Origin of the sequence: Streptomyces sp. HUAS TT11 (genome assembly GCF_051553595.1) — a bacterium.
Classification (GTDB): domain Bacteria; phylum Actinomycetota; class Actinomycetes; order Streptomycetales; family Streptomycetaceae; genus Streptomyces.
Map to the genome: position 1 here is coordinate 8,031,943 of NZ_CP196184.1, position 226,948 is coordinate 8,258,890.

The following is a 226,948-nucleotide window of genomic DNA, read 5'->3' on the forward strand; positions in this document are numbered from 1 at the left end:
CACGAGGCGCTCACCCAGCCGACAGCCCAGTTGTACGCCGCGCGGGCCGCACCGCAGTGGGAGCGCAGCGCGGTCTCCTGGGAGGTGTTCGGGTCGAGCGCGAAGCGGTACGCCTGCACCACGAACCCGGGCTGCGGCTGGAACCTCTTCATTCGGCGGCCTCACCGGTCGCCAGGGCCACTGCACGGGCGGCCCGGTTCTTTGCCGCTCGCTGCCCGTACAGGCGCGCACACATTGATGTGAGCACCTCGGTGATGTCCCGCACCAGGTCGTCGGTCGTCTCATCAGAGTCGAGGACGACCAGGCGCCGGCCGGACGCGGACAGTACGGCTTCGAGGTGTTCCACGCCGAACCGGGCCAGCCGGTCACGGTGCTCGACCACGATCACAGCGGCGGACGGGTCGGACAGAACCCGGTGCAGCTTGCGCCGGCGTCCGTTCAGCCCCGAACCGACCTCTGTCACGACCTCCGCGACCTGCAGGCCAAGACCAGTGGCCCCCTGGACCACACGGGCCACCTGGCGATCAAGGTCAGGCTTCTGGTCCGCCGACGAGACCCGGCAGTACGCCACAACGCGACCGGACACTGCCGCAGCGCCTTCGTCGACCAGCCACGTCCCGGACGGCGTCTGGCGAACCGGGACCGGCATACGGCCCTCTTTCGCCCACACCCACGCGGTCTGGTAGTGCACACCGTTGCGCGCCGCCCATTCGGAAAGCTTCACACCATCAAGATAACAGTTGAGAAAGACTGACGTTCACTGATGTACCACAACAGTTGTTAACCCTTCGCCCGCGCGTGGCGCCCGGGTCCACGACCGGGTGGTGAAGGTGCTGAGCCTGCCTTGGGTCAGCGCGAAGCGGGGGAGCGAGAGCCAGAGTTCGGTGTGCATGGCCTCCAGCAAGCGCAGTTCACAGTCTGGTTCACTGTCCTCGGGACGGAACAGCCGTGCGGGGTCCAGGGCCTCGGGTATCGCGCCGGAGCGCTGGATCTCCGTACCCCGCACGGTGAACGCGTAGAGCTCCTTGCCCTGTTCGGCCACCGACAGGTGGAAGGCGGGCGGGTGTTGGCGCGGGGACGAGCGTCCTGGGTCACGCCACACCACCACCGCACGTCCGGACGATGAGGCGGCTGGAGCGGGGGACAGGAACCTCTCGTCGAGGCGGCGATGGGAGTTGCCGTCGAAGGCGAAGGCCCATGCTTCGGCGGTTCGGCCTGCGGAGACCACGGCCCGGTCCTCCCACAGTTCGACGCCTTCCCGCTCGTGCGGGTTGGGCACCCGCCAGGGCATGATGCGGCGATGTGCGGGTGCGCTCAGTTCGGCTCCTTCCTCGCCGATGAGGGCCGGCAGACGAGCGGGGTCGACTTCCTCGACCCAGACACAGCGGTACCCGTCGAACCGCTGCCCGTTCGCCGCAGGCTCCGTCAGCCAGGCAAGGCCTGGCGGATCGAGATCGGGCGCTGGCTCGGGAGCGGGTCCCGTTTCCCCGGCCCGCGGTGTCGCGAGGATTTCCCGCCCACGCTCCGGAGTGATCAGTGGACCCAGGACCGGATCGGCGAGCAGACCGATCGGAGCGATCAGCAAGGGGCCGGGCGCCTCCCACAGCGCAAGCGCGTCGCGCAGCACCCGCCACGCGGCATCGGTGGCCCCCCAGCGGGCCGACTCCCGGGCCTCGGCGACGGCCCGGCCCCATGGACCCGGAGGCGCGTAGGAGTGGGTGCCGTCCCGCATCGCGCTCAGTACGGCCTCGGCGGTGCCCCGGTCGACCCCACGGGCGGTCATCATCCTGAGCCAGTGGTCGTCCCCGCCCAGCCGCCATTCGCCGCGTGCCGGCGCCATGGCCTCCAACGGCAGAATCTCAGGCATGTAGCGCGCGTCGGCCACCAGGTCGTCGTATCCCTGAGCGTTGTGCGGAGCCAGCAGCTGCCGGAGCTGGTTCAACAGCGTCGCGCTGCGTGGCCGACCGAGGGACAGCGCCTCCTCGAGCAGGGGCAGGGCCTCCTCGTGCCGTCCGCGCAGGGCCAGCAGTCGGCCCTCATCCACATGGGCGTCCTGGACGCGAGTGGTCGCGTTCACGAAGCCGGGTCTCCCCGCCCGGTCGGATTGGAAGCCGCGGTACTTGGCCTCCATATACGCGCGGAACGACGGGTAACGGTCCGGCAGTTCACCGCTCCATCCCCGGTAGACGTAGAGCGCCCACTCGCCGTCCTGGTCACTGTCGCCCGGGTCGAGCAGGGCGTACGACATGTCGGAGTCCGTTTCCAGCTGCAGCGCCCGTTGCCACATCCCGGCCAGCAGGACGTCCTCCTCGCGCGGGTCGTCACCCAGATTCTCCTGATACAGCGGGGTCATGCCGTGTGGATCCCGGAACCAGCCGATGTCCTCGACACCGCCGAGCTGATAGACACCGGCCGTCTCGTCCACATGCCACCCGTCGCTCACGGCCAGGAACTCCCGGTACGAGGGTGGCAGCCGCCGCCCCAGCCGCTCCTCCGCCGCGACGATCGCCGCTTCGCCCGCCCCGGGCCTGCCCAAGGGGACAGCGCTCTGCCCGCCGTCCTCGTCCTCGCCCGGTATCCACTCCTCCTGCCAACGTCCCAGGAACTCATGCCAGTTGAACGACTCGCCACTCATGGCCGAATGGTGTCACCAGGCACCGACAACGGTCCGGCCTTGTTCCCGTACAGCTGCGGCCAAGGGCCGTCCGTGGCCATCCGCCCTGATCAGCGGCCTGGGCCGCACCAGCCGGGGCGACTTGCGCGTGCCCCTGTTCGCAGCAGCGGGCGGAGGGCGAGCACCAACAACAGCATGAGGCCGTACACGACTGCCGCTGCCCACAAGCCGTAGACCGCAGGCTGCGGCATGTCCGGCACCAGCTGGGGCTGAGGCTGTCCGTTGCGGCTGGCGGCGCTGTAGCGGTGGATCGTGATCGAGCCCGCGGCACACAGCAGCACGGATGCAAGAGCGGCGGATACGGTCAGAGTCGTCTTCAAACCGGCCATGGCCCGCGCGGCGCCCGGTTTTCTGTCCACCCGGCCCGCGTATGTCGCCTGGGTGCAGTTCAAGGCTTGGGTCGCCCACCCCGCTGCAGACTGCTCCGCGGGCAGGGTGGCCTGGGCCCGGTGTAGGTCGCGACGATCGGAGAGCACTTCACTGACGTCGTCGATCTCCACACGGATGTCGGCTTGTGACTCCGCTGCTGGCTGCGCGTACTGGCTCTCCCGCCTCGCGTGGTTCTGGATCTCCCGTGTGATGATCCGGAAGAGGTATGCCTGGGGCTGCTCAATGGGGGAGGGGTTTCGGAGTGCCTTGGCGAAGGCGTCCTGCACGATGTCCTCGGGGCTGACGAAAGTCTCGGGCACGTGCATTTCGCGCAGCTTCTTCCGGGCGAACCTCGTCATCTTGCCGTAGCGGCGGGCGTAGACCTCCTCCATAGAGAGCTCTACCTCTTGGCCGACCTCATACATTGCGTCGCCCCGTCCCACCTCCCGAGGAGAGGCGAGTGGCTCGTCTCCGATGATTTCGTCCCTCCCACTTGCGCAGCGGTTGCCGCCGTGCTGTTGACCGGTCCGGTGAGGCTTGGCACCAGAGCAGGCGAAGCGATGAGCACCACGTGCTGGAGTTCCGTTCATCTCCTTTGGCCGGCAGCCTTGTTGTCCCACCCGAGAGCGGCCGGACCTGAGAAGAGAGTCGAACCTCGGATGTGCTCTACACGACGCCGGAGCCTACCCGCAGGACGCCCGTATCGGCCGCGAAAGGGCAGTCAGGAATGCAAGGTCATGCTGATTGCCTTGGAGAGTGGCCCGGCCACGACTTCGCACCGCGCCATGGACGTCTTTCGTACGAGGCCGGTGACACCTGGTGAGCTTCATCGAGTGCCGACGGCGTCATCCGTGGCCGGTTCCCGTACCCGTGTGCCGTCGAGAATCCGGTGTAGCACCATCACGGCCTGCCGGAACACGCCGAGTATCCGGGCGCCGCGCAGGGTACCGATCCGATCACCGTCAGCTGCGCACCGGTCCGTGGCCAAGCCCAACCGGTACAGCGAGAAGACACCGCGTTCACGGGGTGGAGGGGTCGCCGTCTACGACAGTCGTCGGCCGAGGTTCGTGCCGTAACCGAGTCGGATGCAGAGCCAGCCACGGTCAGCGAAGGATATCCAGGGTTCATTTTCACTCGAAACCCCTGGTCAGCGGCATGATCCGGTTGTTCTCGACCGGATCTGTGCTGACGGCCACAGCGAATCGAATGCGTGGAGGCGCATACTGAACCATGACAAAGCCTGCTGCGCCCAAGCGTCATCTGCCTACCAGCCCGTTCAAGGCCCCTGTCCCCCCGGCTCCCAAGCACTTCGCCGTGGGTGACCAGGTCACACATGACATGTACGGCCTCGGCCGGGTGATCGGCATCGAGGAGGGAACCGCAGCCCTCGTGGACTTCGGCTCGGCGCAAATGCGGATCTTGAGCCCGTACGCCAAGATGACCAAGCTGTAGGGCCGCCGTGCCCGGTCACGGCACACCCAGGCCCCGTCAGGGGACCTGCAACGAAAGAGAGACCCCTCATCGATCTGACCTCGCTGTTTTCCGCCGTGGAGACGCCGCCCTGCCGCCCCACCGCAGCATCGCCGCTTCCGACCACCAACCCCTTCCAGGCCCCTGACTTCGGGGAAGAGGAGACCTCTCCTCTCAAGGACGCACAAGAGTCCGCCTCGGACAAAGGTGCAGCGCGACCCAAGGCAAGTTAGGCCTGTCCGCGTCGCGCCCTCTCAGGGGGACATGTGGGAGACGATCCGAGCTTCACGCTGCTCTCGTCGACTACGGACACAGCTCTGGCCGGTTCATCCCGAAGCAACTCGGCCGAGCGTTTGACCTTGACGGCGCCGCGTGCCACAGCCCGCCGGTGGCTTCGGGTCCTTCAGGCGTCGTTCCGGCGTCCCGCCGAAGACGCGTACTTCGCCGGGGAGGTGCCTATGCATGCGGTGAAGTCGCGGGTGAAGTGCGCTTGATCGGCGTAGCCCAACTCCGCCGCGAGAGCGGACCAGTCCTGCGGGTCGGTGGCAGCACGTGCGGCGGCTTCCTGCATGCGGGCTCGCCGGATCACCCACTTGGGTCCGATGCCGACGTATTCGGCGAACAGCCTCTGCAACTGGCGCACGCTCATGTGGGCGATCGCGGCCAGCTGGGACACCCGTAGAACAGCAGGGTCGCTGCTGATCGTTTCGACCAGCCCGGCCGCATTGTCGATGGCGGGGTCGGGCGCAGGCCGGAAGTCGCGCAGGAGCGTGGCTGCGAGGTGGAGCGCCGTGGGCACGCGGGGTTCGGTGATGATGGCGTCTGCTGCTGCGCGCGCTCCCGGGCCGAAGATCTCTTCGATGTCCAGGACTCGGTCGGTGAGGGTGGACACCGGGGCGGTGAGGAAGGGGCGGAAGCCGCCGGGTCGGAATCGCAAGCCGAGTGCCCGGCCGGTGCCGGAGATCTCTCGGGTGAACGTGTCGCTGACGATGCCTGTGATCTGGGCCTGCCCACCGGTGGTGAAGGTGAGGTGGACCACCGGGTGAGTGAGGACTTGCTGCCGATGCGGTTCGGTGAGGTCCCAGTGGAGGATCCAGTACCCGTCCACGAACGGGGTCAGATCCGCCGGGGCCGGCTCGTGGCCGAGTCGGAACCGCTCGGCTGCGGTGCGCGGGTCGAGGATGGCCCGCTGTCGCGTTTGTTCAATACCCGTCATCGTCACCCTGTCTACCGTGCCTGACGGCAACCGGGAAGGGATGACGTGGAGACGAGATCTGTGATGGCCCGAGCCGCCGAATCGGCGGTGGACATCGTCCGAGGGATCGGGCCGGACGCGTTCGACGAGTGCACGCCGTGTCCGGAGCTGAAGGTCGGGGCACTCCTGAATCACCTGATCTTCTTGACCGGTGTGCGGGGGCACGCCGCGGGACTGAAGCAGCCCCCGCAGGCACAGAATGACGTGGCTGAGGGACACGCCTTCATCGCGGAGCCGGATTGGGCCGAGGCGTTTGCCGCCCGGTCGGCGGCGACCGCCGCCGTCTGGAGCGCTCCGGAGGCATGGGTCGGCGAGACGGCGCTGACCGGGAGCGGGCGGATGCCGGCACCCTTCATCGGTGGGATCGTGCTGGGCGAATGGCTGCTGCATGGCTGGGACCTGGCGGTGGCCACCGGGCAGAAACTGAACGTGGACGACGAACTCGCCGCAGTGCTGTACGAGGACATCGCCGGCAAGGCCGAGATGGCGAGGCAGTACGGGGTGTTCGGCCCTGAGGTCAGCGTGTCGCCCACGGCGCCGTTGTTTGACCGGGCTCTGGGAATGGCGGGCCGTGACCCGTCATGGAAGCGCCCGGCTGCGTAAGCGAAGGGGGCGCAATCAATCCCTTGCGGTGCGGATCGTAATCCACGGGCCCGGTGAAGTAGGGCAAGTCCTACGCCCCCGGGATGGTCCGTTTCCCCACGAGCCGTGTCGCGCGCCCGGAGGGGACAGTCGAAGTACCCAAGCGCCGTGTCCGGGCGAGGGTGAGGCACGCTCGGAGCTGTTGGGCGGTGCGCGTCGAGCACTTGGTCCCCGCTGAAGGGAACACAATTCGAGTGGACGGGGCACGCACGCCGCCGAACAACGGGTAGCCCGCCGTGGCGCAGCACGTCCAGATCGTCGATGCCGTCCGCGCCGGCCACCATCCCGCCCACGATCGACAGGGCCTTCGCGTCGGCGGCCGTCCCGGCACCCTTCCTTGCTGTGAGCGGCGGACGGAAGCGTAGAAACTCCCATTCTCGCAGGTCAGCGGGCACCTCTTCTCATGTCGCCGTCCACACACCGACCGTTGCGCGGTGGCGCCAGGCTGAACAGCTGCCGCAGTGGGACGATTCTTCCCGTCCTGTTTGGCGCTGATCGTCGCGGTGACAGCTCCGTCGCCGCTGGGAGCGACATGTCAACGAGCGACGCCCCTGCCATCGGGCAGGGGCGTTGCTCGAGACGGTCTGTTTCAGGATGCCTTTTGGTCGGCGGGCTTCTCGATCTCGGTGGTCACCCGTGCCCCTCGGAAGAGCACCGGGAGCCACAGGAGACATGCCAGCAGGGGGACCGCGGCGTAGGTGGCCATGCCCACACTGGAGCCCCATCCGTCCATGAGCGTGCCGAGGACGAGATAGCCGGTGCCGATGAGCGCCGACTCCACGAATGCGATCATCGACAGCAGGCTCGCCCGGTGGCGCGACGGCACCGCCTCGTTGAACACGTTGTCCACGATCACGGCGGTGATCTCGGGAATTCCGACCAGGACCAGGAACGCGGCGATGGTGACCTGGACAAGGCCGAGGCCGCTCAGGCCCAGCGCCACGGCGAGGGTCAGGAGAGACACCGGGACGATGACCCGATACCCGATGCGCCGGTCCGCGCGGTCCGACAGCAATGGAGTGAGCCCGCCGGCGAAGAATCCCGCCGAGATGACCGCGCTGACCAATGCGGTGCCCGCGCCCTGATCGGAGAGGGTCTTCTGCGTAAAAATGATGTATGGCGTCAAAGTCGCATGCATCAAGCCGGACACCACGACAAGCGTCACGAGCGCCGGCGTGGCGACCCGAAGCATCGCCCGCCATGCTGTGGCGTCGCCGTGCGCCTCCTCGGCTCCGTCCTGCTCGTCCACCGCGTCCACGCCGCGGATCTCGGGCACCCGTGACATCAGCACCACCACGGCCACGACGAGGCACGCCGCCGAACCGACGTAGACGATTCCCCAGGAAATCCGCTGCAGTTGGCCGCCGAGGACGATGGCGGCTCCCGAGGTGACCGTCCCGAGCATGGTGAACCGGGACTTGATCTTGACGTAGCCGGCCGTTGCACCACGACGCACGAGCAGGTCGTACAGCAGGGCTGTGTCCGAACCGGATACACATGCCATGCCCACGCCCTGCCTGATGAACAGCGTCAGGAACACCCAGTAGTTGGAGAACGCCACCTGACCGAGCAGACATCCAGCTATCAGCACCTGGCCGATCACGATGCTGGCACGCCTGCCGATTCGGTCGGCGATGACTCCCGTCGGCAACTCCGCAAGTCCGCTGACCAGGTAGAGCAGTGTCTGAAGCAGGGCCACTTGCCCGGCGGAGAAGCCTCGCTGCTGAAGGAAGAGGACGAATACGCCGCGCTGGAACAGCGTGTTGGCGAGCACGGCGTATACGTAGAACGGACGCGTGACGCTTTGTGCTGCATCGTCGACTGCAGCCGACTCGCCAAGGGCCTCCGTGGTACCGGTCATGCTGCGGGCTCCCCCTGGTGACTCCGTTGATCATTAGTGTTGGGCCCCCGCCGCCGACCGGAACCTCCAGGCCATACTTCGCGCAGGATATTGGGCCGACCCTCCGGGAACCGTTACCCGCACCGGCGAGCTTCACCTTCTCGGCCACCAGCGCGGACAGACCGCACCGCTCGGCCAGCCGGATCGTGGGAAACCAACCCGGCATGCGCGATCGGGTCGGGGGCGTCGAACGCGACGAACAGCTCCGCGGGCCTGTGCGAGACTTGCACCTGTCTCTAGTCAGGAAGCCCGGGGTTTCAGTCCTGGGAGGAATGACTTCCTCGGTGTGGAGCCGCGCAGCGGTGGAGTGTTCTTAGCCGTGTCCGGACAGCGAGTTGATTGCCCGTCAGCAACCATACTAGGGTGTTTTGCGTGAAGATTGTCGCGCAGGTGAAGCTTCTGCCTGCGTCTGCTCATGACGCGGACGCACTGGCAGCGACCCTGCGTGCCTGCAACCGGGCCGCGAATGCCGCCTCCGAGGTGGCGTTCGATCGTGATCTGAAACGGCGCAACGGGCTGCAGGAGGCTGTGTACCACCGGATCAAGGCCGACTTCGACCTCGGAGCACAGGCGGCCGTGCGCACCATCAAGAAGGTGTGTGACGCCTACGCCACCCTGAAAGCGAACATCAAGGCGGGAAACCTTGGGCCGGAAGGCGGCAAGCGCCGGATGCGGGCCGAGAACAGGCCGGTCCGGTTCCGTGAGGGCGCGGCCCAGCCGTACGACGACCGCATGCTGACCTGGAACCTTGACGAGCGGACAGTCAGCATCTGGACGGTGGCGGGCCGGTTGAAGGGCATTGCGTTCGTCTGCTCGCCCGAGGCGATGAAACTTCTCGCCTCCCGCAAGGGCGAGTCGGACCTGGTGATGCGGGACGGCATGTTCTTCCTGACCGCCACTGTCGACGTGCCCGAACCCGCCCCGTACGAGCCCACCGGGTTCCTCGGAGTGGACCTCGGCATCGTCAACATCGCCACCACCTCGGACGGCCAGATCATGTCCGGCCGCCAGGTCAACCGCTACCGCAAGCGCCAACGCGACCTGCGGACCACATTGCAGAAGAAGCGGACAAAATCTGCCACACGCCGGTTGAAGAGCATCCGACGGCGGGAATCCAGATACGCCACCCAGCGCAACCACATCATCGCCAAGAAGCTCGTGCACACCGCTGAACGCACCTTGCGGGGCATCGGACTGGAAGACCTGTCCGGTATCCGGCAGAGGGTTACGGCCAGGAAAGACCAGCGGGCACGACTGCACTCCTGGGCTTTCGCCCAGCTCGGCGCGTTCGTCGAGTACAAGGCCAGGCGGGCAGGTGTCCCCGTAGTCCACGTGGACCCGAGGAACACCTCCCGCCAGTGCTCCGAGTGCTGGCACACCCACCGGTCCAACCGGATCGACCAAGCCAGGTTCGTCTGCCGCTCCTGCGGAGTGGTACTCCACGCGGACCACAACGGCTCCCGCAACATCGCCCACCGGGCCGATGCTGTGTGGCAGCGGGGCGCAGTCAACCGCCCCAGTACGGCCTAGCGCCATACCGGACGCAGGGGACCACAGTACGGCTTGGTCGTGCTCTGCCTGCAAGCCCGGTCCTTCAGGACCGGTAGTTGACCTTGGAGAAGCCGGCTTCCGCCAGCCAGTCGGTCGCATCCGCGACGGTGTACTCGGATTCGCCATCTGTGTCGATGAGCATGTTCAGCGAGACCATGAAGCCGTAAGTATTGTGGCGTCGGTCGTCGTCGATCATGGCGTCGTAGGCGATCAGTGTGCCCCCGTCGGGCAGGGCGTCATAGGCCTTGCGGAGCAGGAAATGGCGCTGCTCGAGATTCCAGTCATGGAGAATCTGCCCCATGATGTAGACGTCGGCAGGAGGCAGGGGGTCGGAGAAGAAGTCGCCGCTGTGGAAGAAGAGGCGGTCGGACAGGCCGTGCGTGGCGATGAATTCCTCGAACACGGGGCGTACCGGTGGCAGTTCGAAGACGGTTGCGGTCATCTCGGGGTGGGATTGCAGTACTGCTGCGGGTACGGCCCCCAGAGCGCCACCGAGATCGACCAGGTGCTGTCGGCCGCTCCAGTCGAAGTCGGAGGCGAGCGCTCCGGCCAGGGGTGTGCTGACGCCGTTCATGCCGTTGGGGAAGTTGCGCCACGCGAGGGGGTCTTGGCTGAGCGTTGCGAAGAACGGGGCCCCGGTGTGGGTGACTTCGTTCTGCTGGGTGCCGGTTCGCAGTGCGTCGGTGAGGTTGTCCCAGAAGCCGAAGAGACGGGCGTTGGCCATTTCCAGGATTCCGCCGATGTAGGAGGGCTTGGCCCGGTCCAGGAAGATCTCGGCCGTGGGGCTGTTGCGGTAGATGCCTTCATCGTCGCGGTTCAGCAGGCTCAGTGACACCAGGGCGTCGAGGAAGTCTGCGGAAGATCTGGGGTGGAGACCCACTTCGGTGGCGATGGATGCACGATCTCGACCGCCGCGAGCGAGGACGGTGAAGATGTTCAACTCCACCGCGCTCAGTAGTGTCTTTGAAGCCATGAATCCCAGACCCAGCTGAAGGATCGGTTCGGGGGTGATCGATTCGTTGACGTGCTTGTCTCCAGTTGCTGAATGGCAGTTGTCGGGTTCATCAGTGGTTGCGGCCTTGCATTGCTGTATGTGTCGCGTGTGCGCCATGGATAGACCGGAGTGGGGCGAGCCGTGCCTCGGGAGTTGCCGACGATTTCATCGACTGGGTCGGCTGGGGGTGGGCGCGGATGAATTCCGCGCGTCTTGCCCGGGGTTGTGCGGCAGCTCGGCGATCCGGCAGGGACGGCCTTCCACGGTGGCCGGATGCGCGGTGCCTGTCGCATGCGCCGCACTTGGTGCTGGGTCGGGGGACGAATACCGCCCCGCAATGCTGAGTCGGGAAGGACGGGCTCAGCGGGCCGATTTCGCCGAGAACGGAGCGGGTCAGGGGAGGGTCCTGACCGCAGGAGTGTTCAGAGGGTCTTGATCTGGCCGCCGTCGATGACCACCTCGGCTCCGTTGATGTTTCCTGCCACCGGTGAGGCCAGGAAGAGGGTGAGGTCGGCGACCTCCTGCGGCTCGGTGATCCGGCCCGAGGTGATGCCCATGCTCTGGGGCACCACAACGTCCAGCGCCTCTTGCGCCGTGGTGCCGGCGGCTGCTGCTGTGGTGTCCGCAAAAGCGCCCGGAGCTGTCCAGAACGGTGTGCGCACGGGGCCGGGAGAGATCGCGTTGACGCGGATGCCCTTCGGCGCGAACTCCTCGGACAGCGACTTGCTCAGGTTGGTCAGCGCGGCTTTGGCTGCCGAGTAGTCCACGACCATGGGGAAAGGTGCCCGGGCGTTGATGGAGCTGATGTTGACGATTGCCGCGCCTTCGGCCTCGGCCAGGTGGGGGAGTGCGGCGCGACTGGCACGCACGGCGCTGAAGAAGGTCACGTCGAAGATCCGCTGCCAGTCGGCGTCGCTGACCTCGAGGAATCCGTTGCGGGGTTCGGCAGCGCCGACGTTGTTGACGAGGATGTCGATCCGGCTGTGACGCTCTGCCGCCTGACGGACCAGGGTCTCGGCTCCCTCCGGGGTTGCCAGGTCGACGGGCACGACCGTGACGTCGTAGGTCTTGGCCAGTGCACCGAGTTCGGGTGTGGAGTGGCGGCTGCCGGCGACGACGTGGACGCCTTCGCGGGCCATCGCCTCGACCACGGCCAGGCCGATGCCCTTGCTGGCTCCGGTGACAACGGCGACCTTGTCCTTGAGATGCAGTTCCATGATGAGCATTCCTTTGTGGATTGATTGATACATAATTTTGGCAAGCAGCAGCCCGACTCACGGGGGGTGTGAGTCGGGGCGCGCCTTTGGTCAGTCCAGGGCGCGCATCGCCACGGTGAGGGCGTCCTCGGTGAAGGTACGGCCAAGGCGCGCCTGGCCGACGACTCGGAGGCCCTGGACGAATGTGGTGAGGAAGCGGGCCAGCTCGACCGGGTTCTTGTCCGCCGACAACTCGCCCCGCGACTTCGCCCGCTCCAGGGCTCCTGCAAGTGACGACTCGACGTGTCGCATCGCTGCGGCAACGCGTTCGGCGGCAGGGGGTTGGTCGCCGCACTCGGTGGCGGTGTTGACCACGAGGCATCCGCGCGTGGGGTCGGCCAGATCGGCCTCGATCATGGCGCCGAGGATCTGTCGTACCGCGGGCCGGATCTCGCTCGCCTGCTCGAGGATCTTCACCAGGTCGTCCGCCTGGAGAGCGGAGTAGCGATCGAGGGTGCGAAGGTAGAGCTGTTCCTTCGAGCCGAAGGCTGCGTAAAAGCTGCCGCTCCCGATGGACAGTTCTTTGAGCAGATCCTGCAGGGACGTCTCGGCGTAGCCGCGACGCCAGAACAGGTCCATCGCGCGGTCGACCGCCTGGTCGACGTCAAACTCCCTGATCCGTGCCATGCCGGGAAGCCTAGCACTCTTTCTGGATTGGTCAATACAGAAAAAGGGGCGCCATGATCATCTGCCCCGCACCCGCGAGGCGTGTGGCCTCTGACCTGCAACGATTGAGTCGCCCGGTGGACTGTGCCCGGCGCCGGCCATGACAGATGTCGGGCGATGCCCAGGGGTGCCGCGTGGCCGACTGCCGGCGCAGCGCCTTGTGGAGGCGTGCGGAATCCTCACTGTCAGACCCCCACGCAAGGATCAGCGCATGACGACAGCCGCACCTGCCCTTTCGCTGACCGACCGTGCCGCCTACGACCACGCGGTCGAGCGGGCCCTTGCCGCAAGCGCGGCGTACTACCAGGACGGGAACACCACTCTCGACGACGCCTCCTACGACGCCCTTGCCCGCGGGATCGCCGCCTACGAGGAGGCGTACCCCGACCACGTCCGGGCCGACTCTCCCATCGGGAAGGTCGGCGGTGGCGTGGCCCCGGTCGGCGATGTGGCGCACACCGTGGCCATGCTCTCCCTCGACAACGTCTTCGACGCCGAGGGCCTGACGAAGTGGGACGCGTCCCTGGCCAGACGGATCGACCACCCGGTGCAGGGCGGGTACGCGGTCGAGCCGAAGCTCGACGGAGCCGCGATGGCGGCCCGCTACCGTGACGGGCGCCTGGTGCAGCTCGTCGGACGTGGAAACGGCACCCATGGTGAGGACCTCAGCCACGCCATCGGCTCCATCGTCGGCCTGCCCACGCAGGTCCCCGGCGGCGCCACCGTGGAGATCCGGGGTGAGGTACTGCTGACCCGGGACCAGTTCGAGAGGGCGAACGAGATCCGCTCCGCGCACAACGCGAAGGTCTTCTCCAACCCGCGCAACGGCACGGCCGGAACCTTGCGGGCCAAGGACCGGCCGTACACCATCGAAACCACCTTCTTCGCCTACGGAGCGGTGGCGCTGGACGGCGTCGACTTTCCGACCGGCACCGGCCACGAGGCCGTCATGGGCCAGGTCGCCGCGCTGGGCGTGCAGACCACCTCCGCCACCGATGTCGGGCTGCGCGTGTATGCCACCCTGGCCCAGGTGCAGGCCCGCGTCGAGGAGATCCAGCAGCTGCGCGCCGAGTTGCCGTTCGGGATCGACGGGGTGGTCATCAAGGCCAACGACTACGCCGAGCAGCGGACGGCCGGTTTCGGCACACGCCACCCGCACTGGGCCATCGCCTACAAACTGCCGCCCGTGGAGGCGCAGACCAAGCTCCTCACGGTCGAGTGGAACGTCGGCCGCACCGGTCATATAGCCCCGCGCGCCGTGCTGGAGCCGGTGGAGGTCGACGGCAGTACCGTCACCTACGCGACGCTGCACAACCCCGCCTTCATCCGCAACAGCGGCCTGAAGATGGGCGACACGGTCGTGCTCTACAAGGCGGGAGACATCATCCCGCGCGTCGAGGCGCCCGTGGTGGCGCTGCGTACGGGCGAGGAGACCGACATCGTCCTGCCCGAGGCGTGCCCGGGATGCGGCGGGGACATCGACAAGTCCGGTGAGCGGTGGGAGTGCGCGGGCGGGGCGAGCGGTGGATGCGGGAAGTTGCCGTCCCTGAAGTACGCCGTCGGTCGCGACCAACTCGACATCGACGGCCTCGGCGTCACCTATCTGGAGACTCTTGTCGACGCCGGTCTGGTCGACGACGTCGCCGATCTCTTCTTCTTGAGCCAGGAGCAGCTTGCCGAGGCGACCGGAAGCGACAAGCGCGCCGACGCGCTGCTGGTCCAGCTCGCCAAGGCCAAGGAGCAGCCGCTGAACCGGGTGTTCTGCGCGTTGGGCGTCGTGCGGACCGGTAGGACGCTCTCGCGGGAGATCGCCCGTCACTTCGGCACGATGGGCGCGATCCGGGCTGCCACACCGGATGAGCTGGCGGAGGTCAACAAGCTTCCTGGCGCGAACGCCCCGAAGATCGCGGCTCACATCGCGGCGCTGGGCCCGGTCATCGACAAGCTGGCCAAGGCGGGGGTGAACATGGTGGAGCCCAGCGTCGGCGATACGGAGACGGGAAGTCGGCCGCTGACCGGCGAGGCGGTCGTCGTCACGGGAGGCATGCACGGGCCGCTGGCCGGCCGCAACCGCAACGAGATGAATGAGCTCATCGAGCGCGCGGGCGGGACGGCTTCCAGCAGCGTGTCGAAGAAGACGACCATCCTCGTCGCAGGAGAGGGAGCCGGGTCCAAGCTGGCCAAGGCCGAGCAGCTCGGCACCAGGGTGGTCACCGAGGACGAGTTCGCCGCGCTGATCGCCGAGCACCTCGCCTGAACACCCCTTCACCGAAGTCAGGCGGCCGTCCGAACCCGCACTCCAGACGTTGACGCCGGCCGAGGCGGCATAGGAGCCTCCTTCCGCCTTGCCGAGATCTCCCTACAGTTCCGATCGATGCGCGTATGAGCCGGCGCGCTCCAGGTCGCCTCGCCGCGCCTATTTTCGACCCACCGTGAGCGGCACCTACGGCCGTGACGGCACCGGAGTCGAACTGGTTGATCGCTGACTGGGCGGCGTCGTGGGAGGTGGAGAAGATGCCCGCGTCCTGCTTCGCTGCGGCCGAGGCCAACGTCACGGGCTGACCGATCGGGACATACGAGGCGGTGAACGAGGTGCCCGATCGAGTGAGCTTCACCCAGATGGGACGGTAGATGTCGACGCTGGCCCGGGCGTGGGTGTCCAGGTATCCGTCGCGCTTGGCGTCCCACTCGAACACGACGCCGTTGCGGGCGGTGACCGCGAACTTCCTGCCTTGGTCATGTCGTTGCGGACCATGACTCCGGACTTGGCTCAGGCGTTGGCGTCGTTGACCGACACGACCCGGGTGGTCACGCTCGAGTCGGCGTTGAACGAGCCGGCCCGGTAGATCGAGCCGAACTGTTCGTTGTGCTGACCGCCCGACACCCCACACGTCGGCGCCCGCCGCCGCGATCCCGAATCCACGGCCGCTCTGGCCTAAGTACGAGCTGACGGCCGAACCTCCGGCGGTGGCGAGGCCCTTTACGGTGACGTGCACATGTACCTTCCCGAATCCAAGGACTGCGGCCGTGTGCGGTGGGTCGACGCCCTCGACGCTTTTGAGCGGCTCTCGCCCACCGCCGTCGTCTCTGGGCACAAGCGCGACGGCGACCCGGACAGCTCAGAGACATCGCGCGCCCGCCCCTACATCCAGCAGTTCGCCCTCGCCGCCGAGGAGGCCGCCGGACATCAGGACTTGTCGGAGGCGATGGTCGCTCTCTATCCGGCCCGGACCAACCGCGGCGTGTTGTTGAACTCGGCAAAATCCGTGACGTTGCGGCGTTCGAACTCTGCGAAGACGGGACCTGTTCTCTCGGCGTTCGCGGTTGAGCGCCTGCAGCTGGCAGTCTTACGGCGCCGTCCAAGCCAGGGCCCGTAGGGAGCTGCCGGGACGGGGGCGTCGGTGCTGTCCTCAAGTCCAGCGCTCTTCGTGCGTTAGCCGCCTCCGTGAGGGCGCCGCCGCGCCCGACTCCATCGACAGGCTCGATGCAGACGGCGCCCCCAAGGTGTCAGAGCGGCGTGATCACATACTCCTCGCCTGCCTTGGCCTCGAACACGGCGACAGTGCTTTCGGGGCGTTTCACCTCTGTGTGAGCGCCGCCCGTGGAGTGCACAGTGACCGGGGCGGTGGTGCGCAGTCGGACGGTGCCGCTCTGACGCGCTGCCAGGTGCGCGTGGGCCAGGGCGCCGTCGCTCCAGGAGAGGTCGACGGTGAGGCCGCCGCGGGCGAGGAGGCCGGTGACCCGGCCTTCGGGGAGCTGCGTAGGCAGGGCTGGCAGCAGGTGGACCTCACCGGTGTGGGACTGAAGCAGCCATTCGGTCACGCCCGCGGTTGCCCCGAAGTTGCCGTCGATCTGGAATGGCGGGTGCAGGTCGAACAGGTTCGGGGCGGTGTGGTCGGGGGTGAGCAGGTCGGTGAGGAGCTTGTAGGAGCGAGCGCCGTCTTCCAAGCGCGCCCAGAAATTGATCTTCCAGGCGAGGGACCAGCCGGTGCCGTCATCCCCACGCATCTCGAGCGTCTTCAGAGCTGCCTTGAACAGTTCCGGGGTGGTGCGCTTGGTGATCTGGTTGCTGGGGTGCAGGCCGTACAGGTGGGAGACATGGCGGTGCTGCTGCTCGGGCGCGCCCGCGTCCCAGTCCTGCTGCCACTCCTGCAGCTGTCCCAGCGCACCGATCTTCATGGGCGGCAGTTTGGCTCGTGCCTCGCTCACCCGGTCGGCGTACGGGCTCGTGGTGCCGAGCGCCGTGCAGGCGGCGAGGTAGCCGTCGAAGAGGTCGCGCAGGATCTGGTTGTCCATCGTCGGGCCCGCACACGCGGACACGCCGGCGTGGTGCGCGTTCTCGGGCGAGACGGACGGACAGGTCACCAGGTAGCCGGTGGTGGGGTCGGGGACGAGCGCGTCGAGGAAGAAGCGGACCGCCCCCTCGACGACGGGCAGCCGGCGGCGCAGGGCTTCGCTGTCGCCGGTGAAGCGGTAGTGCTCCCATACGGAGGTGGCCAGCCAGGCGCCGCCGGTGGGCCACATGCCCCAGAAGGCACCGTCCACGGGCGCGGTGCCGCGCCAGGCGTCGGTGTTGTGATGGGCGACCCAGCCGTTCGCGCCGTACTGCACCCTGGCGGTCTTCTGTCCGGCCTGGGCGAGGTCGTCGAGAAGGGCGAAGATCGGCTCCCAGCATTCAAGAAGGTTGGTGGTGGGCGCGGGCCAGTAGTTCATCTCCGTGTTGATGTTGATCGTGTACTTGGAATCCCAGGGCGGGGAGAGCTGGTCGTTCCAGATGCCCTGCAGGTTGGCGGGCTGGGTGCCGGGACGGGAGGAGGCGATGAGCAGGTAGCGGCCGAACTGGTAATGCAGGGCGACCAGTTGAGGGTCATCCCCCTGGGCGAACGCGGCCACCCGTTCATCGGTCGGTGCGTCGGCCGCCTCCGTGACGCCGAGGTCGAGCGTGACCCGGCGGAAGAGGGCGCGGTGGTCGCGCACGTGCCGGGAGCGCAACTGTCCGTACGGGGTGTCGGCGGCGGCGTTCAGAGGGCGCTCGGCGCGGGCGCGGTGGTCGCCGGAGGTGTCCCGGTAGTCGTTGTAGCTGGTGCCGACGGACACCAGCAGGGTCACCGCGTCGGCCCCGTCCACGGTGAGCGTGCCGTTCTCGCTGCGTACGGTGCCCCCTTCGGCGCGGGCTCGGACCAGGGCGCGGAAGCGGATGCGGCCGGTGACCCCCTCACGTGTCTGCCCGGTCCCTTCCAGGGCGGCGGTGATCCGGTCCGGGGACGACGTCTGGGCCTGCTGAGGGCTGTCGAAGGCGGCGGTGAGCGACAGGACACCGGGGGTGCCGGCGGTCAGCCGCACCACGATCACCTGGTCGGCATGGCTGGCGAATACCTCGCGACGGTACGCCACCCCATTGCGGGCGTACGTCGTGGTCGCCACAGCTGTGTCCAGGTCCAACTCACGACGGTAGGAGCTCACTTCACCAGTGCCCGGAAAGGTCAGGCGCAGGTTGCCGACCGTCTGGTACATCAACTCCCCGACCGGGTTGCCCATGAAGGTGGAGTTGATCAGATCCTGAGCGGAGTTCCACTCGCCGGCGAAGACCCGGCGCTGGATCTCCGGGAGGTTCGCCAGGCCCTTGGGGTTGGCGGGTTCGTAGGGGCCTCCCGCCCACAGGGTGTCCTCGTTGAGCTGGAGCAGTTCGGTGTCGATTTCACCGAACACCATGGTGCCGAGGCGGCCGTTGCCGAGCGGCAACGCCTCCAGCCACTGGCTTGCGGGCTCGTCGTACCACAGGGCGAGGCGCGAGGCCTCCGGCGTGGCGGCATCCTCCGCTTCTGATGCGGTCTGCGACGCCGTGGACGCCGCAGCGGGTGGGAGGCCGACGGCGAGCGCGGCGGAGGTGGCTGCGGAGGTGACGAGAAATTCTCTTCGTTCCATGGGAATGCCTGCCTTTCGATCGCGGGTGGGGCCGGTCATTCGGGTGTGTGCAACTTGGGGGCAGCGAGCGCGGCTTGACGCGGGCTCGCTGCTGTACGGGTCCTTCCGGCGGGAGTTCGCCTCGCCGGTACGCAGGTCGGCGTCCCGGCCGTGGTCGCCGCCGTCTGACGCGGTGTGGTCAGCCGGACGCGGGCGGCGGCGAAGGAGGAGCGAATGCCTGGCGAAGGCGGCGTTGCCTACTCCTGTGCCTTGCCTCCGGTGATGCGGGACAGCGCCAGGGCGATCAGGATGATCGCGCCGTTCAGGGCGCCGATCCACTGCGCGGGGACACCTCCGAGAGTGAGGACGTTCTGGATCAGGAAGAGCAGCAGGATGCCGGTGAACGCGCCGAACACGGTGCCCTTGCCGCCGTTGAGACTGATACCGCCGATGACCGCGGCGGCGAACACGGTGAAGATGTAGCCGTTGCCCTGGGCGGAGGCCACCGAGGCCAGGCGTCCCGAGAGCAGCAGGCCGCTCAGCGCGGCGAGGACGCTCGCGGTCACGATGACGATCCACAGCATCCGGTCGGTGCGGATGCCGGCCGCTTTCGCCGCGTCGACGTTGCCGCCGATCGCGTAGAGGGAGCGACCGAAGCTGGTGAAGCCGAGCACCACGATCCCGATGGCGAACAGGATCAGGCAGGTCCACACCGAGGCGGGCATGCCCAGCCACTGGGCTGTGCCGAGGTAGAGCATCGATGGGGGCAACTGGAAGAAGGTCTGGCCGCCGGAGATGCCCGTCAGGATGCCGCGCAGCACGATCAGCATGCCGAGCGTCACGATGAAGCCGTTGAGCCCGAACCGGATGATGAACAGGGCGTTCACCACACCGATCAGAAGGCCGACCGTCAGGGTGATGGGGATGGACCAGCCGCCGGGCAGGAGTCCGATCCCGTGCGCCGCGCCCGCCGGGATGGTGAGCCAGGCCGCGACCCCGGGGGCGAGCCCGACGGTGGACTCCAGGGAGAGGTCCATCTTCTTGACGATCAGCACCAAGGTCTGCGCGAGGACCAGCAGTGCGATCTCGGACATGGTCTGCAGTACGTTGATCAGGTTGTCGGCCTGCAGAAACACCGGATTGACGATCTGGCCGACGATAGCCATGACGATGATCGCGGGAATGAGTGCCAAGTCGCGCAGCCGCGCGAAGGCGATTTTGCGTTCCCCCGTCCTCGCGGCGGCCGGTTGCTCGCTCGCGGTGTCCGGCTGCCCGCCGTTCGGGCTCTTCGCGGCGGCTGCGGTCGCACTGTCAGACATCGAGGTCCACTCCTTCCATTGCGGCCACGAGCTCGTGGTCATGCCAGCCGCCGGCCTTCTCGGTCACTACACGGCCCTGGAACATCACCAGGACCCGGTCGCACATGCGCAGGTCGTCGAGTTCGTCGGAAGCGATGAGCACCCCGGTGCCGGACTCGGCGATCTCCTCGACCTTGCCGAGGAGGAACTCCTTCGACCGCACGTCGACGCCGGCGGTCGGATTGATCAGCACCAGCACCTTGGGGTCGTTGGCCAGGGCCCGTGCCATGACGACCTTCTGCTGGTTGCCTCCGGAGAGCCCGGAGACGGGCAACTCCGGCCCAGGCGTCTTGATCGCCAGATTCTCGATCATGGAGCGGGCGAAGGCGTCCCGGCGGCGTCCCTCGATGAAACCGGGCGGACCGAGCCGTTCGGGAATGGTCAGGGTCCCGTTGTCCGCGATGGACATCTCCGGCACGAATCCCTGGTGGTGGCGGTCTTGCGGGACGAAGCCGACCCCGGCCTTCAGCGCCGCGGGCACGCTGCCGGACCGTGGACGAACCCCACCGATCGTCACTGTGCCCCTGTCGGCGGCCCGTAGTCCCACGACCGTCTCGGCCACCTCCGTACGGCCGCTGCTCGCCGCGCCGGCGAGACCGACGATCTCCCCGGCGCGGATGCGGACGGACACGTCCTCGTACGCGCCCTGCACAGCAGCACCTTCCACGGTGAGTACATCCGGGGACGAGGTGTCCGCGGGGCGAGGGCGTGCCCTGGCGGTCTCGGTCGCGCCCTCGCCGGTCATGGCGGCGACCAGTTCTGCGCGGGGCAGTGCGGCCACGGGGGCGGTCAGGATGTGCCGGGCGTCGCGGAACACCGTGACCGTGTCGCAGATCTCGTAGATCTCCTGGAGGTGGTGGCTGATGAACAGGAAGGTGACGCCCTGTCGTTGAAGGTCCCGGATCCGGGTGAACAGCCGGTTGATCGCGGCACCGTCCAGCTGCGCGGTGGGTTCGTCGAGGATGATGAAGCGCGCCCCGAACGACAATGCCCGGGCGATCTCGACGAACTGCCGCTGCTCGATGCCGAGTTCTCCCGCGGGGGTGCGCACGTCCACGTCGACCGACCAGGTCCGCAGCAGCTCGCGTGCCTTTCCGCGTACCGTTTGCCAGCTGATGAGGCCGCCGCGGCCACGGTCATGCCGGTTGAGGAAGAGGTTCTCGGCGACCGTCAGCCCGGGGATGATGGTGGACTTCTGGTAGACGCAGGCCACACGTTGCCGCCACGCGTCACGGTCCGCGGGTCGGGGGGCCGGCTCGCCGCCGAACGTCACCGTGCCTTCGTCCGGTGCGTGAAGCCCGGTGAGGATGGAGACCAGTGTGGACTTGCCCGCACCGTTGCGCCCGACGAGCGCGTGCGTCTGCCCTGGCGTGATCGTGATTCCGGCGTCGCGCAGCGCCACCGTGGACCCGAACCGCTTGGTGATCCCTGCCGCCTGGGCGACGGGCGGAGCCGTAACCATGTCTGCGTACCGCCTTCCGGTCAGCCGAGGTTGTTGCCCCAGAGGGACTTGTCGTCGCTCTTGAGGCTGGGGACCCCGCCGTAGGTGCCGCCGTCCGCCGTCACCAGGGGTGCGGAGAGCTGGTCTTCCAGAAGGCCCTCGCGCACCTTGATGATCGTGCTGTCGTGGTCGGTCTTGCCCGGCTTGAACGTCTTGCCGTCGAGCGCCGCCTTCAGGTAGTAGAGGGCGTACTTCGCGTAGAGGTCGGCCGGCTGGGAGACGGTGGCGTCGATCCGGCCCGCCGCGATGTCCTTGAGCTCCTCGGGAATGCCGTCGTTGGAGACGACGAACACATGCTTCTTGTCTTCAGGACCGACCAGCAGGTTTTTCTGCTTGAGCACCTGGAGCGTGCCAGAGAGCGCGAAACTGGACTGCATGTAAACGCCCTTGATGTCGGGATGCGCGGTCAGGTCGGTCTGGAGCTTCTGCGCCGCGACCGCTCCGTCCCAGTTGGTGGCTTCACCGAAGACCTTGATGGACGGGTAGTTCTTCTTCATGCACGCGTTGAACGCCTCGGTACGGTCGCGGCCGTTGACGGAGGCGAGATCGCCCTGGAGCATGACGACCTTCCCCTTGCCTCCCAGCTTGGTCCCGAGGTACTGGCAGGCCTTCTCGCCGTATGCGCGATTGTCCGCGCGCACGACCATGTACACATTTCCGGTGTCGGGACGGGTGTCCACCGAGACGACCGGAATCTTCTTCGCCTCCAGCTGCGCGAGGGTGGGCGCGATGGCGGCGGTGTCCTGCGGTGCCATCGCGACGCCTTTGACGCCCTGGCTGATGAACGTCTGGACGTTGGCGGTGAGCTTGGCGACGTCGTTCTGCGAGTTGGTGGTCTTCAGGTCAAGCTTGAGTTCCTTCGCGAACTGCGGGGTGTACTTGATGTAGGAGTTCCAGAAGTCGGTGTCCGAGCGCGGGTAGTCGACCCCGATCACCCCCGAACCACCGCCCTGGCCCGAGGCCGACGCGGATCCGGAACCGCCGCAGGCGGTGAGCGCGGTCACGGTCAGGGTGGCGAGGGCGCCGAAACAGGCGTATCGGGTGGTTCTGAGCTTCATCGCTCGTTCTCCTTGCTGCTGGGTCACGTGGACGGGCTGTGTGCGGAGCCGGCTGCGTGGGGTGCGGATGCTGTGAGTGAGAGCCGAGAGAAAGGGGAGCGGGGTCAGGCGCGCGGGCGAATCCGCAGGCCTTGCATGCCGCCGTCGACGGGGAGGTCGGTGCCGGTGGTCGAGCCGGACAGCGGGCTCGCCAGGTAGGCGATTGCTGTGGCGACTTCCTCGGCGGAGACGAGACGGCCCATGGGCTGGCGGGCGTTGAGGGCGGCGCGTTCGGCCGCTGGGTCGGCGGCCCGGTCCAGGAGGCGGCCGATCCACGGGGTGTCAGCCGTGCCCGGGCTGACGCAGTTGACGCGGATGCCGGAGTGCACGAGGTCGGCGGCGGCTGCCCGGGTGAGGGCGAGCACGGCGCCCTTCGTCGCTGAGTAAAGCACCCGGTCGGGCAGTCCCGCGGTGGCGGCGATGGAGCAGGTGTTGACGACGGCCGCGCTGTCGGAACGGCGCAGATGGGGGAGAGCGGCCCGGGTCACCCGGACCATACCGAGGACGTTGACGTCGAAGACCCGGTGCCACTCGTCGTCCGTGTTGTCCTCGATGGTGCCCTGGGCGCCGATCCCGGCGTTGTTGATCAGGATGTCGATGCCTCCGAGCACGCGCGCGGCCTCCTCGACGGCTGCTCGAACGCTTGCATCGTCGGCGACGTCCGCGCGGATACCGATGAGGGGTTCGGGAACGTCCTCCGGTTTGAGGTCGAGGCAGGCGACGCGGGCACCACGGACAGCCAGTAGGCGCGCCGTGGCCAGCCCGATGCCGGAGGCGCCGCCGGTCACGAGGGCTGTCAGTCCCGCGAACTCGAGGGCGCTCATCCGCCGGCCTCCCCGCTCCACACAGGGCCGTCGGGGTAGCGGTGGTCCGCTAGTGACCGCGGGTGCAGTTGTGCGCTGATGCCGGGGGCGGACGGGGCGAGGTAATGGCCGTCGCGGATGCTGACCGGGGCGGTGAAGTGCTCGTGCAGGTGGTCTACGTACTCGATGACACGGTTCTCGGTGGTGCCGCTGACGGCCACGTAGTCGAACATCGCCAGGTGCTGCACCATCTCGCACAGTCCGACCCCGCCGGCGTGCGGGCAGACCGGGACGCCGAACTTGGCGGCCAGCAGCAGGATGGCGACGTTCTCGGTGACACCGGCGGTGCGGCTGGCGTCGAGCTGCAGGACGTCGAGCGCGCCCGCCTGAAGGAGCTGTTTGAACATCACCTGGTTGTGCGTGTGTTCACCCGTGGCCACCTTGATCGGCGCCACCGCCCGGCGGATGGCGGCGTGGCCGAGGATGTCGTCCGGCGAGGTGGGTTCCTCGATCCAGTACGGATCGTAGGGCGCGAGCGACGCCATCCAGTCGATCGCCTGCTGAACTCCCCACGCCTGGTTGGCGTCGACGGCGATCCTGATGTCCGGGCCGACCGCCTCGCGGGCCAGCCGCATGCGGCGCTCGTCGGCCTCGCGGTCGGCGCCGACCTTCAGCTTGATCTGCCCGAAGCCATCGGCGACTGCCTCCTTGGACAGCCGTACCAGCTTCTCGTCGTCGTAGCCGAGCCAGCCGGGGGTGGTGGTGTATGCGGGGTATCCGTGCTTCAGCAGGTCCGCTGTGCGTTGGGCGCGGCCGGGCTCGGCCCGGCGCAGGATGTCAAGGGCTTCGTCTCGGGTGAGGGCGTCCTGGAGGTAGCGGAAGTCGACCAGGTCGACCAGCTGCTCCGGGGAGAGCTCGGCCAGAAGCCGCCAGACCGGCTTTCCGCTACGACGCCCGTACAGGTCCCAGACGGCGTTGACGATCGCTGCTGCGGCCATGTGGATGGCGCCCTTCTCCGGGCCCAGCCAGCGGAGTTGGCTGTCGCCGGTCAGCCGCCGGGAGAAGCCGCCGAGATCGGCCAGTACCTCCTCCACCGGCAGCCCCACGATCAGCGGGGCCAGGGCTCGTACGGCGGCGACCTCGACCTCGTTGCCGCGTCCCACGGTGAAGGCGAGTCCGTATCCCTCGTCCCCGACGCTCGTACGGATCGTCACATACGCGGCCGAGTAGTCGGGCTCGGGGTTCATGGCGTCGGAACCGTCGAGGTCCCGCGAAGTCGGGAACCGTACGTCGACGGCCTCGACCGCGCTGATCAGCTCACTCATCGGGCCCGGCACCTTCGGCTTGGAGGGTCCGGTGCTGTTTCGGCGCCATGGTGACCACCCATCGTCGTGTGTCAAAAAGATGTCCTCTCTGCTGGAGCAGATGCTGGACATGGGATGGATTTATAGAGTCGGCCGGTCCGAGTGTCCATACCTCGGGAGAAAAAGGCATGGATTGACGCGTCCCACCTGTGCTTTTACATCGACGTCATGTACGGGGTGAGGGTTGTGTCATCCCATCTCTTCCGTAGTGATGGGATGTATTGCTACGCTGCCACCGCCTGGGCGACGAGCAGGGAGCAGCCGCATGTCATTGACCGACAAGGCCATCGACCGCATCAGGGATCTCATCCAGTCCGGCGAGCTACCGCCAGGCGCCAAACTGCCGCCCGAGCAGCAACTGGCCGCGGAGCTGGGCCTGTCCCGCAATCTGATGCGGGAAGCGGTGAAGGCACTGGTAGTCGCACGGGTGCTGGAGATCCGCCGGGGCGACGGCACGTATGTGACCAGCCTCGAACCGGAGCTGTTGCTGAGCAGCATCGGGTCAGCGGTGGAACTGCTGCGCGGCGACACCCTGCTGGAGCTGACCGAGGTACGCCGCCTCTTCGAACCGGTCGCCACAGGGCTGGCCGCCACCCGGATCTCGGCCGAGGAACTGGCCGAGGTGGAGCGGCACCTGGACGCGATGCGGGCGGCCCGGGACGACGTGGAGCGGCTCAACGAGCACGACGCCGCGTTCCACCGGGCGGTCGTCGCGGCCACCCGCAACGCCACCCTGGCCACCCTGCTGGAGGGGATCTCCAGCCGGACGCTGCGCGCACGCGTATGGCGCGGTCTGGTCGACGACAACGCCGCCGCCCGCACAGTTGCCGAACACGAGGCGATCCACCAGGCGCTGGCTGCCGGCGACGCCCCCCTCGCCCAGGCTGCTGCGCTCCTGCACGTCAGCACCACCGAGCAGTGGCTGCGCGAGCACCTGGAGCCGAACGGCGGCGTCCCGAGCGACGTGGTGAACGTCTAGCAGTTCCTTTCGCACCATGGTCCATCAATCGGTCATCACCCCCCGTGTCCGGGCCCACGGGCCAGACACGGGCAGGCACGTTCCCTCAGAGAGGAGCACCCCGATGAGATTCCTGCGCGTGGGCCCTGCGGGCTCCGAGCGTCCCGCCGTCCTCGATACCGACGGCGTCGCCTACGACCTGACCCCCCTGAGCGCCGACATCGACGGCGCCTTCCTGGCCGGTGGCGGCGTGGAGCGCGCCCGCACCGCGCTGGCCGAGGGAGCTCTCCCGCGCACCGATCTGACCGGACAACGGACCGGCGCTCCGCTGGCGCGCCCGGGCAAGGTCGTGTGCGTCGGGCTGAACTATGTCGATCACGCCGAGGAGACCGCGACCCCGCCCCCGGCCGAGCCGGTGGTCTTCATGAAGGCCGCCAACACGGTAGTCGGACCCGACGACACCGTTCTCATACCGCGCACCAGCATCAAGACGGACTACGAGATCGAACTCGCGGTGATCATCGGCCGGACCGCCCGTTACCTGGACTCGCCGGACGCCGCCGACGAGGTCATCGCGGGCTACGCCATCGCCGACGACGTGAGCGAACGCTCCTTCCAGCACGAGCGCGGCGGGCAGTGGGACAAGGGCAAGTCCTGTGAGACGTTCAACCCGCTCGGGCCCTGGCTGGTGACGCCGGACGAGACCGGGGACCCCCAGGACCTGGCGCTGCGGCTGCGGGTCAACGGCGAGCCACGCCAGGACGGCCACACCAAGAACATGATCTTCGGTGTACATCACCTTGCCTGGTACCTGAGCCAGTTCATGGTGCTGGACCCCGGCGACGTGATCAACACAGGAACCCCGGCAGGAGTCGCCTTCGGCGCCAACGACTTCCCCTACCTCCGGGCCGGCGACGTGGTCGAGGTGGAGATCGACCGGCTCGGCCGTCAGCGGCACACCGTCGGGCAGGCCTGATGGCCTCCGCGGTTCGCCCCTGGTACGCCGAACGGGTCCCCCTAGGACGCTCCGGAGTGACGGTCAGCCGCCTCGGGCTGGGCACCGCTCCGCTGGGCGGTCTGTTCTCGGCCGTCGGCGACCGAGAGGCCGCCGCCACGTTGGAGGCCGCTTGGGCGGCCGGGATCCGGTACTTCGACACCGCCCCGCACTACGGTGCCGGGCTCGCCGAGCGGCGGCTCGGAGCATTCCTCACCGGCACCGGGCACCCGCGCTCGGAATGCACGGTGTCCACCAAGGTCGGCCGACTGCTCGTGCCGGGCGACGCCATTTTGGGAGAAGAGGACTTCCACGGCGAACCCGGCCTTGTCAGGATCCGCGACTACAGCACCGAAGGCGTCTACCGCTCCCTCGCCGAGAGCCTGGAGCGCTCCGGCCTCGACGCCTTCGACATCGTGCTCATCCACGACCCGGACGACAACTGGAAGGAGGCCGTCACCGGCGCTTACCCGGCGCTGGCCCGGCTGCGCGCCGAAGGAGCGGTCCGGGCGATCGGCGTGGGGATGAACCAGACGGCGATGCTCACCCGCTTCGTGACCGACACGGACCTCGACTGCGTGCTCGTGGCCGGCCGTTACTCCCTGCTGGATCGCAGCGCGGCCGACGAGTTGCTGCCCGCGTGCGCCGAACGCGAGGTGGCGGTCCTGGTCGGCGGTGTCTTCAACAGTGGCATCCTGGCGAATCTGGGAGCCGATGCCACGTACGACTACGCGCCGGCCCCAGAAGCGGTGCGGTGCCACGCCCTCGCTCTGAGCGAGCGCTGCGCGGCCCACGGCGTGGCACTGGCCGCCGCGGCCCTGCAGTTCCCCCTGCGGCACCCCGCTGTCACCGGTGTCGTCGTCGGGGCGCGCAGCGCGCAGGAGATCACCGTGAACGTCGCGCATGCCACCGCGACGATCCCCGAAGAGCTGTGGGCGGCGCTCGATGCCCTCGAACAGGACGGACGATGAGCAGGCTCGACGCACACCACCATGTCCGGCGGCCGGCATCGGCCCCACCGTCCGCCACGGGCCCGGGCCCGCGGCACCGTGTACACGAGTGGCTCGACGCTCCCGGCATGGCCCCGCTACGGCGGGACTTCACCTTGGCGGACCTGGCGCCGGTAGCCCTGGCCGCGGGCATCGACCGTACGGTCCTGGTCCAGGTCCTGCCCGACATCCACGAGACCGCCGAGTTCCTGATGCTGGCCGCAGCGGGCGATGTGGTCGCGGGAGTCGTGAGCTGGGCCGACCTCACCTCGAACGACCTCGCCGGCACTCTGCACGCCCTGCGGGCGGCGCCCGGCGGTGACCATCTGGTGTGCCTGAGACACCTGGTGCAGGGTGAGCCGGACTGGGGCTGGCTGAACCGGCCGGACGTGCGCCGGGGGCTGCGCACGGTCGCGCAGGCTGGCCTCACCTATGACGTGCTCGTCGTTGCGCACCAACTGCTCGCCGCCGTCACCGCCGTCAGGGAACTGCCGGAGCTCACGTTCGTCCTCGATCATCTGTCCAAGCCGCCCATACCCAGGGGCGAACTGCAGCCCTGGGCCTCGTTGATCCGTGAACTGACGGCGCTGACCAATGTTTTCTGCAAGCTGTCCGGCATGGTCACCGAGGCCGAATGGCACCAGTGGAGCGTGGCCGCCTTGCGTCCCTACGCCGACGTGTTGCTCGACGCCTTCGGCCCGGAGCGGGTGATGTTCGGCTCGGACTGGCCGGTCTGCCTGCTGGCCGCCTCCTACGAGGAGGGCGTCGACGCGGCGGAGGCACTGCCCGCCGAGCTCACCGCAGCCGAGCGTTCCCACGTCTTTGCCGTGACGGCCGAGCGCGCCTACGGACTGGGCGAGAGGGACGGGCGAGGGCGAGCCGGTGACGGAGGTCCTTTGGGGTTGGCCCGGTGAAGGTGCGCCTCGCCTACGGGCGGTCAGGGCTTGACATCGAGGTGGATCCGCGTGCGGCGACGGTCGTCGAACCCGTCCACCACGAAGGGGCCGCGGATCAAGTGGCCGTCCTGCGCGCGGCCCTGCGAGACCCCGTCGCTGGACCGCCGCTGCGCGAGCGGGTGCGCCCGGGGCAGACGGTGGCCATCTCGGCATGCGACGGCACCCGCCCGCAGCCCCGGCACCTGATGATCCCGGCCGTCCTCGACGAACTCGACGGCGTCGTCCGCCTTGAGGACGTGGTGATCCTCGTCGCGACCGGCACCCACCGCGGCAACGACGACTCCGAGCTACGGGCGATGTTCGGCGACGGGATCGTGGACGCGGTACGGATCGTCAACCACGACGCACGCGATGCCGGGCAGTTGGCGTGGATCGGCACATATGGCAACGGCGTACCAGTGTGGCTCAACCGCGAGTGGTGGGAGGCGGACGTGCGCATCACCACCGGCTTCGTCGAACCCCATTTCTTCGCAGGTTTCTCGGGCGGTCCCAAGCTCGTCGCCCCCGGGCTCGCCGCCCTGGAAACGGTGCTCGTGCTGCATGACGCGGCCCGCATCGGCGACCCGTGCGCCACCTGGGGTATCACGCACGGAAACCCGGTCCACGACGACGTGCGCGCCATCGCCGAAGCCACCGGCGTCACCTTCGCGCTGGACGTGGTGCTCAACCGGGACAAGGACATCGTGGCCGCATTCGGCGGCGACCTGCTGCCGATGCACACCGCGGCGACGGCCACGGCCAAGCGGATGGCGATGCGCCCGGTCGAGGCGCCGTTCGACGTTGTCGTCACCACCAACTCCGGCTTCCCGCTGGATCAGAACCTGTACCAGGCGGTCAAGGGGATGTCAGCGGCCTACCAGGTGGTTCGGCCCGGGGGGGTGATCGTGTGCGCGGCCGAGTGCCGTGACGGCTTCCCCGACCATGGCGCGTACCGGCGGGTGCTGGCCTCCGCGCCGTCCCCACAGGCGCTGTTCGCCGACATAAGCGCCCGGACCGAAACGATTCCGGACCAGTGGCAGGTGCAGATCCAGGCCCGTATCCAGTCGGGCAGCCAAGTCATCATGCACACCTCCTTCCTCAGCGACGCAGAGCTGGCCACAGCCCATTTGCGGCAGACCCACGACATCTCCGCCACCGTGGCGGAGACGCTGGCCGCCGTGGGCCCGGACGCCCGCCTCTGCGTCCTGCCGGAAGGTCCGCAGACCATTCCGTACATCGAACAGGGGCGGCCGTGAACGAGGTGCTGGACCTGGGATACGCACGGCTCGACCTCGGCCGTGAGGCGAGGCAGGGGCTGCCCGAGGTCGTCTACGGCCCCGGCAAGAGCGTGGAACAGATAGCCGGAATCGTCACCGGACTCCTGGAACACAACACCGGGCCCGTGCTCGCCACCCGCATCGCCCCCGATGCGGCGGAGGCAGTCCTGGGGCGGGTGGACGGCGGGGTGTATGACGAGAAGGCCCGACTGCTGTCCTGGCGGCCAGCCGCCGCCGGGCACTTCTCCGTCATGGTGGTGGCCGCCGGAACGTCCGACGGTCCGGTGGCCACCGAAGCCGCTGCTGTGGCCTCGGCCATCGGACTGGACACGACGGTCGTCCACGACGTGGGGGTGGCGGGACTCGACCGCGTCCTGCAGGTGCGCGGCCGGCTCCAGGACGCCGACGCGGTCATCGTGGTGGCCGGCATGGAAGGCGCCCTCGCCAGTGTCGTCGGCGGCCTGGTCCGCGCCCCCGTTGTCGCGGTGCCCGTCTCCACGGGATACGGCGCCTCGCTGGAGGGCGTCACCGCACTCCTCGCTATGCACGCCTCCTGCGCCGCCGGGGTGACCGTGGTCAACATCGACTCCGGTTTCTCGGCGGCCATGGCGATCCACCGCATCGCCCATGCCCGGCTGACAGCAGACCACGGAGGCACCGAGTGATCTGCTGGGTCAACCCGTTCACCGGACTGGCCGGGGACATGCTGCTGGCCGCCCTGATCGATGCGGGGGCACCGCTCGACCGGATACGGGCCGCTGTCGCCGCCACCGGCCTGACCGGCTGGGACCTGACCGCCGAACGCATTACCGACCACGGACTGACCGCCACCCGGGTCCGGGTGGAGGTCACCGACCCCTGCACTGAGCGCCGTGCCGCCGAGGTACTGGAGATGGCCTCCCGGGCAGCCCCCCAGCCCGTCGCGGCCCTCGCCGTCGCCGCTGTGTCCGCCGTCGCCCAGGTGGAGGGGCAGCTGCACGATGCCGACCCGACCACCGTCCACCTGCACGAACTCGGCGGCCACGACACCCTCGTCGACATCGTCGGCAGCGCCGCGGCCCTGCACGCCCTCGGCGTCACTGACGTCATCAGCGCACCCCTGCCACTCGGCCGGGGCCGAGTGAAGAGCGCACACGGCGTCCTGCCCTGCCCCGCGCCGGCTACCCTCGCCCTCCTGAGGGGAGCGGCTGTCACGGGCAGCGACCTGCCCGGCGAAACGGTGACACCCACCGGGGCCGCGCTGCTCCACGCTGCCGGAGCCCGATACGGCCCACCGCCGCCCATGACGCTGGGCGCCACCGGCTACGGCGCAGGCACCCGCCGCCTGCCCGACCGGCCCAACGTCGTTTCCGTCAGCCTCGGTGCCCCCCTTCCATCCGCACCGGACGAGGACGTGGTCGTTCTGGAGACCAACCTTGACGACGTCACCGGCGAACTACTCGGGCACGTCATCACAAGGGCGATGGACGCCGGTGCCCTCGACGCTTGGACGACCCCTGCGGTGATGAAGAAAGGCAGACCCGCACAGATCCTGCACGTCCTCACCACCCCGCACCACGAACGACGGCTGCGGGATCTGGTCTTGGCTGAGACCGGCGCCCTCGGCATCCGGCGCGTCGGCGCAACACGCACGACGCTGCCGCGCGCCTTCGAGACCGTGGAGGTCGCCGGACACGTCGTACGGATCAAACACGGTCCGTACGCAGCCAAGCCCGAGCACGACGACGTAGCGGCCGCAGCGTCGGCCCTGGATCTGCCCTTGCGTGCCGTCGCCGCGCGCGCCCTTCGTCTCAGCCGAGGAAAAACGATGGTGACGAGTCAGGAGGAAGAACGTGCCGAGTGATGACACCTTGGAGCACCGGCTCGAGGACCGTGTGCGTGTGCTCGGGGGCCCCATCGCCGTCGCCTACTCAGGCGGCGCCGACTCCGCCCTAGTCCTTGCCGCGGCTGTACGTGTGCTGGGGCCCCAGCGAGTCCTGGCCGTCACCGCCGTGTCGGAGAGCCTGGCCGGCGGGGAGCTTTCCCACGCCCGGCGCCTCGCCGACGAGCTCGGGGTCACCCATCTCGCGGCGCGCACATATGAGTTGGCGCAACCCGGTTACCGAGCCAACGGTCCCGACCGCTGCTACTTCTGCAAGTCTGAGGTGCTGGACACCATCGCCGCACTTGCCCACCAGCAGGGCCTCGAGATGGTGGCCACCGGCACCAATGTGGACGACGCCGCAGACCCCTACCGGCCGGGCATCCGCGCCGGACGCGAACGCGGCATCCGAACGCCCCTCCTCGACGCCGGCCTGACGAAGGCGGACGTACGCCGACTCAGCAGGCACTGGTCGCTGCCAACCTGGAACAAACCGGCGACTCCTTGTCTTGCCAGCCGCGTTCGCTACGGCATCGAGGTCACCCCTTACCGCCTGGCCCGCGTCGACCGCGCCGAGGCGGCCATACGGGCCTTGCTGGCCGAGGCCGGACTGCAGGTCACGGACCTTCGGGTCCGCGACCTTGGAGACCGGGCCCACGTCGAGGTGGATCCGGCCCTCGTAACCCGGACCGCGGCATTGCCCTCCCTCGCTGAAGCGCTGGCCGCCGCAGGCTTCGTCGACCTGCCCCACCAGGTCGAACCATTCCGCTCGGGACGGCTCAACATCGATTCCTGATGCCGTTTGTCAAACCGCGAGAGTGCTGGGCGGCGTGAACTCGTAGCACAGTCCGTCTCGTAGGAGCAAGGCTGATGCCTTCTCAGATTTCAAGATCGACTAGTTGGATTGTCCTCGACGCCGACGAGACGTTCGCACAGCTCACAGGCGCCGAAGAGGGATCGAACGGTGAACGTTTCCCATTCCAGCACAGTGTTCAACTTCGTCCCTACCCCAACAGGGGCGGCGACGTCGACCCGTACGTCAAGCCTGAGACCGCGTTCAGATCTCGTCGTAGGACAATCGGGCGGTGACGCGACCCCCCAACTGTGACCGCTCCCTTGAAGAGCTTGAACGCGACCGCTGGCCAGCCCCGTCGGCCGATACCACGCGTCTTGTCGCTACTGCGCACGCCTTGCGGCGTCGGCCGATCGGCGAGCTGGCAGTCGAGGACATGCGTCTGTTGATCGGGCAGGACATAGGGCTGCCCTGGCCCTCAAGGTACTGCGGGACAACCCGATGGCGGAAGGTGACATGTACGAAGGTGATCTGCTGTCCGCGGTCCTCACCAGGAACCCAACCGTCTGGGCCGAGTCTTCCGGACTCGGCCGAGAGCCTCGCGCGATCGTCTCGGAGTTGATCGACCTGCCACCTGACCTGCAACAGAAGGTTCAGCGGTTCCTGAATCAGTAGCGCGCTGATCCGGGAAGTTACCCATGGGCGGGCAGACCGGCGTATCTATGAAACCTCTCGCGCAAGCGGGCGCGGGCCCTGCCGTGTCGCCGGTCGGCCGCGGGTGGGGCGGCGGACCATGAGGCCGATCGCTGCCCAGCGGATCATGGTCTCGGAACGGGCCGGGCTGGTCTCGTAGTCCCTGGCGAGGCGGCGATGAGCAGTAAGCCACGAGAAGGTGTTCGATCGCCCAGCGCTTGGGCTGGACCTGGAAGCCACACTGGCCAGGATCCTTGCGGACGATGTCCAGCTCGCGGCCGAGCATCTGGGCGGTCCAGTCAACAAGCGGCTGGCGAAGCCCTGGCCCGCCCAGATCTTCCGAATCTGCGGATGGTCGAGACGAGTCCACAGCAACGACCGCTTTGCGCCATCCCGATCCTGGACACTGGCCGCGACGACATGGATCGCGACGAGCAGGCCGAGGGTGTCGGTTACCAGCAACCTCTTGCGGCCCTTGACCTTCTTGCCCGCGTCGAAGCCCTTGGTGGCCGCCGGGACGGTGTCGGCGGTGCGGACAGATTGCGAGTCGATCAGTCCTGCGCTCTGCCTTTCGGCCGTCGGCCTCACGGACCCTGCCGCGCAGGACGTCGTGGACGTGTTCGACGCTGCCGTCGTCGTGCCACCAGGTGAAGTACCAGTACACAGTCAGCCCGGGCGGGAAGTCCTTCGGCAGCTGCCGCCAGGGGCACTCGGTCCGCACCACGTAGAAGAGCGCGTCCACGATCCGCCGACGTGGGTGCTTCTCCCGACGTCCGCCCCTCGGCCCTACCCGCGCTGGCGGTAGCAACGGCTCCACCCACACCCACTGTTCGTCCGTCAGATCCGACGGATAGCCGCCCCCCAACACCACTCACGCAGAGCTCAACGACCGCTCCATTCCGGCACGCCGAACGCCCAGGAGAGAGGGGAGTCCGCGCGCGTGGAGCGTGCGGACTCCCCAATGCCGGTCAGGGGGCCGGCACCGTGTCCTCGAACGTGGTGCCTGCCGACCGGAAGGCGGACACCTTGGCCGCCACCTGGGCAGGGGTGAGCACTTGATCCTTGATATGCAGGACATAGTCGACCTGCTGGTCGTACGCGCGTGGGCTGGTGCTGCTCTGCCCGCCGAAGTCGATCAGCCACTGATTGAAGTTGATCGACATCGGCCGCTCCGGCAGGTACTGGGCGTCGTGCGTGCCGAACAGCTGGCCGTCGACGTAGTAGCGGATGGAGCTGTTGTTGATGGTGAGCACCAGGTCGTGCCAGCCGGCGTAGCTCTGGCGGCCCTCCGTGTGCTGGTTGACGGCCTGCCACGGGTCCGGGTTGTAGGTCTCCCAGGACGTCGTGTACAGGATGTTCGACGGCTCGCCCCAGCCACCGTTCGGGAGGTACTCGAAGTCGTACTCCGAGTAGTCGTCCGCCATCGGCGCCTTGAGATCGTTGATGGTGAAGAACGTCTGCACGAGGTGGTCCCCGTCGGGCCCGCTCTTGGGCGCGTCGTTGAATTTGACGCGCGCTGCGTACGTGCCGTTCTTGAACTTCATCGCCTTGGTGAGGACTTCGGTCTGCTTTGTGCTCCCGCCGGTCCCGGACGTCGATGTCTCCAGGTTCATCACCGAATTGCCGCCCGAGGAGGAGAACGTCACGTTCTCCGGCGCCCAGGTCGCGCCCGGCACGCCCGGACCACCGGAGTTGGAGCGCACGCTCCAGCCGTTCGCGGAGATCCTCGGGTCGTTGTACGCCGAGTAGTTGAAGTCGTCGAAGAGCGTCGCCCCGTCGGCCGGCGGGTCCGTGGGCGGATCGGTCGGGTCGGTCGGATCGGTCGGGTCGTTGCCCTCGGGTGCCGTGCCCCAGACGACGCCACCGTCCACCTGGGCGGTGACCTTCGACCAGTTCGCGTACGACGTCTGCGAGGCGCCGAAGGAGTAGTCGTCGCTCTGGTTCAGCGGCTGCCAGTCGGAGCGGTAGAACCGCAACTGGAGGTCGCCGGTGTCGGCACCGGGCGCGAGAGAGCCGGCGCCCGATGTGAAACCGATCTCCAGATACCGGTCGGCGTTCGAGGTCGGGTGCTCCAGCGTGCCGAACGTGCCGGTGATGTTGGCGCAGCCCTTCACAGCCCAGGAGCACGCGAAGCGGTAACTCGTGCCTGCTGTGTCGGACTTGAAGTAGTAGCGCAGCTTGACACTGCTCAGCGGCACCGCGGAGCCGCCGGCGTTCCTGACCTTGAGCCACGGCTCGGCCTGGTCGCTGCCGGTGGACCCGGTGTGATACTGGACGGTGAGGTCGCCTGCCGCCGCGTCGGCGGTCGAGGGCAGCGCGAAGAGGCCCACGGACCCGAGCACGGCGGCGACGGCGCAGGTCAGGGTTCTTCCGATGGTCGTCCTACTCATGACTGTTCCTTTCCGGAACGGTGGGGGATGGGGACGTACGGATGGAGCGGGCCGTACCGCACACCGAGCGCGTCGAGCCGAGTCGAGTGCGCCCCGAGCCGGCGCCGGAAGTCCGGCCATGACGCGGCGCCGTGCCAGGCGCGGTCAGCGAATGCGGACAGGCGGGGGAAGGCGAGATAGTCGATGTGCCCGGGCGTGGCGGCGAACTCCGTCCACAACTCGGCCTGTATGCCGACGAGGTCACCCGCGGCGTCCGGCTCTTCAGGCAGGTCGTGGCTGTGGACCGCGGGCAGGTCGACCACGGCGCCGGGCTGTCCGGCCGGCTCGTCAGGGTCGTCCGTCTGGGCGTAGTCCAGGTACGCCGCGCGGTGCTGGGCGCTGATGACGGTATGGCCGCGCTTGAGGGCGATCCGGGTGTGCTCGGGTTCGCGCCAGGTCATCACGGTGAACTCCGGCGGCAGCTCCTCGCCGGTCTCCGCCCAGGCCACCGGGGTGCGCCCCCGCTCCAGCAGATGTGCCCCGACCCTGCGCAGGAACCAGCTGTGCAGCGCATCCACGCCCGCCAGGCCCTCGGCGTCGGCCCGGGCCCGCGCCACCGGACTCGCCGCCCACTGCGTCGTCGGGCATTCGTCGCCGCCGATGTGCACGTGCGGCGAAGGGAAGACGTCCAGCACCTCGTCGAGAACGGCACGGCAGAAGTCGAACACCGGCTCCTGAACGCCGAGGATCGTGTCGCACACCCCCCAGCGGGTCCACACGTCGACCCGCCGCCCGGGCACGGCCCCGAGCTCGGGGTACGCGGCGATCGCGGCGCGGGCGTGCCCCGGCATCTCGATCTCCGGCACCACGGTGATCCCGCGCCCGGCTGCGTAGGCGACCAGATCGGTCAACTCCCGTCGGGTGTAGAACCCTTGGTGCGGCAACCCGTCGAAGACGGTTGACCCGGCCGGCCCCACCATCGACTCGGCGCGCCGCCCGCCCACCTCGGTGAGCCTGGGGTACGCCGCGACCGGCATCCGCCAGCCCTGGTCGTCGGTGAGATGCAGCTGCAGCACGTTCAGCTTGTGCAGTGCGAGCAGATCGACGTACCGGCGCAGCATCGACACCGGCTGGAAGTGCCGGGCCACGTCGAGCATGAACCCGCGCCACGGGTGCCGCGGCACGTCGGTGATCTCCACGCACGGCAGTCGCAGCTCGGCTGGAGGTCGCCCCGACAGGGATGCGGGTGGCAGGAGTTGGCGCACGGTCTGGATACCGTGCAACAGCCCCGTGACCCGCGCCGCCCGCAGCAGGACGGCGTCCGGCGAGACGGTCAGGCCGTATCCCTCCGCGCCCAGCCCGGTCAGCCGCGGGTCGAGCGCGAGAACGAACGGCCCGTCCGCGCGGGGCCCGAGGGGCAGTCCGACGGCCGTCCGCAGCAGGCGCGCGGCGGGTTCGGCGCCGGGGGCGATGCGCAGGGACGTGGTGCCGTCGAGTGTGAAGTGACCCGGGCGGTGAGCGAGGTTGGTGGGCTGAGGGATCAGGGCAGGGCGAGGTGCGGACACTGCGTACCTCCGGGACCTTTGGGTGGCGGCGGGTCAGCCTTTGACGGCGCCGGCCGCGAAGCCGGACGTGACGTGCCGCTGCAGCAGCAGGAACACCGCGAGCGCGGGCAGGGCGAACAGCGTGGACGCGGCCATGGTGGCGCCCCAGTCGGTGCCGAACGTGTTGTGGAACGAGGACAGCCATACCGGCAGCGTTCGATGGTCCTGCTGCTTGATGATCAGGAAGTTGGCGTACGCGAACTCGTTCCACGCCGTGATGTAGCCGAACAGCGACGTCGCCATCAGTCCGGGCGCGAGCAGCGGGAACGCCACATGCCTGAAGGCTCCGAACCGGGTGCAGCCGTCGACCTGTGCCGACTCCTCCAGCTCCGCCGGGATCGTCGCGATGAAGCCCCGTAGCACCACGATCGTGAACGGCAGCGTCATCATGAAGTACACCAGCGTCAGCGTCGGCAGCCGGTCCAGCATGTCGGTGTCCCGGGAGATGATGTACACGGGGATGATCAACGACTCCCACGGTGCCATCTGCGCGACGAACACCATCAGCATGAACTGCCGCCGCCCCCGCCACCGCATCCGCGCCACGGCGAACGACGCGCCAAGGGCGACGATCAGAGCGAGCAGCACCGCGCCCAGTGTCACCAGGACGCTGTTGCGCCAGAACAGACCAAAGCCCTCCGCGTCGATCGCCCGCTTGAAGTGATCGAGTGTCCAGGTCTGCGGCAGCAGTTGAGGGTGCTCGGACTGGATGTCGCGGTTGGGCTTGAAGGACGTCGTGATCATCCAGTAGACGGGGAAGAGGCAGATCACGACGGTGAGGGCCGCGGCCAGGTGCAGGGGGAGGCGGCGCACCGCCCGCCGGGTGCTCACAGCTCGGCCTCCTGACGGAACATCTGCCGGAAGTACACGACCAGAATCCCGGACATGAGCACGACGGTGACCATCGATGCCGCGGAGCCGAGGTCGTAGCGCTGCTGGGCGAGCGCCGTCTGGACCGCGTACACCGGAAGGATCGTCGTCGCGTCGCCGGGGCCGCCGCGGGTCATCACCCAGATCTGGACGAACGCTCGGAACGTCCAGATGACTTCGAGCGAGAGCACCAGCATGAATATGGGCCGCACGATCGGCAGGGTCACCGACCGGAAGATGCGGAAGCCTGACGCGCCGTCGAGCCGTGCGGCCTCGTACAGCTCGGACGGCACGGTGGTGAGCGCCGAGTACAGGGTGATCGCCGCGAACGGCACCGACTGCCACACCACGAGCGTCACCAGGATCCCGAACGCCGCGCCCCCGTGCGCCAGCCACGGATACCCCTCGAAGGACGTGAACCCGAGGCCCGTCAGGACATGGTTGACGATGCCGAACTCCGAGTGGAACAGCCACTGGAACACGGTTGTCGCCGCCACGACCGGCATCGCCCACGTCAGGACGAGCGAGCTCAGCACGGCTGTGCGCCAGCGCCGCCCGAGCCGCTCGATCATCAGCGCCACCAGTGTGGAGAGCACCATGATCAGGGCGACGTTCACCGCCATGAACAGGAACGTGCGGCGCACCACGGTCCAAAAGCGCGGATCCGTCAGCAGGGTCCGGTAGTTGTCGAACCCCACGAAATGCGCGTCGCCGAGGATGAGTTCGCGTAGCCCGAAGTCCTGGAGGGAGATCAGGACGGCCCGGGCCAGCGGATAGACCAGCAGATACAGCATGCCGAGGACGGCGGGTGCCACCAGTAGGTACGGCCAGGCGCCGGACATGGTGGCGCGGCGGGCCGGCCCCGGTGTGCGCCGGGGCGGCCGGGTCAGGGGGCGGGGCGCGGTCCGCTCATGAACGACCGACACGGCGCACACTCCTTCCTTCGTCATGGGACAGGTCGGGGGTCAGGAACCGGAGTTCATCGCCTGTGTGATGGCCTCGGACGCCTTCGTCGCCTCGGACGCAGCCGCCTTCCCGGTGAGCACGGCCGTCATGTAGTCCTTGATCGGGTTCTTGGCCTCGACGGCGGCCCACCCCGGCGTGTTGGGCGTCGCGTGCCCTTCGGCGGCGCCGACCGCCATCGCCGAAGCACCCGGATCGGCCGCGACCGCGCCTGCGAGAGTCGTCTTGTTCGGCACGTAGCTCATCGCGACGGCGAGCTTCTTCTGCCAGGCGTCACCGGTCAGTTCCTTGATGAACGTGTACGCCGCGTCGTGATGCTGCGACACTGCGGGGATCACCAGATCCGAACCGCCCGTGAACACGGCTCCGGGCTTGTCGGCGGTCTTGCCGGGGATCGGGAAGAAGCCCAACTTGCCCTCGAGGGCGGCGTTGTTCTGGACGATGACATTGGCGCCGCCGGGTGTGCTGATGATCTGCGCCACCTGCCCCTTCGCCATCACCTCGGCCTGCGGGGGCTGTGCCTCGTCGGAGTCCTTCGGTCCCTTGCCGAGCGCCTGCAGCTTCTTGTAGAAGTCCATCGCGTGCAGCGCCTCGGGGGTGTCGAGCGCGCCCTTCCAGTCGCCGCCGGACTGGGTGGCCAGATCGCCGCCCTCGTCCCAGATGAAGCCCGAAAGGGTGTACCAGTTCTGCCCGGGCAGGTAAATCCCCTGTTGGGAACCCTTGTCGAGCTTCTGCGTGGCACTGATCCACTGATCCCGGGTCTTGATCTTCGATGCGTCGACGCCGGCCTTTTGGAAGAGGTCCTTGCGGTAGATCACGACGCGGTTCGCCGCGTAGTAGGGGATGCCGTACTGCTTGTTCTGGTAGGAGCCCGGTTCGGCGAGCCCCTTGAGCCAGGAGCTGCCGCCGAGGTCACTGACCTTGTCGCTCAGGTCCAACAGGCCGCCGCTCTGGGCGAACTGGGCCACCTGGGTGTTGCCGGTCTCGATCACGTCGGGTGCGTCGTTGCTGGCGAGGGCGGCCGTGACCTTCTCGCCGATCCCGTCCCACTCCTGGATCTGCACCCGCACCTTGATGTCGGGATGCGCGGTCTCGAAGCCCTTGACGAACTCCTTCTGGAACGCGGCCGACACGCTGTCGCGCATCAGCCACACGTCGATCGTGGTGCGCCCACCGCCGCCTGACCCCCCGTCGTCGGAGCCGGACGAACTACAGGCACTGAGCCCGGCGGCCGCGACGAGCGCGGACAGGCCGGCGAGCAAGCGGAGCTTCACGGGTCACCTCTGGGAGTCGGACCTGACCAGTTGACGAACTGGTCAGGTGACCTCTGGTGGTGGAGAAAGGTGGCATAGACCAATGGGTGCGTCAACCCCCCAGGTAAAGCACGCTAGTTGCCAGTCTGGTTGTCGATCTCGCCCGTGTCGTGGTCAACTGGTCAGGTAACTGGTCGTACGGAGCGAGGGAGCGGAACGTGAGCGCCGAGGGACACGAGGCGAACGAGGGGAGCACACCGGGATCGGTACTCAAGCGGGAACGGGTGCGTGACCACATCCTCGAACTCATCGAGTCGCAGCACCCCGGCGACCCGATCCCCTCCGAGCGCACGCTCAGCGCCCGCCTCGGGGTGTCACGCCCGACACTGCGCGCCGCCGTGGACGAACTCGTCGCCGCGGGCCTTCTCGTCCGCGAACACGGGCGCGGTATGTTCGTCGCGCCCGAGAAGATCACCCAGGAACTCGTCTCCCGGGAGCAGGCGATGACGCTCCCGCAGGCGGGCGGAGCGTGGTCGAGTCGCCTGCTGGAGTTCACCACGATCCAGGCGGGCGCCCGCGTCGGCCGCCGGCTGCGCCTTTCACCCGCGGCGAAGATCGTGTACGTGGCCCGGCTCCGGCTTGTCGACGGGGCGCCGATGGCCATCGAGCATCTGCACATCCGCGCCGACCTCGTACCGGGCCTCAGTGCCCAGGAGCTGGAGGACGGTGACCTCTACGAGCACCTGCGCGGGCATCACGACGTTCACGTCCGCGAAGCCATGCAGACCATCGAGCCGACCGTCGTCACCCGCGCCGAGGCCGACGTCCTCGACGTGCCCGAGCTGTCGCCCGCGATGCTCATAGAGCGGCTCACCATCGACGCGGCCGGGCGACCCGTCGAGTACGTGCACTCGCTCTACCGCGGCGACCGCTACCGCATCGTCTCCCGACTCACCCTCGGCCCCGCCGCGACCCCCACGGAGCCGGTGGCGGACCACCATCCGGGCATCCCGCCCGGCGACTTCGGCCGCCTCGGTACCGTCGCCTCCTCCACCCGGGGTGACGTCCAGCAGGCCCCCTGACACCGCTGGAGCGGCCGGTACGGTCGCGGGCCGCCGCGTGACTGCGGTTCCGCCGCGGCCGACCACCACCATGGCCGCCGCGCGGCGGACCTGCGCGGGCACGGCACGGCGGAGGGTCAGGAGCAGCCGTCGGCTACTGGGCGTGGTACGGGAGCACGGCGTTCGGCCGCGCGCACGGTGGGTTGTAGGCCTCATGGGGCACGTACTGGCTCCACTGGCTGCGTGTGATCACGTCGCCGACGGTCGCGCACACCGAGTCGGTGTTGGCGGACGGGTTGACGTTCCACACGTCGATCGACTGGGAGATCGTGGTGGCCAGCAGTACCCCGTCCGCGCTGAAGGCGACGTTCCCCCCGCTGATCGCGCCGTCCGGCTGGAAGGCGGAGGACGCCTGGAACAGGGGTGCGCCTGGGTTGCGGGTGTTCCAGATCTCGAGGTGGGCGTTCCCCTCGCCCTGTCCGATGGGTGTGTCCTGGGGGACGCTGCTCAGCACGAACGTGTTGCCATCCGGACTGAACGCGGGGGTGTCGCCGGAGTAGCCGTTGACGTGGAAGGTGGCGGGGTCGCCGACGATGCGGTCGTCGACGATCCGGAAGAGGCGGAAGGTGCCGGAGGAGTCGCCGACGGCGAGCCAGTGTCCGTCCGGGCGGAAGACGCCGGTCGACACCTGCGTCCCTGGGGTCAGACGGCGGGCGGGATGCGCGACGGGATGGCGTGGGTCGGAGATGTTCCAGGACAGCAGCGCGTCGTCGGTGTCGGCGATCAGCAGGCGGCCGTTGGGGGAGAGGGCGATGTGGAAGGCGTCGGCGGGGACCTTCGCGACTTGCCGTGGGCGGGCGGGCTCGGTCACGTCGAACAGCTTCACCGTGGGCGCGGTCCCCTTGTTCGCACTTCGGTCCTCGTTGTTGTCGTCGACGGCCAGGATGTGGCTGTCCGGGGTGAAGGCGAGGCCGTGCACACCCCGGTCGATGCCGTCGACGGTCGCGATGACCGGAAGGCCGGCCCTGGTGGCGTCCCGGAGCCGCAGGACGAGCCGTGTCCTGTCGTGTCCCTCGGGGATGTGCTCGCTGTCGGCGAGGATCTTTCCGTCCGCGCTGAACGCCGCGGCCTCGGCACCGATGTAGCCACCGGGGAGATGCGCGACATCGCGGTGGGGCGGTTTCCCCGTGAGGTCGATGACCTTGCCCGAGTCACCGCCTACGACGGCCAGAAGCCGCTTGCGACCCGGGCTGAAGGCCACGGCCACGTCGAATCCGTCGGGCCGCGCTCCGTAACTGCCCGCGGCGCCCGGCTGATAGGGGTCGCGGGTGTCCCACTGCTGGACGCCCGCGCCCGTTGCGTGCAGCAGTACACGCCCGCTCGGCGCGAACAGGGCGGGCCCGTTGAAGGACTCGTTCACGCCGGAGAGCGTGTAGACGGGCGTCACATCCGCCATGGAGTGGGTCTGCCACAACTGGTCGCGGCCTTGGCCGTACGCATCGCCGCACACCGTCGCGAGGACAGCGTTGTCAGGACTGAAGGAGACGGACAGCAGGCCGTCGACACACAGGTCGGTGGGGCCCTCGTTGCTCGCGGGCGCCGCGAGTCGGCGCGGCGGCTTCCCGGGGACCGTGCTCCAGAACCTCATCACGCTGTTGTTCCCGTCCCCGGGCGCCGCCAGTATCGCGCCGTCCGAGGTGAAGGCGAGCCTGTGCGCCACCGGGCGGTATGCCGACGAGCGCTGTGTGTCCCCGTGGAAGCCGTCGACGGTGGCGGACGGCTGTCGACCGGACGCCGACACGTCCCACAACCGGATCTTGTGGTCTGCCCCGGAACTGGCGAGGGTCGGCCGGCTCGGCGAGAAGGCGAGCGAGTCGACCTCGCCGTGATGACCGGGAAGAGCGGCCAGTTGACGCGGCGCCCGTGGCGCGCTCACGTCCCACAGTTCGATGGCGCCGCTTTTGGTGCCCGCAGCGAGATACCGGCCGTTGGCGCTCGTCGCGAGCGCGGTGGCGGCGTCCTCTCCGAGGCCGAGTGTGCTGAGCTCATGGGGGTGTGCCGGGTCGGTGAGGTCCCAGAGCCGCAGTGTGTGAGCTGCCGCACCGGTGGTCGCCGCCAGCACGTGCCCGTCGGGAGTCAGGGCCAACGGGCCGCCGTTCGGCCCGGCGATTCGGGCCCGGGCGTGACCTGACCCGCTCCAGACGGCGATGCCGCTGTCCGTGGACATGACCAGGGTGTGCCCGTCGCGGGATTGCGCCATGTCGGAGACCGCGTCCACGCTGTCGAACACACCGGGGGCGGCCAGCGCGGCCAGCACCGGTCCCGAGCCGGTCTCGGGGTCGAGCCGGTACGAGGTCAGGGCCAGCTGTTTGGCGAGTCCGGGATTCGTGTCGAGCATGCGTTCCGACTCGGCCGCCACCAGGCGGGCCACCGCGCTGTGCCGCTGGGCGACCGCGTTGTCTCGCTCGAAGAAGGCGACCACTGCCGTACCGGAGGCGATGAGGGCCAGGGCGACCATGACGGTGATCGCCGTGCGCCGCACGCGCCGGCGCCGTGCCGCCGCCCGGCGTGACACGGCAAGGAACGCGGCGATGTCGCCGGGCAGGCCGCGCTGCTGTGACCACTCCGCGCCCGCTTCCAGGTCACTTCCGCCGAGGAGGTCGTCCGACCTGCTCGACTCCCGCCAGCGCGCCCACCGTTCGCGCGCGCGTCGCAGCCAGTCCTGGAAGTCGCGGTCCCTGCCCACCCAGGCGCGCAGTGTCCCCCACTCCCGGATGAGAGCTTCATGGATGAGCTCCGCCACCGGCTCACCCTCGTCGCCGCGCCGTCCCGGCAGGGGCACGGTACGGGTGACGACGACGCGGTCGCGCGTGAGCGCCCTGAGGACGTCTTCGGTCTGCTGCTCCCGGGCTTTCGCCGAAAGGGCGTCCGTGGTGTCCTCGGCCAGTTCGCGGAGGACGGCGAGCGGGACCTGTTGCCGGACGGCCGGAATATGGTGCGCCTCGTCGGCGGGCCGTACCAACGCGGTGAGGATGCGTCGTACGGTCGGCCGGGCTTCGTGGGGCAGTTGGCGTACCACGTCGTCGCACCATGTCGCGATGCCGCCGGACACTGTGCCAAGTGCCTGGTACGCCTGATGGGTGAGGTGTCCGTCGTTCTTCCGCCGACGCTGCCACAGCCGGTGGAGGGTCAGTTCGAGCAGCGGCAGTACGGTGACGGGGGCCCGTTGCGCGTTGGCCTCGTCCGGGTCGATCGCCAGGATGTCGGTGACGATCCGGTCGGCCAGCCCCTTCTCGAAGTGTGCTCCCACCGCTTCGGCGGGGCGGGTGACGATCGCGTGCAGGTCCTCCTTGCTCAGCGTGGCCTGCACGCTCAACAGGCCCGGAGCGACGGCGTCCAGGACGTCCGGGGCCAGAGCGGCCAGCCGGGGGTAGAAGTCATCGCGCATGACCAGGAGCACCGTCAGGGCCGCGTCGGACGTGACCGCCGCGGCAATCCCCCGCAGGGCCGCACGCTGTGGCTCGGGTGTCTGCCCGTCCGGCGACGTGTGCGAGAGCAGTTCCTCGAACTGGTCGACTATCAGCAGGACACGGTTGTGGTCAGGGCAGTCGGCGAGCCGTTGCTCCACGGCGGCGGCGATCCCCTGCGTACGGACACCGCGCAGTCCCGCAACCTCGAGCGCGGACAGCAGATCGTGTTCCGGGCGTACGGACACAGGCAACCAGCGGTCGCTGTCCGGTAGTCGTCCTGCGGCGAGCGCGGGGACGACTCCGGCCTGGACGAGTGAGGACTTGCCCGCACCGGAGGGCCCGAGGAGCGCGACCGCCCGGCGCTGTCCCGCCAGTGTCTCGACGACACGCTCCACGGCGGCCTCCCGCCCGTGGAACCAGGCGGCGTGCTCTGTGGCGAAGGGCTTCAGTTCCCGGTAGGGACACATGTCGTACAGATGCAGCGCGGTGCACACCTTGCGGAGCGTCTGGGCGGGCGTGGCGTACGCGATGCCCAGGCCCTTCAGATAGGTGTCGGGTGCGGCGATCGCCGTGACCATCCCGATGACAAGTCCGGTCATCGCGTCGACGACGGGCGCGCCGCTGAATCCGGTCGTCAGGTCGTTGGCGGCGGTCAGTTGCAGCAGGGGGTCGTCGGATCCCTGACCGTTGCCGGGCGGCAGCAGGTCACCGGCTACCGCGAATCCGTGGTGGCCGCCGGGCGGAGCCTGGGCGGGAAACCCGAACGACCTCACGTGGTGGCCCTGGCACCCCTCGGCGGAACCCAGCCGCAGTGGCTGGACCCCTGCGGGCGGGGCGTCCAGTTCCACCACGGCGATGTCCAGATCCTCGGGCGCGCGCCACTGATCGGTCCGCACATACCCGTCCGCCTCGGGGGCGCCCGGTGCGTGGGGGAAGGCGAGCCGGACGCGCCCGCCGGGTCCGGTCCCGGCCTTGACGACCACGTGGGCGCAGGTGACGACTGTCCGGTCCGCCACGAGGAAACCCGCGCCCACCGTGTGCTGTGCGCCGTCGAGCACCTGCACCACTGGCGTGTGGGCTCCGGGCTCCGACTCCTGCAGGGCATCCTGGGCGGGCGCGCTCACGGCGTCACTCCTCCGCGGCGTCCCGCCGGCGTCCGGCGTCCTCGTGACGCCATGTCATCTTCACCTTGAGGTGGCACCCGACGCCGGTCTTCGTGATCACAGCGCCCGCCTCGACGGCGAGATCAACACCGAACTCGACCTCCACCTCGTCGGGGCCTGCCTCCCGCAGCCGGCGCATTACGCTGCGTGCCGTGTCGGTCACCGGTCCGAGTGCCGCCTCGAGCGTCACGGGCAGGTTGTGGACGGTCTGTGTGACGCGGCCCGCCTTCACCGGCCCGCCTGCTTCGGGTGACGCCTCGATCAGTACCGATCCGCCGCCCTCCAACTCCAGACGGGCGAGCCCTTCGACCATGACCCCAACTCTCCTACTGTTCACGGTTGTTACCACCCTCTCACGGGGGCACGACGTCACGCCAGGTGCCCGTGTGCGGCTGGAGCCGATCGCTCGGATTTCATGGCGACCATCAGTCGGGGCAGACCGCTCACCGATGAGCCTGACCAAGCCCTACGAGGATCCTCCGCCCGCATCCGGGGCTTCGGGCGGAGGACCCGCGGTGGTGATGTGGGTCAGCAAATCCCGCGCTTCGCGGATGCGTGGATGGGTGGGATGGAGGAACTGCTCGCACTCATACAGGGATTGACGGACCATCACTACCGCTTCGTCCCGGCGACCCAGACCGTGCAGAGCCGCGGCGATGACCATGGCCGACTGCCCGCTCCCGGCGCGGGACGCGGGCGGCGTCGGCTGCCGGGACTCGGTGAGCGCCTCCTCGTACCGGCCCTGCCCATTCAGGCTGCGCACCAGGAGAGACCGCAGGGAGGCGGCTCTGTTCTCCGTCGCGCGGGACAGATTGCCGCGCGCGACCGCTTCCGCCTCCTCGAAACGGCGCTGTCCGCACAGGGCTTCCGCCAGGCACGCCAGAGCGGACAGCTCGATGTCCGCCACCTGGGTGAGATGTGCCAGACGGGTCACCTCACGCAAGATGCCGGCGGCCTCGGACTCCGCGTCCGCGTACCGCTCCTGACCGAGGAGAACAACCGCGCGATTGACCCGAACCACCAGCAGAAGGGTCCGGCCGTTACCGCTCGTCTGCTGCAACGCCTCCGTCAACGCCTCCAGTTCGGGCAGTACGTGCTCCCTGCGCCCGTGCAGTACCGCGGCCGTGAGGGCGAACGTCCTCGCCATCCACACCGGCTCGGGACTTCGGTTCCAGAAGACGCGCCGCGGCCGGTCCGCGAGAGCCTTCGCCCGGGCCTCGACCTCCTCGTACTCGCCCGTCCCGAACTGTTCCAGGAGACCGCGGAAGACCGTCGCCTGCGCACGGGAGATCCCGCCCGTAGCCCACCCGAACAGGCCGATGTCCCTCTGTATGAACTCCACGCGGTGCGACCTTACGGGTCCACCTCGATCCATGCCCTCGAGGGTCGGTCGCGCGCGCATCGATGTGAGCTGATGGACCCACTGTCGTCCGTGTCGGACCGCTGCGCCCAGGCGTGCTGATCGGAGAGGTCACGCCTGCCTGCCCGTCTCACTCTCCCCGCGCGCGGATCACGGGTGAGCTACCCTGCCTGCATGCGCGGACGGTTCACCGGCTGGCCGGAGCAGGCCATGGACGTGTTGTGGCAGCTCCAGGGCGAACCGACCCACGCGACGCGCGAGCGCTGCCGCGCGGACCGCGAACGCCTGGTCCGGCAACCGATGATCGCCCTGCTGAACGAGGTCGCGGACACCGACCCCCGGTACGAGGACTTCTCCGTCTGGCACTACCGCACCGACTCCTGGTGGTGGCAGCACCAGGGCGCGGTGATCCGACTCGGCCGCAAGATCGAGATCGGTCTCCGGTTCGACCTGGACGGCCTGCGGATCCAGGGTGCCTGGTGGTACCCCGATCCCGGCCAGGTGGAGGTGTTCCGCAAGGCTGTCGCCGCCGAGGGGAGCGGCCGCGAGCTGTCCGCCATCGTCGAGGACGTGCAGAAGAAGGGCTACGAGATCTCCGGGGACGTGATGAAAGGCCCCCCGCGCGGCTATCCGACAGACCACCCCCGTGCGAACCTGCTGCGCCACCGTTCGCTGATCGCCGCCCGTCTCCTCGGCTGCGAGGAGTGGCTGCACACCCCCGAGGCGGTCGACCGGGTCCTGTCGGCCGCCGCCGACCTGGACGCCCTGCTGATGTGGCTGCTCCGCCACGTGAAGCGTGCCGCCTGACACCACGAGACGCCGCGCGGCACGAGACCCACACCCGTGCCGTAGGCCCCTGCGCTCAAAAGGTGATGCACACCTTCAGCGCCGACCGGTCGTCCATTGCCCAGCAATCGAGGGCACCCTGTCTCATGCCCTCCGCGCTATGGGCGGAGTTTGCCTGAGCCCCATGACCCCACGGAGCAGGACTTGCGATCCGCACTGGAGTCGCTGAAGCCCCTCCTGGTCGAGGTCCGGCCTGGGTGGTTCAGTGTGGCCGAGGCCAAGGCTTCAGCATGAGACCGGCGTGTCGGCTGGTAGGTGGTCATCTTCGTCGCCGCGTCGGCGTCTGGGCCGCGGCCAACAACGTCGAGTTCGCCTACACACCGACCAGCAGCTCCTCGCTCCACCGCATCGAGGCGCAGTTCACCGCCCTGCGCTACTTCGCGCAGGACGGCACCGACCATGCCAGCCAGAAGGAACAGGGCACCATGATCCGCCGCTGCATCATCTGGCGGAACAAGCACACCGCAGATATTCGCTTGCCCACCATCGTCACGCGGGCCAACGTCGCCTGACATCCGACGAAGGCAGAGAAGATGACCACGCAGACCCACCCCGACGACCACGAACTCATCGAGGCCGCAGCACACGTCGCCCGCACTCGCTGCCGGGGCGACAACCACACCATGGCGGCCGCAGCCCGCGCCCGGGACGGCCGGATCATCACCGCGGTGAACGCCTACCACTTCACCGGAGGACCCTGCGCTGAGCTGGTCCTCATCGGCGCGGCAGCCGCCCAGGGCGCCTACGAGCTGGACACAATCGTCGCCGTGGGCGACCGCGATCGAGGGGTCGTTCCCCCGTGCGGCCGGTGCCGGCAGGTCCTTCTTGACTACTTCCCCGCCCTCAAGGTCATCGTCGGCAAAGGCGACCGCATCCGAACCATGCGTATCACCGAATTGCTGCCCGAAAGCTACGTCTGGGCCGACCACCAACTCGACGCCGAGAAAACAGCGCCCCTCAGTACGAGCTGACACCGCCGGACCACAACAGGGCGAACGTTGCCCGATGCGGCACTAGGGTCACCACCATGCGATGGGGGGATCGGCCGGTATGGGTCCGGTGCACGGCGGTGGTGTACGTGGCAGGGTTTCTGGAAGGGACGGGAGCGCACGGGTACTTTCTGGTGAGGGGCGGGCTTGACGCCTACCACTACGCACCGATGCTCGTCCAACTGCTCTTCCACGTGCTCCTGCTGCTCGATCCGCTGGTCGCACTCTTGATGATCCGTGGCCGCCCTGGTGGACCGCTACCGGCCGCCGTGGTCATGCTTGCGGACCTGGCCGGCAACTGGAACATCGCATGGAGCGCCGTCACGACGCATCCCACCCAGTTCCTCCGTCCGGTAGGGCTCTTGCCGATCACGCTCTTCGGTGTCTTCGTCCTGCTCACGGCGCTGCCGCTCCGCCGGGCGCTGGCGTCGGGAGGTGGCATCAGGGCCGGTGTGTCACCGCTGTCCGAGGCGGGGTGACGGCCGGGGCGTCAGCCGAATCGCTCGGGAGGACCGAGAGTCTCGGCCTGCCCCACTCCCGCCCTGCCGCGATGGACTCCAGCAGGTTGCCTCCGGACGGACTGTGTGCGCCCACGGCACGTGCACGGCATCGCGGGTGTGACTGACCACGGGACCTCGCACCGAGCCGGCAGGTGAAATACCGGTCCGAACATCAGGGCAACCGCGACCGGCCCCGAAGGGTCTAGAGAGCAACACACATCATCAGGTTTGCCATGAGGCGATGGCGAGCCCGACGCCCCGAAGGGGGATTCATGCGCATCCGCCCGGCCGCCGCCGCCGTGTTCCTTGCCACCGCCCTCCCCGCAACAGTGACTCCGGTACCCGCCCAAGCGGCGGACCGTGCGGCACCCAGCGACACCACGTTCTCGAAGGTCGTCGTCAACGGCGGCGAGGACATCGTGCTCGGCCTGACCACCAGAAAGACCATCACCATCACGTGGACAGCGAAGGACCCGGACGGTGTCGCCGCTTCCTGGGCCTACCTGTGGCACGGCCCCAACACCGACGACGCCGACGGCATCCTGCCGACCTACCCGCCGGCCGGCACATGCAAGGTGTCCCCAACCGAACGCACCACCTCCACCTGCAAGGTGAGCTTCGCCGTGGACGCCGCGCGGGACGTCGACGACAACGACCTCGCCGGCACCTGGAAGGTGCTCGCCGAAGCACAGGACGCCGACGACGACTGGACAGCCGTCGACGTCGTCACCACAGCCAAGTTCAAGCGGTACGCCAAGATGACGGTGAACGCCTCGCCCGAGCCGGTGAAGAAGGGCAAGAGCATCACGGTCACCGGCAAGCTGTCCCGCGCCAACTGGGAAAGCGGCACCTACACCGGTTACGAGGGCCGGTCGGTCCAACTGCAGTTCCGGAAAAAGGGCAGCACCACGTACACCACCCTGAAGACCATCACCAGTGGCAGGAGCGGAGCGCTGAAGACCACCACCAAGGCCGGAACGGACGGTTACTTCCGCTTCCGCTTCACCGGTACCACCACAACCGGCCCGGCCACGGCAGCCGGTGATTTCGTCGATGTCAGATGACGGTGGCGGGCCGGGCGCCGCAACGGCACCCGGTACGCCGACGCGCAGGGCGAACGCGGCTGTGTCAAAACATGTGTTCCGGACAACGCCGTCTTCCGCGACAGCCGCACCGCCGCCCTGATCGATTTCGAAGTGGCGGCTGGAACCATCCCCTCGGGGGCTTGCCATGACCGTCCGTTACTGGGCGCCCATGTTCCATCCCCGGCAACTGTGGCAGGCCTCCTGTCTCGCCAGGCTGACCGGGCCCGCGCATCCGGATCCTGGCCGACGACTACGGCCTCTCGCCCCAGGACCTCGCCGAGGTGAACCACGCACCGGAAGACGGCGGCGAAGCCGAGAGCCGGCGAACCCGCCTCGGCTCGTTCTTCACCGGCAACCTCTGCGACTACGTCGACCCGGAAGTGCTCGCCGACGCGCCCATGGTGAGGTTCCCGCCGTTCTACCCGGAGGAGTACCAGGCGCAGTTCGCGAGCGTCGGCGCCGCGTTCGACCGGCACGGCTCTCCCCGCTCAAGCAGCGCAACCTGAACCTGCTCGGCCGCCACAGCTTCACCGCCGGTGTCCCGGCCGTCGGCGCCGCACGCCCGCTACACGAACCGGACACGCACGAACTGGACGAGGACGACGCGGGCACCGTACGGGATCGAGTCCGGCGCCACACGCGAGGGAAGTGGCAGCATCCTCGGCCGGGAGGCCGTCCGTTCCACTCCGCCTTCTTCCACGAGCCGGATCCTCCATGGCTTCGGTGCCGACGCCGCCTCTCATGTGCCCGTCCACGCATGGCATTTGGGCGACCAGTAGGCGGCATTCAACTGGAGTACACGTCGATTCAAGGTCTGATCATCAGAGTTCGACCTCGTGTCTACTTCTCATTCGCGTGTCGGCCTCGCCTCCGTATGCGCCGCGTCTTTGACGTTCTCGGGACTTGTCTTCACAGGGATGCTTGCCGCGCAGCCCGCGGCTGCCGCGGACCCTGCCGGATACCAGAATGTTCGGATCAACGAGGTCACCTCGTCGAACAACGACACGGTAGAGCTGTACAACGCCGGATCGGCCGCCGTGAGCATCAGCGGCTGGAAGATGTCCGACGACAGTTTCTCCCCGCAGTCGTTCAGCCCGTCCTCCACCACGATCCCGGCGGGAGGCTTCGTCACCTTCAACTCGCCCAAGGGGCTCGGTGACTCGGACAAGCTGGTGATCTACACGTCCGACGGCACGGTGGTCGACCGCGTCGAGTGGGCCACCGACAAGGCGAAGCCGGCGGTGGCACGCTGCGGCGGGGACGGCACCGGGGCGTGGGTGACCTCGACTGCGTCGACTACGTTCGGCGCTGCCAACGGCGCGGGCTGCCCGTCGTCGGTTCCGGCGGCCGGCCAGGTGCGGATCAACGAGGTCACCTCGAACGGCTCGGACACCGTGGAGCTGCACAACGGCGGAACGAGCGCGGTCAGCATCGGGTCGTGGAAGTACGTCGACAACGACACCAGCCACACCCCGGCCTCGATCTCGTCCTCCTCGCCGAGCGCGACCAGCATCCCCGCGGGCGGCTACGTCACGTTCAACTCCACCCTCGGCCTGGGTGACAACGACTCGCTCTTTCTCCTCGACAACAACGGCAACACCATCGACTCGGTGACCTGGGCGACCGATGGCGCCAAGCCGTCCGCCGAGCGCTGTGCCGACGCCACCGGGTGGTTCCAGACTTCCACGACTGCCACGCTCGGCAGCGTGAACTCCTGCTCGGGCTCGGGCGGAAACCCCGGCGGAGGCACGGGCGGAGGCGACACCGGCCACCTGTTGGGCGGCGGCGGCTCGCTCACCAAGAACTGTGCCCCCGAGGCGCCCTCCGGTACGGGTTCCCGCCCGGCGGGCACGCCGGCGTGGCCGGGCGGCCTGGACGTCACGATCGCCGACAACGTCTGCGCGTTCACCACGTCCACCGGCCCGGAGGGCCGTGACCTGAGCGGTCTGGCGTTCGACCCGGCCAACCCCTCGGTGCTGTGGGCCGCCAAGAACAAGAACTGGCTGTACAAGCTGGTCAAGAGCAACGGCAAGTGGATCCCGGACCCGTCGTGGAGCGCGACCGGCAAGCAGATCCGCTTCCAGGGCGGCTCCGGCGAGCCGGACTCCGAGGGGCTGACGGTCGGCGCCAACGGCCACATCTACGTGAGCTCCGAGCGCGACAACACCAAGAACACGGTCCCCAAGGACACGATCATGGAGTTCGACCCGGCATCGACCGGCTCGACGCTGACCCCGATTCACCAGTGGGACATGACCTCGCAGTTCCCGCAGCTCAACACCGGCAACAAGGACGACGCGAACCTGGGCTTCGAGGGTGTCGGCTACGTGCCCGACAGCTGGCTGACGGCGAACGGCTGGATCGACCCGCTCACCCATGCCGCCTACAACCCGGCGAACTACCCGTTGCACGGGTCGGGCCTGTTCTTCGCCGGCCTGGAGTGGGACGGCACGCTGCACGTCTACGGCCTCAACTCCGACGGAACGTTCACCACGTTCGGCACGATCGCCACCGGCAAGGCATCCGTGATGGATGTGTCGTTCGACGCCGGAACCCAGCGCATCATCGCGAGCTGCGACAACACCTGCGGTGAGACGCACACCTTCATGAAGATCAACGCCAGTGGCGCGATCGTCCCGGACGTGACCTACACCAACCCCGCCGTCATGCCGACCGACAACCTGGAGGGCTTCGCGATCGCCCCGCCCTCGACCTGCGTCAACGGCTCCCGCGAAGCGGTCTGGACCGACGACGGCATCTACGGCTTCGGCTCTGGAACCTCCTCCTACGGACACGCCCTCTACAGCGGCACCTTCCCCTGCTGACCCCAACCGCACCAGCCTGGCCGCGGGCGAGCCCGCCGGCACCCTGCGGAACAGCGGGGGCCGGCGAGGCGTCCTGGCCCGGGCTCGAAGGGAACGGCGACGGCGCTGTGCGGTGAGCACGCCACGGTCGCACACGCGGCAGGAGGGGCGGCCTCCCACCGGGAGGCCGCCCCTTCCGCTCCGCCCTCTCCCACAGGCCGAAGGCTCCGCCCTCGATCACGATGAGAAGCCCGATACCGGTCAGAACCACCGGCAGCAGGACGTGGCACCAGCGGCTCACAACCCCGGCGATGACAGGCAGGGTGGTTGGCGCGTCGATTGCGAGCGGGCAGCAGTCACCATCATTGAGCTCTGTACGACCGGGCAGCCAGGTGCAACGCCGAGGCGGACCGCGGGTCGGCCGCGGTCGCCGGCTCTCGGTAAGCGCCGTACCGCCCGAGAACCTGAATCGAAGGTCGTTTCGTCTCCCTGAACGTGAAAGGCATGGCAGACCTCGACGAGGCAGAGCTCGTGCGTCGTGTCGCCGGCGGTGACCGGATGGCGTTCGACGAGTTGTATCGGCGTACATCACCCTGGCTGGCGGTGCGGCTCCGCCGCCGCTGCGCTGACGACGACGTCGTCGCCGACGTGCTCCAGGAGACCTACCTGGCGGTCTGGCGGGCGGCCGGCAGCTACGCGGGCTCCGCGACGGAGGGCAGTGCGGTCGGCTGGCTCTGGACTATCGCCGCGAACCGTCTCGTCGACGCGTTCCGCCGGCGCGCCCGGCACGAGCGGCTGCCGACCGTTGCCCTGGTCGAGGAGACCGCGCCGGCCGCCGAGGACGAGGTGATGGCGAACCGAGTCGACCAGGACCTCGAGCAGGCACTGCTGCGGCTGCCACCGGAGTTGCGGCAGGTGCTGCAGGCGATGGTGCTCGACGACCTGTCGGTCCGCCAGACGGCGGTGCTGCTCAGCATGCCGGAGGGCACGGTAAAGACCCGCGCGCGACGGGCCCGGATCGCGCTGCGGGAGGCGCTCTCATGACTCATCCCACCACCGTGGTTCTGGCTCGCTACGCCGAGGGCGGGCGCGGGCTCGACGACGCCGCGCTCTGGTCGATCGAGGTCCATCTCGACGCCTGCGCGGAGTGCCGTGAGCAACTGGCCGCAGAAATCACCCCCGCCACTGCGGAGTTGCTCGACCGAGTCGCCGTCTCGCTCGACCAGGTGATCCACACCAGCCCGCTTCCGGCCCGGCGACGCACACGTGCGGCAGCCGCGCACAGACGCCTGCTGGCCTGGACGCTGCTGCCCTGGCTCGCGGTGACCGTCGCGGTGCTGGGCTGCGGCGTGCTCCTCGACTCCGCCGAGCCGAGCCTGCCGTCGCTCGTGCTGCTGCTGGCCCCGGTGGCTCCGCTGCCCGGCGTCGCGGTGGCCTGGAGTCAGCGGATCGATCCGGTGTGGGAACTGATCGCCACCACGCCCGCAGCCGGCCTGGCCATGGTGTTGCGGCGCACGCTCGCGGTGCTTGTCGTCGTGCTTCCGGCGTTGCTGATGGCGGGTGTGAGCACCGGCACCTCACTGGCCCTCGTCCTGCTGCCGTGCCTGGCGTTCACTGCTGCCACCCTCGCGCTCGGCGCCTTCATCGGTGTGCGGCGCGCGGCGATCGCACTCGGCGTCGCCTGGTCCGCGGGGGTCCTGCTGCCGAGCGTGGCGACCGAATCCCTGTCTCCGGTGCTGCAGCCGGGCAGCAACGCCGCCTGGGTGGCGACCACCGTGGCCCTTGCCGCGGCCACCCCGTTCGCCGCCACTCGCTTCCGCCGCCTTGCCAGTGGCAACTGACCCCCATTTCAGGAGAGATCTCATGCGACCGGTGAGTGCTGCCGAAACGGCCCCCATCCTTCAACCCTGGCTCGTCCACGCGAGAAACCTGCGGGTCAGGGCCGGGCGCCACCTGGCCGTCGACGGCCTCGACCTGGCACTGAAGGCCGGAGTGCACGGTCTGCTCGGCCCGAACGGTGCCGGAAAGACCACGCTGATGCGCGCGTTGTCCACCGTCGTCAAACCCGCCGGCGGCTCGTTGACGCTGCTCGGCGCGCAGGTCGACGGCCGCGCCGACCTGCGCGAGGTGCGTCGCGGACTGGGTTATCTGCCACAGCAGTTCGGCTTCTACCCGCGGTTCACCGTCCGCGAGTTCGTCGAGTACATGGCCTGGCTCAAGGAAGTGCCCAAAGCCGCCATACCGGATGCCGTGCAACGCGCGATCGATCGGGTGGCTCTCACCGACAAGGCCGACACCAAGATGAAGGCCCTGTCCGGTGGCATGCTGCGGCGGGCCGGCATCGCCCAAGCGATCGTGAACGACCCCGAGTTGCTGCTGCTCGACGAGCCCACCGTCGGACTCGACCCCGAACAGCGTCTCGACTTCCGCGACCTGCTGCGTGACCTCGGCGCCGACACCTGTGTGCTTGTCTCCACCCACCTCGTCGAGGACGTCGTCGCCGCCTGCACGGACGTCATCCTCGTGAACGAAGGCCGCCTCCTCTTTCAGAGCACCCCCGACGACCTGATCGCCCGCGGCGGGCCGGGCGACGCGGGCGACAGCCCTGCGGAGCGCGGGTATTCCGCACTCCTGCGTCGGCACCGGAGCAACCCATGACCCGTATCCTCGGCATCGAGTTCCGGCGGTCGGCCGCCCTTGGCGCAGCGCTACTGATCGCCGTCGCCGGCACGACCGTGCTTTACGCCACCGCGGGGCGATGGTCCGCCGGGTGGATGGCGCTGGCCATGACTCAGCGCGAATACCTCGCCGTGATGTCACCCCTCGCGATGGCCGCCGGTGCCTGGCAGTCCTATCGGGAGCACCGGGCGAACGTCGCCGAGCTGTTCGCCGGCGCCCCCCGCCCGGGACCACAGCGCATCATGCCGATCCTGATCACGACCGGGCTGGCGGTCCTCGTCGCGTACCTGCTCGCGCTGCTTGCGGCGGCACCACGGATCGCCGACACGGCGCGCTACCTGCCGCCGACCGTGTTAGCCGTCGTGGGCGTCGGGCTCGTCGCGATGATCGCCTCGGTCTGGCTCGGGCTGGCCGTCGGACGCCTGGTGCCGGCGCTCGCCACCGCACCGGCGCTGGCCGTGATCGGCTACGCGCTGCTGATCTTCGCGCCCCACGCACTGCCGGACCACGGGCTGATGGCGGCATTCTCCCCGAGCATGGGGATGAGCATGTTCAGCGACTACGACACCGTCGGCGACGGAGTCAGCGTCGCCCAGGCGCTTTGGACGGTCACGGTCGCGATGGCCGGTGTCGTCCTCTTCGCCGCCCGCAACCGTAGGTCCGCGTTCGCCGCGCTCATACCGCTGGCAATCGGGGCAACAGCCACAGCCATGGTCGCGCCGACCGGAGCTGCCTACGACCGACAGACGCTCGACCCGGTCGCCCAGGAACTGGTGTGCACCGCGGACGCTCCCCAGGTCTGCGTCAGCCGGGCGCACGAAGGTGTGCTGCCCGAGGTCGCCCCCAAGGCCCGGCACGCTTTGGAACTTCTGTCGGCGACACGGCTCGTCGAGGCACACGAGGACACCTCCACGATCTCTCCTCCCACCTCACCGAGGCCGAGGGCCGACACCGCGCTGATGGACATCACGATCGACAAGCACGGTCATCTCGCCGACCCGGACAGCTTTGAACCGAGGATGCTCACCGAGGTGTTCACCGGCCCCCTCAGCTGCGGAAACACCCGGGACATCGAGGTCGCCACCGCTGCGGCCTCCTGGCTGCTCGACCGGAAGCCGACCGCCGGTCTCAACGGCTTCGAATTCGACGAACCGGAGACCGTCAAGCTCTTCAAGACGCTCAAGGCACTGCCGCCGGCCGAGGCCGGTACCCGGGTGACCGGCGTCTACCAGGCCGCCCGGAAGTGCCAGGACACCGTAGGCCTCCTGACCCGAAGCGGCCGATGAGAGGGCTGACGCTCTACGCCCGCTCGCGCCGGGTGCCGACGGCGCTCGGCGTGGCGGTCGCGGCCACCGCCATGGCATCGCTGCTGACGACGATCTTCAGTGACACGGGCGAGGCGGGCAGCACCGTGCTCGTCCTGACAGTGCTGCTCCTCGTGGCCGCTGTCACCGCCACGCTCGGCGGCCCCGACGACACCCTGGACCGCACGGCGGCGAGGCCGTGGGGGTGGCTGCGGACGGCCCACCTGGCCACGGCCCTCGGATGCATGCTCATGCTGGGCACGCTGCTCACCGGCCCCCGGTTCGGCCCGTTCGGATCTGTCGTCCGCGACACGGTCGGCCTGCTGGGTCTGACCGCCCTCGGGGCGGCCACGATGGGCACCGCTCGGGCGTGGTTCCTGCCTCTCGGATGGACGCTCGGCGCAACGGCGTACCCGGGCACGGGCATCGTGGGCGAGGCGCTCACCTGGCAGACACAGGAACCCGACAGCCGACCTGCGGCCGTGGTAGCAGCGGTGCTCGCCGCCGCCGGAATCGCCGCCTACGTGAGTCGGGGCCCACGCCCCCGAACGTCGTCGGAGAACATCTGACTGGGCCGTCGGCCGATCTCCCGGGCCGGCCGGTGCAGTTATCGGAGCCGAGCCATCTGCGGTGTTCAAAGATCTGGGGTTCGGCTGCGCGGGTTGCCTAGTGGTCTTGGGTTCCTTTTCACAGGTCGGACTGCGTTTGGACAGGCCCGACGCTTGTGTTCGGCCCAGCGCTCACGCGACGTCCAGGGTGATTCCGGCGAGCTCACGGACGGCACGGAGGAATGCCCTCATGTCGGGCAGGTTGTCGAGGCGGCTCTTGTAGGCCTCGATCCGTTGTGCGAAGTCGATCGCCAAGGTGTCAATCCGCAACCGGAGATCGGCGGGAGAAGCGTCCGTGATCGCATCGAAGTAGCCGACGTCGGAGCCGATCGTCAGGTCGACGAAGACATCCGCCTCCCTGAGGACCGAGCGCAGGCTCGGCTGCTCGGAGCCGGACAACGAGGCGACAAGCTCCGTCCGGCGGTCGGAGCCGGGGGCAATACCGAAGAGGTTGATCTCGGAGGTTGCGTCCAGCAGGACCGCATGAAGCAGACGGACGAGATCTCTGGGGGTCGAGAGTTTGAACAGCCCGGCCCGATTGGTGTTCTCCCAGGAATCGGGCTTGCGCCGGTCTGCGGTCGAGCGCCCTGGGACGAAGCCGTTGTCTCGCACCGTGTGGGGATCTTCTGCTTCGATCTCGTACTCCCAGTCGACGAGCACGGGCTCGCGATCCAGAGCCTCCTCGGCATCGTCCCGGTAGTACGTGGGGATCGCGTATCGGCTCAAACCTGCTGTCAGGCGCCACGCCAGGCCCAGGTAGACGGCCATCTCTTCCATGTTGTTGTTGTTCACGGAGTATTCGGTGAAGGGAGTTGGTCCCGGAGGCCACTCCTGGAACAGGCCAGGCCAGTGCTGGGTCACGGCTGCCTCCCTGCCGGGAAGGTAGCGATAGACATTCAGGCCCTGGGTCTGCGAGGCCTGGAAGTGAAGGGGATACACAGCCGCAACCTAGGCTGCGCACCCCCCGATTCACTATCGGATTGTTGCAAAGGAGCCGAGCAGACCAGCTGCGACATGACGAAAGCCCCGAATCGTCCCGGAGCTTACCTGCGAGGGCCTCGTGGGCCGCTTCACGTCCCGGCAGGGTCCCCCTCTCCCAGACCCTCGAGGATTCGGTCGTTCATCTCCTGCTCCTGGCCGTCGATGCACTTGGCGCAGCTCTTGAGCAGCACGTCCACCGAGAGGGTGCCCCAATCCGTCTCCCGCTCGTCCGCAGAACGAAGAACTGCGGTTGGCTCACTGTTGTCGGCGAGGTCCGGCCGAACACGCGGAAGTGGGCGCGGGATTCACAGGCGCACGATGACCAGGGCGGTGTCGTCGGTGGCGTCGTCAGGTGGGAGCAGGTCGGTGAGTACTGCGTCGGCGAGGGTTTCGGGGTCGTCTGCCTGGTGGCGGGCCAGGGAGTCGGCGAGCCGGGCGAGGCCGGTGTCGATGTCTTCGCGGCGGCGTTCGATCAGGCCGTCGGTGTAGAGCGCGAGGACGGCGCCCTCATGGAAGGTCGTGGTGGCCTGGATCCGGGGGACGTGTTGAGGACGGGCACCCAGTGGGGGGTCGGTGGCCTGGTCCAGGAACTCGACGGTCCCGCCCCTCTGCAGGAGCGCGGGTGGGGGGTGGCCGGCGCTGCTGTAGGTGATGGTGTGGGTGTCCCAGTCGATGAAGGTCGTGGCCACGGTGGTGTTCTCGGCGCCTTCGATGGTGCGGGCGTACAGCCCGACGGTTTCCAGGGCGCAGGCGGGGCCTTGGGCGACGAGGGAGGCGGCGCTGAGGGCGCTGCGCAGTTGTCCCATGACGCCGGCCGCGGACAGGCCATGGCCGACAACGTCGCCGACGGCGACGGCGATGCGATCGCCGGGCAGGTCGATCAGGTCGTACCAGTCGCCGGCCACGTTCAGCGCTTCGGCAGCGGGCCGGTAGCGAACGGCCGCCGGGTGCCGGCCGACCGGGCGGGGGGCGGGCAACATGGCTTCTTGCAAGGTCAGCGCGACTTCACGGGCGCGGATGAGTTCGGTGAGTTCGGTGACGTCCTCCACCCGGCGCAGCAACAGCGTCAACCGCCCATCCGAGCCGAAGACGGGAACGTTGGTCAGCGTCCAATACCGCTCGTGCCACACGCCAGGCTGATCGGGGTCCGGCACGTCGTGGCGCTCCAGCGTCAGTGTGTCTCGCTCGCCCGTATCCGCCACCCGGCGTAGTGACGCCAATATCCTGAGCAGGTAAGGCCGGTCGTTCGCGGGGTAGTCCTCAGGCAGGTAGCGACCCACCAGTTGCTCGTGGGTGAGGCCACGGATCCGCAGGAACTCCGCATTGGCGTCCACGAAGATCATCTTTGGGGTGAGCAACGCCACCGCCCCGGGGAGTGCCTGGAACACCGCCGCGTAGTCGACCTCCGGATCCGACATGACTTTCCTGCCTTGCCGCCGCCGCTGTCTGTCCTTCCACGATACGAGCGGGGTGTCACAGCTCGCGCGCTGGCGAGCGGACGTCGGCGGTCCGCCTCAGCTGAGTCGCGCGAGTGCTGGATCAGCCGCGATTCGTATACGGCGTCTGCCGTTGACTTCGTCCGGCTCCAGTCAGCTACGCAGGGTACTCGATGGGTGACACGGTGGACGCTCTCACGCTGGAGGCGATCTTCGTCGCTCTGCCGGTGGCGGCACATGTCGGTGGAGAGGTCATCGGCCGCCGACGCTTGGGAGTCTGCACTCGTGTAGATGGTGTCCCGAACGCCGTGGCGCCGGCTGAGATCACGGCCATGCTGCGTGGGATGGAACTGCCCGCCATGGGTGCCTACGTGGAGGGTGACGTGATTGATCACGCTCACCACGGCCGCCGGGTGAAGATTCGGCCGCCTCGTTGATCACTCCCGCGCCGTCGCTGGGCCGTGTGAGGTCGCCCGAGGGTACTCAGCGGCCACCGACAGTGACAGAAGAGCCCCAGCCGCCAGCGATGAAAGCGCAGGCCGGAGGGTCCCGGCCATAGGGGTTTCCGTCCAGGGGCGGCGGTCAGGCAAGACGGCATGCTTCTTTCCGCCGGACAGCGGAGCTCCTGGGGGGCGTGATCACCGCTGTTCCGGGCGAGCGCGACCCGGTCTCCCAGCTCCAACGAGCCTGCTCACACTGCTCTTTGGCATCGCGCTCATCAGTGTCGTGTGGATGCTGCGTCGGACCGGACGACTACCTGCGTATCTCGACTTCAGACGGAAGGCGTTGGGCTCGCTGGTGCCGCCAGGGGGTGACAGTCCCGGCGTCGGGAGGTTCGGCGCAGCCATGATCGCCGTGGATGGGTTCTCCTCGTCGGTACCGCTCGCCTCATACTCGGCGCGCTGGGTGCACCGTCACGATGCCTCTCGCGGAGGACAATGTCAGCCTGGTAAACCGGGCTCCATATGATCTTGTGGGCTAGATGGGGGATGGGGCAGATGCGTCACCGCAAAGGGACCCGTAAGGTCCTCGCCACCGTTACTGCGACTGTGCGTGAGTGGAGGGACGAGGAAGGGCGGGGCGTGCTCGACTCACCCCAGACTCCCGGCGGTTGCTTCGGCCACTACTCCGACATTCAGGCGCCCGGCTTTCGCACGCTGTCACCGGGGCAACAGGTTGATCTCATCTGGGAAGCGCCTGGCTTCAAGCAGGACGGGTACGACTACCGCGCGGTGAGCATCATCCCCAGGTCCGTCTGACAGCCGCGCCTGACATCAACGGCGGCGAACGCTGCTACAGCGAAGCGGCTACGGCCAGACCAACGACGTTCCGTTCAAAGCCGTTTCAGCACCCTGCACCGCACGGTGACCGAACTCCCAAACTGGGGGTCAACCGCTTGCCTGTGCGACGAGCGACGGCCTGTCGCCGGCAGCGTGCACCAAGCCAGCAGCTGTCTTCCGGCCGTTTGAGGACGGATCATTCCTTCGTGGCGTCCAGCATCGTGGTTCAGCACACTTATCTCCTCGGCTCCGGAACCTACGACCGCTGGGCCCGGTTGTGGGAGATTCCGACGCAGTGAGCCACTATTTGGATCAGTGCATGTCGGTTCGGAAGCAGGCAGTGCCGCCAAGGCCGCTCAGGGTCGGCGACTTGGTGGCCGCTTATTCGCGGGGCCTCGGGGAGTGGACTGTCGCGCAGATAGTCCGACTCGATGCCGATTCACACACAGCAGCCGTGCTCGAGTTGGACTGGTCCGGCTCCGAGCCGTCGTGCGTGGCCGACCTCGGCGACGTCGCCCCGCTTAGGCTCACCCACCACTCATGGAACGGTGCGATGTCCTTCTGCAACCACACATGGGTCCTGCCCCGCAGCCACAAGGTCGTCGGAGCGATGCCTCTGTTCCATGACGAACCGGCGAATTGCTGGGCCTCCGGATGGAATCTGGGGGACCAGCTCGCCCGGCAGCGCCGGTGGAATAGTGGCGTCCGGGGGGACCCGGTGGTGGCCTGGAAGGCGGCGTACACCGGCGAGGCGGTCAATGAATTCCTCAGTCAATCGACAGCACCTAGATCAGAGGTCACGCAGCTGACGATCAGGGACATCGACTCCCTCGACTGCGCTCAGCTCGTCCAGCGTTTCCCCAGGGTGGCCTGGCTACATCTGCACGGACGCCTTGGCCTTCTCTCCGCCGCGGGTGAGCTGAACCGGCTGGTCTCTCTCCAGGGGATCCGCATCATCGACTTGTTCGGCATGACCAGAGAGGACCGTCTTCAACCGCAGTGCGTGGCGAAGCTGGAATCAGTGGACCTCTACAGCATCCCTGCCGAATACGCCTCTGCCATGCGTAGCATCTGGCGACCCGAAATCCCAGCAGGCACCTACGTGTCCATCCTCCGGGCCCGCAAGCCCGAGTGGGTCGAGGAGAACCGGAGCAACCCGCTGCGCGAATGGGACGGCCGCGAACAGATCAGCGCCACCACCTACAAGAGGGCCGTCGCCCAGTACAAGACGACGCGGAATGCGATCCTTCAAGTGTTCGCCGCAGAGCCCGCAGACATCCAATTGACACGAGCGGAGGAGATTGGGCGTGCTTACGGAGAGGCTTTCAACCGGCTTGACCGCCGATCGGTCTTCATCGAGACCGTAGAGCGCGAAGAACTCTTCGCCGCCCTTGACCACATCGTGAACGAGGCTGAAGCACTTTACGGTCCCGGTCTCGAAGGCGCCCGCGACAGCCTCATCTCGGGAGTGGAGTCCGTCCGAGATTGGTAGCGAGGCATCCATGGCCCTGTTAACGCCCGTCGCGGGATGGAGGGGGCGCCGTCGCCGACTGCGAGTCCGTCGGGGCGTGCGCGGGGTGCTCCCATCCCGTCCGCCATCGACCCAGGCAGAGCCGAGCAGACGCGGCCCCTGGCGTCCAGGAAGCTCCTATAGGTCGTCAAGCAGTCTGTAGGAGTTGTACCTGTGGGATGTTCGTGCTGGTCAGGTGCTTGTAGACCTCGCGCGCGATGAAGCGTTTGAGGCAGCGGAAGATGTCCTTCTTTGACATGCCTTCGGCTGTGCGGCGTGCGACGTAGAGCCGTGTGCGAACGTCGTAGCGCATGCGCACGAGGGCGATCGTATAGAGGGCATGGTTGGCCTGGCGGTCGCCGCCGCGGTTGAGGCGGTGGCGGTTGGTCCGGCCGGAACTTGCGGAGATTGGGGCTACCCCGCAGAGGTGAGCGAAGGCGGCTTCGGATTTCAGACGGTCGGGGTTGTCGCCGGCGGTGATCAGGAGCTGGGCGGCCGTCTCGGTGCCGACACCGATCAGTTCCAATAGCCCCGGCGCCGCCTGCGCGACCAGGGGTTCGAGTTCCGCGTCAGCCTCGGCTATCTCCGCAGTGAGGTTTTGGTGGCGGCGAGCCAGTCGCCGCAGCGCGGTTTTGACCGCGCAGTTCGGGTCGGCGAGATCGGTACCGGGGCGGGAGCGCGAGAGCTGCGAGATCAGCTGGTGAGTGGGCAGGCCACGTAGGCGTTCACGTACCTCGGCAGGGGCCGAGACGATGAGCGTACGGATCTGGTTGATTGTCTGGGTGCGGGCCTTGATGGCCGAACGCCGGACGACCCGCAGGGATCGGATGGCCTCCACGATGCCGTCGCGGGTTTTCGGCCGGCCGTTCGCGCGGCCGGACAGGACGGCGGTCGCGGCCGCGTAGGCATCGACGGGATCGGACTTGCCGTTGGCCCGCCGGGCCTTCCGGTCGGGACGGTCAACGTCGACGACCATGACCTCGTTCGCCAAGAGGAAGCGGGCGAGTTCGGAGCCGTAGGCGCCGGTCCCTTCCACCCCGACCGCGAGCACATCACCGTGCGAGCGCATCCACTCCAACAGGCGCCTGTAGCCGTCGGGAGTCGTGGGGAACGGTGCGGTGGCAAGGTGCCGGCCGATGGAGTCGATCACCGCGGCCTGATGGAAGTCGGTGTGGGTGTCCACGCCGCCGACCACCACGATCTGGTCTGCCATGCTGTGTCTTGCTGTCCTTCCGTGCGATACGCGAGGGATCGCACGGGCCGGTCGGGCGGCTGGACAAGACTGTGGTGGGACCTTTGGCCGAGCTCCTATGAGGTCACAGGCGCCCGACCGGCCGCGTGCAAAGCGCCGCCCAGCCGGCCGACGATTCCTGGAGAGGACAGCTCGAAGCGTCAATCGTTCGGTGGGTCAGGCCTGCCGAGCAGCGCCGCGGTGAATCCTCACAGTCGTTCGTACAGTGGCGCGCTCCACCTTGCCGCCCTGAACCACGCCCGCTCCACGGTGTGTGGGTCGACGGCGGACGGGATGGGAGCTGGGGAAAGTGGTGGGCTGAGGAGGATATGTCGCCCGGAAGGGAATCCTGTCAGAAGTCCGGTCTAGGTTTGACCTGTGAACCACAGCCGTTCCAACGCCGGGGTGCCCCACGAGCCTGACTTGCCGCCCTACCAGGCAGTCCTGGCGGAGACTGATTGGGATTCGCTCGAGACGGCTTTCGGGAGCGGTGAGGACCTTCCCGGGGTTCTGGCACGGTTGTTGGAGCCCGATCCCAAGGTCCAGGTCACCGCTTTGTCGGAGCTGGGCGAGCTGGTCAACCACCAGAACACCATCTACGAAGCCACCGCCCCCGCCGTCATGTATGTCGCAGGCATCCTCACCCACCCCGCGGCCATGACCCTCCGGCCCTATCGCGACATCCCCATCCGCGCGACGCTGTTGGGTTGGCTGGCTTCCACCCTTCAAGACGCCTCCGACGAGATGGTCGGCTTCATCGAGCAGCGCTTCCCTGGCTTCCTCGCCCCCGGCACCATCGTGGCGGTCTTCCGGGACCTGCGCCCGATGCTCTACCAGGCCGTCGCGCCCTTCCTCCAGGACAGCCACGAGAACGTGCGCGAAGCCGCCGTCGTCACCGCGCTCATCCTCGTCGAACACCCCGCGCTCGCCGAGCACCGCGATCACCTCGCCGTGCACGCGCGCCGCGTCCTGGACACCAGCGGCTACGACCCCAACCGCCGCGTCGCGTGGAGGACCCTCGAAGCCTGGGGCCACAATCCGCCCGGCCCGGAGCCTCTTCCGGAGGAGCCCTGGGTCTGGGGACCACACAGCGATGGCCGCGGCGATCTCGAACCTCCCTTCTGACCGATACGCTCACGACCCACCGGCGGACCACCGCCGCAGGTGAGAGACACAAGAGGCGGCTCGCTGGGTGGCCGTACGAGCGTGGCGTGCGCTATCGGCGTCCTGAGTAGCCCTATCGGACCTCGGCTGTACAGCAGAGACGTACAGCAACCCCAGCAGCCGGCAGCGCCCCACGCTGACCCCCATGGGCTTCCCGGCAGCCTGTATGACCTCCAATGACCGATCTCTACAGAGCTACGGATCAGAAGCTCCCGTGCCACCCCCGTGCCAGATTGTGGGGGGGAACACGGGGAATGGCGGGGAACCAGGTCGCCGGCCAGATTGGCCCCGTCACCGCTCCACCGCAGGTCAGCTCAGCAGCAGCTCGTAGACAACCTGAGCTTCCCAAGCTGAGTGCTCGGGGCGCCTGAGCCTGACTGGCCGGCGCACCCTCATGAGTAAAAGCCGACCCAGTAGTCCTCGTGGCTGCATACGAAGTCTCCTGGACGCTCCGCCCTCAACACCTCGTACCGCGCGGCAAAGACGTCCAGAGCCTTGTGGAGCGAGCAGCCGAAGTGACCGCGGAGTGCGATGAGGCCACGCATGATCTGGTTGCTGAGGATGTGGTCGTCGGCAACGCTGACTGCGGCATCTTCGGTCATGCTCGTGATCGAAGCCCATCAGCATCTCGTCGGCAACGAGGTTTCCTGACGTGGTCTGCCCGACGGAGGAAGGGAATCGCTTGGCCGCCTCGTGGTGTGCTTCCGCGTAGCAGGCGCAGCCTTGCCCAATCCTGGGCCGTCTCCGGGCCGTCCGAGGCCGCTCGTGACCAACGACGACCAATGACAACCCGTCGGACGCGCACAGTCAGCGCGCCGACCAGCCAAAACCCAACTCTCCAAGATCCTCGACAAGACCCAGGGCAAGGAAGACATGGCCTCTGGTCTGACTGCAGTCTTTGACGGCAACACCGATGCACCCTGCCGTACCAGGGAAGTCGATTCCGGACACTGCGCAGGACGCTAGCGAGCCGCATGCCCGGCCCTTGGGCCGCAGGAATGAACTCCTAAAGCGGGTGTCACAGGTTCGAATCCTGCCGGCGGCACCAGCGCAACGGCCCCGGACCGACCATGGTCCGGGGCAAAACGTATTGCCGTCTATGATCCACAACGGGCGCCGACAGCCCGGGGTCCTGAGGGCACACGTGCGCGCGGCATGTCCGGTCGTGCAGGCATGAGCGGGGAACAGCGGGGAACTTCGAACCGCCAGTGGCGGCAGCGTCGGGTTTGCCACCAGGTTTGCAGGTCGGTCTTATTCGCCAGTCTTGCCGAACACGGCTTTGACCAGACTGGCGTCTCCGGTGTAAACCCTCATGCGCTGCACGTTCCCGTTGGCGAGCGTGAGATCGAATCCCGCAGTGCCCATGAAGAGGTGCTTGTCCGCTGGGGCGATAGTGGTGGTGGCAAGCGAGATCGTCAGCGCATCCTTGCCGGCCCTGGCTTCCCATATGGCGTCCGCGGAGTTCGACAGGCGCAACTCACCCCACGGCGTTTTGACCTTGCTGTCCGGCCTGACGAACAGTGCACGTACCCGGAGTTCAATGCCCTGATGGAAGTCGGCCACGTCCTTCGCCGAGCTGACCGGGGCCCTACGGATAGCGGCCACCCAGCGGAAGAGCGGAGGCGTACTGCCAAACGATGATCTAGAGGAGATTGTCACGGGCTGCATGCTTGCACTCCACATACCTGCTCTACAAGGTGCGTTAGCCACAGGCCTACAGGCCCCATAGCGGATGCCTCAGTCTGTCCGCCGCCCGTCCGGACACCGTCAAGTGAGCCCGACTTGTCGACCGGTCGTGCCGCCTGCATGCGACGTCAGTCGCGGAGTCTCGGGGTGACGGCAGCGCTGACGGCAACGAGGGCGAACGACAGCAACTGGCAATGGCCCGCTACGGCGGTGGCGCAACCCTGTCGCCCTGAGCTGCAGGGAGCGTGCCCACATCTTCTAAGCGCCTGGTCTCTCGGCACGTCACACGGCTGTGGACCGATGGCATCCAGCTTCGAGCGGATCAGCAAGGCATGAGCAGGCGGGCCATGCGACTTGCAGGCGTGGTACTGGACGACGCCGAGCGTTGGCAGTAGGGCTTCATGCCGTTCGTAAGCGTTGGACCGCTGCGTTTCGGGATGAGACATCACCAGGTCCTCTCTGTACAGGACTTGGAGTGCACAAGCGGGCTCGTTCCGGGACGCTTCGATCAGTCGCTCACCGAGCACGGCGTCGATTTCGTGGCGCTGGCCGCCCGCCATGGACTGCGTCGCCAACAGCTCACGAACAACTGGTGGAAGTGATGAGCAGCCTGCTGCGCATCGCACTGCTGCCGCGCCACAAACGGACCGGATCGAGCGGGGAACAGCGGGGGAACCACCGTGAAAGCTGTCCGGCGCGAGGCGGCCGCCCCGAAGCCGTTCACCCAGGTCGGCGGGTGAACCGGCCGCAAATGGTCGCAGCTTGCCTGATACCGACCGTCAACCGAGGGCCTGCGAAGTGAGTCCAAGGCCCTCGCCCGTGATCGGCCCGGGGCCCTCGTGCCGCTGCCCCCAGGGAACCCGCCCGCTCCGGCATGAGAGTGGCACGGACCATGGACCCCTGTGCGAGTCGCGGAAGCGTATCGACACCGAAATCACCGGCTCAGGTCCATGACACGTGGCTAGTGTGATCAGGTGACAGAATTCAGCGTCCTTGGTGACAACACGGAGTGGCAGAAGGACTTCGAGCGGCGGCTACGCGCCTCGTACACGGCGGCCGGGCTCGGTGCGGCGGCGGTGGAGCAGATGCTCGAGGATATACGCGCCGGTATCGGCGACTGGACCATCGCCGAGATCACGGACGCCGGGACCCGAGTGGGATACGTCGCCGTGGTCGTGGCCGACGACAACGGCGCGCTCGTGGGCCGTATCGGCGATCTCCGCGTCGACGCGCTCCACGCCGGACGGGGGCACGAGCAGGACGCCCGAGAGTGGGCCGAGGGATGGTGCACGGAGCGCGGCGCACGCCGGCTGAACGTACGCCTCACCGAGCCCGTCAGCCAGCTGTTCGACGGGTATCAAGTCCGCGGCCAGCTCAGGGCACGGAGCGTCAGCTCCCCGCCGAAACCACTCGATGACGTCACCGCACGGCCGATGACAGCCGCCGAATACCCCGAGTGGCTCGCGTCCGAGAAGGTCGCCTACGTCGGCGACATCGTCCGGGCGGGAGCCCTGAGCCCCGAGGAAGCCGTACGCAAGTCCGACCGCGACTTCGCGAAGCTGATCCCCGAGGGCCTGGAGACGCCCGACAACACGTTCCTGGTGCTCGAGGCGGCGGGTGAGCAGATCGGCACCGGCTGGCTGAAGCACAGGTACCTCCCGGGCGTCACCTACGGCTACTCGCTGAACATCCAGGAGCAGCACCGGGGCAAAGGATACGGGCGGGCCGCGATGGTGGCGGGCGAACAGGCAACGCTCGCAGCCGGTGACTCGGCGCTGATGTTCACCGTGTGGGGCGGCAATGAGGTGGCAATGAACCTCTACACGAGCGCTGGCTACCGAGTCGTAGAGGAAAGCCGTTCCATCGGCCTTCCCGGCTCCGCGGCCTGACGCGGCTCACAACAGCACGACGGAACCGCCGACGCGCTACCCGGTGAGACCGATCAACTGCATCGGACGTTTGGTCCTCATGGGCGACGCAGCCTCTACGCACCCTGCAACGCGTGAGGTCTGTGTCGTCAACGTCAGGAACCTCCACGTGACACCGGGGCCGGCTCCGCCACATGCTGGGCCTTCTCGACCAGTTCGGAGTGGGCGTGGGACATCGAACCCGCGTAGCGAGTGTGCAGGACCGCGTATGCGGATCGCGACTGACCTGGCGATTCCCTGACCTGGTCCGAAGCGGGGTTGGCCCCGCCGGTCGCCGTCGGTCCCCGCTGCGTCCCCTCCGAACGGGCGCGCAGCGGGCACGAGGCACCTCTCGATGCGCAACTGATCAGGAGTTCGCCTCTCGGTGCGAGGCGTGGCTGGTCAGCCGACTGGATCCGCGTTGGCGTCGATCTTCTTCATGCACGCGTCGTCGTAGGCCAGGAGGGTGATCACGCCGTCCCCTTGGTCCATGTACTCCGCGACCATGGTCCAGCCGCGCTGTTCGAGGAGCTCGTGGGCGTCATAGATCGCCCCGGATTTGTCCTTGCGCTTCTCCGGCTCCTGGGCCGGCTGCCAGTCCCGCTCGCGCAGCTCGCGCACCACCGCATCGTAGCGAGCGACGTCGACCGTCGCGGTCTCGGTACCGACGCCCTTGAAGCCGATGCCGCACGATCGCAGTGAGCCCGCCTCAGCGTCCTCGTTCACACCGGCGTATTCCGGTACGGTCGCCGGAGCGCCCGCGTCCGCCGCAGCGCTGTCGAGGTCCGTCCGTACGACCTCTTTCGTGAGCGGTCCATTACCCTTGGGTCGAGGCGACGGCGGCGACGCGGACGTCCCCGTGCCCGCGTCGCCGGTGCTACAGCCCGCGGCTCCGAGCGCAATGACCGCTACGGCCACGGCGGCCCACTTCGTCCTGTGCACAGCCGAACCCCCCATGTGTGGGGGCGTGTACCCCCAAGATCAAGGGGGAGTATGCCACGGGGTATCGACCGAGCGGCACGCGGCAAGCGTCTGGCCCGCTCTCTCTACGCTCGCGGCGGCACGGTCTGACCAGGCCGGTGCCCCGGTAGCCGCCGTCAGCGATCACGGTGGTGCGACCGACGGCGTCCTTCGCTCCGGACAGTGCCCACACCTTGCAGTCATGTGGCTGCCGGGCAACGGGCGGCGGGCAACTGAGGTCGGCGGAGGGACTTTCGGCTGGGGCTGCCGGGGGCAAGAGATCGGGGCCCTTGCGCCGACCGCGAATCGGGCGGTCTGCGGACCCGCCCGCATCAGCCCGATGTGGGCCCCGATCTGCGAGGCTCGCCTCATGGCGGCTGACTGAAGTCTCGGAGTCGACCGCACTGCCCACGACGAACCGGCGAATGCCCTGCTCAGGCGGCACAGAGGTGGGGACAACCCCCTGAGATGGTGGGGGGCTCGGCCCCCACGAGGCCTACGGCTGACAGGCTGGTGGCGGTGGGAGGGCCCTAGCCAGACTCGCCTCCATGACGATTTCCTCCGAAGCCACGGTCACGACAGGCCCGGCCGCCGTGCGGCCCCGCAGACCCCGCCCCGACGCCGGCAGCGACTTCGCCCGGCTGTCGCAGCGCATCACCGAGGCGGGTCTACTGCGGAGGCGCCCCGGCTACTACACGGTGCGGCTCGGTCTGGTGATCGGGCTGCTGGCGGGGGGCTGGGCCGCCTTCGTCGCGCTGGGCGACACATGGTGGCAGCTGGCGGTCGCCGCCTTCCTGGCGTTGATGTTCGGTCAGGTCGCTTTGGTGGCCCACGATTTGGCCCATCGGCAGGTGTTCCGGAAGCGCCGCGCGAGCGGGATCTGGGGCCGGCTCTTCGGCAACCTCGGCATCGGTATGAGTTACGGCTGGTGGATGAACAAGCACACCCGCCACCACGCCAACCCCAACCACGAGGAACTCGACCCCGATGTCGCCCCGGACATCCTGGTGTGGTCGACCGAGCAGGCCCGCAACAGCAATGGTCTGGCCCGATTCATCGGAGGCCATCAGGCGTTCTTGTTCTTCCCGCTGCTGACGTTGGAGGGCTTCAACCTGCACGTGTCGAGTGTGCGGGCGCTGCGCTCGCCGTCGATGAAGAACCGTCTGCTGGAGGGCACACTGCTTTTCCTGCACATGGCGGCCTACTTGTCCGCCCTGTTCCTGGTGCTCTCTCCGGGCAAGGCCGTGGCGTTCCTCGCCGTGCACCAGTGCCTGTTCGGTGTGTATCTCGGCTGCACGTTCGCCCCGAACCACAAGGGCATGCCCACCATCACCGGCGATGACCGCCCCGACTTCCTGCGCCGCCAGGTACTCACCTCCCGCAACGTGCGGGGTGGCCGGCTCACCGACGTGATGCTCGGCGGGCTCAACTACCAGATCGAGCACCACCTGTTCCCCAGCATGCCCACTCCTCATCTGCGGCGGGCCCAGGTCGTCGTACGCGCGTACTGCGCGGAAATCGGCGTGCCGTACCACGAGACCAGGCTGATCCAGTCCTACCGCGAGGCACTCACCCACCTGCACCGAGTGGGCGAGCCCATCAGGCGTCAGCGCAAGATGTCATGAGGGCAGCAGCACATTCGGTGCCGCGGGGACGTCGATCTCAATTGTTGGTGTCCTCCATGATCGAGCAGAGGACAGAGGAGATGAGCCGGGCGACCGAGACGGACGATCTCTGTCGCGCTCGTCGGCGCATGGCCCGGGGGCAGTCTCACGGACGGCTTGAGCCGATCAAGTGAAATGCCGTAGAACCGAGTCGTGTCGGTCTGTGGTCCAGTCGCCGCCGGGTACCTTCTGGGGTCGTTATTTGAGTTCTCGGAACCTCATGACGAACTGCCTGCTGTCTTCCAGTGGAGGGACTGGCAAGAATGCCTGTAAGTCACGTACTGAAGGGTGTTTCCCTGTGTCTGGCGGGCGGAATTTCGGGTTGGTCGAGTGGGGTTCCGGGGGTTGCCCACGAGCGTTCGGACATCCCCTGCTATGCCGCACCCTGCCTGTTCCCTGAAGCGTCTCCATCCGTGCGTAACACCGGACTGCCTCCGTGGGGTGCCCCTGCCCTCCTACCGGGTGCGGAAGGCAAGAAGGTGCTGGTGGTCGGAGATTCCTGGGCGCGGGATGCGGCTACCGGGATTGCTGCGGTTTTGAGGGGGAAGGGGCAGGTCAAAGATGCCTCGGCGCTCGCCTGCGGGATCCGTAAGCCGATCAATCCGCTGCCGAACAAGCATTGTCCGAACTGGGAGGTGGAGTGGCCTGCCCTGATGGGCAAGGTGCGACCGGACGCGGTTCTGCTCAGTGTCCAGTGGGATGTGGCCGAGCAACAGATCGATCCTGGTGGGAAGCAGGTGACGATCCGCGACGACGAGGCGCGGAGGAGATTTGTGACGAATCTCGACCGGGCCATCCGGATCCTCTCCAAGAGAAGGACTCCGGTCTACGTCTTCGGGTCTACCTTTCCGCATGTCAAGGGCTCGGTTGCGGTCCTGCTGTCCGGTATCTTTCTGGAATTCAGTAAGAAGTATCCTGGAGTCCATTACCTGGATCTCTACCATCAGCTCTGCAATGACCTGAATCAATGCCCGAAGACAATTTCGGGGATGCCGGTCTACGGCACTGACGTGCACTGCAGCAAGGAAACAAAGACGCGCCTGGGGAATTGGATTCTCAATTCGATGTTTCATCGCGGACGGCATGCGTGAGAAATACGCTCAGTGCGCTTGCGTGATCCGCCGAATTTCCTTGTCTGTGGTGGCGTTTCGCCCCCAGGACGTGGCGGAGCGGACTCGGCCGGTGGTGCGGATCTTGTGTAACAGGTCTATGAGCCTCCCCGACGTGGTGAGGACTGGCCGACCAGTGGCCGACAAGGGGGACTGAAGTTGTTTCGCAGTTCCGACGCGCTGCCGCATGCGCTCCGCGGCGCTTCGGCTCCGGTGTGGAGGCGGCCGTCTCCCGTTGCCGCAGAGCACTGTCTCGCTCCGGGAGGACGGTCGCCGATCGAGGATCATCGCTACGACGGCGGCTTGCCTTCGCTCTGTGCGGCCTGCAGGTCGGCGAGGAGTTCGGCCTGACCGGCCAGCACCCCGGACAGGATGGTGCGGGCCACCCGCAGCAACTCGGCAACGTGCGGGCTGGTCAGCGAGTAGTACACGGTCGAGCCCTCTTTGCGGGTCTTGACCAGGTTCGCGCGCCGCAGCACGGCCAGCTGCTGCGAGAGGTGTGCGGCCTCGATGCCCACCTCGGGGAGCATCTCGGCGACCGCATGCTCGCGCTCGCTCAGCAGCTCCAGGACCCGGATGCGGGCCGGGTGGCCGAGGGTTTTGAAGAACTCGGCCTTCAGTTTGTACAGCGGTGTGCTCACCGTGCCATCCCCTCACCCGGGAAGCCGCACGGCACTATCAGCCGGGCCTCGGCGCATCGCATCCACCCACTCGTCAAGAACATGCGGCCCATCCTCGCCTGCGGCAACCGGTCAGGCCGAATCCGCACCTGGGAAGAGGGCCGCCAAATCCAGCCGTGATGACCTTGATAATTGCCAATATTAGCAATTAAGGGTCATGTGAGAAGGTTTGCGTGCGGATCATTCCGCTGTGCGGCGCCGACGTCACCTGGCCCAAGTGCCCGACTTGCCGTCTCAAGTGCCGTCCTGCCGCTGTCGGCGCGGACGGCCAGTGTCCTCGCTGCGGTGAGCCCCGCACGCTGAAGCTGTCCGTCGACGGCCGGTCCACCCGGGTCATCCGCGACGCCTACCGGGGCTGACCACTGCTTCGCGTGGGGGAGGAGTGCGGTGACGGGTGGCTGAAGTGCCCGGTCCGCGGCCGGAATTCATGGTGAGTGAAGGGTGAGTGGGGCGGACCGGTTCGTCAAAACGGCGGCCTGTCCGGTCGTTGCCGACTGCTGCCCTTCACCACGGGGGTGAGCGTCGCCGTCGAGAGGTGCACTCTGGCCGAGGCATGCGGCGACGGACAGAGTGCCGAGGTGTCCCCGACGGTGCAGCGCCCGTCGATGGGCATGAGGGTGGCTTCTTTGTGACGGTGGTCGGTCTCAGGCGTGCCGATCGGTCAGAGGGGAAGGGTGATCCAGATGCTCTTGCCCCGGGCGTCGGCATCCGCACGCACCACCGCGGTGCCGCCCAGGGCGAGGACGAGCTCCATGACGGTGGCCAGGCCGCCGCCCGCCGCGCCGGTGACCGCTCCGTACAGCAGGGGCTGGTAGGGATGGCGGTCGTGGACGGCGATGGCCAGGCAGTCCGGGCTCGCCGCGTAGATCACCGTGACCTGCGGGGACAACGGCGCGGCGTGCCTGACGCTGTTGGTGACGAGCTCGCTGAGGATCAGCAGGGCCGGGTCCACGGTGGGGTGGCGTAGTCCGATTCCCCACTCGACCAGTGCCTGCTGGGCCGTCTCGCGGGCCATCCGCACGGCCGACGGCTCGGTGGGCAGGGTGAGTACATGCCGGTAGGGCAGGGCTTCCAGCTGCGTGGACACGTTTCACGCCTCCGCGCGGGTGGGACGGATACCGGTGACGGTCTTGGGATGCTGGGGCGGCAGGGTGTCGTGCCGGCCGTGCCTCCAACCCGACGGGGTACGCCGGCAGTGGACGGCATCAGCGGGTTCTGTGATCACCTCGGCCGGTCCGGCGACGGTGACCGTGCAGCCGGTCGCGGCCACGGTGCGGATTTCCTCCCCATGGTGGGTGGCCGTCGCGGCCGGGGTCGGCGTACGCACGATCAGACGGCCGTACCCCCACACATGCCTCGCCGGGCGCACTGCGGCCGGATGCCGCTGTACGCACATCAGCCGCCCCGCGCTGCGGCCCTCCAGCAGCCACAGGGCCTCAGTGCCGAAGACCTCGACCATGCGCAGGATGAAGGGGGGAGTGCTCATCGCAGGCCTTCCTCGCTGGAAATTCGGGACTGCTGGTGGACGGGTAGGGCGGGCAGGACTCCGGCCGTCTCCAGGTGGTGGCGCGCGGCCCGGATCGCCTCGGGGGTCGTGGCGTACTCCTGGCTCTCGTGTCTCAGCAACTCCAGGGCGCCGACGGAGTCGAGGACTCGGCGCTGACCCGCTCGTATGCCGGAGGCCAGAACGAGGATGCCGCGACGGTGCAGTTTCTGAACTGCGTCCTTGAGGACCAGGGCACCGGTGGCGTCCATCGTCGACACGCGGGACATGCGCAGGATGACGACGCGGACATCGGCGACCTCGGTCAGCTCCAGCAGGAAGCGGTGGGCGGCGGCGAAGAACAGCGGCCCGTCGATGCGATACGCGACGATGTGCTCGGCCAGCAACGCGTGCTCCTCCACGCTGTGGTTGCCCCGGTCCAGCGGCACCTGGTCGAAGCGGGCCTGCTTGGCCACGGCGCGCAGGGCGAGGCCGCCCGCGACGACCAGGCCGATGATCACGGCATAGACGAGATCCAGGGCCAGTGTCGCCAGGGCGGTCAGGACAAGGATCAGAGCATCCGAGCGGGTGGCCTTCGCCATGGCCTTCAGCGAGCCGACCTCGACCATCCGGATCGCGGTGGCCAACAGGACGCCGGCCAGTGCGGCGAGCGGGATCTTCGAGACCAAGGGCGCCGCCGCAAAGACGATCACCGCGAGGACGGCGGCGTGGGTGAGAGCAGCGAGCCGAGAGCCGGCACCGGTGCGGACGTTCACCGCGGTGCGGGCGATCGCGCCGGTCGCCGGGACCCCGCCGAACAGCGGGGCGGCGATGTTCGCCAGACCCTGTCCGAACAGCTCCCGGTCCGGGTCGTGCTGCTGCCCGACCGTCATGCCGTCGGCAACCGATGCGGAGAGCAGAGACTCCAGGGCGGCCAGGGCGGCGACCGCCACCGCGGGGGCGAGCAAGGTGCCGAGGGAGCCGAGGTCGAGGAAGGACAGCGACGGCAGGGGCAGCCCGGAGGGCAGGTCGCCGATCGGCTTCGCCGCGTCCAGACGGGCCGACTGCGCCACGACCGTGGCCGCGATCACGGCAAGAATGGAGAAGGGAACAGTCGGCCGCCATCGGGCCCCGACCAGCATGACCGCCGCGACCGCGACCGCGAAGCCGAGCGCCGTCCAGTTCGGGGATGTGGCGAACTCCTCGACCGCCCGCCAGGTCACCACCAGCACCCGGTCGCCCTCGGGCTTGGGCACGCCCAGTGCGTTCGGGACCTGCTGCAGACCGATCACGCAGGCGATACCGAGGGTGAAGCCCTCCACGACGGGGGCCGGGATGTATCGCATGTAACGGCCGGCCCTGAGCACGGCGAGCGCGACGAGCAGAACGCCCGCCATCAGGCCGACCGTGAGGACGCCCGTCGGCCCGTACTCGCCCACGATAGGGACGAGGACGACCGTCATGGCACCGGTCGGGCCCGACACCTGCAGATTGGAACCACCGAACACAGCGGCGAGCGCGCCCGCGACCACGGCGGTCGCCAGGCCCGCCTCGGCGCCCAGCCCCGAGGAGACGCCGAAGCCGAGCGCGAGCGGCAGCGCGACGATCGCCACGGTGAGACCGGCCAGCAGGTCCCGACGTGGATCACGCCGCAGCTCCATGAGGTCGGTGCGGCCCGGCAGCAACGCCACCATCCGGGCCCATACACGGCTGAACACGGTGCTCATCGCGCGGCGACCTCGGATTCGCGCAGCTCGGCCAGCAGTTCGCCCCGCCCGGCCAGCATCTCGGTCAGGATCCGTCGCGCGGCCCGCATCAGGTCCGCCACATCGCCGCCCGCCAGCTCGTAGACCACCGTCGAACCCTCCCGCACCGACGTGACGATCCCCGAGCGGCGCAACACCGCCAGTTGCTGCGACAGGCCCGAGGGCTCGACCTCGATCGCGTTCAGCAGTGCCCGCACCGGCATGGGCCCGTCCTGGAGCAGCTCCAGCACCCGAATCCGCACGGGATGTCCCAGCATCCGGAAGAACTCGGCCTTGGCCTGGTACAGCGGAACGGACATGACCTCTCGGCTTCCCCTACAGGCCCCATCCGGGGCACACACAAAGGGCTGTGCCCGCGGCTACCTGCGAGCACAGCCAGGACAGCATCTAACCAATTGCGAAATTTTGCAATTCAGCATTCGTCTACTGCCCGGTCTCCCGGCCGCGAACCGTCTCGGCGGGCGTCCGGCCGGTCTGGTCGACAACGTCGCCGATCTGCTCTTCCTGGGGCGTGGACAACTCGTCAGGTGACCGGAAGCGACGGGTGCGCCGGCTTGCTGCTGGTCCAGCCAGTGCTGTGACCGGAAATGATCACGGGGTTGGTGCTGACGTCTCAGCGTTGCCGGTAATGCGCGTCGGGCTGATGGATTCGGCGCCCTCGGTCCACAGCTTGCGGGCCGACTGGTCGCTGCGGTTCAGCTGCGCACTGCAGCCAGGCACTCGTCGTACAGGTCCATGATGTCGCCCTTGCCGCCGTTGCCGACCCATGTCATCGATGCGGCATCGAGGCACGCGAACGCCGTCGCGATCACCGCGCGGGTCCTCGGATCCGTACTGCCGGAACCAGTGCCCATGCGGGCTTCGATGAACGGCAGCAGGTCCTCCTGGAACCGCAATCGCTTTTCGAGCCAACCGGCACGCAGCGAGGCGGTGTTGTGCAGAAGACGGAACCGTTCCAGGGCCTGTTCGCGGCTGTCGTGCAAGGCCAGTACGGCAGCGATCCCTGCGCGCAGGGTCTCCCAGACGTCGGCTTCCGGGGGCTGTTCGCTGATCGTGTCCGTCAGGACTTGCCCGAACCGGCCCTGGTCGCCGCCGAGAAGGTCCTCCTTGGTGCCGAAGTAGCGGAAGAGGGTGCGCTGGGAGACGCCGGCCTCCTGGGCGATCTGGGCGATGGTCGTCTCGTCGTAGCCCTGCTCGGTGAACAGGCGCAGAGCCGTCTCGAGGATCTCCTGGGAGGCCATCTGCCGTGTTCGGTCCCACAGCGTGGTCGACCCGCCCGTTGCCCTCTTCGCTACCTGCTTCATGCCCCCAGGTTAGCCCAGCACTGCCAGTCTGGCAGCAGCATCACCTTTGGCAGTCGCTGCCATGATGTCGTACGCTGCCACAGGGCGGTCGTTGCGGCACGGCCCGCCGCGCCACGGTCCGGAACGCGTGCCGACCGCCGCCCCCACCTCCCGGAGCACACAAAGGAACACATCATGTCTGCACCTGCAGCTTTGATTACCGGTGGAACCAGCGGCATCGGCCAGGCGACCGCCGAACTGCTCCATTCCCGCGGCTACCGCGTCATGGTCACCGGCCTCGGCAATGTCGCCAACGCGGGACTTCCCGAAGACGTCGTGGTCGTCCAGGCCGACGCACGGTCCCTGCCGGACATTGACCATGCGATTGACCAGGCACGCGAGCAATTCGGCTCCCTCGACCTGCTCTTCCTCAACGCGGGTATCTCCCGTCCCGGCTCGATCGACTCAACCGACGAAGACACCTTCGATGCGCTGTTCGACATCAACGTCAAGGGCAACTTCTTCACCCTGCAAAAGGCGCTCCCGCTCCTCAACGAAGGTGCCTCTGTCGTGTTCACCGTCGGCGCCGGCGAAGGGGTCGGAGCCGCCATGACAGCCGCCAAGGGCGCTCTGGTGCCCCTTGTAAGGTCACTCGCGCTCGAACTCGCCCCCCGCCGCATACGCGTCAACGCCGTCAGCCCAGGACTGATCAACACCCCCGCCTACAGCAAGATCGGTGTCTCCCAGGAGATGATCGATTCCTGGGCTCGGGAGGTTCCGCTCGGCCGTGTCGGCGCTGTCGCCGACATCGCCGAAGCCGTGGCCTTCCTCGCCTCGGACGCCGCCGGCTACATCACCGGCGACAACCTCATCGTCTCTGGAGGTGTCGGAGTTCACGCCCGTCCTTGACGAGCAGATCCGCACTCGGCTCTGACCGGAACAGTCACCGGGTCCGGTGATCAGGCTGGGGCCATTGTGAGCGGCCCGCCCCAGCGGATGTTCTTCTCGCTGGGTATGTGCGCGCCCTCGGCGCTGGGTGAGAACGTCGGGGTGGCGGGGCGTGCGCGATGCGCCGGCACAAATGGCGGTGAGGGCGCGCGGGGTCTGCACGGTGTGGTAAGGCGGCTGGGGTCGGCCAGGGTGAACTGGCGAAGCGGCCTGAAGTGCACCTCAGTTGGGGGCACCCCAGGAGACATAGGTCGGGGTGAAGCACAGCTCGGCCGCTGCTCACCTCGCCACGCTGGGCCCGATCCTGCCAAGCCGGCCAAGGCCGGGTGCCGAGTGGCGGCACAGGGCCCGCCCTAGAGGCGGCCCGCCTCCACGATCCGGCGCAGGAAGCGCTGGGTGTGCTCCTGCTGCGGGGCGCCGAACACCTCCTGTGCCGTGCCGTGTTCCAGGATCACCCCGTCCTTGAGGAAGCACACCTGGTCGGCCACCTCCCGGGCGAAGCCCATCTCGTGCGTGGCCAACACCATGGTCATGCCGTCGTCCTTGAGATCCCGGACGACGGAGAGGACCTCACCGACCAGTTCCGGGTCGAGCGCAGCCGTGATCTCGTCGAGGAGCAGCACCCTCGGGCGCACTGCCAACGCCCTGACGATGGCCGCGCGTTGCTGCTGACCACCGCTCAACCGATCAGGGAACTCGGCGGCCTTGGCGCCGAGCCCGAGCCGGTCGAGCAGCTGCCGGGCGTGCTCCTCCGCCTCCGCCCTGGCAACCTTGTGCACGCGGCGCGGGGCCAGGGTGATGTTGTCGAGCACGCTCATGTGCGGGAAGAGGTTGTAGGCCTGGAAGACCACCCCGATCCGGCGTCGCACGGCGTCCTGGTCGACACGCGGATCGGTGATCTCCTGCTCGTCCAGCCAGATCGCGCCGTCGTCGATCTCCTCGAGCAGGTTCGCGCACCGCAGCAGCGTCGACTTGCCGGAGCCGGAGGCCCCGATGAGCGCGGTCACGGTGTGCGGGGTGACGGCAAGGTTGACGTCCCGCAGGACGACCGTGTCACCGAAGGTCTTGCGGACGGACTCGAAACGCAGGACGGGGGCGGCGTCCGCTCCGGGCCGGGTGTCGCTCACAGCGTGCCTCCCTGGGCCCGGCGGCGGTCCATCCGGGCGGTGACCCAGTCGGTGAAGCGGGTCATCGGGATGGTCAGCGCCACGAAGACGAGCCCCGCAATGATGTAAGGGGTGTAGTTGAGACTGCGGCCCACGATGATGTCGGCGGCGCGCACGGCGTCCACCGCCCCGCCGATCGACACCAGCCCCGTGTCTTTTTGGAGGGAGACCAGATCATTGAGGAGCGGCGGCACCTGGCGGCGTACGGCCTGGGGAAGCACCACATGGCGCAGGGCCTGCCGCTTGGTGAGTCCCAGCGAGCGGGCCGCGGCGCGCTGCGACGGGTGGACGGACTCGATGCCGGCGCGGAACACCTCGGCGACGTACGCGGAGTAGGTCAGCGTGAGCGCCGTACCGCCCAGCAGGACCGGGTCCACGGTCACGCCCTGCAGACGCAGCGCCGGCACACCCAGGACCACGATCATCAAATTGATGATCAGCGGCAGCCCGCGAAAGAAGTCTGTATAGGCGGCAGCCAGCACCCGCAGCGGGAAGAACGCCGGGCCCTTCAGTGTGCGGGCCACGGCGATCAGCATGCCGAGGACGAGGACGGCGGCGCCGCACACCAGCAGCAGCCGGACGTTGAGCCACAGGCCCTCGAGGACCTTCGGCAACGCCTCACGCGCGTACTGCCCGTTGAAGAACGTCTCCTTGGTACGCGGCCAGCCCGGTGCGTTGACGACGATCAGATACAGGACGACTGCGGTGACCAGAGTGGAGAACGCGGCGATCGCGGTGGCGCGGCGGGCGCGGGCGCGCTTGTAGGCCTCGCGCTCGATCCGCCGCTGCGAGGGGACGTAACCGTCGTCCCCGCCGGGCGTGCCGGTGTCGTCGCCCGGGCCGTCCTGCCCGGACTCCTGCTTGATGACCGTCACTTGAGGACCGGAGCGTCCACAGCGTCGGACAGCCACTCCTGCTCGATCTTTGCGAGCGTGCCGTCCTTGCGCAGGCTGTCCACGGCCTGCGTCACGCAGGAAGTCAGTGCGCTGCCCTTGTCGAGGACGAGGCCGAACTGCTCGGGCGTACCTCCCTCGTTCTCGAACTGACCGACGATCTTGGCGTCGGTGACCTCGGCCGCCGTGATGTAGAAGGCGGTCGGCAGGTCGACCACGATCGCGTCGACCTGACCGTTCTTCAGCGCGGACTTGGCCTGGTCGTTCTTGGCGTACACGGCCGGATCCTGCTTCGGCTTCACCACGTCGTTGATGTAGTCGAGGCTGGTGGTGCCGACTTGGGCGCCCAGCTTCACGTTCCGCAGATCGGCGATGCTTGTCGCCTTCGCCGCCTTGGAGTCCTTGAGCGCGATGACGGCCTGCCGGACGTCGTAGTAGCCGGAGGAGAAGTCCACGGCCTTCTTGCGCTCGTCGCTGATCGACACCTGGTTGATGTCGAAATCGAAGGTCTTCTCGCCAGGAGCGAAGGCCTTGTTGAAGGGCACCGACTGCCAGACGACATCGCCCTTGCCGTAGCCGAGCTGCTGTGCCACCGCGTAAGCGACCGCCGACTCGAAGCCCTCGCCACTGGCGGGCTTGTCGTCCTTGAACCACGGCTCGTAGGCGGGGGAGTCGGTGGCGATCGTCAGTTTGCCGGCGGTCTCCGTGGCCAACTTGCCCTGGGCACAGGAGGTTCCGGCCGACCCGGAGCCGGAGGGGGCACCGGCCGCCTGCTCCTCGGGCTGCGGCGCGCAGCCCACGGCGAGGGCGAGCAGGGCAGCAGCGGCGGCCGCAGGAACAGTACGACGGATCGCGCGTCGGGGGAGGTGCATGGCGGGAGACTGGCAGCGTGCGCCCCCCTCTGTCGAGCCATATCGGGAACTGTCCGCATAGTGGGAACGGGTGTTGCACTGCTGTGAACAGCCGCCCTGAGCATGGAAGGCCGTGCCTTGCCCGTGAGCCGGCCCACCCGCGACGATGCTGGAGCTCGAAGACCGTCGCATCGGCCGTCGGTGCCCACCCCCACCGCGTCGTGCACAGCACCCGTCCGGCCCTGTTCCATCGCTCCGGATCGCGTCCGGAAAGCGCTGGGCTCAGTTGAGCACAGTGCCGGTGGACGGGCGCAAGGTGGCCGAGGGCTGACCGAGTTCCCGGCTCCTCGGTGGTCACGGAGGCGGCAACAACCGCATCCGGCTGCACCGCGCCCGGCATTGCTGCGGATTACGGCAGTCTGCGTGATCACTCCCTCGGACGGGAGCGGTGCCTGCCCGCTGCGCCGACATGCTCTGCGGCAAGGGCGGGAACATGTGCCGGGTGCCGATGGTTATGGAAGGCGTGGTGGTGAAGGGGACAGTGTCCCCGGGCCTCATCCATTGCCCATGAGGACGATCGTTCGGCTGAAGCCTCATGGAGCCTTTCGCCGCGTAGGCGACCGCCCTTCACCACCGCGTACGCTCATCAGCCCCGACCGGCGTCCATTGCAGGTCGGGGCTGATGTGCTTGTCACCGCCGGTGCGCGACCGGGGCAAGGCCGACCTGTTTGCCTGGGTGTGGACGTGCGCGGCATCTCGCCCTCGATCGAGAATGTCGAGCCCACTCGGTTTCTTGTCGGCTACCTGAGCGATCTGAGAGCCCAGAGCGCCGAAATGCATCGCACAACGGCATCTCTGCCCTGAGCGCAGCGGAAGCGGCGGGTGGTTGACGGGACTCATGGGTCACCCGTCCCTCGACGCCACCGGATCGGCGAGTCCCGATCCCCGCCCGCCAAGGCGCGATACCCGCTACTGGATCGCCGAACTCGCCGAACTCGCCGAACTCGCCGAACTCGCCGAACTCGCGGGAGGAGTCGAGGTCGGCGTCCGGGCGTTGCCTTACCGGCTTCAGTCTGATGGCCGCTCATGAAGGCCGGAGCACCCTCCCCACCGGGATATGAAGCCTACGGGCGGTGTTATGGGGGATTGTTGCAACACGAATTCTTTGATCAAGCGGCAAGCGGCCGGCCTGGGGATCCCCTCAACGAGCTCAGCCCTGGGACTGCCGGGCAAGTGCGCGCAGAAGATCCCCATCCGGACGAGGTGGTTCACGATGACCGACCGCTCTGGGGCCCACGGCGGCCGGAGATGGAGCGCTTTCCCCGAAGGGCGGCCGGATGTCGAGCAGCATGGTCGTCGCGTCCGGCCAGGCGTCGCGGCGTATATGTGAGACGGCCGCCCGTACGATGATCAGGTGACAACCCGCCGCACCCTTGGTACTGGCCCTCAGGACGCGAACAGCATCCGCGCCGCCCAGGCCGACCTTCTCGATGAGCTCCCCGGAGTCCGTCTCCCTGACGTCGACGAGCTGCGGGCCCGCGGAGTGCTCGGCGCCCGCCTGGTGACGTCCCCGAGCCCGCGCCGCGCTCTCGGGGACGGTGGCCGTTCGGTCGAGGACCCGTCCGGTTGATGCCGGTCGGCCCGAAGCGTTTCCTGCGTGAGACCGGAACACGCAGGCCCGGCACCGTCCACGGTGCCGGGCCTGCGCGAGAGCTGGGTCAGATGACCCGGATGTTCTCCGCCTGGGGGCCCTTCTGGCCCTGGGTGACGTCGAACTCCACGTGCTGGCCCTCCTGCAGCTCGCGGAAGCCCTGAGCGGCAATGTTGGAGTAGTGGGCGAAGACGTCCGGGCCGCCGCCCTCCTGCTCGATGAAGCCGAAGCCCTTCTCCGCGTTGAACCACTTCACAGTGCCCTTGGCCATGCCTATCTCCTTCAAGAGGGTTCGGGCCTGCACCTTGCGGGCCCGGAGGTGATCGCCCTGGTCCGGAGTGGGCTGCACAGCAAAAACGCCCGCGGGCAAGGTGTCCACGGGCGCACGACTTCGGAACCACGACTGCTCTGAGGGCTACGCTAACGCCTTTGCTGGCGCACCGCTAACCGAAACGCTGCCAGACTTGTCATACACCGATGCCGCTACTGCCGCGGGCCATTGAAAGCGAAGGTCGATTCGCGGCAAGTGTCCTATTGGCAGGGCGAGCCATCACGCTCGCACGGGCCGCACTACGCTGCCCAGGCAGCAGAGACGGGGCCGGGCTGAACGAACCCGCGCGGCAGGCGACACATACGCCAAATTGGCAGCCCGGACACATCCGCGCCGAGACCACCCGTGCGCAGCCGGCGGGCGCCGCCCCGCCTGGCCGGGACTACCTACCATCGCGGCCGTTTCCGCACCATTGACCCTGTTGCCGTCAACGGCAGGTGACCGACCACGTCTGCGGCCCAGCGGCGTCCCCGGCCCCTGTACGCCGCCGGGGAGATCGAGAGCCTCCGGCGCCGCGTCCGCCGCGCCGAGCCTTCCAAGGGGCAACCGGCCCGACGCCGGCGTTTCAGCCGCGCGCAACGCCGATACAGCGCCACCGTGACGCAGTCGCTCGAACGGTGGGAAGCCGTACGAACCCGCAAGCGCCGGCCGGCACACGGCCGACCAGCGGGCAAGCCCACCACCCGAAAGGATTACGGCCGAAGTGGCCACTTTTTCCGGTGCACCCCACGGGCCGCAGCAGTTCCACATGGCGAGAGCTCATCTGGCCCCTCTCGCCATGCTCCCTCATCTGGCGAGGCCGGCCGGGCGGATCAAAGCGCGGACGCGCGGTCGCACGCCCTGAAATCCGCCGGCGAGGTGGCCCGGGCGTCAGACCCGGAGCGATACGTCGCCCGGACCGGGTGTGGTGCCCGGCGAGCCTGGTCCACGAGCCGAATTCCAGGGATCCCGGAGGCTTGTCTTCCGCAGGGGCCGACAGCCGGCCCCGTGTGCGTGCAGCCGTGTCGGGGCAGCCCCGTCCGGGCTCGCTCACCCCGACCTCGTCACCGCGGGCGTGCTGCCCTGACCCTGGCGTGGGGCGGGACGGTTCCCCGGCTCCAGAGCGGGACGCGTACGTGTTTATCGCCGGCAGGCCGGGTCCCTCACGCCGTTCACGACGTCCGCAGCCATAAGCCTTTCAGCGCAGGGCACTTGAGATCGGCTCGATGTCGCTCAGAGTTGAAATCGGCGTTGGTGCCTGCATGCAGTCTGGGCCGCGCAGTGGCGTTCGCCCGCCTTGCGAGCCGTGCCTTTTGGGACACCAGCCACCGAGATCCTGCCGGTGGAGAAGGAACGGCGCGCCGTACTGGGACGGCCCTACAGCATCGACGCCCACGCACGGCGCGGGGGCGCGCCGCCTCCGCCTCGCGACCCGCCTCTTGTGCTCCCGGCCGGCCGCACCCGGCTGCGCGCTGCATGCCTGCGGGCGAGGGCAGAAGACCCGCTGCAGCTCAAGGCCGGTCGGCTCCCCGGTCTTGGGCAGCCGTCTTGGCGTGGGCCTCGAAGATCATGGCCGCACGTCAGGCACACGGGAAGGTTCCCGAGCCTGCCGGATCCGCGGGCCGGCGTAAGGGGCCATGATCCTCCGCGCCACGCCGGCTCCGGCCAAAGCGGTTCCACCGCCCGCACGCACCGCTCAGCGCAGGCTGCCAGGCGACGTCCACGCCGGATTCCGGTCGCGCAGCTCGGTCGCCTTCCGCGGTCGGCGAGCCCAGAGCCTGTATTGCCCATAAAATGACATTTGAGGTGGTCGCGCTCGCGGACCCTGGAGAGCGCGTATGTCACTAGACATTGATTTCACAACCTTCTGTGACGCCGCGCCGAACCCCTATCTGGTGCTGGACGAGGACTTGGTGGTCCGGTACGCCAATCCGGCATGTCTACAGATCACCGGGAGAACCAGGGAAGAGCTCATCGGGAAGTACTTCTTCGACGCGCTACCAAGAAACCCCGGCGCCCCCGGGAACGACGCAGACCACCTCAAGGCGTCATTGCTGAAGGTCCTGGACACCGGGAAGCCGGACATCCTGACGCTGCAGCGATACGACATTGCCGCCCCCGGTCGGCCGCACGAGTTCGAGGAGCGGTGGTGGTCCGTGATCCATACTCCGATTCCCGGGCCGGACGGCAGGGTGAAGTGTCTCGTCCAACGGGCAGACGATGTCACCGCCTTCGTCCACTCACCCACGGCACGTCAGCTCACCGAGCACGACAAAGGCATCGCCGCCGAGCTCTACGCGAGGGCGCGCGAGCTCCAGCGGGTGAACCAGGAGCTGCGCCAGGCCCACGCCCGTGAACGTCAGGTCGCCGTCACCTTGCAGGAAGCCATGCTCGACGACCCCGACCTGCTCCGATACGGAAACATCGCCGTGCGGTACCTGCCCGCGGCGACATCACTCAACGTGTGTGGCGACTGGTACGACATCGTTGCCCTGCCGCCCGATCTCTACTCGGTGGCGGTCGGGGACGTCGTGGGGCATGGCCTGCACGCAGCGGCCGTCATGGGTATGCTGCGCAGCGCACTGAGCGCAGCCATCCGGGCTCTCCCCAGCCCCGCCCAGGCGCTGGAAATCCTCGGCTTGTACGCCCGCTCCATCGAAGGCGCGACGGCCGCAACCGCGGTAAAGGTGCTCATCGACCCCCGCACCAGACTGATCATCTACAGCAACGCCGGGCACCCACCGCCCGTCCTGCTCCACCACGACGGGACGTCAGAGCTGCTGGACCGGGCCACCGATCCGCCGCTCGGCGCCCGCCCGCATCATGTCCCCCGCCCCCAGGCCAGCATGTCCTACAGCCGGGGGGACACGCTCGTGCTCTACACCGACGGGCTCATCGAGCGCCGCGACGAGGACATCGACACCGGCCTGGCCCGTCTGACCAAAGCCCTGACCCAGGACAGCACCCTTGCCCCCGACCAGCTGGCGGACTCGCTGCTGGCCCGCCTCGGCGTCACCAAGGGCGCCAACGACGACATAGCCTTGGTCGTCGTTCGCCTATAACTCTGAGCGACGTAACTCACGCGCTACGTCACCGGGTCGTGCCCTCTGCGTGCGCGATCGGACGGCGAGTGGTGGGGAATGTGACGAGGATTCTTGGTTGGCACAAAAGAGGGATGGTTGACACCGGTCAGACGTTCGATCCGCGAGGAGCGGACCCTGAGGTTTGCTGGAGAGGAGCCGCTGACCGTCTGCTCCAGTGCTGCGGATCGGCGGCGTGCATGCCTGGTTCGTCCGCGTCGGCGCGACAGCGCATTGTTCTGGTAACTCCCTTGCCGGGAACCAGGGTTACGGTGCGATGTGGGAGTCGTGAAAAGTTCCCGCATGGTTCTGGGGATTCGGTCACGGGAACGGAAGGATCCGGGGGGCTTTCTCGGCGCTCGCGAACAGGTCGGGCGCCGCTCCATGCGATGGGAGACCGATCAACGATGTTCACTCCGGTGCGGAGCAGAATACGGACGGCCGCGCTCGCGCTCTCGGCCATCACGGCCCTCACCTTAGGCGCGACCGCCACGACCGGCGCGGCAGCGGCCCCCGCTCCCGCGAAACAGGGACCAACCTCGGTGGCGTACGTCGAGGTGAACAACAACAGCATGCTGAACGTCGGCAAGTACACCCTCGCCAACGGCGGCGGCAACGTCTTCGACGTCGCCGTGATCTTCGCGGCGAACATCAACTACGACACGGGCACGAAGGCGGCGACCCTGTATTTCAACGAGAACGTGCAACGCGTCCTCGACAACGCTGCCACGCAGATACGGCCGTTGCAGCAGAAGGGCATCAAGGTCGTCCTCTCGGTGCTCGGCAACCACCAGGGCGCGGGCTTCGCCAACTTCCCGTCCCAGCAGGCGGCTTCGACGTTCGCGAAACGACTCTCGGACACCGTGGCCAAGTACGGCCTCGACGGCGTCGACTTCGACGACGAGTACGCCGAGTACGGCAACAACGGCACCGGCCAGCCCAACGCCAGCTCGTTCGTCTACCTGGTGTCGGCACTGCGCGCCAACATGGCGGGCAAGATCATCAGCCTCTACAACATCGGACCGGCCGCGTCGCGCCTCTCCTACGGCGGCGTCGACGTCTCGTCCAAGTTCGACTACGCCTGGAACCCGTACTACGGCTCCTGGCAGGTCCCCGGCATCGCACTGCCCAAGTCGAAGCTCTCGCCGGCGGCCGTCGAGATCGGCCGGACCTCGCAAAGCACGGTCGCGAACCTGGCCCGCCGCACGGTCAGTGAGGGGTACGGCGTCTATCTGACGTACAACCTCGACGGCGCCGACCGCAGCGCCGATGTCTCCGCGTTCACCAGGGAGCTGTACGGCAGTGACGCCCACTACACGCCGTAGACCGACCACCCTCCCCAGCGTCCGGTGTCCCCTCGGGGCGTGCTGCATCCCGTAGGGCCGCGCCTCGGGCAGGCCGCGCCTTCGACAACGATGTCGGAGGCGCGGTCGCACAGGTACCGTGACCTGCGCTGTACCAAAGTGCCAACCATCTCTCAGATTCTGTGCTTCCGGCCGCTGAAGTCGGTAGGCATCAGCGCAGGCCAGGAACGTCGCCCCGTGTCAACCAGCAGTCTTCGTCACAGGGAACTTCTGCCGGCCTGCCAGGAGCACACAGGTCGGCGTCCCGCCACCTCAGCCCAGGATGGACCCCGACCTCTACGCCGACTTGGCCGCCGCGGGCGGTTTGGCCGCGGCCCTGGAGCAGGCAGCAGCCGACCTTCGAGGGGGTGGTCACCCACCGGGGCTTTTGATGCCTCTCAGGCCCTCGGTTGGCGGTCGATGTCCCGCTCAACCGTAGGCAGCGGCCTCTAGGGTGTTCATCGCGGAAGTCCACCGATCGCCCCGGAGATGCCATGCCCCTGCAGATGAAGTTGGTCGCGATAACCCTGGACTGCCCCGATCCGCCGGCCCTGGCCGCGTTCTATCAGCAGGCCACGGGCTTCGAACCCCACCCGAAGTCGGACGCCGAGTTCGCGGGTCTCAACCGTGAGGACGGACTTTTCATCGGCTTTCAGCGGGTCGACGACTACCGGGCTCCGTGTTGGCCTGACCAGACCGTTCCCCAGCAGTTGCACCTTTGCTTCGACGTCGTGGACCTCGACGAGGCCGAGGCTCAGTTGCTGGAGTTGGGCGCGGGCAAGCCGGATCACCAGCCTCATGAGGCCGCCAAGGCGCGCGTGCTCACTGACCCGGCTGGTCATCCCTTCTGCATCTGCCGAGGCTGACTGCTGGGTTCAGGAGGGCATCGTCCGCACTGTCGCTTCCCCAGCGGAGCGTAAATGGTGCGAGAGGACGACAGGGCGAGTCGAGTCACGACGGCTGCTCCCCGTTCTCGACCTGAACAGGATGAGGCCGGACCGCAGGACGTGACACGCCACGTCATTCCCTGCCCGCAGCGTCAGCGCCCCTGCCCCTACGCCCGACCCCGACTACGACGCCTTCGTAGTGCGTCAGGCTCGATGCGGTTGCGGTCAGTCCCACCAGCCGTCGTCCGCGTGCCAGCGTTGTACCCACTCCAGAAAGCCGAGTGCTTCCGACGTGGGATACGGAGAGGCGCCGACGTCCGTGACAAGCCATACCCTTCCGCGCTGGGGACCCGTCACAACGAGTACCCAGTAGGAGAGTTCATCCTCGGTGCCGAGCACGATCGAGCCGTGGTTGTAGACGTCGGCGATGCGCTCGGGGCGGTCTTCGGACGGGGCCTCGCCCTCCCAGGCCCACGTCTTCTGGAGTGGAAACCGGGCAGCAGGATTCCGAGCCGCCTGGTAGGGCCAGCCCGGTGGGAGCCAGCCCAGGGGCAGGAGGCCACCGTCTTCCGGTGGCCCGAGAGATGACCCATTGGCGATCTCGGCGACCAGGCTGCGGTACGGCTCGGGGAGGACGACCCCGTTCTCGGATTCCCACGCCGAGACGGATTCGTCTCCCAGCGCGGGCTCGCGCCACGCCGGCTCGAAGGCGGAGCGGAGGAACTCCAGAGTGGCCTCGTCCGGGCGCTGGTCGGGTGATGTCGTTGTCACGGCAGCATGCTGGCAGACCAGACTGACAGAGCCGCCACGAGGCGTCACGCTCAAACGGCGGGGCGGAGAAGCCGACCCTTTCGACGACGGCCGAACACTCACCCCTTGACGGCAGTCCGACGGCAGCGGCGCGAGGCCCGTGCCGATGGTGTCGTACGGCCTCGTCCCGGGACGCCCCTGTTGTCAGTGCCGCCTGTCATGGTTCTGATCATGTTCGACGGACTTCACGACATTGACTGGGCCTCGATGGAGCACGCGTACGGCTCGGCCGAGGAGGTACCGGTGCTGCTGACGGCGCTGCGCTCTCCGGACGCAGAGGAACGCCACAAGGCCCTCGACCGCTTCTACGGCGCGGTCCACCACCAGGGCAGCGTGTACCCGCCCACGGCAGCCAGCCTGCCCTTCCTGTTCGACCTGGCCGTCGACGGCGCCACGCCCGACCGGGCCGCCGTAGTCGCGCTGCTGGTCAGCATCGGCCGGGAGTCGCTCGACCGAGGCTTCGAGGACGACGGCACCGAGATCGAGTACTACCCCCCGATGGGTTGCGCGCAGGCCGTCGCGTTCCTGCGCGAGCGGGGCGAGGAGTTTGCCGGACTGGCTCGCGATCCGGAGCCGGACGTGCGCCTGGCCGCGATCCCCGGGCTCGGGCTCTTCCTCGACGACGCCGACCGGGCCGCCGCGGTGCTGCGTGAGAGGCTGGCCGCCGAGCACACCATCGCGGCGCGGCTGGCCATCGTGGAGGCGGCGGCCACTCTGGCACTGCGCCTGCCGGCGGCCTTGCACCAGATGACGGACTGGCTCGCTGTGCTCGCCGCCGACCCGGACCAGGGCCCGCCGACCCGGCTCGCGGCCCTGGTCGAGCGGGCCCGCTGCGCCCCGGACGAGATCGGCGAGGAGGTCGTACCGGCCGCCGTCGGCCTGCTGCGGGAAACCGCCCGCGCCATACCCGCGCGGCGGATCGCAGCGGCCCGGAGCCGCCCGACGGCACCCACGGACGCGGTTCCGCCCCAGATCGTCGCCGCCTTCGAGGATCTCGACCGGCACACGCGCGTCTACGCACCGACCACGGCCCTGCTCCGTACGTTCCATGAGGCCCTGGGGGCCCGGGTGCCCGAGCGGACCGCGGTACTGGCCGAGCAGTTGAGCAGCCCCGACCCCGGCTCGCGCCTGGACGCGGTCCGTATGAGTGGGGAGCTGATGCGAACGTGGCGCGGGGACCACACCCGGCTTCTGCTGCTGCTCGCCGACCAACTCACCGCGGCCGACCAGGAGGTCGCCGCCGAGGCCGCGGCCGTCCTGGAGTCCTGCCACCCGATCGCCGGCCCGGTTCGGGAGGCGCTTGCCGCACACATCGACGCGCAACGCGCGGCGCACGGCCCGGACGTTTGGGCTGCGCCAACGACACAGTTGCGCAGAAGCCACCAGGATGCGGTCCGAGCCTTGGCGCGTCTCGGCGACACACGTGCCCTGCCGAGTCTGCTGACCGCGCTGGACAGCGACGTCGACGCCTGGCGTGCGATCCAGGTCGCAGAGCATCTGCCACAGGCAGCCGACCAGTTGGTGCCCCGACTCTGCGACCACTTGCGCCGCATCGATCTCTCCCGGCAGTGGACCGAGATGAGCGCCAACTCGATCCTCTCCGCCCTGGCCATGCTGGGCGACCCGGTCGCGCTCCCCGTGATGGTGGACACGCTGGGCGCCGCGGTGCGCCATGAGCAGAACGGTGTCACGGGATCGGCGCTGGAGGCACTGAGCGCGTTCGGCCCGGCGGCGGCCGACGCACGGGACAGGATCCGGTCGCTGACGACGGCCACCGACACGCACATACGGCCTGCCGCCGTCGCCGCGCTGTGGGCCGTCGGCGGTGACCCGGCCGAGGTCATGCCGCTCCTGCTCGGCCTCCTTGACGACGACATCACCTTCTGGATCAGTGACGCGGCTGATCTGCTCGGCGAGATGGGCCCGCGCGCGTCCGTCGCACTGCCGCGCCTGCGGGCCCTCCTGACGCACGGCTACGAATGGGTTCGGGTGCACTGCGCGGCCGCACTCTGGGAGATCGGGGGTGAGGCCGAGGCATCCGCCGTCCTGGACACCCTGCTCGAGGCCATGGCCACGAACCCTGCGACGGCCAACCACGTCCTGGCCTGTCTGGACCGCATGGGCCCCTTTGCGGCACGGGCCCTGCCCCTGCTCCGCGAGCAACTGGCCCTGCCCCGGCGCGGCGGCAGATTCAAGAGCATCGACCACGACGAGGAACTCCAGCAGGTCGGCCGCACCCTCATCGCCCGGCTCGACCCTCCCACACCGGGAGCACCCGCTGCGCGAACGCCCTGAGGCCGCGCCACCCCTCCGCCACCGGCATCCTGCCTGCCCACCAGCAGATGCAGCACCGGGCTCTCGAGGCCCTGTGCCACGTACCGGTCCGGTCCACGAGGGCGCTACCGGCCTCCCCTCGTAACTCGCCACTGTCGGACGCCATTCTCGCGGGCGGTCCCCACCCCGGCTGCTGGTCGCGGAGGGTTGTCGAGCACGGCCGGTTCCGCACATGGCAGTGCGGAACGCCATGCGGCGTCAGCGATACGAGGCCGCCATCCGGCCTGTCCTCCCCGTCACAGGGTTCGGTGCGGGTGGGCCGGAGTTACTTGGGCAGCCGAGCCCGAGCGTTCGCTGGACGAGTTCGACGTCGGCTACGGCAGCCGGGAAAAGGTATGCCCAAGAGCCGGACAGGGGAGTCGGGCTCTCCAACAACACCCGGCTCGACTGCCGGACGAACAGGCCGAACTGCCCCGCACCGCCCGGAAGGGCATGCGACACCAGCCCGGCCGGTCGTCATCACGGCCGGGTGACCCGCAGGTGTCGTCGTTCGGCCAGCTCCTCCGCGCCGACCACAGTCAGCACCGGGGTACCGGGAGGCGCGAACATGGTCACCACCAGCTGAGACTGCGCGTCCGGAAGGTTGTTGGCGCCCTGGTAGTGGATCACGTCGCCACCGGGCTCGAACAGGGCGTCACCGGCTTTGAGCACGCGAGGCGGCTGTCCCTCCAGCTCGAAGAGGATCTCGCCCTCGGTCACGTAGCCGAAGAGCGGACCGGGGTGCCGGTGCGGCGGCGCGCCGAGGTCACCGGGCGGCAGGGTGACCCGGATGGTCCTGGCCTCGGCGTCGGCCGGGATGCGGGCCGTCACCCCCGGCATGGCCGCTATCACCTCAACGCCCGGCGGCAGGTGTGCGTGCTCAGCGCTCATGTATTCCTCCAAGCAGGGACTGTTCACAGAAGAGGACAGGACAGCCCCCTCGTCTGTGACAGCCCCGTGCGGCGAGCGAGCCGAGAGCCGCGCCCAAGATCCGGTCGTCGTGGTGGATAAGGATGCTCAGCCCCTTCAGTCCCGCAGTCCCGTCTCGGGCATACAACGCCGTGTCGTCCTGGGCCCAGCCTTCCGGTGGGAGCACGCAACGGTCGACGGCGCGCCGAGGACCACTGGGGGACGGTTCGGTGTCAGCGGCGTCCCGAGGCCGATGCAGTAGTGGCGTTCCAAGGGGGCGCGCCTTTGGGACAGGGGTGATGCGTTGCACCGGGGTACTGATGAAGCCAGCCACAGGTAGCAGGAGGCTCCAGGAATGTGTGCTGGGGCCTCCTGCGGTCCGACCCACCGAAGCGTGACGTCAGGCGATGCCGCCGTTCAACTTCAGATCGATGGCGTTGGCTATGGGGTTCTCGAGCAGGAACAGGCAACCGTCGACGATGTCCGCCATGGTGGCAAGCCGCCCGGTGAGCGTCATCTTCGCGGCCGTGTCACGGAGTTGTTCGTTGGCCGCGACATGAGGGCTGTCCGTGATGGCCCACGGATGTATCGAGTTGACCCGCACAGGTGCCAGTTCGACGCTCAGCGTGCGCACCAGTCCCTGCACGGCGGCATTGACCGCTGTGAGCGTGGTCGATCCCGGGTACGGAAGGTCCTTGGCCATGCCGCCGAAGAGCAACACCGACGCATTCGCGGACATCCGAGGATGGAGCGAGGCGACCACGGTCGTGTAGCCGACGATCTTCGTCGTGGCCAGAGTCGTCGCCGTGTCCACGTCATAGGCGCGGGCCGAGTTCATGTCGCGGACCATTCCGACCAGGACCACCCGGTCGACGTGGCGCACCGGTTCGAGCGCGGCAGCGATGTCGGCCGGACGGCTCAGGTCCAGCGCCAGCCCGGTGACCGTACCGCCGGAATCCGCGACAAGTTCCCCCGCCACCGACGTGGCGCGCTCCTGGGTGCGTCCGGTGATGAAGACGTCCGCGCCTCGCCGCGCGTACTCCGCGGCCAGTGCGCGCCCCGTGCCTTGGGTGGCACCGACGACAAGGACTGTGCTCATGTGTGTTTCCTTCGGGGGGTGCGAAGTGCTGCTTGGTCCACCGGTCGACCAGATGCTCGACGTGGGCAGGATCCCTTTGACTCATTTCCGTGGCGCTCGTCGCTGTCGGCCATCCCGGATCGGGTCCGCTGATCGGGGATCACATCCACTGCCGTTCAGTCCGGCTCCCGGGCGTCCTGCGCGGAGGGCTATGAGGCGTGAGGGGGCGTCGGGCACGCTAGACGGGAGTACTTGTTCGTGCCCGCCCAGACCGGCGATCGGCCTGCCCGGGACCTTCGTGACGGTAGTACGCGCGGCGCTGACGGTACAAGCTGATCAGTCGCTGGGAGTGCACCTTTGGCCAGAAGCCGTCGTCGGTGGAGAAGCCGGCACCGTTGTCGGCGGTTGCTCGGCGGTTCTCCGTGGCCGGGTCGAGCCGAGCCGCCGCGCATTGAGAGCAGCCGCGCGGGTGTTGCTGTCGGCGGAGCCTCGGCCGCCCAGCGATCGCTCGCGGTAGAGCTGAGACGGGGCGGTCTCCTGCTGCGACCCGCCGCGAGGTGGGTCGGTTGCCCACTCTCCTCAGTAGAAGTCCCTGCGGGCCAGGACGTTACGGCAACGCCTTCAGTGCACCCGGCTGTCTTCGCGTGGTGGCTCGGCCGCCTTGATCTGCATCGCAACGTCGAGTCGGTGCTGTGACCGCGCAGGGTGACCGGGTCGGCGGTCGTCGCGGTTGGATGGGGGAGGGGGCGTCTGACCGACCGCTGGAGGCGCGGAGGCTGAACCTGTCCATGTGCGCAGACTGACCGACCGGGAGGGGCAGAGGCTGCGGCAGTTCGTTCACCGGGGCAGCGCGGGTTCGGTGCCCTCGGTGGCGGTGGCCGCCCTCGTCGACTCAGCCCTTACGACGAGGACTTCGTCGTCGAGACGGTGACGTCAGCGGCGCCGCCCCCGCCGCCTGGGCGAGGACGGCGGCGGGATGTCCACTGGCTGGGTGGTCAGGTACCAGGAGCTGCCACCGTCGTCCTCTTGGATGACCAGGAAGCCGGGGCGGGGCAGACGCAACGTACGCCGCCCGTCGCGCAGGCCGGACACGCCATCGCCACCGGGGGTGTTCTTGGGCCATGCGGGTGGGCGGCAATCGCAGTCGGGCCAGGATCGCAGACACCCGCACACGTAACGGACCGTCCAGCCGCTGTCGCTCTGGAACTGGACGGCGACCAACGCCGGGCCGCCGTTGTGGCGGAGCACCTCGTCACCGTGGCCGCGGTGTTCGGGGGCGAGCGCGGCCGCGGCCGACAGCGGGACGATGCGAGTCGACCAATGGTGGTCGTTGCTGCTGTTAGCGGTGGTGACGCGCAGGTGGGTGGCGTCCGCGGGCAGGTAACAACGGCCGTGGTACCCCCCGATGACCGAGATCAGAGAAATGCCGGTGGCGATCAGATCCTCGGTGCGCGTCACGGTCTCGAGGAAGAAGTTGCCCTCGCCCGTGACATCGACCTCCACCAGGGCAGGACGGCCGGGCTCGGGGCGGTCGATGAGGACCTCGGTCTTCCCGTCGCCGAGACCGGTCGACACATGGCGTTCGCCGGTGTCGGTAAGCGGTCGCGGGCGGTCGGGGCCGGCGGCCGGTGGGAGGGCGTCGATCGGGATTGGTCGGTCATTGCGTCGGGCGTCAAGACGGATCATGGCGGCGCGGCCGTCGTGCAGCGCGGTCAGCGCATCCGGTTGCATACGCGCCGCACTGGCCCGGTCGTACGCATCCAACGCCGCCCGGTACTCCTTCAGGACGGCCGGGGTGGCGTCGATGCCGCCGGCTTCGAACTCCAACGCGGCCACCTCCTCCCCAAAGGCGGTCACCGACTCCTGCACCGCTGCGGGCAGTTCCGCCGCGGGCAGTTCCTCTGCAGGCAGTTTCACTGCGACGGGCCGGCGTCGGCGCAACACCGGGTAGAGCCCGCCCAATCCCAGGCCGAGCAGGAAGCTCAACACATAGCCGATCACGCCCGGCATCCTCGCACAGGCGTTCACCGCTCAACTGCCCCTCCGACTACCCAAATTGCTGAACCGGTGAATCTTCCCGGTCACGGCGCCGGCATCCGCCTGAGCTCGGCCGGTGATCCCGTTTGCACCGCCGCCGCTTCGGCCTGCCCGTTCTCGCGGCGATGCTCACCGCTGCCGGCTGCTCGTGGAGCGGTGACGACTCCGCTGTCCTGCTCGACCTGGCCGCGTCCATCACACGGCCATACCCGAGGGGATCGGCGACCGGTAATCGTCATCCGGCGACCTTTGGCCGCACCTCCCCATCGGAGAGGTCGCGGCAGGCCGGGACGTTACGGTGATGCCGTCGATGGACCAGGTTGTCTTCGCGTGGCGCCTTGGCCACGTTCATCTGCCTCGCAACGTCGGGCCGGGGGCGCCGAGTTGACTGTGTCCGTGGTCCTTGCAGCCCCAACGACGGGCCGCCGGTGTGGGAGGACATGGCGAGCTGCCCGTGGTACGTGAGTGCGCTGAGTTCAACGTCCAGCAGGATGATCACGGCCTCTTGAGCCGTGAGTCACCAGGGCGCGTGTCGGGTCGTGATCAATGAGCATCGCACCCCTCGACGGAGCGCCCGCCCCGTCGAGGGGTGCGATGCCCGGCGATCGGCGGCCGAGCCGTGTGGGCGCGAGTGACCGGAAGCGATGCCGCAGGCAGGCAGCCGCGCCCGAGGACCCGGCTGCGTGTCCGTCTGGACGTAGTGTCAGACGATGGCGAGCCGGTCCACCAGCAGCTCCGCCCTCCGCTCGGACTCCTCCGGCGGCAGCCGTCCCGCCCGGGTCAGGGTCGCCAGCCCGTGCAGGGCCGCCCAGAACACCTCGGTGAACAGTGCCGGATGGACGCCGTCCCCGGCGACCTCTCCGAGGCTCTCCAGCAGGGCGGCGAAGGCGTCCTTCAGCGGCTCCGGGGTGTCCTCGTGCGCGAACGCCAGGCCGCCGTCGAGCTGGAACATCGCGTCGTAGACCGCCGGATTGTGTTCGGCGAAGTCGAGGTAGGCGCGAGCGAGGGCGGTGACCCGGGCGCGCGGGCCGTCCGCGGCACGGGCCGCGGCCCGCAGCAACGCGGCCATCTCGGCGGCGCCCACGAGGGCGACGGCGCCGATGATCTCCCGCTTGCCGCGAAAGTGGCTGTAGAGGACGGGCTGGCTGTACTCGATGCGCTCGGCCAGCCGGCGGGTGGTGACCGCGTCCCAGCCCTGCTCCTCGGCGAGTTCGCGGGCCGTCGCCAAGATGAGACGTTCGCGTCGCGCCCGTTCGCGCTCCTTGCGTTCCTGTACCGACATGATTCGATCCTAGCATTGCTAGACAAGCGAGCGGCAGTAGGGTTAGCGTTGCCTTGTCATCTAGCAGCGCTAGATCCTGGGAGGGGTCATCATGCTCAACGCACTCCAGGTGTTCACCACCGTTGTCGTCGGCGTGATGGTGGGGGTGGAGTTCTCCGTCGCCTTCGTCATCAACCGCATCCTCGATGCACTCCCCGACGACAGTGGCCAACTCGGCCGCGCCCACGGAGGCCGGATGCTCGGCGCCGTGATGCCGGTCTGGTACATCACCTCGCTCGTCCTCGTCGCGGTCTGGGCCGTCGCCGGATGGCACCACCACGGCACCGGCCTCGTCGTCACCGCCGGCGCGCTGCTGATCCTCAGCGTGATCATGTCGATCCTGCTGCTCGTCCCGATCAACAACCGGGGCAAGACGTGGACCCCCGACAACCGGCCCGCCGACTGGAAGGAGCAGATGAACCGCTGGGACCGCTTCCACTACGTGCGCGTCGCCGTCATCATCGCCGCCTTCGCCCTGCTGGTCGCCGCCCTTACCTGAGCCCGCGGGCCGACACCGCGCCGATAGCGCACCATCCCCATTCCCCGGGCGGCAGCGGACCATCGAAATCCCGACATCCGGGAATGCAGCTACCGCTGAGGGCGCGCAACCGCGATCCCGACGAGCTACGCCTCTCGATGAACTGCGCGGCTCTCGGCTCTGGTTCGGGTGAGATCTTTGATCCAGATCACCGAGGCACGCAGGGGAAGCCCGGCGAGGTGGCTTCCCGGGGTCTTGTCCTGACGGGTCGCGTAGCCCCGCCATGCCTTGAGCTTGTTGATCAGGCGCTCGACGATGTTCCCCTCCGGGGCGTTCCCCCGCCCGCGCTTCACCAAGGAATGCGTACCTCGGGGATGGACAAGAGGAACCAGATGACCAGTGGTAAAACGAAGACCAGGACGAGGCCGGCCAGCATTTTCGCCCAAGTGGCGGCCTTTCCGCGGTCCTCCTCGGACGGAGCGTCAAAGCGGTTGCTCACCGTTGCCCTCCCCTCGATGCTCGTGCTTTCCCCACGGGGCGCGATGGAACAGTGCCCAATTCGAGGTCGCTTCTCAACGTCTTGAGCTGTTCCGGCACTTGCAGGGCCCCTGACGAGGGAAGTCCCCAGTTCGGTGCCTGCAGGACACCGTACGCCGACCGGGCGCCCATTGCGGCCGTCGCGTCGACGGTCGTGTTTGTGGCCGCCGTCGCGAGCGCATAGGCGCCGCCGGAGCGGTGCGGGCCGAATTGGGCGAGCAGGGCGTTGACCCAGGCGCGGCGGTGCCTGTCGCCGACGAGAGGTGGTGCCCCCGGTCACCCGTGGCTCCGACCGCTCGAAACACTCAGCGCCCCGGATCAGGAACCTGCCGGCTCGCACCCCCCAGCACCACCCGGTGAGGAGTTATTGCGCGACGATCAGTGCAGGCAGGATGACCCACACGGCGAGCACCGCCGGGGCATCAAGGAGACCACGCATGGCTGACTGCTATCCGTACCGAATCGTGTCCAGCAGAGGGGACCTGACTCTGATCTGGCGGCCTGGCGAGGGTGACGAGCCCGACGAGCTCGTCGTCGACGACCGCGGAGGACTCCTTGTGTTCCATGACCTCACGACGCCGCAAGGACACTGTGATCGCAACGGCTGGGAGTTTGTCCGGGACGGCGAAGCCACTCTCGATCTGCGCGCCGTGCGGCGCTGGGTCGAGCACCCCGACCTTGATTCGGTCTCGGCGGGACTGCTGCTGGACGCGTGGAACTTCTTCGAAGACCTCTCTCACAGCCTGAAAACCGGCCCACCTCTTGCCCCGCAGGGATCCGTTCACGACAACGCCTACGACAAGATCTTCGGCGGTGACGCACTCGAGCCGACCGCAGGTGAGGGGGCCTGGACGGAGGAGGAGGCCGCGGCCGTGCGCGAACTCCTGCGAGTGGGGCTGGAGCTGTGGGAGCACGCTGTGCGTGGCTCCGTCACCGGCTGAACGAAGCCACGGCCGCCCGGCAGCAGCAGCGCCGACCGCTCTCCCGCCCCGCTTCGTCAACTCGCCCCGAACCATCATCAGATGGGTCGTGTGACGCCTCGCGCGAAGTGGAGCTGGCGTGGGGAGTAGGTCGGTACGCGCGGTGGACGGGTCGGCTGACGACACCTTGTCTCCTTCGTGACGCCTGTGGTTGAGTGACAGGGGAAGCGATTGAAACGATTCATTTCATGTGCAAGGCGGTGTACACACCGCGTGCCGAATTGTGTTTCGTCGATGGGGGCAAGCGTGAGAAATCGCAGGATCGCCGGGCTGATGCTGTCGCTCGTGGCGGCCGTGTCGGGGCTCGGCGCGACGTCCGGCGCGGCGGGCGTGCCCGTCCCGGACCTCCAACAGCGCCCGGCCGTAGGCGGGTCGGGCCTCGCGGTGAGCGGGCTCGAAGTCGAGCATCAGGCCCGACCGCTGGGCGTGGACGTTCCTCGGCCGAGGCTGAGCTGGCAGGTGACCTCGGAGAACGGTGCCGCCCATGGCACCGCCGTCGAGCAGGTGGCCTACGAGGTCGAGGTGTCGACGTCGCAGGGCGGCCGGGGGCAGGTGTGGGACAGCGGGCGCGTGCGTTCCTCCCGGTCCTTCGACGTGGCGTACGACGGACCCGCTCTCGTGTCGCGTGCGAGCTACTACTGGCGGGTACGGGTCTGGGACCGCTCCGGAAAGGCGTCGCCGTGGAGTGGTCAAGCGCGATTCGAGACGTCCTTCGTCAACCCCGGTGATTTCCACGGGGCGTGGATCGGGGCACACGAGAAGGCCCCCGCGCTGCGGCTCGACGACGCGAAATGGATCTGGTACCCCGAGGGCAACCCGGCCGACTCGGCCCCCGCCGGGACGCGCTACATGCGCCGGAGCTTCGACCTGCCGGACAAGGCGCAGATCAGCGCGGCAGAATTGCAGCTCACCGCCGACGACCGCTTCACCCTGTATGTCAACGGCACCGCGGTGGCGCGTTCTCCGCTCGTCGCGGACTCCTGGAGGACGGCGCGCATCATCGACATCGCCCCCTACCTGCACACACGCACCAACGTGCTGGCGGTCGAGGCCACGAACACCAATCAAGGCCCGGCGGGCGTGCTCGGGAGCCTCCGTCTCCAGGGGGCGGGATCGCCCATGGACCTCGTCACCGACAGCGGCTGGAAGGCCTCCGACTCCGGGCACGAGGGGTGGGAGCAGCCCGGGTACGACGACGCGGCGTGGCCGAACGCCCTCGCGGCAGCCGGCTACGGCGCGGGCCCCTGGGGCCGGTCGGTGTCGGCTCCACCGCCACCCGAGACGTTGTTGCGTGACGAGTTCACCGCAGCCAAGCCCGTCGCGTCGGCGCGGGCCCACATCGCGGGCCTTGGCTACAACAAGCTCTACCTGAACGGCCGGCGCGTCGGCGACCGGGAGCTCGAGCCCGGATTCACGGTGTACGACAAAACCGTCCTCTACTCGACGTACGACGTCACGGACGCGCTGCGCACCGGCGGCAACGCCATCGGGGTCAGCCTCGGCCGCGGCTTCTACGCGATGACCGACCCGGACGAGTGGAAGGCGTCGTCCTGGTGGGGTGAGCCCAAGCTCAAGCTGGAGCTCGACATCACCTACACCGACGGAACACACCGGCAGGTGGTCAGCGACGACGGATGGAAGGTGTCCGACGGGCCGACGACCACGCAGTCGCTCTGGTTCGGGGAGACCTACGACGCCCGCGTGGAGCAACCCGGTAGGGAGCGTCCGGGCTTCGACGACAGCACCTGGCGCACCGCACTGACGGTCGACGGCCCCAAGGGCACTCTCCGCTCCGAGAGCTTCCCGCCCATCAAGGTGACGGACCGTCTGAAGGCCGGGCACACCACCACGCCGGCCGACGGCACGCACGTCTACGACTACGGCACCCCCACAGCAGGATGGGCGCGCATCGGGGTTCAAGGACCCGCCGGAGCGACGGTCACCGTCACCTACGGCGAGAAGCTGCGCGCCGACGGCACCGTCGACAACACCGGCGCGTTCGGAATGGCTCTGCAGACCTACTCCTACACCCTCAAGGGCGACGGGGTGGAGCACTACCAGCCGAGCTACAGCTACGCCGGTTTCCGCTACGCCCAAGTCGTGGTCCCCAAGGGGGTCACCCTGCGGTCCGTCGACGGGATGAGGGTCCATACGGCGGTGGCGTCCACCGGCGACTTCACCAGCTCGAGCGACCTGCTGAACCGCTACCAGGACGCGCAGGCCGACACGATCCTCAACAACCTCCACTCGATCCCGACCGACACGCCCATGTACGAGAAGCGGCCCTACACGGCCGACGGCTTCCTGTACGCCGATTCGGCGATCGCGAACTTCGACATGCAGAACTTCTACGAAGGCTGGATGCGTTCGCACCGAGACGACCAGAACGACGACGGATCGATCGGCCCCACCGTACCCACCACCGAGTCCGGCAAGCAGGTCAAGGACCCCATCTGGTCGGCCAGTTTCATTCTCGGCACCTGGGACCTGTACTGGTACTACGGCGACACCAAGGCGGTCGCCGACAACTACGACGGCATGAAGGCCTGGTTGGCGCACTACGAGCGGGACATCGCCGGCACTGGCGGTATCTACACGGGGTTCAGCTACGGCGACTGGCTCTCGCCGGAAGGCGCCAACGCACCGGAGGGCACCAGGCTGTCGGGAACCGCGTACATCTACCTCACCGCGACGAGGCTCGCGACGATGGCGAAGGCGCTGGGCCACGACGCCGACGCCCGGCACTTCGACGCGTTCGCCGCGCAGGTCAAGGACACCTTCAACGCCACGTTCTACGACCGGGACAAGGAGGCCTACTACGACGCCGAGGCCGCGGGCTACCGGCAGACCGCGAATCTGCTCCCCCTGAGCTTCGGCATGGTGCCCAAGGAGCACCGCCAAGCCGTGATCGACAACCTCGTACAGGACATCCACGCCCGCGGCGACCACCTGGACACCGGTGCGCTCGGCACCAAGGTTCTCCTTCCGGTCCTCACCGATGCCGGGCACGCCGACCTGGCCTACACGGTGGCCGCCAACCCGACCTACCCCGGCTGGGGTTACTGGTTCGAGGGCCTGGGCGCCACAACCATGTGGGAGGAGTGGAACGCGAACTCCCGCTCGCACGACCACGCCTTCATGGGCACGGTGGACGACTGGCTCTACCAGGATGTCGCCGGCATCGAACCCGCCGCACCCGGCTACACGAAGGTGACGATCCGCCCGCACCTCGTGGGCGACCTGACACACGCCTCCGCCCATGTCCAGTCACCGCTCGGTCGGATCGCCTCGTCGTGGACCCGGAGCAAGAGACAGTTCACCTTGCGTGTCGACGTGCCGGTGGGGTCGACCGCCGACGTCCTCGTACCGGTGAGCGGCCGGCAGCAGGCACATGCACCCGCAGCCGCGACGGCCGGCGCACACGCCGACGGCTATGCCCGCTTCACCGTCGGCCCGGGCAGCCACCTGTTCCGCGTAACGGGCTGAACGGCTCGTGTCGTCCTGCGCGGACCTCGCCCATGGACAGTGGCTCGATCATCTGCGCACGGCCGCGACGGGCGTACGACGGTGGCACGTCGTACGACGGTGAAGGTCCGGCCCATCTCGCCGGGAGCAGAGGCCCGCACCATGGTGCGGGCCTCTGCCCATCCGGTCGGCTGACATCGAGAGTTCGGGACGGAGGGTGTCGCACCGGGCCGCTGATCCGTTGCCCTCACCCGCCCTGCCGCCGGATCGACAGACCACTGAACGGGGCAGTGGGCATCTCCCGCGCAGGGTTGCCCGCCCAGTACGCCTGGGCCGGGACCTGCTCGCCCTTCATGAGGAAGGCGTCGGGGGCGAGTGTGGAGGTGTCGCCCATCGTGACGCCGTAGTGGACAAGGCTGTTGACGCCGATGGTGCAGCCGTTGCCGAGTGTGGTGCGGTCCGATTTGAAGGTGCCGTCCTCCTGCGAGTGGCACTGGATCCGGCTGCCTTCGTTCAGGGTGCAGTCGTTGCCGATGGTGACGAGGGAGCGTTCGGGGATGAAGCAGCCGTCGTCGAAGACGTGGCTGCCGATCCGGGTGCCGAGCAGTCGCCAGATGATGCTCTTGTACGGGGTGCCGTTGAAGACGGCGATCGCCTCGGTCGGGGTGGTGATCTTCCAGTACCGCTCGTGCCGCCAGAAGGGTTGCTCGTAGATGGAGCAGTACAGCGGTCGCAGGCCGCCACGGCCCGCGACGGCGCGTTCGGTGAGCAGCATGTAGACGATGGCGAACAGCATCGTCAGAATGCCGGCCAGCACGATCACCGCTGCGCCGAGGGAGTCGTAGAGGTCGACGGCGGCCGATGCGATCACCGTCACGCAGAAGAAGTACAGCCATCGTGAGAACAGGTGCACACCCATGGTGAGGGCGTTGTGCTTGGTCTTGGCGGCCAGACGGCGACGGAAGACCTCGCCGTCCTTGAGGTGGTCGAACCTGCTGTCCCGGAGGACCGTGCGCGGGATCTCGAAGCTGGGCGAGCCCAGAAGCCCGATGTTTTCCCGGACCGCTCCGTCGAGCGGAACCATGACCTTGGTCGCCAGCAGGCAGTTGTCGCCGGTCCTGCCCCGTGCGGGGTAGGCGATGTAATTGCCGAGGAAGTTGTGCGGGCCGATGGTCACCGGCGACACGCTGAAGGAGGTCGGGGAGAACTCGGTGTTGATGATCGACAGCCCGTCGGCCACCATCGTGCCCCGGCCGACGGAACTCAGGTAAGGGATGTCGTGCTTGACCGCCATGCCGAAGTTGGAGCCCGTCTGTTCGACGGGGGAGAGCTTGTAGCCCAGGCGCAGCAGGTAGTGGACGATGCCCGAGCTGTCTCCGAACAGGATCGTGAAGAAGCGCCGGTTGGTGAAGAGGACGATGATCCGGTGGACCGCGTACCGCACGCCGTACAAGGGGTAGACGACGTCCGGCTTGAGGGTGAGATTGAGCGCGCGGGGAACCGTCGCCGTGAGCAGTACGCCCAGGACCACGGCCCCGAACACGATGATCGCCGAGCCGGCCAATGCGTCGGCGTAGAACGTCCAGTCGTCCAGTGCCGTAGGTCCGGGTTGAAGGATGGAATCCGATTCCGGGACGGCCGCGACGAGGATCACCACGCCTGCGACGACCAGTGGGATATAGAGGAAGAGCGCCATCAGCACCTGGGTCACCGAGTACACGGCCCTGCGGGCGCCACCGCAACGGGCGGGGCCGACCCGGCGGTAGTCGACTTCGGTGGGCTGGGCCGGCGACCCGTGCCAGTGCTCTCCGTCGGGCACCACCTGGCCGGCGTGCAGCGAGGAGGTGTGGCCGAGCTGGGTCCGGTCACCCATGGCGGTGTCGATGTCGAGCACCGTCACCTCACCCACCAGGACGTCCTTGCCGAGCGTGATGGGCCCGGTCCGGATCACTCCCGATTCGGCCCGGTAGCAGTTGTAGTAGGTGTCCTTCCGGATCACCGAGCCTTCACCGATGGTGAGCAGGTCCGTGCACACCGGGACGTGCCGGGAGAAGATGCTGACGCGGCGTCCGATCTTCGCGCCGAGTGCCCGCAGATAGAGGGGGTAGAGCGGTGAGCCGACGAACAGCACGAGCGGGCTGGAGCGGATCAGTGTCTTGACGCACCAGAATCGGACGTAGGCCAGGCTCCAGATGCGGATCCGCTGGGGCCGCCACCGGCCGATCAGCACCCACTTGGCCACCACCGGCAGCACGGAAGCGCCGAGGAAGAGCGCGGCACCGAACATCACCGCCCGTAGGTAGGTGCCCAGCAGGCCGACGCCGTCGGAGATCCACTCCGCACCCTGCGCGAGGGCCAACGCCACGACGTAGGAGTAGGCCAGGAAGAACAGCAACTGCAGCGCCCCGCACGCTACGTAGTGCGACGTGCCGGAGACGGGGGGTGGTGGTTTTCTGCGGGTCGCCGCCGTCGGCGGGGAGGCCTCGGGCGTCGGCGATGCGGTATCGGTCAGGGCCGCCGCCAGGCTCCTGACGGTCGGATGCCGATAGACGTCCTTCATCGACACCGACGGCACATCGTCCCGCTTTCTGAGCCGCGCACAGAAATGGGCCATGACCATGGAGTCCGCGCCCAGGTCGCTGAAGAAGTTGCTGTCGACCGAGACCCGGTCGACCCGTACGATCTGAGCCAGCACCTCGGCAAGGACCTGCTCAGAAGCGGCCGTCGACGATTCCCCCGGATCCGGGGTGAGAACATCGACCGGGTTGTCCACCATGTCGGCTCCATGACGCAAGCGGCCCGCTCTCGATCCAGCGGGACACGGCGTCCTCGGACCTCGCCCGACGGTCCGAGCGTGCGATCCGCGACCGACGCGCTGCGTCAGAGTGCGGCCGCACCGAAGGGCGCCGCATTGGCATTGTCTGCCCGGGCCCGCAGAATGGCCACCCCGTCGATGCGCCGCGGTGCGGCTTCGCGCGGGACCTTTCCGGACCGGAAGATCTCCTTGGTGGTCCATCGGAGGCCGGCGACGCCCGCCGGGGTGGGTGGCGTCGTCGGCGCGGCCGAGTGGCAGCGGTAGAAGGCGAGTTCGCCGGCCCGTCGATTGCGGCGCCACGCCACGTGGCTGCCGTCCCCGCCACAGCCAGAACGACCGCTCGGACACTCATGCCGCGAGGGCCCGGCAACTTGAGCCGGTCGCCCCTGCCGCCCGCGAGCCGGGCGGCTTCGGCACCGTCGGCAGCCGATGTGTGAACGCCGTCGCCCTGGCCAGGCCGTGATGGTCAGTAACCGGTCCGAGGCTGAAGGCGAGCCCTTCTCTGGGCGGGCCTTCGTGCAGGGCGGCGTCCCGAGCTGCTCGGCCTCGGACAACCATCGCCAGGGAATCCCTCTCGGCTGCGGGCTGAGGCGCGTGCGGACCACAGCGTTTATGTCGGTGCGCGAGGCCTCGTTCGTGCCGGGACGGCCGGAGCGGGGATTCGCTGCCCGGCGACCTTTCCGTGGACGCGCGGGAAAAGGGCCCGGAGAGTCTCGGTCGCCCAAGTACCGGGTCGGTCCGAGCGCGTGCGCAGCCCTTCAGCGCATCCGCCGGTACGGGAAACTCGGCGATCTCCCTTACTCAACGTAACGGAACGCTGACCCATTCTCACACCAGAACTCGTGTCTGAACACGTTGTATGGTTTGTCGTGCACGATGTCTTGGCGGAAGCGCTGTGAGCGACCTCGTCGGCCAAGAAGCAACCACTCCTCCTGAAGGCAGGGCACGAGAATGTCGCTGACAACCACTACGTTCGGGGTGCGTGCCACCGCCGCAGAGGTACTCGACGGAGTCGATCTGCGCGGCCGCCGGATGATCGTCACCGGAGGGTCCTCCGGCCTCGGTGTCGAGACGGTCCGCGCGCTCGCCGGTGCGGGAGCGCAGGTGACCATCGCCACCCGGAACCCCGCTTCCGCCGAGGCGCTGGTCAAGGAGTTCCCGGAAACGCAGGCGGTCGCACTCGACCTCGCCGACCTGGCTTCCGTCCGCGGCTTCTGCGACGCCTGGGACGGGCCTCTCGACGCCCTCATCGCCAACGCCGGCATCATGATGCTCCCGACCCGTGAGGTGAACGCACAGGGCTGGGAGATGCAGCTCGCCACCAACTACCTCGGCCACTTCGCCCTGGCCGTCGGCCTGCGCCCCGCTCTGCAGGCGGCCGGGAACGCGCGCGTGGCCGTGGTCAGCTCCGGTGCCCAGTTGCGGGCCGGGTTCGACTTCGACGACCCGCAGTTCGAGCGGCGCCCCTACGACCCGTTCGTGGCCTACGCGCAGTCGAAGACCGCCGATGTGCTGCTCGCCGTCGGCATCAGCCGTCGCTGGGCCGAACACGGCGTCACCGCCAACGCCTGCGCGCCGGGCGTGATCCACACCAATCTGGCACGCCACCTCGACCGGGCGACCCTGCAGGCCCTCGGTGCCATGGACGCGGACGGCAACCTCGTCACCCCCGACTACTTCAAGACTCCGGCCCAGGGCGCCGCCACCACGGTGCTGCTGGCGGCTTCTCCGCTCCTCGACGGCGTGACCGGGCGGTACTTCGAGGACAACCAGGAATCGGAGGTCGTCGACGGGGGCCCCGACGTGATGACGGGCGTCGCCAAGTGGTCGATCGACCCCACCGCCGCCGACCGGCTGTGGGACTACGCTCTCCCCGTGGTGCGCTGACCCCTGTGCACCACGGGGGACCGACCCGACGGCTGCGCGGAGCCGCCGACGTGTCGCCCATCGTGCACGTGGTCCCCGTCGCCCCCGGGGGAGCTGGGACAAGGGGCGCAGCTGTGGCCGAGGCTGCCGCAGTCAGGGTCTTCTTCGCCGGGGGCGGGGGCGATCCGAGCACAATGACGGACTGGAAGGTGCCTGATGAGACCCGTGACCCGACGCCAAGCCGACCACCATTCCGCGCGGTCGGCCGCGACCCGGGCGCAGGTGATGTCCGCCTTTGAGCGCATGCTCGATTCCGGTCAGGCCTTCTCCGAGATCAGCGTTCAGCGGATCCTGGAGGAGGCGGGGGTGTCCCGGGCCACGTTCTACGCGCACTTCCAGAGCAAGTCGGACATCCTGGTTCGACTCTCCGACGATCTGCGGGAGTCACTGCTCGCGCTCGCACGCCAGTGGGACCCGGCCGGCGGGGAGGACGGGGTCGACCGGCTGACCCGGTTCTTCGAGGAAGTGATCAAGATCCACCGTGCTCACCAGGGTGTGCTCACCGCGGTTCGGGAAGCGGCGTCCTACGACTCCGCGGTGGGCGATTTCTACACCGCCAACCTCGAAAGCTTCGAGGAGACGTCGCTGCGGACCCTCCTGTCCGATCAGGCCGCCGGCTCGACTCCTGCCGACGTCGATGCCGTCTCCGCGAGCCGGATCATCGTCTGGGGAGGCGCCCAGGCGATCGCGCACCACATCCGAGTCGACGACGGCAGCGGTGACGCCGTCTTCGCCCGCGAACTCGCCCGGATCTGGTGGTACGGCGCCCACCGTCGCCCTGCCGGAGCCTGACCACGCACAGGGCTCAGCCGAGTCCTGGCGCGGACAGGCCTTCACCAGGCGCAACACGACTGCGTTGCGGTCCGGCCCGTAGTCACGGTCGCTGACTTCGGGTCGGACCGCCGTCTACCGTGTTGGCCCGGCGGCCACTTGTCCGCACCGTCGTCGGCCTCGTCGTCGATGTGGTGCATCCCCGCCTCGAGAGGGGTCGGGCCGGATCACATGGGCCGTGGCCCGGTACCGGGCGCCGACGAGCCATGTCGCTCCCACGCACCGGAGCGACGATCAACCGACCGCGGTTCAGGCCCCCTTGGGGAAGGCGTGCCTCCTGCCGCCGATCACCGCCGCCCCGGCGGCGATCAGGAGCGCCAACGACGCCCAGGCGATCGACGTCGCGTCCAGATTCGCCAGCAGAAGGCCACCGATGAAACCGCCGAGCGCGATGGACGCGGAGAAGACCGTGATGGTGATCGACTGAGCGACGTCGGCGGCCGCTCCCGTCGCGTCGATGGCGCCGCCGATGAACAGACTGGGGGAGCTGCCGAACGCGAAACCCCAGGCCGCGACGGCGATGTAGACCAGCAGCGGTGCACCCGAGAACAGGGCCAGAACGAGCACGCAGATCGCGAACAGCACGGTGCTGCCCACCACGAGCCTGCGCAGGTGCCGGTCGATGTGCGTACCGACCACGAGCACGCTCAGGACGGAGGTGACACCGAAGGCGAACAGCACCCAGCCCGTCTGCCCTGCCATGCCCGCGTAGCGGAGGAAGTCGGTGATGTAGGTGTAGAGGATGTTGTGCGCGACCATGTAGGTGGCCAGCGCGAACAGGATCGTGCGCAGCCCGGGTATGACCAGGACCTGGGAGACCGTGAAGCGTTCGTCCACCGGGCCGCCGGACAGGTTGGGAAGCGTCGACCGGATCCACACCATGGTGAGGACGACCAGGGCGGCGGATGCGTAGAAGGCGATCTGCCAGCCGCCGAGTCCACTGAGCCAGGTTCCCAGGGGGATGCCCAGGGCCAGGCCGATGGGGGTTCCCGCGAGGGCGAGGGCGATGGCCCGGCCCTGTCGGCCCTGCGGGGCGAGCCGGGCGGCGTAACCGCCGAGGAGAGGCCAGATCAGACCGGTGCCCAGGCCGGCGACGAACCGGATCACCAGGGTCAGCGCGTAGTCGTGGGACAGCGCGGTGAGCGCGTTGGTGACGGCGACAATGCCCAGGGCGAGTTGCAGGACGTTCTTGCGGTGCCAGGTCGCCGTCGCCCGCGCGAGGGGAATCGCCCCCAGTGCCGTGGCCAGCGCGTAGAGCGTGACGGTCTGGCCGGTGAGCGAGACGCTGGTGTGCAGCGTGCGGCTCATGTCCGGCAGCAGGCCGGCCGGCAGGCACTCGGTGAGGATGCTGATGAACCCGGCGAGGAAGAGGCCGAGCAGGGCCTTGCCGGGAAGGCGGTCCCGTCGGGGTGTGGTGGTGGGCCGGTCCGTGCTGGTTGTATCGGTCATTTTCTCTGTTCCGTGAGCTGGGTGTGATGTGGCGAGGGCGTTTCGCCCCGCCGGGGGCGGGGCCGCTGGACGGGGTTGCCGGTGAGCGGTCAGGGGTTGATGAGGACCTTGAGGCTGTTGCGGTCGGCCATGTCCTGGTAGCCGGCCGGGACGCCGTCGAGGCCGGTGGTGGCGTCGAAGACCTTTCCGGGCTCGATGGCGCCGCTGAGGATGTCGGGCAGCAGCTGCTCGATGGAGGCGCGGACCGGAGCCGGTCCGCCGGCCAGCCGGATGTTGTGGCGGAAGAGGCTGCCGAACCCGACCGGTGCCTGTTCGTACTGCGGCAGGCCCACCCGGCTGATGGTGCCGCCGCGGCGGACGACTCCGAGGGCCTGCTCGTAGGCGGGCATGCTGCCGACAGCGTCGATGACGACGTGGGTGCCGTGTCCGCCGGTCAGATCGCGGACCGCCGCGATGCCCTCCGCACCGCGGGCGGGGACGACCTCGGCGGCGCCGAACTCCCGGCCCAGGTCGGTACGCGTCCCGTGGCGTCCCATGAGGACGCTCTGTTCGGCGCCCAGCCGCCTGGCCGCCAGCACGGACAGCAGGCCGACGGCGCCGTCGCCGATCACCGTGACGCTGGTGCGCTCGTCGACGCCTCCCGACACGGCCGCGTGGTGGCCGGTGCCGAGGACGTCCGCGAGGGTCAGCAGGGAGGGGACGAGGGCCGAGTCCGCGGCCACGGGCAGCCCGACCAGGGTGCCGTCGGCGAGCGGGACGCGGACGGCTTCGGCCTGGCCGCCCTCGTCGGCCAGGCCGTCCCAGAGGCCGGCCCGGGGATGGACGCAGGAGGTGTGCAGGCCCTCGCGGCAGAACGCGCAGGTGTTGTCGGAGACGGAGAAGGGGGCGACGACCAGGTCGCCCTTCCTGAGGGTGGTGACCTCGGAGCCGATGTCCTCCACCACACCGATGAACTCGTGCCCCATCCGTGCAGGGCCGTCGTGCGCCGCCATGGTGGCGTAAGGCCACAGGTCGCTGCCGCAGATGCAGGAGGCGGTGATCCGGACGAGCGCGTCGGTGGGCTGCTCGATCACGGAGTCCGGGACGTCCTCGATCCGGACGTCACCGGCCTTGTACAGGAGCGTTGCGCGCATCAGAAGTCTCCGATCAGGTGGGGTGCGGAACCGGCCGGGAAGGGGGCGTGCCCGCAGGCAGAGGCCGGTCGGTGCTGTCCCCGGGAGCAGGCAGGGCGGCACGGAGTGACCCCGGGCCGCCTTCGCGGTCCCCGGCGGAGCACCCAGGCTGCTGTGGCCGCCCGGCCCGGGCCAGACACCTGACTCAGCTACGTCTCGTACGACTGCCACCAACAGGGACAGGCTCGAGTCGGGACCCGGCGTGATACTCGAAGCCATGGCTCCCCAACGCATCTCCCTCACCGGCCCGCCGGCCGGGTCCGGGTCCGGATCGGACCCGGGACACGCCTCCGAGCGGCAGCTCGACCCGCGTATGGAGCTCAGCGACTTCCTGCGCACCCGCAGGGCCCGTCTGAAACCGGCCGACGTGGGGCTTGCCGACTACGGCGGACGGCGCCGGGTGCCCGGCCTGCGGCGGGAGGAGCTCGCGCAGGTCTCCGGAGTCTCCGCCGCGTACTACACGCGCCTCGAGCAGGGCAACGCGCACAACGTCTCGCTCGAAGTGCTGGACGCGATCTCGCGCGTGCTCAGGCTCTCGGAGGCGGAGCACGCCCATCTGCTGCGCCTCGCCCAGCCGAGGCAGCGCAGGCCGCGCCCCGCACCGCAGCGCCAGCAGGTGCGGTCCACGCTGGTGGAGCTGCTGACGGCGATGGAGGGCGTACCCGCCTATGTATGGGGCCGACGCACCGATGTACTGGCGTGGAACCACACGGCCTCCGCGCTCTTCGGTGACTGGGGGGCGCGTGCTCCCCAGGAGCGCAACTGGGCCAGGATCACCTTCCTCGACCCGGCGGCCCGGCGGCTCTTCGTGGACTGGGAGTCCAAGGCGTACGACGTGGTGGGGCAACTGCGGCTGGGCGCCGGCCTGCACGCGGACGATCCGCAGCTCGCGGCCCTGATCGGCGAACTCTCCCTGAAGAGTGAGGACTTCAGGAGGCTCTGGGCGGCCCACGACGTCAAGAAGAAGACGCACGGCGGAATGCGGATGATGCACCCGCTGGTCGGCGAACTGACGCTGCGCTACGAGACGTTCACGCTGCCCGGAGACCAGGAGCAGTCGCTGACGAGCTACCACGCCGAGCCCGGTTCGCCCTCGGAGGAGGCGCTGAGTCTCCTGGCGAGCTGGGGCGTGGACGCCTCCAGGGACCGGCCCGCCGCCACGCGGGACTGAACCCGCCACCGCTCCGGGGCGCATCCGGATGCGGGTGACGCGGACATCGAAGGCCGGCCCCGGTTTCGATGGTGGTCGTACTATCGATGGCCCGACCGCATCGCATGCCAGCCCGAGGAGTCACCGTGGCCCGCCCCCGTACCGCCGCCCGGACAGTGGAGCACCCCGACCTGTCGGACATCTCGCTCCAGCAGGTCCTGGAGGCGCTGGTGGATCCGGTGCGGCGCGGGCTGGTGCTCCAGCTGTCCCGGGCCGGAGAGGACAAGAGCTGCGGCACCTTCGATGCCCCGGTGTCGCCGTCGACGCTCACCCATCACTTCAATGTGCTGCGCGAGGCCGGTGTGATCCGGCAGTACTACCAGGGGACGGCGAAGATGAACACGCTTCGCGCGGACGAGATGGAACGGCGGTTCCCCGGTCTGCTGTCGTCCGTGATGACCGCCGCCACGCAGTCCGCGGCGGATGCGGTCTGAGGGGGCCCGGGTTGTCCTGTTGCCGGGCGGAGGATGCATCTATTTCGATGGTGATCGAAATTTGACGACTGTCGAACCTTGGGGCAGGGTGGATCGTGCACTGCGCCGATTCGGCGTATGCCTCCTATTCCTGCCTTGAGGACGGTTTCGTCATGGCACGACTCGTACAGTTCGACCGGCTCGGCGGTCCCGAGGTCCTGACCCTGCGCGACGTGGAGGTGGGCACCCCGGGCGCGGGCGAGGTGCGTATCCGTGTCGATGCGATCGGCCTGAACCGGGCCGAGATCATGTACCGCGAGGGCGCCTACTTCGACCGGCCGGCCTTCCCCTCCACGCTGGGCTACGAGGCCGCGGGTGTGGTCGAGGCGGTCGGTGAGGGGGCGGACGGTTTCACCGAGGGTGACCCGGTGGCGGTCGTACCCGCGTTCCTGCAGAGCGAGTACGGCACCTACGGCGACCACGTCGTCGTTCCGGCCGCCGCCGTCGTCCCCCGCCCGGCGAACCTGGATCCGGTGCGGGCCGCGGCGGTGTGGATGGCCTACATCACGGCGTACGGCCCGCTGATCGAGTCCGGTCGTGTACGTCCAGGTGACCATGTCCTGATCACCGCGGCCTCCAGCAGCGTCGGACTGGCCGCCATCCAGATCGCCCGCCACATCGGCGCGATCCCGGTAGCCACCACGCGTGGCTCCGGAAAGAAGCAGCGTCTGCTGGACGCCGGTGCGGCCCACGTCATCGTCACCGACGAGGAGGATCTCCCCGCCCGCGTCAAGGAGATCACCGGAGGTGAGGGCGTCCGGCTCGCCTTCGATCCCGTCGCCGGCCCCGGCGTCGAGACCGTCGCCCGGGGCATCGCCCCCGGCGGCAGCCTGGTCGTCTACGGCGCCCTCGACCCGCGGCCCACCCCGCTGCCCAACGCGCACTCCTACCCGGAGCTGACCAGCAGCACCTACACGCTGTTCACGATCACCAAGAACCCCGAACGCCTGCGCCGCGCCGTCGCGTTCATCAACGCGGGTCTTGCCTCGGGATCCTTCACCCCGGTGGTGGACCGCACCTTCGACCTCGCGGACATCGTCGAGGCCCACCGCTACATGGCGGCGAACGGCCAGGTCGGCAAGATCGTCGTCACGGTGGGGCACACCGACGCATCGTCGTGATCCGGGCCGAGGCGATCGCCTGACCGGCCGGGGTAGGCAGGGGCACCCGCTTCGCCGACTCCGGCCGAGCTCCGCGCGGTTCGGGGGTCACCCCCGTCCACGAGCGCGGGCGGTTCCTGCGTTCCCTACCGGACGATGCGTGCGACCGTCCCGGCTTCGGGATCGCCGTACGCGGCGATCAACTGCTCGTCGGTCATGCGGTCCACTTCCTCGCTGCGTGCGACGGGAAAGATCACATGGTTGTCCCGGTCCGTCCAGTACTCAACTACGCGGAGCGTGTCGGTGGCGCGGCTCATGCTGTGCTCCCTCGTGATGCGTGGGTGGTTCAGGTTGCGTCTGTGCACGTCGAGGGTCAAGGGGAAGTAGGTCTTCCGTTTTGGTCGAGGGAGGCGTACGTTCTGCGTACCCCGCGACGGCGCCTCTCCAGGCCCCGGCCCGCAGCCCCGGGGAGAGGCGGGCCACGCGGGGGCCAGTTTCCTGGCCCGGCCCGGCGTTGCCCGGCGGGCCGGCCCAGGGTGCCGCTCGGGGACGGGACGGCCCGGCCGCGCGTCGTGCGCCGGGTTTCCGGCCTTCCCCGAGGGGACGGAAGTTGAACACAACCGGAAGCCGCCTCCGTGGACGCCGGAGGCGGCTTCTGTTCGTTCGGGAGCCCGACGCGGGGGGTACGGCTCTCGGAAGGCGCCGCGCCGATCCGGAGCCCCTCGGCTGCGCGGTGTCGGATCGCACACCCAACAAGGAGAAGCGGGCCGCGTCCCACGTTCCTGCGGACGGGCCCGCCTCAACGGTCATCGCCGCTCAGTTCCAGCCGTACCGCTCCCGCAGTCGGTGCACCACGAGGTTGAACCGCATCCGGTCCAGCGCGCACGCCTCGCGTCGCATGCCGTCCTCGTGCAGCCGCAGGACGCGATCGACGTCCACCCATGAGTCGCGCCCCGAGCGGTCCCAGGGCCCGCTGCCTATCGGCACCCACTCCCGGTCGCCGTCGTGGCGCTTGCTGGAGAGTTGCACGGCGAGCAGGGTGCCCGTCGCCTCGCGGGCGACCACGAGGACCGGACGGTCCTTGCCGCGCCCGTCGTTCTCCTCGAAGGGCACCCAAGTCCACACGATCTCACCGGGGTCGGGGTCGCCGTCGTGCGCGGGGGAGTACTCGGTACGCACCCGCCCGACCCGGCGGGGGTCGGCCTCGGTGGTCGCGGTGGGCCCGTAGCGGCCGGGAACGTCTTCGTCGGCAAAGGCAGTCACCCGGCTCACGTTAGAGCGTCGCCGTGGGCGCCCACCGAGCGGGGTCGCGGCGTGAGACCTCGTCAGTTCACCGGCCCCGCGTCACGGCTGGGGCGGGTTGTCCCGGTCCTGCGGGGACCGCATCTGCTGCCGGAGCGCGTCCGGGCCCTTGTCGACCTGGCCCGTGGGCCTGTCCTGGGTGTTCTCGGCGGCGGTACGGCCGCTGTCGCCCGTGCGTTCCGGGTGGCCCGCCAGCATCCGCTTGAGCTTGGCCATCATGGACATGGCGCCCTCCTTGCGGTGGTCCTCCCTCCAGCATCGGGGTCCCAGGTCGCAGGTGCATCCGGTACGCGTCGGTGGTGCCGCCTCGGGGCCGGAGCCGGTCAGAAACCTATGCCGTGCAGTCCCGCGATCGGACCGGTGAGCGCCGCACGGCTCCGCCTGCTGAAATCGTCGACGAGGACTTCGTCCGCGTCGTTCTCCAGGGCCCGCATCGTGTGCTCGGCCACCTCGTCCGCCCCGATCTTGGGGGCGTCGACCGATGCGCTGAGGTCCGTGTCGACGAAACCGCAGTGCACGCCCACCACGAGCGTTCCCTGCTTGCGCAGTCCCTGGCGCAGCGCGTTGGTGAGCGACCACTGCGCGGCCTTGGAGGCCGAGTAGCCCGGTGCCGTCTCGATCGCCCACCAGGAGGCCGCGGAGAGCACGTTCACCAGGGCGCCGCCGCCGTCCGCCGCGAGGATCGGGGCGAAGGCGCGGGAGACGGACCAGGTGCCGAAGTAGTTGGTCTCCATCGTGCTGCGGGCCACGTCGAGGTCTCCGTCCAGAAGGCGCGTGGCGCCGTTGCCCTGGCCGGCGTTGTTGATCAGGAGCGTGACGTCCTGAGCCGTCTCGGCCGCCGCCGCGACGGTCCACGGGTCCGTGACGTCCATCAGGAGCGGAGTGAGCCGGGGATCGGTCACGGTCTCCGGCCGCCGGACCGCCGCGTAGACCTTCGCAGCGCCTCGGTCGAGCAGCGCCCGGCTCAGGGCCGCGCCGATGCCCCGGTTGGCACCCGTGATCAGGGCCGTCTGTCCTTCGATGCGCATGGGTCGCCTCTTCGATCCTGGGGCGGGCACAGGACCCCATCCATCTGCATTGGATTTTCCAAGTTAGCACGTGGCTTGGTTTTCCCAAGGCATGTAGTTTTGGGTTTATGGCCAGAGGGAAACGACCTGACGTCACGCCGGACCTGCCCGTCTGCTCGATCGAGCGCAGCCTGGCCCTTCTCGGGGACCGCTGGACCCTGCTCGTCGTCCGTGAGGCCAGGGGAGGCGCGACCCGGTTCAGCGACTTCCGTGACGCCCTCGGCATCGCCACCGATCTGCTCACGCAGCGCCTGGCGTCGCTGGTGGACGCCGGTGTCATGGAGCGCCGCACCTATCAGGAGCCGGGCCGGCGAGCCCGCTTCGACTACCACCTCACGCAGGCGGGCCGGGACCTGACGCTGGTGCTCGGTGCGCTGCAGCAGTGGGGTGACACGTATCGCCCGCCCGTGAGCGGGCCGAGCGCCGTGCGTCGCAGCCGTACGACCCTGCAACCCCTGGAGGTCGCGTTCGTGGACGGCAGCGGCTCGGCCGTCGACATCACGGACGTGGAGTTCGTGCTCGGTGACGGCGGTCGCGGGCCCGCGCCGACCTCGACGCGCGAGGAGACGTCCGGCTGACGGGAGGGGTTCCGCGCCCGCCGGGGTGGGGAGACGCCCCACTTGACGGTTCTAAGTAGACTGGTCATATTGGAATGGTCAGCACGCGAACCGAGGTGGCATCCCATGGCACGGGCCTCCAAGCGCGAGGAGATCGCGCAGGCAGCTCTCGAGCAGTTCCATTCACACGGCTTCCACGCCACCGGCATCAACGACATCACTGCCGCCGCCGGTGCGCCGAAGGGCTCCTTCTACAACCACTTCTCCAGCAAGGAGGAGAGCGCGCTGGAGGCGCTGAGCCGCTACGCCGACAGCGTGCGGTTCGACATCCTCTTCACGCCGGGGCAGCCCGCCCTCGACCGACTGCGGGCCCACTTCGAGTTCCTGGGGCGGATGACGGTCGACAGCGGCTTCGCACGGGGCTGCCTCGTCGGCAACTTCGGGGCCGAGGTCGCCGACCACAACGAGACGATCAGGTCCGCGGTCCGGCAGAGCTTCGACCAGTGGGCGGGCCTGATCGGCCGGGTGCTGACCGAGGCCCGGGAGGCGGGCGAACTCGGTGCCGGCCTCGATACGGACGAGGCGGCGCGGTTCATCCTCAGCGCCTGGGAGGGCACGCTCATCGTCGCGCGCGCCGACAAGACCTCCACCCCCTTCGACAGCTTCTTCCACATGGTCTTCGGCGTCGTCCTGCGCTGAGCGCGCCGCGCCGCCGGGACGAGGCCCGCACCACCTTCACTCTCCGGCCCACGCGGGCCGGCAACCGAACGAGGAGATTCAGCATGTCCACGTATCGAGCCTTCGAGGCCACCGGCGTTCACCAACTGCGACTTGTGGAGCGAGAGTTGGTGGAGCCCGCCCCCGGGCACGTCCGACTGAGAGTGGAGGCCTGCGGCGTCTGCCACACCGACGTACTGGCCCTGGAGGGACTGCGTGCCGACCCCGCACAGCCGCTCGTACCCGGTCACGAGGTCGTCGGCGTGATCGACGCGGTGGGCGCCGGCGTCACCGGCTGGCAGCCCGGGGACCGGGTGGGGGTCGGATTCCTCGGCGGCCAGTGCTGGGAGTGCGAACCGTGCCGGCGCGGCGACTTCGTCAACTGCCTCGGCCAGCAGCAGACCGGCACCACCGTCGACGGCGGCTACGCCGAGGTGGTCTACGCACGATCCAGCGGGCTCGTCCGCATTCCCGACGGCCTGACCGCCGCCGAGGCGGCGCCGCTGCTGTGCGCCGGCCTGACCACGTTCATGGCGCTCCAGCAGGACTCCGCACGGGCCGGTTCCCTCGTGGCCGTTCAGGGCATCGGCGGTCTCGGCCACCTCGCCCTCCAGTACGCCCGCAGCCTCGGCCACCGTGTGGTCGCCATCGCCCGGGGGAGCGAGAAGGAGAAGCAGGCGCGCGAGATGGGCGCGCACGAGTACATCGACAGCACGGTCCAGGACCCCGCCGCGGCCCTGCGCGACCTGGGGGGCGCGGCGCTCATCGTCGCCACCGCCGCCAGCGGCGCCTCCATGAGCCCTCTGGTCGGCGGCCTGGCCCCGGGTGGAAAGCTCGTCGTGGTCGGCGCGGCCCCCGACCCGATCACGGTGTCCACGGCCGACCTGATCTTCGGCACGCGCACCCTCGCGGGCAGCCTCACCGGTTCGTCCATCCAGAACGAGGACAACCTCGCCTTCGTTCTCGCACACGGCATCCGGCCTGCCGTCGAGGTCCTGCCGTTCGAGCAGGCGATGGACGGCTACGAGCGGATGCTCTCGGGCAAGGCCCGGTTCCGCGTGGTCCTCGACGTCGCCGCCTGAGCGCCCGCCGCCGAACCCGGAGGCACGCAGTCGCCGGTGCCGAATCGATACGGACGGCCCGTCAGCGCCTGTACAGGTCGTCGCCGGGCAGCCAGGCGTCCGGGTCGTGGATGCCGAGGTCGCCGACGTGTCCGGTCAGGGCGTCGACGACGGCCAGGACCGAGGCGCGCTCCTCGTCGCGGCGCCACACCAGCGACCAGGTCCAATAGACCTTGGGCGCGACCAGGGGACGCCGGACCAGGTCGGGCGGTACGACAGTGGTCTGGCCCTTGGGGGAGTTGACGACGGGGCGGCGGCAGCGGCGCACGTGGTCGAAGAAGGCCGCGCCGGTGACGCCGCCGTCGGTGCTGCGGACGGCTCGCGCACCGGTGTCGTCGGACAACTGCTGGGCGAAGGCGTTCCAGGACGCCCAGGACGTGGTGTCCGCGTCGAGGAGAACGATGGCGTCCCGTGTGCGCACGTCGCTGTCGTCACCGCCGGGGGCGACGGCGTACAGCCGGTCCGCCCCGATGAGCCGCGCGTGGAGGCCCAGGCGCTCGAGCTCCCCGGCGGCGATCCAGCACACCGCGACGTCGAGGCTGCCCGCGGCCACCCGGGCGGCCTGGGTGTGCGAAGGGGCGACCCAGGCGTCCACATGCACCTGGGCGACCGCGGTGCTACGGGTACTCAGGTCCGCGGGCAGCCAGTTGACGTAACCCAGCCGTACCGGCTCCGACCCGGCGAGACGGCCCGCCCGGCGTCTGAGGTCGTCCGCCCGCTCCAGCAGGGCACGGGTGTGCGGCAGCAGGGCCGCGCCGGCCGGAGTCAGGGACACCGAGCGGCGGTCCCGGTCGAACAGCCGCACACCGAGGTCTCGTTCGAGTGCCTTGATCTGCTGCGACAGTGAAGGACCGGCGATCAGCAGCCGCTCGGCGGCGCGGCCGAAGTTCAGTTCCTCGGCGACCGCGAGGAAGTACCGCAGTTGGCGTAGTTCCACGTTCGCCATGCTACGTCGCTGGAAGGCTCCGCCTATCAGCAACGAGGGAGCCGGTCATGGCGTTTGCCCAGGCGGTAGGGCAAAGATGGGACTACGGCTGCGTCGGCCCCCGCTCCTCGCGGCGAGCCCGCCCACCTGGAGAGGGATCATGCGCGTGTTCCTGGTCGAGATCACCACGGCGGTTGCCCGGGACCCCGGCCGGGAAGAGGCGGTCCGCGGTCGCGCAGCCGAAGCCGTCCGGGCCGGGGAGCCGGCCCCCGCCGAACCGGGCCGCAACCACCCCGCGTCCTGACCCCAGCGTGCCGGCCCGCCCTCGACGCCATCCGGTCGCTCCCGTGCTTCGAGAGCGACGGAGCGCCCCCGGCGGGCCTCCGCCCGGACCGACCCTCGGAGGACATCTCCATGCGTGCGCGCACTCAGCGCCTCTCACCCGCAGGCACGACCACCACAGCACCGCACTCGCCCTGGGCCCACGTCGCCCGGGCCGCCGCCGCGCTCGCGGCCGGCATGGGGGTCGGCCGCTTCGTGTACACCCCGATCCTGCCGCTGATGCACGCCCAGGCCGGGTTGTCCGCCGACGCGGGCGCGCACCTGGCCACCGCCAACTACGTCGGGTACCTCATCGGTGCCCTCGCGGGCATCCTGGCCCCCGCGCTGGTCCGTTCGCCCGCCGTGCTGCGCGGCTCCCTGGTCGTACTCACCCTCACCCTCGCCGGGATGCCGGCAACCCACAGCACCGCGGCCTGGCTCGTGCTGCGACTGCTGGCCGGGATCGCCAGCGCCCTGATCTTCGTCATCGCGGCCAGTTCCCTGCTCAGCCACCTCAGGGAGCATCCGGCCCATCTGCCCGGCTGGGCCTTCGGCGGGGTCGGTGCCGGAATCGCGCTGTCGGGCCTGCTGGTCCTCGTGCTGCGCGGCGTCGCCGACTGGCAGGCCGCATGGTGGGCCTCGGCCGGGCTCGCCGCCGTCCTTGCCGCACTCTCCTGGAACCTGCGACCCGAGCACGCGCCCCCACCCGGCACGGCCGTCGCACAGGCGGGGCCGAGGCAGCCCACACACCGCTGGTTCGGTGCGCTGTTCGTCAGCTACACCCTGGAGGGCATCGGTTACATCGTCGCCGGCACCTTCCTCGTCGCCGCGATCGGGCAGAGCTCCCCGGGCTGGGCCGGCAGCGGCGCCTGGGTGCTGGTCGGTCTCGCGGCGGTGCCGTCCTCGGCGTTGTGGGCCCGGCTCGGCCGCCGCTGGTCCCGTCCCGATCTGCTGCTCGCCGCCCTCGCCATCCAGGCGGTCGGGATCGCACTGCCCGCCCTGTTCGGATCGGTGGCGGCCGCCCTGGTCTCCGCGGTGCTGTTCGGCGCCACCTTCATCGGGGTCAGCACCCTCGCGCTGGCCACGGGCGCGCATCTGCAGTACCCCCGTTCCGTCGCCCTGCTGACCACCGGATACTCCGTGGGCCAGATCGCCGGGCCGCTCGCGGTCGCCCCGCTGCTTCACCACGGCTACCGCCAGGCGCTGCTGCTGGCCGCCATCGTGGTGCTCGCCGCCGCCCTCGCCGCGGGGCTCGTCCGGATCGGATTCCCGCACCACATGGCGGTCGTACGGCACGGCACACCCGAGGACCGGAGCGTGCCGGCCGCCGCGGCCGGGACCTCGACCGACCGCACCTGAACCGACCGCGCTACTGTCGGGCTGACGGGGCGGCCGCTCAGCGACGTCATGCCACCCCCGGCCTGAGACGTGGAGTTACGTATGACCACTGCACGGGATCTGCTCATTGTCGCCCTGGACGCCAACCCCGGCCGTCCCGCCGAACCGGGTGAGCTGTCGCTTGCGCTCGCGGGAGCCGAGCTGATCGACCTTCTCGACGCCAGGGCCGTCTCGCTGGACGGTGACCGCGTCGTGCCCGCCGATCCGCCGGTGACGGACGACCGCCTGGTGAAGGACGCCGGGTCGTCACTCGTGCGGCAGATGCCGTACGAGTCGGTCGAGGACTGGCTGTGGCGCCGGGGGCGGGGCCTGTCCTCGGCCTATCTGACCGCCTTCGAGGAGGAGGGGCAGTTCGCTCGGCAACACCGGCGCTGGCTGCCGTCCTGGACCGGAGTGGCGTCGCTGGTCGACTCGCCCGACCGGCGCCGGGCCACGGACCGGTGGGCGTCGGGGGAACCGGTACTCGCCACGCTCGCCGCGACCGCGGGCATCCGGGACATGCCGACGGCGGAGCTCCCCGACGAGGTCGGCGAGACGGTGGCGACGGTGCTCGCGGCCGTCGACGACGCGGTGACGGAACTGACGGCCGTACGGCAGCGGCGGGACATCGAGAAGGCGGCCTTCGACAACATCTGGAGGGGACCCGCCTGAGGCGGCCGGGCGCGAGCCTCACAGTGCCTCGGCGTCCAGGGGTCGACACAGGTTCGCCTTGACCTCGCGTGTGCGGTCGTCGGCGAGGACCTCGACCCTGTTCTCGATCAGGGCGCGCACGGTTTGCTCGGCGACGTCCTCGGGAGTGATCTTCGGCGCGTCCACCCAGGAGGCCAGCTCCGTCTCCACGAAGCCGGCATGCACCCCGACCACCTGGGTTCCCTGCTCGCGCAGACCCTCCCGCAGCGCGCTGGTCAGGGACCACTGCGCGGCCTTGGACGCCGCGTAACCCGGCCAGCCGGGCCGGCCGACCCAGGACGCCACCGACAGCATGTTCACCAGGGCACCGCCGCCGTTCCTGGCCAGAACGGGGGCGAAGGCGCGGGCGACGGCCCAGGTGCCGAAGAGGTTGACCTCCATGGCCTCGCGGGCGCCGTCGAAGGAGCCCTGGAGCAGCTTCGTCTCCCAGCCGCCGACACCGGCGTTGTTGATCACGACGGTGACGTCGCCCGCCGCCTCGGCGGCCGCGGCGACCTGCTCGTGGTCGGTCACGTCGAGCCGCAGCGGAGTGACATCGGTGTCGGTGACACTGTCGGGATCCCGCACGGCCGCGTAGATCCTGGCCGCGCCGTGGTCGAGCAACGCACGGGTGAAGGCCCTGCCGATACCGCGGTTGGCTCCCGTCACGAGGGCCACCGAGCCTTTGATGTCCATCGCTCCTCCTCCGCAGTCCCACCGTGCGCGGCCATGAGGGGGCCACTGCCCACCGACTCACCATCGCGCGCGGTACGAGCGCTCGCACCCGCGGGCCCTGCGGTGTGCCGTCCACGCAGTTCGTGCGGACACCGGCGGAACCGGGGGCCCGACCGTAGACGACCGGTCGTAGACTTCAACCATGGGACGAACCAGTGATGCCAAGGAGCGGATTCTCACGGCCGCTCAGTCGCTGATCGAGCAGCGGGGCTATTCGGCGCTGGGAGTGGCCGAGATCTGCAAGGCGGCAGGTGTGCCGAAGGGTAGCTTCTACTACTTCTTCGACTCCAAGGAGGAGCTCGCCCTCGCGGTGCTCGACGAGCACTGGGCCGGTCAGTTCGCCGGGTGGAGCCGCATCCTGCGCGGCGATGCCCCGCCGCTCGAACGTCTGCGGCAGCTGTTCGAGGAGACCGAGGCCGAGCAGCGCGCCGGACAGCAGAGCTGCGGCACCGTCTCGGGCTGCCTGTTCGGGAATCTGTCCCTGGAGATGAGCAACCAGACCGAGGCCATCCGCGAACGGCTGCAGCAGATTTTCGAGGCCCAGGTGGACATGGTCGAGGAGGTCGTCGCGCAGGCGCGCGAGGGTGGACAGGTCACCGTCGCGGACAGCCGCGAGGCCGCGCGATCCGTGGTCGCCCAGCTCGAGGGCCAGGTACTGTTCGCCAAGCTCTACAACAACACGCAGCGCCTCGACGCCCTGTGGGCGAACTGCCTGGCCCTTCTCGGCGCCACGGCACCCGGTGCGTCGCATCGCGCGGGAGCATCACTTGTCTGAAGGGTGACGCTGTTGCCGTGATGCATGTCACCTGTCAAAATGGTGACGTGAAACTCGAGCATGCCTTTCCGTGCGGGAGCCCCGCCCTCGACTTCGCCGCGACGCTGCGTGCGCGTCGTTCGGTTCGGTTCGAGATGTTCGTGTCTCCGGACCGGCTGGACGCCTGGTTTGTCGAGTCCGGGATCGTCGACGCCGTCACCCCGAGCCGCGAGTCCGACGTGGAGCGGGCCATCGAGGTCCGGGAGGCGATCTACACGCTGGTCGGCGCCCGGATCGCCGGGGAGGAGTTCGACCGGGGAGCACTCGCCGTCGTGAACGCCGCCGCCCGTATGCAGCCCGCCACACCTCAGCTCACCCCCACGGGGCGCTGGACGGACGCGACGCCCGACGAGGCGCTGTCCGTGGTGGCGCGGCATGCCGTCGAACTTCTGAGCGGGCCGGATGTCCCTCTGATGAAGGAGTGCGGCAATCCTCAGTGCACGCGGGTCTACATCGACCGTTCGCGTGGCATGCGCCGGCAGTGGTGCGGCATGGAGTCCTGCGGGAACAAGCTCAAGGCGCAGGCCTACCGCGCCCGCAAGAAGGAGGCCCAGGTACCCGCCTCCCGCTGACCGGGCCCCGGGCCCCTGCGTGTTCCGACGGGATCTTGCGGGCGGCCGGCTCGTCGCCCCCGGCAGGGGATCCGGCCGTGGGGGCTGCGAGCCGGCCGGTACGCCGTCCGCTCCAGCGGATCAGCGGTGCCGCAGGGAGTCCGCCTCCACGACCGCTTCGGCGAACGCCTTCGGGGCCTCCTGGGGCACGTTGTGGCCGATGCCCTTCAGGGTCCTGTGCGCATAAGGGCCGGAGAACTTGTCCCGGTACATCGAGCCGTCACCGGCGGGCGTGAACGGGTCGACCTCCCCGTCGAGAGTGACGGTCGGAACACCGATGACGGGTCCCTGGGCGAGCCGCTGCTCGAGGGAGTCGTAGCGCGGGTCGCCCGCCGCGAGACCCAGTCGCCAGCGGTAGTTGTGGATCACGATGGCGACGTAGTCGGGGTTGTCGAAGGCGCTGGCGGTGCGCTCGAACGTGGCATCGTCGAAGTGCCAGGTCGGCGAGTTGAACTTCCAGACGAGCCGGGCCAGTTCGTCCCGGTACTGCGGGTTCTCCAGTCCGAGGCGCCCCCGCTCCGTGGAGAAGTAGTACTGGTACCACCACGCCCACTCGGTCGTGGGGGGCGCCGGCTGCTTGTTGGCCTCGCGGTTGGTTATCAGGTACCCCGTCACGGAGACCAGCGCCTTGCAGCGCTCGGGCCACAGCGCCGCGATGATGTCCCCCGTCCGCGACCCCCAGTCGTAACCGGCGAGGACGGCCTTCTCGATCCGCAGTGCGTCCATCAGGGCGATGATGTCGAGGGCGACCACCGACTGCTGTGCGTTGCGGAAGGTCTTCTCGGACAGGAAGCGTGTCGTCCCGTGGCCGCGCAGATAGGGCACGATCACTCGGTAGCCCTTGGCCGCCAGCAGCGGCGCGACATCGACATAGCTGTGGATGTCGTAGGGCCAGCCGTGCAGGAGGATGACCGCGGGGCCGTGGGCGAGGCCGGCCTCGGCATAGCCGATGCTGAGCTCACCCGCCTTGATCTGCCGCAGCGGGCCGAACGACGTGTGTCCCTGCCCGGCCGTCGAGCCCCCGGGCGTCCGCATCCCGCTCGGTGCGGCTGACGCGGCCGCGGCCGGGCTCGCGCCCCAGCCGATCAGTGACGTCCCGACCGTGCCCACACCCGCGACCTTGCCGAAGCTCCGCCTGTTGATCATCCGAGACCTCTCTTCTGAGTCGTACGGCTGTGACGGCCGCGTGCGCATCGTCCGGCCGCGTCCGAATCGCGGGGGACCGGTGATCGCCATAGGCTCGTGGCAAGACCCTTGCATCCCGTAGATCACCTGTCAAACCGGTGACGAATTCAGATTTTGGAGCGTCATGAGTGCAGTCGCTGGCCCGACTACCTGGGTGTGTGGCATTTTTGCGTCACTCTCTTGACGGGTGATGATTGGCGCATACGGTGTGGTGGTCGGCAACCAGCGGACGGCAGCCGGTCACGGTGGACCCGGCCGCCATCCGCGTTCGTCGCGGATGAGGGCGAGATGTCACAGGCAGAGAAGCGTCCCGAGGACGCCGCCGCGGCCGCGCGCCGCGCACGCCACGGCGTCCTGCCGAAGCCCGTACGGCCGGCAGACACGGTCGAAGAGGGACCCGCCGCGACCGCCGACGCGGCGGAGGACGCCTTCAACCCCGATGAGTGGCCGGTGCGCACCTGCCGGTGAGCCACGGGCGCGGCCCCGGAGCGGCGGCCGGCCCCACCCATCCCTGTCCGCACCGCGAGTCCCGAACGATGTCCCAGACCCTTAAGATCATGTCGGCGGACGTGGCAACGCTCGTGATCGCCGTCGGCTGTTCCACCCAGGTCTTCTGACGGCCTCCCGCACCACCCGGGGGCGGAATCCGGTGGCCCGCTCGATCTGGAGATTCCATGAGTGACAAGATCGCCCTGTCCACCTGGCCCACACCGCTGGAACCCCTGCCCCGGCTCGCGGCGGCGATCGGGCTGGGCGAGGACGACCTGTGGATCAAGCGGGACGACCTCATCGGCCTCGGTGGCGGCGGCAACAAGGTCCGCAAGCTGGAATGGACCGTCGGGGCCGCCCTCGCGGAAGGCGCGGACACCCTGGTCACCACCGGCGCCGCACAGAGCAACCACGCCCGGCTCACCGCAGCCGCCGCGGCGCGCCTGGGACTCGACGTCGTGCTCGTCTTCCCCGGCACACCCGACGCCGCCGCCGGCGGCTCGGGCAACCTGGTGCTCGACGGCCTCTTCGGTGCGAGGATCCTCTGGGCCGGGGACGGCGCTCCGAGCGACCTGGCCGGCGCCGCCGAGGACGTCTGCCGGGAACTGGCCCGGGAAGGCGCCCGCCCGTACCTGATCCCGTTCGGGGGCTCCAGCCCCCTCGGAGCACGGGGATACGTCGAAGGCGGCGAGGAACTGCGGACCCAACTGCCCGACGTGGACCACGTCGTGGTCGCCCTGGGCTCCGGCGGCACCATGGCCGGACTGATCGGCGCCCTGGGCGTCGAGCGCGTCCTCGGGGTGCACTGCGGGGCGGTGGCCGAGCCGGCCGCCACCGTGGCCGATCTCGCCGGCGCGGTCATGGGCCGCGCCGTCGCCCCCCGCACCCTCCGTGTCCGTACCGACCAGGTCGGCGCCGCATACGGCGTCCTGCACGAACCCGTCCTGGAGGCGATGCGGACGGCCGCGGCCACCGAGGGCATCGTCCTCGACCCGGTCTACACCGGACGGGCCATGGCCGGTCTGATCGCCGCCGTCCGGGACGGCGACATCCGCACAGGACAGCGCACCGTGTTCCTCCACACCGGCGGACTCCCGGGGCTGTTCGGACACCCCGAAGCCGTGCACCGTTCCGTTGCCGCACTGCGCTCGCACAGGTCCGGCTGAGGCATCCTGCGGTCCGAACGGGCGTCGGGCGTACGGGAGATCTCCCGTACGCCCGACGCCCCGGTGCGTCAACGGCTCATCGCCCCGGCGCCCGCGCAACTCGGGAAACCGGTGCCTCGGGCCTCATCCCTCGTCCCTCTGAACCGTGACCTTCTCCGAACGCGGCGGTGTGGACCCGTTGAGCCCGGCAGCGCCGTTCGTCACTGTGCCGTTCTGGTCCATCGAGGACAGCAGCCGGCGGGCCAGCCCCAGACCGGTGCCACCCATCGTCAGCGCCTTGGCGAAGACGTCGGCCATCCCGTCGGCGCCGTTCAGCAGCACCATGTTGTCGACGTTGCCGAAGGCGGACGCGCCGGCCTGGACGATCTCCGGCCACTTCTCGGCCAGTTGCTGCGCGACCACGGCCTCCTGGTTCTCCGCGAGGGCTGCGGCGCGCGCCTTGATGGACTCGGCCTCGGCCAGACCCTGGGCCTTGGTCGCCTCGGCCTGCGCCAAGCCCTTGGCCTGGGCCGCTGCCGCCTCCGCCTCACCGGTCGCGCGGGTCGCCGCCGCTGTGGCGGCACCCCGCGTCTTGGTCGCCTCGGCCTCCGCACCCGCGGCCGTCTTGACCCGGGTCGCCTCGGCCGCGGCCGCCAGCTCGGTCTCCTTCGCCTTCGCCTGCGCCGAGGAGATCCGCACATCGCGCTCGGCCTCGGCCAGCGTGCGCTTCTCGTAGGCCTTGGCGTCCGCCGGCTTGCGGACGTCCGCCTGGAGCTGCTGCTCACGCCGGTGCGCCTCGAGTTCGGCGACCCGGGTCTCCTGTACGACGACCTCCTGCCGGGCCGCCGCGTCGGCGAGCGGACCGGCCTGGCGTGTCGCGGCGGCCGCCTTGTCGCGTTCGGCCTGGTAGCCGGCCTGGAGGATCTCGCTGTCCCGCGTCGCCTCCGCCATCCGCGCGAACGACTGCTGCTCCGCCTCGGTGGCGAGACGGTTCGCCTCCGCCTGCGCGATGCGCGCGTCCCGCTGTACCGCCGCCGCGTGCGGCGCGGCGAGGTTCCGGATGTACCCCGTCGGGTCCTCGATCTCGTGGATCTGCAGCGAGTCGACGATCAGACCGAGCTTCTCCATCTCCGTGCCGCACGCCGCCCGAGTCTGCCCGGTGAGCTTCTCCCGGTCGCGGATCATGTCCTCGACCGTCAACCCGCCCACGATGGACCGCAGATGCCCCGCGAACACGTTGTGCACGCGCTCCGACATCAGCTTCTGCTGGTCCAGGAAGCGGCGGGCCGCGTTGGCGATCGACACGAAGTCGTCGCCCACCTTGAAGATGACCACGCCCCGCACCCTCAGCGGAATGCCCTGCTGGGTCACGCAGTCCACCTGCAATTCCGTCTCGTTGAGGTCCAGCGAGAGTTTGCGCACCGCCTGCACGCCCGGCATCACCAGAGTGCCGCGCCCTGTGACGATGCGGAATCCCATGCCCTCTTCGAGGCCTTCGGTCCGATGCTTCGAACCGGAGATGATCAGCGCTTCGTTGGGCTCCGCGACACGCCACATGAGCTTGAAGATACCAACGATGCAGACCAGTGCGAGGACAGCTGCCCCCGCCACGACGCCGATGACCATCGGCATGCGCCCCCTTTGCCTGGTGCCGGGTCGGCACCGAACGAAGGGAGTGTGCGCCTGTGCAAGCCGGGGGTGAAGACGCTGACGGATCCTTGTCGCCATCTTGACACGTACGGCTCTCACCTGCGGCGAGGTGGGCTCAACTGTCGTACACCGTCTCGACGTAGACCGTCCGCGGCGGCAGGTGCTCCACCACCATGACCACCGTGCCCGGCTCGATACGCCCCTTGCCGTCCGCGGGATAGGCGAGGAAGTGCTCGGCGCCGCCGCGCACACGGACCATCACCTCACCGACCAGCCCGGGTCCCACGGTGCCGGTGACACGCCCCATCAAGCCGACCAACGACGCATCGCCCATGGCCACAGCGTACGGTCAACGGGCCTACGCCGCCCGGTTGTCCGCCGACATCCCCGCCCCGGGCCGGTGTTCGTGCCATCGGAGGTCCGCCTCCAACTGCGCCGCCAGCGACACCAGAAGAGGCTCGCTGTGCGCCGGGCCGAGCAGTTGGGCACCCACCGGCAGCTCGTCGACGAAGCCCGCCGGGACGTTGACGCCGGGCCACCCCAGCACGTTCCACGGCCACGCGTACGGGCAGGCGGCGATCATCGCGCGGTCGGTGCTCCAGCCGCTCATGTCCGCCAGCGTGCCGATGCGCGGTGGGGGAGCGGCCGTTGTCGGGGCGAGCACGACGTCGTACCTCGCGAACAGCGCCCCGACCCGTCGGTGCAGTGCCTCCTCCGCACGCCGCGCCGCACGCAGCGGAGCCCCGGCGAGCAGCCGGCCCAGGCGTGCCGCCTCATGGGTGCGCCGGTCCAGCAGGTGGGGCGAGGTGACGTCCCGCACCCGCTCGGCGATCCCGGCGGTCGCCCGCGGCACGAAGGCGAGCCCGATCCGCCCGTAGCGCGGTTCCGCCTCCTCCACCACATGCCCGAGCGCGGCCAGCCGTTCGGCGAGCGCGTGGACCCGGTCCCGTATGCGAGGGTCGAGGCGCGCCGGCACTGCGGTGAAGGGCGGCTTCAGCGACAGAGCGATCCGCAGCCTGCCGGGATCGCGCCCCACCGCGGCCGAGACGTCGAGGGCGGGCGGTCGGTGCAGGTCACCGTCGCGGTTGCCGCTCGCCGCGTCCAGCAGCAGGGCCGCGTCCGCCACCGTACGGGCCAGTGTGCCGTTGACCGTGATGCCCTGGAACGACTCGGGGCGCGGCCAGGTCGAGATGCGGCCGCGCTGCGGTTTGATGCCGACCAGATGAGTCCAGGCGGCCGGGATGCGGATCGACCCGGCGCCGTCCGAGCCCAGCGCCGCCGGAACCAGGCCGGCGGCGACCGCCGCGGCGGACCCCCCTGACGATCCGCCGGGGGTGTGGCCGAGGTTCCACGGGTTGCGGGTGGCACCGAAGGCGGGGCCCTCGGTGAACGGCCACTGCCCCAGTTCACAGGTGTTGGTCTTGCCGACGATCACGGCACCTGCCGCCCGAAGCCGCCGTACCGCCTCGCCGTCCTCGGCCGCCGACGGAAACGTCCCCCGGCAGCCGAACGCGGTCGGCTCGCCCGCCACGTCCATGTCGTCCTTGACGGCCACCGGCACACCGAGCAGCGGTCGCCGCACCCCGGCCGCGAGTTCCTCGTCGGCCGCCTGTGCCTCGGCGAGGGCGGCCTCGGCGCGCACCAGGCGAAAGGCGTTGACCGAGGCCTGGGTCGCCTCGATCCGGGCCAGCGTGCGCTCCACGAGGGTGCGGGATGTCACCTCGCCCTCGGCGAGCATGCGGGTGCAGTCGGCCAGGCCGGGAGTACGGTCGGACGCCATGGGGGACACCTCCGGGAGTCCGTTGTCTACTGCACGGTAACCTGTGGCCGCTCGGCGGGCTGACGATTGCCCGATTTCCCTTGTCAGGAGGGTTGTTGAGCAGCCGTCCCGTACCCGGGGGCGGCCCGCCGTGACCGTTCTGCAAAGATGCGGTGCGTCATGGTGGAGATACCTGAACGGCCCGACCCTCCGTCGTCCGCACCCCCCGCGGTGCCGACGAGTGCCGATGTGGCCCGGCTGGCCGGTGTCTCGCGCGCGACCGTCTCGTACGTCCTCAACAACGCCGGCGCCGTACGCATCAGCGAACCCACACGGCGCCGTGTCCGCGCGGCCGCCGAGGAGTTGGGGTACGTTCCGCACGCCGCGGCCCGCAGTCTGCGCGCCGGGCACAGCCGCATGGTGCTCATGCCCGCCCCGAACGTGCCGGTGGGTCCGCTGTACGGCCAGTTCATCAACGAACTGCAGTGGGCCCTCAGCCGCCTCGACTACACGGTCGTCCAGTACGCCGGCATCGGTCTGCACGGTGACGAAGCCGCCCGCGCCTGGGCCGAGTTACGGCCCGTGGCGGTGATCGTCCCCGGCGGCGGCCTCGGGCCGAGGGGTGTGCAGATCCTCAGGCGCTCCGGCGCGCGTGCCGTGGTGACCCTCGGCCCCGAACGTGTCGACGGCGCCCATGCGCTGGTCATGGACCACTACGGGGTCGGTCACAGTGCAGGAGCGCATCTGCTCGCCCGGGGGTGCCGCCGGATCGGAGTGGTCATCCCGCAGGAGCCCGGCCTGGAGTACTTCTCCAAGCCCAGGCTCGAAGGGGTTCGGTGCGCACTGGAGGACACCGGTGCGGCCGTCACCGAGCTGCCGCTCGCGTACGAGGAGGAGGCCGCCGCCCGGGTCGCCCGGGGCTGGCGCTCTCTGGGTCTGGACGCCGTGTTCGCCTACAACGACGAGTACGCGATGCTGCTGATGCGCGCGCTGCAGGACGCCGGGGTGGGCATTCCGGAGGAGACCGCCGTCATCGGCGCCGACGACCTGCTGCTCGGGCGGCTGCTGCGTCCGCGGCTGAGCACCATCCATATCGAACTGCCGTCCGGACGCTTTCTCGCCGAGCTGGTCGACCGTGTCGTGCGCGATCCTGGAGGTGTGCCGGAAGCGCACAAGGTGCTCGGGGCGCGCGTCGTGCACCGCGAGTCGAGCTGAGCGCACGGCGGTCGCGGTGCACCCGCCGGACCCCTTGGGCTGCGGCCGGTGCGCCCCGTGGCCGTCCGACCGGCCGTGAACGACACGGGACGTCCGCCAGGTCGGAGGTCCCGTCCGGTGACCGATGGGAGAGCCGTGATGCCGCTCGACCCGATGAACCGGCGGTCCCGGCCGCTGACCGGCGCCGACTACGCCGTCACCGAGCCCGCCACGGGAGACACACTGACCACCGTCACCCTCGCGTCCGAACAGGACGTGGAGGCGGCGGTCTCGGCCGCGGACATCGCCCGGCACGCCTGGTCCGGGGCTGCGCACTCCGAACGCGCCGCCGTGTTCCGCAGGGCGGGCGACCTGTTCGCCGCGCACGGGGACGAGCTGCGCGACTGGATCGTGCGCGAGTCCGGATCGGTCCGGGAGAAGGCCGACCTCGAGTTGCGCGCCGCCGTCCGGCAGTGCTACGAGGCGGCCGCTCTGGTGTCCCGGCCCACCGGCCAGGTCCTGCAGTCGGAGTCGGCCCCGCTGTCGTACACCCGCCGTGTCCCCGTCGGCGTGGTGGGCGTGATCGCACCGTTCTACGCCCCGCTGTTCCTCGCCGTCCGCTCTCTGGCACCGGCACTCGCGCTCGGCAACGCCGTCGTCCTCAAGCCCGATCCGCGCACCGCCGTCTGCGGAGGATTCTGTCCCGCCGCCGTCCTCGCCGAGGCCGGACTGCCGGCCGACCTGCTGCACGTGCTTCCCGGGGAACCCGACGTGGGGCAGGAGATGATCGCCGACCCGAGGATCGCGGTCATCTCCTTCACCGGCTCCACCACCGCCGGCCGTGCGGTCGCCGAGGCAGCCGGGCATCACCTCAAGCGGGTTCATGTGGAGCTCGGAGGAAACGCCGCGCTGATCGTCCTGGAGGACGCCGACCTCGACGCGGTGATCTCGGCGGCGGCCTGGGGGTCCTTCTTCCACCAGGGGCAGGTCCGCACGGCGACGGGCCGTCATCTCGTCCACGCCTCGCTGTACGACGAGTACGTCGAGCGTCTGGCGGCCAAGGCCGACGCCCTCACCGTCGGCGATCCGTACCGCGAGCAGGTGCACCTCGGGCCGGTCATCGACGCCGCCCAACTCGACCGCATCCACGGTCTGGTGGAGGCCAGTACGGCCCGCGGGGCGAAACTCGCGGCGGGCGGCACGTACCGTGGGCTGTTCTACCGGCCGACGGTGCTGGCGGGCGCGGGCGACAGCACGCCTGCCTACACGGAGGACGTCTTCGGGCCGGTCGCGCCCGTGCGGCCCTTCCACACGACCCAGGAGGCCGCGACCCTGGCGTCAGCCGGGCCGTACGGCCTCTCCGTCGGGATCGTCACCCGGGACACCGTGCGCGGTCTCGAGCTGGCGGCGCGCATCCGTACAGGCATCGCACACGTCAACGACCAGACCGTGAGCGACGCGGTGCCCTTCGGAGCCGCCGTGTCCTGCGGCACCGCCGCCCGCTTCGGAGACGAGGCCGTGATCGAGGCCTTCACCGACGAACGCTGGACGACGGTGCGCGAGGATGTGGCGACCTACCCCTACTAGTCGTTGCCTCCGGGCGTCACTCGCCGTTCTGGCCGGCGTCGGACTGCTGCTCGGCGACCGCCTTGCGGACCTCGTCCATGTCGAGCTTGCGGGCCTGCCCGATGACGTCGTCGAGGGCCGCCTGCGGCAGGGCACCGGGCTGCGCGAACACGGCCACGCGGTCACGGACGATCATCAGCGTGGGGATCGACTGGATGCCGAAGGCCGCCGCCAGCTCGGGCTGCGCCTCCGTGTCCACCTTGCCGAACACGAGGTCGGGGTTCTCCTCGGCGGCCTTCTGGTACACGGGGGCGAACTGACGGCACGGCCCGCACCAGGACGCCCAGAAATCGATCAGGACGAAGTCGTTGTCCTGCACCGTCTGGTCGAAGTTTTCCTTGGTGAGCTCCACGGTGCTGCTCATTGCCTATCCCTCTTCCTGATGTCGGGGCTGAGCCGCTGTCCACAACGGCGACACAGGGGTATGTATTCCGCGCCCGTACCCGTGTGGCCACCGCGCACACCAACAACCAGACTGTCCCCATGACGGAAACGGAATCCATCGCCTACGACGTAGTGGTGCTCGGCGCCGGACCCGTGGGGGAGAACGTCGCCGACCGCACGCGTGCGGCCGGCCTCTCCACCGCGGTCGTGGAGAGCGAACTGGTCGGCGGCGAGTGCTCGTACTGGGCGTGCATGCCCAGCAAGGCCCTGCTGCGGCCGGTGATCGCCCGCGCCGACGCCCGCCGCGTGCCCGGCGTCGCCCAGCTGGCGCAGGGCGACCTCGATGTGCCCGCGGTCCTGGCCCACCGCGACTACGAGGTGTCCGACTGGAAGGACGACGGCCAGGTCGCCTGGCTGGACGGTATCGGGGCCGACCTCTACCGGGGCCAGGGACGGCTCGCCGGGCCGCGCGCGGTCACCGTGACCGGCCCCGACGGAGAGCAGAGTGTGCTCACCGCGCGGCACGCGGTGGCCGTGTGCACGGGCAGCCGCGCCCTGCTGCCCGGCCTGCCGGGGCTCAGCGAGGTGAAGCCCTGGACGAGCCGCGAGGCGACGAGCGCCAAGGCCGCCCCGGGCCGCCTGGTCGTCGTGGGCGGAGGTGTGGTCGCCGTCGAGATGGCCACGGCCTGGCAGGCCCTGGGCTCCCAGGTGACCCTCCTGGTCCGCGGCAAGGGCCTGCTGTCCCGTATGGAGCCCTTCGCCGGGGAACTGGTCGCCGAGGCGCTCACGGAGGCGGGAGCGGACGTACGCACCGGCACCTCGATCGAGTCCGTACGGCGCGAGGGCGGCACGCTCGTGGTCGTCACGGACACCGGCGACCGCATCGAGGCGGACGAGATCCTCTTCGCCACCGGCCGTGCACCCCGCACCGAGGACATCGGGCTCGAGACCGTCGGTCTCGAGCCCGGTTCCTGGCTCTCGGTCGACGACACCCTGCGGGTCACGGACAGCGAGTGGCTGTACGCGGTCGGCGATGTCAACCACCGGGCGCTTCTCACCCACCAGGGCAAGTACCAGGCGCGTATCGCGGGAGCGGCGATCGCGGCCCGCGCGGCGGGCGTCCCGCTGCTGGAGACGGACCGCTGGGGCGCCCATGCCGCGACCGCCGACCATGCGGCCGTCCCTCAGGTGGTCTTCACCGACCCGGAGGCGGCGGCCGTGGGCCTCTCCCTCGCCGAGGCGGAGGAGGCGGGCCACCGCGTGCGGGCGGTCGACGTCGACCTGTCACGGGTGGCGGGGGCCGGCCTGTACGCCGACGGCTACCGCGGCCGTGCCCGGATGGTCGTCGACCTGGACAGCGAGACCCTGCTCGGCGTCACGCTGGTCGGCCCCGGTGTCGGCGAACTGATCCACTCGGCGAGCATCGCGATCGCCGGCGAGGTGCCGATCGACCGTCTGTGGCATGCGGTGCCTTCGTACCCGACGATCAGTGAGGTCTGGCTGCGCCTGCTGGAGGCGTACCGGGGCTGACGACGTCACCGGCGGGGGACACCCGGGCCCCCGCCCCGCTCCATGTGGACGGCGGGGCGCCCGCGGAACCGAACACCACCGCGGACGCCCCGCCCATGCGCTCCGGGGCACCTGATCCACAAACCAACCACGAGGCGGCTTCGGGGCGTTCAGGCCCCCGTTCGCCCGTCGTCCGCCGCCTCCCGGGCGAACACGTGAGGCCCGGGGAGCGAGCAGTGGGGCGTGCGGGGACCGGAAACGGAGCAGCCGCCGCACCGGTCCCCGACTCCGCACAGACCCGGTGCCTGAACCGAATCCCTGGCGCTAGTCGAACTTCACGTACTTGAAGACGTGCCCGAACTCACCGGGACCGATGGTGCTCTGGGCTTCGCCCCGACAACCGCTGGACTGGTACGAACGAACCGTCCGGTCCGTGTTGTTCGACGAGTAGAACGGAGGGTTGTTCCCGGACAGGGAGTAACAGCGGCCCGACTGCGGGGAGGACAGCACTCCGTCCAGCGCACCCACTCCGGAGGTGCTCCAGGAGAAGTCCCCGCTCGCCGCCTGCGCGGGCGCCGGCAGCAGTGCCAGCACAGCGGCAGCCAGTAGTCCCGAGCCTGTCGCCCGCATGATCTTCACGCCATTCATTTCCGCAGACTCCGATCTTCGCGATTACTTCGCACGCAATTTTTCGCTGTGGAACATGGAATTGAGAATCCAGTTCCCGAGGCGCAGTTCAGATTGCTTACTGAGGTGACTCGGGCCGTAGACGGGAATCCCGGAAATCTCTTTCGGGCAATTGTTCAGATCGTTGCACAACTGGTGATGGGTATCCAGATGGTGCACCCTGGGATACTTCTTGCTGAATTCCAGAAGAATCCCGGAGTAGGCGACTGTCACCGAGCCCCGGTAGTACATGCCGGGCCATCCGAGCAGGTATACCGGGGTGTGCCTTTTGGAGAGGATCCGTACGGCCTTGTCGAGACTGGTGACGAACGTCCTTCTCGCTTCTTCGTCGAGAATCGTCACTGGCTTTCCGCCCGGGGCGACCGGCTGTGCCATGGTGTCCATCTGGACGCTCATCAGAACCGCGTCCGGACGCACCTTGTCCATCCGGGAAGGCCACTCGACCTCCCAGTTCGGACAACTCTTGGCGCCGCTTTTGTGCTGAACGCGGATCCCGCAGCCGCCCTTCGCGGCATCCGTGACTTTTCCCTTTCCGGCCAGGGCCGTGGTAATCCCGGCAGCCGTGGCCATCCCCCAGGAGTCCCCGACCACCAGCACTTTCTTCCCTTCCGCACCCGGCAGGAGGGTGGGGTCGCCCCACGGCGGGACGCCGGTGTTGCGCGAGGCCGAAGGTGTTTCAGGGTACGAGCATGGAGCGGAGTAGCACGGAATGTCCGAGTGCGTTCGCTCTTGAGCGGCCCCGGGGGCACCGCTCAGGCACCCAAAAATTCCGGTTGCCAGGCACATGGAGACGCCTTTGAGGACTTGAAACGCGGGCATTTTCGCCAGCCCCTCCAGAGATTTCGAGAACTCGGCGGACCAGAGGGTACTGGCGAAGAACGGCCGGCCGGCCGCCCAACATGGCGAGGCCGGTAGGAATTACACCTGATCGGCCCTGGACGACCCGAAGGACGTCACCGCCCGATGCGCGCAAACTGGCGTGCCGGAACTTCACGCCGACGGCCCGAGGGCTAACCTCCTGGTGATCAATCCGATTCCTGCCGGGGCGGCACAGGGGTCCTTCCGTCTGATTGCAGCGCTTCTGCGCGCGGAATCCGCAAACGCCGTCCGACGATGACGGACTCCCGAGAATCCAGGTGGATGATGATGTTGATGCGAGGAAGAATTCGCGAACTCGGCGTCGCCGGAGTGGTAGCCGTGCTGGCCTGCGCTTGCAGCCCGCACCATGATGAGACGGCCACAGCGACACGCTCAAAAGCCGTAGTGGGCAGTGCCGGTGAACCGCACTACGGGGCAGCTGTTCCCGCCCTCGGCTCCCCTTCGCTGTCCCCCGCGGTCACCGGCAAGACCGTCCTGGTGGTAGGTGACTCCTGGTCCGCCAGCATCGGTCTGGGCATGAGCGAGGTGGGGGCCGCTCACAACACCATCGTGAACGCGGGACTCGGCGGCTGCGGAATCCTGCTGCCTCCAGGCAAGGAGACCCCGGCAGCCTGCCGCACGTGGCCCACCCAATGGCCCGCCTATCTGAAGAAGTACAAGCCCGATGCCACCCTCCTGACCGTCGGCTTCTGGGACGTCACCCCTCAGCGGCTGGCAGGTGACCAGGAGGCCCGCGACCTCACCTCACCGACCCACGAGGCGGCCTTCCGGGACCGGCTGAGCCAGGCGATCTCCATTCTGACGAGCCGGAACACCCCGTTGTACCTGATGACTTCACAACAGGTCGGCAACCCGAAGTACCGCTCCTCCGCCCTGGTGATGAACCGCCTCCTGCGGGAGGCCGCAGCGCAACACCCCGGTGTACGGCTACTGGATCTGCGCGGCCAGTTGTGCAATGACGCCGGCTGTCCTCGAGTCCTCGCGGGGACAAAGGTCTACGACCCCACGGACCATCCCACCAAACCCGCCCGCGCACGACTGGCCGACTGGGCCCTGAACACCATGTTCGCCAAGGACGGTGCCTGAGGTGTCGCTGGCCCTCGAACACCCCCCGGCCACAGTCGAAAGACGGACTCCCCACAAGAGAATCGATGCGATCGACGGACTGCGAGCGGTCGCCGTTGCCGCAGTCATGGCGTTCCACTACGGAGTCGGACTCGACGGCGGATTCCTGGGCGTCGATCTCTTCTTCGTCATCTCGGGGTTCGTCATCACCCGGCTGCTCCTGGCGGAACGAGCCCGAACCCCGCGCCCTTCACTGGCCGGCTTCTGGTTCCGGCGAGTCAAACGGCTCCTGCCCGCCGTCCTGCTGGTGGTGGGAGCCGTCCAGGCGTGGATGCTCCTGCAGGATCCTCCAGGACTGCGCCCCACCGTCAACGCCCAGACACTGGCCGCCCTCACGTACACATCCAACTGGTACGCGATCCTCGGACACATCGACTACTGGGACGTTGCCCAGGAGCAGGCCCCACTGAACCACCTGTGGTCCCTGGCCGTCGAGGAGCAGTTCTACCTCCTGTGGCCTCTTCTGCTGATCGGGCTCACCACCTGGGGAGCCCGACGGATCCGCCGTCCCCACCGGCCCCTCCTAGCGACCGCTGCGGTCTGCTACCTGCTGGCACATCTGCTCTACCTTCCCGGCGCCCAGGAGCGCGCCTATCTGGGCACCGACACCCGGGCCGGGGCGCTCCTGCTCGGGGCCGCCATCGCCTTCCGGCCGGGGCTGCTCTCCCGGTTCGCCTGGCCGGCGGCAGCGGTCCTCGGCTGGCTGTGGTGCACGGCGGACATCAACACAGCCGCGTTCTACGTCTGGCAGTTGCCCCTGGCGGGGATCGCGGCGGCCGCCGTCATCGATGCCATCGCGCACGCGGACCGGTTCCGCATCACACTGTCGGCCCGCCCGCTCCTCTGGCTCGGGCTCCGCAGTTACGGGCTCTACCTATGGCACTGGCCCGTATGGGTCTACCTCGGTGTCAGCCACCCGGAGTGGAACCAGGGCACGAAGGTACTCGTGGCCCTCTGCGCGTCCGTTCTGCTCTCGGCGGCCGGCTATCGACTGATCGAACGCCCCGTTCGCGTCTCGACCTGGCGCCCCCGCGCTCTTCTCCCCGCTCTGACCGTCTGCTGCGTCACGCTGGCCCTGGTCACCGCCGTCCCCGTCACCCGCCCCGTGGACGCCCGCCACAACGGCCCGATCGTCACCGGGCCGAACACCCCGGACGGGAAGGGGAACTAGCCGCACATCGGTTACGAAGAGCCACGTGTCGGGTGGCGGCCCTCCAAAGGCCGGAGGGTCGCCCGATGTTCGGCCCTCCGCCGTCCCGCAGCAGACCGCGCTCACAAGGGCGTGAAGACTTTCTTGCGGCCGGGGTCAGGGACGGGAATTCGGTTCCTGTTGCCGGGTTCACGAGCCGGGCAGCGTGAATCCCAGTTCCGCCGCCGCCCGTTCGGGCGTCGGCTGCGCCCAACGCGCCAGCACCGCCTCGTTCGTCGCCAGCGAGCGCAACTCGGCACGGTCCAGATACAGCACGCCGTCCAGATGGTCCGTCTCGTGCTGCACGATGCGGGCCGGCCAGCCCGCGAACTCCTCGTCCACCACGGTGCCGTGCTCGTCCAGCGCCCGCAGCCGTACCCGCGCATGGCGGGCCACCACGGCCTGCCAGCCCGGCACGCTCAGGCAGCCCTCGAAGAACGCGGCCCGTTCGCCGCCGAGCGCCTCGTACGACGGGTTGACCAGCACCCGGAAGGGCTGCGGCAGTCGGCCGCGCGCGACCCTGACCTCCTCGGGCACGGGCGCCGGGTCCTCGATGACCGCGATCCGCAGCGGCACCCCGACCTGTGGGGCCGCGAGGCCCACGCCCGGCGCCGCGTGCATCGTCGTGCGCAGGGCCTCGACGAAGCGGGCCAGCAGCGTGGGCGACAACTGGCCGTCGAACGGCTCGGCTCCACGGCGGAGCACCGGATGGCCCGCGGCGACGATCGGCAAGGGGTCGCCGGCGACGAGGAGTTCTTCGACCAACTCGGCGATCGGACGGCCAGGGGGGTTCGTGCGGTCGACTTCAGATGCCATCCGGCCAGCATGACAGGCGAAGCGCGAGGCGAAGGCGGTTGCCGGGCATCCCTGTGGCAGATGTCACCGCACGAGAGACCGATATGTGACGTAGGTCATGAGCGGTGCGGGGAACCCGCCCACACGGCCCTCCGACTACTGGACCGCCACGTCCCGCCTCCCGGTCCGTGGCCCCGAGTCCGTCCCCACCCCCGGAGAAGCCGCCGATGTCCACCGCTCCCACGACCACGACGGACGAGCCGACCCGGCCCGCCGCTCCCGCTCCGTCCCGATGGGCGCCGCTGCGCCCGCTGGTGCTGCGCCTGCACTTCTACGCGGGCGTCCTCGTCGCCCCGTTCCTGCTGGTCGCGGCCGTGACCGGATTCCTGTACGCCGCGTCGTTCCAGGCCGAGAGGATCGTGTACGCGCAGGAGACGACCGTCCCGGCCGGTGGCAGCAAACTGCCGATCGGCCGGCAGGTCGCCGCCGCCCGCGCGGCACACCCCGACGGCACGCTGTCGGCGGTGCGGCCCTCCGCGGAGAAGGGCGCCACCACCAGAGTGCTCCTGTCGGGTGTGCCCGGCGTGGACGAGGACCATGTACTCGCCGTCTTCGTCGACCCGTACACCGGCAGGGTGCGGGGCGCGTTGGAGCAGTACGGCTCCACCGGGGCCCTGCCGCTGCGCACCTGGATAGACGAGTTCCACCGCGATCTGCACCTCGGCGAGAACGGCCGCCTCTACAGCGAACTCGCGGCCAGCTGGCTGTGGGTGATCGCCGGCGGCGGCCTGGTGCTGTGGTGCGCGCGTCGGCGGGCGCAGCGCAAGGTGCGCGGGACGAACGGCCGCCGTCGCACCCTCGGCCTGCACGGCACCGTCGGCGTCTGGACCGCCGCCGGATTCCTCTTCCTCTCCGCCACCGGCCTGACCTGGTCCACGTATGCCGGGGCGAACATCGACGAGCTCCGCACCTCACTGGGCCAGGCGACCCCGTCCCTCTCGGCGACCGTGGGCGGCCAGCACGCGGGCCACGATTCGGCGGGGGTCGGGGACGGTCGGCACGGTGTGGGCCTGGACAGGGTGCTCGCCGCCGCGCGCGCCGAGGGCCTCACCGACCCCGTCGAGATCGTCCCGCCCGCCGACGCGTCATCCGCCTACGTCGTCCGGCAGATCGAGCGCGGCTGGCCGGGCAAGCAGGACTCGGTGGCCGTCGAACCCGCCACCGGTGAGGTGCTCGACGTGCTGCGGTTCGCGGACTACCCCGTGCTCGCGAAGTTGACGCGCTGGGGGATCGACCTGCACACCGGTGTCCTCTTCGGATGGGTCAACCAGATCACCCTGATGGGCCTCGCCCTCTCCCTGGTCCTGCTGATCGTATGGGGCTACCGCATGTGGTGGCAGCGCGGGCGCGCGGGCATGTTCGGGCGACCGGTGCCACGGGGCGCCTGGCAGCAGGTGCCCCCTCAGATCCTCGTCCCGTGCATGGCAGTCATAGCGGTGCTCGGCTACTTCGTGCCACTGCTCGGAATTCCGGTGGCGGTGTTCCTGGCGGTGGACGTCGTCCTCGGTGAGATCGCCCACCGCCGGGGCAGGCGTTCCCGCGGCGGCCGGACACCCGGTCCGGCACGCTGACGCGGAACCGGCACGGCCGTGCGGCGGGGCCGTGTGCCGCGGGGCCGCTCCCCTCGGGCGGACCCGTGACATGACGGCCCTTCATGTCACCCCGTCCGCCGAGGGTGCGGTGCGCATGGATTCTGCCGGGGTGGCTCGGACCCATGGGGCGGCCCGTGCCCGGAAGAGCCGGGCACGGGCCTTCGCCGTCGTCATCCGGGGACCGTCACACCTGCGCGAAGTCGCCCCCGAACGCGGACGCGATCCGCAGATGCGGCTCGGCCTCGCCGTCGCGACCCTGCCGCTGCAGGGTGCGCCCCAGCAGCAGCCGGGCGTAGTGCTCCACCGGGTCGCGCTCCACGATGATGTTCAACTCGGCCTCGGCGCGGCGCAGTTGGGCCGAGTGGTAGTAGGCGCGTGCCAGCAGCAGCCGCGGCCCGGTCTGCTCCGGCACCTCGTCGACCAGCCCCTCGAGGACCCGCGCTGCCGCGTAGTAGTCCTTGGCGTCGAAGAACATCCGCGCCCGCTCCCAGCGCTCCGCAGGTGCCCCGTGGTCGTAGTACGTCGTTTCCACTCGATACCTCCTTACGGGGCTCACAACCGAGCCGGATTGTTGAATATTCCACGACCTCCCTCGAGTGGTCCCGGGGGAGGCTATGCGGCCGCCAGCTCGGCGTTCGCTCGCTGGAGGACCAGCGCCAGCACCCGTCCGGCCGTCTCCAGGTCCTCCTGGGGGATGTCCGCGTAGAGCCGGGAGGCGACCTCCTTTCCGCCGCTCTGGATGCCGTCGTACAGCTCACGGCCGCGGTCGGTGAGGGACACCCGGTCGTCGGCGGACGCGACAAGCATTCCGCGCGCGACGAGTCCCTCGACGGCCGTGCGGATCTCCGGCTCGTCGGTGGTCCTGAGCGCGTCGCGTACGAGACTCACGAGCGAGGTGCGCTCGAGGACCCCGCCGTGGTCCGCGAGCGTCCGCAGCGCCGATGACTGGGTGAAGGTGGTGCCGGTGCGAGCGAGGACGCGCTCCAGCAGTGCGCGGCTCGCGTAGTGGGTGAGGCCGATGAGCCGGCCGTCGGCGACGGGAACGGGGTGGGTCATGACGTCTCCTCCATGATGCCGATGTCGGTGCTTGCGGCCGACGGGTCGAGTGGTGCGCCGAGCAGGGTGCGCAGTTCGTCGGTGAAGGCCTGGGTGCGGGCGCTGTCGGGGCCGCCCAGTGGTTGCAGGAACTGCTCGTGGAGCCGCTGGACCACCTGGATCGCGCGCCGCGCGACCTGCTGCCCCTCCGTGGTGAGGGAGAGCTGTACGGCCCGGGGGTCCGCCGGGTCGCGCACCCGGTCCACGAGACCGGCGGCCTCCAGGGCGCGGGCGAGCTTGGAGACGTAGAGCGCCTCGAGCCCGGTGTGGTCGGCGAGCTGACGCTGACTGGGGCGCAGGCCGCCGCGCCGCATACCGAACAGCGTTGCCACCAGCGCGTACTGGGCGTGCGTCAGGCCGAGCGGTGCCACCGCGCGATCGACGGCCACGCGCCACTTCATGGAAAGCCGCCAGACGAGAAAGCCGGGAGTCGCGCCTTCGGATGCCGTACTCATGGAGATTACCGTACATGGCTACTATAGCCATGGCTACTGTATTTCCGGCCCCGTCAGTCCTCCCACGGGCCAAGGCTCGCGTGGGGGAACCTCGACGTCAGGTTCGATTCAAGAGCGCCTCGACGGACGCGTGGTTGGCCTGACGCGGGAGTCCGCGCAGGACTAGGTTGTGCGGCATGAGCAATCTGGATCGCGAGGCGGTGCCCGCCGTGTGCGGTGGCCGCGGGTTCGTGGTGGCGGAGCCGGTGCGCGAACTCCTCAGTCCACGCCGTGTCCGGCTCGGCGAGTCGACGGAGGTCCGCCGACTGCTTCCGAACCTGGGGCGTCGCATGGTGGGCGCGTGGTGCTTCGTCGATCACTACGGTCCGGACGACATCGCCGACGAGCCCGGGATGCAGGTCCCGCCGCACCCGCACATGGGCCTTCAGACGGTCAGCTGGCTGCACGAGGGAGAAGTGCTGCACCGCGATTCGACCGGCAGCCTCCAGACCATCCGTCCGCGCCAGTTGGGCCTGATGACTTCGGGCGGGGCGATCAGCCACTCCGAGGAGAGCCCGAAGTCGCACGCGCGCTTTCTGCACGGCGCGCAGCTGTGGGTGGCCCTGCCCGACAGCCACCGGCACACCGAGCCGCACTTCGAGTACCACGCGGAACTTCCCGTGGTCACGGCACCGGGCCTGACGGCCACGCTGATCCTGGGCGGGATCGACGGCGCGACATCGCCCGGTTCGACGTTCACTCCGATCGTGGGCGCCGATCTGTCGCTGACACGCGGATCGGACGTACGCCTGCCGCTGGAGGCGGACTTCGAGTACGCGGTGCTGTCGATGTCGGGCGAGGCGTATGTCGACGGCGTGCCGGTCCTGCCGGGCTCGATGCTCTACCTTGGTTGCGGCCGCACCGAACTCCCGCTGCGCGCCGAGTCGGACGCGGGCCTGATGCTCCTCGGCGGTGAACCGTTCGACGAGGAGCTGATCATGTGGTGGAACTTCATCGGACGCACGCAGGAGGACATCTCCCGGGCGCGTGCCGAGTGGATGACGGGCTCGCGGTTCGGTGAGGTGAAGGGGTACGACGGCGCTCCGTTGCCCGCGCCGGAACTGCCGCCGGTACCGCTCAAGCCGCGCGGACGGGTGCGCTGATCCGGGTGGTCGATACGGCCGGGGAGGGCAGGCCCGCTTCGGCCGGGGCGGCGACGGTCGTTGGGGTCACACGTGGCCCGAGCCGCCGTTCCCGTACCGCTCGGTGAGCTGGTCGGCGATCGCGTCGAGGTCCTGCCCGATGTAGTCGGGTTGCGGTCCGACGTCGAGTGGCGCGTTGCCCTCGCGGAGGATGAGCGCCGTCTGCCAGTCGGCCGCGGCGGCGCCGATCGTGTCCCAGACATGGCACGCGACCAGACAGATGCCGGCCGGGTCGACATCGAGTGCGGAGGACACTGACCGGTAGGCCTCCGGCGCCGGTTTGTGGCGTCGCACGGCCTCGACGCTGAAACGGCGCTCGAACAGATGGGTAAGGCCCGCCCGATCCAGCTGCCGCCCCGAGATGTCGAGCGTGTTGTCGGTGAGCGTGAACAGTCGGAAGCCGTGGTCGTGCAGGCGGCGCAGGGCGGCGGGGACCTCGGGGTGGGGCGGCATGGCGGCGAACCGATGGGTGAGTTCGGCGGTGTCGGTGTCGCTGATCGTGATGTTGCGGGTGGCGGCGAGCATCCGCAGTACGGCGCCGCCGATGTCGGTGAACGGGACGTAGATGCCGCTGAGTGTGAGCGCCTCGGAGTAGGTGATGAGGTGGGCGAACCACAGGCGCAGGGCGGCGGGGTCGTCGAAGATCCGCTCGAAGGTGGGGCGGATCGCGTCCAGGTCGAGCAGGGTCTCGTTGACGTCGAACACGACGATCGGTCGCTCAGGCATAACCGGCTTTCGTTCATCCGTGGGCCAGCAGACTCGGACCGCCGCCACGGCCACTGGGACGGCCGGTCCGGTCGCCTCGGCGGGGCGCGGGCAACCGGAGCACTCGGGCGAATGTGTCATCGACGGCATCGACAGTATGAGGCGCGAGCGATGCGGTAGGAGGTCGTACACGAGGGCGCCACACAACTCTGCGCCGTGTCGCTGACGCCTGCTCGGCCGATCGGGTGATGTCCGCGGGGGCGGTGTCATCGACCGGTGCGGCACTCGGTCGTGCGACCGACGGTCATACGGCGTTCGGCGGAGCGTCGACGCCCGGCGGGGGACACCCGGGCCTGCGGCAGCCACGACAACGCTGCTGCCGCCGGGCCGTCCCCCGAGTGTCAGCCGCCCGGGCTGAACGCGGGCAACCTTCAAGAAGCGGCGGTACGAGAGGTCCGATTGGCGGTTCCGGACCCGTGAAGTAAACTGTCCGTACAGTTCACTTCTGGAGGCATGATGAGCGAGATTTCTGCCGGCGCCAGCGGTACCTTCACTCTGGGTGAGCTGACGCTCACCCGTCTCGGCTTCGGCTCGATGCAGTTGACCGGCCCCGGTGTGTGGGGCGAGCCCGCGAACCGTGCGGAGGCCGTCCGGGTTCTTCGACGGGCGGTCGAGCTGGGCGTGAACTTCATCGACACGGCCGACTCCTACGGCCCGTTCACCGCCGAGCTCCTGATCAAAGAGGCTCTGCATCCGTACGCCGATGACCTGGTCATCGCCACGAAGGCCGGATTCACCCGGCAGGGACCCGATCAGTGGATCCCCCTCGGCCGGCCGGAATATCTGCGGCAACAGGCCGAACTCAGCCTGCGCCACCTCGGCGTCGACCGCATCGACCTCTTCCAGCTGCACCGCATCGACCCCGCCGTGCCGCTGGAGGACCAGGTCGGCGAGCTGAAGAAGCTCCAGGACGAGGGAAAGATCCGCTACATCGGCCTCAGCGAAGTCAGCGTCGACCAGGTCGAGGACGCCTCACGAATCGCCGACATCACCACGGTTCAGAACCTGTACAACCTCGCCAACCGCTCGGCCGAGGACCTGCTCGACCACGCCACCGGACGGGGCATCGGTTTCATCCCCTGGTTCCCGCTGGCCACCGGTGAACTCGCCGGGCCGGACGGCCCGCTCGCGGCGCTGTCACAGGAGTACGGAGCCTCCCCGTCCCAGCTCGCACTTGCCTGGCTGCTCAAGCGCTCGCCGGTCATGCTCCCCATCCCGGGCACGTCGAGCGTGGCGCACCTGGAGGACAACATCGGTGCCGCCTCGATCCAGTTGGACGACCAGGCCTTCGAGACCCTTGCAGGAGCGGTCTGACACCCCCGGTCGCTTGTCCCTGTACAGGGACACCACTCACAGGGAGCCGAGGCGACGGGCCACCACCGGATCGTCACCCGTCTCGGCGGTCCCCGCGGCGAACGCCTTCACAGGAGCAGGACGATGACATCGCGCAAGGCCAAGGACCCTTCCGTACCGCGGGAGGTGTCGGAGGGGATCGTCGCCCACCCCACCGGGCCGCGGAGCGAACGCATCCATGAGACGGTGCTCCTCGCCACACAGGAGCTCCTGTCCGAGGGCGGATTGCCGGCGGCCACCGTGGACGCGATCGCAGCCCGTGCCCAGGTCAGCAAGGCGACCGTCTACAAGCACTGGCCGTCGCGGACCGCGCTGGCCGCGAAGGCGTTCGGCCGCATGATGGCTCAGGCACTGCCGCTGCCGGACACGGGCTCCGCCGTTGATGACCTGACCGAGCAAGTGGTACGCGTCAGCGCCTTCTACGGCAGTGAGCGCGGAGTGGTCTTCGCCCAGCTGCTCGCCGCCTGCGTGGACGACCCGGCAGGCGCCGCCTACTTCCGTGAGTACTTCCTCGCCGGTCGGCGGGCCGCCATCACCGAACTCTGGCAGCGCGCCGTGGACAGAGGCGAGGCGGATCCGTCGATCGCCGTGGACGACGTCATCGACATCCTCTTCGGCCCCTTGATCTTCCGCCGCCTCACGGGCCACTACACCCTCACCGAACACCATGCCCGCGCACTCGCCGGCACGGCGCTGAAGGCGCTGCTGACGGCGGACGCGCTCTCCTCTCCCCATCGCACACCACCGGAAGGGTGACATGCCGAAGACCTTCCTCATCACCGGCGTGAGTACCGGACTGGGCCGCGCCATCGCCACGGAAGCACTCCACGCGGGACACGCCGTCGTCGGAACTCTGCGCGATCCGGAGCAGATCAAGGACTTCGAGTCCCTCGCCCCGGGACGGGCGCACGGCCGCATCATGGACGTCACCGACCACGACCAGGTCACCGCCGTCGTCGAGGAGGTGACCCGGGCCGTCGCTCCGATCGACGTACTGGTCAACAACGCCGGATACGGCGTGGAGGGCACCTTGGAGGAAGCCTCCCTGGCCGACGCTCGTGCCCAGTTCGACGTCAATGTGTTCGGCGTCATCGCCGTCACAAAGGCCGTCCTGCCCTCCATGAGGGAACGCCGCACCGGGCACGTCTTCTTCATCACGTCCATGGGCGGACTGCGGGCGTTCGCCGGCCTGTCCCTGTACCACGCCAGCAAATACGCCGTCGAGGGCATCGCCGACAGCCTGCGGCCGGAGGTCGCACCCTTCGGCATCCGTGTCACCAGCGTCGAGCCGGGATCGTTCCGCACCGACTGGGCGGGCCGTTCCATGCACCGCGTCGAGCGCAGCGTCCCCGACTACGACGAGGTGTTCGGCCCCATCCGTGAGAACCGCCTCGCCATCAACGGCAGCCAGCTCGGCGACCCCGCCCAGGCCGGCAGGGCACTGCTCACGGTCCTCGACGCCCCCGACCCACCGGGGCACCTGCTGCTCGGCAGTGACGCCGTCCGCCTGGTCGCCCAGGCCCGCACGGCCGTCGACGAAGAGTTCGCCCAGTGGCACGCACTCTCGGTGTCCACGGACCTCCCCGACGGCAAGGCCATCGCGTGACGACGCACCCGCGCCGCCGCGGGCACCACGCTGCGGCGACCCCGGGCCCGCCGCAGCGAGAAGCAACGAACCGACAGGAAACGGAGGGGACATGACGACGCAGCAGAAGGTGTGGTTCATCACCGGCACCTCGCGCGGATTCGGCCGCGAGTGGGCCGAGGCGGCTCTGGAACGCGGAGACAAGGTCGCGGCCACCGCCCGCACCATCGAGAGTCTCAAGGCGCTCACCGACAGCTACGGTGACCGTGTCCTGGCCCAGCAGCTCGACGTCACGGACAAGGCCGCCGTCGACGCCGCCGTCGCGCACGCCCACGAGCACTTCGGACGCTTGGACGTGGTGGTCAACAACGCCGGCTACGGCCTGTTCGGCACCATCGAGGAGGTCTCCGAGGACGAGGCAAGGGCACAGATCGAGACGAACCTGTTCGGCGCGCTGTGGGTGACCAAGGCCGCCCTGCCGATCCTGCGTGCCCAAGGCAGCGGCCACTTCGTGCAGGTGTCCTCCATCGGCGGGCTCATGGCGTTCCCGAACCTGGGCCTGTACCACGCCTCGAAGTGGGCGGTGGAGGCCTTCAGCCAGTCCCTCGCCCTGGAAGTGGCGCCCTTCGGACTCCACGTCACCATCGTGGAACCGACCGGCTACAGCACGGACTGGGGCGGCGACTCGGCGGTGAACGCCACGCCGATCGATGTGTACGAGCCTGCCCGCGCCGCCCGCGCGGCACGTGTGAAGCCCGGCATGGTGGGTGACCCCACCGCCACTCGCGAGGCGATCCTCGCGATCGTCGACGCCGACGAACCCCCGCTGCGCGTCTTCTTCGGCCGAGGCCAGGTCGAACGCATCGAAGAGGAGTACGGCAAGCGCCTGGACACCTGGCGCGCCTGGAAGGACCTGTCCGAGCGGGCACACGGAAGCCCGCAGTAGCCCTTCACCGATGTGGGCCGGTGTCCATCCGGATGGACACCGGCCCACGTGGTGTACGCGGGTTCCACCGCCGGGCGGCCCGCTCGGCGCGGACCGTACGGGTCGAACCGGATGTGTCAGTACGGCGACCAGGACTGTCGCCGCCCCCACCGGGCGGCCCTGGGCGTCGGCCACACCCGGGACGAACACGCGCCCGCGGCGGACGGCATAGGGTTCGGGTGATCAAGCCCCTGGCGCGAGCGAACTGGTGGACATCCCCGTGACGGCAGCACTGGCGTGCAGGAAGATCCTTTCTCTCGAAGCGGGATCCGTCTACGCCTGGGAAACCGCAGAAGGGGTCACCGGAAACATCCTGATCGACCCGGAGGAATCGGTCGCGCGCCCCTGTACACCGGAGGGACTGACTCTCGGCGACATGCTCCTCGACAAAAACATCGGGAATGTGCAAAACCCCGACCCGGACCCCGAACTCCGCATTGCTTTCCTCGTCGTGGCGTCGGCGATCCTCCAGGAGGGGGAGCGGCAGGGGCGACTGCCTGACAAGATCACGCGCACCTACTGGTAGGCGCCACGTCACGACGACTCGAGAGGGCGCGCTCTTCCGGAGCGGAGCCCGGCCTCCGGCCATTCGACTTGACGGAGGTGCGTCGTGAACGCGGCGCGCGGACCGCGCAGTGGGATCCGGCAGCGCCCCCGATCGGCAGGCCGGACGATCTTCACGATGCGCGGGACTCGATCGGCGCGACGGCCTCCGCGATGCCGAAAGCCGTATCGCACGCGCCACGTTGCACGCTGCATCGCACGCCACCGAAGGCGGGCCCACGTGTGCGCCCCCTGTGCGAAACCGCAGGCCGGGGTGGACGGCCGTGCCGGCCTTCCACGTGAGCTCCCACGATTGCCCAGCTAACCTGCGCAGGTAAACTGGACAACCTGGGCTGACGATTTTAGGGTGAGGGCCATGAGTGACCACCCTGGACCGTCGCCGTCCGCCGTCCGTGCCTCGCAGGAGGTGCGCGGCGTCATCGGGCGCCTGCGGCGCCGCATCCGCGCCGCCGGAGGCACCGAGGACATCAGCCTCACTCAGGCGTCGGTGCTGGCCCGCCTGATCGACAACGAAGGGCTCACGACCAGCGACCTCGCCTCCGTCGAGGGCATGCGTCACCAGTCGATGGCGAGCACGGTCGCCGCACTGGCCGGCCTGGGGCTGGTCGAACGGCGCCGCGATCCCGGGGACGGTCGGCGGCTGCTGATCGCGCTCACCGCGGAGGGACGCAGGCGGGCCGAGGAGGGCAGGCAGGCGCGGGGTGAATGGCTGGCTGCCGAACTGCAGAAGAAGTGCACCGAAGAGGAGCGGCAGACCGTGATCGCGGCCATGGCCGTGCTGGAGCGACTCGTCCATGAGTGACCGGACGACCGCGGCGCGCGGCGACACCCGGAAGACAGGCTTCGACCGCCGGCTCGTCCCCCCGATGATGCTCGGCTCGGTCCTGAACCCGATCAACTCCACCATCGTCGCCGTCGCGCTGGTGCCCATCGGCGCCGCCTTCGGGGCGCCGCCGTCGCAGACCGCCTGGCTGGTCTCCGCCCTCTACCTGGCCACCGCCCTCGGGCAGCCGATCGTCGGCCGGTTGATCGACATATTCGGCCCGCGCCGCCTCTTCCTCCTCAGCACGAGCCTCGTCGGCGTCGCCGGCATCGTCGGTACCCTCGCTCCCGACCTCGGGGTCCTCATCGCGGCGCGGGTCCTGCTCGGCTTCGGAACGTGCGCCGGCTATCCCGCCGCCATGGCACTGCTGCGCAGCGAGGCCGAGCGGACCGGCCAGGACAGTCCCGCGGGCGTACTGACCGCGCTGGCGGTCGCCAACCAGACCATCGCCGTGATCGGTCCCCTGCTCGGTGGGCTGCTGATCGGGCTGGGCGGTTGGCGGTCCACCTTCGCGCTCAACATCCCCCTGGCCGCGGTCGCGGTCGCTCTCGGCATGCTGCGTCTGCCCAAGCAACCGGCCACGGACGCCGCGGCCCGGGGCAGGCCCGGCGCACGGATCGACCTGCCGGGCATGGGTCTGTTCGCGGCCATGCTGGTCTCGTTGCTGCTGTTCCTGATGAACCTGCACGCCGGCACCTGGTACCTTCCGGTGATCACCGCCGCCGCCGGAGCAGCTTTCACCGTGCGGGAGTTGCGCGCCGGGACGCCGTTCATCGACCTGAGGGTGCTCGGCGGCAACATCCCGCTGCTGGCCACCTACGGGAGGGCACTGGTGGCCTACGTGGTCTCCTACGCCTTCCTCTACGGCTTCACCCAGTGGACGGAAGAGGGTTACGGGCTCTCGCCCCTTCACGCCGGCCTTGTGCAGATACCGATGTTCCTCGTGGGGATCGCCGTCTCCGTCACCGTCGGCCGGCGCAACGGGGTCCTCGGGAAACTCCTGTTCGGCGCCGTCGGTCAGATCGCCGCCTGCGTTCTGATGCTGACCCTGACCGCCGACAGCCCCGTGTGGATGCTCGTCGCCCTCGCGGTCGTCTTCGGTGTGCCCCAGGGGTCCAACAGCCTCGCCCTGCAGAACTCCGTGTACTTCCAGGCCGATCCGGATCGCATCGGATCCTCCGCCGGCCTGCTGCGGACCTTCGCCTACCTGGGCTCTATGGTCGCGTCGTCCGCGACCGCCGCGTCCTTCGGGGAGCATGCGAGCACTTCCGGAATGCATCACCTCGCCTGGATCATGCTCGGCGCCGGAGTTCTGTATCTCCTTGTCTCCGTCTTCGACCGCAGTCTTCGACGCCTCTCGGCCGACCCGGCCGGCCCCGCCGACAGGGCATAGCCCATCTGCGCGGGCGAACCCGCACCGCAACCTCCGCGCAGGCACCCGCCCCCTTCCGACCGGGTGGTCCTGATGCCGGGACCCACGCACCACCGCGCCGGGCGGCGAGTGTCTCGAAGCCCGACTCACAAGCCGGCGCCCGTCATTGAAAGGCCGACCATGCCGCGTACCGCCCTGCTGTCCATGGACCTCCAGGTCAACCATCTGGCCCACGTCCCCGCCGACCACCTGCCGACGGCCGTCCGGGCCCTGGAGACGGCCCGCGCCGCCCGGGTGCCCGTCATCCACGTCGTTCTCCGGCTCCGGCCCGGCCATGTCGACGTGCACCCGCGCAACAAGATCTTCGGCTCTCTGCCGACCCATCTGTTCACGGCCGACGACCCCGGTGCCGCCATCCACCCGGACGTCGCTCCTCGCGGCGACGAGATCGTGGTGCACAAGAACCGCGTCAGCGCCTTCGCGGGCAACAACCTTCAGCAGATCCTCGCCGCACAGGACATCGATCACCTCGTCCTCGCCGGCATCGCGACCGGCGGCATCGTCCTGTCCACCGCCCTGCAGGCGACCGACCTGGACCACCGCGTCACCGTCCTGTCCGACGCCTGTGCCGATCCCGACCCCGACCTGCACGACAGCCTGATGACCAAGGTCTTCAACCGCCGCGGCGATGTCCTCACGACGAAGGAGTGGGCCGACACCCTGACGCCCGACGCGTGACGCGGCCTCGGGAACCGAGCGCGGTGGAGGGGGGAGTTTGTCCGGCCGCTGCCGCCGGTGTTCTTGCGGGCGGGCGGAGGCGGCCGGACGACCATCCACGGCTTGGCCCTGGGGGACACGGACAGCGTCAGCCGACGGAATCGGCCCGCCATCCAGCGGTGACACACCCCGTCTCGGCCACACCGTGCGCGAGCAACTGCGCCGCCTCGGTGCGATCGGTCGTGGTCGCCGGCCTTGCGTCCCGTATCCGCTGCGAGGAACGCGCGACCGCCGACGAACCGATCGCCCCGGCTCCGGGCCGGTCCCGGACGGGCCCCGGATCGGTCCCGGACCGCACAGCCCGAGCCGGCGGGGATTCGTCCGTGGCGGAGGGGAACGGCTGCGATTCGCGGCGCGGCCCCCGGATGCGAGCGAAAGGTGCGCCCGTCACCAACTGCTCTTCGTCACCCCGGGGAGCTCGCCCGCGTGGGCCATCTCGCGAAAACGGACGCGGGACAGGCCGAAGGTGCGCAGATGGCCGCGGGGGCGGCCGTCGACGGAGTCACGGTTGCGCAGGCGAGTGGCGCTGGCGTCGCGCGGCTGGCGCCGCAATTCCCGCTGAGCGGCGGCGCGTTCGTCGTCGGGCGTCCGTGGGGACATGATGATGGCCTTGAGTATGGCGCGGCGCGCCGCGTAGCGCGCCACGACAAGCCGTCGCTGCTCATTCTTCGCGATCTTGCTCTTCTTCGCCATCAGACCTTTCCTCCCCGGGCGCGGATACGGGCCACGGCGGCCTCGATGCCGATCGCGTCCACCGTCTTGATGCCCTTGACCGCCAGGGTGAGCCGGACATGGCGGCCTTCACTGGGCAGCCAGTAGCGCTTGCGCTGCACGTTGGGGTCGAAGCGGCGCTTGCTGCGCCGGTGCGAATGCGAGATGTGATGGCCGAAGCCGGGCTGTCGGCCGGTGAGTTGGCAGTGTGCGGACATGTCTCCTCCTCGTGCACGGCCGTGGCCGTCCGTGCGGTGCTGCGGTTGCCGCGTGCTGCGGTCGCCACGTGATGTGGCCGTGACGTGGTGCGCGGCAGCGAGGCGAGCAGAGTAACAGCAAGATGAAAATGAAAACCAACACCATGTATGGTGTCGTCCATGGCCCGAAACGAACTGCGCCCGATCATCAAGCTGAGATCCACCGCCGGCACCGGCTACACCTACGTCACCCGCAAGAACCGCCGTAACAATCCCGACCGGCTGACGCTGCGCAAGTACGACCCGCTCGTCGGCCGCCACGTCGACTTCCGTGAGGAGCGCTGACAGCCGTGAAGCCCGGAATCCACCCCGCCTACCGCCCGGTCGTCTTCCGCGACCGCGCCGCCGACTTCGCCTTCCTCACCCGGTCGACCGCCACCAGCGACAAGACGGTCGAATGGGAGGACGGCAACACCTACCCGGTGATCGACGTCGAGATCTCCTCGGCGAGTCACCCCTTCTACACCGGCACCCAGCGCGTCCTGGACACCGCGGGACGCGTCGAGCGCTTCGAGCGGCGCTACGGACGAGGACGGAGCGAGCGGTGAGCGAGCACCAGGCGCGGCTGCCCGTCGCCATCGTCGCCGGTCTGCACGCCGACGCCCGCCGGGCCGCAGTGGAGGAGATCCTGCGTACGATCCCCGGCTCGGTCGCGCTGCACCACGACCTGACGGCCGCCGTCGACGGCGCGGTGCACCGTACCGTCCGCGACGCCGTTCGGCAGCTGGACAGCGGCGAAACCCCCTTGGTCAACGACTGCCCGTGCTGCGCGCTGCGGGAGGACCTCGTGCCCGAACTGCGGCGACTGGCGGAGGAAGGCAGGCACCGGCTGGCCGTCGTGGAACTGTGGGACTCCGTCGAGCCCCAGTCCATGGCCGGAGTCATCGCCGCCGCGGGCGCGCCGCTGGTGCTGACCGGGGTGGCCACCGCCGTCGACCCGGCACTCGTACTGCCGTACCTCTGCAACGGTGACGACCTGGCCGACGTCGGCCTGGCCGCCGCGCGGAGCGATCAGCGCACCGTCGCCGACACCTTCGCCCGGCAGCTGGAGTACCCCACAGTGATCGCGCTGGCCGAGGACGACGCCCCGCACGGCACGGAGGGACAGACCGCAGACGACGGTGATCGCGCGATGCTGGACCAACTGACGCCGGGCGCACGGAAGGTAGGCCTGGAGCGTGGCGCCCTGGGGTTCGCTCTGCTCACCGGTTTCGACGTGGCCGCGGCCGCCGCACGCCAGCACTGTGCCTGCGCGCTGCTGCCCCAGGAGTGTGACGAGCACGGTGTAAGCACCGTCGTCTGGCGGCGCGAACGGCCCCTGCACCCTCAGCGTCTCTACGCGGCACTTGAGGAGTTGACCTGTGCCGCGGCCCGCAGCCGCGGCCGGTTCTGGCTCGCGGACCGCCCCGACGCACTGCTGTCCTGGGACGCCGCGGGCGGTGCGCTGTGCGTGGAGTCGGCGGGGCCCTGGCTGGCCGCCCTGCCCGACGCCGCTTGGGAGTTGGTGCCCGCCGAGCGCCGGCTCGCCGCCTCCCTCGACTGGCACCCCGAGCACGGCGACCGTTGCCAGTACCTGACGTTCACCTCGCCCGGTCTCGACGGCGGAGGTCTGCTGGCCCTGCTCGACTCGTGCCTGCTCACCGACGACGAGTTCGCGGCGGGCAAGCAGCGCTGGATGCAACTCCCGTCGGGCTTCGACGAATTCCTCGACCCGGTCACCTGAGCCGCGGGTCCGCCGGGGCGCCACAGGGCGGGTGTACGGAGACGGGCCCTCCTGGATTCTCCACCTTCGCATGCGCGGGGAGGAGGCGACGGCGGCTCCAACCTCCTGAAGCGGCCCCCCGGTGAAGCCGCCGCTGCACCGAGGCTGCGAACGTGAAGATTGCGTGGGTGCCGAAGGCCGAGGCCGACGTGGGTCGGCCGTGAGGGAAGAGCCTCGGGTGACGGCGGGCAGGGCCCGTCACCCGAGCTGAAACCTCCTTCCGTGCCCCGAAATTGCGGGTCACGGCCCTTCGTCCGGACTGGGTGGGTTCGGCCGTGTTCCGGGCCCCGCTCGGGGGCGACCGGTCGTGCGTAAACCTTGCCAATGCTTGACGATCCCTTCCGCGAACGTTCAACCGACCATCACTGCGGGACGTTGTGTGCTGCACCTAAGGTCCTTGAGGCTTTCGAAAGAAGGGACTCATGGACACACTCCTCGCGGTCCGGGCTCGCGGGATCGGCAAATCCTTCGGTGACGTGGTCGCACTCGACGGGATCGATCTGGATGTGACGCAAGGTCAGATCCACGGTCTGGTGGGACCGAACGGCGCCGGCAAGACGACATTGCTCGGCCTCCTGCTGGGTCTGGCCGTCGCCGACAGCGGCCGCCTCGAGATCCTGGGTACACCGGTCGGGCGGGCACTCGACGCCCCTGACGGTGTCGCCGGCTTCGTGGACGGCCCCGGTCTCTACCCCTCGCTCACCGCCCGGCAGAACCTCGCCGCGCTGGCCGCCCTGCGTGGCCGCGACGAAGGGGCGTCGGTGATCGGCGACACGCTCGACCAGGTCGGGCTCACCGACGTCGCCGACGACCGGGTCCGCGGCTTCTCCCTCGGCATGCGCCAGCGGCTGGGGCTCGCAGCCGCCCTGCTCACCAAGCCTCGGCTGCTCGTCCTCGACGAGCCCTCCAACGGCCTCGACCCGGCCGGAAAGAAGCACGTGCACGGTGTGCTCTCCCGGCTCGCGGCGGACGGCACCAGCGTTGTGCTCTCGAGCCACCGCATGGACGATCTCGAGGCACTGTGCTCCGAGGTCACCATCATCGCCACCGGGCGGGTCGTGTTCACCGGTCCGCTCAGCAAGCTTGCCGCCGAGAACCGTGAACTCGACTACCGGCTGCAGACATCCGACCCCGAGGGCGCCCGCCGACTCGCGGACGACACGGCCGGGATCAGTGTCGTCGACGGCGCCATGACACGGCAGGACGCCGGGACGCTCGTCGTGCGCGCGCTGGTGCCCGCCCTCGACGAACTGGTGTCGGGCCTTGTGCACGCCGGCATCGCGGTACGCGAGCTCGCCCCGGTGGTGTCGCCGCTCGAGGCCGCGTTCCTCGCCCTGACCGAGCAGCAGGAGGCCGACCGATGACCGCGACCATCGCGGTGGACAACGTTGCCGGCGCACGCCGTGTGTCGGTGCCGCGCGGGTACCGATTCGAGCTCGTCAAGCTGGTTTCGCAGTGGCGGATCCGCTTGCTGGTCCTCGCCTGCTGGATCGCGCCGGCGCTCTTCGTCGCCGCGGTGGGTCAGCAGAGCACGCTGCCCGTCGACACCCTCTTCGGCCGCTGGATGCTCGCCACGGGCTGGGCCGGGCCCCTCGTCATGCTCGGCTTCGCGGGCACCTGGGCGCTCCCGCTGCTGACCTCGGTGGTCGCCGGCGACGTGTTCGCGTCCGAGGACCGGCTCGGCACCTGGCGCCACCTGCTCGTGGCCGTACGGTCGCCCCGGCGGATCTTCGTCTCGAAGGCACTGGCGAGCCTCACCGTCATCGTGCTCCTCGTGGCCGGGATGGCCGTCTCCAGCACGATCGGGGGGCTTCTGGCGGTCGGCAACCAGCCGCTGGTCGGCCTGGACGGCCACCTGCTGACACCCGGGGACACCAGCGTCCGGGTGCTGCTCGCCTGGGTGTGCGCACTCGCCCCCACCCTGGCTCTCGCCGCGATCGGTCTGCTCGGTTCGGTCTCGCTGGGGCGTTCCCCGATGGGACTGCTGCTGCCCGCGATCGTCGCGCTCGCGATGCAGCTCGCGCAGATGCTGCCACTGCCCGTGTCCGTGCGCCTCGCCCTGCCCAGCTACGCCTTCCTCTCCTGGAACGGCCTGTTCACCACCCCGGAACAGCTGGGCCCGCTGCTGATCGGTGTCGTGGTCAGCCTGGTGTGGGCCGTGCTCGCCACGGTGCTGGCCTACGTGCTCTTCGTGCGCCGCGACTTCACCAACGTCAACTACGACGGCTCGGGGCGCCGTGCGATCACCATCGGGCTCCTGCCGCTCGTCGGCCTGGTCGTGGTGACGGTGCCGACCGTCGCGGTGTCGACCGGGGCCACGGGCTCCGGCATCGACCAGGACAAGGTGCAGCGCTCGGTCGCCACGGCCTTCGCCCACCTCTACCGCGTCCAGACCAAGCAGCTCAACCGACCCGACGTCACCGAAGCGCAGTTGAAGGCATCGGCGACCTGCGACAAGGGCTCCTCCCGAGTCGCCCCCGAGGGGCCGGGCAACGACTGGCGTTGCGTCGTGTCCTGGCATCTCCCCGGCATCAAGGCCACAGGGTCGGCCATCTACCAACTCGACATCACCGCGGACGGGCGGTTCATGGCCGATGGCGATGGACCGAAGGAAGTCAACGGCTACTTCCTGGTGCGCACCCCCGAAGGGGATGCGCCGAACCCGCTCTGGCAGTTCGACGGCAACGTCGAACTGCTTCCCACCTCGAAGGGATAACTCGATGCAGGTAACACGGCAGCGTCGGAACAACGAGAAGGCACAGCTCAGCCTTTTCGGCAGACGCGTCGGTCGCCGTACTTCTCTGGTCACAGTGGGCATCGGCGTCGTTCTCGCCGTCACGGGCACCGCAGTCGCCCAGACGAAGCAGTTCGGCACCGACCAGGTCGGCCAGACCACCGCCAACGGCCAGGTCATCTCCAGCGACCAGTACATCGCCCCGTACGGCAGCCGCACCGTCATCAACGACGGCAAGATCATGTCGTCCTCGGTCAGCCCGGACGGCACCCACCTCGCGGCCGCGGTCACCGACGGCGACGCGGCACTGGTCATCATGGACCTCAGCACCGGGCAGGTGAAGCAGCGCGTCGGCACCAACGCGGCGGACGATCTGCGCATCTCGAGCAGCTCCGTCGGCCAGGAGGGCCCGACGTACTCGCCCGACGGCACGCAGTTGTGGCTGGGCCAGACCGATGGCTACACCAAGTTCACCGTGAACGCGGACGGCACGCTCTCCGCCCCGAAGACCGTCTCGATCCCGGCCGACGGCTCCAAGCACGCCCTGGTCGGCGCGGCGGTGTTCTCCGCCGACGGCTCGACCGTGTACTCCGCGGTCAACGGCCAGAACCGGGTGGTCGCCATCGACGCGGCCACCGGGACCATCAAGCAGAGCTGGGCCGTGGGCAACGCCCCCCGCGGCATGGCCATGGTCGGCAACAGGCTCTACGTCAGCAACGAGGGTGGACGCCCGGCCAAGGCCGGCGACACCACCATCAACTCCTACGGCACCCAGGTTCCGGCCGACCCGGACACCGGTGCCACCACGACCGGCACGGTCAGCGTCATCGACCTGGCGGACTCGTCCGCCGCCGTGGGGAGCATCGGCGTCGGCCTGCACCCGACCGCGGTGTACGCCAAGAACGGCGTGGTGTTCGTCACCAACACCGCCGACAACAACGTGTCGGTCATCGACACCCGCAAGAACAAGGTCGTGCAGACCATCGCCACCCAGCCGTGGCCGGAGGCCTCGGTGGGCTACGAGCCCGACGCGGTGACGCTCACCGACGACGGGCACCTGCTGGTGACGCTGGGCCGCGCCAACGCGGTCGCCGTCTACCGGTACAAGTCCGCGCAGGAGCCCGCCAGTTACGTCGGTCTGCTCCCGACGGACTACTTCCCCTCGGAGATCGCCACCGTGGGCAAGAAGGTGGTCGTCTCCAACACCCGTGGCATCGACGCCCTCCGCCCCACCAACAGCGCCGGGCACGGCACCCACGACACCACGTCGAGCCTGACGCAGTTCACGCTGCCCTACGACAGTGTCATCAGGTCCCAGACGGCCAAGGTCTTCAAGCAGAACGGCTGGACCGGCGGCTCCGTCAAGCTGGCCAAGGGCAAGGGCAACAAGAAGGCGGTGCCGGTCCCCACGCGACTCGGCGACTCGTCGACGATCAAGCACGTCTTCCTGATCGTCAAGGAGAACCGGACCTACGACCAGGTCTTCGGTGACATGCCGCAGGGCAACGGCGACCCGTCGCTGGCGCAGTTCGGCGAGAACGTGACGCCGAACCAGCACGCGCTGGCCGAGCAGTTCGGGCTGTACGACAACACGTACGACATCGGCACGAACTCCGCCGAGGGTCACAACTGGCTGATGCAGGCCGACGACCCGGAGTACACCGAGTCCTCGGCGGGCGAGTACCAGCGCAGCTACGACACCGAGAACGACGCTCTGGGTCACCAGAAGACCGGCTTCATCTGGTCCGGCGCCCAGGCGGCGGGCAAGTCCGTCAAGGACTACGGCGAGTTCCAGTCGATCGAGAGCAAGCCGGCCGGCGCGACCTGGCAGAACCTGTACTGCGACACCAAGAACATGCAGGCCACCGGCCAGAAGACCGCCTACCCCATTCAGACGGGCTCGGCGATCCCGTCGCTCAACAAGGTGTCGGTGCCCGGCTTCCCGCTGTTCGACACCAGCGTCCCGGACATCTACAAGGAGCAGATCTGGGAGCAGGACTTCGAGCAGAACGGTCCTGCGAACCTGAACATGTTCTGGCTGTCCAACGACCACACCGGTGGCCCGGCCAACGCGGCCGCGCAGGTCGCGGACAACGACCTCGCGGTCGGCCGGATGGTCGACAAGATCTCGCACAGCAAGTACTGGAAGGACTCGGCGATCTTCGTCGTCGAGGACGACTCCCAGGCCGGCCTCGACCACGTCGACGGCCACCGTGCCCCGATCCAGATCATCAGCCCCTGGGCGCAGCGCGGTACCGTCGACAACCGGTACTACTCGCAGATCACGATGATCCGCACCATCGAGCAGATCCTCGGGATCCACCCGATGAACCAGAAGGACAGCGCGGCCACCCCCATGGCCACGGCGTTCACCAAGAAGCCGAACTACACGCCGTTCACCACGCTGCCCAACCGGACCTCGCTGACCCTGGGCCTGAGCACCCAGCCCACCTGCGGCCCGGACACCCCCGCCCCGCAGGACGCCAAGGCGGCGCCCGCACCCACGTCGGCGAAGGCGCCGGCCGACAAGCAGGCGCTCGCGGACAAGTGGGACACCTGGAAGTCCAAGCAGCACCTGACCGGGCCCAACGCCATAGCCGACTACGCCAACCCGGCGCAGATGGACCACTTCACGTGGTACCAGACGCACAACTGGAAGACGCCCTACCCCGGCGAGAGCAAGATCTACACGCCGAACGACGTACCGGGCGCCTACATTCCGTCGGCGGAGAACGACGGCTGACGTAGCCCGATTCCGTCAGAGGGTCCCCGGCCGGCGTCAGCGCCGGCGGGGACCCGCTGTCGTGGGCGCGTCATTCGGGCCTCCCGCCCGACGAAGCCTGCGCATCACACAGCGCCCGGCGGGTCTCTCGCGTCGGACGAGGAGGCGGGCCGGGGACGAGTGCGATCCAGCGTGCCGTGACGGTCGTTCAACTGGCGCAGTTTGCACCGAAGTACGCAGTGCCGAGGAGTCCGTCGCCGTCGGCCGTCGCCCGCCGCGGCGTCCCGCCCCAGAAGTCGCGGGGGAACGACCGGGTCGGCGACCGTGCGGCTGCTGTGACCGCTGGGCCCGGCGTGTGGCGCGGAGGTGCCCTGACCTGGCCCGGTGTGGCGTCATGGGGCTGTTACTCACTTTCGGGTGACACCCGGGACTCGGGTGGGGTGGCGGACCCTGGCGTACACATGCCACAAGCCGGTGATTGCAAGGGCGAACAACCCGACACGACGTCAACCCACCGCATTCCGCCGATAAATGGACCATGCAGACGAGAGTCATGGAGACATAGGCATCCCGTAACACGGTTCACGTTTCACACACATCACCCCCACCCGGACGGCACCGTATGAGGGCGCGGCCGACCCGGCCCCGCACCCGCACACCGCACCACCCCGCACCACACACGGGACGGTGCCCGCACCAAGCAGGGGGAACCTGTGTCCACTTCCACCACCGCACGCCGCCTGGCCGCCGCCACCCTCACCGCCGCCGCCCTGGCCGGCGCCGCCACCGTCCCGGCCACCGCCGCCGACCACCGCCCCCACCGGCCGGACGTCCAGATCACCCGCGTGCAATACGACTCCCCGGGCCGCGAAGACCGCTCCAACCGCTCCCTGAACGCCGAATGGGTGCAGATCACCAACACCACCCGCCGCCCCGTCAACCTCAGCGGATGGACCCTCACCGGCCGCGACCACCGCACCTACACCTTCCACCACTACCGCCTCGCCGGCCGCGCCACCGTCCGCGTCCACACCGGCATCGGCCACGACACCCGCACCGACCTCTACCAGGACCGCCGCAACTACGCCTGGGACAACCACACCGACACCGCCACCCTGCGCAACGACCGCGGCCGCATCATCGACACCACCTCCTGGGGCTACCGCCACCACCGCTGACCCCACCCACCGGTGACCGACCCCACCACGGGCCGGTCACCGGCACCCACCACCCCACCCCACCCCGCGCCGGGCCCCCACAGGCACGGCGCACCACTCATGTGTGCCCCTCTCCGGCCCCGTCGGAGGGTCGCTCCGCATGTCGGAGGGTGCGCGGCACGTTTCGCGGCAGGGCCGGGGTCCTTCGCCGGGCGAAACTGCCGATGGTGGTCGCCGGCTCAGTCTGCGGCGAGAAGGTGGGCGGGGGCGATCCGGGACAGTCCCCGGATCGGTACCGTCAGAGCCGCCCCCACCAGGACGGTTGCGGCGAGGGTGGCCAGCAGCGGGGCGCCGGCGACCGCGAGGAGGTGACCGTGCAGCACAGCTTACAACTGGTCGCCCACGCCGGCTGGTTCCGGAGGATGCGGCCCGCCACCGTCCTTGATGTCCTGCTCGCAGGTTCGTCGGTCGTAGGACTGGTCATTGGGGATCAACAGCACTCCGGCAACCTGATCAGGGTGCTCTGCGGCGAGCCAGCCGTCGCCCGTGAGGTCACCGCCCGGCCCGAACGCCTCCGACGAATAGACCGTCCGACACCCCAACGCCACGCGCTCCTTGTCGACCGCGCAGGCGTCCACCGCAGGGCCGGACACGTCGTCGGCGCCGTCGAAGCGGAAGTGGAAGTGGACCTGGTCACCTTCAGAAGGCTCCTGCGGGTGGGGCTCAAGGCGCCAGTCGACGACCTCGGCGGTGACGCCGAGAGGCCGCCCGGACGTGTCCTCGACCTGCACCCTGACACCGGCCTCACCGCGCTTCGCAGTCGTGTCGGTGCAGCCCCAGAGGGAAGAGCAGCCGGACACGGCGAGAATCACCAGAGCCAACGGAGCACCGGCAAGTATCCGTGCGGGGAACACTCGGATGACCTCCAGTCAGGTGGAGCGGAACAGTCTATCCCCGGGCATGGCGGCTGAGGGTGACATCAAACGAGCGCCTCCTCGCCTTCGTCACCCGCCTCATCGACAACCGCCGACTGACCGAGTGACACAACGTCGTGCTGCTGGAGTACCGGTACTCCAGGTGCAGATCGTGTCCAAGAGAGGCGCATCGCCGAGGCACGGCCGTTATTCCAGCCACAACCCGTCGCGCATGATGACTCTGCCGCGTAGCTCCGGCTCGCCGCGCCAAGCGCGCACAGTCCTCGGGGCCACGCGTACATACACAAAGGAACCTTCTTCCACGCGCGGATCCCATCCGAACTTGTCGGCGAACGCCTCCGCCGCGTCTCCCGGCACCTCATGGTCCGGGAAGCACTCCGCCTCTCCCTGGAGGAGCACCACGTCGAAGGTGTCCGGTAGCGACAGGCGCACGCGCGGCTCTTCGCGCACGTTTCGCGCAGTCACGGAAGTGGAGCCGGTGCACATCCACACTGCTCGCCCATCCCACAGGAACCACAGCGGCACCTGGTGCGGCCCGTGATCAGGGTGAGCCGTCGACACCCATACATCCCGCTCGCCGACAAGCCGCTCCAGAGCGTCGCGCACACGCTCCGCCGTCCGGCGACGAACGATTCCCGTGGTCTCCATGAGGACCGACCCTAGCCAAGCAGGCGCGAAGGGCACCTGAGGCGCAGGACCTACTTCCAACGACCGATGAACCCTTCGGCTCTTGGCTCGGGGTGACCGACTTCGGTGCCCGGAGTGGCCGGCGGACGTGCTCACTGACCCTTGTCTCCGGTGACCGCCGGCTCGTGACCGCGACCCAGCAGGCCCGGAAGAGCAGCGGCGGACCTGGTGCTCATCCAGTCCGGCCGGCCCCGACAGCAGGAACAGGCGAGTTCACCGGTGGTGCGGTTGCGACGGTCCGGGTACCGGTGATGGCCCGGTGCCACCTTGACGAGGTCGACGACGGCCCAGCGGTAGAACCGCCGTCCCGTCGCGCCGCGTCCGGCCGAAAGCTTCCGCCAGGTCCTCTTCGGCACCTTCCTCACCAGCACATCAGCGCGGGACGCGCCTGCGCCGGTGGTGGCCAATAGGCGAGGCCCGTGCGCCTGTCACTCCACGTACGGCGGGCGATCCTTCAGAAGGACCGGTAGATCCCCTCGGGATCGTCGTGGGCCCACGACGCGTACTCCTCGAAGCCCATGTTGCCGATGCTCAGGTTCGCGTGGACGTCGTGGACGCCCGCCGGGGCGGTGCGGAACTCGCGGCCGAACCCGGTCAGTTCCTCGTAGTCCTCGTCGTCCGCGCAGTCCTCCCGCGTCAGCGTGGTCACCGCCAGCAGAGGGTGGGTTCCGGACTGCATGGACGTCCGGTCGGCGAGGAAGACGACGGCCAGGTTCTCGTCGGCGCGGACCACGTTCAGCACATCGTCGGCGGTCGAGTCCGCCCACGCCGGATCGTTGATGACGTGGATGCGCGCCTCGTACAGCCCGTCGCCCCACGACTGCGTCAGCGCGGTCGCCACGTCCTGCCATGCGGCGTCGTCGTGGTAGTCGGTTCTCACCACCAACGCATCGAACTCGTCACGACCGGTGACGGCGGGCAACACTCTCATGGAGTCTTCTCCTTGGCGACGATCGGTGAGCATCAGTGCGCATCGGTGCGACTGTCTCACGTGTCGCTCGTCGCGCTCCGCCGGGTCGGCCTCCGTCGTCGGCAAGTCCCCTTGCCCGACCGCCCACCACGTGCATAGTGGTGCGCGGCGCCCGATCGTGGGGGAGACGGGTGCGCGGAGGGGGAGTGCCGTGCGCAGGTATGTGCACCATCAACTGTCGGCCGTCGTCGAGGCGGTGGGCGCCACGTTCGTCAGCGCACCCGTGGCGTTCGCTCTCGGTGGCCTTCCCGACGCCCATGTGGCGTGGTGGGCCATGGTGCTGCTCCCCGTACTCACTTTGGTGTTCGGGGCGCTGGCCTGCACCCGGCCGGCGTGGCTGGGCGGTGAGAGGAGGGACTTCGAGACGGCGGTGCCCCTCGCCGATCCTGACAGGATCCTGCCCGCGTCGCGTGAGTCGCTACGGCGCAGCTTCGACCTGGGCTTCCCGGTCTTTCTTGCGGTGTCGGGTGTGATCGGTGCGCTGCTGTGGGGATCGTTGCCGGGGCTCTGGCCGCTGGTGATCGTTCCGGATCGGCTCGCCAAGGCCGCGTTCGGGGCCTACTGGGAGCGCCGTCATGGGACGGTGCTCTGGTTGGGCAACGTCCCGGAGCAGCCCCTGGGCAAGAACCAGTGGCTCTATTCGTCCGTACGGCAGCCCACACTCTGAGCGCCGGACGCAGTGACTCATCTCGTCCGGCGCCGGCAGGGGTTCGCTTCCGAGGCGCCGGCAGATGAAGTCCCGCCGGAGGGCGGGGGCCGAGGAGTCGGTCTCGGCGGGGTGCCGGTGCGGGCGGGAGGAAGAGCCGACCACAGGGGTTCACGGCGATCGAGCTGCCCGGCCGGCGCTGTTGTCGCCGGCGCTCCCACGCCGAGTCGCCTGCGCAGGTCGAACTCAAGTCTCCTTTCGGACAGGGCAATCGGGTCCGGCCCGGCCAAAGGGGACGGAGGGCGAGAAGTGCGACGTCACGGCGACCGGGCCGGCTCAGGAGGGGTGACCGGACGGGGACGGCTCGACCGTGACGTCCGACCCGGGCTCTTTCGTTACCTCAGGCACCCTTGACAGCGTGCGTACTGTTTCGCGACGTTTGAGCATTGCCGGATACGCGTGTCGGTCATCGCCGTTCGGGGATCGCGCGTGTGCACGGCGTGGGTCATCAGATGCCCACAGCAGTGGGAGGACGCGGACAGCGCGTCATAGGGGGGAGCGGTCGTCCATGCGATCCATGAGTAGTCGCCAACACGCCTTGTCGTTCCGTGCCGTCATCGGCACGCTTCTCGCGGCGCCTGCGGAAGGGCGGTTGATGTGAGGTGGACATCACCGTTCACAGATTCGACGAACTGACCGACTCGCTGCGCGGCGCCTGGCACCAGGCCATGGACGCGTCGCCCGAGTACGCCAACCCGTTTCTGGCCCCGGAGTTCGCGATCGGGATCGGCAGGTACCGGGCCGGGGCACGCGTGGCGGTCCTGCGTGAGAACGGGGAGCCGGTCGGCTTCCTGCCGTACGAGCGCAACGCCTTCGGCGTAGGCCGGGCCATCGGTCTCGGCCTGTCCGACTGCCAGGCCCTCGTGCACCGGCCCGGAGTCTCCTGGGACACCCGGGACCTCCTGCGGGGTTGCGGACTGTCCATCTTCGAGTTCGACCACCTCGTCCAGGAGCAGAAGCCGTTCGGCCCGTACGTCACGGGGACGTTCGCCTCACCGGTGCTCGATGTGAAGCCGGGCGACGGCGACTACGCCCAGTGGCTGCGCAGCGCGTACCCCGGACTGGCCAAGACGGTGCTGAAGAAGGAACGCCGTCTGGGGCGTGACAAGGGGGAGGTGCGCTTCATCTTCGACGAGCGCGATCCGGCCGCGCTGCGCACTCTCATGCAGTGGAAGTCCGCCCAGTACCGCCGGACCGGTCGGATGGACCGGTTCTCACGGCCCTGGATCGTGGACCTGGTGGACTACCTCTCCCGTGTCCGCGAGGAGCACTTCACCGGGGTGCTGTCCGTGCTGTACGCCGGTGACCTGCCCGTGGCGGCGCACTTCGGGCCGCGATCGAGCACGGTGCTCGCGGCCTGGTTCACCGCGTACGACCCCGAGCTCCGCTACTACTCACCCGGGTTGATGATGCACCTGCGGCTGGCGGAGGCGGCGGCCCGGCACGGTGTGACGCTCGTGGACATGGGGCGCGGCGACAAGGAGTACAAGGACTGGCTCAAGACCCGGGAACTGCGTGTCGCCGAAGGGTTCGCGAGCAGGCCTCACCCGGTCGCGACGGCCCACCGGCTGTGGCGCCGGCCGGTGCGTGGTCTGCGCAACACGGTTCTCGCCCATCCCCGGCTGAGGGAACCCGCCGACCGGTTGCTGAAGACGGTCGGCAGCCTGCGCACATCCGGTGGACCCGACTCCGGGAAGGCGGGGCCCCGGACGGGCTGAGCAGGGTTCTCACCCTCCCGGCGGGGCGTTCCCGCCGGGCCGGGAGTTCGAATGTGCCACTCGGCCGTGTCGGCCGTCGATGCGTGGTGCCCGTGAGCCGCTTCCGAGGCTCCTGGAGCGGCGCATGCATCACGGCCGATGTCCGGTTCGTCTCGGCACGTGGGTGGCGTCCGTGGCCTCCGAGGCGGACGGCACCTCGTCGGGGGCGGGGCCCCGACACGGGTGCGACCCCCGCTGCTGCGTGCGGCTCGCGGGACCAGCAGGCGCAAGGCGCTCACGGATTCCGGTCCACGCGGGGCGTCCGGCGTCGGCCGCGGAGGCCGACGCCGGGGCGGGCGTATCCTCACGCTCGCCGTGTGACGGCTTGCGGCGCCCTGCGCCGGGGCACAGGGCGCCCACAGATCACTTCTCCTGCGCCTCGGGCTCTTCGGGGGCGAGGAGCACGGCCACACGGCTGGCGTGGGCGACCGCGTCGCTGACCCGCGGGTGGAAGAACGCCTCGACGGATCCACGGTGATGGGGGCTGACCACGATGAGGTCGGCGCCCACTTCCTCGGCGGTCTCCGAGATGGTCGGCGCGATCATCGTCGTCAGGGCCTGGGTGACGGTGCCGTCCGCCGAGACGCCCTTGTCGCGCAGTTCTGCGACGGCCTCGTCCAGTACGGCCTTGGCCTCGGAGTCGTCCTCCAGGGGGACGACGGCGCCGAGCGAGGGCGAGGCGGCGGAGGCGGCGATGTGCAGAACGCTGACCTTGGCCTGGGTCAGCTGGGCCATGTCACCGGCCAGACGCAGCGCGGTGTGGCGTGCGGGGCTCGGATCGATGGCGACCAGGATGTGGTGGAACATGAACGTGTTGACCTTTCCGAGAGGTGCGCAAAGTCTGGCGAACGCTGGGACATCGCGTCGTCAAGGGATGAAACCGCGCAGGGTGGCCTGCTGTTCCTTCATGATCGGAAAAAAGTCACATCGGATGTGACGTCCGGGCCCGGGGCGGATCGTCCAGCACGTCTCGATCCTCGCCGGGCGACCGCCGTGTTCGTTGACCGCCTCATGACCGGGAAGGGTCGGTTGTCCCAATTTCCGGCGGACGCCGACCGGCGCGCACCGAGGAGCGCGCCGGTCGGCGGTGGGGCACAACACCGGCCGGATGGACTCCCCGGAGAGCCTGTCGGCCCTGTACCGGGGCACGGGTGTCAGCCGGGTGTGTCCTCGTTCTCCACGGGAGGTGTGAACGCGCGCAGCCACCGCTCCGTCTGCGCGACATGGGCCCCGGCGGCCCCGGCGGCCGCCGCGGGGTCGCGGTCCGCGATGGCAGTGGCCAGGACACGGTGGTCCTCGTCGCTCTTGGCGCGCAGTTCGGCGCCCTCGGGCAGTGTGAAGACCTGGTACTTGCGGGAGCGGGCGCGGAAGACCGACAGAAGGGAGGCCAGAGTGGGGTTGCCGCCGACCCGCGCGATCTCCGCGTGGAAGCGATGGTCGAGCGCGGACGCCGAAACGGGGTCATCGGTGTCCTCCATCTCCTCGATGAGCGTGAAGAGCGTGCGCACGGTCTCCGGTGTCGAGCGCGCCGCGGCCTGGGCCGCGACGTGGGCCTCCAGTACACGTCGGATCTCGTAGACCTCCAGCAGGCCGGGGAGGGGGAGGAGCTCGAGGGTCAGCGAGAGGCTGCCGATGACGTCCTCGGGCCTGAGCCGGGAGACATAGGTGCCCGAGCCGTGCCGTGGCTCGATCACGCCTAGGGCGGCGAGCATCCGTACGGCCTCGCGCAGCGATCCGCGTGAGACGCCCAGCTCCTCGCACAGCTCGCCTTCCGGCGGGATGCGCTCACCCGGGCCGAGACGCCCCGTGGCGATCATGTGCCGTAGACCGTGGAAAGCCTTCTCGACCGCGGACATCCGACCCCCTCAGTTCTCTTCGGGCGGGTTGCGGCGACGGCCCGGAAGCTCCGCGGCGCGGCGCGGTGGGCCATCGGACGCCCTACGGTATCGGCCAAAGTCATCTGATGACTCCGTCCCTGTGGTCCCTTGCGTCCAGGGAAGTCGTCATGTCAGCATGCGGAGTCATCATATGTCTCCGGGTGCTGTTCTCTGACTGTTCCGGCCCGGTGGATAGGGAGTCACGTGAGCGAGTCCGAGGTCGCCACCGCACCTCACCCCCTGCTGCTGGCCGACGGAGCGCCCGCCGTCCAGGCCTGGTCACTGGACCCCGGTCTGAAGCACCTGAACCACGGTTCCTTCGGCGCGGTTCCCCTCGTGGCCCAGCGGCGCCAGGAGGAGCTGCGCGCGGAGATGGAACGCGCGCCGGTGGTGTGGTTCCCGACACTGCCGCAGCGGATCGCCGCCACCCGCGTCGAGCTCGCCGCTTATCTCGGGGTCGCCGCCGACGACCTCGCGCTGGTCCCGAACGCGAGCGCCGGCGCCAGCGTCGTGTTCGCCGCACTGACCCGGCGTCGTGGTGGAGAGATCGTCGTCACCGACCACGGCTACGGTGCCGTCACCATGGGCGCGGAGCGGCTGGCGCGCCGTTGGGGCGGCCGGGTCCGCACCGCCCGGGTGCCGCTGGACGCGGACGAGGAGCAGGCGGCCGCGGCCGTGATCGCCGAGATGGGGGAGGACACCGACCTGGTCGTGGTCGACCACATCACCTCGGCCACCGCCCGCCGTATGCCGGTGGAGCGGATCGGCGAGGCGGCCCGGAGCCGAGACATCCCACTGCTCGTGGACGGCGCGCACGCACCCGGTCTGCTCGCCTCCCCGCTCGCCGAGGCGACCTGCGACTTCTGGGTCGGCAATCTGCACAAGTGGGGTTGCGCGCCGCGCGGCACGGCCGCGCTGATCGCCCGGGGCCCGCTGCGCGACGGGTTGTACCCCCTGATCGACTCGTGGGGGGCGGCCGACCCGTATCCCGACCGCTTCGACCAGCAGGGCACGCTGGACGCGACCGCCTACCTCTCCGCACCCACGGCCCTCGACTTCGTCGAAAGCACCTGGGGGTGGGAGAACGCACGCCGGTACATGGACGAGCTGGCCAACTATGCCGCGTACGCGATCGGAGCCGCGATCGCCGATCTGACCGACACCCCCGGCGACGCCGTCGACGTGGGCATGCCGGTTCCCGGAATGCGGCTGGTACGGCTGCCGGACGGCCTGGGTCCCACCCGCATCGAAGCCGACGCGCTGCGCGACCGTGCGGCCCGGGAACTGGGCGTGGAGGCGGCCTTCACCAGCTTCGACGGCATCGGTTATCTGCGGGTGTCCGCCCATGTCTACAACACCCCGGCCGACTACGAGTACTTCGCCGAGTCCTGTGTCCCCGTCCTCGGCGAATGGGCCCGCGCCGCCCGTCATTGAAGCCGAACTCGCGCCGACGGCGGCCGGCCGTCGCCGACCGGCAGCGCGGGTGCCGGATGCGGGCTGTGCCCCCCGAACACCGCCGAGCCGACCGCTGCCGTCCACGGCAGTCTGGTCCTCGCCGGATCTTCTGCCGGTCGGGGTTTCCGGGGCATCGGCCGGGCCGGCCGGTTCCTGCTCGGTGCACCGGATGATGCCGGGGTTCCGGACGGGATCTCGAACCGGGCGACGCCGCAAGGCCACCGGTGGTCCGACACGTCGAGTGTGGTGGCGGTTTCGCGGCTGGGGATCCGGGTGTCCGGGCAAGTGAGCCGTGCCGGTCATGGGCCTCGAGCAGGTCCGCTCACCGTTCGGCGCCGATGGACGCACCGCGGCGCGAACATGCGGTCGGCTTGAGGATCCGGCCGCAGCCGGCCACGGTGAGGGCCGTGTGCCGGGTCGCATCCATCGAGGACCCCGCCGCGCCCGCTTCCACGTCGGCCATGGCCGCGGCGAGGGCGACGGCGGGATCGGCGGCCGCCCGTCCGGGCTGCTGATGCGGATCGGTCGGGACGACCGACAGCCCGTCCTCGCTCACTGCTCCGCTGTACTCGGCTCGGCCGGCCGCCCCAGGCGGACCGTCTGGCCCGACGGTACTGAACGCCCGCGTCCCCCCTGCGAGGCGGACCGCACCGGGAGGACGGGACCCAGTCCGCACCGGGCCCTTCGGTTTCCCTGTGATGTGACGTGAGGCTTACGTGGAGATGCGCCACCGGGATCTTCCGGAGTGCACGTCGGCCGTGCACAGTCAAGAGCCGCCGTGAACGGATCGGTTGCTCCCGTGCCGACGGGCGCCTCCGTGCCTGCCTCGCGACCTGTCCGGGCACACTCCACTTCGTGGTCGGGAGTACAGCCGATGGAATCTCACCGCCGCCCGCAGCAGCACGGGGCCGACGCCGAGCCGGGCGGCATCGGACGCCGAAGGTTCCTGGGGTACGTGGTGGCCGCCTCGACCCTGACCGTGGCGGCCCAACTGGGTGAGGGCATGCTGGCTCCCGAGGAGGCGACCGCGGCGGTGCCCTCACCGCCGGGGCCGGCCGAGATATACGACCTCAACGACATGCTCACCCATGCCACCCTGCCCACAGCGAACCTGATCACGATCCGGATCGACGCCGACGGCACGGCATCCTTCGCGCTGCCGCGGGCCGAGGTCGGACAGGGCATCACCACCTCCAGCGCCATGCTCATCGCGGAGGAACTGGACCTCCCCGTGGACAGGATCAGGGTGTCGCTCGCCGACGCCCGGCCGGAACTGCTGTTCAACCAGCTCACCGGCGGGTCGAACACCACCGTCTCCACCTTCACACCGATCCGTGTCGCGGCCGCCGTTGCCCGCGGGCGGCTGCTGAAGGCGGCGGCCCTCGAACTGGGCGAGGCGATCGACACCCTGACCGCGAAGGCCGGGGTCATCACCTCCGCACTGACCGGAAGAAGCCTCGGCTACGGCGAACTGGCCGCCAAAGCAGCATCCATGACGAGCACCCAGGTTTCGGTGACCCTCAAGGAACCGCCGGACTTCGAGGTCATCGGGACCCCGCAGCGACGCCTCGACGCACTCGAGGCGATCACCGGACGCAAGCGGTTCGCGATGGACCTCCAGGTGCCGGGCGCGCTGCCCACGATGGTGTGCCGCCCGCCGACCGTCAACGGCACGGTCCGCTCGGTGGCGAATCTCGCGGAGGTACGGGCACTGCCGGGCATCACGGACGTCGTTGCGGTCTCCACCGGTGTCGCCGTGCGCGGCCGCACCTTCGGGCAGTGCATCGACGCGGTCCGCGCCCTCGAGGTCGACTGGGGGCCGGGTACCGCGGAGGGCAAGTCCGACGACACCGTGCGCGACGAGCTGCGCAGGGCCGAACTCCCACTGCCCGCCATCGATCTGCTCACCAGGTCCGTCGACGCCCGCTTCACCTTCCACTTCGCCAGCAACAGCGCGCTGGAGACCAACTGCGCGGTGGCCGACGTCCGGAAGGACTCCGCCGAGATCTGGGCCAGTCTGAAGTCGCCGATCACCGCACAGGAGCAGATCGCGCTGGAACTCGGTCTTCCGGTCACCGCGGTCAAGGTCCATGTCACCGAGGGCGGAGGGTCCTTCGGGCGGAAGCTCTTCCACGACGCCGCCGCCGAGGCCGCCGAGATCTCCAGGGCCATGGGCAAACCGGTGAAGCTGATGTGGCACCGCACCGACGACTTCCGGCAGGGCCGTACCCACCCCATGTCCACCTCGCGGGTCCGGGCCACCTACGCACTCGGCCAGGTGCTCACCTACGACCAGCGCCACACGTCCGTGTCCACCGACTTCGGTCATGGCGTGGGCGAGATCATCACCGCCGAGGCCGCCAGGCTGCCCGTCGGCGGCCTCGCCTTCTCGGAGACGATCTTCACCCTCACCCAGCAGACCCCCTACAACTTCGGTGTCGTCACCCAATTGCTCAGCGAGACCGACCAGGGGTTCAACACCGGTTCCATGCGCAACATCTACTCGCCCAACGTGCGCTGCGCGCAGGAACTTGTGGTGGACGAGCTGGCGAAACGGCTGGGAAAGGACCCCTACGCCGTACGCCGCGCCTTCCTCAAGGACTCCCGGGCGCGGGCCGTTCTGGACAAGGCCGCCGACGTGGGAGGCTGGGGTCGCAGCATGCCCGCCGGCACGGCACAGGGCATCGCGATCCACCCCGAATACCACGCGTACGTAGCCGTCCTCGCCGAGATCGACTGCCGGCCGCAGACCACCGGCCGGAAGATCCGCGACGCCTACGCCGGACCCCGTGTCACCAGGGTCGTCTGCGCGGTCGACGTGGGCCTCGCCGTCAACCCGCGGGGCCTGGAGGCCCAGATGATGGGCGGCATCATGGACGGCATCGCCCTCACCCTCAGTTCCGGCCTGCACCTGGACAACGGGTATTTCCTGGAGGGCAGTTGGGACAACTACTTCTACACCCGGCAGTGGAACACGCCGCCCGAGCTGGAGATCGTCGTCATGCCGCCGACGACCGGGCACCCAGGTGGAGCGGGTGAGCTCGCCGTCGCGGGCGCGATGGCCGCCGTGGCCTGCGCCTACGGCCGCGCCACCGGCGCGATGCCGACGACCTTCCCGATCAACCACGGCGAACCGCTCGGCTTCGAGCCGCTGCCGACCACGCCGCCCGTCCCCGCGTCGCCCACCGACGGTCTGAGCCGCGCCTTCTAGGAGTCCACGTGCCCCAACACACCTTCATCCTGAACGGAAAAGCCGTCACCGTGGACATCGAGGGCGACGTGCGGCTGCTGTGGGTGCTCCGGGACGTCCTGGGCGTCACCGGACCGAAGTACGGCTGCGGGCTCGGCGTGTGCCAGGCCTGTACGAGCCACATCAACGGCAAGGCGTTCAACCCCTGTTCGGTCCCGGTCAAGGACATCGGGCCCGATGACGAGATCACCACCATCGAGGGCCTGCCCGCCACCGTCGGCAGAGAGTTGCACCCGATGCAGGAGGCCTGGCTCGAGCACGACGTCGCCCAGTGCGGCTACTGCCAGCCCGGCCAGATCATGGCCGCCGTCGCGAAGGTGCGTCAGGCCCGCGAGGAGGGCCGCGAGATCGGCGAGGCCGAACTCGACGAGATCCGCAACATCTGCCGCTGCGGGACGTATCACCGCATCCGGGAGGCGATCGTGGCCGGGGCCGCGAAGTACTGACGCAAGGAGCGGCGGCCCCCGCCCCCGGAGGGGAGGGACGGGGGCCGCGCAGGCGGTCAGACCGCTGCCGGGTCCTCGCCCCGCGGTGCGGTCGTCCTCCTCTCGCGCAGGACCCGCGAACGGGAGGCGAGAGGGACCGCGGAGGAGAGCAGTCCGAGTGCCGTTGCGGCGGTGCCCCAGGCGTAGTCGGGAGACCACCGCAGCCCCAGGGCGGCGTCGAGCGACCAGGGGCCCGGGCCGGTGAACGCGAGCACCGCCGCCGCCGCGCCGTACCAGAACGGGACCTCGCAGCCGCCGCGTTGGGCCCAGAAGCCGTTGACCGACGTCGCGACGGCGGCCACCGTCATCGTGCCGACGACAAGCGCGCAGCCGCCGGGTGTCAGCAGGCCCGCCGCGAGCGAGGCCGCACCCAGGAGCTCGGCCAGTCCGGCCACCAGCACCATCCGTGCACCGGGCACGAAGCCCCACTGCTCGAAGATCGCGCCGGTGGCGGCACGTCCCGAACCGCCGAACCAGCCACGCAGCTTCTGCGTCGCATGTCCGAACAGCAGGGCGGCGAGCAACAGCCGCAGCAGTAGCAGTCCGACGCTCATCGCGGTGACCTCCCGTGTCCCGATCCGGCCGGTGCGCGACTCAGCGGTGGTGTGTGGTGGAGCTGCGGTAGTCGGTGTAGGTGTACGGGTTGTCGAGGACCTTCGTCTCGGGGATGTCGGGGTTCATGCCCTTGTGCCACTCCTCCTCGCCGATCGTCGACCGCAGGTGCTCCACGGTCTGCTCGACCTCGTGCCGCACCGCGCCGAGGTCGACGCCGAGCAGGCGGTGTTCGTGCTTGACCACCTTTCCGTTCACGACCACGGTGTGGACGTCACCGCGCTGCGCCTGGAACGCCACGTGGCCATAGGGGTTGAGCAGAGGGAACGAGACCGGAGAGTGGTCGTTCTTCAGCAGGACGACGTCGGCCTTCCTGCCCACCTCGAGACTGCCGAGGTCCTTCTCGCGGCCCAGGGCCCTGGCGCCGCCGAGGGTGGCCCATTCCACCACCTGGTCCGCGCGCAGGGCCGCGTGGGTGACGGTCTCGTTCCTGCCGTGCGCATCCAGGTGCTGGCGGGCCCGGTCGGCACCCAGGGTGGTGCGCATGGCGGAGAACAGATCGCCGCTCCACCACACACTGGTGTCCATCGACAGCGAGACGGGGATGCCGTGGGACCGTATCGCCCAGGTGGTCGGGTAGCCCTGCCCGGCGCTCTGCTCGCTCTCCGTGGACACCGACACCGAGCCGCCCGTCGCCGCGATGCGGTGGTAGGAGTCGGCGGACAGCGTCGAGGCGTGCACATAGACCGTCTCGGGTGTCATGAATCCGTGCTCGTACATCAGCCGGATGCCGTCGTCGTTGGTGGCGCCCCAGACCCCGGCATGGGTGGTGACGGCCAGGCCCAGCTCGCGCGCCGCCTCGAAGGCCGGCTTCTCGGGGAACTCCGGATCGCCCGTCACATCGAAGGCGAGCTGGAAGCCGAGCATGTCGTCGTCCGAGATGCGCCGGCGCACGAAGTCCCGGAACCCCGGCGCCCGGGTCCATTCCGCAGGAGCCTGCTGGATGTTGCCGTAGGCGAGGACGAACCGTCCGGGGACCGACTGGAGCGCGTCGACCGCCGCGTCGGCGTGATCGGGTGTCTGGAGCCCGTGCGACCAGTCCACGACGGTGGTCACGCCGGCGTCGAGCGCCTCCACGGCGGCCAGCCGGTTCCCGGCGTAGACGTCCTGGGGCCGGAAGACCCTGCCGTGTTCGAGGTAGTACCAGACGAAGTACTGGGTGAGCGTCCAGTCGGCGCCGTAGCCGCGCATCGCCGTCTGCCACATGTGCCGGTGCGTGTCGATCATCCCCGGCATGACGATGCCGCCGTCCGCGTCGATCTCGACCGTCCCGTCCGGTACGGCGAGCCGCGGGCCGACCGCGGCGATGCGGTCGCCTGCCAGAAGCACGTCGGTGCCGGTGAGCACCGAACGGCCCCGGTCCATGGGAAGCACCGTGCCGTTGCGGAAGACGACGGCCCGTCCCGGCAGGAATTCGAGGGGTTGGCTCATCACTGTCTCCCTTTCGGACGAACGTCCGTATGACGGTCAACTGTTGTCGAGGATCGTGGGTCCGCATCAGGCCGATGTCAATACCGGACGCAGGCGAATCCTCGGTGGTCAGAACACGTGCCCAGTGTCCGATGGACGGACGGCGCGGATGCCTGGATGGACTCCTGTGTGTGCCGGAGCGCGTGTCGCTGCATAAAGTGCCTGTGTCAGGCTGTCCGCGAGGCGGACGGCCGTTGTCATCGGCAGGAGGAGTTCCCATGCCCCGTGAAGGAACCGGGCCCGACTTCATCGAAGCGCTGGCCCGAGGGCTTGAGGTGATCACCGCCTTCGAGCCCCGCCGGCCGGTGATGTCGCTGACCGACATGGCCCAGGCGACGGGGCTGGCCAGGCCCACCGCACGCCGGATCCTGCTGACCCTGGCCGAGTTGGGCTACGCACGACAGCAGGACGGCGGGTTCGCGCTGACCCCTCGGGTGCTCGACCTGGGGATGGCCTACGTGCGCTCGATGGGTCTGTGGGACGTGGCGAGGCCGCATCTGGAGCGGCTGGTCGAGCGCACGAACGAGTCGTGCTCGATCGCCCAGCTCGACGGCTCGGACATCGTCTACGTCGCCCGGGCCTCCGTACCCAAGATCGTCACGCTGGCCGTGCAGATCGGCACCAGGTTCCCGGCGCTGCAGACCTCGTTGGGCAAGGTGCTGCTGGCCGCGCTGCCGCCCGCGGACGTCACCCGGGTCCTGGCCGAGCCGACCCGGTCGGGCCTGGTCCCCGTGTGGCGGCCGGAGCGGGCGGAGTGGGAGGCCGAACTGCGCGAGGTGCGCGCCCGCGGCTGGGCGATGACCGACGAGCAGTTGGCGAGGGGCATCCGGTCGGTGGCCGCGCCGCTGCGCGACGGGTCGGGCCGTGTCGTCGCGAGCGTCAACGTCAACTCGCACGCGGCCGAGACGTCGGTGGAGACACTGCTCCACGACCACCTGCCGGTTCTTCTGCAGGCCGCGGGCGAGATCAGCGTGGACTTCGCCCGGCTCGACTCCGCGCCGCACCTGACCCGGCCGGCAGGTGTGGCGGTGAAACCTTGACGCCTTGACCGTCGGAGCCTCAGAATCGCAGCCACGGACAGGCGTCCGCTGGGCGGACAGAGAGGCAAGGTCGGTCGATGTCAGAGAGCTCGACGCCCACTCGTCCGGCCGGCGCGGGTCCGCTTTCCGGGGTGCTGGTGGCGGACTTCTCGCGCATCCTGGCCGGTCCGTACGCCACGATGCTGCTCGCCGATCTCGGCGCCGACGTCGTCAAGGTCGAGGGACCGCACGGCGATGACACCCGGTCCTGGACGCCCCCGGTCCGGGGCGAGGTCTCGACCTACTACCTCGGCATCAACCGCGGCAAGCGCTCCGTGGCGCTGGACCTGCGGCAGGAGTCCGACGTCGTGATCGCGCGCGAACTCGCCCGCCGCGCCGACGTGCTGATCGAGAACTTCAAACCCGGCGGGCTCGCCAAGTACGGTCTGGACTTCGACACGGTGCGTCGCGACAACCCCGGCGTGATCTACACCTCGATCACGGGCTTCGGCTCCGGTGCCGGCCGTCATGTGCCCGGATACGACCTGATGGTGCAGGCCATCTCGGGCCTGATGAGCCTCACGGGCGACCCGGACGGGCCGCCCTACCGGGCCGGGATCTCCGTGTTCGACGTCATGGCGGGCAACCACGCCACGATCGGCATCCTGGCGGCGCTGCGCCATCGGGATGCCACCGGTGAGGGCCAGTTGATCGAGGTGAACCTGCTCTCCTCGGCCCTGACCGGTCTGGTCAACCACAGTTCCGCGTATGTCGCGGGCGGAACCGTGCCCTACCGGATGGGCAACGCCCACCCCAGCGTGTTCCCCTACGAACCGCTGCCCACGGCCGACAACGACCTCATCGTGACAGCGGCCAACGACGGGCAGTTCCGCAAGCTGTGCGAGGTGCTGGGCATTTCGGAGATCGCCGACGACCCGCGCTTCGCCCGCAACGCCGACCGCACCGCCAACCGGGAGGAGTTGCGGCCCCTTCTGGTGGAGCAGTTGAGGAAGCGCGGAGCAGAGGAATGGTTCGACCTGCTGGTCGAGGCGGGCGTCCCGAGCGGGCCGATCAACACCATCGACGGCGGCTTCGCCATGGCCGACCGGTTCGGTCTCGAACCGGTCGTCAGCGTGGGGGAGGGGGAGCGCGCCGTACCCACCACCCGGCACCCGATCCGCTTCTCCGCGACACCCGCCACCTATCGGCTGCCACCGCCGCAACTGGACGAGCACGGTGCAGAACTGCGCACGTGGCTGTCCGAACCCGAGGAGCAGGGCCGTGTCTGAGCCGACGACGGGCGCCGCGTACCCCACCGCGCTGGGCGCGTCCGACCTGAAGAACATCACACTCCTCGGCCATGACCTCGCCGAGGACATCATGGGCTCGGTGGGCTTCGGTGAGCTGGCGTTCTGGCTGGCCGTGCAGCGGCGCCCCAGCGCCGGCGAGACACGCGTCTTCGAGGCCGTGCTCGCCGCCCTGGCCGACCACGGGTTCACCCCCACCGCCATCGTCACCCGGCTGACCTACCTGTCCGCGCCGGACTCCGTCCAGGGCGCACTCGCCGCCGGTCTGCTCGGAGGCGGCTCGCGCTTCCTCGGAGTCACCGAGGACACCGGCAGGTTCCTGCACGAGGTGCTGGAGTCGCAGGACGGGACACTGCCGACCGACGAGGCGGGCTGGGACGCGGTGGCCCTGCACACGCTGCGGGAGCGGCGTGCCTCCGGCACGTTCGTCCCCGGACTCGGCCACCATGTGCACAAGGAGGGCGACCCCCGCACGCCGCGGCTGATGCGGATCGCGACGGAGGAAGGCCTGTTCGGTCCGCACCTGTCGCTGTTCGCCGCCATCGGCCGGGTCCATCCGACCGTGCTGGGCAAGACGCTCCCCCTGAACGGAGCCGGAGTCTGCGGCGCCGCCCTCGCCGACCTCGGCCTTCCGTTGCCCCTGCTGCGCGGCTTCGCCCTGTTGGCCCGGACAGCCGGATTGATCGGCCAACTCGCCGAGGAACTCCGTCACCCGGTCGCGCAGGACGTCTTCCTGTCCGTGGACCTCAACAACACCCCCGTCCCCCCGGATCCCTACCTCCCGCAACCGTTCGACGACGGCCGGCGCGACGGCTGACCGCGCCGCCGACGGGCCGTCGGGCCGTGGACCGTCGTCACCGCATACGCACCGCCGACCAAGGAGCCGCAATCGTGTACGTCGACGAGGACAACATCACCGACCTCGCCGCCCGGCGCTGGGCGACCGCCCACTCGCCCCGGCAGGCGGAGCTCATGACCGCCCTGATCCGCCATCTGCACGCCTTCGCCCGTGAGGTGCAGCTGACCGAGGACGAGTGGATGGCCGCGATCCAGTGGCTGACCGCCGCCGGCCGGATCAGCGACGACAAGCGCCAGGAGCTGATCCTCACCTCCGACGTCCTCGGACTGAGCATGCTCGTCGTGCAGCTGAACAACCGGTTCTCGGCGCAGGCCACGCCCGCCACCGTGCTCGGCCCGTTCCACATCGACGGGTCGCCCGCCGCCCCGTACGGCTTCGACATGTCGGACGGCATCCCCGGAACACCCCTGTTCGTCACCGGCAGGGTCGTCGACGTCGACGGCAAGCCCGTCGCCGCGGCCGTCCTCGACGCGTGGCAGGCCGACGCCGACGGCGCCTACGAGGCCCAGATCCCCGACATCGACGAAGCCCGGCTGCGGGCCAAGTACCAGGCCCGGGAGGACGGCACCTACTGCATCCGCACCATCGCGCCCCGGGGGTACGCCATCCCCATGGACGGACCGGTCGGCGACCTGATCAGTACGACGGACATCAGCTACTTCCGGCCCGCGCACGTCCACTTCCTCATCGACGAGCCCGGATACCGCAAGCTCATCACCCACCTGTTCCAGGAGGGCAGCGAGTACCTGGACAGCGATGTGGTCTTCGGTACGAAGGACGCGCTCATCGTGCGGTTCACCGAGAAGCCGGCGGGCACCGCTCCCGACGGCAGCCACATCGAACAGCCGTATCTGCACGCCGAGTACGACTTCGTCCTCCAGCCCGGCTGACGGCGACGGGCGGCACCAACGCGAGCACGGCCCGCCGAAGGTGCCAGGAGGATGGGACGACAGGAAGCCGCCGCCCGACGGGCGACGGCTTCCACCCCCCTCGACCGAACGGCCGGGGTCAGACTCCGCGTGCCTGCGCGGGTTCGAGGATCACCGGAAGCTTCTCCAGCCCCCGGAACGCCGGGAAGGGCACCTTGAGCCACGCCGCCTCCGCAGCGGGATCGGCCGGCTCGATGTTCGGGAACCGCTCGAAGAGCGTGGTCAACGCGATCCGCATCTCCATACGGGCCAGCGGCGCACCGAGGCAGTAGTGCGCTCCGCTGCCGAAGCCGAGATGGGCGCTCTGCAGGCCCTTCCGCCTGATGTCGAAGGTGTCCGGCGACTCGAACTTCTCCGGGTCACGGTTGGCGGAGGCCACGGCGACCTGCACGAGGGAACCCTTGGGGATGACCGTGTCCCTGATGGTGATGTCCTCGAGCGCGTGACGGAACGTCGCGTTCTCCACCGAGCCCTCGTAGCGGATGATCTCCTCGATCGCGTTCGGCAGGAGCTCGGGGTCCGCCATGACGTCCCTCAGCTGGTCGCGGTGGCGCAACAGGTTGTACACGGCGTTGCCGATGAGGTACGCGGTGGTCTTGTGGCCGGCGAAGAGCAGCACCCAGAGGGTCGAGAGCAACTCGCCGTCGTTCATGGCGCCCTGCTCGTCCTGCGTCCGGATCAGATCGCTGAGCAGGTCGTCGGTGGCATTCTGCCGCTTACGCGCGATGAGCTCGACGAAATAGTCCCGCAAGGCACCCTCGGCCACCGCGAGTTTCTCTTTGTCCGCCTTGCTGAAACCGGTACGCGCCACCGTCGCACACCGCTTCTGTGCGTCCTCACGCTCCTCCTCGGGAATACCGATGAGTTCGCAGATGACGATGAGCGGCAGCGGAAATGCGAAGGACGACAGCAGATCGATCGGCGCGGACCCGGAACACCGCTCCAGCAGTTCGTCGGTGACCTGCTGAATTCGGGGACGCAGTGACTCGATACGACGCGGGGTGAACGCGCTGTTCACGATGCGGCGCAGCCGGGTGTGCTTGGGCGGGTCCGAGAAGAGCATGTTGTCGTCGAGCGCGACGGACGAGTCACCGAAAATGGTGTGGTACGCGTCCATGGCCGCGTACATGTCCTTGCTGATGCGCGGATCCGTCAGCGCGGCCTTCGCGTCGTCGTAGCGCGTGATCAGATAGGTCTCCACGCCGTGCGGAGGGGACAGCCGGCACACCGGCGCGGTCTCGCGCAGGCACCCGTACACCGGGTAGGGGTCGGCGCGGTACGAGGCCTCACCACGGGATGCCGCCGCAGCCGCTCTCTCGGTCGCCTCTGTCACGTCCCGTTCGTCGAGCTGAGTCATTCCCACGGCCTTTCTGAATGTTCCCGCTCGCCCACGGGACAGCGGACATATGACGTTCGACCCAGCATTCCCCGGTGGGATCCGGACCGTAAACGCCATTCGCCCGATCGCACGACCCCCACCTGCGGGTACGCGCCCGGCACCTTCGGCGGGGCATTTGTGCCGCTGTGCGGGTGATCACTGAATATCGCTCGGCAGCGCATGGCAAAGAACTAGAAGCAGGCCGGTGACAACGGCCGTCTCAACCGCAGACGCTGACTCCGGAGGAGAACACGCGATGAACGATCGCGGCAACGACTATGTCCCAGTCCTGGTCGTGGGAGGCTCACTCGTGGGCCTGTCCGCATCCGTTTTCCTCGGCAGACTCGGGGTTCAGCACCGCGTCGTCGAGCGTCATACGGCCACCTCGGCGCATCCCCGGGGCCGGGGCAACAACATGCGCACGATGGAACTGTTCCGCACCGCGGGCCTCGAGCCCGCGATCCGGCAGGCCGCAGCGACGCTGTCGAGGAACCACGGCATCCTCCAGGTGGACACCCTGCACAGCGGCAACCGCCGCTGGCTGTCCGCGCGGCTGACCGGGAGGCCGCCGGAGGACGGGGTGTGCTCGACCGTCCGGTGCGCGTGCAGCCAGAACGACCTGGAGCCGGTGCTGCTCCAGGGCGCCCGCAGCCTCGGCGGAGACGTGCGCTTCAGCACCGAACTGCTGTCCTTCACCCAGGACGACGACGGGGTGACCGCCGTCCTGCAGGCCCGGGACTCCGGCGAGACCCACACCGTGCGTGCCGACTACCTTCTCGCCGCCGACGGTCCCCGCAGCCCCGTGCGCCAGCGACTCGGCATCGAGCACTCCGGTTCGGGAGACCTGTTCCACAACGTCAGCGTCACCTTCCGCAGCAAGCTCCTGCGCGAGGTGGCGGGCGACGACCACTTCGTCGTGTGCTATGTCACCGAGCCCTCGGGCGACGGCGTGCTGCTGCCCGTGGACAACGAGGAGCAGTGGGTCTTCCACGTCCCGTGGTTCCCCGAGCGCGGGCAGACGCTCGAGCACTTCACCGACAACCGCATCACCGAGCACATCCGGGCGGCGGTCGGAGTGCGTGATCTGGACGTCGAGATCACCGGAAAGGCCCCGTGGCACGCGGCGGACCGGGTGGCGAACAGCTACCGGGCCGGGCGGGTGTTCCTCATGGGCGACTCGGTCCACGAGATGCCTCCGACCGGCGCGTTCGGTTCCAACACCGGTATCCAGGACGCGCACAACCTCGCCTGGAAGATCGCGGCGGTGCTGCGCGGCTGGGCGGACCCCAAGCTGCTGGACAGCTACGAGGCCGAGCGCCGCCCCGTGGCGCAGGCCACGAGCGCACGCGCGACGCTGCAGGCGGCCCGTGAACAGCACCCCGGGTACACCGCCAGGACGGCGACGAGCGACTCGACGGATCTGATGACGGTGGCGCTCGGCTACCGCTACGCCTCCGCGGCGGTCGTGGGCGCGAAGGCGGAGGAGCCCATCATCCCGGACGAACTGTCGCTGTGCGCGGACCCCGGGACACGTGCACCCCATCTGTGGGTCACCCGCCAGGGTGTCACTCTGTCCACCGTCGACCTGTACGAGCGCTCCTTCGTTCTGCTCGGCGGGAGCGTGGACTGGCGCACAGCCGGCGAGAACGTGGCCGCGAAGCTGAACGTGCCGCTCGAGTCCTGCACGATCGGCGCGGGCGCGGAGTTCGACCTGGACACCGGGGACGGCCCGGACTGGGCGCCGGTGCACGGGACGACCCCTGCGGGCGCGGTCCTCGTGCGGCCCGACGGCTTCGTGGCCTGGCGGTCCGAGGGAGAGCCGCGGGACAAGGAAAAGGAACTGGCCGAGGTGCTCCTTCAGATCCTGGGGCGTTGACCGGACAACGCCCGGAACCCCGATTCCTCAGGTGCGACCACAGAAATGGGGCCTGTCCATGACTTCACTGCAGACGGCGGACGGCGCGGCTCAGGCGGCCGGCGCCGGGCACGGTGGGTCGGCGGAGGGTGATGCGCGCCGCGCACGGGTGGACGTCCACCACCACTACACCGCGCCGGAGTGGATCGACTGGGCGGATAAGCAGGACATCGTCGATCGCAAGCACCTCCCGCCCTGGACGCAGTGGGACGTCGACCGGGCCCTGACGTTGATGGACGGGGCGGGAATCCGGACCAGTGTGTTCACCGTCGCGATGCTCGGGCGCCTCCAGGACCCGAAGTTGCGCAAGGAGAGCGCTCGTATCGCCCTGCAGGCGGCCGGAGACCTGGCCGACAGCCACTCCGGCCGCTTCGCCTTCTACACCCCCGTCTTCCTCGACAGCCCCGAACTCTCGACGTGGTCGCTCGGCTACGGGATGGACGACAGAGGGGCCGTCGGGGTCAGCGTGCGGACCAGTATGAAGGGCCTGTACCTCGGGCATCCGTCCCAGGACCGGATCATGGCGGAGCTGAACGAGCGCTCCGCCGTGGTCAGTACGCACCCCATGGACGTCCCCGGCGGGGACGGGGACCTACCGGGCGTCCCGCCCTACCTGTGCGACTTCCTGATGGACACGACGCGTGCCGGGATCAGTCTCATCATGAACGGGACCCTGGACCGCTTCCCGAACATCACCTTCATCCTGCCGCACGGGGGCGGCTTCCTCCCGTACATCGCGAGCCGTCTCGAGGTGTTCGGAGACCATCTGACACCGAAGGTGGACGCCGCCCGGGTGCGCGACCATCTGCATCGCTTCTACTACGACACGGCAGGTCCCATGTCGCCGTCGGCGACGCCGAGCCTCTTGTCCGTCGTGGGTTCCTCGCGGATCCTCTACGGCAGTGACTGGCCTCCCACCCCGGCCCACCTGGTGACGGGCGTCACCGCACCCGCGCTCGACAACGACCCCGCCCTCGACGAGGAACAGCGTCGCTGCATCAACCGCGACAACGCCCAGCGCCTGCTGCCCGCACTCGCCGGGGGCCGGCAGCACGTCTGACGCCGCACGCCCGGCGTCCGCGGATCGCATCGCGTGGTCGCGGACGCCGGGCGGCAGTTCGTCGGCGCTCAGGACCGCAGGAAGTCGGCGAGGCCCTCCAGCAGCCGGTCGACGTCGTTGGAGTCGTTGTACGGCGCGAGGCCGACCCGGAGCCCGCCGGTGTCCCCGAGGCCCAGCCGGCGGGATGCCTCGAGAGCGTAGAAGGACCCGGAGGGCGCGCTGACACCGCGTTCGGCCAGAAATCGGTAGGCGTCCACCGTGCTGCGTCCCTCGAAGGTCATCAGCAGGGTCGGCGTGCGGTCGGCCGCCCGTGAGTGCACCGTGACCTGCTCGAGCTGGGACAGGCCCTTGTCGAGCTGCGTCCTCAACGTCGCCTCGTGTGCCTCGAGTTGGTCGAAGGACGACGTCAGGCGTGCGCGACGGGTGCCGGCGGCGTCGGGGTCGAGCCCGGCGAGGAAGTCCACCGCGGCACGGGTCCCGGCGAGCAACTCGTAGGGCAGTGTGCCGAGTTCGAAGCGCTCCGGCACGGTGTCGGTGGAGGGGAGCAGCTTGTCCGGGTGCAGGGTCTCCAGCAGCTCCGGGTCGGCGGCGAGGACGCCGAGGTGGGGACCGAGGAACTTGTACGGCGAGCAGACGAAGAAGTCGGCGCCGAGCGGTCCGAGGTCGACCAGCGAGTGTGCGGCGTGGTGCACGCCGTCGACGTGGAGCAGGGCCCCGGCCTCGTGCACCAGACGGGAGACTGCGGGGATCGGGGGACGGGTGCCGATCAGGTTGGAGGCCGCGGTGAGGGCGACCAGCCGGGTGCGCTCCGACAGGACGGCGCGGATGTCCTCGACGCTCAGTTCCCCGGACGTGAGGTCGAAGTCGGCCCAGCGGACGGTGGCTCCGGCCCGTTCGGCGGCCTGGACCCAGGGACGGATGTTGGAGTCGTGGTCGAGGCGGGTGACGACGACCTCGTCCCCCGGGGCCCACCCCTTGGCGAGGCTGCGCGAGAGGTCGTAGGTGAGCTGGGTGGCGCTGCGCCCGAAGACGATCCCGGACGGTTGCGCGCCGAGGAGATCCGCCATGGCGCGGCGGGACTCCGTGACGAGGGTCTCCGCGTTGCGCTCTCCGGCGGTCCCGTGGCCCCGGTTCGACAGGGGCCGGGCGAGTGCGTCGGTGATGGCCTGGATGACGGGCTGTGGAGTCTGGGTGCCCCCGGGACCGTCGAAGTGGGCGGTGCCGGCGGCCAGGGCGGGGAACTGCGCGCGGATGCCGGTGATGTCGTAGCGCACGGAGGGCTCCTGTCCAGGGCTGGAAGAGACATGACTGTGTCGGCGGCGTCCGTCGCGGAGCCGTTGCACACGTGGCATGACGTTAGCCCAGGAGGCCGGTGGCAGAGGGTGCCGGTGATCGGGCGCCGCTACCGCCGGGCGGGTGCGCCGGGAAACGACCCCGGATGCGGGCGGCCGGGTGGCAACGGGCAGGCGCACGGACCTTCGTGCCCGTCATCCCGTGCCTGTCATCCGCTCCACGAGATCCAGCCAGGTGGCCCGGATACGGGCGGCGGGAATTCCGTCGTCCCGCAGCAGACGGTCCCACAGATCGATGTCGGCGAAGGCGAGCAGGGCGAAGGCGAGCATCTCGGGGTCCCCGCCGCCGCCCGCCCCCCGCAGCAGCGCCGTGACATGTCCGTGGAAGGCGTGGTGGATCCGGGAGGCGCCCCGGCGCTCGCAGTCCACGTGGCGTACCAGCGCCATGCCCCGGTCCGTGGTGCATGTGGCGCGGTCGAGCAGGGCGCAGCCGAAGGCCGCCAGCCGGTCGGCCGCGGACACTCCCGGTCCCAGCGGGGGAGGGCCCGAGGTGTAGGCATCCTGGAACGCCTCCTCGGCCTCGTCCAGGAGGGCGAGCAGCAGTCCGTCCCGATCGCCGAACCGCCGGAACAGCGTGCCCTTTCCGACACCGGCCGCCTCCGCGACCGCCTGCATGGTCACCTGCCCGGCGCCGCGTTCGGCCACCAGCCGTGCGGCCGCCTCCAGCAGCCGGGCCCGATTGCGTGCCGCATCGGCCCGCTCGGCCGCCGGACCCTGTGACGGGAGGGTCATCGTCCGCTCTCCGGGACCAGTCGCACGTACACCGCGGCGTCCTCGATCCGTACCGGGTACACCGGGACGGGAATCCGCGCGGGCGGGTCGAGGGACTTGCCGGTCCGCAGATCGAAGCGCGAGGCGTGCAGCCAGCATTCGATCGTGCAGCCGTCGACCTCGCCCTCGGAGAGCGCCACCGCACTGTGCGAGCACACGTCGTGGATCGCGAAGACCTCCTCCTCGGCCCGGACGAGGGCGAGGGGAACGCCGTCCGGCTCGAACCGCCGGGGGACGCCGTCCTCCAACTCGTCGAACGGGCAGACGTATGTGTAACCGCTGTTGGGCATAGCTCACCTCGACCGGGCGATGGCAGTTGAGTCGCGCCACCCCGTTCACAGGGGTGCATCGAGCGGAATCCCGGCCCGGAGCGGCACATGTGATCGTTGGGCTGGGTCGACCCTAGTGACCTGGTCAGGGTCCGGCCTCCGACCCGGGTCGGAGGCCGGTCTCGGTAGTTCGGCCTACGTCCGGTGGCGGCCGGCCGATGCGATGTGCGGGCGGCCGGACGTATCCGGTGTCCGCCGGTGTCCGCCTCACAGCACCTTGCGCTGGACGAGGGCCGCGAGGACGAGCGCGCCCGGCAGCAGGGGCAGCCAGACCGTCAGGACGCGATAGCCGATGACGGTGGTCGTGGCCAGGCCCATCGGTGTGCCGTAGGCGACCAGAGCGAACACCGTCGCCGCGTCCACGGGCCCGATTCCGCCCGGTGCGGGCACGGCCCCGACCGCGGTGCTGGCGGCGAGGAAGGCGAAGACCACCTGCGCCCAGGACAGCGTCATCCCGAGCGACGTCCCGAGTGCGGCGATCACGGTCGCCTGGAACACCGGTGCCGCGGCCGACCCGCCCCAGAGGGCCAGGACCCGGCTGGGCATGGTGTGCAGCAGCCGCGCGTCGGTCAGGGCGGTCTGCACGAGGCACAGCACCGGGCGGCGCAACCGCCGTACGACCGTCAGGAGCACGGCTGCGACGACGAGCACGATCGCCGTGATCCCCACGGCGAGCAGCACCATCCCTTTGTCCGGGACGAGTTCACCGAGCCGGAGCATCTCCGGGAAGGCCACGAGGAAGACCAGCAGGACCAGTGTCTTCGCGATCGGCTTGACCAGCGAGTACAGGGCGAGCGAGGCGGTGCCCCGGGCAAGGGGTATGCCGCGGCCCTGGAGGAAGCGCAGGGTGACGGCATGGGCGCCGATGCTCGCCGGCAGTACGTGGTTGGCGGCGCCCGCGGCGAACTGCGAGGCGAGCAGCAGCCCCGGCGGAAGCCGTTCGGGCACGGCGCCCTGGCGGACCACCGCGGCGGTCACCCAGCCCAGACAGGTGAAGGCCACCGCGACCAGCAGCCACCAGGGGTCGGCGGAGGCCAGCCGGGCGGCGCCGTCGCGCACGGCACGCCAGTCGGTCGCGGCCCATGCGCCGATCAGCAGGAGCGGGAGCAGACTCAGGGCCCGGCGGGCGAGGCGGCCGACCGAGGGCGAGCGGAGGTGGGCAGGGAGCGGTCCGGGGACTTCTTCGAGCGGCAGCAGGGACACGGCGCACGTCGTCCTTCCGCGTCGCACCGGCGTGATGCGCGGCGGACGGATACAAGGCGAGGCATGGGGACGGCGGAAACCTTCCCCGCGGGCGTGACCGCACGGTGTCCATCAGTCGACGCAGCGTGGGCAGCCGGGCGACGTCGAGCAGCGGCTATGGCAGGTTCCGGTGGGTCACGGCGGGGCGCCGGAGGGACGGGCCCGCCGCGGGCGGGGCCGCGTGGCGGCCGGTGACGGTCTTGCGCTGCACCACGACGAGCGCGGCGTCGTCGCCGAACGTGCCGCCGCAGAAGTCGAGGATGTCGCGGCGGACATGGTCGACGAGCCCGGCCGGAGTGTCCGTGTCCGGCCAGGCGGCGACGCGCTCGGCGAGAGGGTAGAAGCCGTCGGAGCCGTCGCGGGCCTCGGAGACGCCGTCGGTGTAGAGCACGAGCATGTCCCCGGGCCGGAAGGCGAAGGTCTCGACGTCGCCGCGCGGTGCCTGGGGGAGACACATGCCGACCGGGATCGAGTACCGCCGGGGGGCCAGCACGGTGACCTGCGTGTCCCGCAGCCGCAGCGGCGGCGGGTGCCCACAGTTGAGGATGTGCACCTCGGGCGCGTCGTCCGGGATGTCGATCAGCACCGCGGTGATGAAGGACTCCTCCGCGTCCGTGCCCTCCTTGACGGGCTGGGACATGCTCCAGCACGCCGTCGCCTCGAGTTCGCTCCGCAGGTCGGTGAGCGTCGGCTCGCGATGTGCCGCCGTCCGGAACGCGCCCAGTACGAGAGCCGCGTCCTCGATGGCGGGCAGACCCTTGCCACGGACGTCGCCGATGAGCAGGCGGGTGCCGCGCCGGGTGGCCACGGCCGCGTACAGATCTCCGCCGATGCGGGCCTGGTCCGTGGCCGCCGCGTAGGCGCTGGCGATGCGCAGGGTGCCCATCCGTTCCGGCAGCGGCTGCAGTACGACCTGCTGGGCGGCCTCGGCCACCGACCGTACCTGCCTCAGTTCCGCAGTGTGCCGTTCCCGCAGCCGGCAGAAGATCACGGTGAATGCGCTGATCACGACCAGGGCGATGAGCTGGCTCTCGTGGTTCGAGGTGAAGACGCTGGTGCGTACCGCGGAGAGCACCACGAGAGCCGCGATCGAGAGGGCGCCGACGGCGGCGGTGAGCCTGGAACCGCCGAACGAGGCGGTGAGCGCCGGTGCGACCACCAGCAGCGGCCCGAGGTGAATGTTCTGTGGGGCAAGGATGTCAGCGACCGTGATCGCCACGATCAGGGCGAGAGGCATCACCACGAGGCCTCGGTTCGACGTCCAGGCCCAGCCGCCACCGTCGTGAGGCTGCGATCGCATACTTCATGGATACACCCGGTCGCGGCCACGTGGCATGTGGCTCACTCGGGGTCGGAGGGCGGAGCGAGCGGTCCGTGGTGCCGCAGGAGGGCGTAGCCGACGCCGATGCCGACCGCCAGCGGCCACTCGAGGGCACCGACCACCGCGAGCGCGCCGAGGCCGGCGTACAGCGGCAGGCCTCCCTTGGCGGGGAGAACGCGGCGCACGGCGGTGACGGGAAGGGCCGCGACCTGCCGCACGGCCCGGGTGGCCGTCTCGCCGAGCGGCGGCACGGTGAGGGTGAGGCCGCGCCCCCCGTGTGAAGCGCCGGGGCTGGTCTTCGGCGACGTCGACCTCGGCCGTGCGGCGGGCCGCTGCGGCGTCTTCGCCCTGGGGGCGGGGCGCGAGGTGCTCTTGCTCCGCGTGGCCGGACTCTTGCTGCGTGTTGCCGGGCTCTTGCCGTTTGCGGACGGGCGCTTCTGGACGGTCTTCGGCGTGGTCACGGTTCACATCCGTTCGTGGGTGCGGGACTTCGCCCCCCGACGAGGCACAAGCTACCTGCGGGGCAGGGAGCCTGCGAGCCAGGAATCCATTCGGCTCAGCTCGCCGGGCGGCGGCGCGGGGGGCGGGTCAGGATGAGCGGAATTGGACGAGGAACCGGCCCGTCCGGGGAGGTGACACACGATGTCGCTGCTGTCCGGAGTGCGTCTGCCGCTGCCGCTGCCGCTGCCGCTGCCGTCCGTGCCGCCGCTGCCCTGGGGACTGGCCGGCGGCCTGGCCGCCGGCGTGCGCGGAGCCGCGGACGTGACCGCGATGCTGCTCGGGATCGAACGGCGGGACGTGTGGTCCCGTCCGGGGCGCTGCCACATCGAGGCGCGCGGGGTACGAGGGCCCAGCGGGACCTGGGTCGGCCGCGTCGTGGAACACGCGCTGGAGCAGCATCCCGGCGTCGTTTGGGCGCGGGTGAACGCGCCGGCCGAGCGGGTCGTCGTCGAACTGGCCTCGCCGCCACCACCGCTGCGGGAACTCGTCGAGATCATCGACCACGCGGAGTCCCACGGGGCCGCCGCCATCGGGGGCTCGGGCCTGTTCGACGGGTGGTGCCCAGAGCCGCATCACCCGTCGGAGGCACCCGGCAGACGCCCTGCGCTCCCGGTTCTCGCGGCGGACGTGGCGGGTCTGCTCCTCACGGCGGCCACGCGACTGTCGCCGTGGACACCTCTGCCCGCCGAGGTGGGGGCGCTCGCCACGGCCGTGCAGCAGCATCCCTGGCTGCGCCGTGTGGTGCTGCCGGGCCTGAGCGCGCAGGACAGCCGGGCATCGGTCGTTCCGATGCTCAATGCCTTCGTCCAGGGTGTGGCCACGCGCGGCGGCGGGCTGGTGCTCGATGTCGCGCAGCGGGTGGCGCAGTGGCGCGAGGCGAACGCGGCACTCGACGCATGGGTGGAGGCGGAGCCCCGACTCGTGCGGGGACCGCGGGACGCGCAGGCCGAGCCGATCGTGGTGGAACGGCCGGCGGTGCACGAGGACGTGACCGCGCGCTACGCCGAACGGGCCATGGGGGCCGCCGCGGCCGTCGGTGCCCTGGCCCTGCCGTACGCGGGCCCCCGGCGGGCGCTCGCGGTGGCGTTGTCGGGCCTGCCGAAGGCACCGGAGGCCGGGCGTGAGGGCTTCGCCACCACCCTTGGCCGGTATCTCGCGCTGCGCGGCGTCGTGGCCATGGACCGCAGCGCGCTGCGCCGCCTCGGGCAGGTGGACACCGTGCTCCTCGACGTGGACGTGCTGCGGGGCGGCCGGCACGAACTCACCGAGTTGGAACTGCTCGGCGGCGCCGAGCCGGCGGAGGTCTCCGACCGGCTCTTCAGCCTGTTCGATCCGGCCGCACCCGGTCGGATCCACCATGACGAAGACGGCTGGGCGCTCGGCCCGCTGGAGGACCTGGAGCTCACCGGCCGCACCGGGCGGCGGCACGCGGACCGGATACGCGGCCGGGGCGGCGAACTGGTGCTGGGCCTGGCCTGCCGGCGCCGCCTGACGGCCGTCGCTGGCGTGGCGATGCAGACACTCCCGGGTGCGCAGGCCCTGGCGGCGGCGGCCCGTCGTTCCGGGATCCGGGTGGTCCTCGCAGGCGACCGGCCCTACCCGGAGCTCGGCTTCGTCGACGCGATGGTGCCCGGGGGGAGCGATCTGGTGGCGTCGGTCCGCGCCCTGCAGGCGGACGGCGCGGTGGTGCTGCTGGTGTCCGGGAACCGCCGGGCCCTCGGGGCCTCCGACTGCGGCATCGGGGTCCACCGTGAGGGCGAGCCGCCCGCCTGGGGCGCACACCTGCTGGTCGGCACCGACCTCGACTCGGTCGCGCTGGTCCTGAGCGGTGTCGGTGCGGCCCGGCAGGTCGACCGGGACAGCGCGGTACTGGCCGCGAGCGGCAGCGGAATCGGCGCGGTGGCGGCGATGCGGGCGCCGGTCGGCGAGGCGTGCTCGCGTGGGCAGGCGGCGTGCAACACCGCCGGAGGCGTCGCCTTCGGCCTGGGCGTCTGGCGGGCCAGGCAGTTGTTCTCCCGCCCCGTCACCCCGTCCGTCGAGACCGTGCCCTGGCATCTGATGCCGCCCTCCCGGGTCCTCGACCGGCTGCACACGAGCGGCGAGGGGCTGTCCGACGCAGAGGCCGTGACACGGGCCAAGGGCGGTTCGGGTGCCGCCGCGGCGCCCGGGACCACACTGCTGTCGGCGTTCGTCGAGGAGCTGGCCAACCCGCTGACACCGGTGCTGGCCGGCGGTGCCGCGCTGGCCGCCGCCGTGGGCTCGCGGGCGGACGCCGCACTGGTCGCCTCGATCACCGCCACGTCGGCGCTGGTCGGCGGGTTCCAGCGGGTCCGGACCGAGCGCGCCCTCGCCGAGCTCACCGCCCGCTCGGCGGTCGGGGCGCGGGTACGGCGCGAGGGCCGCGAGCGGCTGGTCACCGCAGAGGACCTGGTACCCGGGGACGTCGTGCTGCTCAGGCCCGAGGACGTCGTGCCGGCCGACTGCCGGCTGCTGGAGGCCGACGGGCTCGAGGTCGACGAGTCGTCGCTGACCGGCGAGGCACTGCCCGTGGCCAAGGACCCGGCTCCCGTGGTGGCCGCGCATCTCACCGACCGCCGTTCGATGCTCTACGAGGGCACCACCGTCTCCGCGGGGGAGGCGCTCGCGGTGGTCGTGGCCACGGGCGCCGCCACCGAGGTCGGGCGCACCATGGCCACGGCGCGGGAGGCGGCACCGGTCACCGGGGTCGAGGCGCGGCTCTCGTCGCTGACCAAGGCCAGTCTCCCGGTGGCGACGGTCTCCGCGCTGGCGGTGGCCGGAGCCGGGATGCTGCACGGGCGCCCGCTGGCCCAGAGCCTGGCATCGGCGGTGAACCTGGCGGTCGCCTCCGTCCCCGAGGGGCTGCCGTTCCTCGTCAACGCCGCCCAGTTGGCCTCCGCACGCCGGCTGGCCGACCACGGCGCGCTGGTGCGCAATCCGCGCACGATCGAGGCGCTGGGCCGGGCCGATGTGCTGTGCTTCGACAAGACCGGCACGCTCACCGAGGGGAATCTGCAGCTCGCGGCCCTGAGCGACGGGGACCGTATGCTCCCCGTCGACCGGCTCGGCGCACCGCACAAGGCGATCCTGGCGGCCGCGCTACGGGCCACGCCCGCCGCCCGGCAGTCCGAGCCGATGGCCCATCAGACCGATCGGGCCGTGGCCGCGGGCGCCCGCCGGGCACGGGTGCCGGCCGGCCGCGGCGCGCCCCGATGGCGGCGCACCGACACCCTTCCGTTCGATCCCTCCCGCGCCTACCACGCCACGGCGGGACGCACCGCGGACGGCACCCTGCTCAGTGTGAAGGGGGCCCCGGAGACGGTGCTCGAGCGTTGCCGGCGCAGACGCCTGAACGGGGCCGAGACGGTGCTCGACCGATCCGGGCGCGGCGCGCTCACCGCGGCGACCGAGGAACTCGCCGGCGCGGGCCGTCGTGTCCTCGCGGTCGCCGAACGCACCATGCGACCCGGTGAGGAGCTCACCGACGACGCGGTACAGGACCTGGTCTTCCTCGGATTCGTGGTGCTGGCCGACCCGGTGCGCCCCGGCGCCGCCTCGGCCACCGCCCGGCTGCGCGCGGCCGGTGTGCACACGGTTCTGCTCACCGGGGACCACGCCGCCACCGCCGAGGCCATCGCGACCGCGGTCACCGGCGATCCGGACCAGACGGTGTGCACCGGGCCGGAGCTGGACGAGCTGGACGACGACGCGCTCGACGTCCTGCTGCCGAAGGTGGATGTGATCGCCCGGTGCACCCCGCGCCACAAGGTCCGCATCGTCCAGGCGTTCCAGCGTCTCGGACGGGTCGTGGCGATGACCGGTGACGGCGCGAACGACGCGCCCGCGATCCGTCTCGCCGACGTCGGCATCGCCCTGGGGCGGCGGGGCACGCCCGCGGCCACCGCCGCGGCCGATCTGGTCATCGGTGACGACCGCCTGGAGACGATCGTCACCGCGCTCACCGAGGGCAGGGCGATGTGGGCCTCGGTCAGGACGGCGCTGGCCATTCTGATCGGCGGCAACCTCGGCGAGGTCACCTTCGGAGTGCTCACATCCGCGATCTCGGGCAGCTCACCGCTGAGCGCCCGCCAGATCATGCTGGTCAACCTGCTGACCGATCTCGCCCCCGCGCTGTCCATCGCCGTCCGCACCCCGGCCGAGAACACGGGGGAGCGACTGCTGGAGGAAGGCCCCCAGCAGTCGCTCGGCACCGCGCTCACCCAGGAGATGCTCCAGCGCGGACTGACCACCGCCCTCGGCGCGGGTCTCGCCTGGACGGCGGCACGCTTCACGGGAACACAGCGCCGTGCCGCCACGGTGGCGCTGGCCGCGGTGGTCGGCACGCAGCTCGCGCAGACCCTCATCAGCGGCGGTACGGACCGGCAGGTGCTGGCCGCCACCATCGGCTCCGCCGCCGTCCTGGTCGGGATCATCCAGACCCCGGGCATCAGCCAGTTCTTCGGGTCCACCCCGCTGGGCCCGGTCGGCTGGGGCATCGCCCTGACGGCCATCACCGGCGCCGTGCTGCTGCATTCGGCGGTGAAGCCGCTCTCGTGCCGCCTGGCCGGAATCGGCCTGCTGAACGGGGAGTCCGCGGAGACCGCCGCCGTGGACGCGGCGCCGCCGCAGTCGGCCGCGACCGCCCTCGCCATGGTGCCGCTGACCTGGCTGGGCGGGGCGCTGTCCCGCCTGGGTGTGTCGGTACCGGGTCTCGGACCGTGGGCCGACCCGGCCGCAGACGTGCCGTAGACCGGCTCGGGCCTCGACCGGCCACCGGGCGTCCGGGAGCGGTCGTGCCGGACAGACGGGAAGCCGCCGTCGGCAGTCGAGGATCCGACTGCCGACGGCGGCTTTCGTCCGGCCGGTTCGCGGGCCCGGCTCAGGCGGGGCTGTTGCGCAGCTCTGTGAGCGTCGCCGCGGTGAGCGGCCGAGGGCTGTGGTCCGGATCGACGAGGACGACGGTGCAGTCGGCCGCGTGGGTCAGGGCGGTGGTGAAGCTGCCGTCGGCGAACTGGGCGAGCGGACCCCGTGGAGAGCGCCCCACGGCGACGGTGCGGGCGTGGACGTCGGCGGCGTGCTGGGCCAGGACCCGGCCGGCGGCCGCGTGGTCCCCGACGCTGGTGAGGATCTGGCCGGTGGCGGGGATGCCGTGTGCCGCGAGGCGGTCGAGGTGGACGGTCACCGCGGCGCGCGCCTGCTCGGTGTCCTCGGTGTCGACGGCCTGTTCCTCGACGACGGCGGTCTGCTGCACATGGACGACCTCCAGCGGGCTGCCTGCGTCACGGGCGAGCTGTGCCGCGGCGTCGACGATGACGGCGGCCCGGTCGTGTGCGCCGACGGCGACGATGAGCGGAGGTGTGCCGGGCGCGGCCGCGGGGCCGACCGGGGTGAGCGTCGCGGTGACAGGCGGCCCGTCCCCGGTGCGCTGTTCGGCCTGGCGGAGCAGGCGGTGCCCGGTGGCCAGGACGGGAATGGCGAGCACGAACGTCGCCGCGCCGACGTAGAAGGGGACGCTCAGATCGGTGGCGTCGGCGAGCTTTCCGGCGACGTAGGGGGCGAGGCCGCCGCCGATGAAGCGCAGGAAGCCGTAGGCCGAGGAGGCCACGGGACGCTCGACGGGGGAGACGAGCATGACGGCCTGGGTCGTGAGGGTGTTGTTGATGCCGATGAAGGCGCCGCTGACGATGACCGCCACGATGACCACGGCCGGGGTGCTGACGCCGGCGGCGATGACGGCCATCACGATGCCGAGGCCCAGCAGGTTGGCGTACAGGACCGGGGCCGTGCCGTAACGGGCCTGCAGGCGCGGCGCGAAGAAGACGCTGAAGGCCGCCACCAGCAGGCCCCAGCCGGTGAAGACCAGGCCGAGCTGATGAGCGTCCAGCTCCATGGGGTAGGGGGCGTAGCCGAGCATGGTGAAGAAGCCCCAGTTGTACAGCAGGGCCATGATGCCCATGGTCAGCAGTCCGCGGTGGCGCAACGCCTTGAGCGGGGCGAGGGGTGAGGTCCGGTGTTGCGGTTTGGGCAGGGAGGGGACGAAGGCGATGGTCGCGGCCAGGGCGATCGCCATGAGGACGGCGACCCCGAAGAAGGGCCCGCGCCAGCTGATGGCGCCCAACTCGCCGCCCAGCAGCGGGCCCACGGCGATACCGAGGCCCAGGGCCGTTTCGTACAGGATGATCGCGCCGCCGAAGCCGCCGCTGGCCGAGGCGACGATGACGGCCAGGGAGGTGGCGATGAAGAGCGCGTTGCCGAGCCCCCATCCGGCGCGGAAGCCGACGATGCCGTTGATGGAGCCGCTGGTGCCGGCCAGTGCGGCGAACACGACGATGATGATCAGGCCTATGACCAGGGTGCGCTTGGCGCCGATGCGGCTGGACACCCAGCCGACTATCAGCATCGCCACCGCGGTGACGATCAGGTAGCTGCTGAAGAGCAGGGAGACCTGGCTGGGTGTGGCGTGCAGGCTCTCGGCGAGGGCGGGCAGGATCGGGTCGACCAGTCCGATGCCCATGAACGAGATGACGCAGGCGAACGCGACGGCCCAGACGGCCTTGGGTTGCTTGAACGGGCTGGCGGCCGTCCCGTGCGATGCACTCATTGCAGTGTTCTCTTTCGAGCGGAGTCGTTGAGTTCGAGAGGTGTCGGGAGTGCGCGTGATGGGGGTGGAGGAGGCAGGGGTCAGGAGCGGGCTTGGCGCTGCTGGATCGCCCGGGCGAGAGCCGGAAGTGCGGTCTTGACCGCACGCTGCTCGGGACCGGTCAGTTCCTCGACCAGTTCCCGCAGCGCCTCGGCGTGCTCGGTGCGGCGCTGCCGGAAGACCTCGAGGCCGGTCTCGGTGGCTTGGACCAGTACGCCTCGCCCGTCGCTGCTGTCGGCGACGCGCCGCACCAGGCCGGCGCGCTCCATACGGGTGACGAGCTGGGTCATGTTCGGCTGGGAGACCCGTTCGGCCCGGGCCAGTTCGGTCAGCCGATACGGACCCTCGCGGCTCATCCGGCCCAGGGCGGAGGCTGCCGCGACGCTCAGGCTGGCGGTGGTGGCGCTGGAGCGTACATAACGCACCAGCTGCTCCACCGCGATCATCAGGTCCTCGGGTGATGCCGCGGGGGTCTCAGAGTCCATAACCCGATTATGCATAACCGCATTATGCATCTAGGTGTAGTGCGAAACAATAGTTCGGACGGGCCATGCCGCACAGATGGGGCCGCGCCCGCCCGCCGGCGTTCCGGGACCCGTTCGGGGCTTCCGGAATAGACAGACCTGTCTGTAAGTTTGTGCAGGTGCCCGAACCGTCGGGCCCCGCTCGGAACGAGGTGACCGTCATGCCCGCCACAGTGAAGCGACTTCCCGCCCGGGAACGGATCCTGAGCACGGCCAGTGATCTGTTCGCGGCGCACGGGCTGCGTGGAGTGGGCGTGGACCGCATCATCGCGGACTCGGGCGTCGCCAAGGCCACCCTGTATGCGCACTTCCCGTCCAAGGACGCCCTGGCGGCGGCGTATCTGCGCCGTACCGACGACTCCTGGCGCGGCAAGCTGCGCCGGGCGGCACTCGCCGCGGGAAGCGACCCCCGTGAGCAACTGGTCGGCATGTTCGACGCCGTCGCCGAGTCCTACCGCCGCCACGGCTTCCACGGTTGCCCGTTCATCAACGCGGCCGCCGAGAGCGAGCCGGGCAGTGCGCCGTACACCGTGACGGTCGAGCACAAGCAGTCCGTCCGCGACTGGGTGCGCTCCCTGGCGGAGGAGGCCGGCGCCGAGGACCCGGACGAGTTGGCGCTTCAGCTCACGCTGCTCATCGACGGCACGCTGGCGGCGGGCAAGCTCGAGCAGAACCCGGCCATGCCGACGGCCGCCAAGGCCGCGGCGCGCGCCCTGGTCGACCTGGCCGCACCCGCCCGCCGCTGATCCCCGAACCCGTCCCCCGGCCCGGCGCCGGGGGACGGTCCGACCCCTCGACAAGACAGACCTGTCTGTCCGAATGGAAAGAACGACCATGACAGTCCGCACCCTGGTCCTGCTCGCCCATCCCGACCTGCGCCGGTCCCGGATCAACTCCGCGCTGGCCGACGCCGTACGGGACCTGGACCATGTGACGCTGCACGACATCCACGCGGCCTACCCCGACCGGATCATCGATGTGGCCGCCGAGCAGCGACTGGTGCGCGAGCACGACATGATCGTCTTCCAGTTCCCCTTCCACTGGTACTCCGTCCCCGGCCTTCTCAAGCAGTGGCTGGACGAGGTGATGCTGCGCGACTTCGCCTACGACTCCGGACCGCTGCTCCGGGGCAAGACCCTCCAGCTGGTCACGTCCACCGGAGGCGTGGAGGAGGCCTACCACCCCGGCGGATTCCATCGCTTCACCATGGCGGAGCTGCTGCGGCCGCTGGAACAGACCGCCCACCGCATGGGCCTCGCGTACGCGGAACCCCTGGTGCTGCACGATGCGCGCGGCACCGAGGAGCTCGCCCTGCACGCCAAGCGCTACCGCGAACTCCTGGCGAGCTTCGGCTGAGCGCCGCCCGCCGCATCCACGATCGCCGGGCCGGGGGAGGGGCCGGGACCGGCATACACGATCGACGTCCCGCACACGGCCGCGCGGATGGGCGTCCGGCCGCCGGCGACGGGACGGAGCGCCGACCGCCGCCCACGCGGGCGGCGGTCGGGGAACGACGCCGGGCCGCGCAGCAGTGCTGCGCGGCCCGGCACAATGCGCCCCGTGGGCGGGTGGTCAGCGGCGGCGCCGGGTGACGCCGGGCAGTCCCACCATCCGCCAGATCCTGACTTCACGCACCAGCCCGGGCATCTCCCTGAGCAGCACGGCGGTCGCCAGGCCTGCCACGAGCAGCGCCTCGGCGATCAGTACTCGCTTGGCCATGTTCGTACTCCTAGGTCGTCGTCTGCGCTCGTGAGTGCCGTGTCACCCCGGGGGGAGGTTCGGCATGGTCCTCGCGATCGCGTTGTGCTTCCTCCAGTGGATTCCGGTCGAGCGCCGTGCGTCGGCCGTCCCGTCCTTGTGATGCCCGGTCTGACGGCTGTACGGGCCCAGGTTGCCCTGGTGCAGTCCGGAGACGTGGGTCGGTGTATCGGGCCGCACGTCCGGCTTGCCCACTCGGATGCTTCCCATCGTCCGCTCCTTGCCGGTCTACGGTTGTTCGGTCAGTTCCGCGAAGAACTGACCGACGGCCGGCCATACCCGGCTGCCGCCGGACAGGCCCCGCCACTCCCGCCGTACGATCGCCACCACCCGGAAGCAGTCGTCGATCGGGGTGATCCAGTGCTCCCGTGCGGAGTGCGCCGTGTTCACCAGCAGCGCCTCCACGTCGGGTTCCAGGGTGGCGAGCGGCTGGCAGTCCGCGACGACGTCACTCCATGCCTCCGGGTCCGCCTCCCAGCGGGTGGCACCGGCGGGGCTCGGATAGTGCGCGGTCACGGTGCCGTCCGCGCGCCGCACGAAAAAGGCGAGCCCCACGGGGACACCCAGCCCCCGAGTACCCACCGGAGGCAGGCGTACCCGCCGCTGCGGCACCAGCCGGTACCGCCCCTCGCTCGCCCCCGCCTCGTTGAAGAGCAGGGAGCAGGGCCGGCAGGCGCACAGCACCTCCTCGCCACCCCCGTCGAGCAGATGGCGGTGTTCGGAGGGGACGTCCGCGCCGCACAGGTCGCAGCGCTCCACGTCCGTGCGCCGGTCGGCGGCGGAGCGGATGACACGGGCGAGCGCGCCGGAGGTCATGACCGGTCTCCGACGGACGCCGCACGCAGGGTGAGTGCTTCGAGCGGTACGAAGGTGCTCGGCCGGCCCTCGGGCCCCGGGGCACGCTCGACGCCGGAGAGTTCGGGGGCCAGGGTGAGCACGGCCTCACGGACCGCACTCTCCAGTTCGGTGGTGGAGGAACCGCATCCCTTGGCGGCCAGTCGCACCCGTGCGACGCCTTCCTCCACGCCCATCAGCTCGACGTCCCCGCCCCGCTCGCGTACCGAGGGGCGAAGACCGGCGACGGCACGCTCGGCCCGGCGCTCGGGAGGTTCGGGGTGGATGCCGTGGAGCACGAGGAGGTGGCCGATGAGGTCGTCCCCGACCAGGCGCTCCACCAGGTGGGGGTGCGCGCCGTCCATGACCCGGGCCAGGGCCTCACCGTAGACCGCGGCGAGGACCTGCACCGCTTCGATGGCCGCGCCGGTCATGGGGCCGGGAGCGCCTTCCAGTTGCTCGAGCAGCAGGTCGAGCCGCGCCAGTCGCTCCGCGACCGTCGCCTCGTCGAGCCGTGCGGTCTCAGGCATGGGCCGCTCCGTACGTGGGCGAGTGCAACTTGGTCAGCGTGTTGTTGTTGCCGAGGTACATGTGTACGCCGCAGGGCAGACAGGGGTCGAAGCTGCGGACGGTGCGCATGATGTCGACGCCCTTGAAGTCGTCGGGACCGTTCTCCTCGAAGATCGGCTGACCCATGACGGCGTCCTCGTACGGGCCGGGGGTGCCGTACATGTCCCTCGGACTGCCGTTCCACGGTGTCGGCGGGTAGGGGTGGTAGTTCGCGATCTTCTTGTCCTTGATCACCAGGTGGTGGGACAGCACACCGCGCACCGCCTCGTGGAAGCCGCAGCCGATCGCCTCGTCCGGTACCTCGTAGTTCTCGAAGACCTTGGTCTCGCCGGCGCGGACGAAGCCCATGGCCTTCTCCAGGAAGTAGAAGGCCATGGCGGCGGCATACGCGACGAAGTACGGCCGGGCCCGGTCGCGCTCGATCGTGTTGCTCCACTGCGGGATCTTCCACTCCAGCGTCATCTCGGGCAGTTGCTCGCTCTTGGGCAGCGAGATCTGCACGCTGTGCCCGGTGGCCTTGACGTACGGCGTGTCGACGAGGCCGTTGAGCGCCGTCGACCACAGCCGGGCCAGCGGGCCGCCGCCGGTGTCGAGGGCGAGGTGCTCCTCGCTCCTCTTGTCGTACCAGCGTGGGCTCATCACCCAGCTGTAGTTGCCGCTGAAGTCGCGCTTCTGCGGCATGGGGACCGTGGTCTGGTTCCAGGGGTGGCGCATGTCGACGGCGTTGCCCAGCGGATCGTGGGTGACGAACGCCTGCTCGTTGACCCAGTCCTCGTAGTAGGAGCTGCCCAGCAGCACCCGGATGCCCAGGTTGATGTCGACGAGGTCGTTGGTGAGGAGCTTGCCGTCCACGACGATGCCGGGGGTGACGTACATCGCCTTGCCCCACTCGCTCATCGTCTCGTAGCGGTAGTCGCAGACGTCCGGGTTCTGCCAGGCGCCCCAGCAGCCCAGCAGGATGCGGCGGCGGCCGACCTCCTCGTAGCCGGGCAGCGCGTCGTAGAAGAAGTCGAAGACGTCGTCGTTCATCGCGACGGCCTTCTTGACGAAGTCGATCACGCGCACGAGACGGGAGAGGTAGTCGGTGAACGTGGTCGGCTCGGGCATCGTGCCCACGCCGCCCGGATACAGGGTGGACGGGTGCACATGGCGCCCTTCCATCAGGCAGAACATCTCCCTGGTGATCCGGCTAACCTTCAGCGCCTCCTTGTACACCTCGCCCTCGAAGGGGTTGAAGGCGCGCATGATGTCGGCGATCGTCCGGTAGCCGTGGATCGCGCCGTTGCGTGCCTCGGTGCGTTCGGCCTTGGCCAGCACGCTCGGGTTCGTGGACTTGACCATGGCCTCGCAGAAGTCGACGAAGACCAGATTGTCCTGGAAGATCGTGTGGTCGAAGATGTACTCGGCCGCCTCGCCCAGGTTGACGATGGTGTCGGCGAGCATCGGAGGCTTGACGCCGTACGCCATCTGCTGGGCGTAGTTGGAACACGTGGTGTGGTTGTCGCCGCAGATTCCACAGATGCGTGACGTGATGAAGCCCGCGTCGCGGGGGTCCTTGCCTCTCATGAAGACGGAGTAGCCGCGGAAGAGCGACGAAGTGCTGTGGCACTCCACCACCTCCCGGTTCGCGAAGTCGATCTTCGTGTAGATGCCGAGATTGCCGACGATCCGCGTGATCGGATCCCAGGACATGTCCACGATCTGCGCGGGTTTGCGCTTGGCGCCCCGCGCCTCGGTTGCCGTCATGTCCGTGCTTTCCTCACTCTCTTTCGCTGGGTGTGTCTCAGGGGCGCCAGTGCGCGTCGTAACCGCTCGTCAGCTCGGCCTTGGGGTGACGCCACTTGGGCTCGCGGTTGACGGCCATGTTGGTGATGCCGCGCAGTCGACGGATGACGGCCCCGTAGGGTCTGATCAGCGCCGCGGAGAAGGTGGCGCCCGTCGGTTCGTCCATGAACGGCATGAAGGCGTCCGGGAAACCGGGCATCGTGCAGCCGATGCAGATACCACCCACGTTCGGGCAGCCGCCCACGCCCGACATCCAGCCGCGCTTGGGCACGTTGCAGTTGACGACCGGACCCCAGCAGCCCACCTTGACCTGGCACTTGGGGGAGTTGTAGTCCTTGGCGAAGTCGGCCTGCTCGTAGTAGGCGGCGCGGTCGCAGCCCTCGTGCACCGTCTTCCCGAACAGCCACTGCGGGCGCAACATGTGGTCCAGCGGGGGCGGCGGTGCCGACCCGGCCGCGTGGTACAGGAGCCACGTCAGCGTCTCCATGAAGTTCTCCGGCTGGATCGGGCAGCCCGGAATGTTCACGATGGGCAGCGCGCCCTGCGATCGGAAGTCCCAGCCCAGGTAGTCGGCCAGGCCCATGGAGCCGGTCGGGTTGCCCGCCATCGCATGGATCCCGCCGTAGGTGGCACAGGTCCCGACCGCGACGACGGCCCACGCGCGGGGCGCGAGGTGGTCGATCCACCAGTTGAGGGTGAGCGGCTTGCCGGTGTCCGGGTCGTTGCCGAACGACGTCCAGTAGCCGTCCCCCTGAATGATCTTCTGGTTGGGGATCGACCCCTCGATCACCAGGACGAACGGCTCCAGCTCGCCCCGCGCCGCGGCGCGGAAGGGCGCGAGGAAGTCCTCGCCGCCCATGGCGGGTGAGAGCACCTTGTTGTGCAGGTTCACCTTGGGCAGGCCCGGCACGAGTCCGAGGACGATGTCCTCGATGGCCGGCTGACCGGCGGCCGTCATCGAGATGGTGTCGCCGTCGCAGCTCATGCCCTCGGAGATCCACAGGACATGGATCTCGTCGAAGCCGTTTCTCTGATCGGCCCTGTCGGGGGGTTGGCTGACCTTCGTGGTCCCGCTCATGTGCTCGGCCTCCCTTGCAGTCGGTCCCGGAGTCGGTCGTAGGCCGCGGCCACCGGTCCGGCGAACGCCAGGGCGGGGGGCTCGACGGGCGCGTTGGGGTGTGGTCGGGTCGGGGCGGTCTGCTTGGCCCGTGCGAGGAGCCGCCCCAGTTCGTCGAGTTCTCGCTGGGAGACCGCGTCCCGGAGGCGGGGCATCAGCTCGCCCTCCTCCTCGCGCAGGTGCTCCTCGATCTCCTGGCGCAGCCGCGCGACGAGTTCGCTCTCGCGTGTGTCGTCCTCGCCGAGCCGGTCGAGGGCCAGCAGGGTCTTCTCCGCCGTGATGTGCTCGGCCAGATGGTCGTCGATCACCTGTTCCGCGTCCGGGAGCACCTCCCTGGCCAGCGGGTACACCATCAGTTCCTCGACCGTCGTATGCCTGGACAGCTCCCGTACGAGGATCTCGACCACGGCGCGGCGCTGCGGCCCGGAGGCGGCGGCGTGATAGTCGCGGAACAGTTGCTCGACCACACGGTGGTCGTGCTTCAGCAACTCGATGGCGTCCATGACACCCTTCCCGGTCCAGGACGGTGATCGTCCGCCGGCCCGGCGGGGCGGTCGGCTGCGGGAGCCAGCGAGCGGATGGCGCCGTGCAGCCGGGCCATCACCTCCGGCGGCATGGCCTCGACCCGGTCCAGGATCAGCGCGGCCCTGGGATCGGTGGCGCGCGCCTCGCGCTTCTCGTCGTCCGTGAGCACCAGGGTCCGCAGAGTCAGAATCTCGTCGATCTCCGCGGCGTCATGGAGGTCGCCCGGGCTCTCGGGCGCCACCTGGGGATGGTCGGGCAGGATGATCGGGGACGACAGCACAAGGCCGTCCGACCCCTCCGCGCCCGCCAGTACCGGGAACGTGTGCAGATTGGCGCAGTCACGGGTGTGCTCCGCGACCTCCTCCGGAGGGTCGATGGAGGAGAAGAAGGCGACCTGCTCGCCGCCGATGAAGGTGTGCGTGGCGATGAGGGCATGGGCCAGGGCCTCATCGCGTCCGGACTCGGCGGGCACGCCGCCGCAGGTGTTCTCGGTGCGCACCCGCAGCCGGTGCAGTGCTCCTGGGCCGGGGAGCCGCTCCGCGCGCAGTGTCGTCCTGGCCAGGACCGGACGGCGCCGGCGCACCAGGCGACCGGCACCGCCGGGCAGTTCCTCGGTCTCCTCGCCGGCGGGGGCACCGAAGTCGAACTCCCTTTCCCTGCCCACGAGATCGTCCAGCGGGACGACGAAGTCCCGCTCGCGGGGCACCGCTTCGTCGAACGCCAGATACACCGCCCCCGATGCCTCCACGGAGTCGGCCGGTACGTAGTGGCCCTCCTCGGTGCGGCGCTCCACGGCCCTGTGCTGCATCTGCAGGTAGCGCACCCGTACGCGGACCACCGCGCCGGGCTCCGCCCTCAGCAGGCACTCGGTCTGCTGCCGCCAGGCCTCCACGGAGCCCGAGATGCTCGGTGCCACCGGACCGTGTGCCTCCGCCCAGGCGCGCGGAGCGAGGATGCCGAACTGCCAGCGCACCCGGTTCTTGGCCGACGACCGCCGGTACGGATAGAGGAGGTAGCCCTCGTAGAGGACGGCGTCGGCGACCGCGCACGCCTCATCGACCGCGGAACCAGCCGCTCGCGTGCCTCCGGACGTCCGGTCAGGGTCGCTCACCGTCGCTCCTCACTCACAGCGTGTCCATATTGCAGTGGTTTACAACAATCACACCTTTTTTTGGCGGCGGCTCGTATTGGCGGCGGACGGGTGAGAGACGCGTCGGGCGCAGGCCGGAGCAGGCCGCGGGACCGGCGATCGATGCCGTGTCGGTGGGGTGTGAGGGGGTACTGCGGGAGTGGACTCCCGGCTGTCGGCCCAGGCGTCGAGAGGCACCGAATGCGATGCGCTAGGAGACGGAGGCGGCGGCGATGGGCATGCAAGGCGACGGCTCGTCGGACCACAGGAGTCCGGTGGGCGATGCGGCGGCCCGCCTGGCCCAGGACACCGCGCAGTTGGCACGGAACGAGCTGCTCGCGGTGGAGAGCGAGATCAGGGCCGCGCTGCGGCGCATCGGCGCGGGCGGAGCGCTGTCGGGCGCCGCCGGGGTGTGCGGTGTCCTGGCGCTGTGGTCGGCGCACGAGACGCTGTTGCAGTCGCTGGAGCCGATCCTGCCGGGCGCTCGCGCATCCGCCGTGCTCGGCGGTGCCTACGCCATGGGGGCCCTGGCCCTCGCCCAGGCTGCGCGCAGGCGCCTGTGCGCCGTGCCGGGGCGGCCGGCGGACGCCATCGACCAGACGGACAAGTCCGCCGCGCGCACCGAGCCGGGACCGGCCCACCGGGGTGACGGCCCCGCATAGACGCACCGTCGGCGGGATCAGCCGCCCGATCGCCACCGTCGGTGCCGGACCGTCCGCCGGCGACGCCCGAACGGCCGACCCTGCCGCGCCGGCACCTCGCCCGTTCCGCCAACCGGGTGGTCGCGAGGCGCTCGTCGCGGCGCGTACGAGGGGCGCGGGACACCTGAATGCCGTCGCAGTGGCAGTCTGCGGGCGCGGACCGAGGCCGCCCCGGCGGGCCACGGCCTTGCCGGGCGGCACCGTGCTCGCGCGCCGCGGGGGCCGTCGGCCGCTTCGCAGCGCGTACGGAAGGAACGGTGCTCGTGGAGACGATCCCCATCGACTCGGCCCATCCGGCCGGTGCCGGCGGCACGGTCACCGAGTCGGCGTACCGGCGCGTTCGAGCCGCGCAGGGCGGGAGCACCGCGGTCGGTGACGCAAGCGCCTGGGACCTGTTCCGTATGGCCTTCGCCTCCGTCGCCCCGCCCGGAGGCCGTCCGCTCTCCGCCCCAGGAGGCAGCGGCCATCCGTGATCCCGTCCGGGAGCCGGGTGCTGCCTCACCGTGCGTGCCACAGTGAGCCCATGTGCGGTCGCTATGTGTCCACCCGCAGCCCCGAGGACCTGGTCCGCCGCTTCCACGTCACCGACTGGAACCGGGAGGACGTCCTGGAGCCGAGCTGGAACGTGGCGCCGACCGACGAGGTGTGGGCGGTGCTGGAACGCGCGCCTCGCGGCGGCGGCACCGTCCGGCGGTACCTGCGCCCGTTGCGGTGGGGGCTGGTGCCGTCCTGGGCGAAGGACGCGAAGTCCGGCGCCAGGTTGATCAACGCGCGGGTGGAGACGGTCGCCGAGAAGCCGGCCTTCCGCAGCGCGTTCGTCAAGCGGCGCTGTCTGCTGCCCGCCGACGGTTTCTACGAGTGGCAGCAGATCCGGGCGAGCGACCGGTCGAAGGCCCGCAAGCAGCCCTACTTCATCAGCCAGGAGGACGGTGAGGTGATGGCCCTCGCGGGGCTCTACGAGTTCTGGCGCGACCCCTCGGTGGCCGCGGACGACGACCCCGCGGCCTGGTGGACGACCTGCACGATCATCACCACGGAGGCCACCGATGCGGCCGGCCGCATCCATCCGCGGATGCCGCTCGCGGTGGCACCCGACCGGCACGACGCCTGGCTTGCGCCGGAGCACCGGGACCCGGACCGGCTGCGTGTCCTGCTGACCCCTCCGGCGGACGGCCGCCTCGACGTGCGCCCCGTGTCCACCGCCGTCAACGACGTCCACCACAACGGCCCCCGGCTGCTGGACCCGGCCGCGCCGTAGCCCGGGGCGGGAGGACCGGCGGCGGCGGTCCCGGCCCGGCGCCGTTCAGCCGCTCCGCGCCGGCCGCGGCAGCGCGAAACGCACCGTGTGCACCTGGGGCGAGAAGTGCACCACGGCGGGCCCCGAAGGAGGCGGAAGCCCGGCCGCCGTCGTCAGCGTCTGGCGGAGGTCCACCACCTCGGCGCGGCACAGCGTCCACGGCTCGTGGTCCACGGTGGTCCGCCACAGCACGGGCCCGATACGGGTGAAGGCGTGCCATCGGGAGGTCAGCCACAGATCCCTCGCGTCCGGGGTGAAGGGTCCGCCCGGACGGACGGTCAGGCGGTAGGACGGAAAGCCTCCGCGGCGTACGCCGGCGTAGCGCACAGCACCGTCCTCGTGGCGCACCTGGAGAACGCCGAGATGACACGGCGCCCCGATCAGCCAGGCCGCCATCATCGCCCGCGCGGTGACCTCCACGGACAGGAACCACACGCCGTCCAGGCCATCGCGACGGCGCACAAAGGTGCGCAGGTTGGTCTCCGCGAAGGACAACGGAGCGGACGGCAGAACGCCCGGGCGCAGGGCCGCCATCACGAAAGGCGTGAATCCCACCCACGCCGCGCCGTCGTACGTGTCGACCGTCAGGCCCGGGGGCAGCAGCGCCTGAACGAACCGCGGTTCGTAGGGCCAGTGGACGAAGGTCTGACTGAGCCACCGCGCCTTGAGCACGGGCAGGACGACATGTCGCCCGGTGGTGCGCGACACCATGGGTCCAGCCTACGCACGCCGCCGGTCCGGGGCGCGGGGCGCGGACGTCGTTCGGGTCGTCCCCGGCACACAGGCCCGCGTTCGGCTCCCGGCGGACGGACCGGGACGGGACACCCGCCCGTCCCCGCGACGTGCTCAGGACCGGTGCCGGCCGCCCGGGGCGACCGGCAGCGGCACGGTGACGACGGGACAACGGGCCTGGCGCAGCACGCCCTGGCTCACCGAGCCGAGCAGCATGCCGGTGAATCCGCCGTGGCCCCGCGTGCCCACCACCAGGGCCAGCGCGTGGGCGGAGGCATCGGTCAGCACGGTCACGGGATGGCCGTCGACCACCTCGTGGTGCACCTCGACGTCCGGGTGGGCGGCGCGGGGACCGGCCACCGTGCCGGACAGCAGCCGGTCGCTCTCCCGCTGCGCCGTGTCCGCGTCGGCCCCCGCAAGCGGGCCGGGATGCCGCACATGGAGCGCCCGCACGGTCGCGCCCCGCAGCGCGGCCTCCTCGAAGGCGAAGTCGACGGCCGCCGCGGAAGGTGCGCTGCCGTCCACACCGACGACCACGTACCCGGGCTCCTCGGTGGGGTGTTCCGGCTCGGGCACGACGACCACCGGGCAGTGCGCATGGGAGATGACGGGCAGGGCGACGGATTCCGAGCCGAACATCTCCCGTATCCGGTTCAGATGCCATGAGCCCAGGACGACGGCCGTGGCCGCGCGACTCTGTTCACGCAGGACGGGCACCGGGTTACCGTCCGCCAGCAGTCCCGACACCCGGATCCGGGGCTGCCGCCGCTCCGCGAAGGCCACGGCCGTCTCCAGCACATGACGGCCGGCCTCCTGGAGCGCCCGATCGCGCACCTGCCAGGACTGCGGAAGCTCCCATCTGCGGAACTCCGTGGTCGGCACGGTGTCGGCGTGCACCAGACGCAGGGGCACCCGACGGTGTGCGGCCTCGTCGGCAGCCCAGGCCAGCGCCACCCGCTTCGCCGGGTCGGGATCGACACCGACCACGATCGGCCGGCGGTCGTCCGGTCGGGTCATCGCCATCTCCAGCCGCTCGTACCGGGACGCCTGCCTCGCCCGAGGCCCGGCCCCTCCCGTTCCGGGCGCGTACCCGCCGGGTCGGGCCACCGGCGGTGCACCTCCGTCCCCACCAGTCTGGACGGCGACCGTTGCGCAGGCATGGGCGGCGGGTCCGGATCCTCGGCGCCCGGGGCTCCACCGTGTGAGCGGACGTCCGTCGAAGCACGCCCGGACGTTCCGCATTCCTTGGGCTGTCCCTTGACCGCTTCCCGTCCGGGCCGTGAGGATTCCCGTGACCCGCACAGACCGTGTCCGCACGGACACACAGGTGTCCCATGTGCACCGCACCACCGAGTCAGGAGTTGCCGCGCCCACATGACCCGCTCCCAGCCCGGTCCCGCGCCACGCCCTCGCGCCGCCCTCGCCATGTCCCGGGAGGCCGCGGCAGCCGTCCTCGACCGCGAGTCGCTGGCCGCCCTCGCCGCCGTCTGCGACCTGGCACTCCCCGTCCTCGACGACCTCACCACACCCACGGCCGTCACGGTCCTCGCCGATGTCGACGTTCTGGTGACCGGCTGGGGCTGCCCTCCGCTGGACGAGTCCGTGCTGAGGTCGGCACCCCGGCTGCGCGCGGTCGTGCACACCGCGGGCAGTGTGCGGCACCACATCACCGAAGCCTGCTGGGAGCGGGGCATCGAGGTGTCCTCCGCCGCCGCGGCCAACGCCGTGCCGGTCGCCGAGTACACCCTCGCGATGATCCTGCTCACCGGCAAACACGTCCTCGAACGCGCCCGTGACTACCGTGCGTCCCGCAGCAGCGACGACTGGCTGGGCACCCCGCGCACCGTCGGCAACTTCCGCCGCACGGTGGGCATCCTGTCGGCATCACTCATCGGGCGCCGTGTCATCGAACTGCTGCGCCCCCACGACCTCGATGTGCTCCTCCACGATCCGTACGTCTCCGAAGCCGAGGCGGCCGGACTCGGTGTGACCCGCGTCGGGCTGGACGAGCTCTTCGCGCGCAGCGACACGGTCAGCGTGCACACGCCGCTGCTCCCCGAGACCCGCGCTCTGGTCGGCCGCGGACTGATCGAGTCGATGCGCCCCGGCGCCGTTCTGATCAACACCGCACGCGGAGCGATCGTCGATCAGGGCGCACTCGCCGAGGCCGCCGCGGCGGGCCGCATCCGGGCCGTCCTCGACGTCACCGACCCCGAAGTACTGCCTCCGCACCACCCGTTGTGGGAGTGCGGCAACGTGCTCATCACCCCCCACCTGGCCGGTTCCCAGGGCAACGAGTGGCGCCGGCTGGCCGATCTCGCCCTCGCCGAGACCGCGCGCTGGGCCTCGGGTGCCGGATTCCTGCATCCCGTACGACGCGAGAGGGCGGCGATCCAGGCATGAACACCCCCTTCGAACTGCCGCCGGAGGACCGCGGGTCGAGCCCGTACACCGGGTACACCCGCGCGCACTGGGAGGCCGTGGCGGACGGGCTGCTGGCCTCCGCGTGGCGCTGGAGCACACCCGGTGACGCCCTGCTCCACCTGCCCGGACGGCCGTCGCGCTCGGGGGTGCGCTCCGACGGCCTGGAAGGTTATGCCCGCACGTTCCTCGCCGCCGCGTTCCGCGTGGCGGGCGCGGACGGGGACGATCCGCACGGATGGCTGGAGCGGTACGCGCGCGGACTCGCCGCCGGCACCCGCACCCCGGGCCGTGACGACACCGAGTCCTGGCCCCTGGTCCTGGACCACGATGTGCAGGGCCAGCCGATGGTGGAGTCGGCTTCGGTCGCGCTCGGGCTGCGGCTGACCGCCCCCTGGCTGTGGAAGAACCTCGATCCCGGCGTCCAGGACCGGGCGGAGCAATGGCTGCGCAGTGCGCTGCGCCACTCGCCCGCACCGAACAACTGGTACCTGTTCCCGTTCACCGTCGCCGGGTTCCTGGAATCGGTGGGCCGCGGGGACGCGGAGACCGCGGCGGCCCGGCAGCGCGCGGTGGACCTGCTGGAGGGCTGGTACCGCGGCGACGGCTGGTACACGGACGGGGACCACCAGGCGTTCGACCACTACAACGGCTGGGCCCTGCACCTGTATCCGATGCTGGACGCCCACCTCGCAGGGGACGGCGAGCGGTCCGCCCACTACGGCGCCCGGCTGCGCGAGCACCTCGAAGGGTTCTCGCTCCTGTTCGGCGCCGACGGCGCACCGCTGCACTTCGGCCGGTCGCTCGTGTACCGGTTCGCCGCCTCGACAGCCGTCGCCCTGGGTGCGGTCACCGGACACACCCCGCTGACCGCGGGCACCTCCCGGCGGCTGACGAGCGGCACCCTGCGCTACTTCCTGGACCGAGGAGCGCTCACCGGGGACGGTCTGCTCAGCCTCGGCTGGCACGGCCCGCACGAGGCCACGCTCCAGGCCTACTCCGGTCCCGCCTCCCCCTACTGGGCGTCGAAGGCGTTCGTGTCCCTCCTGGCGCCTGCCGGTCATCCGCTGTGGACGGCCAGGGAGGAGCCGGGGCCGGTCGAGGAGGCCGATCGGGTCCTCGCCCTGCCCGCACCGGGACTCCTGGTGCAGGCGACACGTGCCGACGGGACCGTACGGTTGCACAATCACGGCAGTGACGACGTACGCCATCACGAGGGCGAGGCGGCGGACGGGAACGATCCGCACTACGGGCGGCTCGCGTACTCCACCCGCACCGGGCCCACGGCGCCCGGGAACGTCGCGGACAACCACTTCTCGGTGGTGGTGAACGGCCGGGCAAGCGTCCGGCGCCGCATCCACCCCCTGGGGGCGGGGCACGGCGAGGGATGGGGCTGGGCCGCGTCCTGGCACCGGCCCGTCTTCGTCGCAGGCCCGCCGATGGTGCCGGGCCTGCGGGTGGAGAGCGTCACGGTGGCGCGGGGCCGGTACGAACTGCGCGTCCACCGCGTGGTCGGCGCCCCGGACGGAGCGCGGGTGCGTCTCACGGGCTGGGCCACGGGGCCCGATGACACCGCGGTCTCGGCGCTGCACGGGCTCCACGGCTGGGACGACGGCCACGAATCACTGCGCGCGCCCCAGGGCACGGCCTGGACCCGATGGGCCCACGTTCCTCGTCTCGGCGGGCGGACCGGCGGCACGTCGGTGCATGTGTGCCTGGCCACCCTGACCGCCGAAGCCGAACCCACGCCTCTCGTGGACGCCGTCACCGCCGTGGCGGTCGACGGCGACGGCGTCGAGGTGACGTGGGCCGGCGACGGGGCACGCTCGGTGGTCCGGTTCCGGCCGATGAGCGTCTCACTGCTGTGAGCGGATGCCGGGCCGTCAGCCGATGTGGTAGCTGTCCCCGTACACCTTCCAGTCCAGCGGCGGGTCCAGGTTCAGGTTGCCGTTGCGCAGGAAGACACGCTGCTCGGTGTCGACACGCGTGGTGTCGCTGTGGGCCTCCTCCTGCTTCATCGCCCACACCCGTGCGTCGAGGAAGGCGTTGAGGTAGGCCACCTCGGCGCCGCCCTGCGCCGGGGGCTTCGCCGTACGCAGCGCACGCTTGCGGATGTTGCGGAAGCTCGTGGCGTCGTCACCGTCGCCGTGCATCACGATGGCGTCGTAGTACGTGAACTGCCCGAGCACTCCCAGGCCGTCGGCCTTGCCCTGCTGGACGGCGGGGTTGAAGTACACACGGTCGCGTTCGTCGTTCTGCGCCTGCTGGAACGCCGTGTCCTGCGCCGCCGTGCGCCAGTCCCTGGGGAAGTTCGGGTCCAGTCCGGCGTGGGAGTCGGTGCCGTTGACGTTGCGCAGTGCGGGCAGGTACTTGGCGAGGACGTTGCCGGGCTTGCGGTCGGCGTAGAGCTGGACGAGGTCGAGCATGTCGCCGGTGCCGGAGCAGAATCCGATGATGCCGGCGGTGTAACCGCGCCCGTCGCCGATGTCCTCGATGTACTTGTACTGGGCCTTCCAGTCGAGCGAGGAGTTCTCCGCGCTCGAGACCAGCTTCATGGCGATCTCCTTCTTCGCCGGATCGTCGAGTCCTGTCGCGCGGGCGGCGGTCGGGGCGGCCGCGGCGTTCGCGGCGTTGAGCAGCGGTAGCGCCGCGAGAGACGCACCGAACAGGGCGAGTACGGTGCGACGGGAGGCGCTGCGGGCGCCTGCCGCGTCGGGGGACGGATGCACCACTGGGACTCCAAGTGGGTTCGGGGGGTGGGGAGTTGTACTGATAGGAAGGTTTCCTATCAGATCCCTGGAGTGTTGGGTACCCGTCAAGCAACAGGTTCTCGTGGCGGCGCCGGTTCGAAACGACCGGCGTCAGGGCAGCGGCTGTTCGGCCCAGATGACCTTGCCCGTCGGCGTGTAGCGGGTCCCCCAGCGTTCGGCGAGCTGAGCGACCAGGAACAGCCCGCGCCCGCCCTCGTCGGTCATCGCCGCGTACCGCAGATGCGGGGAGGTGCTGCTGGCGTCGAAGACCTCGCAGACGAGACTGCGGTCGCGCAGCACACGTACGCGGACGGGCGCGCTTCCGTAACGGATCGCGTTGGTCACCAGCTCGCTGAGCACGAGCTCCGTGGTGAACAACAGCTCCTCGAGCCCCCACTCCGTCAACTGCCGTGTCACCGCCGCGCGTACCTCGCCGACGGCCGCGGGCTCCTGCGGCACCTCCCACTGGGCGACGTGGGAGGCCGGCAGTGCCCGGGTGCGTGCGACGAGCAGGGCGACGTCGTCGCTCGGACGGTGCGGCAGCCGGGCGTCGAGCACGGCCCGGCAGGTGTCCTCGGGCGACGGTCCCGATCCGGCCAGGGCGGCGCCGAGCAGTTCGAATCCGGCGTCGATGTCCTGTCCGCGGCCCTCGATGAGCCCGTCGGTGTAGAGGACGATCCGGCTGCCCTCCTCCAGCTCCAGATCGGCCGTCTCGAAGGGAAGCCCTCCGAGGCCGAGCGGCGGGCCGGCGGGCACCTCGGGGAACTCCACCCGGCCGTCGGGCCGGATCACCGCGGGCGGTGGATGGCCGGCGCGGGCGACGACACAGCGCCGGGCCACCGGGTCGTAGACCGCGTACAGGCAGGTCGCACCCGTGACCGGGGCACCGCCCTCGGCCGTCTCGTCCTGGTCGATCCTGCCCACCAGTTCGTCCAGCAGGCCGAGGAGTTCGTCGGGCGGCAGATCGAGCGCCGAGAAGTTGTGCACCGCCGTGCGCAGCCGCCCCATCGTGGCCGCGGCGTGCAGCCCGTGGCCCACCACGTCACCGACGACCAGCGCCACCCGGGCGCCGGACAGCGGCAGCACGTCGAACCAGTCGCCGCCCACCGCGGCCTGCGCCGGAAGGTAGCGGTAGGCGATGTCCAGGGCGCCCTGTTCGGGCAGCTTCCGCGGCAGCAGACTGCGTTGCAGGGTCACCGCGAGACCGTGCTCGCGCGTGTACCGGCGGGCGTTGTCGATCGAGACCGCGGCCCGGGCCACCAGCTCCTCGGCGAGCGCCAGCTCCTCCTCGTCGAAGGGGTCGGGCTTCTCGGAACGCCAGAAGTTGGCCACGCCCAGCAGGAGCCCTCCGGCCCGCACCGGCACCGTGATCATCGAGTGGATGCCGTACTCCACGACCTGCGCGGAGCGTTCGAGGTCCTGGGCCAGCCACCCGTGGGCCTCGGCCAGGCACGGCTCGACGGTGGCCGGGCCGCCGGCGAGGGCCTGGGCCTGGGGGGAGGTCTCGACGAAGCGGATCCGCTCACCCACCGGATACAGGGGAGGGTCGTCGCGGATCCCGCTGAACGCTGCGCGGCACAGCCCGCCGGCCGCGTCCGGTTCCTCGCCGTGCAGTACCGCCTCGAACAGGTCCACGGTGGCGAAGTCCGCGAACCGGGGCACGGCCAGCGCCGCCAGCTCCTCGGCGGTGCGCGTCACATCGAGGCTGGTCCCCACGCCCACACCGGCGTCGTACAGCAGAGTCAGGCGCTCCCGTGCCTCCTCCGCCTTGCCGGACAGGGCGCGCAGTTCGGTCGAGTCACGCAGGGTGGCGACATGGCCGGGCGGCCCGCCCTCCAGGTCCGTGGGCCGCTGGTTCACGGCCAGCAGCCGGTCTCCGACCAGGTGCACCTCGTCCGTCGCGACCCGCCCGGACGCCAGCAGCTCGGCGGTCTCGGAGGGAAGGCCGAGTTCGGTCACATGCCGGCGCTCGGCGTCCGCCGGCAGATCGAGCAGACGCTGCGCCTCGTCGTTGGCCAGCAGCAGATCGCCGTCGCCGCCGACGATGATCACTCCCTCCCGGACCGAGTGCAGTACCGCGTCGTGGTGTTCGTACATCCGGGTCATCTCGCGCGGTCCCAGACCGTGGGTCTGGCGCATCAGACGTCTGCTGACGAGCGCCGTCCCCGCCGTGGCGAGTGCGAGTCCCGCCGCGGCCGCGGCCAGCACCAGTGGCAGCTGCCGGTCCGCGACGCCGCCCACGTGTTCGGTGGTGATCCCGGCCGACACCAGGCCCACGACGTCGCCGTCCGGCGCCTTGACCGGTACCACGGCCTGCACCAGCCGGCCGATGGTGCCGTTGATCTCCTCGATCTCGGTGCCACCCGCCAGCGCGGGCGCGATGTCCCCCACGAACTTCTTGCCGATACGGTCCGGCCGGGGGTGCGTGTAGCGGATTCCCTCGGTGTTCATCACGACGACAAAATCGACCTTCGCCCCCTTGCGGGCGGCCTCGGCCCGTGGCTGCAGCACCGCTGTGGGGTCCGGGCCGCTCAAGGCCTCCCGTGTGCCCGGCGCGTTGGCGAAGGACTCGGCGACGGCGAGGGAACGGTTGCGGGCCTCCTGCGTGGTGTCGTGCCGCACCTGCAGGACCAGAGCCAGCACCGCGGACACCACCAGCAACAGCACGATGACCACTTGCAGGAAGAAGACCTGACCGGCGACGCTGCGTCCGCCCAGTGCCGTCTGCAGTCCGGCGCGGGAGTCCGGCCACGGGGGGCGCGGCTGCCGCCGAGGGCCGGGGCGTTCCCCCGGCGACGCGTGCCGGGCGTCGTTCTCGGGCGCTCGGGCGAAGCGGTGCGCATGCGGACCGCCGGGACGGGTCGACCGAGTCCCGGTTCGACGCAGGAGCCGGACCATGTGCCATGTCTACACTGCCGGGCCTCGGGAGGCGAGGGGCGTCACATGCACCGTCGGCCGGTGACCCCGGCCCCGAACGGTGCCGCAGCCGTGCGGGGTTCACGGGCCGGGCGAGCGCGGCCCTTCGCCCGTGCGCCACCGGCCCCATACTCACCCGCACGGGACCTCAGGCCCGAGTGGCGCTTCGAAACCCGCTTTCGGGTGAACCCGCAGCCTTTCTGCGAACGAGGCGCGCGGGTGTGCTACACCATCGCACTCGGCGGGACCACCGTGCCCGCACCGTCGTTCGCCGCACGTCCGTCCGGGGGTCTGTCGTGCACATCCTGCTCGTGGCCAGCGCGTTCAACAGCCTCACCCAGCGCGTCCATGCCGAACTGCGTGACCGGGGCCACCTCGTGGCGGTGGAACTCGCCGTCCCTGACCGGTCGTTGGCGGACGCCGTACGACGGCACGCACCGCAGCTCGTCCTCGCGCCGATGCTGCGGACGGCGATCCCGCGTGAGGTGTGGGAGGCGTACCCGTGCTTCGTGGTCCACCCGGGCCCGGTGGGGGACCGGGGGCCCTCCTCCCTCGACTGGGCGATCCAGGAGGGAGCGGAGCGCTGGGGCGTGACGGTCCTGCAGGCGGTGGAGGAGATGGACGCCGGTGACGTATGGGCGTCCGTCGCCTGTCCCCTCCCGCCGCTGCCCAAGAGCGACCTGTACCGCAACGAGATCGCCGACGCGGCCCTCGCCGCCGTCCTGCTCGCCGTGGAGCGCTTCGCCTCGGGTACCCACATCCCGGACCGGCAGGACACCGCGCGGACCCGGCCGTACCTCGATCAGAGCATGCGCCGGATCGACTGGCACGCCGACTCCACGGAGACCGTGGTGCGCAAGCTGCGCGCCGCCGACTCGCAGCCCGGCGTGCTCGACACGCTGCTCGGCGAGGACTGGTACCTGCACGGCGGCCACCCCGAGGACGTCCTGCGCGGTGCCCCGGGGGAGCTGCTGGCGACCCGGGCCGGGGCGATCTGCCGCGCGACCACGGACGGGGCCGTGTGGATCCCCGAGCTGCGCCGCCGGCGTCGTCCGGGACAGCCGGCCACGTTCAGACGTCCCGCCGTGAACGCCCTCGGCGCCCTGCTGCCGCCCGTGCCCAGCCTCCCCGCGCTGCCGGAGCCGGGATGGCGCACCTGGACGGACATCCGCTATCGGGAGGAGGGCAGCGTCGGTTTCCTGTCGTTCTCCTTTCCCGGCGGCGCGATGAGCACCGCGCAGTGCCGGCGCCTGCTGGACGCGTACCGGGAGGCGTGTACGCGTCCGACCTCGGTGCTTGTGCTCGGCGGGCAACGCGACTTCTTCTGCAACGGGATCCATCTCGGTGTCATCGAGGCCGCCGAGGACCCGGCGGCCGAGTCGTGGGCGAACATCAACGCCATCGACGATCTGGTCGAGGCCGTTCTGAGGACCACGGACCGGCTGGTGGTCTCCGCGCTCGCGGGCAACGCCGCGGCCGGCGGGGTGATGCTCGCCCTGGCGGCGGACGAGGTGTGGTGCCGCAGCGGCTGCGTACTCAACCCGCACTACCGGCTGATGGGCCTGCACGGCTCGGAGTACTGGACCTACACTCTTCCCCGCCGCGTGGGTGCCGCCGCGGCCGAACGGCTCCTGGGCGAGGCCCTGCCGATGAGCGCCGCTGGCGCCTGCGGACTGGGGCTCGTCGACCGGGTGTTCCACTGCCGGCCGCAGGACTTCCGGGCCGAGGTGGGCAGGCTGGCGGCGCGGCTCGTGTCCCTGCCGGGTACCCGGACGCGCATCGCGGCGAAGAAGGCGGAACTGGAGCGGCAGGAGAGCGTCGAGCCGCTGTCCGCCTTCCGGGAACGGGAGCTCGCCGAGATGCACCGGGTCTTCCACAACCCCGCCGCCCCCTTTCACGAGCTGAGGCGCGCTTTCGTCCGCAAGGAGAAGGCGACGCGTACACCCCCGCACCTCGCCCGCGCGACGGGCGGCCGGACGACAGCGGAGCCGTTCCGGTTCGGGAGCGCGGCCACCGGAAGGACCACGCCGTGAGCGTCAGTTCGTTCGCCCCCGAGACCGAGGCGCGCTTCGCCCTCGCCCGGCAGGTCGCCGACGCCGTCCTCTTCGAGGGCTCGCCGCTGCACCCGTACCGCGCCTCCGCCGCCAGGAACGGACTGCGCCGGCAGTTCGGCGTACTGGTGCCACCGGCCTGGAACGCCGCCGACGACGAGCACGACTTCCAGCACACCGAATGCCTGATGGAGCCCGGAACGGGTGCCACCCTGGCGGTCGAGCTGCGATTCCTGCGCGCCCGGCGTCCCGTTCCGCGGCGGGCCCGCTCCGAGGGCGGGTCGCAGACCGCGCCCGAGCGCGGACCGGGCGGAGAGTCGCCGGCCGCCCCGGCCGGGGGAACCGAGGAACGCGTCGAAGCGGTCGTGGCGGTGGACCGGCTCGCCGAGGGCGACGGGATCACGATCCCCTTCGTCCGCCCCGCGGGCGAGGAGAGCGAGCCGATCCGGGACGAGGGCGGCCGCGTCGTCGGCCACCGGATCTTCCGGCACGAGGAGATCGGCGGTGTACTGCGGCTCGCGGCACGCCGCATCGAGGGGCCGTACCGGCTGATGCGGCTGACCGCGGTCGTCGAGAACACCAGCGCCTGGACCCCCGAGGAGAACGGCAACGCCGACCGCGACGCGGCCCTGCGGCACTCCTTGGTCGCCACCCACCTGCTGATCGGGCTCAGCGCCGGGTCGTTCCTGTCGATGACCGAACCGCCCGAGTGGGCGCGAGGCGTGAGCGCGGCCTGCCGCAATCTGCACACCTGGCCCGTGCTCGCCGGTCAACCCGGTCGCGCGGACGTGGTGCTGTCCTCCCCGGTCATTCTCGGCGACCACCCGGTGGTGGGTCCGCACACCCGCCGTACGGCGCTCGAGGCCACCGACATCGACGCGGTCCTCGCCCTGGCCGACTCCGCGCCCCCCGAATGGCGGGAGCCGGGAGACGGAACCGGCTCCGGCCCGGCACCCGACCGGGTCGTGGTGAACGGCCGGCACGTGGTCGCCGGGTGCCGGGTGCTGCTGAACCCGGGCCTGCGGCGCACCGACGCCCAGGACTTCTTCCTGCGGGGCCGCACCGCCACGGTGGAGGCCGTGCTGAACGACGTCGACGGCTCGGTGCACCTGGCGGTGACGGTCGATGACGACCCGGGTGCCGAGATCCGCAGGGACCAGGGGGTCTTCCTCTACTTCCGGCCCGACGAGGTCACGCCACTGGAGGACGACGCATGAGCGCTTCCCCGCACGAGGGTCCGGTCCTCGTCGCCGGTATCGGCAACATCTTCCTCGGGGACGACGGCTTCGGCGTGGAGACCGTGCGCGCACTGAAGGAGCGGGACCTGCCCGAGGGCGTGGAGCTCCAGGACATCGGGGTGCGGGGGGTGCACCTCGCCTACCAGCTCCTCGACGGCTACGACACCCTGATCCTGGTGGACGCCACCCAGCGCGGCGGGGAGCCCGGCACGGTGTACGTCATCGAGCACGACGTCGCGGAGACGGACGGCGCGCAGCCGATGCCGCTGGACGGCCATCGGATGACGCCCGACGCCGTACTCGGCCTGCTCGGCACGCTCTGCGCCGGAACCGGTGCCCGCCCGCCACGGCGCACGCTGGTGGTGGGGTGCGAACCCGACGTCGTCGAGGAGCGCATCGGCCTGAGCCCCTCGGTGTCCGGGGCGGTGCCGCAGGCCGTCCGCGTCATCGAAGAACTGCTGCGCCCCGAAGAGCGCGGTGGACCGCGCCACGCGCCCGCGTCGGGGACCTTGGAGCGGTGAGACGACCCGGCGCACGGCCGGGCGCCGCGGTTGCGGCGAACGGTGTACGCGGCCGGGCGGCGACGGCGTGCCGATCCGGCTGAGCGCGGTGCCTCGCCTCTAATGGAGCCCGGCGGGCCGCGCGCGCACGCCTCGCCCCACACGGCGGGAGCCCGGGTTCGCCGGGACGGAGAGCCATGCACGAGATGTCCATCGCGATGGCGGTGATCGGCCAGGTGGAAGAGGCGGCCGAACGGGCCGGTGACGTCACGGCGGTGCTCTCGGTGCGGCTCCAGGTCGGCGAACTGGCGGGTGTCGTACCCGATGCCCTGTCCTTCTGCTTCGAACTCGCCTGCGCCGGGACCGTGCTGGAGGGCGCCGAGCTGGTGACCGACACGGTGCCCGGACGGGCCCGATGCACCCCGTGCGCGCACGAGTGGGCGGTCGGTATGCCGCCCCTGCTGAGCTGCCCCCTGTGCGACAGCGGAGCCACCGATCTGTTGTCGGGCCGTGAACTGCAGATCGTCGGCGTGCAGTGGGAGGACGGCCGCACGCCTGTTCCCGCCGCCCCACCGATCTCCGAGGAGCGCTGAACCATGTGCCGTGTGGTGGACCTGAAACAGGCCGTGCTCGCCAAGAACGACCGGGCCGCGGACACCCTGCGGGCCGGCCTGGCCGCCCGCGGCACGACCGTCGTCAATCTGCTGTCGAGCCCCGGGAGCGGCAAGACCGCCCTCCTGGAACGGGAGCTCGGTCTGGCGCGGGAACGCTCCGTGCCGGTCGCGGCGCTCAGCGCCGACCTCGCCACCGAGAACGACGCGGCACGGCTGGCGCGTTCGGGCGTCCCGGTCAAGCAGGTGCTCACCGACGGGCTGTGCCACCTGGAGGCGGCCATGCTGGCCCGGCATCTGGAGGGTTGGCTGCCGGACGCGACCCGGCTCCTGTTCGTGGAGAACGTGGGCAACCTCGTCTGCCCGGCCTCGTACGACCTGGGGGAGACCCTGCGGGTGGTGCTCGCCTCCGTGACCGAGGGCGAGGACAAACCGCTCAAGTACCCGACGGCCTTCGGTCTCGCCCACCTGGTGGTGGTGACGAAGACCGACATCGCCGAGGCCGTCGAGTTCGACGAGGCGGAGTTCCGGGCGAACGTCGAGCGGGTCAACCCCGGCGTGGAGGTGGTGCTCACCTCGGCCCGTCGCGGCCTGGGGCTCGGGTCCCTGCTCGACCGCGCGCTGGCCGCCGCGGCCGGTGCACCCGTGCACACCCCCGTCATGGCCCGTGAGCCCCACGAGCACGGTCACAGTCACACCCACGACCACGCCGACGGTGCCGGCGTCCTGACGCAGCCCCACTCGTGAGCGGTGTGCCGCCGACGGCCGTCGGCGTCCGCGCGCCGCTGCGCCTGCGGGTCACCGTGCGCGGCGTGGTACAGGGCGTCGGCTTCCGGCCGTACGTCCACTCCCTCGCCACCGCGCTCCGGTTGTCCGGGCATGTGACCAACACACCCGAGGGCGTCGTCGCCGAGGTCGAGGGCCCGTCGGAGGCGGTCGCCCGGTTCTGCGAGCGCATCGCCGTGGACGCCCCGCCCCTGGCCCGCGTGGACGCCGTGGAGCAGGAGGAGATGCCCGTCGGCGGGGACAGCGGCTTCGCCATCCTGGCGTCCCGCACGGACGGGCCCGGGGGCACCCTGATCCCGCCGGACACCGCGACCTGCGCCGCGTGCCTGCGTGAACTGGCCGACCCCGCGGACCGTCGCCACCGTCACCCCTTCGTCAACTGCACCCACTGCGGCCCGCGGTTCACGATCGTCACCGGCCTGCCCTACGACCGGGCGCACACCACCATGGCCGGTTTCCCGATGTGCGCCGGATGCTCCCGCGAGTACGCCGATCCGGCCGACCGCCGTTTCCACGCCCAGCCGGTGGCCTGCCCGGCCTGCGGGCCCCGGCTGCGGCTGCTGGTCCCCGCGGCGCAGGGCGACGGGCGAGCGCTGCCGTCCACGGAGACGGATCCCGTCGCCGGGGCACGCGCGCTCCTGGCGAACGGCGCGGTCCTCGCGGTCAAGGGCCTGGGCGGCTACCACCTGGCGTGCGACGCCACCGACCCCGCGGCGGTCGCCCGGCTGCGCCGCCGCAAGGCCCGAGGCGACAAGCCCTTCGCGCTCATGGCCGGGAGCCCCGACGACATCGAGCACGTCGTACGGATCGGTCCCGAGGAGCGTGACCTGCTCACCGGCCGCACCCGCCCCATCGTGCTGCTGCGCCGCCGCACGGACCCCCCGTTCCCGGCGCAGGCCCCCCACCCGGTCGAAGGTGTGGCTCCCGGCAGCCCCGACCTCGGTGTCATGCTGCCCTACACCCCGGTGCACCAACTGCTGTTCGGGCTGCCCGGCGACCCCGCGGGTCCCCGGCTGCTCGTCATGACCAGCGGCAATGTGTCCGGCGAGCCCATCGTCACCGACGACGGCGAGGCACTGACCCGACTGGCGCATCTGGCCGACGCCTGGCTCACCCACGACCGGCCGATCCAGGTGCCGTGCGACGACTCCGTGGTGCGCGTGTGCGACGGGCAGCCGCTGGTCGTACGCCGCGCCCGGGGGTATGCGCCCCTGCCGGTCACGCTTCCCGTCCCCGTGCGCCCTGCCCTCGCCGTCGGGGGAGACCTCAAGAACGCCTTCTGCCTCGGCGAGGGCCGACGGGCCTGGCTGTCCTCGCACATCGGTGACATGGACGACCTCGCCACCCAGCGGGCCTTCGAACGCGCCGTGGCACAACTGGAGTCGATCACCCCGGTGCGGCCCGGGCTGCTGGCGGCGGACCGGCATCCCGGTTACCGCTCGGCCGGATGGGCCGCCCGCAACGCGGCGGGCCGGCCTCTCGTCCGTGTCCAGCACCACCACGCACACATCGCCGCGGCCATGGCCGAGAACGGTCTCGACGGCGGCCGCCCGGTGATCGGGGTCGCCTTCGACGGCACGGGCTACGGCGACGACGGGGCGGTGTGGGGCGGGGAGTTCCTGCTTGCCGACTACGACGGCTTCACCCGGTTCGGGCACCTGGCGTACGTGCCGCTGCCCGGCGGCGACGCCGCGGTGCACCGGCCCTACCGGATGGCGCTCGCGCATCTGCGTACGGCCCGGATCGACTGGTCGCCCGAGCTGGCCTGCGTGGCCGCGTGTCCGCCGGGCGAACTGCCTGTTCTCGAACGGCAGCTGGAGCGCGACCTCAACTGCGTTCCCACCTCGAGCATGGGCCGCCTCTTCGACGCGGTGTCGTCCCTGGCGGACGTGTGCCATCGGGCCGGGTACGAGGCCCAGGCCGCCGTGGAGCTGGAGGCCGCGGCGCTGCGCGCACCTGACGGGGACCGTACGGCCTACGCGTTCGCCCTTCGCCCACCGGCGACGGACGGTGGGCCGGTGCTCGCCGATCCGGCTCCCCTGCTGGCCGCGATCGCAGCGGACCTGCGCTCCGGCGTGGGCCCCGCTCCGGTCGCCGCCCGCTTCCACCGGGCCGTCACCGGCCTCGTCCACCGCGTGTGCGTCCTGGCCCGCGAGCGGCACGGTGTCGACACGGTCGCGCTGACCGGCGGTGTGTTCCTCAACAGCCTGCTCTCCTCGGCCTGCGCCGAGGCCCTGCGCGAGGACGGCTTCACCGTGCTGCGCCACCACCAGGTCCCGCCGGGCGACGGCGGACTGGCCCTCGGCCAGCTCGTGGTGGCCGCACGCGCCGCGACGGGACCCGACTGACCGACCGCCCCGGCAGCGCCGGGCTACGCACCACCACCATCAGCGAGGAGAGGCCCATGTGCCTTGCGGTACCCGGCAGAGTGCTGGACATCCAGGAACGCGACGGCACGCGGATGGCCAGCGTCGACTTCGGCGGCGTGGTCAAGGAGGTGTGCCTGGAGTACCTGCCCGACCTCCAGGTCGGCGAGTACGCCATCGTCCACGTCGGCTTCGCCCTGCAGCGCCTCGACGAGGAGTCGGCGAAGCAGACGCTCGAACTGTTCGAGACCCTCGGCATGCTGCAGGAGGAGTTCGGCGATCCCTGGGACATGGCCGCGGAGTCTGCGGGAACGCCTCCGCCGTCGCACGAGGAGGCGCGGAAGTGAAGTACATCGACGAATTCCAGGACCCGGAACTGGCCCGACGGCTGCTCGACGAGATCCATGCCACGGTGACCAGACCCTGGGCGCTGATGGAGGTCTGCGGCGGGCAGACGCACTCCATCATCCGTCACGGAATCGACCAACTGCTTCCCGATCAGGTCGAGTTGATTCATGGTCCGGGCTGTCCGGTGTGCGTGACCCCGCTGGAGGTCATCGACAAGGCGCTGGAGATCGCCTCCAGGCCAGGCGTGATCTTCTGCTCGTTCGGGGACATGCTGCGGGTACCGGGCACCGGACGGGACCTGTTCCAGGTGCGGGGCGAGGGCGGTGACGTACGCGTCGTCTACTCGCCGCTCGACGCGTTGAGGATCGCGCAGCAGAACCCGGACCGGCAGGTGGTGTTCTTCGGTATCGGCTTCGAGACGACGGCACCCCCCAACGCGATGACGGTCCACCAGGCGCGCAAGCTCGGCATCCGGAACTTCAGCCTGCTGGTCTCCCATGTGCGGGTGCCCCCCGCGATCGAGGCGATCATGCGGTCTCCCAGCTGCCGGGTACAGGGGTTCCTCGCCGCCGGCCACGTGTGCAGTGTGATGGGCGTGGACGAGTACCCGGAGCTGGCGGAGCGGTACCGCGTCCCGATCGTCGTCACCGGTTTCGAGCCCCTGGACATCCTCGAAGGCGTGCGCCGCACCGTGGCCCAGCTGGAGCGCGGCGAACACACCGTCGACAACGCCTATCCGCGCGCCGTGCGTCCCGAGGGGAATCCGGCCGCCAAGGCGATGCTGGCGGACGTCTTCGAGGTCACCGACCGCTCCTGGCGCGGCATCGGCGTGATCCCGGCGAGCGGTTGGCGCCTGTCCGCCGAGTACCGCGACTTCGACGCCGAGTCCCGCTTCTCGGTGGAGGACATCAAGACCCGTGAACCGGACGCGTGTCGCAGCGGTGAGGTCCTGCAGGGCCTGATCAAGCCGCACGAGTGCGAGGCGTTCGGCACTCTGTGCACACCCCGCACCCCGCTCGGAGCCACCATGGTCTCCAGCGAGGGCGCCTGCGCCGCGTACTACCTCTACCGGCGCCTGGACATCACCCCAGCGCCCCGGGAGGCGACACCCGTTGTCTGAGACGATCGACCTGAACACACCGTCCGTGGACCCGGCGGCCTGGACCTGCCCGGCTCCGCTGCGCGACCAGTCCCGGATCGTGATGGGCCACGGCGGGGGCGGGACGCTCTCGGCCGAACTGGTCCGGCACGTCTTCGCGCCCGCCTTCGGCGGGGAGACGCTCGCGCAGCTCGGTGACTCGGCCGCCCTGTCGCTCGGCGGTGTCCGGCTGGCGTTCTCCACCGACTCCTTCGTCGTGCGACCGCTGTTCTTCCCCGGCGGCAGCATCGGCGACCTCGCCGTGAACGGCACCGTCAACGACCTCGCCATGAGTGGTGCCTGCGCCTCCTACCTCTCCTGCGGGTTCATTCTGGAGGAGGGCGTCGAGATGGAACGCGTCGTCCGGGTCGCCGAGGCGCTCGGCGGGGCCGCGCGGACGGCCGGGGTCGAGGTGGTGACGGGCGACACCAAGGTGGTGGAGGCGGGCCACGGCGACGGGATCTTCATCAACACGGCCGGTGTCGGCCTCATCCCCGACGGAGTGGACCTGCGCCCGCAGCGGGTGGTCCCGGGGGACGTGGTGATCGTCAGCGGGCCGATCGGCGTGCACGGCGTGGCCATCCTGAGCGTCCGCGAGGGTCTGGAGTTCGGGGTGGAGATCGAGAGCGACTGCGCGGCTCTCGGCGGACTGGTGCAGGCCATGCTCGCCGTCACCCCGGACCTGCACGTGCTTCGCGACCCCACCCGGGGCGGCCTGGCGGCGGCACTGAACGAGATCGCCGCGGCCTCGGGCACGGGGGTGGTCGTCACGGAACGCGAGATCCCGGTCCCTCGGGCGGTGGCCGGTGCCTGTGCCGTGCTGGGCCTGGACCCCATGTACGTGGCCAACGAGGGCAAACTGGTGGCATTCGTCCCGCGCGAGCACGCCGACGCCGTCCTGGAGGCCATGCGGGCCCATCCGCTGGGCCGGGAGTCCCGGATCATCGGCGAGGCGGTGGCGGACCATCCGGGCATGGTGGTGGCCCGTACCGGCCTCGGCGGTACGCGCGTGGTGGACATGCCGATCGGGGAGCAGCTGCCGAGGATCTGCTGATCCACGGGGCGGCGATCCCGGCAGATGGCGTACATCCGGCGAAGGGCCGCGGGAGGCAACGCCCCGCGTCCTGCGCGGCGGACAGCCATCGCGTATGCGACCGGCCGGCCCGCCGACGGCGACGTCAGCGCGATCGTGATCCGTCCGCGCGCCGAGGCCGCCCGACCGAAGGTCTCCTCCTCCGCCCCGCGCAGGCGGCGGAGGAGGACCGGGCCCGTTCCGGCCGCGACACCGTCGGCGCCTGCGACCGGTACGACCCGATCGGTGCCCGATCCGTGGCAGCAGCGGCCGGATCACCACTCACGGCTCGTCGCCGACTTCACTCGGCTCCGGGCGAGGTGAGGACGAGGTTCGCGGTGCGGAGGCGAAGCCGGAACCCGAGGGACTCGTACAGGCGTACGGCGTTCACATTCGACGACAGCACATGGAGAAACGGTGTCTCGCCGCGTTCCCGGATGCCGGCCGCGACAGCCAGGAGAAGACGTGTCCCCAGCCCCCGTCCTCGCCATTCCGGATCGGTGCAGACCCCGCTGATTTCCGTCCAGCCCGGCACGTGCAGCCGTTCGCCGGCCATGGCCACCAGGCGGCCGTCGCGCCGGATACCCAGATAGGTGCCCATCTCGATCGTTCGTGGCAGAAACGGGCCCGGCTCCGTGCGTCGGGCCAGTGCGAGCATCTCCGGAACGTCCGTCCGACGCAGGCGGACGGCCTCCTCGTCCGGTGCCGCGGCGATTGAGTGGTCGA

Annotated in this window: 210 protein-coding genes and 6 pseudogenes (2 of these 216 running past the window's edge); 110 read left to right on the forward strand and 106 right to left on the reverse strand. The window is 69.8% G+C overall.

Features of this window, described 5'->3' with window-relative positions; genetic code table 11:
* The 4 genes from ACSHXN_RS36060 to ACSHXN_RS36075 form a co-directional block, all read right to left on the reverse strand.
* Positions 1-152: the 5' portion of a helix-turn-helix domain-containing protein gene (locus tag ACSHXN_RS36060; protein ID WP_355130182.1), read on the reverse strand. The gene continues 427 nt to the left of window position 1, outside the view; only the first 152 of its 579 coding nucleotides appear in the window; the start codon lies at positions 150-152; the stop codon falls past the left edge of the window.
* On the reverse strand, positions 149-724 hold the full coding sequence (locus ACSHXN_RS36065; RefSeq protein WP_355130180.1) for an IS607 family transposase: 576 nt from the start codon (positions 722-724) through the stop codon (positions 149-151). Before ACSHXN_RS36065 ends, ACSHXN_RS36060 begins: the two co-directional genes overlap by 4 nt.
* A 33-nt stretch (positions 725-757) precedes the next feature.
* Positions 758-2,635: an SMI1/KNR4 family protein gene (locus ACSHXN_RS36070; protein ID WP_355130178.1), complete on the reverse strand. Its 1,878-nt coding sequence runs from the start codon at positions 2,633-2,635 to the stop codon at positions 758-760.
* An 89-nt stretch (positions 2,636-2,724) separates the two neighbouring features.
* Positions 2,725-3,435 carry an RNA polymerase sigma factor gene (locus tag ACSHXN_RS36075; RefSeq protein WP_438305160.1) on the reverse strand — a complete coding sequence of 237 codons (711 nt, stop codon included), beginning with the start codon at positions 3,433-3,435 and terminating at the stop codon, positions 2,725-2,727.
* 838 nt (positions 3,436-4,273) lie between these two features.
* Here ACSHXN_RS36075 and ACSHXN_RS36080 point away from each other — a divergent pair.
* Positions 4,274-4,495 (forward strand): CarD family transcriptional regulator, encoded by a 222-nt coding sequence (locus tag ACSHXN_RS36080; RefSeq protein WP_331268643.1) that lies wholly within the window; start codon positions 4,274-4,276, stop codon positions 4,493-4,495.
* Positions 4,496-4,916: 421 nt separating this feature from the next.
* Here ACSHXN_RS36080 and ACSHXN_RS36085 read toward each other — a convergent pair whose 3' ends face one another.
* Entirely contained in the window at positions 4,917-5,729 is an 813-nt protein-coding gene (locus ACSHXN_RS36085; protein WP_355130174.1) for a helix-turn-helix transcriptional regulator, read from the reverse strand.
* 45 nt (positions 5,730-5,774) lie between these two features.
* Here ACSHXN_RS36085 and ACSHXN_RS36090 point away from each other — a divergent pair, with 45 nt between their 5' ends.
* Entirely contained in the window at positions 5,775-6,371 is a 597-nt protein-coding gene (locus ACSHXN_RS36090; RefSeq protein WP_438305163.1) for a TIGR03086 family metal-binding protein, read from the forward strand.
* Positions 6,372-6,603: 232 nt separating this feature from the next.
* Here the strand turns inward: ACSHXN_RS36090 and ACSHXN_RS36095 are convergent.
* Positions 6,604-6,754 (reverse strand): annotated as a pseudogene (locus tag ACSHXN_RS36095) (IS1380 family transposase); the annotation flags it as partial.
* 245 nt (positions 6,755-6,999) lie between these two features.
* Positions 7,000-8,271: an MFS transporter gene (locus ACSHXN_RS36100; RefSeq protein ID WP_438305166.1), complete on the reverse strand. Its 1,272-nt coding sequence runs from the start codon at positions 8,269-8,271 to the stop codon at positions 7,000-7,002.
* Positions 8,272-8,682: 411 nt separating this feature from the next.
* Between ACSHXN_RS36100 and ACSHXN_RS36105 the strand changes: the two genes are divergently transcribed.
* Positions 8,683-9,840 carry an RNA-guided endonuclease InsQ/TnpB family protein gene (locus ACSHXN_RS36105; RefSeq protein WP_438305169.1) on the forward strand — a complete coding sequence of 386 codons (1,158 nt, stop codon included), beginning with the start codon at positions 8,683-8,685 and terminating at the stop codon, positions 9,838-9,840.
* 64 nt (positions 9,841-9,904) lie between these two features.
* Here the strand turns inward: ACSHXN_RS36105 and ACSHXN_RS36110 are convergent, their stop codons facing one another.
* The 3 genes from ACSHXN_RS36110 to ACSHXN_RS36120 all read right to left on the reverse strand — a co-directional run bounded on the left by ACSHXN_RS36110 (position 9,905) and on the right by ACSHXN_RS36120 (position 12,738).
* The gene (locus ACSHXN_RS36110; protein WP_438305171.1) at positions 9,905-10,972 is read right to left on the reverse strand and encodes a methyltransferase; all 1,068 of its coding nucleotides are present in this window, start codon (positions 10,970-10,972) and stop codon (positions 9,905-9,907) included.
* Positions 10,973-11,277: 305 nt separating this feature from the next.
* Positions 11,278-12,072 carry an SDR family NAD(P)-dependent oxidoreductase gene (locus tag ACSHXN_RS36115; protein ID WP_355140267.1) on the reverse strand — a complete coding sequence of 265 codons (795 nt, stop codon included), beginning with the start codon at positions 12,070-12,072 and terminating at the stop codon, positions 11,278-11,280.
* A gap of 90 nt (positions 12,073-12,162) precedes the next feature.
* Positions 12,163-12,738, reverse strand: coding sequence for a TetR/AcrR family transcriptional regulator (locus ACSHXN_RS36120; protein WP_355140266.1), 576 nt, complete (start codon positions 12,736-12,738; stop codon positions 12,163-12,165).
* Between the two features lie 250 nt (positions 12,739-12,988).
* Between ACSHXN_RS36120 and ligA the strand changes: the two genes are divergently transcribed.
* Both ligA and ACSHXN_RS36130 read left to right on the forward strand, forming a co-directional pair.
* On the forward strand, positions 12,989-15,034 hold the full coding sequence (gene ligA / locus ACSHXN_RS36125) for an NAD-dependent DNA ligase LigA (RefSeq protein ID WP_438305173.1): 2,046 nt from the start codon (positions 12,989-12,991) through the stop codon (positions 15,032-15,034).
* Positions 15,035-15,773: 739 nt separating this feature from the next.
* Positions 15,774-16,154 carry a hypothetical protein gene (locus tag ACSHXN_RS36130; protein WP_438305176.1) on the forward strand — a complete coding sequence of 127 codons (381 nt, stop codon included), beginning with the start codon at positions 15,774-15,776 and terminating at the stop codon, positions 16,152-16,154.
* A 130-nt stretch (positions 16,155-16,284) separates the two neighbouring features.
* Here ACSHXN_RS36130 and ACSHXN_RS36135 read toward each other — a convergent pair whose 3' ends face one another.
* The 6 genes from ACSHXN_RS36135 to ACSHXN_RS36160 form a co-directional block, all read right to left on the reverse strand.
* Complete coding sequence (locus ACSHXN_RS36135; protein WP_438305178.1) at positions 16,285-18,702, reverse strand: glycoside hydrolase family 95 protein; 2,418 nt, start codon at positions 18,700-18,702, stop codon at positions 16,285-16,287.
* Between the two features lie 236 nt (positions 18,703-18,938).
* On the reverse strand, positions 18,939-20,000 hold the full coding sequence (locus ACSHXN_RS36140; protein WP_355140261.1) for an ABC transporter permease: 1,062 nt from the start codon (positions 19,998-20,000) through the stop codon (positions 18,939-18,941).
* Entirely contained in the window at positions 19,993-21,501 is a 1,509-nt protein-coding gene (locus tag ACSHXN_RS36145) for a sugar ABC transporter ATP-binding protein (protein ID WP_355140260.1), read from the reverse strand. Before ACSHXN_RS36145 ends, ACSHXN_RS36140 begins: the two co-directional genes overlap by 8 nt.
* Before the next feature lie 20 nt (positions 21,502-21,521).
* Complete coding sequence (locus ACSHXN_RS36150; RefSeq protein WP_355140259.1) at positions 21,522-22,598, reverse strand: sugar ABC transporter substrate-binding protein; 1,077 nt, start codon at positions 22,596-22,598, stop codon at positions 21,522-21,524.
* Between the two features lie 104 nt (positions 22,599-22,702).
* On the reverse strand, positions 22,703-23,461 hold the full coding sequence (locus tag ACSHXN_RS36155) for an SDR family NAD(P)-dependent oxidoreductase (RefSeq protein ID WP_355140258.1): 759 nt from the start codon (positions 23,459-23,461) through the stop codon (positions 22,703-22,705).
* On the reverse strand, positions 23,458-24,765 hold the full coding sequence (locus ACSHXN_RS36160; protein WP_438305181.1) for an enolase C-terminal domain-like protein: 1,308 nt from the start codon (positions 24,763-24,765) through the stop codon (positions 23,458-23,460). The genes ACSHXN_RS36155 and ACSHXN_RS36160 overlap by 4 nt, the downstream gene beginning before the upstream one ends.
* A gap of 304 nt (positions 24,766-25,069) precedes the next feature.
* On the opposite strand from ACSHXN_RS36160, the gene ACSHXN_RS36165 reads away from it, so the two are divergent.
* The 9 genes and pseudogenes from ACSHXN_RS36165 to ACSHXN_RS36205 all read left to right on the forward strand — a co-directional run bounded on the left by ACSHXN_RS36165 (position 25,070) and on the right by ACSHXN_RS36205 (position 33,286).
* Positions 25,070-25,783 (forward strand): FadR/GntR family transcriptional regulator, encoded by a 714-nt coding sequence (locus ACSHXN_RS36165; protein ID WP_355140256.1) that lies wholly within the window; start codon positions 25,070-25,072, stop codon positions 25,781-25,783.
* 103 nt (positions 25,784-25,886) lie between these two features.
* Entirely contained in the window at positions 25,887-26,738 is an 852-nt protein-coding gene (locus ACSHXN_RS36170; RefSeq protein WP_438305183.1) for a fumarylacetoacetate hydrolase family protein, read from the forward strand.
* A gap of 56 nt (positions 26,739-26,794) precedes the next feature.
* On the forward strand, positions 26,795-27,727 hold the full coding sequence (locus tag ACSHXN_RS36175) for an aldo/keto reductase (RefSeq protein ID WP_355140254.1): 933 nt from the start codon (positions 26,795-26,797) through the stop codon (positions 27,725-27,727).
* On the forward strand, positions 27,724-28,659 hold the full coding sequence (locus ACSHXN_RS36180) for an amidohydrolase family protein (RefSeq protein WP_355140253.1): 936 nt from the start codon (positions 27,724-27,726) through the stop codon (positions 28,657-28,659). Before ACSHXN_RS36175 ends, ACSHXN_RS36180 begins: the two co-directional genes overlap by 4 nt.
* Positions 28,656-29,936: a nickel-dependent lactate racemase gene (larA, locus tag ACSHXN_RS36185; protein WP_355140252.1), complete on the forward strand. Its 1,281-nt coding sequence runs from the start codon at positions 28,656-28,658 to the stop codon at positions 29,934-29,936. The genes ACSHXN_RS36180 and larA overlap by 4 nt, the downstream gene beginning before the upstream one ends.
* The gene (larB, locus tag ACSHXN_RS36190) at positions 29,933-30,622 is read left to right on the forward strand and encodes a nickel pincer cofactor biosynthesis protein LarB (protein ID WP_355140251.1); all 690 of its coding nucleotides are present in this window, start codon (positions 29,933-29,935) and stop codon (positions 30,620-30,622) included. The genes larA and larB overlap by 4 nt, the downstream gene beginning before the upstream one ends.
* Entirely contained in the window at positions 30,619-31,800 is a 1,182-nt protein-coding gene (gene larC / locus ACSHXN_RS36195; RefSeq protein WP_355140250.1) for a nickel pincer cofactor biosynthesis protein LarC, read from the forward strand. The genes larB and larC overlap by 4 nt, the downstream gene beginning before the upstream one ends.
* Positions 31,790-32,614, forward strand: a complete 825-nt coding sequence (gene larE / locus ACSHXN_RS36200) for an ATP-dependent sacrificial sulfur transferase LarE (protein ID WP_355140249.1) — start codon at positions 31,790-31,792, stop codon at positions 32,612-32,614. Before larC ends, larE begins: the two co-directional genes overlap by 11 nt.
* A 289-nt stretch (positions 32,615-32,903) precedes the next feature.
* A pseudogene (locus ACSHXN_RS36205) lies at positions 32,904-33,286 on the forward strand (contact-dependent growth inhibition system immunity protein).
* 45 nt (positions 33,287-33,331) lie between these two features.
* Here ACSHXN_RS36205 and ACSHXN_RS36210 read toward each other — a convergent pair.
* The 7 genes and pseudogenes from ACSHXN_RS36210 to ACSHXN_RS36240 form a co-directional block, all read right to left on the reverse strand.
* Positions 33,332-33,892 carry a transposase gene (locus ACSHXN_RS36210; protein WP_355140248.1) on the reverse strand — a complete coding sequence of 187 codons (561 nt, stop codon included), beginning with the start codon at positions 33,890-33,892 and terminating at the stop codon, positions 33,332-33,334.
* 82 nt (positions 33,893-33,974) lie between these two features.
* Positions 33,975-34,175, reverse strand: a pseudogene (locus tag ACSHXN_RS36215) (transposase); the annotation flags it as partial.
* A 97-nt stretch (positions 34,176-34,272) separates the two neighbouring features.
* Positions 34,273-35,694, reverse strand: coding sequence for a cellulose binding domain-containing protein (locus tag ACSHXN_RS36220; protein WP_438305187.1), 1,422 nt, complete (start codon positions 35,692-35,694; stop codon positions 34,273-34,275).
* Positions 35,691-37,238 carry a beta-N-acetylhexosaminidase gene (locus ACSHXN_RS36225; RefSeq protein ID WP_356108680.1) on the reverse strand — a complete coding sequence of 516 codons (1,548 nt, stop codon included), beginning with the start codon at positions 37,236-37,238 and terminating at the stop codon, positions 35,691-35,693. The genes ACSHXN_RS36220 and ACSHXN_RS36225 overlap by 4 nt, the downstream gene beginning before the upstream one ends.
* A 33-nt stretch (positions 37,239-37,271) precedes the next feature.
* Positions 37,272-38,108, reverse strand: coding sequence for a carbohydrate ABC transporter permease (locus ACSHXN_RS36230; protein ID WP_355140245.1), 837 nt, complete (start codon positions 38,106-38,108; stop codon positions 37,272-37,274).
* Entirely contained in the window at positions 38,105-39,073 is a 969-nt protein-coding gene (locus tag ACSHXN_RS36235) for a carbohydrate ABC transporter permease (protein WP_438305190.1), read from the reverse strand. The genes ACSHXN_RS36230 and ACSHXN_RS36235 overlap by 4 nt, the downstream gene beginning before the upstream one ends.
* Positions 39,074-39,112: 39 nt before the next feature.
* Positions 39,113-40,384, reverse strand: a complete 1,272-nt coding sequence (locus ACSHXN_RS36240; RefSeq protein ID WP_355140243.1) for an extracellular solute-binding protein — start codon at positions 40,382-40,384, stop codon at positions 39,113-39,115.
* 197 nt (positions 40,385-40,581) lie between these two features.
* On the opposite strand from ACSHXN_RS36240, the gene ACSHXN_RS36245 reads away from it, so the two are divergent.
* Positions 40,582-41,445 (forward strand): GntR family transcriptional regulator, encoded by an 864-nt coding sequence (locus ACSHXN_RS36245; RefSeq protein WP_355140242.1) that lies wholly within the window; start codon positions 40,582-40,584, stop codon positions 41,443-41,445.
* 133 nt (positions 41,446-41,578) lie between these two features.
* Here ACSHXN_RS36245 and ACSHXN_RS36250 read toward each other — a convergent pair whose 3' ends face one another.
* From ACSHXN_RS36250 to ACSHXN_RS36260, 3 genes are all read right to left on the reverse strand, one after another.
* A complete protein-coding gene (locus tag ACSHXN_RS36250; protein ID WP_438305194.1) occupies positions 41,579-46,018 on the reverse strand; it encodes an nSTAND1 domain-containing NTPase in 4,440 nt (1,479 codons plus the stop codon).
* Between the two features lie 4 nt (positions 46,019-46,022).
* Entirely contained in the window at positions 46,023-46,370 is a 348-nt protein-coding gene (locus ACSHXN_RS36255; protein ID WP_355140240.1) for a CU044_2847 family protein, read from the reverse strand.
* 153 nt (positions 46,371-46,523) lie between these two features.
* Positions 46,524-47,399, reverse strand: coding sequence for a tetratricopeptide repeat protein (locus tag ACSHXN_RS36260; RefSeq protein WP_438305197.1), 876 nt, complete (start codon positions 47,397-47,399; stop codon positions 46,524-46,526).
* Positions 47,400-47,591: 192 nt separating this feature from the next.
* Between ACSHXN_RS36260 and ACSHXN_RS36265 the strand changes: the two genes are divergently transcribed.
* From ACSHXN_RS36265 to ACSHXN_RS36320, 12 genes and pseudogenes are all read left to right on the forward strand, one after another.
* Positions 47,592-48,224: a DUF2461 family protein gene (locus ACSHXN_RS36265; protein ID WP_355140238.1), complete on the forward strand. Its 633-nt coding sequence runs from the start codon at positions 47,592-47,594 to the stop codon at positions 48,222-48,224.
* A gap of 308 nt (positions 48,225-48,532) precedes the next feature.
* Positions 48,533-48,775, forward strand: a pseudogene (locus tag ACSHXN_RS36270) (transposase); the annotation flags it as partial.
* A gap of 21 nt (positions 48,776-48,796) precedes the next feature.
* Positions 48,797-49,234, forward strand: coding sequence for a cytidine deaminase (locus ACSHXN_RS36275; protein WP_356296455.1), 438 nt, complete (start codon positions 48,797-48,799; stop codon positions 49,232-49,234).
* Positions 49,235-49,290: 56 nt separating this feature from the next.
* Positions 49,291-49,731 (forward strand): hypothetical protein, encoded by a 441-nt coding sequence (locus ACSHXN_RS36280; RefSeq protein WP_383358062.1) that lies wholly within the window; start codon positions 49,291-49,293, stop codon positions 49,729-49,731.
* 293 nt (positions 49,732-50,024) lie between these two features.
* Positions 50,025-50,816 (forward strand): hypothetical protein, encoded by a 792-nt coding sequence (locus ACSHXN_RS36285; RefSeq protein ID WP_438305200.1) that lies wholly within the window; start codon positions 50,025-50,027, stop codon positions 50,814-50,816.
* Between the two features lie 401 nt (positions 50,817-51,217).
* Entirely contained in the window at positions 51,218-51,343 is a 126-nt protein-coding gene (locus ACSHXN_RS36290; RefSeq protein ID WP_438306523.1) for a hypothetical protein, read from the forward strand.
* Between the two features lie 411 nt (positions 51,344-51,754).
* Positions 51,755-53,662, forward strand: coding sequence for a lamin tail domain-containing protein (locus tag ACSHXN_RS36295; RefSeq protein WP_438305203.1), 1,908 nt, complete (start codon positions 51,755-51,757; stop codon positions 53,660-53,662).
* 483 nt (positions 53,663-54,145) lie between these two features.
* Positions 54,146-54,685 carry an RNA polymerase sigma factor gene (locus ACSHXN_RS36300; RefSeq protein ID WP_438305205.1) on the forward strand — a complete coding sequence of 180 codons (540 nt, stop codon included), beginning with the start codon at positions 54,146-54,148 and terminating at the stop codon, positions 54,683-54,685.
* Positions 54,682-55,482, forward strand: a complete 801-nt coding sequence (locus tag ACSHXN_RS36305; RefSeq protein ID WP_438305208.1) for a hypothetical protein — start codon at positions 54,682-54,684, stop codon at positions 55,480-55,482. Before ACSHXN_RS36300 ends, ACSHXN_RS36305 begins: the two co-directional genes overlap by 4 nt.
* Before the next feature lie 22 nt (positions 55,483-55,504).
* The gene (locus ACSHXN_RS36310; protein ID WP_383358057.1) at positions 55,505-56,299 is read left to right on the forward strand and encodes an ABC transporter ATP-binding protein; all 795 of its coding nucleotides are present in this window, start codon (positions 55,505-55,507) and stop codon (positions 56,297-56,299) included.
* Positions 56,296-57,606, forward strand: a complete 1,311-nt coding sequence (locus ACSHXN_RS36315) for a hypothetical protein (protein WP_438305211.1) — start codon at positions 56,296-56,298, stop codon at positions 57,604-57,606. The genes ACSHXN_RS36310 and ACSHXN_RS36315 overlap by 4 nt, the downstream gene beginning before the upstream one ends.
* Entirely contained in the window at positions 57,603-58,193 is a 591-nt protein-coding gene (locus ACSHXN_RS36320) for a hypothetical protein (RefSeq protein WP_355140228.1), read from the forward strand. The genes ACSHXN_RS36315 and ACSHXN_RS36320 overlap by 4 nt, the downstream gene beginning before the upstream one ends.
* Positions 58,194-58,364: 171 nt before the next feature.
* On the opposite strand, the gene ACSHXN_RS36325 is transcribed toward ACSHXN_RS36320, so the two are convergent.
* Together ACSHXN_RS36325 and ACSHXN_RS36330 are read right to left on the reverse strand one after the other, a co-directional pair.
* Entirely contained in the window at positions 58,365-59,024 is a 660-nt protein-coding gene (locus ACSHXN_RS36325; protein WP_438305213.1) for a hypothetical protein, read from the reverse strand.
* A gap of 494 nt (positions 59,025-59,518) precedes the next feature.
* Entirely contained in the window at positions 59,519-60,631 is a 1,113-nt protein-coding gene (locus ACSHXN_RS36330) for a PP2C family protein-serine/threonine phosphatase (RefSeq protein WP_356108645.1), read from the reverse strand.
* 191 nt (positions 60,632-60,822) lie between these two features.
* On the opposite strand from ACSHXN_RS36330, the gene ACSHXN_RS36335 reads away from it, so the two are divergent.
* From ACSHXN_RS36335 to ACSHXN_RS36345, 3 genes are all read left to right on the forward strand, one after another.
* Positions 60,823-61,086 (forward strand): hypothetical protein, encoded by a 264-nt coding sequence (locus ACSHXN_RS36335; protein ID WP_356108643.1) that lies wholly within the window; start codon positions 60,823-60,825, stop codon positions 61,084-61,086.
* Between the two features lie 561 nt (positions 61,087-61,647).
* Complete coding sequence (locus ACSHXN_RS36340) at positions 61,648-61,908, forward strand: cold-shock protein (protein WP_438305217.1); 261 nt, start codon at positions 61,648-61,650, stop codon at positions 61,906-61,908.
* A gap of 475 nt (positions 61,909-62,383) precedes the next feature.
* Complete coding sequence (locus ACSHXN_RS36345) at positions 62,384-63,421, forward strand: hypothetical protein (RefSeq protein WP_438305218.1); 1,038 nt, start codon at positions 62,384-62,386, stop codon at positions 63,419-63,421.
* A gap of 166 nt (positions 63,422-63,587) precedes the next feature.
* Here the strand turns inward: ACSHXN_RS36345 and ACSHXN_RS36350 are convergent, their stop codons facing one another.
* Positions 63,588-64,652 (reverse strand): IS110 family transposase, encoded by a 1,065-nt coding sequence (locus ACSHXN_RS36350; RefSeq protein WP_438302348.1) that lies wholly within the window; start codon positions 64,650-64,652, stop codon positions 63,588-63,590.
* A 396-nt stretch (positions 64,653-65,048) separates the two neighbouring features.
* Between ACSHXN_RS36350 and ACSHXN_RS36355 the strand changes: the two genes are divergently transcribed.
* The gene (locus ACSHXN_RS36355; RefSeq protein WP_438305220.1) at positions 65,049-65,795 is read left to right on the forward strand and encodes a hypothetical protein; all 747 of its coding nucleotides are present in this window, start codon (positions 65,049-65,051) and stop codon (positions 65,793-65,795) included.
* A gap of 431 nt (positions 65,796-66,226) precedes the next feature.
* Here the strand turns inward: ACSHXN_RS36355 and ACSHXN_RS36360 are convergent, their stop codons facing one another.
* Positions 66,227-66,436, reverse strand: a complete 210-nt coding sequence (locus tag ACSHXN_RS36360) for a hypothetical protein (protein WP_355140041.1) — start codon at positions 66,434-66,436, stop codon at positions 66,227-66,229.
* A 649-nt stretch (positions 66,437-67,085) separates the two neighbouring features.
* Positions 67,086-67,397, reverse strand: a complete 312-nt coding sequence (locus ACSHXN_RS36365) for a hypothetical protein (protein WP_355140039.1) — start codon at positions 67,395-67,397, stop codon at positions 67,086-67,088.
* A 560-nt stretch (positions 67,398-67,957) separates the two neighbouring features.
* Here ACSHXN_RS36365 and ACSHXN_RS36370 point away from each other — a divergent pair.
* Both ACSHXN_RS36370 and ACSHXN_RS36375 read left to right on the forward strand, forming a co-directional pair.
* The gene (locus ACSHXN_RS36370; RefSeq protein ID WP_438305223.1) at positions 67,958-68,122 is read left to right on the forward strand and encodes a hypothetical protein; all 165 of its coding nucleotides are present in this window, start codon (positions 67,958-67,960) and stop codon (positions 68,120-68,122) included.
* Between the two features lie 372 nt (positions 68,123-68,494).
* Positions 68,495-69,409 (forward strand): GNAT family N-acetyltransferase, encoded by a 915-nt coding sequence (locus ACSHXN_RS36375; protein ID WP_356295628.1) that lies wholly within the window; start codon positions 68,495-68,497, stop codon positions 69,407-69,409.
* 420 nt (positions 69,410-69,829) lie between these two features.
* Here the strand turns inward: ACSHXN_RS36375 and ACSHXN_RS36380 are convergent, their stop codons facing one another.
* Positions 69,830-70,153: a hypothetical protein gene (locus ACSHXN_RS36380; protein WP_355140033.1), complete on the reverse strand. Its 324-nt coding sequence runs from the start codon at positions 70,151-70,153 to the stop codon at positions 69,830-69,832.
* A gap of 313 nt (positions 70,154-70,466) precedes the next feature.
* Positions 70,467-70,577, reverse strand: a pseudogene (locus ACSHXN_RS36385) (IS5/IS1182 family transposase); the annotation flags it as partial.
* A gap of 358 nt (positions 70,578-70,935) precedes the next feature.
* Here ACSHXN_RS36385 and ACSHXN_RS36390 point away from each other — a divergent pair.
* The gene (locus ACSHXN_RS36390) at positions 70,936-72,012 is read left to right on the forward strand and encodes a fatty acid desaturase family protein (protein ID WP_356295631.1); all 1,077 of its coding nucleotides are present in this window, start codon (positions 70,936-70,938) and stop codon (positions 72,010-72,012) included.
* Positions 72,013-72,464: 452 nt separating this feature from the next.
* On the forward strand, positions 72,465-73,142 hold the full coding sequence (locus tag ACSHXN_RS36395; RefSeq protein ID WP_438305226.1) for an SGNH hydrolase domain-containing protein: 678 nt from the start codon (positions 72,465-72,467) through the stop codon (positions 73,140-73,142).
* A gap of 308 nt (positions 73,143-73,450) precedes the next feature.
* Here ACSHXN_RS36395 and ACSHXN_RS36400 read toward each other — a convergent pair whose 3' ends face one another.
* From ACSHXN_RS36400 to ACSHXN_RS36425, 6 genes are all read right to left on the reverse strand, one after another.
* The gene (locus ACSHXN_RS36400; RefSeq protein ID WP_355140027.1) at positions 73,451-73,801 is read right to left on the reverse strand and encodes an ArsR/SmtB family transcription factor; all 351 of its coding nucleotides are present in this window, start codon (positions 73,799-73,801) and stop codon (positions 73,451-73,453) included.
* Between the two features lie 700 nt (positions 73,802-74,501).
* The gene (locus ACSHXN_RS36405; protein WP_355140023.1) at positions 74,502-74,927 is read right to left on the reverse strand and encodes an ATP-binding protein; all 426 of its coding nucleotides are present in this window, start codon (positions 74,925-74,927) and stop codon (positions 74,502-74,504) included.
* 3 nt (positions 74,928-74,930) lie between these two features.
* Positions 74,931-75,326 (reverse strand): pyridoxamine 5'-phosphate oxidase family protein, encoded by a 396-nt coding sequence (locus ACSHXN_RS36410; RefSeq protein WP_438305230.1) that lies wholly within the window; start codon positions 75,324-75,326, stop codon positions 74,931-74,933.
* Entirely contained in the window at positions 75,323-77,050 is a 1,728-nt protein-coding gene (locus ACSHXN_RS36415; protein WP_438305232.1) for a SulP family inorganic anion transporter, read from the reverse strand. The genes ACSHXN_RS36410 and ACSHXN_RS36415 overlap by 4 nt, the downstream gene beginning before the upstream one ends.
* Positions 77,047-77,388, reverse strand: coding sequence for an ArsR/SmtB family transcription factor (locus tag ACSHXN_RS36420; RefSeq protein ID WP_355140017.1), 342 nt, complete (start codon positions 77,386-77,388; stop codon positions 77,047-77,049). Before ACSHXN_RS36420 ends, ACSHXN_RS36415 begins: the two co-directional genes overlap by 4 nt.
* Positions 77,389-77,784: 396 nt before the next feature.
* Positions 77,785-78,393, reverse strand: a complete 609-nt coding sequence (locus tag ACSHXN_RS36425) for a TetR/AcrR family transcriptional regulator (RefSeq protein ID WP_355140015.1) — start codon at positions 78,391-78,393, stop codon at positions 77,785-77,787.
* A 174-nt stretch (positions 78,394-78,567) separates the two neighbouring features.
* Here ACSHXN_RS36425 and ACSHXN_RS36430 point away from each other — a divergent pair, with 174 nt between their 5' ends.
* Positions 78,568-79,281 carry an SDR family NAD(P)-dependent oxidoreductase gene (locus tag ACSHXN_RS36430; protein ID WP_355140013.1) on the forward strand — a complete coding sequence of 238 codons (714 nt, stop codon included), beginning with the start codon at positions 78,568-78,570 and terminating at the stop codon, positions 79,279-79,281.
* 392 nt (positions 79,282-79,673) lie between these two features.
* Here the strand turns inward: ACSHXN_RS36430 and ACSHXN_RS36435 are convergent, their stop codons facing one another.
* The 3 genes from ACSHXN_RS36435 to ACSHXN_RS36445 are packed head-to-tail and all read right to left on the reverse strand — an operon-like array spanning position 79,674 to position 82,251.
* On the reverse strand, positions 79,674-80,447 hold the full coding sequence (locus ACSHXN_RS36435; RefSeq protein WP_355140011.1) for an amino acid ABC transporter ATP-binding protein: 774 nt from the start codon (positions 80,445-80,447) through the stop codon (positions 79,674-79,676).
* Entirely contained in the window at positions 80,444-81,361 is a 918-nt protein-coding gene (locus ACSHXN_RS36440) for an amino acid ABC transporter permease (protein WP_355140009.1), read from the reverse strand. Before ACSHXN_RS36440 ends, ACSHXN_RS36435 begins: the two co-directional genes overlap by 4 nt.
* Entirely contained in the window at positions 81,358-82,251 is an 894-nt protein-coding gene (locus tag ACSHXN_RS36445) for an ABC transporter substrate-binding protein (RefSeq protein ID WP_361156544.1), read from the reverse strand. Before ACSHXN_RS36445 ends, ACSHXN_RS36440 begins: the two co-directional genes overlap by 4 nt.
* A gap of 877 nt (positions 82,252-83,128) precedes the next feature.
* On the opposite strand from ACSHXN_RS36445, the gene ACSHXN_RS36450 reads away from it, so the two are divergent.
* The gene (locus ACSHXN_RS36450) at positions 83,129-83,320 is read left to right on the forward strand and encodes a hypothetical protein (protein WP_356113445.1); all 192 of its coding nucleotides are present in this window, start codon (positions 83,129-83,131) and stop codon (positions 83,318-83,320) included.
* A 324-nt stretch (positions 83,321-83,644) separates the two neighbouring features.
* On the forward strand, positions 83,645-83,860 hold the full coding sequence (locus ACSHXN_RS36455; RefSeq protein ID WP_355140003.1) for a hypothetical protein: 216 nt from the start codon (positions 83,645-83,647) through the stop codon (positions 83,858-83,860).
* An 88-nt stretch (positions 83,861-83,948) separates the two neighbouring features.
* On the opposite strand, the gene ACSHXN_RS36460 is transcribed toward ACSHXN_RS36455, so the two are convergent.
* Positions 83,949-84,152, reverse strand: coding sequence for a cold-shock protein (locus ACSHXN_RS36460; protein ID WP_059130479.1), 204 nt, complete (start codon positions 84,150-84,152; stop codon positions 83,949-83,951).
* 1,877 nt (positions 84,153-86,029) lie between these two features.
* Here ACSHXN_RS36460 and ACSHXN_RS36465 point away from each other — a divergent pair.
* The 3 genes from ACSHXN_RS36465 to ACSHXN_RS36475 all read left to right on the forward strand — a co-directional run bounded on the left by ACSHXN_RS36465 (position 86,030) and on the right by ACSHXN_RS36475 (position 89,480).
* Positions 86,030-87,253, forward strand: coding sequence for a PP2C family protein-serine/threonine phosphatase (locus ACSHXN_RS36465; protein WP_356113443.1), 1,224 nt, complete (start codon positions 86,030-86,032; stop codon positions 87,251-87,253).
* A 425-nt stretch (positions 87,254-87,678) separates the two neighbouring features.
* On the forward strand, positions 87,679-88,596 hold the full coding sequence (locus ACSHXN_RS36470) for an endo-beta-N-acetylglucosaminidase H (protein WP_356113441.1): 918 nt from the start codon (positions 87,679-87,681) through the stop codon (positions 88,594-88,596).
* Positions 88,597-89,108: 512 nt separating this feature from the next.
* The gene (locus ACSHXN_RS36475) at positions 89,109-89,480 is read left to right on the forward strand and encodes a VOC family protein (RefSeq protein ID WP_355139997.1); all 372 of its coding nucleotides are present in this window, start codon (positions 89,109-89,111) and stop codon (positions 89,478-89,480) included.
* Positions 89,481-89,726: 246 nt separating this feature from the next.
* Here ACSHXN_RS36475 and ACSHXN_RS36480 read toward each other — a convergent pair whose 3' ends face one another.
* Positions 89,727-90,272 (reverse strand): SMI1/KNR4 family protein, encoded by a 546-nt coding sequence (locus tag ACSHXN_RS36480; protein WP_355139995.1) that lies wholly within the window; start codon positions 90,270-90,272, stop codon positions 89,727-89,729.
* A 210-nt stretch (positions 90,273-90,482) separates the two neighbouring features.
* On the opposite strand from ACSHXN_RS36480, the gene ACSHXN_RS36485 reads away from it, so the two are divergent.
* Positions 90,483-92,606: a HEAT repeat domain-containing protein gene (locus ACSHXN_RS36485; protein ID WP_438305241.1), complete on the forward strand. Its 2,124-nt coding sequence runs from the start codon at positions 90,483-90,485 to the stop codon at positions 92,604-92,606.
* 498 nt (positions 92,607-93,104) lie between these two features.
* Here the strand turns inward: ACSHXN_RS36485 and ACSHXN_RS36490 are convergent, their stop codons facing one another.
* The 4 genes from ACSHXN_RS36490 to ACSHXN_RS36505 form a co-directional block, all read right to left on the reverse strand.
* Entirely contained in the window at positions 93,105-93,515 is a 411-nt protein-coding gene (locus ACSHXN_RS36490; RefSeq protein WP_355139991.1) for a cupin domain-containing protein, read from the reverse strand.
* A 418-nt stretch (positions 93,516-93,933) separates the two neighbouring features.
* Positions 93,934-94,632: an SDR family NAD(P)-dependent oxidoreductase gene (locus tag ACSHXN_RS36495; protein ID WP_438305244.1), complete on the reverse strand. Its 699-nt coding sequence runs from the start codon at positions 94,630-94,632 to the stop codon at positions 93,934-93,936.
* A gap of 912 nt (positions 94,633-95,544) precedes the next feature.
* Positions 95,545-96,612, reverse strand: coding sequence for a hypothetical protein (locus ACSHXN_RS36500; protein ID WP_356295655.1), 1,068 nt, complete (start codon positions 96,610-96,612; stop codon positions 95,545-95,547).
* Positions 96,613-97,351: 739 nt separating this feature from the next.
* Positions 97,352-97,930, reverse strand: coding sequence for a TetR/AcrR family transcriptional regulator (locus ACSHXN_RS36505; protein ID WP_355139985.1), 579 nt, complete (start codon positions 97,928-97,930; stop codon positions 97,352-97,354).
* A gap of 91 nt (positions 97,931-98,021) precedes the next feature.
* Between ACSHXN_RS36505 and ACSHXN_RS36510 the strand changes: the two genes are divergently transcribed.
* Positions 98,022-98,468, forward strand: a complete 447-nt coding sequence (locus ACSHXN_RS36510; protein WP_356295657.1) for a DUF1772 domain-containing protein — start codon at positions 98,022-98,024, stop codon at positions 98,466-98,468.
* A gap of 125 nt (positions 98,469-98,593) precedes the next feature.
* On the opposite strand, the pseudogene ACSHXN_RS36515 reads toward ACSHXN_RS36510, so the two are convergent.
* Together ACSHXN_RS36515 and ACSHXN_RS36520 are read right to left on the reverse strand one after the other, a co-directional pair.
* Positions 98,594-98,773 (reverse strand): annotated as a pseudogene (locus ACSHXN_RS36515) (hypothetical protein); the annotation flags it as partial.
* A 23-nt stretch (positions 98,774-98,796) separates the two neighbouring features.
* The gene (locus tag ACSHXN_RS36520) at positions 98,797-98,946 is read right to left on the reverse strand and encodes a hypothetical protein (protein ID WP_438305248.1); all 150 of its coding nucleotides are present in this window, start codon (positions 98,944-98,946) and stop codon (positions 98,797-98,799) included.
* 475 nt (positions 98,947-99,421) lie between these two features.
* Here ACSHXN_RS36520 and ACSHXN_RS36525 point away from each other — a divergent pair, with 475 nt between their 5' ends.
* Together ACSHXN_RS36525 and ACSHXN_RS36530 are read left to right on the forward strand one after the other, a co-directional pair.
* Entirely contained in the window at positions 99,422-99,925 is a 504-nt protein-coding gene (locus ACSHXN_RS36525) for a hypothetical protein (RefSeq protein ID WP_438305249.1), read from the forward strand.
* 285 nt (positions 99,926-100,210) lie between these two features.
* The gene (locus ACSHXN_RS36530; RefSeq protein ID WP_438305251.1) at positions 100,211-103,450 is read left to right on the forward strand and encodes a family 78 glycoside hydrolase catalytic domain; all 3,240 of its coding nucleotides are present in this window, start codon (positions 100,211-100,213) and stop codon (positions 103,448-103,450) included.
* Positions 103,451-103,676: 226 nt separating this feature from the next.
* Here the strand turns inward: ACSHXN_RS36530 and ACSHXN_RS36535 are convergent, their stop codons facing one another.
* Together ACSHXN_RS36535 and ACSHXN_RS36540 are read right to left on the reverse strand one after the other, a co-directional pair.
* On the reverse strand, positions 103,677-106,205 hold the full coding sequence (locus ACSHXN_RS36535) for a Pls/PosA family non-ribosomal peptide synthetase (RefSeq protein ID WP_438305253.1): 2,529 nt from the start codon (positions 106,203-106,205) through the stop codon (positions 103,677-103,679).
* A 104-nt stretch (positions 106,206-106,309) separates the two neighbouring features.
* Positions 106,310-106,549 carry a hypothetical protein gene (locus ACSHXN_RS36540; RefSeq protein ID WP_438305255.1) on the reverse strand — a complete coding sequence of 80 codons (240 nt, stop codon included), beginning with the start codon at positions 106,547-106,549 and terminating at the stop codon, positions 106,310-106,312.
* Positions 106,550-107,195: 646 nt separating this feature from the next.
* On the opposite strand from ACSHXN_RS36540, the gene ACSHXN_RS36545 reads away from it, so the two are divergent.
* On the forward strand, positions 107,196-108,131 hold the full coding sequence (locus ACSHXN_RS36545) for an SDR family NAD(P)-dependent oxidoreductase (protein ID WP_438305257.1): 936 nt from the start codon (positions 107,196-107,198) through the stop codon (positions 108,129-108,131).
* A 195-nt stretch (positions 108,132-108,326) separates the two neighbouring features.
* Positions 108,327-108,962 carry a TetR/AcrR family transcriptional regulator gene (locus tag ACSHXN_RS36550; RefSeq protein ID WP_355139969.1) on the forward strand — a complete coding sequence of 212 codons (636 nt, stop codon included), beginning with the start codon at positions 108,327-108,329 and terminating at the stop codon, positions 108,960-108,962.
* A gap of 288 nt (positions 108,963-109,250) precedes the next feature.
* Here the strand turns inward: ACSHXN_RS36550 and ACSHXN_RS36555 are convergent, their stop codons facing one another.
* Together ACSHXN_RS36555 and ACSHXN_RS36560 are read right to left on the reverse strand one after the other, a co-directional pair.
* Positions 109,251-110,450 (reverse strand): MFS transporter, encoded by a 1,200-nt coding sequence (locus ACSHXN_RS36555; protein ID WP_438305259.1) that lies wholly within the window; start codon positions 110,448-110,450, stop codon positions 109,251-109,253.
* Positions 110,451-110,539: 89 nt separating this feature from the next.
* Entirely contained in the window at positions 110,540-111,583 is a 1,044-nt protein-coding gene (locus ACSHXN_RS36560) for an alcohol dehydrogenase catalytic domain-containing protein (protein ID WP_438305261.1), read from the reverse strand.
* Between the two features lie 256 nt (positions 111,584-111,839).
* On the opposite strand from ACSHXN_RS36560, the gene ACSHXN_RS36565 reads away from it, so the two are divergent.
* The 3 genes from ACSHXN_RS36565 to ACSHXN_RS36575 all read left to right on the forward strand — a co-directional run bounded on the left by ACSHXN_RS36565 (position 111,840) and on the right by ACSHXN_RS36575 (position 114,426).
* On the forward strand, positions 111,840-112,793 hold the full coding sequence (locus ACSHXN_RS36565) for a helix-turn-helix transcriptional regulator (RefSeq protein ID WP_438305263.1): 954 nt from the start codon (positions 111,840-111,842) through the stop codon (positions 112,791-112,793).
* A gap of 104 nt (positions 112,794-112,897) precedes the next feature.
* Positions 112,898-113,266 (forward strand): ArsR/SmtB family transcription factor, encoded by a 369-nt coding sequence (locus ACSHXN_RS36570; protein ID WP_355139963.1) that lies wholly within the window; start codon positions 112,898-112,900, stop codon positions 113,264-113,266.
* Positions 113,267-113,418: 152 nt separating this feature from the next.
* Positions 113,419-114,426, forward strand: coding sequence for a zinc-dependent alcohol dehydrogenase family protein (locus ACSHXN_RS36575; protein WP_355139961.1), 1,008 nt, complete (start codon positions 113,419-113,421; stop codon positions 114,424-114,426).
* Between the two features lie 125 nt (positions 114,427-114,551).
* On the opposite strand, the gene ACSHXN_RS36580 is transcribed toward ACSHXN_RS36575, so the two are convergent.
* The 4 genes from ACSHXN_RS36580 to ACSHXN_RS36595 all read right to left on the reverse strand — a co-directional run bounded on the left by ACSHXN_RS36580 (position 114,552) and on the right by ACSHXN_RS36595 (position 116,735).
* Positions 114,552-114,722 (reverse strand): hypothetical protein, encoded by a 171-nt coding sequence (locus tag ACSHXN_RS36580; RefSeq protein ID WP_355139959.1) that lies wholly within the window; start codon positions 114,720-114,722, stop codon positions 114,552-114,554.
* Between the two features lie 499 nt (positions 114,723-115,221).
* Complete coding sequence (locus tag ACSHXN_RS36585) at positions 115,222-115,668, reverse strand: type II toxin-antitoxin system PemK/MazF family toxin (RefSeq protein ID WP_220295534.1); 447 nt, start codon at positions 115,666-115,668, stop codon at positions 115,222-115,224.
* A gap of 81 nt (positions 115,669-115,749) precedes the next feature.
* The gene (locus tag ACSHXN_RS36590) at positions 115,750-115,932 is read right to left on the reverse strand and encodes an antitoxin (RefSeq protein WP_355139957.1); all 183 of its coding nucleotides are present in this window, start codon (positions 115,930-115,932) and stop codon (positions 115,750-115,752) included.
* A gap of 98 nt (positions 115,933-116,030) precedes the next feature.
* Positions 116,031-116,735 (reverse strand): SDR family oxidoreductase, encoded by a 705-nt coding sequence (locus ACSHXN_RS36595; RefSeq protein ID WP_438305268.1) that lies wholly within the window; start codon positions 116,733-116,735, stop codon positions 116,031-116,033.
* Positions 116,736-116,842: 107 nt separating this feature from the next.
* Here ACSHXN_RS36595 and ACSHXN_RS36600 point away from each other — a divergent pair, with 107 nt between their 5' ends.
* The 3 genes from ACSHXN_RS36600 (at position 116,843) to ACSHXN_RS36610 (ending at position 119,130) form a co-directional block, all read left to right on the forward strand.
* Positions 116,843-117,352 (forward strand): winged helix-turn-helix transcriptional regulator, encoded by a 510-nt coding sequence (locus ACSHXN_RS36600; RefSeq protein WP_355803700.1) that lies wholly within the window; start codon positions 116,843-116,845, stop codon positions 117,350-117,352.
* Between the two features lie 105 nt (positions 117,353-117,457).
* A complete protein-coding gene (locus tag ACSHXN_RS36605) occupies positions 117,458-118,030 on the forward strand; it encodes a TetR family transcriptional regulator C-terminal domain-containing protein (RefSeq protein ID WP_438305270.1) in 573 nt (190 codons plus the stop codon).
* An 83-nt stretch (positions 118,031-118,113) separates the two neighbouring features.
* Positions 118,114-119,130 (forward strand): alcohol dehydrogenase catalytic domain-containing protein, encoded by a 1,017-nt coding sequence (locus ACSHXN_RS36610; RefSeq protein WP_383358036.1) that lies wholly within the window; start codon positions 118,114-118,116, stop codon positions 119,128-119,130.
* A 61-nt stretch (positions 119,131-119,191) separates the two neighbouring features.
* On the opposite strand, the gene ACSHXN_RS36615 is transcribed toward ACSHXN_RS36610, so the two are convergent.
* Positions 119,192-120,115 carry a LysR family transcriptional regulator gene (locus ACSHXN_RS36615; RefSeq protein WP_438305273.1) on the reverse strand — a complete coding sequence of 308 codons (924 nt, stop codon included), beginning with the start codon at positions 120,113-120,115 and terminating at the stop codon, positions 119,192-119,194.
* Positions 120,116-120,254: 139 nt separating this feature from the next.
* On the opposite strand from ACSHXN_RS36615, the gene ACSHXN_RS36620 reads away from it, so the two are divergent.
* The 3 genes from ACSHXN_RS36620 to ACSHXN_RS36630 all read left to right on the forward strand — a co-directional run bounded on the left by ACSHXN_RS36620 (position 120,255) and on the right by ACSHXN_RS36630 (position 122,464).
* Positions 120,255-120,398 carry a hypothetical protein gene (locus tag ACSHXN_RS36620; RefSeq protein WP_355139945.1) on the forward strand — a complete coding sequence of 48 codons (144 nt, stop codon included), beginning with the start codon at positions 120,255-120,257 and terminating at the stop codon, positions 120,396-120,398.
* Between the two features lie 215 nt (positions 120,399-120,613).
* Positions 120,614-121,774, forward strand: coding sequence for a YbfB/YjiJ family MFS transporter (locus tag ACSHXN_RS36625; RefSeq protein ID WP_438306524.1), 1,161 nt, complete (start codon positions 120,614-120,616; stop codon positions 121,772-121,774).
* An 81-nt stretch (positions 121,775-121,855) separates the two neighbouring features.
* Positions 121,856-122,464, forward strand: a complete 609-nt coding sequence (locus tag ACSHXN_RS36630) for a GOLPH3/VPS74 family protein (RefSeq protein WP_438305275.1) — start codon at positions 121,856-121,858, stop codon at positions 122,462-122,464.
* Positions 122,465-122,482: 18 nt separating this feature from the next.
* Here ACSHXN_RS36630 and ACSHXN_RS36635 read toward each other — a convergent pair whose 3' ends face one another.
* Positions 122,483-123,178 (reverse strand): SDR family oxidoreductase, encoded by a 696-nt coding sequence (locus ACSHXN_RS36635; protein WP_438305277.1) that lies wholly within the window; start codon positions 123,176-123,178, stop codon positions 122,483-122,485.
* A 181-nt stretch (positions 123,179-123,359) separates the two neighbouring features.
* Here ACSHXN_RS36635 and ACSHXN_RS36640 point away from each other — a divergent pair, with 181 nt between their 5' ends.
* Positions 123,360-123,992 (forward strand): TetR/AcrR family transcriptional regulator, encoded by a 633-nt coding sequence (locus ACSHXN_RS36640; RefSeq protein ID WP_355139939.1) that lies wholly within the window; start codon positions 123,360-123,362, stop codon positions 123,990-123,992.
* Between the two features lie 47 nt (positions 123,993-124,039).
* Positions 124,040-124,603, forward strand: coding sequence for a CGNR zinc finger domain-containing protein (locus tag ACSHXN_RS36645; RefSeq protein ID WP_059130517.1), 564 nt, complete (start codon positions 124,040-124,042; stop codon positions 124,601-124,603).
* A 120-nt stretch (positions 124,604-124,723) separates the two neighbouring features.
* Here the strand turns inward: ACSHXN_RS36645 and ACSHXN_RS36650 are convergent, their stop codons facing one another.
* Positions 124,724-125,788 (reverse strand): alpha/beta fold hydrolase, encoded by a 1,065-nt coding sequence (locus ACSHXN_RS36650; RefSeq protein ID WP_438305279.1) that lies wholly within the window; start codon positions 125,786-125,788, stop codon positions 124,724-124,726.
* A 327-nt stretch (positions 125,789-126,115) separates the two neighbouring features.
* Between ACSHXN_RS36650 and ACSHXN_RS36655 the strand changes: the two genes are divergently transcribed.
* Together ACSHXN_RS36655 and ACSHXN_RS36660 are read left to right on the forward strand one after the other, a co-directional pair.
* Positions 126,116-126,295, forward strand: coding sequence for a hypothetical protein (locus tag ACSHXN_RS36655; RefSeq protein WP_356113412.1), 180 nt, complete (start codon positions 126,116-126,118; stop codon positions 126,293-126,295).
* A gap of 206 nt (positions 126,296-126,501) precedes the next feature.
* Complete coding sequence (locus tag ACSHXN_RS36660; protein WP_356113410.1) at positions 126,502-127,482, forward strand: D-cysteine desulfhydrase family protein; 981 nt, start codon at positions 126,502-126,504, stop codon at positions 127,480-127,482.
* Positions 127,483-127,605: 123 nt separating this feature from the next.
* On the opposite strand, the gene ACSHXN_RS36665 is transcribed toward ACSHXN_RS36660, so the two are convergent.
* From ACSHXN_RS36665 to ACSHXN_RS36675, 3 genes are all read right to left on the reverse strand, one after another.
* Positions 127,606-129,093 carry a flotillin family protein gene (locus tag ACSHXN_RS36665; RefSeq protein WP_438305282.1) on the reverse strand — a complete coding sequence of 496 codons (1,488 nt, stop codon included), beginning with the start codon at positions 129,091-129,093 and terminating at the stop codon, positions 127,606-127,608.
* Between the two features lie 133 nt (positions 129,094-129,226).
* Positions 129,227-129,445: a hypothetical protein gene (locus tag ACSHXN_RS36670; protein WP_181922969.1), complete on the reverse strand. Its 219-nt coding sequence runs from the start codon at positions 129,443-129,445 to the stop codon at positions 129,227-129,229.
* Between the two features lie 24 nt (positions 129,446-129,469).
* Complete coding sequence (locus tag ACSHXN_RS36675) at positions 129,470-130,891, reverse strand: amidase (RefSeq protein ID WP_438305284.1); 1,422 nt, start codon at positions 130,889-130,891, stop codon at positions 129,470-129,472.
* A 159-nt stretch (positions 130,892-131,050) separates the two neighbouring features.
* Between ACSHXN_RS36675 and ACSHXN_RS36680 the strand changes: the two genes are divergently transcribed.
* Complete coding sequence (locus ACSHXN_RS36680) at positions 131,051-132,085, forward strand: LacI family DNA-binding transcriptional regulator (RefSeq protein ID WP_355142008.1); 1,035 nt, start codon at positions 131,051-131,053, stop codon at positions 132,083-132,085.
* A gap of 138 nt (positions 132,086-132,223) precedes the next feature.
* Positions 132,224-133,651 (forward strand): aldehyde dehydrogenase family protein, encoded by a 1,428-nt coding sequence (locus tag ACSHXN_RS36685; RefSeq protein ID WP_438306525.1) that lies wholly within the window; start codon positions 132,224-132,226, stop codon positions 133,649-133,651.
* A gap of 16 nt (positions 133,652-133,667) precedes the next feature.
* On the opposite strand, the gene trxA is transcribed toward ACSHXN_RS36685, so the two are convergent.
* Positions 133,668-134,054, reverse strand: a complete 387-nt coding sequence (gene trxA / locus ACSHXN_RS36690) for a thioredoxin (protein WP_355142010.1) — start codon at positions 134,052-134,054, stop codon at positions 133,668-133,670.
* Positions 134,055-134,173: 119 nt separating this feature from the next.
* Here trxA and ACSHXN_RS36695 point away from each other — a divergent pair, with 119 nt between their 5' ends.
* On the forward strand, positions 134,174-135,604 hold the full coding sequence (locus ACSHXN_RS36695; protein ID WP_355142012.1) for a dihydrolipoyl dehydrogenase family protein: 1,431 nt from the start codon (positions 134,174-134,176) through the stop codon (positions 135,602-135,604).
* 303 nt (positions 135,605-135,907) lie between these two features.
* On the opposite strand, the gene ACSHXN_RS36700 is transcribed toward ACSHXN_RS36695, so the two are convergent.
* Both ACSHXN_RS36700 and ACSHXN_RS36705 read right to left on the reverse strand, forming a co-directional pair.
* Positions 135,908-136,231 carry a hypothetical protein gene (locus tag ACSHXN_RS36700; RefSeq protein WP_355801617.1) on the reverse strand — a complete coding sequence of 108 codons (324 nt, stop codon included), beginning with the start codon at positions 136,229-136,231 and terminating at the stop codon, positions 135,908-135,910.
* 24 nt (positions 136,232-136,255) lie between these two features.
* Positions 136,256-137,089, reverse strand: coding sequence for an SGNH hydrolase domain-containing protein (locus ACSHXN_RS36705; protein WP_438305288.1), 834 nt, complete (start codon positions 137,087-137,089; stop codon positions 136,256-136,258).
* Between the two features lie 333 nt (positions 137,090-137,422).
* Between ACSHXN_RS36705 and ACSHXN_RS36710 the strand changes: the two genes are divergently transcribed.
* Both ACSHXN_RS36710 and ACSHXN_RS36715 read left to right on the forward strand, forming a co-directional pair.
* Positions 137,423-138,235 (forward strand): DUF459 domain-containing protein, encoded by an 813-nt coding sequence (locus ACSHXN_RS36710; RefSeq protein WP_383358031.1) that lies wholly within the window; start codon positions 137,423-137,425, stop codon positions 138,233-138,235.
* A gap of 1 nt (position 138,236) precedes the next feature.
* The gene (locus ACSHXN_RS36715) at positions 138,237-139,445 is read left to right on the forward strand and encodes an acyltransferase family protein (RefSeq protein WP_438305292.1); all 1,209 of its coding nucleotides are present in this window, start codon (positions 138,237-138,239) and stop codon (positions 139,443-139,445) included.
* Between the two features lie 168 nt (positions 139,446-139,613).
* Here ACSHXN_RS36715 and ACSHXN_RS36720 read toward each other — a convergent pair whose 3' ends face one another.
* Positions 139,614-140,279 carry a peptide deformylase gene (locus ACSHXN_RS36720; protein ID WP_356113404.1) on the reverse strand — a complete coding sequence of 222 codons (666 nt, stop codon included), beginning with the start codon at positions 140,277-140,279 and terminating at the stop codon, positions 139,614-139,616.
* Positions 140,280-140,485: 206 nt separating this feature from the next.
* On the opposite strand from ACSHXN_RS36720, the gene ACSHXN_RS36725 reads away from it, so the two are divergent.
* Entirely contained in the window at positions 140,486-141,889 is a 1,404-nt protein-coding gene (locus ACSHXN_RS36725) for a PepSY-associated TM helix domain-containing protein (RefSeq protein WP_438305294.1), read from the forward strand.
* 205 nt (positions 141,890-142,094) lie between these two features.
* Here ACSHXN_RS36725 and ACSHXN_RS36730 read toward each other — a convergent pair whose 3' ends face one another.
* The 3 genes from ACSHXN_RS36730 to ACSHXN_RS36740 form a co-directional block, all read right to left on the reverse strand.
* Positions 142,095-142,442 carry a tetratricopeptide repeat protein gene (locus tag ACSHXN_RS36730; RefSeq protein ID WP_059130533.1) on the reverse strand — a complete coding sequence of 116 codons (348 nt, stop codon included), beginning with the start codon at positions 142,440-142,442 and terminating at the stop codon, positions 142,095-142,097.
* 80 nt (positions 142,443-142,522) lie between these two features.
* Positions 142,523-142,966 (reverse strand): MarR family winged helix-turn-helix transcriptional regulator, encoded by a 444-nt coding sequence (locus tag ACSHXN_RS36735; protein ID WP_356296730.1) that lies wholly within the window; start codon positions 142,964-142,966, stop codon positions 142,523-142,525.
* Positions 142,963-143,460: a MarR family winged helix-turn-helix transcriptional regulator gene (locus ACSHXN_RS36740; RefSeq protein ID WP_355142029.1), complete on the reverse strand. Its 498-nt coding sequence runs from the start codon at positions 143,458-143,460 to the stop codon at positions 142,963-142,965. Before ACSHXN_RS36740 ends, ACSHXN_RS36735 begins: the two co-directional genes overlap by 4 nt.
* 176 nt (positions 143,461-143,636) lie before the next feature.
* Between ACSHXN_RS36740 and ACSHXN_RS36745 the strand changes: the two genes are divergently transcribed.
* Positions 143,637-144,602 (forward strand): pirin family protein, encoded by a 966-nt coding sequence (locus ACSHXN_RS36745; protein ID WP_438305297.1) that lies wholly within the window; start codon positions 143,637-143,639, stop codon positions 144,600-144,602.
* Positions 144,603-144,668: 66 nt separating this feature from the next.
* Here the strand turns inward: ACSHXN_RS36745 and ACSHXN_RS36750 are convergent, their stop codons facing one another.
* On the reverse strand, positions 144,669-145,367 hold the full coding sequence (locus ACSHXN_RS36750; RefSeq protein ID WP_438305300.1) for a haloacid dehalogenase type II: 699 nt from the start codon (positions 145,365-145,367) through the stop codon (positions 144,669-144,671).
* Positions 145,368-145,862: 495 nt separating this feature from the next.
* Here ACSHXN_RS36750 and ACSHXN_RS36755 point away from each other — a divergent pair, with 495 nt between their 5' ends.
* From ACSHXN_RS36755 to ACSHXN_RS36790, 8 genes are all read left to right on the forward strand, one after another.
* Complete coding sequence (locus tag ACSHXN_RS36755) at positions 145,863-146,720, forward strand: aldo/keto reductase (RefSeq protein WP_355142091.1); 858 nt, start codon at positions 145,863-145,865, stop codon at positions 146,718-146,720.
* A gap of 123 nt (positions 146,721-146,843) precedes the next feature.
* On the forward strand, positions 146,844-147,515 hold the full coding sequence (locus ACSHXN_RS36760) for a TetR/AcrR family transcriptional regulator (protein WP_355142093.1): 672 nt from the start codon (positions 146,844-146,846) through the stop codon (positions 147,513-147,515).
* A gap of 1 nt (position 147,516) precedes the next feature.
* The gene (locus ACSHXN_RS36765) at positions 147,517-148,365 is read left to right on the forward strand and encodes an oxidoreductase (protein WP_438305304.1); all 849 of its coding nucleotides are present in this window, start codon (positions 147,517-147,519) and stop codon (positions 148,363-148,365) included.
* 91 nt (positions 148,366-148,456) lie between these two features.
* Complete coding sequence (locus tag ACSHXN_RS36770; protein WP_356113390.1) at positions 148,457-149,290, forward strand: SDR family NAD(P)-dependent oxidoreductase; 834 nt, start codon at positions 148,457-148,459, stop codon at positions 149,288-149,290.
* Positions 149,291-149,549: 259 nt separating this feature from the next.
* On the forward strand, positions 149,550-149,855 hold the full coding sequence (locus tag ACSHXN_RS36775; RefSeq protein ID WP_355142099.1) for a hypothetical protein: 306 nt from the start codon (positions 149,550-149,552) through the stop codon (positions 149,853-149,855).
* Positions 149,856-150,248: 393 nt separating this feature from the next.
* Positions 150,249-150,695: a MarR family winged helix-turn-helix transcriptional regulator gene (locus tag ACSHXN_RS36780; RefSeq protein WP_355142101.1), complete on the forward strand. Its 447-nt coding sequence runs from the start codon at positions 150,249-150,251 to the stop codon at positions 150,693-150,695.
* Positions 150,688-152,109 carry an MFS transporter gene (locus ACSHXN_RS36785; RefSeq protein WP_355142103.1) on the forward strand — a complete coding sequence of 474 codons (1,422 nt, stop codon included), beginning with the start codon at positions 150,688-150,690 and terminating at the stop codon, positions 152,107-152,109. The genes ACSHXN_RS36780 and ACSHXN_RS36785 overlap by 8 nt, the downstream gene beginning before the upstream one ends.
* A gap of 159 nt (positions 152,110-152,268) precedes the next feature.
* Entirely contained in the window at positions 152,269-152,826 is a 558-nt protein-coding gene (locus ACSHXN_RS36790; RefSeq protein WP_355142105.1) for a cysteine hydrolase, read from the forward strand.
* 426 nt (positions 152,827-153,252) lie between these two features.
* Here the strand turns inward: ACSHXN_RS36790 and rpsN are convergent, their stop codons facing one another.
* Together rpsN and rpmB are read right to left on the reverse strand one after the other, a co-directional pair.
* Entirely contained in the window at positions 153,253-153,558 is a 306-nt protein-coding gene (gene rpsN, locus ACSHXN_RS36795; protein WP_438305310.1) for a 30S ribosomal protein S14, read from the reverse strand.
* Positions 153,558-153,794: a 50S ribosomal protein L28 gene (rpmB, locus tag ACSHXN_RS36800; protein WP_355142109.1), complete on the reverse strand. Its 237-nt coding sequence runs from the start codon at positions 153,792-153,794 to the stop codon at positions 153,558-153,560. Before rpmB ends, rpsN begins: the two co-directional genes overlap by 1 nt.
* 159 nt (positions 153,795-153,953) lie before the next feature.
* Here rpmB and rpmG point away from each other — a divergent pair, with 159 nt between their 5' ends.
* The 7 genes from rpmG (at position 153,954) to ACSHXN_RS36835 (ending at position 162,229) form a co-directional block, all read left to right on the forward strand.
* Complete coding sequence (gene rpmG, locus ACSHXN_RS36805; protein WP_059126096.1) at positions 153,954-154,118, forward strand: 50S ribosomal protein L33; 165 nt, start codon at positions 153,954-153,956, stop codon at positions 154,116-154,118.
* A gap of 5 nt (positions 154,119-154,123) precedes the next feature.
* Positions 154,124-154,381, forward strand: a complete 258-nt coding sequence (locus ACSHXN_RS36810) for a type B 50S ribosomal protein L31 (RefSeq protein WP_355142111.1) — start codon at positions 154,124-154,126, stop codon at positions 154,379-154,381.
* Complete coding sequence (locus ACSHXN_RS36815; protein WP_355142113.1) at positions 154,378-155,556, forward strand: GTP-binding protein; 1,179 nt, start codon at positions 154,378-154,380, stop codon at positions 155,554-155,556. The genes ACSHXN_RS36810 and ACSHXN_RS36815 overlap by 4 nt, the downstream gene beginning before the upstream one ends.
* Before the next feature lie 461 nt (positions 155,557-156,017).
* Positions 156,018-156,959, forward strand: a complete 942-nt coding sequence (locus ACSHXN_RS36820; protein WP_355142115.1) for an ABC transporter ATP-binding protein — start codon at positions 156,018-156,020, stop codon at positions 156,957-156,959.
* Complete coding sequence (locus tag ACSHXN_RS36825) at positions 156,956-158,311, forward strand: ABC transporter permease (protein WP_355142117.1); 1,356 nt, start codon at positions 156,956-156,958, stop codon at positions 158,309-158,311. Before ACSHXN_RS36820 ends, ACSHXN_RS36825 begins: the two co-directional genes overlap by 4 nt.
* Before the next feature lie 4 nt (positions 158,312-158,315).
* Positions 158,316-161,072 (forward strand): bifunctional YncE family protein/alkaline phosphatase family protein, encoded by a 2,757-nt coding sequence (locus tag ACSHXN_RS36830; protein WP_356113381.1) that lies wholly within the window; start codon positions 158,316-158,318, stop codon positions 161,070-161,072.
* A 692-nt stretch (positions 161,073-161,764) separates the two neighbouring features.
* Positions 161,765-162,229 carry a lamin tail domain-containing protein gene (locus ACSHXN_RS36835; protein ID WP_438303335.1) on the forward strand — a complete coding sequence of 155 codons (465 nt, stop codon included), beginning with the start codon at positions 161,765-161,767 and terminating at the stop codon, positions 162,227-162,229.
* A gap of 218 nt (positions 162,230-162,447) precedes the next feature.
* Here ACSHXN_RS36835 and ACSHXN_RS36840 read toward each other — a convergent pair whose 3' ends face one another.
* The 5 genes from ACSHXN_RS36840 to ACSHXN_RS36860 all read right to left on the reverse strand — a co-directional run bounded on the left by ACSHXN_RS36840 (position 162,448) and on the right by ACSHXN_RS36860 (position 164,761).
* On the reverse strand, positions 162,448-162,591 hold the full coding sequence (locus tag ACSHXN_RS36840) for a hypothetical protein (protein ID WP_355141089.1): 144 nt from the start codon (positions 162,589-162,591) through the stop codon (positions 162,448-162,450).
* Between the two features lie 3 nt (positions 162,592-162,594).
* Entirely contained in the window at positions 162,595-163,122 is a 528-nt protein-coding gene (locus ACSHXN_RS36845; RefSeq protein WP_355141091.1) for a hypothetical protein, read from the reverse strand.
* A 207-nt stretch (positions 163,123-163,329) separates the two neighbouring features.
* Entirely contained in the window at positions 163,330-163,791 is a 462-nt protein-coding gene (locus ACSHXN_RS36850) for a pyridoxamine 5'-phosphate oxidase family protein (protein ID WP_356114719.1), read from the reverse strand.
* Between the two features lie 131 nt (positions 163,792-163,922).
* A complete protein-coding gene (locus tag ACSHXN_RS36855) occupies positions 163,923-164,186 on the reverse strand; it encodes a hypothetical protein (RefSeq protein WP_438305317.1) in 264 nt (87 codons plus the stop codon).
* Between the two features lie 98 nt (positions 164,187-164,284).
* Entirely contained in the window at positions 164,285-164,761 is a 477-nt protein-coding gene (locus ACSHXN_RS36860) for a DUF6924 domain-containing protein (RefSeq protein WP_438305319.1), read from the reverse strand.
* 190 nt (positions 164,762-164,951) lie between these two features.
* Here ACSHXN_RS36860 and ACSHXN_RS36865 point away from each other — a divergent pair, with 190 nt between their 5' ends.
* A complete protein-coding gene (locus tag ACSHXN_RS36865) occupies positions 164,952-165,467 on the forward strand; it encodes a hypothetical protein (protein ID WP_355141097.1) in 516 nt (171 codons plus the stop codon).
* Between the two features lie 641 nt (positions 165,468-166,108).
* Positions 166,109-167,224, forward strand: coding sequence for a GNAT family N-acetyltransferase (locus ACSHXN_RS36870; RefSeq protein WP_355141099.1), 1,116 nt, complete (start codon positions 166,109-166,111; stop codon positions 167,222-167,224).
* A gap of 402 nt (positions 167,225-167,626) precedes the next feature.
* On the opposite strand, the gene ACSHXN_RS36875 is transcribed toward ACSHXN_RS36870, so the two are convergent.
* Both ACSHXN_RS36875 and ACSHXN_RS36880 read right to left on the reverse strand, forming a co-directional pair.
* Positions 167,627-168,070, reverse strand: a complete 444-nt coding sequence (locus tag ACSHXN_RS36875; protein ID WP_355141103.1) for a universal stress protein — start codon at positions 168,068-168,070, stop codon at positions 167,627-167,629.
* 347 nt (positions 168,071-168,417) lie between these two features.
* Positions 168,418-169,119, reverse strand: a complete 702-nt coding sequence (locus tag ACSHXN_RS36880; protein WP_355141105.1) for a FadR/GntR family transcriptional regulator — start codon at positions 169,117-169,119, stop codon at positions 168,418-168,420.
* A gap of 225 nt (positions 169,120-169,344) precedes the next feature.
* On the opposite strand from ACSHXN_RS36880, the gene ACSHXN_RS36885 reads away from it, so the two are divergent.
* Positions 169,345-170,574 carry an aminotransferase class V-fold PLP-dependent enzyme gene (locus ACSHXN_RS36885; RefSeq protein ID WP_438305322.1) on the forward strand — a complete coding sequence of 410 codons (1,230 nt, stop codon included), beginning with the start codon at positions 169,345-169,347 and terminating at the stop codon, positions 170,572-170,574.
* Positions 170,575-170,917: 343 nt separating this feature from the next.
* Here the strand turns inward: ACSHXN_RS36885 and ACSHXN_RS36890 are convergent, their stop codons facing one another.
* Positions 170,918-171,151 carry a hypothetical protein gene (locus ACSHXN_RS36890; RefSeq protein ID WP_438305324.1) on the reverse strand — a complete coding sequence of 78 codons (234 nt, stop codon included), beginning with the start codon at positions 171,149-171,151 and terminating at the stop codon, positions 170,918-170,920.
* Between the two features lie 318 nt (positions 171,152-171,469).
* Between ACSHXN_RS36890 and ACSHXN_RS36895 the strand changes: the two genes are divergently transcribed.
* Together ACSHXN_RS36895 and ACSHXN_RS36900 are read left to right on the forward strand one after the other, a co-directional pair.
* Complete coding sequence (locus ACSHXN_RS36895) at positions 171,470-173,806, forward strand: molybdopterin cofactor-binding domain-containing protein (RefSeq protein WP_438305326.1); 2,337 nt, start codon at positions 171,470-171,472, stop codon at positions 173,804-173,806.
* Positions 173,807-173,814: 8 nt separating this feature from the next.
* Positions 173,815-174,291, forward strand: a complete 477-nt coding sequence (locus ACSHXN_RS36900) for a (2Fe-2S)-binding protein (protein WP_355801567.1) — start codon at positions 173,815-173,817, stop codon at positions 174,289-174,291.
* Positions 174,292-174,347: 56 nt separating this feature from the next.
* Here the strand turns inward: ACSHXN_RS36900 and ACSHXN_RS36905 are convergent, their stop codons facing one another.
* Both ACSHXN_RS36905 and ACSHXN_RS36910 read right to left on the reverse strand, forming a co-directional pair.
* Entirely contained in the window at positions 174,348-174,884 is a 537-nt protein-coding gene (locus ACSHXN_RS36905) for a DoxX family protein (RefSeq protein WP_438305328.1), read from the reverse strand.
* 40 nt (positions 174,885-174,924) lie between these two features.
* Positions 174,925-176,373 (reverse strand): amidohydrolase family protein, encoded by a 1,449-nt coding sequence (locus ACSHXN_RS36910; protein WP_356114714.1) that lies wholly within the window; start codon positions 176,371-176,373, stop codon positions 174,925-174,927.
* Between the two features lie 257 nt (positions 176,374-176,630).
* Here ACSHXN_RS36910 and ACSHXN_RS36915 point away from each other — a divergent pair, with 257 nt between their 5' ends.
* The 4 genes from ACSHXN_RS36915 (at position 176,631) to ACSHXN_RS36930 (ending at position 180,487) form a co-directional block, all read left to right on the forward strand.
* Positions 176,631-177,452 (forward strand): IclR family transcriptional regulator domain-containing protein, encoded by an 822-nt coding sequence (locus ACSHXN_RS36915; RefSeq protein WP_356114713.1) that lies wholly within the window; start codon positions 176,631-176,633, stop codon positions 177,450-177,452.
* A 77-nt stretch (positions 177,453-177,529) separates the two neighbouring features.
* Positions 177,530-178,720, forward strand: coding sequence for a CaiB/BaiF CoA transferase family protein (locus ACSHXN_RS36920; protein ID WP_355141119.1), 1,191 nt, complete (start codon positions 177,530-177,532; stop codon positions 178,718-178,720).
* Complete coding sequence (locus ACSHXN_RS36925; RefSeq protein WP_355141121.1) at positions 178,713-179,555, forward strand: citryl-CoA lyase; 843 nt, start codon at positions 178,713-178,715, stop codon at positions 179,553-179,555. Before ACSHXN_RS36920 ends, ACSHXN_RS36925 begins: the two co-directional genes overlap by 8 nt.
* 74 nt (positions 179,556-179,629) lie before the next feature.
* Complete coding sequence (locus ACSHXN_RS36930; RefSeq protein ID WP_355141123.1) at positions 179,630-180,487, forward strand: dioxygenase; 858 nt, start codon at positions 179,630-179,632, stop codon at positions 180,485-180,487.
* 118 nt (positions 180,488-180,605) lie between these two features.
* Here the strand turns inward: ACSHXN_RS36930 and ACSHXN_RS36935 are convergent, their stop codons facing one another.
* On the reverse strand, positions 180,606-181,883 hold the full coding sequence (locus ACSHXN_RS36935) for a cytochrome P450 family protein (RefSeq protein ID WP_355141125.1): 1,278 nt from the start codon (positions 181,881-181,883) through the stop codon (positions 180,606-180,608).
* A 277-nt stretch (positions 181,884-182,160) separates the two neighbouring features.
* Between ACSHXN_RS36935 and ACSHXN_RS36940 the strand changes: the two genes are divergently transcribed.
* Both ACSHXN_RS36940 and ACSHXN_RS36945 read left to right on the forward strand, forming a co-directional pair.
* Positions 182,161-183,780 (forward strand): FAD-dependent oxidoreductase, encoded by a 1,620-nt coding sequence (locus ACSHXN_RS36940; RefSeq protein WP_355141127.1) that lies wholly within the window; start codon positions 182,161-182,163, stop codon positions 183,778-183,780.
* Positions 183,781-183,838: 58 nt separating this feature from the next.
* Positions 183,839-184,879 carry an amidohydrolase family protein gene (locus ACSHXN_RS36945; RefSeq protein ID WP_355141129.1) on the forward strand — a complete coding sequence of 347 codons (1,041 nt, stop codon included), beginning with the start codon at positions 183,839-183,841 and terminating at the stop codon, positions 184,877-184,879.
* A 68-nt stretch (positions 184,880-184,947) separates the two neighbouring features.
* Here the strand turns inward: ACSHXN_RS36945 and ACSHXN_RS36950 are convergent, their stop codons facing one another.
* From ACSHXN_RS36950 to ACSHXN_RS36975, 6 genes are all read right to left on the reverse strand, one after another.
* Complete coding sequence (locus tag ACSHXN_RS36950; protein WP_438305333.1) at positions 184,948-186,153, reverse strand: cysteine desulfurase-like protein; 1,206 nt, start codon at positions 186,151-186,153, stop codon at positions 184,948-184,950.
* A 213-nt stretch (positions 186,154-186,366) separates the two neighbouring features.
* The gene (locus ACSHXN_RS36955) at positions 186,367-186,963 is read right to left on the reverse strand and encodes a TetR/AcrR family transcriptional regulator (RefSeq protein ID WP_355141133.1); all 597 of its coding nucleotides are present in this window, start codon (positions 186,961-186,963) and stop codon (positions 186,367-186,369) included.
* Complete coding sequence (locus ACSHXN_RS36960; protein WP_356114710.1) at positions 186,960-187,292, reverse strand: non-heme iron oxygenase ferredoxin subunit; 333 nt, start codon at positions 187,290-187,292, stop codon at positions 186,960-186,962. Before ACSHXN_RS36960 ends, ACSHXN_RS36955 begins: the two co-directional genes overlap by 4 nt.
* Before the next feature lie 246 nt (positions 187,293-187,538).
* A complete protein-coding gene (locus ACSHXN_RS36965) occupies positions 187,539-188,534 on the reverse strand; it encodes a lysylphosphatidylglycerol synthase transmembrane domain-containing protein (protein ID WP_355141137.1) in 996 nt (331 codons plus the stop codon).
* Between the two features lie 154 nt (positions 188,535-188,688).
* On the reverse strand, positions 188,689-189,873 hold the full coding sequence (locus ACSHXN_RS36970; protein ID WP_355141139.1) for a PP2C family protein-serine/threonine phosphatase: 1,185 nt from the start codon (positions 189,871-189,873) through the stop codon (positions 188,689-188,691).
* A gap of 41 nt (positions 189,874-189,914) precedes the next feature.
* A complete protein-coding gene (locus tag ACSHXN_RS36975; RefSeq protein ID WP_355141141.1) occupies positions 189,915-190,355 on the reverse strand; it encodes a hypothetical protein in 441 nt (146 codons plus the stop codon).
* A 181-nt stretch (positions 190,356-190,536) separates the two neighbouring features.
* Here ACSHXN_RS36975 and ACSHXN_RS36980 point away from each other — a divergent pair, with 181 nt between their 5' ends.
* Entirely contained in the window at positions 190,537-195,162 is a 4,626-nt protein-coding gene (locus ACSHXN_RS36980) for an HAD-IC family P-type ATPase (RefSeq protein ID WP_438305336.1), read from the forward strand.
* A 130-nt stretch (positions 195,163-195,292) separates the two neighbouring features.
* On the opposite strand, the gene ACSHXN_RS36985 is transcribed toward ACSHXN_RS36980, so the two are convergent.
* A complete protein-coding gene (locus ACSHXN_RS36985) occupies positions 195,293-197,014 on the reverse strand; it encodes an MFS transporter (RefSeq protein ID WP_438305338.1) in 1,722 nt (573 codons plus the stop codon).
* 80 nt (positions 197,015-197,094) lie between these two features.
* Positions 197,095-197,538 (reverse strand): MarR family winged helix-turn-helix transcriptional regulator, encoded by a 444-nt coding sequence (locus tag ACSHXN_RS36990; RefSeq protein ID WP_438305341.1) that lies wholly within the window; start codon positions 197,536-197,538, stop codon positions 197,095-197,097.
* A gap of 200 nt (positions 197,539-197,738) precedes the next feature.
* On the opposite strand from ACSHXN_RS36990, the gene ACSHXN_RS36995 reads away from it, so the two are divergent.
* Positions 197,739-198,323: a TetR/AcrR family transcriptional regulator gene (locus ACSHXN_RS36995; protein WP_355139703.1), complete on the forward strand. Its 585-nt coding sequence runs from the start codon at positions 197,739-197,741 to the stop codon at positions 198,321-198,323.
* A gap of 88 nt (positions 198,324-198,411) precedes the next feature.
* Positions 198,412-198,933, forward strand: a complete 522-nt coding sequence (locus ACSHXN_RS37000; protein ID WP_438305343.1) for an NAD(P)H-dependent oxidoreductase — start codon at positions 198,412-198,414, stop codon at positions 198,931-198,933.
* A 216-nt stretch (positions 198,934-199,149) separates the two neighbouring features.
* Here ACSHXN_RS37000 and ACSHXN_RS37005 read toward each other — a convergent pair whose 3' ends face one another.
* The 8 genes from ACSHXN_RS37005 to ACSHXN_RS37040 are packed head-to-tail and all read right to left on the reverse strand — an operon-like array spanning position 199,150 to position 205,277.
* Complete coding sequence (locus ACSHXN_RS37005; protein ID WP_181922964.1) at positions 199,150-199,296, reverse strand: hypothetical protein; 147 nt, start codon at positions 199,294-199,296, stop codon at positions 199,150-199,152.
* A 42-nt stretch (positions 199,297-199,338) separates the two neighbouring features.
* A complete protein-coding gene (locus ACSHXN_RS37010; RefSeq protein ID WP_355139699.1) occupies positions 199,339-199,545 on the reverse strand; it encodes a hypothetical protein in 207 nt (68 codons plus the stop codon).
* A gap of 18 nt (positions 199,546-199,563) precedes the next feature.
* Positions 199,564-200,151, reverse strand: a complete 588-nt coding sequence (locus tag ACSHXN_RS37015; protein WP_355139697.1) for a DUF5947 family protein — start codon at positions 200,149-200,151, stop codon at positions 199,564-199,566.
* Positions 200,148-200,699 carry a NifU family protein gene (locus tag ACSHXN_RS37020; RefSeq protein WP_355139695.1) on the reverse strand — a complete coding sequence of 184 codons (552 nt, stop codon included), beginning with the start codon at positions 200,697-200,699 and terminating at the stop codon, positions 200,148-200,150. The genes ACSHXN_RS37015 and ACSHXN_RS37020 overlap by 4 nt, the downstream gene beginning before the upstream one ends.
* Complete coding sequence (locus ACSHXN_RS37025; RefSeq protein WP_355139693.1) at positions 200,692-202,485, reverse strand: nickel-dependent hydrogenase large subunit; 1,794 nt, start codon at positions 202,483-202,485, stop codon at positions 200,692-200,694. The genes ACSHXN_RS37020 and ACSHXN_RS37025 overlap by 8 nt, the downstream gene beginning before the upstream one ends.
* A gap of 37 nt (positions 202,486-202,522) precedes the next feature.
* Entirely contained in the window at positions 202,523-203,602 is a 1,080-nt protein-coding gene (locus tag ACSHXN_RS37030; protein WP_355139691.1) for a hydrogenase expression protein HypE, read from the reverse strand.
* Entirely contained in the window at positions 203,599-204,144 is a 546-nt protein-coding gene (locus ACSHXN_RS37035) for a hemerythrin domain-containing protein (protein ID WP_355139689.1), read from the reverse strand. Before ACSHXN_RS37035 ends, ACSHXN_RS37030 begins: the two co-directional genes overlap by 4 nt.
* Entirely contained in the window at positions 204,123-205,277 is a 1,155-nt protein-coding gene (locus tag ACSHXN_RS37040; RefSeq protein WP_383358268.1) for a hypothetical protein, read from the reverse strand. Before ACSHXN_RS37040 ends, ACSHXN_RS37035 begins: the two co-directional genes overlap by 22 nt.
* Before the next feature lie 251 nt (positions 205,278-205,528).
* On the opposite strand from ACSHXN_RS37040, the gene ACSHXN_RS37045 reads away from it, so the two are divergent.
* The 3 genes from ACSHXN_RS37045 (at position 205,529) to ACSHXN_RS37055 (ending at position 207,254) form a co-directional block, all read left to right on the forward strand.
* Positions 205,529-205,957, forward strand: coding sequence for a phage holin family protein (locus ACSHXN_RS37045; protein ID WP_438305347.1), 429 nt, complete (start codon positions 205,529-205,531; stop codon positions 205,955-205,957).
* A gap of 302 nt (positions 205,958-206,259) precedes the next feature.
* Positions 206,260-206,469 carry a hypothetical protein gene (locus ACSHXN_RS37050; RefSeq protein WP_355139685.1) on the forward strand — a complete coding sequence of 70 codons (210 nt, stop codon included), beginning with the start codon at positions 206,260-206,262 and terminating at the stop codon, positions 206,467-206,469.
* Positions 206,470-206,519: 50 nt separating this feature from the next.
* The gene (locus ACSHXN_RS37055; RefSeq protein WP_356114462.1) at positions 206,520-207,254 is read left to right on the forward strand and encodes an SOS response-associated peptidase; all 735 of its coding nucleotides are present in this window, start codon (positions 206,520-206,522) and stop codon (positions 207,252-207,254) included.
* Between the two features lie 45 nt (positions 207,255-207,299).
* On the opposite strand, the gene ACSHXN_RS37060 is transcribed toward ACSHXN_RS37055, so the two are convergent.
* Both ACSHXN_RS37060 and ACSHXN_RS37065 read right to left on the reverse strand, forming a co-directional pair.
* Positions 207,300-208,004 carry a YqjF family protein gene (locus ACSHXN_RS37060; protein WP_356114461.1) on the reverse strand — a complete coding sequence of 235 codons (705 nt, stop codon included), beginning with the start codon at positions 208,002-208,004 and terminating at the stop codon, positions 207,300-207,302.
* 135 nt (positions 208,005-208,139) lie between these two features.
* On the reverse strand, positions 208,140-209,042 hold the full coding sequence (locus ACSHXN_RS37065; protein ID WP_438305350.1) for a universal stress protein: 903 nt from the start codon (positions 209,040-209,042) through the stop codon (positions 208,140-208,142).
* Positions 209,043-209,399: 357 nt separating this feature from the next.
* On the opposite strand from ACSHXN_RS37065, the gene ACSHXN_RS37070 reads away from it, so the two are divergent.
* Positions 209,400-210,428 (forward strand): hydroxyacid dehydrogenase, encoded by a 1,029-nt coding sequence (locus ACSHXN_RS37070; protein WP_355139677.1) that lies wholly within the window; start codon positions 209,400-209,402, stop codon positions 210,426-210,428.
* A complete protein-coding gene (locus tag ACSHXN_RS37075; protein WP_438305351.1) occupies positions 210,425-212,314 on the forward strand; it encodes a DUF2264 domain-containing protein in 1,890 nt (629 codons plus the stop codon). The genes ACSHXN_RS37070 and ACSHXN_RS37075 overlap by 4 nt, the downstream gene beginning before the upstream one ends.
* Before the next feature lie 15 nt (positions 212,315-212,329).
* Here the strand turns inward: ACSHXN_RS37075 and ACSHXN_RS37080 are convergent, their stop codons facing one another.
* Together ACSHXN_RS37080 and ACSHXN_RS37085 are read right to left on the reverse strand one after the other, a co-directional pair.
* Positions 212,330-213,178, reverse strand: a complete 849-nt coding sequence (locus ACSHXN_RS37080) for a chitosanase (RefSeq protein ID WP_355139673.1) — start codon at positions 213,176-213,178, stop codon at positions 212,330-212,332.
* Between the two features lie 129 nt (positions 213,179-213,307).
* Entirely contained in the window at positions 213,308-216,094 is a 2,787-nt protein-coding gene (locus ACSHXN_RS37085) for a SpoIIE family protein phosphatase (RefSeq protein WP_438305353.1), read from the reverse strand.
* Between the two features lie 314 nt (positions 216,095-216,408).
* On the opposite strand from ACSHXN_RS37085, the gene ACSHXN_RS37090 reads away from it, so the two are divergent.
* The 9 genes from ACSHXN_RS37090 to hypE all read left to right on the forward strand — a co-directional run bounded on the left by ACSHXN_RS37090 (position 216,409) and on the right by hypE (position 226,204).
* The gene (locus ACSHXN_RS37090; RefSeq protein ID WP_356114458.1) at positions 216,409-218,145 is read left to right on the forward strand and encodes a hydrogenase maturation protein; all 1,737 of its coding nucleotides are present in this window, start codon (positions 216,409-216,411) and stop codon (positions 218,143-218,145) included.
* On the forward strand, positions 218,142-219,380 hold the full coding sequence (locus ACSHXN_RS37095) for a hypothetical protein (RefSeq protein WP_438305356.1): 1,239 nt from the start codon (positions 218,142-218,144) through the stop codon (positions 219,378-219,380). The genes ACSHXN_RS37090 and ACSHXN_RS37095 overlap by 4 nt, the downstream gene beginning before the upstream one ends.
* A complete protein-coding gene (locus ACSHXN_RS37100; protein ID WP_355139665.1) occupies positions 219,377-219,922 on the forward strand; it encodes a hydrogenase maturation protease in 546 nt (181 codons plus the stop codon). The genes ACSHXN_RS37095 and ACSHXN_RS37100 overlap by 4 nt, the downstream gene beginning before the upstream one ends.
* Before the next feature lie 176 nt (positions 219,923-220,098).
* Complete coding sequence (locus ACSHXN_RS37105) at positions 220,099-220,494, forward strand: hydrogenase maturation nickel metallochaperone HypA/HybF (RefSeq protein WP_355139663.1); 396 nt, start codon at positions 220,099-220,101, stop codon at positions 220,492-220,494.
* A gap of 3 nt (positions 220,495-220,497) precedes the next feature.
* Entirely contained in the window at positions 220,498-221,259 is a 762-nt protein-coding gene (gene hypB, locus ACSHXN_RS37110) for a hydrogenase nickel incorporation protein HypB (protein ID WP_355139661.1), read from the forward strand.
* Positions 221,256-223,646 carry a carbamoyltransferase HypF gene (gene hypF, locus ACSHXN_RS37115; protein WP_438305358.1) on the forward strand — a complete coding sequence of 797 codons (2,391 nt, stop codon included), beginning with the start codon at positions 221,256-221,258 and terminating at the stop codon, positions 223,644-223,646. The genes hypB and hypF overlap by 4 nt, the downstream gene beginning before the upstream one ends.
* A gap of 56 nt (positions 223,647-223,702) precedes the next feature.
* Positions 223,703-224,011 carry a HypC/HybG/HupF family hydrogenase formation chaperone gene (locus ACSHXN_RS37120; RefSeq protein ID WP_355139657.1) on the forward strand — a complete coding sequence of 103 codons (309 nt, stop codon included), beginning with the start codon at positions 223,703-223,705 and terminating at the stop codon, positions 224,009-224,011.
* A complete protein-coding gene (hypD, locus tag ACSHXN_RS37125) occupies positions 224,008-225,132 on the forward strand; it encodes a hydrogenase formation protein HypD (protein WP_355139655.1) in 1,125 nt (374 codons plus the stop codon). Before ACSHXN_RS37120 ends, hypD begins: the two co-directional genes overlap by 4 nt.
* A complete protein-coding gene (gene hypE, locus ACSHXN_RS37130; RefSeq protein ID WP_383358274.1) occupies positions 225,125-226,204 on the forward strand; it encodes a hydrogenase expression/formation protein HypE in 1,080 nt (359 codons plus the stop codon). The genes hypD and hypE overlap by 8 nt, the downstream gene beginning before the upstream one ends.
* Positions 226,205-226,523: 319 nt before the next feature.
* On the opposite strand, the gene ACSHXN_RS37135 is transcribed toward hypE, so the two are convergent.
* Positions 226,524-226,948: the 3' portion of a GNAT family N-acetyltransferase gene (locus tag ACSHXN_RS37135; protein ID WP_356295141.1), read on the reverse strand. It continues 262 nt past the right edge of the window; 425 of the gene's 687 nt are visible here — the last part of the coding sequence; the start codon falls outside the window, past its right edge; the stop codon is at positions 226,524-226,526.

Bases quoted from the DNA above. Each gene is read 5' to 3' on its own strand.
- ACSHXN_RS37070 (WP_355139677.1), top strand. From the start codon at position 209,400: ATGACCCGCTCCCAGCCCGGTCCCGCGCCACGCCCTCGCGCCGCCCTC.
- ACSHXN_RS36525 (WP_438305249.1), top strand. From the start codon at position 99,422: ATGGCTGACTGCTATCCGTACCGAATCGTGTCCAGCAGAGGGGACCTG.
- rpmG (WP_059126096.1), top strand. From the start codon at position 153,954: ATGGCCCGAAACGAACTGCGCCCGATCATCAAGCTGAGATCCACCGCC.
- ACSHXN_RS36755 (WP_355142091.1), top strand. From the start codon at position 145,863: ATGAGCGAGATTTCTGCCGGCGCCAGCGGTACCTTCACTCTGGGTGAG.
- ACSHXN_RS36760 (WP_355142093.1), top strand. From the start codon at position 146,844: ATGACATCGCGCAAGGCCAAGGACCCTTCCGTACCGCGGGAGGTGTCG.
- ACSHXN_RS37020 (WP_355139695.1), bottom strand. From the start codon at position 200,699: ATGCCTGAGACCGCACGGCTCGACGAGGCGACGGTCGCGGAGCGACTG.
- ACSHXN_RS36110 (WP_438305171.1), bottom strand. From the start codon at position 10,972: ATGGCGCACACGCGACACATACAGCAATGCAAGGCCGCAACCACTGAT.
- ligA (WP_438305173.1), top strand. From the start codon at position 12,989: ATGACGACAGCCGCACCTGCCCTTTCGCTGACCGACCGTGCCGCCTAC.
- trxA (WP_355142010.1), bottom strand. From the start codon at position 134,054: ATGAGCAGCACCGTGGAGCTCACCAAGGAAAACTTCGACCAGACGGTG.
- ACSHXN_RS37005 (WP_181922964.1), bottom strand. From the start codon at position 199,296: ATGGCCAAGCGAGTACTGATCGCCGAGGCGCTGCTCGTGGCAGGCCTG.
- ACSHXN_RS36765 (WP_438305304.1), top strand. From the start codon at position 147,517: ATGCCGAAGACCTTCCTCATCACCGGCGTGAGTACCGGACTGGGCCGC.
- ACSHXN_RS37010 (WP_355139699.1), bottom strand. From the start codon at position 199,545: ATGGGAAGCATCCGAGTGGGCAAGCCGGACGTGCGGCCCGATACACCG.
- ACSHXN_RS36685 (WP_438306525.1), top strand. From the start codon at position 132,224: ATGCCGCTCGACCCGATGAACCGGCGGTCCCGGCCGCTGACCGGCGCC.
- ACSHXN_RS36990 (WP_438305341.1), bottom strand. From the start codon at position 197,538: ATGGACTCTGAGACCCCCGCGGCATCACCCGAGGACCTGATGATCGCG.
- ACSHXN_RS36740 (WP_355142029.1), bottom strand. From the start codon at position 143,460: ATGAGTACGGCATCCGAAGGCGCGACTCCCGGCTTTCTCGTCTGGCGG.
- ACSHXN_RS36905 (WP_438305328.1), bottom strand. From the start codon at position 174,884: ATGAGCGTCGGACTGCTACTGCTGCGGCTGTTGCTCGCCGCCCTGCTG.
- ACSHXN_RS36100 (WP_438305166.1), bottom strand. From the start codon at position 8,271: ATGACCGGTACCACGGAGGCCCTTGGCGAGTCGGCTGCAGTCGACGAT.
- ACSHXN_RS37025 (WP_355139693.1), bottom strand. From the start codon at position 202,485: ATGACGGCAACCGAGGCGCGGGGCGCCAAGCGCAAACCCGCGCAGATC.
- ACSHXN_RS36600 (WP_355803700.1), top strand. From the start codon at position 116,843: ATGGCCAGAGGGAAACGACCTGACGTCACGCCGGACCTGCCCGTCTGC.
- ACSHXN_RS36130 (WP_438305176.1), top strand. From the start codon at position 15,774: ATGTACCTTCCCGAATCCAAGGACTGCGGCCGTGTGCGGTGGGTCGAC.
- ACSHXN_RS36415 (WP_438305232.1), bottom strand. From the start codon at position 77,050: ATGAGCACCGTGTTCAGCCGTGTATGGGCCCGGATGGTGGCGTTGCTG.
- ACSHXN_RS36485 (WP_438305241.1), top strand. From the start codon at position 90,483: ATGTTCGACGGACTTCACGACATTGACTGGGCCTCGATGGAGCACGCG.
- ACSHXN_RS36160 (WP_438305181.1), bottom strand. From the start codon at position 24,765: ATGAGTGAGCTGATCAGCGCGGTCGAGGCCGTCGACGTACGGTTCCCG.
- ACSHXN_RS36470 (WP_356113441.1), top strand. From the start codon at position 87,679: ATGTTCACTCCGGTGCGGAGCAGAATACGGACGGCCGCGCTCGCGCTC.
- ACSHXN_RS36320 (WP_355140228.1), top strand. From the start codon at position 57,603: ATGAGAGGGCTGACGCTCTACGCCCGCTCGCGCCGGGTGCCGACGGCG.
- ACSHXN_RS36830 (WP_356113381.1), top strand. From the start codon at position 158,316: ATGCAGGTAACACGGCAGCGTCGGAACAACGAGAAGGCACAGCTCAGC.
- ACSHXN_RS36390 (WP_356295631.1), top strand. From the start codon at position 70,936: ATGACGATTTCCTCCGAAGCCACGGTCACGACAGGCCCGGCCGCCGTG.
- ACSHXN_RS36960 (WP_356114710.1), bottom strand. From the start codon at position 187,292: ATGCCCAACAGCGGTTACACATACGTCTGCCCGTTCGACGAGTTGGAG.
- ACSHXN_RS36720 (WP_356113404.1), bottom strand. From the start codon at position 140,279: ATGGCATCTGAAGTCGACCGCACGAACCCCCCTGGCCGTCCGATCGCC.
- ACSHXN_RS36860 (WP_438305319.1), bottom strand. From the start codon at position 164,761: ATGAGAGTGTTGCCCGCCGTCACCGGTCGTGACGAGTTCGATGCGTTG.
- ACSHXN_RS36255 (WP_355140240.1), bottom strand. From the start codon at position 46,370: ATGGTCGAAGGGCTCGCCCGTCTGGAGTTGGAGGGCGGCGGATCGGTA.
- ACSHXN_RS36555 (WP_438305259.1), bottom strand. From the start codon at position 110,450: ATGACCGATACAACCAGCACGGACCGGCCCACCACCACACCCCGACGG.
- ACSHXN_RS36680 (WP_355142008.1), top strand. From the start codon at position 131,051: ATGGTGGAGATACCTGAACGGCCCGACCCTCCGTCGTCCGCACCCCCC.
- ACSHXN_RS36735 (WP_356296730.1), bottom strand. From the start codon at position 142,966: ATGACCCACCCCGTTCCCGTCGCCGACGGCCGGCTCATCGGCCTCACC.
- ACSHXN_RS36335 (WP_356108643.1), top strand. From the start codon at position 60,823: ATGGGTGACACGGTGGACGCTCTCACGCTGGAGGCGATCTTCGTCGCT.
- ACSHXN_RS36430 (WP_355140013.1), top strand. From the start codon at position 78,568: ATGTCTGCACCTGCAGCTTTGATTACCGGTGGAACCAGCGGCATCGGC.
- ACSHXN_RS37000 (WP_438305343.1), top strand. From the start codon at position 198,412: ATGACAGTCCGCACCCTGGTCCTGCTCGCCCATCCCGACCTGCGCCGG.
- ACSHXN_RS36640 (WP_355139939.1), top strand. From the start codon at position 123,360: ATGGGACGAACCAGTGATGCCAAGGAGCGGATTCTCACGGCCGCTCAG.
- ACSHXN_RS36350 (WP_438302348.1), bottom strand. From the start codon at position 64,652: ATGGCAGACCAGATCGTGGTGGTCGGCGGCGTGGACACCCACACCGAC.
- ACSHXN_RS36495 (WP_438305244.1), bottom strand. From the start codon at position 94,632: ATGAGCACAGTCCTTGTCGTCGGTGCCACCCAAGGCACGGGGCGCGCA.
- ACSHXN_RS36170 (WP_438305183.1), top strand. From the start codon at position 25,887: ATGAGATTCCTGCGCGTGGGCCCTGCGGGCTCCGAGCGTCCCGCCGTC.
- ACSHXN_RS36710 (WP_383358031.1), top strand. From the start codon at position 137,423: ATGCGAGGAAGAATTCGCGAACTCGGCGTCGCCGGAGTGGTAGCCGTG.
- ACSHXN_RS36615 (WP_438305273.1), bottom strand. From the start codon at position 120,115: ATGGCGAACGTGGAACTACGCCAACTGCGGTACTTCCTCGCGGTCGCC.
- ACSHXN_RS37120 (WP_355139657.1), top strand. From the start codon at position 223,703: ATGTGCCTTGCGGTACCCGGCAGAGTGCTGGACATCCAGGAACGCGAC.
- ACSHXN_RS36780 (WP_355142101.1), top strand. From the start codon at position 150,249: ATGAGTGACCACCCTGGACCGTCGCCGTCCGCCGTCCGTGCCTCGCAG.
- ACSHXN_RS36420 (WP_355140017.1), bottom strand. From the start codon at position 77,388: ATGTCCGTTCCGCTGTACCAGGCCAAGGCCGAGTTCTTCCGGATGCTG.
- ACSHXN_RS37055 (WP_356114462.1), top strand. From the start codon at position 206,520: ATGTGCGGTCGCTATGTGTCCACCCGCAGCCCCGAGGACCTGGTCCGC.
- ACSHXN_RS36695 (WP_355142012.1), top strand. From the start codon at position 134,174: ATGACGGAAACGGAATCCATCGCCTACGACGTAGTGGTGCTCGGCGCC.
- ACSHXN_RS36080 (WP_331268643.1), top strand. From the start codon at position 4,274: ATGACAAAGCCTGCTGCGCCCAAGCGTCATCTGCCTACCAGCCCGTTC.
- ACSHXN_RS36295 (WP_438305203.1), top strand. From the start codon at position 51,755: ATGCTTGCCGCGCAGCCCGCGGCTGCCGCGGACCCTGCCGGATACCAG.
- ACSHXN_RS36275 (WP_356296455.1), top strand. From the start codon at position 48,797: ATGACCACGCAGACCCACCCCGACGACCACGAACTCATCGAGGCCGCA.
- ACSHXN_RS37060 (WP_356114461.1), bottom strand. From the start codon at position 208,004: ATGGTGTCGCGCACCACCGGGCGACATGTCGTCCTGCCCGTGCTCAAG.
- ACSHXN_RS36180 (WP_355140253.1), top strand. From the start codon at position 27,724: ATGAGCAGGCTCGACGCACACCACCATGTCCGGCGGCCGGCATCGGCC.
- ACSHXN_RS36450 (WP_356113445.1), top strand. From the start codon at position 83,129: ATGGGTCACCCGTCCCTCGACGCCACCGGATCGGCGAGTCCCGATCCC.
- ACSHXN_RS36140 (WP_355140261.1), bottom strand. From the start codon at position 20,000: ATGTCTGACAGTGCGACCGCAGCCGCCGCGAAGAGCCCGAACGGCGGG.
- hypB (WP_355139661.1), top strand. From the start codon at position 220,498: ATGTGCCGTGTGGTGGACCTGAAACAGGCCGTGCTCGCCAAGAACGAC.
- ACSHXN_RS36910 (WP_356114714.1), bottom strand. From the start codon at position 176,373: ATGAGCCAACCCCTCGAATTCCTGCCGGGACGGGCCGTCGTCTTCCGC.
- ACSHXN_RS36315 (WP_438305211.1), top strand. From the start codon at position 56,296: ATGACCCGTATCCTCGGCATCGAGTTCCGGCGGTCGGCCGCCCTTGGC.
- ACSHXN_RS36305 (WP_438305208.1), top strand. From the start codon at position 54,682: ATGACTCATCCCACCACCGTGGTTCTGGCTCGCTACGCCGAGGGCGGG.
- ACSHXN_RS36070 (WP_355130178.1), bottom strand. From the start codon at position 2,635: ATGAGTGGCGAGTCGTTCAACTGGCATGAGTTCCTGGGACGTTGGCAG.
- rpmB (WP_355142109.1), bottom strand. From the start codon at position 153,794: ATGTCCGCACACTGCCAACTCACCGGCCGACAGCCCGGCTTCGGCCAT.
- ACSHXN_RS36620 (WP_355139945.1), top strand. From the start codon at position 120,255: ATGCGCGTGTTCCTGGTCGAGATCACCACGGCGGTTGCCCGGGACCCC.
- ACSHXN_RS36625 (WP_438306524.1), top strand. From the start codon at position 120,614: ATGGGGGTCGGCCGCTTCGTGTACACCCCGATCCTGCCGCTGATGCAC.
- ACSHXN_RS36120 (WP_355140266.1), bottom strand. From the start codon at position 12,738: ATGGCACGGATCAGGGAGTTTGACGTCGACCAGGCGGTCGACCGCGCG.
- ACSHXN_RS36605 (WP_438305270.1), top strand. From the start codon at position 117,458: ATGGCACGGGCCTCCAAGCGCGAGGAGATCGCGCAGGCAGCTCTCGAG.
- ACSHXN_RS37100 (WP_355139665.1), top strand. From the start codon at position 219,377: ATGAGCGCTTCCCCGCACGAGGGTCCGGTCCTCGTCGCCGGTATCGGC.
- ACSHXN_RS36745 (WP_438305297.1), top strand. From the start codon at position 143,637: ATGAGCAATCTGGATCGCGAGGCGGTGCCCGCCGTGTGCGGTGGCCGC.
- ACSHXN_RS36675 (WP_438305284.1), bottom strand. From the start codon at position 130,891: ATGGCGTCCGACCGTACTCCCGGCCTGGCCGACTGCACCCGCATGCTC.
- ACSHXN_RS36850 (WP_356114719.1), bottom strand. From the start codon at position 163,791: ATGGAGACCACGGGAATCGTTCGTCGCCGGACGGCGGAGCGTGTGCGC.
- ACSHXN_RS36705 (WP_438305288.1), bottom strand. From the start codon at position 137,089: ATGCCCGCGTTTCAAGTCCTCAAAGGCGTCTCCATGTGCCTGGCAACC.
- ACSHXN_RS37085 (WP_438305353.1), bottom strand. From the start codon at position 216,094: ATGGTCCGGCTCCTGCGTCGAACCGGGACTCGGTCGACCCGTCCCGGC.
- ACSHXN_RS36595 (WP_438305268.1), bottom strand. From the start codon at position 116,735: ATGCGCATCGAAGGACAGACGGCCCTGATCACGGGTGCCAACCGGGGC.
- ACSHXN_RS36280 (WP_383358062.1), top strand. From the start codon at position 49,291: ATGCGATGGGGGGATCGGCCGGTATGGGTCCGGTGCACGGCGGTGGTG.
- ACSHXN_RS36550 (WP_355139969.1), top strand. From the start codon at position 108,327: ATGAGACCCGTGACCCGACGCCAAGCCGACCACCATTCCGCGCGGTCG.
- ACSHXN_RS36300 (WP_438305205.1), top strand. From the start codon at position 54,146: ATGGCAGACCTCGACGAGGCAGAGCTCGTGCGTCGTGTCGCCGGCGGT.
- ACSHXN_RS36955 (WP_355141133.1), bottom strand. From the start codon at position 186,963: ATGACCCTCCCGTCACAGGGTCCGGCGGCCGAGCGGGCCGATGCGGCA.
- ACSHXN_RS36915 (WP_356114713.1), top strand. From the start codon at position 176,631: ATGCCCCGTGAAGGAACCGGGCCCGACTTCATCGAAGCGCTGGCCCGA.
- ACSHXN_RS36360 (WP_355140041.1), bottom strand. From the start codon at position 66,436: ATGACCGAAGATGCCGCAGTCAGCGTTGCCGACGACCACATCCTCAGC.
- ACSHXN_RS36590 (WP_355139957.1), bottom strand. From the start codon at position 115,932: ATGTCCATGATGGCCAAGCTCAAGCGGATGCTGGCGGGCCACCCGGAA.
- ACSHXN_RS36150 (WP_355140259.1), bottom strand. From the start codon at position 22,598: ATGAAGCTCAGAACCACCCGATACGCCTGTTTCGGCGCCCTCGCCACC.
- ACSHXN_RS36935 (WP_355141125.1), bottom strand. From the start codon at position 181,883: ATGACTCAGCTCGACGAACGGGACGTGACAGAGGCGACCGAGAGAGCG.
- ACSHXN_RS36610 (WP_383358036.1), top strand. From the start codon at position 118,114: ATGTCCACGTATCGAGCCTTCGAGGCCACCGGCGTTCACCAACTGCGA.
- ACSHXN_RS36075 (WP_438305160.1), bottom strand. From the start codon at position 3,435: ATGGAGGAGGTCTACGCCCGCCGCTACGGCAAGATGACGAGGTTCGCC.
- ACSHXN_RS36725 (WP_438305294.1), top strand. From the start codon at position 140,486: ATGTCCACCGCTCCCACGACCACGACGGACGAGCCGACCCGGCCCGCC.
- ACSHXN_RS36085 (WP_355130174.1), bottom strand. From the start codon at position 5,729: ATGACGGGTATTGAACAAACGCGACAGCGGGCCATCCTCGACCCGCGC.
- ACSHXN_RS37075 (WP_438305351.1), top strand. From the start codon at position 210,425: ATGAACACCCCCTTCGAACTGCCGCCGGAGGACCGCGGGTCGAGCCCG.
- ACSHXN_RS36310 (WP_383358057.1), top strand. From the start codon at position 55,505: ATGCGACCGGTGAGTGCTGCCGAAACGGCCCCCATCCTTCAACCCTGG.
- ACSHXN_RS36575 (WP_355139961.1), top strand. From the start codon at position 113,419: ATGGCACGACTCGTACAGTTCGACCGGCTCGGCGGTCCCGAGGTCCTG.
- rpsN (WP_438305310.1), bottom strand. From the start codon at position 153,558: ATGGCGAAGAAGAGCAAGATCGCGAAGAATGAGCAGCGACGGCTTGTC.
- ACSHXN_RS36970 (WP_355141139.1), bottom strand. From the start codon at position 189,873: ATGCGATCGCAGCCTCACGACGGTGGCGGCTGGGCCTGGACGTCGAAC.
- ACSHXN_RS36630 (WP_438305275.1), top strand. From the start codon at position 121,856: ATGACCACTGCACGGGATCTGCTCATTGTCGCCCTGGACGCCAACCCC.
- ACSHXN_RS36700 (WP_355801617.1), bottom strand. From the start codon at position 136,231: ATGAATGGCGTGAAGATCATGCGGGCGACAGGCTCGGGACTACTGGCT.
- ACSHXN_RS36505 (WP_355139985.1), bottom strand. From the start codon at position 97,930: ATGTCGGTACAGGAACGCAAGGAGCGCGAACGGGCGCGACGCGAACGT.
- ACSHXN_RS36570 (WP_355139963.1), top strand. From the start codon at position 112,898: ATGCCAGCCCGAGGAGTCACCGTGGCCCGCCCCCGTACCGCCGCCCGG.
- ACSHXN_RS36445 (WP_361156544.1), bottom strand. From the start codon at position 82,251: ATGCACCTCCCCCGACGCGCGATCCGTCGTACTGTTCCTGCGGCCGCC.
- ACSHXN_RS36340 (WP_438305217.1), top strand. From the start codon at position 61,648: ATGCGTCACCGCAAAGGGACCCGTAAGGTCCTCGCCACCGTTACTGCG.
- ACSHXN_RS37015 (WP_355139697.1), bottom strand. From the start codon at position 200,151: ATGACCTCCGGCGCGCTCGCCCGTGTCATCCGCTCCGCCGCCGACCGG.
- ACSHXN_RS37030 (WP_355139691.1), bottom strand. From the start codon at position 203,602: ATGAGCGGGACCACGAAGGTCAGCCAACCCCCCGACAGGGCCGATCAG.
- ACSHXN_RS36545 (WP_438305257.1), top strand. From the start codon at position 107,196: ATGTCGCTGACAACCACTACGTTCGGGGTGCGTGCCACCGCCGCAGAG.
- ACSHXN_RS36895 (WP_438305326.1), top strand. From the start codon at position 171,470: ATGGAATCTCACCGCCGCCCGCAGCAGCACGGGGCCGACGCCGAGCCG.
- ACSHXN_RS36165 (WP_355140256.1), top strand. From the start codon at position 25,070: ATGTCATTGACCGACAAGGCCATCGACCGCATCAGGGATCTCATCCAG.
- ACSHXN_RS36370 (WP_438305223.1), top strand. From the start codon at position 67,958: ATGAGACATCACCAGGTCCTCTCTGTACAGGACTTGGAGTGCACAAGC.
- ACSHXN_RS36660 (WP_356113410.1), top strand. From the start codon at position 126,502: ATGAGTGACAAGATCGCCCTGTCCACCTGGCCCACACCGCTGGAACCC.
- ACSHXN_RS36155 (WP_355140258.1), bottom strand. From the start codon at position 23,461: ATGAGCGCCCTCGAGTTCGCGGGACTGACAGCCCTCGTGACCGGCGGC.
- ACSHXN_RS36265 (WP_355140238.1), top strand. From the start codon at position 47,592: ATGCGCGGACGGTTCACCGGCTGGCCGGAGCAGGCCATGGACGTGTTG.
- ACSHXN_RS36490 (WP_355139991.1), bottom strand. From the start codon at position 93,515: ATGAGCGCTGAGCACGCACACCTGCCGCCGGGCGTTGAGGTGATAGCG.
- ACSHXN_RS36985 (WP_438305338.1), bottom strand. From the start codon at position 197,014: ATGAGTGCATCGCACGGGACGGCCGCCAGCCCGTTCAAGCAACCCAAG.
- ACSHXN_RS36635 (WP_438305277.1), bottom strand. From the start codon at position 123,178: ATGGACATCAAAGGCTCGGTGGCCCTCGTGACGGGAGCCAACCGCGGT.
- ACSHXN_RS37105 (WP_355139663.1), top strand. From the start codon at position 220,099: ATGCACGAGATGTCCATCGCGATGGCGGTGATCGGCCAGGTGGAAGAG.
- ACSHXN_RS36945 (WP_355141129.1), top strand. From the start codon at position 183,839: ATGACTTCACTGCAGACGGCGGACGGCGCGGCTCAGGCGGCCGGCGCC.
- ACSHXN_RS36565 (WP_438305263.1), top strand. From the start codon at position 111,840: ATGGCTCCCCAACGCATCTCCCTCACCGGCCCGCCGGCCGGGTCCGGG.
- ACSHXN_RS36535 (WP_438305253.1), bottom strand. From the start codon at position 106,205: ATGGTGGACAACCCGGTCGATGTTCTCACCCCGGATCCGGGGGAATCG.
- ACSHXN_RS36560 (WP_438305261.1), bottom strand. From the start codon at position 111,583: ATGCGCGCAACGCTCCTGTACAAGGCCGGTGACGTCCGGATCGAGGAC.
- ACSHXN_RS36475 (WP_355139997.1), top strand. From the start codon at position 89,109: ATGCCCCTGCAGATGAAGTTGGTCGCGATAACCCTGGACTGCCCCGAT.
- ACSHXN_RS36465 (WP_356113443.1), top strand. From the start codon at position 86,030: ATGTCACTAGACATTGATTTCACAACCTTCTGTGACGCCGCGCCGAAC.
- ACSHXN_RS36220 (WP_438305187.1), bottom strand. From the start codon at position 35,694: ATGAGTAGGACGACCATCGGAAGAACCCTGACCTGCGCCGTCGCCGCC.
- ACSHXN_RS36750 (WP_438305300.1), bottom strand. From the start codon at position 145,367: ATGCCTGAGCGACCGATCGTCGTGTTCGACGTCAACGAGACCCTGCTC.
- ACSHXN_RS36770 (WP_356113390.1), top strand. From the start codon at position 148,457: ATGACGACGCAGCAGAAGGTGTGGTTCATCACCGGCACCTCGCGCGGA.
- ACSHXN_RS36670 (WP_181922969.1), bottom strand. From the start codon at position 129,445: ATGGGCGATGCGTCGTTGGTCGGCTTGATGGGGCGTGTCACCGGCACC.
- ACSHXN_RS36665 (WP_438305282.1), bottom strand. From the start codon at position 129,093: ATGCCGATGGTCATCGGCGTCGTGGCGGGGGCAGCTGTCCTCGCACTG.
- ACSHXN_RS36285 (WP_438305200.1), top strand. From the start codon at position 50,025: ATGCGCATCCGCCCGGCCGCCGCCGCCGTGTTCCTTGCCACCGCCCTC.
- ACSHXN_RS36425 (WP_355140015.1), bottom strand. From the start codon at position 78,393: ATGAAGCAGGTAGCGAAGAGGGCAACGGGCGGGTCGACCACGCTGTGG.
- ACSHXN_RS36650 (WP_438305279.1), bottom strand. From the start codon at position 125,788: ATGATCAACAGGCGGAGCTTCGGCAAGGTCGCGGGTGTGGGCACGGTC.
- ACSHXN_RS36790 (WP_355142105.1), top strand. From the start codon at position 152,269: ATGCCGCGTACCGCCCTGCTGTCCATGGACCTCCAGGTCAACCATCTG.
- ACSHXN_RS36940 (WP_355141127.1), top strand. From the start codon at position 182,161: ATGAACGATCGCGGCAACGACTATGTCCCAGTCCTGGTCGTGGGAGGC.
- ACSHXN_RS37045 (WP_438305347.1), top strand. From the start codon at position 205,529: ATGGGCATGCAAGGCGACGGCTCGTCGGACCACAGGAGTCCGGTGGGC.
- ACSHXN_RS37065 (WP_438305350.1), bottom strand. From the start codon at position 209,042: ATGACCCGACCGGACGACCGCCGGCCGATCGTGGTCGGTGTCGATCCC.
- ACSHXN_RS36785 (WP_355142103.1), top strand. From the start codon at position 150,688: ATGAGTGACCGGACGACCGCGGCGCGCGGCGACACCCGGAAGACAGGC.
- ACSHXN_RS36655 (WP_356113412.1), top strand. From the start codon at position 126,116: ATGTCACAGGCAGAGAAGCGTCCCGAGGACGCCGCCGCGGCCGCGCGC.
- ACSHXN_RS36135 (WP_438305178.1), bottom strand. From the start codon at position 18,702: ATGGAACGAAGAGAATTTCTCGTCACCTCCGCAGCCACCTCCGCCGCG.
- ACSHXN_RS36920 (WP_355141119.1), top strand. From the start codon at position 177,530: ATGTCAGAGAGCTCGACGCCCACTCGTCCGGCCGGCGCGGGTCCGCTT.
- ACSHXN_RS36580 (WP_355139959.1), bottom strand. From the start codon at position 114,722: ATGAGCCGCGCCACCGACACGCTCCGCGTAGTTGAGTACTGGACGGAC.
- ACSHXN_RS36460 (WP_059130479.1), bottom strand. From the start codon at position 84,152: ATGGCCAAGGGCACTGTGAAGTGGTTCAACGCGGAGAAGGGCTTCGGC.
- ACSHXN_RS36820 (WP_355142115.1), top strand. From the start codon at position 156,018: ATGGACACACTCCTCGCGGTCCGGGCTCGCGGGATCGGCAAATCCTTC.
- ACSHXN_RS37035 (WP_355139689.1), bottom strand. From the start codon at position 204,144: ATGGACGCCATCGAGTTGCTGAAGCACGACCACCGTGTGGTCGAGCAA.
- ACSHXN_RS36410 (WP_438305230.1), bottom strand. From the start codon at position 75,326: ATGAGCACTCCCCCCTTCATCCTGCGCATGGTCGAGGTCTTCGGCACT.
- ACSHXN_RS36115 (WP_355140267.1), bottom strand. From the start codon at position 12,072: ATGGAACTGCATCTCAAGGACAAGGTCGCCGTTGTCACCGGAGCCAGC.
- ACSHXN_RS36880 (WP_355141105.1), bottom strand. From the start codon at position 169,119: ATGTCCGCGGTCGAGAAGGCTTTCCACGGTCTACGGCACATGATCGCC.
- ACSHXN_RS36510 (WP_356295657.1), top strand. From the start codon at position 98,022: ATGCTCAACGCACTCCAGGTGTTCACCACCGTTGTCGTCGGCGTGATG.
- ACSHXN_RS36145 (WP_355140260.1), bottom strand. From the start codon at position 21,501: ATGGTTACGGCTCCGCCCGTCGCCCAGGCGGCAGGGATCACCAAGCGG.
- ACSHXN_RS36875 (WP_355141103.1), bottom strand. From the start codon at position 168,070: ATGTTCCACCACATCCTGGTCGCCATCGATCCGAGCCCCGCACGCCAC.
- ACSHXN_RS36825 (WP_355142117.1), top strand. From the start codon at position 156,956: ATGACCGCGACCATCGCGGTGGACAACGTTGCCGGCGCACGCCGTGTG.
- ACSHXN_RS36995 (WP_355139703.1), top strand. From the start codon at position 197,739: ATGCCCGCCACAGTGAAGCGACTTCCCGCCCGGGAACGGATCCTGAGC.
- ACSHXN_RS36330 (WP_356108645.1), bottom strand. From the start codon at position 60,631: ATGTCGGATCCGGAGGTCGACTACGCGGCGGTGTTCCAGGCACTCCCC.
- ACSHXN_RS36980 (WP_438305336.1), top strand. From the start codon at position 190,537: ATGTCGCTGCTGTCCGGAGTGCGTCTGCCGCTGCCGCTGCCGCTGCCG.